General features: G+C 63.0%; 212 protein-coding genes, 1 tRNA gene and 3 pseudogenes (2 of these 216 only partly in view). 102 read left to right on the forward strand and 114 right to left on the reverse strand.

The genetic code is table 11. The annotated features are described in order from the left end of the window. The 3 genes from KCX70_RS01640 to KCX70_RS01650 form a co-directional block, all read right to left on the reverse strand. On the reverse strand, nt 1–232 hold the 5' portion of the coding sequence (locus tag KCX70_RS01640; RefSeq protein ID WP_212619086.1) for an SDR family oxidoreductase. Its footprint begins 779 nt before the window's first position; the window shows 232 of its 1,011 coding nt (coding positions 1–232); it begins with the start codon at nt 230–232; its stop codon lies off the left edge, out of view. A gap of 106 nt (nt 233–338) precedes the next feature. After that, nucleotides 339–1,280, reverse strand: coding sequence for a polysaccharide deacetylase family protein (locus KCX70_RS01645; RefSeq protein WP_212619087.1), 942 nt, complete (start codon nt 1,278–1,280; stop codon nt 339–341). A 90-nt stretch (nt 1,281–1,370) separates the two neighbouring features. After that, complete coding sequence (locus tag KCX70_RS01650) at nt 1,371–2,219, reverse strand: hypothetical protein (RefSeq protein WP_212619088.1); 849 nt, start codon at nt 2,217–2,219, stop codon at nt 1,371–1,373. Nucleotides 2,220–2,450: 231 nt separating this feature from the next. Here KCX70_RS01650 and KCX70_RS01655 point away from each other — a divergent pair, with 231 nt between their 5' ends. Further along, nucleotides 2,451–3,602: an acyltransferase family protein gene (locus KCX70_RS01655; protein WP_212619089.1), complete on the forward strand. Its 1,152-nt coding sequence runs from the start codon at nt 2,451–2,453 to the stop codon at nt 3,600–3,602. On the opposite strand, the gene csgH is transcribed toward KCX70_RS01655, so the two are convergent. From csgH to KCX70_RS01680, 5 genes are all read right to left on the reverse strand, one after another. Further along, on the reverse strand, nt 3,588–4,031 hold the full coding sequence (csgH, locus tag KCX70_RS01660) for a curli-like amyloid fiber formation chaperone CsgH (RefSeq protein ID WP_212619090.1): 444 nt from the start codon (nt 4,029–4,031) through the stop codon (nt 3,588–3,590). The two genes, KCX70_RS01655 and csgH, sit on opposite strands and share 15 nt — an antisense overlap. Before the next feature lie 53 nt (nt 4,032–4,084). After that, entirely contained in the window at nt 4,085–5,011 is a 927-nt protein-coding gene (locus tag KCX70_RS01665) for a hypothetical protein (RefSeq protein ID WP_212619091.1), read from the reverse strand. Between the two features lie 26 nt (nt 5,012–5,037). Continuing rightward, complete coding sequence (locus KCX70_RS01670) at nt 5,038–5,523, reverse strand: curli production assembly protein CsgB (protein WP_212619092.1); 486 nt, start codon at nt 5,521–5,523, stop codon at nt 5,038–5,040. Between the two features lie 116 nt (nt 5,524–5,639). Beyond that, nucleotides 5,640–6,002, reverse strand: a complete 363-nt coding sequence (locus KCX70_RS01675; RefSeq protein WP_102851963.1) for a CsgE family curli-type amyloid fiber assembly protein — start codon at nt 6,000–6,002, stop codon at nt 5,640–5,642. A gap of 35 nt (nt 6,003–6,037) precedes the next feature. Further along, nucleotides 6,038–6,622 (reverse strand): helix-turn-helix transcriptional regulator, encoded by a 585-nt coding sequence (locus KCX70_RS01680; RefSeq protein WP_102851962.1) that lies wholly within the window; start codon nt 6,620–6,622, stop codon nt 6,038–6,040. Nucleotides 6,623–6,901: 279 nt separating this feature from the next. Here KCX70_RS01680 and KCX70_RS01685 point away from each other — a divergent pair, with 279 nt between their 5' ends. The 3 genes from KCX70_RS01685 (at nt 6,902) to KCX70_RS01695 (ending at nt 9,544) form a co-directional block, all read left to right on the forward strand. Then, nucleotides 6,902–8,602, forward strand: coding sequence for an OPT family oligopeptide transporter (locus KCX70_RS01685; protein WP_212619093.1), 1,701 nt, complete (start codon nt 6,902–6,904; stop codon nt 8,600–8,602). Nucleotides 8,603–8,809: 207 nt separating this feature from the next. Beyond that, nucleotides 8,810–9,133, forward strand: coding sequence for a hypothetical protein (locus KCX70_RS01690; protein ID WP_102846402.1), 324 nt, complete (start codon nt 8,810–8,812; stop codon nt 9,131–9,133). A gap of 123 nt (nt 9,134–9,256) precedes the next feature. Further along, nucleotides 9,257–9,544, forward strand: a complete 288-nt coding sequence (locus tag KCX70_RS01695) for a hypothetical protein (RefSeq protein WP_212619094.1) — start codon at nt 9,257–9,259, stop codon at nt 9,542–9,544. A 61-nt stretch (nt 9,545–9,605) separates the two neighbouring features. Here KCX70_RS01695 and serA read toward each other — a convergent pair whose 3' ends face one another. Beyond that, nucleotides 9,606–10,835, reverse strand: a complete 1,230-nt coding sequence (serA, locus tag KCX70_RS01700; RefSeq protein WP_031310846.1) for a phosphoglycerate dehydrogenase — start codon at nt 10,833–10,835, stop codon at nt 9,606–9,608. 198 nt (nt 10,836–11,033) lie between these two features. Here serA and KCX70_RS01705 point away from each other — a divergent pair, with 198 nt between their 5' ends. The 4 genes from KCX70_RS01705 (at nt 11,034) to KCX70_RS01720 (ending at nt 15,169) form a co-directional block, all read left to right on the forward strand. After that, the gene (locus KCX70_RS01705; RefSeq protein ID WP_212620271.1) at nt 11,034–12,425 is read left to right on the forward strand and encodes an FAD-binding oxidoreductase; all 1,392 of its coding nucleotides are present in this window, start codon (nt 11,034–11,036) and stop codon (nt 12,423–12,425) included. A gap of 50 nt (nt 12,426–12,475) precedes the next feature. After that, nucleotides 12,476–13,141 carry a fumarylacetoacetate hydrolase family protein gene (locus KCX70_RS01710; RefSeq protein ID WP_212619095.1) on the forward strand — a complete coding sequence of 222 codons (666 nt, stop codon included), beginning with the start codon at nt 12,476–12,478 and terminating at the stop codon, nt 13,139–13,141. Nucleotides 13,142–13,244: 103 nt separating this feature from the next. Next, nucleotides 13,245–14,147, forward strand: a complete 903-nt coding sequence (locus KCX70_RS01715; RefSeq protein WP_392604183.1) for an SdiA-regulated domain-containing protein — start codon at nt 13,245–13,247, stop codon at nt 14,145–14,147. A gap of 110 nt (nt 14,148–14,257) precedes the next feature. After that, nucleotides 14,258–15,169, forward strand: a complete 912-nt coding sequence (locus KCX70_RS01720) for an SdiA-regulated domain-containing protein (protein ID WP_212619097.1) — start codon at nt 14,258–14,260, stop codon at nt 15,167–15,169. A 16-nt stretch (nt 15,170–15,185) separates the two neighbouring features. Here the strand turns inward: KCX70_RS01720 and rpiA are convergent, their stop codons facing one another. After that, entirely contained in the window at nt 15,186–15,860 is a 675-nt protein-coding gene (gene rpiA, locus KCX70_RS01725) for a ribose-5-phosphate isomerase RpiA (RefSeq protein ID WP_021207243.1), read from the reverse strand. 170 nt (nt 15,861–16,030) lie between these two features. On the opposite strand from rpiA, the gene ilvA reads away from it, so the two are divergent. Further along, nucleotides 16,031–17,545: a threonine ammonia-lyase, biosynthetic gene (ilvA, locus tag KCX70_RS01730; protein WP_212619098.1), complete on the forward strand. Its 1,515-nt coding sequence runs from the start codon at nt 16,031–16,033 to the stop codon at nt 17,543–17,545. 20 nt (nt 17,546–17,565) lie between these two features. Further along, complete coding sequence (locus tag KCX70_RS01735; RefSeq protein WP_212619099.1) at nt 17,566–18,006, forward strand: DUF2269 family protein; 441 nt, start codon at nt 17,566–17,568, stop codon at nt 18,004–18,006. 94 nt (nt 18,007–18,100) lie between these two features. On the opposite strand, the gene KCX70_RS01740 is transcribed toward KCX70_RS01735, so the two are convergent. Continuing rightward, nucleotides 18,101–18,754, reverse strand: a complete 654-nt coding sequence (locus KCX70_RS01740; protein WP_212619100.1) for an HAD family hydrolase — start codon at nt 18,752–18,754, stop codon at nt 18,101–18,103. Between the two features lie 179 nt (nt 18,755–18,933). On the opposite strand from KCX70_RS01740, the gene KCX70_RS01745 reads away from it, so the two are divergent. Together KCX70_RS01745 and ptsP are read left to right on the forward strand one after the other, a co-directional pair. After that, nucleotides 18,934–19,413, forward strand: a complete 480-nt coding sequence (locus KCX70_RS01745) for an RNA pyrophosphohydrolase (RefSeq protein ID WP_031310843.1) — start codon at nt 18,934–18,936, stop codon at nt 19,411–19,413. A 19-nt stretch (nt 19,414–19,432) separates the two neighbouring features. Beyond that, nucleotides 19,433–21,706: a phosphoenolpyruvate--protein phosphotransferase gene (ptsP, locus tag KCX70_RS01750; RefSeq protein ID WP_021207238.1), complete on the forward strand. Its 2,274-nt coding sequence runs from the start codon at nt 19,433–19,435 to the stop codon at nt 21,704–21,706. On the opposite strand, the gene KCX70_RS01755 is transcribed toward ptsP, so the two are convergent. After that, nucleotides 21,703–22,485 carry an NRDE family protein gene (locus KCX70_RS01755; RefSeq protein ID WP_212619101.1) on the reverse strand — a complete coding sequence of 261 codons (783 nt, stop codon included), beginning with the start codon at nt 22,483–22,485 and terminating at the stop codon, nt 21,703–21,705. The two genes, ptsP and KCX70_RS01755, sit on opposite strands and share 4 nt — an antisense overlap. 166 nt (nt 22,486–22,651) lie before the next feature. On the opposite strand from KCX70_RS01755, the gene KCX70_RS01760 reads away from it, so the two are divergent. The 3 genes from KCX70_RS01760 to KCX70_RS01770 all read left to right on the forward strand — a co-directional run bounded on the left by KCX70_RS01760 (nt 22,652) and on the right by KCX70_RS01770 (nt 25,146). Then, nucleotides 22,652–23,434 (forward strand): sulfite exporter TauE/SafE family protein, encoded by a 783-nt coding sequence (locus tag KCX70_RS01760; RefSeq protein ID WP_102851674.1) that lies wholly within the window; start codon nt 22,652–22,654, stop codon nt 23,432–23,434. Between the two features lie 10 nt (nt 23,435–23,444). Beyond that, nucleotides 23,445–24,245 (forward strand): prolipoprotein diacylglyceryl transferase, encoded by an 801-nt coding sequence (gene lgt, locus KCX70_RS01765; RefSeq protein WP_212619102.1) that lies wholly within the window; start codon nt 23,445–23,447, stop codon nt 24,243–24,245. A gap of 106 nt (nt 24,246–24,351) precedes the next feature. After that, a complete protein-coding gene (locus KCX70_RS01770; RefSeq protein ID WP_212619103.1) occupies nt 24,352–25,146 on the forward strand; it encodes a thymidylate synthase in 795 nt (264 codons plus the stop codon). Nucleotides 25,147–25,188: 42 nt separating this feature from the next. Here the strand turns inward: KCX70_RS01770 and KCX70_RS01775 are convergent, their stop codons facing one another. After that, complete coding sequence (locus KCX70_RS01775) at nt 25,189–26,250, reverse strand: transporter substrate-binding domain-containing protein (RefSeq protein WP_249121690.1); 1,062 nt, start codon at nt 26,248–26,250, stop codon at nt 25,189–25,191. 139 nt (nt 26,251–26,389) lie between these two features. Here KCX70_RS01775 and KCX70_RS01780 point away from each other — a divergent pair, with 139 nt between their 5' ends. Next, on the forward strand, nt 26,390–27,163 hold the full coding sequence (locus KCX70_RS01780; protein ID WP_212619104.1) for a ParA family protein: 774 nt from the start codon (nt 26,390–26,392) through the stop codon (nt 27,161–27,163). A 2-nt stretch (nt 27,164–27,165) separates the two neighbouring features. Here the strand turns inward: KCX70_RS01780 and KCX70_RS01785 are convergent, their stop codons facing one another. Genes KCX70_RS01785 through KCX70_RS01805 form a run of 5 tightly spaced genes read right to left on the reverse strand, consistent with a single transcriptional unit; the run spans nt 27,166 to nt 31,764 of the window. Then, on the reverse strand, nt 27,166–28,149 hold the full coding sequence (locus KCX70_RS01785) for a branched-chain amino acid ABC transporter permease (RefSeq protein ID WP_212619105.1): 984 nt from the start codon (nt 28,147–28,149) through the stop codon (nt 27,166–27,168). Nucleotide 28,150: 1 nt separating this feature from the next. Then, entirely contained in the window at nt 28,151–29,038 is an 888-nt protein-coding gene (locus tag KCX70_RS01790; RefSeq protein WP_212619106.1) for a branched-chain amino acid ABC transporter permease, read from the reverse strand. After that, entirely contained in the window at nt 29,038–29,748 is a 711-nt protein-coding gene (locus tag KCX70_RS01795) for an ABC transporter ATP-binding protein (RefSeq protein ID WP_212619107.1), read from the reverse strand. Before KCX70_RS01795 ends, KCX70_RS01790 begins: the two co-directional genes overlap by 1 nt. Continuing rightward, nucleotides 29,741–30,541, reverse strand: a complete 801-nt coding sequence (locus KCX70_RS01800) for an ABC transporter ATP-binding protein (protein WP_212619108.1) — start codon at nt 30,539–30,541, stop codon at nt 29,741–29,743. The genes KCX70_RS01795 and KCX70_RS01800 overlap by 8 nt, the downstream gene beginning before the upstream one ends. Nucleotides 30,542–30,555: 14 nt before the next feature. Next, nucleotides 30,556–31,764 (reverse strand): ABC transporter substrate-binding protein, encoded by a 1,209-nt coding sequence (locus tag KCX70_RS01805; protein ID WP_212620273.1) that lies wholly within the window; start codon nt 31,762–31,764, stop codon nt 30,556–30,558. Nucleotides 31,765–32,376: 612 nt separating this feature from the next. On the opposite strand from KCX70_RS01805, the gene KCX70_RS01810 reads away from it, so the two are divergent. Beyond that, nucleotides 32,377–33,282, forward strand: coding sequence for a response regulator (locus KCX70_RS01810; protein ID WP_212619109.1), 906 nt, complete (start codon nt 32,377–32,379; stop codon nt 33,280–33,282). Between the two features lie 166 nt (nt 33,283–33,448). Beyond that, entirely contained in the window at nt 33,449–34,345 is an 897-nt protein-coding gene (locus KCX70_RS01815; RefSeq protein ID WP_102846411.1) for a peptidoglycan DD-metalloendopeptidase family protein, read from the forward strand. Nucleotides 34,346–34,459: 114 nt separating this feature from the next. On the opposite strand, the gene KCX70_RS01820 is transcribed toward KCX70_RS01815, so the two are convergent. From KCX70_RS01820 to glcC, 7 genes are all read right to left on the reverse strand, one after another. After that, nucleotides 34,460–35,602: a BCCT family transporter gene (locus tag KCX70_RS01820; protein WP_212619110.1), complete on the reverse strand. Its 1,143-nt coding sequence runs from the start codon at nt 35,600–35,602 to the stop codon at nt 34,460–34,462. A 508-nt stretch (nt 35,603–36,110) separates the two neighbouring features. Continuing rightward, nucleotides 36,111–37,481: a hemolysin family protein gene (locus KCX70_RS01825; RefSeq protein ID WP_102851665.1), complete on the reverse strand. Its 1,371-nt coding sequence runs from the start codon at nt 37,479–37,481 to the stop codon at nt 36,111–36,113. A 98-nt stretch (nt 37,482–37,579) separates the two neighbouring features. Further along, nucleotides 37,580–38,881, reverse strand: coding sequence for a phosphate regulon sensor histidine kinase PhoR (gene phoR / locus KCX70_RS01830; protein WP_212619111.1), 1,302 nt, complete (start codon nt 38,879–38,881; stop codon nt 37,580–37,582). 107 nt (nt 38,882–38,988) lie between these two features. Next, nucleotides 38,989–39,678 carry a phosphate regulon transcriptional regulator PhoB gene (phoB, locus tag KCX70_RS01835; protein WP_045160331.1) on the reverse strand — a complete coding sequence of 230 codons (690 nt, stop codon included), beginning with the start codon at nt 39,676–39,678 and terminating at the stop codon, nt 38,989–38,991. 205 nt (nt 39,679–39,883) lie between these two features. Beyond that, nucleotides 39,884–40,780 carry a 4-hydroxybenzoate octaprenyltransferase gene (gene ubiA / locus KCX70_RS01840; RefSeq protein ID WP_212619112.1) on the reverse strand — a complete coding sequence of 299 codons (897 nt, stop codon included), beginning with the start codon at nt 40,778–40,780 and terminating at the stop codon, nt 39,884–39,886. 44 nt (nt 40,781–40,824) lie between these two features. Then, nucleotides 40,825–41,364 carry a chorismate--pyruvate lyase family protein gene (locus tag KCX70_RS01845; protein ID WP_243391789.1) on the reverse strand — a complete coding sequence of 180 codons (540 nt, stop codon included), beginning with the start codon at nt 41,362–41,364 and terminating at the stop codon, nt 40,825–40,827. A 224-nt stretch (nt 41,365–41,588) separates the two neighbouring features. Then, a complete protein-coding gene (glcC, locus tag KCX70_RS01850) occupies nt 41,589–42,359 on the reverse strand; it encodes a transcriptional regulator GlcC (protein WP_021207217.1) in 771 nt (256 codons plus the stop codon). Between the two features lie 234 nt (nt 42,360–42,593). Here glcC and glcD point away from each other — a divergent pair, with 234 nt between their 5' ends. From glcD to KCX70_RS01900, 10 genes are all read left to right on the forward strand, one after another. Continuing rightward, the gene (glcD, locus tag KCX70_RS01855; RefSeq protein ID WP_212619113.1) at nt 42,594–44,093 is read left to right on the forward strand and encodes a glycolate oxidase subunit GlcD; all 1,500 of its coding nucleotides are present in this window, start codon (nt 42,594–42,596) and stop codon (nt 44,091–44,093) included. Further along, entirely contained in the window at nt 44,093–45,151 is a 1,059-nt protein-coding gene (glcE, locus tag KCX70_RS01860) for a glycolate oxidase subunit GlcE (RefSeq protein WP_212619114.1), read from the forward strand. The genes glcD and glcE overlap by 1 nt, the downstream gene beginning before the upstream one ends. A gap of 187 nt (nt 45,152–45,338) precedes the next feature. Next, complete coding sequence (gene glcF, locus KCX70_RS01865) at nt 45,339–46,556, forward strand: glycolate oxidase subunit GlcF (protein WP_102851660.1); 1,218 nt, start codon at nt 45,339–45,341, stop codon at nt 46,554–46,556. A gap of 50 nt (nt 46,557–46,606) precedes the next feature. Further along, nucleotides 46,607–47,008: a heme-binding protein gene (locus KCX70_RS01870; protein ID WP_212619115.1), complete on the forward strand. Its 402-nt coding sequence runs from the start codon at nt 46,607–46,609 to the stop codon at nt 47,006–47,008. Nucleotides 47,009–47,140: 132 nt separating this feature from the next. Next, nucleotides 47,141–49,321, forward strand: coding sequence for a malate synthase G (locus tag KCX70_RS01875; RefSeq protein WP_212619116.1), 2,181 nt, complete (start codon nt 47,141–47,143; stop codon nt 49,319–49,321). A gap of 222 nt (nt 49,322–49,543) precedes the next feature. After that, entirely contained in the window at nt 49,544–51,253 is a 1,710-nt protein-coding gene (locus KCX70_RS01880) for an L-lactate permease (RefSeq protein ID WP_212619117.1), read from the forward strand. 156 nt (nt 51,254–51,409) lie between these two features. Further along, the gene (locus KCX70_RS01885) at nt 51,410–51,577 is read left to right on the forward strand and encodes a rubredoxin (protein ID WP_021207210.1); all 168 of its coding nucleotides are present in this window, start codon (nt 51,410–51,412) and stop codon (nt 51,575–51,577) included. Nucleotide 51,578: 1 nt separating this feature from the next. Further along, nucleotides 51,579–52,781 (forward strand): FAD-dependent oxidoreductase, encoded by a 1,203-nt coding sequence (locus tag KCX70_RS01890; protein WP_212619118.1) that lies wholly within the window; start codon nt 51,579–51,581, stop codon nt 52,779–52,781. Nucleotides 52,782–52,931: 150 nt separating this feature from the next. Then, the gene (locus tag KCX70_RS01895) at nt 52,932–53,204 is read left to right on the forward strand and encodes an HU family DNA-binding protein (RefSeq protein WP_021207208.1); all 273 of its coding nucleotides are present in this window, start codon (nt 52,932–52,934) and stop codon (nt 53,202–53,204) included. A 136-nt stretch (nt 53,205–53,340) separates the two neighbouring features. Beyond that, nucleotides 53,341–53,727 carry an SCP2 sterol-binding domain-containing protein gene (locus KCX70_RS01900; protein ID WP_212619119.1) on the forward strand — a complete coding sequence of 129 codons (387 nt, stop codon included), beginning with the start codon at nt 53,341–53,343 and terminating at the stop codon, nt 53,725–53,727. A 96-nt stretch (nt 53,728–53,823) separates the two neighbouring features. On the opposite strand, the gene KCX70_RS01905 is transcribed toward KCX70_RS01900, so the two are convergent. The 4 genes from KCX70_RS01905 to KCX70_RS01920 all read right to left on the reverse strand — a co-directional run bounded on the left by KCX70_RS01905 (nt 53,824) and on the right by KCX70_RS01920 (nt 57,841). Beyond that, a complete protein-coding gene (locus KCX70_RS01905; protein WP_336512527.1) occupies nt 53,824–54,354 on the reverse strand; it encodes a DUF2931 family protein in 531 nt (176 codons plus the stop codon). A 168-nt stretch (nt 54,355–54,522) separates the two neighbouring features. Next, the gene (locus tag KCX70_RS01910; RefSeq protein ID WP_212619121.1) at nt 54,523–55,179 is read right to left on the reverse strand and encodes a DUF2931 family protein; all 657 of its coding nucleotides are present in this window, start codon (nt 55,177–55,179) and stop codon (nt 54,523–54,525) included. Then, the gene (locus KCX70_RS01915; RefSeq protein WP_212619122.1) at nt 55,179–56,732 is read right to left on the reverse strand and encodes a T6SS phospholipase effector Tle1-like catalytic domain-containing protein; all 1,554 of its coding nucleotides are present in this window, start codon (nt 56,730–56,732) and stop codon (nt 55,179–55,181) included. Before KCX70_RS01915 ends, KCX70_RS01910 begins: the two co-directional genes overlap by 1 nt. Before the next feature lie 203 nt (nt 56,733–56,935). Further along, nucleotides 56,936–57,841 carry a LysR family transcriptional regulator gene (locus tag KCX70_RS01920; RefSeq protein WP_212619123.1) on the reverse strand — a complete coding sequence of 302 codons (906 nt, stop codon included), beginning with the start codon at nt 57,839–57,841 and terminating at the stop codon, nt 56,936–56,938. Nucleotides 57,842–58,024: 183 nt separating this feature from the next. On the opposite strand from KCX70_RS01920, the gene KCX70_RS01925 reads away from it, so the two are divergent. The 5 genes from KCX70_RS01925 (at nt 58,025) to KCX70_RS01945 (ending at nt 62,748) form a co-directional block, all read left to right on the forward strand. Beyond that, nucleotides 58,025–59,206 (forward strand): acyl-CoA dehydrogenase, encoded by a 1,182-nt coding sequence (locus KCX70_RS01925; RefSeq protein ID WP_021207203.1) that lies wholly within the window; start codon nt 58,025–58,027, stop codon nt 59,204–59,206. A 132-nt stretch (nt 59,207–59,338) separates the two neighbouring features. Continuing rightward, nucleotides 59,339–60,562 carry a CaiB/BaiF CoA transferase family protein gene (locus KCX70_RS01930; RefSeq protein ID WP_212619124.1) on the forward strand — a complete coding sequence of 408 codons (1,224 nt, stop codon included), beginning with the start codon at nt 59,339–59,341 and terminating at the stop codon, nt 60,560–60,562. 98 nt (nt 60,563–60,660) lie between these two features. Continuing rightward, nucleotides 60,661–61,284 (forward strand): LemA family protein, encoded by a 624-nt coding sequence (locus KCX70_RS01935; RefSeq protein WP_021207201.1) that lies wholly within the window; start codon nt 60,661–60,663, stop codon nt 61,282–61,284. After that, nucleotides 61,281–62,039: a TPM domain-containing protein gene (locus KCX70_RS01940; RefSeq protein ID WP_212619125.1), complete on the forward strand. Its 759-nt coding sequence runs from the start codon at nt 61,281–61,283 to the stop codon at nt 62,037–62,039. Before KCX70_RS01935 ends, KCX70_RS01940 begins: the two co-directional genes overlap by 4 nt. Nucleotides 62,040–62,127: 88 nt before the next feature. Further along, a complete protein-coding gene (locus tag KCX70_RS01945; protein WP_212619126.1) occupies nt 62,128–62,748 on the forward strand; it encodes a TPM domain-containing protein in 621 nt (206 codons plus the stop codon). Between the two features lie 112 nt (nt 62,749–62,860). Here the strand turns inward: KCX70_RS01945 and KCX70_RS01950 are convergent, their stop codons facing one another. Next, the gene (locus KCX70_RS01950; protein WP_212619127.1) at nt 62,861–64,828 is read right to left on the reverse strand and encodes an AAA family ATPase; all 1,968 of its coding nucleotides are present in this window, start codon (nt 64,826–64,828) and stop codon (nt 62,861–62,863) included. Between the two features lie 499 nt (nt 64,829–65,327). Here KCX70_RS01950 and KCX70_RS01955 point away from each other — a divergent pair, with 499 nt between their 5' ends. The 3 genes from KCX70_RS01955 (at nt 65,328) to KCX70_RS01965 (ending at nt 66,791) form a co-directional block, all read left to right on the forward strand. Beyond that, nucleotides 65,328–65,549 (forward strand): hypothetical protein, encoded by a 222-nt coding sequence (locus KCX70_RS01955; protein WP_031310832.1) that lies wholly within the window; start codon nt 65,328–65,330, stop codon nt 65,547–65,549. 169 nt (nt 65,550–65,718) lie between these two features. Beyond that, nucleotides 65,719–66,195, forward strand: coding sequence for a FecR family protein (locus KCX70_RS01960; RefSeq protein ID WP_021207196.1), 477 nt, complete (start codon nt 65,719–65,721; stop codon nt 66,193–66,195). Next, complete coding sequence (locus tag KCX70_RS01965; protein WP_249121691.1) at nt 66,192–66,791, forward strand: OmpA family protein; 600 nt, start codon at nt 66,192–66,194, stop codon at nt 66,789–66,791. The genes KCX70_RS01960 and KCX70_RS01965 overlap by 4 nt, the downstream gene beginning before the upstream one ends. A gap of 7 nt (nt 66,792–66,798) precedes the next feature. Here KCX70_RS01965 and KCX70_RS01970 read toward each other — a convergent pair whose 3' ends face one another. The 6 genes from KCX70_RS01970 to KCX70_RS01995 form a co-directional block, all read right to left on the reverse strand. Further along, complete coding sequence (locus KCX70_RS01970) at nt 66,799–68,916, reverse strand: CHASE2 domain-containing protein (protein ID WP_249121692.1); 2,118 nt, start codon at nt 68,914–68,916, stop codon at nt 66,799–66,801. A 40-nt stretch (nt 68,917–68,956) separates the two neighbouring features. Beyond that, the gene (locus tag KCX70_RS01975; protein WP_021207193.1) at nt 68,957–69,337 is read right to left on the reverse strand and encodes a RidA family protein; all 381 of its coding nucleotides are present in this window, start codon (nt 69,335–69,337) and stop codon (nt 68,957–68,959) included. Nucleotides 69,338–69,429: 92 nt separating this feature from the next. After that, nucleotides 69,430–71,538 carry a bifunctional GTP diphosphokinase/guanosine-3',5'-bis pyrophosphate 3'-pyrophosphohydrolase gene (spoT, locus tag KCX70_RS01980; protein ID WP_021207192.1) on the reverse strand — a complete coding sequence of 703 codons (2,109 nt, stop codon included), beginning with the start codon at nt 71,536–71,538 and terminating at the stop codon, nt 69,430–69,432. Between the two features lie 60 nt (nt 71,539–71,598). Beyond that, nucleotides 71,599–71,862 (reverse strand): DNA-directed RNA polymerase subunit omega, encoded by a 264-nt coding sequence (rpoZ, locus tag KCX70_RS01985; RefSeq protein ID WP_021207191.1) that lies wholly within the window; start codon nt 71,860–71,862, stop codon nt 71,599–71,601. 256 nt (nt 71,863–72,118) lie between these two features. Then, nucleotides 72,119–72,739: a guanylate kinase gene (gene gmk / locus KCX70_RS01990; protein ID WP_212619128.1), complete on the reverse strand. Its 621-nt coding sequence runs from the start codon at nt 72,737–72,739 to the stop codon at nt 72,119–72,121. A gap of 69 nt (nt 72,740–72,808) precedes the next feature. After that, nucleotides 72,809–73,672, reverse strand: a complete 864-nt coding sequence (locus KCX70_RS01995; protein ID WP_021207189.1) for a YicC/YloC family endoribonuclease — start codon at nt 73,670–73,672, stop codon at nt 72,809–72,811. A 201-nt stretch (nt 73,673–73,873) separates the two neighbouring features. Between KCX70_RS01995 and rph the strand changes: the two genes are divergently transcribed. After that, nucleotides 73,874–74,596, forward strand: coding sequence for a ribonuclease PH (rph, locus tag KCX70_RS02000; protein ID WP_102846420.1), 723 nt, complete (start codon nt 73,874–73,876; stop codon nt 74,594–74,596). Nucleotides 74,597–74,612: 16 nt separating this feature from the next. After that, nucleotides 74,613–74,981, forward strand: coding sequence for a DUF4870 domain-containing protein (locus KCX70_RS02005; RefSeq protein ID WP_021207187.1), 369 nt, complete (start codon nt 74,613–74,615; stop codon nt 74,979–74,981). Between the two features lie 77 nt (nt 74,982–75,058). Here the strand turns inward: KCX70_RS02005 and KCX70_RS02010 are convergent, their stop codons facing one another. Then, on the reverse strand, nt 75,059–75,838 hold the full coding sequence (locus KCX70_RS02010) for an exodeoxyribonuclease III (protein WP_021207186.1): 780 nt from the start codon (nt 75,836–75,838) through the stop codon (nt 75,059–75,061). A gap of 84 nt (nt 75,839–75,922) precedes the next feature. Between KCX70_RS02010 and pyrE the strand changes: the two genes are divergently transcribed. Next, the gene (gene pyrE / locus KCX70_RS02015) at nt 75,923–76,564 is read left to right on the forward strand and encodes an orotate phosphoribosyltransferase (RefSeq protein WP_102851644.1); all 642 of its coding nucleotides are present in this window, start codon (nt 75,923–75,925) and stop codon (nt 76,562–76,564) included. 315 nt (nt 76,565–76,879) lie between these two features. Then, nucleotides 76,880–77,464, forward strand: coding sequence for a DUF4124 domain-containing protein (locus tag KCX70_RS02020; protein WP_207765138.1), 585 nt, complete (start codon nt 76,880–76,882; stop codon nt 77,462–77,464). 65 nt (nt 77,465–77,529) lie between these two features. Here the strand turns inward: KCX70_RS02020 and argB are convergent, their stop codons facing one another. From argB to coaBC, 4 genes are all read right to left on the reverse strand, one after another. Beyond that, nucleotides 77,530–78,444: an acetylglutamate kinase gene (argB, locus tag KCX70_RS02025; RefSeq protein ID WP_102851643.1), complete on the reverse strand. Its 915-nt coding sequence runs from the start codon at nt 78,442–78,444 to the stop codon at nt 77,530–77,532. Nucleotides 78,445–78,459: 15 nt separating this feature from the next. After that, entirely contained in the window at nt 78,460–79,851 is a 1,392-nt protein-coding gene (gene algC / locus KCX70_RS02030; RefSeq protein ID WP_202961919.1) for a phosphomannomutase/phosphoglucomutase, read from the reverse strand. A gap of 1,230 nt (nt 79,852–81,081) precedes the next feature. Beyond that, nucleotides 81,082–81,537: a dUTP diphosphatase gene (dut, locus tag KCX70_RS02035; RefSeq protein ID WP_212619129.1), complete on the reverse strand. Its 456-nt coding sequence runs from the start codon at nt 81,535–81,537 to the stop codon at nt 81,082–81,084. A 5-nt stretch (nt 81,538–81,542) separates the two neighbouring features. Beyond that, entirely contained in the window at nt 81,543–82,751 is a 1,209-nt protein-coding gene (gene coaBC, locus KCX70_RS02040; protein ID WP_021207180.1) for a bifunctional phosphopantothenoylcysteine decarboxylase/phosphopantothenate--cysteine ligase CoaBC, read from the reverse strand. 119 nt (nt 82,752–82,870) lie between these two features. Here coaBC and radC point away from each other — a divergent pair, with 119 nt between their 5' ends. Beyond that, nucleotides 82,871–83,545: a RadC family protein gene (gene radC / locus KCX70_RS02045; RefSeq protein WP_102851640.1), complete on the forward strand. Its 675-nt coding sequence runs from the start codon at nt 82,871–82,873 to the stop codon at nt 83,543–83,545. 10 nt (nt 83,546–83,555) lie between these two features. On the opposite strand, the gene KCX70_RS02050 is transcribed toward radC, so the two are convergent. Next, entirely contained in the window at nt 83,556–84,899 is a 1,344-nt protein-coding gene (locus KCX70_RS02050; RefSeq protein ID WP_212619130.1) for a hypothetical protein, read from the reverse strand. Continuing rightward, nucleotides 84,900–85,340: a PaaI family thioesterase gene (locus tag KCX70_RS02055; RefSeq protein WP_102846422.1), complete on the reverse strand. Its 441-nt coding sequence runs from the start codon at nt 85,338–85,340 to the stop codon at nt 84,900–84,902. It abuts the gene before it with no gap. A 144-nt stretch (nt 85,341–85,484) separates the two neighbouring features. Between KCX70_RS02055 and KCX70_RS02060 the strand changes: the two genes are divergently transcribed. From KCX70_RS02060 to KCX70_RS02070, 3 genes are all read left to right on the forward strand, one after another. Continuing rightward, nucleotides 85,485–87,005, forward strand: a complete 1,521-nt coding sequence (locus tag KCX70_RS02060) for a 3-hydroxyacyl-CoA dehydrogenase (protein ID WP_212619131.1) — start codon at nt 85,485–85,487, stop codon at nt 87,003–87,005. 159 nt (nt 87,006–87,164) lie between these two features. Continuing rightward, nucleotides 87,165–88,730, forward strand: a complete 1,566-nt coding sequence (locus KCX70_RS02065) for a methyl-accepting chemotaxis protein (protein WP_212619132.1) — start codon at nt 87,165–87,167, stop codon at nt 88,728–88,730. Nucleotides 88,731–88,848: 118 nt separating this feature from the next. Then, a complete protein-coding gene (locus tag KCX70_RS02070) occupies nt 88,849–89,373 on the forward strand; it encodes a DUF962 domain-containing protein (protein WP_102846425.1) in 525 nt (174 codons plus the stop codon). A 15-nt stretch (nt 89,374–89,388) separates the two neighbouring features. Here the strand turns inward: KCX70_RS02070 and KCX70_RS02075 are convergent, their stop codons facing one another. The 4 genes from KCX70_RS02075 to KCX70_RS02090 all read right to left on the reverse strand — a co-directional run bounded on the left by KCX70_RS02075 (nt 89,389) and on the right by KCX70_RS02090 (nt 93,881). Continuing rightward, nucleotides 89,389–90,150: a hypothetical protein gene (locus KCX70_RS02075; protein ID WP_102846426.1), complete on the reverse strand. Its 762-nt coding sequence runs from the start codon at nt 90,148–90,150 to the stop codon at nt 89,389–89,391. Nucleotides 90,151–90,321: 171 nt separating this feature from the next. Then, on the reverse strand, nt 90,322–91,872 hold the full coding sequence (locus KCX70_RS02080; RefSeq protein ID WP_212619133.1) for a phospholipase D family protein: 1,551 nt from the start codon (nt 91,870–91,872) through the stop codon (nt 90,322–90,324). Nucleotides 91,873–91,934: 62 nt separating this feature from the next. Then, complete coding sequence (locus KCX70_RS02085; RefSeq protein ID WP_212619134.1) at nt 91,935–93,245, reverse strand: NAD(P)/FAD-dependent oxidoreductase; 1,311 nt, start codon at nt 93,243–93,245, stop codon at nt 91,935–91,937. Nucleotides 93,246–93,392: 147 nt separating this feature from the next. Then, nucleotides 93,393–93,881 (reverse strand): Lrp/AsnC ligand binding domain-containing protein, encoded by a 489-nt coding sequence (locus tag KCX70_RS02090; protein WP_021207170.1) that lies wholly within the window; start codon nt 93,879–93,881, stop codon nt 93,393–93,395. Between the two features lie 149 nt (nt 93,882–94,030). Between KCX70_RS02090 and dadA the strand changes: the two genes are divergently transcribed. The 5 genes from dadA to KCX70_RS02115 all read left to right on the forward strand — a co-directional run bounded on the left by dadA (nt 94,031) and on the right by KCX70_RS02115 (nt 97,555). Beyond that, the gene (gene dadA, locus KCX70_RS02095; RefSeq protein WP_212619135.1) at nt 94,031–95,329 is read left to right on the forward strand and encodes a D-amino acid dehydrogenase; all 1,299 of its coding nucleotides are present in this window, start codon (nt 94,031–94,033) and stop codon (nt 95,327–95,329) included. Then, entirely contained in the window at nt 95,304–95,660 is a 357-nt protein-coding gene (locus KCX70_RS02100) for a RidA family protein (RefSeq protein ID WP_021207168.1), read from the forward strand. The genes dadA and KCX70_RS02100 overlap by 26 nt, the downstream gene beginning before the upstream one ends. Nucleotides 95,661–95,773: 113 nt before the next feature. Continuing rightward, nucleotides 95,774–96,322: a cupin domain-containing protein gene (locus tag KCX70_RS02105; protein WP_021207167.1), complete on the forward strand. Its 549-nt coding sequence runs from the start codon at nt 95,774–95,776 to the stop codon at nt 96,320–96,322. 152 nt (nt 96,323–96,474) lie between these two features. Next, the gene (locus tag KCX70_RS02110) at nt 96,475–96,897 is read left to right on the forward strand and encodes a c-type cytochrome (protein ID WP_021207166.1); all 423 of its coding nucleotides are present in this window, start codon (nt 96,475–96,477) and stop codon (nt 96,895–96,897) included. 139 nt (nt 96,898–97,036) lie between these two features. Beyond that, nucleotides 97,037–97,555 (forward strand): cupin domain-containing protein, encoded by a 519-nt coding sequence (locus KCX70_RS02115; protein WP_212619136.1) that lies wholly within the window; start codon nt 97,037–97,039, stop codon nt 97,553–97,555. Nucleotides 97,556–97,565: 10 nt separating this feature from the next. Here the strand turns inward: KCX70_RS02115 and xpt are convergent, their stop codons facing one another. The 4 genes from xpt to KCX70_RS02135 all read right to left on the reverse strand — a co-directional run bounded on the left by xpt (nt 97,566) and on the right by KCX70_RS02135 (nt 102,081). After that, on the reverse strand, nt 97,566–98,138 hold the full coding sequence (gene xpt / locus KCX70_RS02120; RefSeq protein WP_102846431.1) for a xanthine phosphoribosyltransferase: 573 nt from the start codon (nt 98,136–98,138) through the stop codon (nt 97,566–97,568). Nucleotides 98,139–98,328: 190 nt separating this feature from the next. Further along, nucleotides 98,329–98,919, reverse strand: coding sequence for a 3-keto-disaccharide hydrolase (locus KCX70_RS02125; protein ID WP_212619137.1), 591 nt, complete (start codon nt 98,917–98,919; stop codon nt 98,329–98,331). Nucleotides 98,920–98,923: 4 nt separating this feature from the next. After that, nucleotides 98,924–100,543, reverse strand: a complete 1,620-nt coding sequence (locus KCX70_RS02130) for an alpha-amylase family protein (protein WP_212619138.1) — start codon at nt 100,541–100,543, stop codon at nt 98,924–98,926. Further along, nucleotides 100,513–102,081 carry an alpha-amylase family glycosyl hydrolase gene (locus KCX70_RS02135; RefSeq protein WP_212619139.1) on the reverse strand — a complete coding sequence of 523 codons (1,569 nt, stop codon included), beginning with the start codon at nt 102,079–102,081 and terminating at the stop codon, nt 100,513–100,515. Before KCX70_RS02135 ends, KCX70_RS02130 begins: the two co-directional genes overlap by 31 nt. Before the next feature lie 173 nt (nt 102,082–102,254). On the opposite strand from KCX70_RS02135, the gene gap reads away from it, so the two are divergent. From gap to KCX70_RS02160, 5 genes are all read left to right on the forward strand, one after another. Beyond that, on the forward strand, nt 102,255–103,271 hold the full coding sequence (gene gap, locus KCX70_RS02140) for a type I glyceraldehyde-3-phosphate dehydrogenase (protein WP_212619140.1): 1,017 nt from the start codon (nt 102,255–102,257) through the stop codon (nt 103,269–103,271). Nucleotides 103,272–103,281: 10 nt separating this feature from the next. After that, nucleotides 103,282–103,884: a cyclodeaminase/cyclohydrolase family protein gene (locus tag KCX70_RS02145; protein ID WP_212619141.1), complete on the forward strand. Its 603-nt coding sequence runs from the start codon at nt 103,282–103,284 to the stop codon at nt 103,882–103,884. Nucleotides 103,885–104,181: 297 nt separating this feature from the next. Continuing rightward, nucleotides 104,182–105,348 carry an iron-containing alcohol dehydrogenase gene (locus KCX70_RS02150; RefSeq protein ID WP_212619142.1) on the forward strand — a complete coding sequence of 389 codons (1,167 nt, stop codon included), beginning with the start codon at nt 104,182–104,184 and terminating at the stop codon, nt 105,346–105,348. 4 nt (nt 105,349–105,352) lie between these two features. Beyond that, the gene (locus KCX70_RS02155; protein WP_212619143.1) at nt 105,353–106,855 is read left to right on the forward strand and encodes a CoA-acylating methylmalonate-semialdehyde dehydrogenase; all 1,503 of its coding nucleotides are present in this window, start codon (nt 105,353–105,355) and stop codon (nt 106,853–106,855) included. 119 nt (nt 106,856–106,974) lie between these two features. Further along, on the forward strand, nt 106,975–107,739 hold the full coding sequence (locus KCX70_RS02160; protein ID WP_102851626.1) for an IclR family transcriptional regulator: 765 nt from the start codon (nt 106,975–106,977) through the stop codon (nt 107,737–107,739). 946 nt (nt 107,740–108,685) lie between these two features. Here the strand turns inward: KCX70_RS02160 and rep are convergent. Continuing rightward, a complete protein-coding gene (gene rep / locus KCX70_RS02165; protein WP_102851625.1) occupies nt 108,686–110,695 on the reverse strand; it encodes a DNA helicase Rep in 2,010 nt (669 codons plus the stop codon). 262 nt (nt 110,696–110,957) lie between these two features. Between rep and KCX70_RS02170 the strand changes: the two genes are divergently transcribed. After that, a complete protein-coding gene (locus KCX70_RS02170) occupies nt 110,958–112,601 on the forward strand; it encodes a putative bifunctional diguanylate cyclase/phosphodiesterase (RefSeq protein WP_212620276.1) in 1,644 nt (547 codons plus the stop codon). 32 nt (nt 112,602–112,633) lie between these two features. Here KCX70_RS02170 and KCX70_RS02175 read toward each other — a convergent pair whose 3' ends face one another. From KCX70_RS02175 to KCX70_RS02185, 3 genes are all read right to left on the reverse strand, one after another. Continuing rightward, the gene (locus KCX70_RS02175) at nt 112,634–114,604 is read right to left on the reverse strand and encodes a BCCT family transporter (protein ID WP_021207153.1); all 1,971 of its coding nucleotides are present in this window, start codon (nt 114,602–114,604) and stop codon (nt 112,634–112,636) included. 195 nt (nt 114,605–114,799) lie between these two features. Next, nucleotides 114,800–116,299 (reverse strand): YifB family Mg chelatase-like AAA ATPase, encoded by a 1,500-nt coding sequence (locus tag KCX70_RS02180; RefSeq protein ID WP_212619144.1) that lies wholly within the window; start codon nt 116,297–116,299, stop codon nt 114,800–114,802. A 30-nt stretch (nt 116,300–116,329) separates the two neighbouring features. Then, complete coding sequence (locus KCX70_RS02185) at nt 116,330–116,590, reverse strand: accessory factor UbiK family protein (protein WP_212619145.1); 261 nt, start codon at nt 116,588–116,590, stop codon at nt 116,330–116,332. Nucleotides 116,591–116,987: 397 nt separating this feature from the next. Here KCX70_RS02185 and glnK point away from each other — a divergent pair, with 397 nt between their 5' ends. The 5 genes from glnK (at nt 116,988) to sutA (ending at nt 121,035) form a co-directional block, all read left to right on the forward strand. Continuing rightward, nucleotides 116,988–117,326 (forward strand): P-II family nitrogen regulator, encoded by a 339-nt coding sequence (glnK, locus tag KCX70_RS02190; RefSeq protein WP_003096476.1) that lies wholly within the window; start codon nt 116,988–116,990, stop codon nt 117,324–117,326. A gap of 121 nt (nt 117,327–117,447) precedes the next feature. After that, on the forward strand, nt 117,448–118,764 hold the full coding sequence (locus KCX70_RS02195) for an ammonium transporter (RefSeq protein ID WP_212619146.1): 1,317 nt from the start codon (nt 117,448–117,450) through the stop codon (nt 118,762–118,764). A gap of 80 nt (nt 118,765–118,844) precedes the next feature. Further along, nucleotides 118,845–120,098, forward strand: a complete 1,254-nt coding sequence (locus KCX70_RS02200; RefSeq protein ID WP_212619147.1) for an ammonium transporter — start codon at nt 118,845–118,847, stop codon at nt 120,096–120,098. 98 nt (nt 120,099–120,196) lie between these two features. Further along, nucleotides 120,197–120,622: a secondary thiamine-phosphate synthase enzyme YjbQ gene (locus KCX70_RS02205; RefSeq protein WP_021207148.1), complete on the forward strand. Its 426-nt coding sequence runs from the start codon at nt 120,197–120,199 to the stop codon at nt 120,620–120,622. Between the two features lie 74 nt (nt 120,623–120,696). Continuing rightward, on the forward strand, nt 120,697–121,035 hold the full coding sequence (gene sutA / locus KCX70_RS02210; RefSeq protein ID WP_021207147.1) for a transcriptional regulator SutA: 339 nt from the start codon (nt 120,697–120,699) through the stop codon (nt 121,033–121,035). 163 nt (nt 121,036–121,198) lie between these two features. Here the strand turns inward: sutA and KCX70_RS02215 are convergent, their stop codons facing one another. The 6 genes from KCX70_RS02215 to lptM all read right to left on the reverse strand — a co-directional run bounded on the left by KCX70_RS02215 (nt 121,199) and on the right by lptM (nt 125,843). Next, nucleotides 121,199–121,894, reverse strand: coding sequence for an HAD family hydrolase (locus tag KCX70_RS02215; protein WP_021207146.1), 696 nt, complete (start codon nt 121,892–121,894; stop codon nt 121,199–121,201). Then, a complete protein-coding gene (gene xerC, locus KCX70_RS02220) occupies nt 121,891–122,790 on the reverse strand; it encodes a tyrosine recombinase XerC (protein ID WP_212619148.1) in 900 nt (299 codons plus the stop codon). Before xerC ends, KCX70_RS02215 begins: the two co-directional genes overlap by 4 nt. Nucleotides 122,791–122,910: 120 nt before the next feature. Then, complete coding sequence (locus KCX70_RS02225; protein ID WP_102846447.1) at nt 122,911–123,606, reverse strand: DUF484 family protein; 696 nt, start codon at nt 123,604–123,606, stop codon at nt 122,911–122,913. Then, complete coding sequence (dapF, locus tag KCX70_RS02230; protein ID WP_212619149.1) at nt 123,603–124,433, reverse strand: diaminopimelate epimerase; 831 nt, start codon at nt 124,431–124,433, stop codon at nt 123,603–123,605. Before dapF ends, KCX70_RS02225 begins: the two co-directional genes overlap by 4 nt. 10 nt (nt 124,434–124,443) lie before the next feature. Further along, on the reverse strand, nt 124,444–125,691 hold the full coding sequence (lysA, locus tag KCX70_RS02235) for a diaminopimelate decarboxylase (protein ID WP_212619150.1): 1,248 nt from the start codon (nt 125,689–125,691) through the stop codon (nt 124,444–124,446). 11 nt (nt 125,692–125,702) lie between these two features. Beyond that, nucleotides 125,703–125,843, reverse strand: a complete 141-nt coding sequence (gene lptM, locus KCX70_RS02240) for an LPS translocon maturation chaperone LptM (RefSeq protein ID WP_021207141.1) — start codon at nt 125,841–125,843, stop codon at nt 125,703–125,705. Between the two features lie 199 nt (nt 125,844–126,042). Here lptM and cyaY point away from each other — a divergent pair, with 199 nt between their 5' ends. Beyond that, complete coding sequence (cyaY, locus tag KCX70_RS02245; RefSeq protein ID WP_021207140.1) at nt 126,043–126,375, forward strand: iron donor protein CyaY; 333 nt, start codon at nt 126,043–126,045, stop codon at nt 126,373–126,375. Nucleotides 126,376–126,539: 164 nt separating this feature from the next. Further along, a complete protein-coding gene (gene rnk, locus KCX70_RS02250) occupies nt 126,540–126,947 on the forward strand; it encodes a nucleoside diphosphate kinase regulator (RefSeq protein ID WP_212619151.1) in 408 nt (135 codons plus the stop codon). 25 nt (nt 126,948–126,972) lie between these two features. On the opposite strand, the gene KCX70_RS02255 is transcribed toward rnk, so the two are convergent. From KCX70_RS02255 to KCX70_RS02265, 3 genes and pseudogenes are all read right to left on the reverse strand, one after another. Beyond that, the gene (locus KCX70_RS02255; RefSeq protein ID WP_212619152.1) at nt 126,973–129,804 is read right to left on the reverse strand and encodes a class I adenylate cyclase; all 2,832 of its coding nucleotides are present in this window, start codon (nt 129,802–129,804) and stop codon (nt 126,973–126,975) included. A 150-nt stretch (nt 129,805–129,954) separates the two neighbouring features. Then, entirely contained in the window at nt 129,955–130,200 is a 246-nt protein-coding gene (locus tag KCX70_RS02260) for a TIGR02647 family protein (RefSeq protein WP_102851614.1), read from the reverse strand. 76 nt (nt 130,201–130,276) lie between these two features. After that, a pseudogene (locus KCX70_RS02265) lies at nt 130,277–130,558 on the reverse strand (hypothetical protein); the annotation flags it as partial. A gap of 131 nt (nt 130,559–130,689) precedes the next feature. Here KCX70_RS02265 and KCX70_RS02270 point away from each other — a divergent pair. Further along, entirely contained in the window at nt 130,690–131,655 is a 966-nt protein-coding gene (locus tag KCX70_RS02270) for a magnesium transporter CorA family protein (protein WP_102851612.1), read from the forward strand. On the opposite strand, the gene KCX70_RS02275 is transcribed toward KCX70_RS02270, so the two are convergent. Then, nucleotides 131,656–132,183, reverse strand: coding sequence for a hypothetical protein (locus KCX70_RS02275; protein ID WP_212619154.1), 528 nt, complete (start codon nt 132,181–132,183; stop codon nt 131,656–131,658). Nucleotides 132,184–132,264: 81 nt separating this feature from the next. Here KCX70_RS02275 and KCX70_RS02280 point away from each other — a divergent pair, with 81 nt between their 5' ends. Beyond that, nucleotides 132,265–133,140, forward strand: a complete 876-nt coding sequence (locus tag KCX70_RS02280) for an NAD(P)-dependent oxidoreductase (protein ID WP_212619155.1) — start codon at nt 132,265–132,267, stop codon at nt 133,138–133,140. A 24-nt stretch (nt 133,141–133,164) separates the two neighbouring features. Here KCX70_RS02280 and KCX70_RS02285 read toward each other — a convergent pair whose 3' ends face one another. Next, nucleotides 133,165–133,641, reverse strand: a complete 477-nt coding sequence (locus tag KCX70_RS02285) for a GNAT family N-acetyltransferase (RefSeq protein WP_212619156.1) — start codon at nt 133,639–133,641, stop codon at nt 133,165–133,167. 119 nt (nt 133,642–133,760) lie between these two features. Continuing rightward, the gene (gene argH, locus KCX70_RS02290) at nt 133,761–135,155 is read right to left on the reverse strand and encodes an argininosuccinate lyase (RefSeq protein WP_212619157.1); all 1,395 of its coding nucleotides are present in this window, start codon (nt 135,153–135,155) and stop codon (nt 133,761–133,763) included. A gap of 341 nt (nt 135,156–135,496) precedes the next feature. Between argH and KCX70_RS02295 the strand changes: the two genes are divergently transcribed. From KCX70_RS02295 to KCX70_RS02335, 9 genes are all read left to right on the forward strand, one after another. Further along, a complete protein-coding gene (locus tag KCX70_RS02295) occupies nt 135,497–136,555 on the forward strand; it encodes a sensor histidine kinase (RefSeq protein ID WP_212619158.1) in 1,059 nt (352 codons plus the stop codon). A gap of 20 nt (nt 136,556–136,575) precedes the next feature. Beyond that, nucleotides 136,576–137,322, forward strand: a complete 747-nt coding sequence (locus tag KCX70_RS02300) for a LytR/AlgR family response regulator transcription factor (RefSeq protein ID WP_102851606.1) — start codon at nt 136,576–136,578, stop codon at nt 137,320–137,322. A gap of 237 nt (nt 137,323–137,559) precedes the next feature. Continuing rightward, nucleotides 137,560–138,498 (forward strand): hydroxymethylbilane synthase, encoded by a 939-nt coding sequence (hemC, locus tag KCX70_RS02305; protein ID WP_102851604.1) that lies wholly within the window; start codon nt 137,560–137,562, stop codon nt 138,496–138,498. Then, nucleotides 138,495–139,265, forward strand: coding sequence for a uroporphyrinogen-III synthase (locus tag KCX70_RS02310; RefSeq protein ID WP_212619159.1), 771 nt, complete (start codon nt 138,495–138,497; stop codon nt 139,263–139,265). Before hemC ends, KCX70_RS02310 begins: the two co-directional genes overlap by 4 nt. Before the next feature lie 16 nt (nt 139,266–139,281). Further along, nucleotides 139,282–140,538 carry a uroporphyrinogen-III C-methyltransferase gene (locus KCX70_RS02315; RefSeq protein WP_392603258.1) on the forward strand — a complete coding sequence of 419 codons (1,257 nt, stop codon included), beginning with the start codon at nt 139,282–139,284 and terminating at the stop codon, nt 140,536–140,538. After that, the gene (locus KCX70_RS02320; protein ID WP_212619160.1) at nt 140,535–141,758 is read left to right on the forward strand and encodes a heme biosynthesis HemY N-terminal domain-containing protein; all 1,224 of its coding nucleotides are present in this window, start codon (nt 140,535–140,537) and stop codon (nt 141,756–141,758) included. The genes KCX70_RS02315 and KCX70_RS02320 overlap by 4 nt, the downstream gene beginning before the upstream one ends. A gap of 121 nt (nt 141,759–141,879) precedes the next feature. Further along, entirely contained in the window at nt 141,880–142,371 is a 492-nt protein-coding gene (locus KCX70_RS02325; RefSeq protein WP_102851601.1) for a disulfide bond formation protein B, read from the forward strand. Nucleotides 142,372–142,620: 249 nt separating this feature from the next. Further along, nucleotides 142,621–143,085, forward strand: a complete 465-nt coding sequence (gene rsd / locus KCX70_RS02330; RefSeq protein ID WP_212619161.1) for a sigma D regulator — start codon at nt 142,621–142,623, stop codon at nt 143,083–143,085. A 91-nt stretch (nt 143,086–143,176) separates the two neighbouring features. After that, the gene (locus KCX70_RS02335) at nt 143,177–143,923 is read left to right on the forward strand and encodes an AlgP family protein (protein WP_212619162.1); all 747 of its coding nucleotides are present in this window, start codon (nt 143,177–143,179) and stop codon (nt 143,921–143,923) included. On the opposite strand, the gene KCX70_RS02340 is transcribed toward KCX70_RS02335, so the two are convergent. Then, nucleotides 143,899–144,384 carry a TIGR02444 family protein gene (locus tag KCX70_RS02340; RefSeq protein ID WP_243391787.1) on the reverse strand — a complete coding sequence of 162 codons (486 nt, stop codon included), beginning with the start codon at nt 144,382–144,384 and terminating at the stop codon, nt 143,899–143,901. The genes KCX70_RS02335 and KCX70_RS02340 overlap by 25 nt on opposite strands. 61 nt (nt 144,385–144,445) lie before the next feature. On the opposite strand from KCX70_RS02340, the gene KCX70_RS02345 reads away from it, so the two are divergent. From KCX70_RS02345 to KCX70_RS02365, 5 genes are read left to right on the forward strand one after another with little or no spacing between them, the layout of a single operon-like run. Then, nucleotides 144,446–146,356 (forward strand): ATP-binding cassette domain-containing protein, encoded by a 1,911-nt coding sequence (locus KCX70_RS02345; RefSeq protein WP_212619163.1) that lies wholly within the window; start codon nt 144,446–144,448, stop codon nt 146,354–146,356. Continuing rightward, the gene (locus tag KCX70_RS02350) at nt 146,353–146,937 is read left to right on the forward strand and encodes a mechanosensitive ion channel family protein (RefSeq protein ID WP_212619164.1); all 585 of its coding nucleotides are present in this window, start codon (nt 146,353–146,355) and stop codon (nt 146,935–146,937) included. Before KCX70_RS02345 ends, KCX70_RS02350 begins: the two co-directional genes overlap by 4 nt. 5 nt (nt 146,938–146,942) lie before the next feature. Beyond that, on the forward strand, nt 146,943–147,704 hold the full coding sequence (locus tag KCX70_RS02355) for a TerC family protein (protein WP_212619165.1): 762 nt from the start codon (nt 146,943–146,945) through the stop codon (nt 147,702–147,704). 47 nt (nt 147,705–147,751) lie between these two features. Then, nucleotides 147,752–148,384, forward strand: coding sequence for a LysE family transporter (locus tag KCX70_RS02360; RefSeq protein ID WP_212619166.1), 633 nt, complete (start codon nt 147,752–147,754; stop codon nt 148,382–148,384). Nucleotides 148,385–148,398: 14 nt separating this feature from the next. Beyond that, on the forward strand, nt 148,399–148,860 hold the full coding sequence (locus KCX70_RS02365; RefSeq protein ID WP_031310815.1) for a YaiI/YqxD family protein: 462 nt from the start codon (nt 148,399–148,401) through the stop codon (nt 148,858–148,860). Between the two features lie 22 nt (nt 148,861–148,882). Here KCX70_RS02365 and KCX70_RS02370 read toward each other — a convergent pair whose 3' ends face one another. Both KCX70_RS02370 and elbB read right to left on the reverse strand, forming a co-directional pair. Next, nucleotides 148,883–149,353 carry a thioesterase family protein gene (locus KCX70_RS02370; protein ID WP_102851595.1) on the reverse strand — a complete coding sequence of 157 codons (471 nt, stop codon included), beginning with the start codon at nt 149,351–149,353 and terminating at the stop codon, nt 148,883–148,885. A gap of 155 nt (nt 149,354–149,508) precedes the next feature. Continuing rightward, entirely contained in the window at nt 149,509–150,171 is a 663-nt protein-coding gene (elbB, locus tag KCX70_RS02375; RefSeq protein WP_212619167.1) for an isoprenoid biosynthesis glyoxalase ElbB, read from the reverse strand. 315 nt (nt 150,172–150,486) lie between these two features. Here elbB and hemB point away from each other — a divergent pair, with 315 nt between their 5' ends. Then, nucleotides 150,487–151,500 (forward strand): porphobilinogen synthase, encoded by a 1,014-nt coding sequence (gene hemB / locus KCX70_RS02380; RefSeq protein WP_212619168.1) that lies wholly within the window; start codon nt 150,487–150,489, stop codon nt 151,498–151,500. Between the two features lie 19 nt (nt 151,501–151,519). Continuing rightward, nucleotides 151,520–153,721: a polyphosphate kinase 1 gene (gene ppk1, locus KCX70_RS02385; RefSeq protein ID WP_212619169.1), complete on the forward strand. Its 2,202-nt coding sequence runs from the start codon at nt 151,520–151,522 to the stop codon at nt 153,719–153,721. Nucleotides 153,722–153,761: 40 nt separating this feature from the next. Here the strand turns inward: ppk1 and ppx are convergent, their stop codons facing one another. Next, nucleotides 153,762–155,264 carry an exopolyphosphatase gene (ppx, locus tag KCX70_RS02390; RefSeq protein WP_212619170.1) on the reverse strand — a complete coding sequence of 501 codons (1,503 nt, stop codon included), beginning with the start codon at nt 155,262–155,264 and terminating at the stop codon, nt 153,762–153,764. A gap of 210 nt (nt 155,265–155,474) precedes the next feature. Here ppx and trxA point away from each other — a divergent pair, with 210 nt between their 5' ends. The 4 genes from trxA (at nt 155,475) to KCX70_RS02410 (ending at nt 159,884) form a co-directional block, all read left to right on the forward strand. Continuing rightward, a complete protein-coding gene (trxA, locus tag KCX70_RS02395) occupies nt 155,475–155,801 on the forward strand; it encodes a thioredoxin TrxA (RefSeq protein WP_021207111.1) in 327 nt (108 codons plus the stop codon). Nucleotides 155,802–156,028: 227 nt separating this feature from the next. Continuing rightward, entirely contained in the window at nt 156,029–157,288 is a 1,260-nt protein-coding gene (rho, locus tag KCX70_RS02400) for a transcription termination factor Rho (RefSeq protein ID WP_021207110.1), read from the forward strand. Nucleotides 157,289–157,411: 123 nt separating this feature from the next. Next, complete coding sequence (gene ubiD / locus KCX70_RS02405; protein ID WP_102851589.1) at nt 157,412–158,878, forward strand: 4-hydroxy-3-polyprenylbenzoate decarboxylase; 1,467 nt, start codon at nt 157,412–157,414, stop codon at nt 158,876–158,878. A gap of 34 nt (nt 158,879–158,912) precedes the next feature. Then, nucleotides 158,913–159,884 carry a CDP-6-deoxy-delta-3,4-glucoseen reductase gene (locus KCX70_RS02410; RefSeq protein ID WP_212619171.1) on the forward strand — a complete coding sequence of 324 codons (972 nt, stop codon included), beginning with the start codon at nt 158,913–158,915 and terminating at the stop codon, nt 159,882–159,884. A 97-nt stretch (nt 159,885–159,981) separates the two neighbouring features. Here the strand turns inward: KCX70_RS02410 and KCX70_RS02415 are convergent, their stop codons facing one another. From KCX70_RS02415 to KCX70_RS02425, 3 genes are all read right to left on the reverse strand, one after another. Next, nucleotides 159,982–160,656 carry an SPOR domain-containing protein gene (locus KCX70_RS02415; protein WP_212619172.1) on the reverse strand — a complete coding sequence of 225 codons (675 nt, stop codon included), beginning with the start codon at nt 160,654–160,656 and terminating at the stop codon, nt 159,982–159,984. Continuing rightward, nucleotides 160,657–162,396 (reverse strand): arginine--tRNA ligase, encoded by a 1,740-nt coding sequence (gene argS, locus KCX70_RS02420; protein WP_212619173.1) that lies wholly within the window; start codon nt 162,394–162,396, stop codon nt 160,657–160,659. It lies immediately after the preceding gene. 115 nt (nt 162,397–162,511) lie between these two features. Next, nucleotides 162,512–164,734 (reverse strand): primosomal protein N', encoded by a 2,223-nt coding sequence (locus KCX70_RS02425; RefSeq protein WP_212619174.1) that lies wholly within the window; start codon nt 164,732–164,734, stop codon nt 162,512–162,514. Between the two features lie 226 nt (nt 164,735–164,960). Here KCX70_RS02425 and rpmE point away from each other — a divergent pair, with 226 nt between their 5' ends. The 3 genes from rpmE (at nt 164,961) to KCX70_RS02440 (ending at nt 167,421) form a co-directional block, all read left to right on the forward strand. Continuing rightward, on the forward strand, nt 164,961–165,173 hold the full coding sequence (gene rpmE / locus KCX70_RS02430) for a 50S ribosomal protein L31 (protein WP_021207104.1): 213 nt from the start codon (nt 164,961–164,963) through the stop codon (nt 165,171–165,173). 23 nt (nt 165,174–165,196) lie between these two features. Next, complete coding sequence (locus KCX70_RS02435) at nt 165,197–165,988, forward strand: thermonuclease family protein (protein ID WP_212619175.1); 792 nt, start codon at nt 165,197–165,199, stop codon at nt 165,986–165,988. 164 nt (nt 165,989–166,152) lie between these two features. Continuing rightward, on the forward strand, nt 166,153–167,421 hold the full coding sequence (locus KCX70_RS02440) for a malic enzyme-like NAD(P)-binding protein (RefSeq protein WP_021207102.1): 1,269 nt from the start codon (nt 166,153–166,155) through the stop codon (nt 167,419–167,421). Between the two features lie 151 nt (nt 167,422–167,572). Here KCX70_RS02440 and KCX70_RS02445 read toward each other — a convergent pair whose 3' ends face one another. Continuing rightward, the gene (locus KCX70_RS02445; protein WP_212619176.1) at nt 167,573–170,008 is read right to left on the reverse strand and encodes a penicillin-binding protein 1A; all 2,436 of its coding nucleotides are present in this window, start codon (nt 170,006–170,008) and stop codon (nt 167,573–167,575) included. A 183-nt stretch (nt 170,009–170,191) separates the two neighbouring features. Between KCX70_RS02445 and KCX70_RS02450 the strand changes: the two genes are divergently transcribed. The 11 genes from KCX70_RS02450 (at nt 170,192) to hemE (ending at nt 185,778) form a co-directional block, all read left to right on the forward strand. Further along, complete coding sequence (locus KCX70_RS02450) at nt 170,192–171,256, forward strand: pilus assembly protein PilM (RefSeq protein WP_212619177.1); 1,065 nt, start codon at nt 170,192–170,194, stop codon at nt 171,254–171,256. Beyond that, nucleotides 171,256–171,828, forward strand: a complete 573-nt coding sequence (gene pilN, locus KCX70_RS02455) for a type 4a pilus biogenesis protein PilN (RefSeq protein WP_212619178.1) — start codon at nt 171,256–171,258, stop codon at nt 171,826–171,828. Before KCX70_RS02450 ends, pilN begins: the two co-directional genes overlap by 1 nt. Further along, nucleotides 171,825–172,448 carry a type 4a pilus biogenesis protein PilO gene (gene pilO / locus KCX70_RS02460; protein ID WP_212619179.1) on the forward strand — a complete coding sequence of 208 codons (624 nt, stop codon included), beginning with the start codon at nt 171,825–171,827 and terminating at the stop codon, nt 172,446–172,448. Before pilN ends, pilO begins: the two co-directional genes overlap by 4 nt. Beyond that, entirely contained in the window at nt 172,445–172,972 is a 528-nt protein-coding gene (gene pilP / locus KCX70_RS02465; protein WP_212619180.1) for a type 4a pilus biogenesis lipoprotein PilP, read from the forward strand. Before pilO ends, pilP begins: the two co-directional genes overlap by 4 nt. Before the next feature lie 51 nt (nt 172,973–173,023). Next, the gene (gene pilQ, locus KCX70_RS02470) at nt 173,024–175,168 is read left to right on the forward strand and encodes a type IV pilus secretin PilQ (RefSeq protein ID WP_212619181.1); all 2,145 of its coding nucleotides are present in this window, start codon (nt 173,024–173,026) and stop codon (nt 175,166–175,168) included. 6 nt (nt 175,169–175,174) lie between these two features. After that, on the forward strand, nt 175,175–175,720 hold the full coding sequence (gene aroK / locus KCX70_RS02475; RefSeq protein WP_212619182.1) for a shikimate kinase AroK: 546 nt from the start codon (nt 175,175–175,177) through the stop codon (nt 175,718–175,720). Nucleotides 175,721–175,744: 24 nt separating this feature from the next. Next, on the forward strand, nt 175,745–176,848 hold the full coding sequence (gene aroB / locus KCX70_RS02480) for a 3-dehydroquinate synthase (RefSeq protein ID WP_212619183.1): 1,104 nt from the start codon (nt 175,745–175,747) through the stop codon (nt 176,846–176,848). 9 nt (nt 176,849–176,857) lie between these two features. After that, on the forward strand, nt 176,858–178,354 hold the full coding sequence (locus KCX70_RS02485; protein ID WP_212619184.1) for an AAA family ATPase: 1,497 nt from the start codon (nt 176,858–176,860) through the stop codon (nt 178,352–178,354). 173 nt (nt 178,355–178,527) lie between these two features. Next, nucleotides 178,528–182,976, forward strand: coding sequence for a glutamate synthase large subunit (gene gltB / locus KCX70_RS02490; RefSeq protein ID WP_212619185.1), 4,449 nt, complete (start codon nt 178,528–178,530; stop codon nt 182,974–182,976). Between the two features lie 111 nt (nt 182,977–183,087). Beyond that, nucleotides 183,088–184,506, forward strand: a complete 1,419-nt coding sequence (locus KCX70_RS02495) for an FAD-dependent oxidoreductase (RefSeq protein WP_212619186.1) — start codon at nt 183,088–183,090, stop codon at nt 184,504–184,506. Nucleotides 184,507–184,713: 207 nt separating this feature from the next. Continuing rightward, nucleotides 184,714–185,778 (forward strand): uroporphyrinogen decarboxylase, encoded by a 1,065-nt coding sequence (gene hemE / locus KCX70_RS02500; RefSeq protein ID WP_212619187.1) that lies wholly within the window; start codon nt 184,714–184,716, stop codon nt 185,776–185,778. 48 nt (nt 185,779–185,826) lie between these two features. Here hemE and KCX70_RS02505 read toward each other — a convergent pair whose 3' ends face one another. The 32 genes and pseudogenes from KCX70_RS02505 to KCX70_RS02655 all read right to left on the reverse strand — a co-directional run bounded on the left by KCX70_RS02505 (nt 185,827) and on the right by KCX70_RS02655 (nt 215,388). Beyond that, nucleotides 185,827–186,120: a hypothetical protein gene (locus KCX70_RS02505; RefSeq protein ID WP_102851576.1), complete on the reverse strand. Its 294-nt coding sequence runs from the start codon at nt 186,118–186,120 to the stop codon at nt 185,827–185,829. A gap of 145 nt (nt 186,121–186,265) precedes the next feature. After that, nucleotides 186,266–186,706, reverse strand: a complete 441-nt coding sequence (locus tag KCX70_RS02510; protein WP_021207088.1) for a hypothetical protein — start codon at nt 186,704–186,706, stop codon at nt 186,266–186,268. A 28-nt stretch (nt 186,707–186,734) separates the two neighbouring features. Then, a complete protein-coding gene (locus KCX70_RS02515; RefSeq protein ID WP_212619188.1) occupies nt 186,735–187,961 on the reverse strand; it encodes a beta-ketoacyl-ACP synthase in 1,227 nt (408 codons plus the stop codon). Beyond that, complete coding sequence (gene fabG / locus KCX70_RS02520; RefSeq protein ID WP_212619189.1) at nt 187,961–188,689, reverse strand: 3-oxoacyl-ACP reductase FabG; 729 nt, start codon at nt 188,687–188,689, stop codon at nt 187,961–187,963. Before fabG ends, KCX70_RS02515 begins: the two co-directional genes overlap by 1 nt. After that, nucleotides 188,686–189,138, reverse strand: a complete 453-nt coding sequence (locus tag KCX70_RS02525; protein WP_021207085.1) for a hotdog family protein — start codon at nt 189,136–189,138, stop codon at nt 188,686–188,688. The genes fabG and KCX70_RS02525 overlap by 4 nt, the downstream gene beginning before the upstream one ends. Further along, nucleotides 189,135–190,322, reverse strand: a complete 1,188-nt coding sequence (locus KCX70_RS02530; protein WP_212619190.1) for a beta-ketoacyl-[acyl-carrier-protein] synthase family protein — start codon at nt 190,320–190,322, stop codon at nt 189,135–189,137. Before KCX70_RS02530 ends, KCX70_RS02525 begins: the two co-directional genes overlap by 4 nt. Next, nucleotides 190,319–190,840 (reverse strand): hypothetical protein, encoded by a 522-nt coding sequence (locus KCX70_RS02535; RefSeq protein ID WP_212619191.1) that lies wholly within the window; start codon nt 190,838–190,840, stop codon nt 190,319–190,321. Before KCX70_RS02535 ends, KCX70_RS02530 begins: the two co-directional genes overlap by 4 nt. Nucleotides 190,841–190,850: 10 nt before the next feature. Continuing rightward, nucleotides 190,851–192,092: an NAD(P)/FAD-dependent oxidoreductase gene (locus tag KCX70_RS02540; RefSeq protein ID WP_212619192.1), complete on the reverse strand. Its 1,242-nt coding sequence runs from the start codon at nt 192,090–192,092 to the stop codon at nt 190,851–190,853. Nucleotides 192,093–192,246: 154 nt separating this feature from the next. Then, nucleotides 192,247–194,586, reverse strand: coding sequence for an MMPL family transporter (locus KCX70_RS02545; RefSeq protein WP_212619193.1), 2,340 nt, complete (start codon nt 194,584–194,586; stop codon nt 192,247–192,249). Beyond that, complete coding sequence (locus tag KCX70_RS02550) at nt 194,570–195,190, reverse strand: outer membrane lipoprotein carrier protein LolA (protein WP_392603299.1); 621 nt, start codon at nt 195,188–195,190, stop codon at nt 194,570–194,572. The genes KCX70_RS02545 and KCX70_RS02550 overlap by 17 nt, the downstream gene beginning before the upstream one ends. After that, nucleotides 195,187–195,612 (reverse strand): acyl-CoA thioesterase, encoded by a 426-nt coding sequence (locus KCX70_RS02555; RefSeq protein WP_212619194.1) that lies wholly within the window; start codon nt 195,610–195,612, stop codon nt 195,187–195,189. Before KCX70_RS02555 ends, KCX70_RS02550 begins: the two co-directional genes overlap by 4 nt. Further along, nucleotides 195,605–197,143, reverse strand: a complete 1,539-nt coding sequence (locus tag KCX70_RS02560) for an HAL/PAL/TAL family ammonia-lyase (protein WP_212619195.1) — start codon at nt 197,141–197,143, stop codon at nt 195,605–195,607. Before KCX70_RS02560 ends, KCX70_RS02555 begins: the two co-directional genes overlap by 8 nt. Beyond that, nucleotides 197,130–198,071, reverse strand: coding sequence for a glycosyl transferase (locus KCX70_RS02565; protein WP_212619196.1), 942 nt, complete (start codon nt 198,069–198,071; stop codon nt 197,130–197,132). The genes KCX70_RS02560 and KCX70_RS02565 overlap by 14 nt, the downstream gene beginning before the upstream one ends. Continuing rightward, nucleotides 198,068–198,895, reverse strand: coding sequence for a glycosyltransferase family 2 protein (locus tag KCX70_RS02570; RefSeq protein ID WP_212619197.1), 828 nt, complete (start codon nt 198,893–198,895; stop codon nt 198,068–198,070). The genes KCX70_RS02565 and KCX70_RS02570 overlap by 4 nt, the downstream gene beginning before the upstream one ends. Then, entirely contained in the window at nt 198,892–200,571 is a 1,680-nt protein-coding gene (locus KCX70_RS02575) for an AMP-binding protein (RefSeq protein WP_212619198.1), read from the reverse strand. Before KCX70_RS02575 ends, KCX70_RS02570 begins: the two co-directional genes overlap by 4 nt. Continuing rightward, nucleotides 200,568–201,146, reverse strand: a complete 579-nt coding sequence (locus KCX70_RS02580; RefSeq protein ID WP_212619199.1) for a hypothetical protein — start codon at nt 201,144–201,146, stop codon at nt 200,568–200,570. The genes KCX70_RS02575 and KCX70_RS02580 overlap by 4 nt, the downstream gene beginning before the upstream one ends. 86 nt (nt 201,147–201,232) lie before the next feature. Beyond that, nucleotides 201,233–201,490: an acyl carrier protein gene (locus KCX70_RS02585; RefSeq protein WP_021207071.1), complete on the reverse strand. Its 258-nt coding sequence runs from the start codon at nt 201,488–201,490 to the stop codon at nt 201,233–201,235. A 13-nt stretch (nt 201,491–201,503) separates the two neighbouring features. Then, nucleotides 201,504–201,767, reverse strand: coding sequence for a phosphopantetheine-binding protein (locus tag KCX70_RS02590; protein ID WP_021207070.1), 264 nt, complete (start codon nt 201,765–201,767; stop codon nt 201,504–201,506). After that, on the reverse strand, nt 201,748–202,554 hold the full coding sequence (locus KCX70_RS02595; protein WP_212619200.1) for a lysophospholipid acyltransferase family protein: 807 nt from the start codon (nt 202,552–202,554) through the stop codon (nt 201,748–201,750). Before KCX70_RS02595 ends, KCX70_RS02590 begins: the two co-directional genes overlap by 20 nt. Continuing rightward, complete coding sequence (locus tag KCX70_RS02600; RefSeq protein ID WP_212619201.1) at nt 202,530–203,249, reverse strand: beta-ketoacyl synthase chain length factor; 720 nt, start codon at nt 203,247–203,249, stop codon at nt 202,530–202,532. Before KCX70_RS02600 ends, KCX70_RS02595 begins: the two co-directional genes overlap by 25 nt. Before the next feature lie 312 nt (nt 203,250–203,561). After that, on the reverse strand, nt 203,562–203,996 hold the full coding sequence (trxC, locus tag KCX70_RS02605; protein WP_212619202.1) for a thioredoxin TrxC: 435 nt from the start codon (nt 203,994–203,996) through the stop codon (nt 203,562–203,564). Between the two features lie 162 nt (nt 203,997–204,158). Then, nucleotides 204,159–205,949, reverse strand: a complete 1,791-nt coding sequence (locus tag KCX70_RS02610) for an SLC13 family permease (protein ID WP_212619203.1) — start codon at nt 205,947–205,949, stop codon at nt 204,159–204,161. A 435-nt stretch (nt 205,950–206,384) separates the two neighbouring features. Next, nucleotides 206,385–207,230, reverse strand: a complete 846-nt coding sequence (locus tag KCX70_RS02615) for a hypothetical protein (RefSeq protein ID WP_212619204.1) — start codon at nt 207,228–207,230, stop codon at nt 206,385–206,387. Continuing rightward, nucleotides 207,230–209,422: an AAA family ATPase gene (locus KCX70_RS02620; protein WP_212619205.1), complete on the reverse strand. Its 2,193-nt coding sequence runs from the start codon at nt 209,420–209,422 to the stop codon at nt 207,230–207,232. The genes KCX70_RS02615 and KCX70_RS02620 overlap by 1 nt, the downstream gene beginning before the upstream one ends. A 146-nt stretch (nt 209,423–209,568) precedes the next feature. Next, nucleotides 209,569–210,293 (reverse strand): annotated as a pseudogene (locus KCX70_RS02625) (nuclease-related domain-containing protein). A gap of 105 nt (nt 210,294–210,398) precedes the next feature. Next, nucleotides 210,399–211,538, reverse strand: coding sequence for a Fic family protein (locus tag KCX70_RS02630; protein ID WP_212619206.1), 1,140 nt, complete (start codon nt 211,536–211,538; stop codon nt 210,399–210,401). Between the two features lie 204 nt (nt 211,539–211,742). After that, nucleotides 211,743–211,997 (reverse strand): annotated as a pseudogene (locus KCX70_RS02635) (nuclease); the annotation flags it as partial. Continuing rightward, nucleotides 211,918–212,283 carry a DUF7079 family protein gene (locus KCX70_RS23490; RefSeq protein WP_423836257.1) on the reverse strand — a complete coding sequence of 122 codons (366 nt, stop codon included), beginning with the start codon at nt 212,281–212,283 and terminating at the stop codon, nt 211,918–211,920. The gene KCX70_RS23490 and the pseudogene KCX70_RS02635, both read right to left, overlap by 80 nt. A 312-nt stretch (nt 212,284–212,595) precedes the next feature. After that, nucleotides 212,596–212,991, reverse strand: a complete 396-nt coding sequence (locus KCX70_RS02640) for a putative Ig domain-containing protein (RefSeq protein WP_212619207.1) — start codon at nt 212,989–212,991, stop codon at nt 212,596–212,598. A gap of 233 nt (nt 212,992–213,224) precedes the next feature. Continuing rightward, on the reverse strand, nt 213,225–213,731 hold the full coding sequence (locus tag KCX70_RS02645; RefSeq protein WP_212619208.1) for a hypothetical protein: 507 nt from the start codon (nt 213,729–213,731) through the stop codon (nt 213,225–213,227). An 86-nt stretch (nt 213,732–213,817) separates the two neighbouring features. Continuing rightward, nucleotides 213,818–214,849, reverse strand: coding sequence for a hypothetical protein (locus tag KCX70_RS02650; protein WP_212619209.1), 1,032 nt, complete (start codon nt 214,847–214,849; stop codon nt 213,818–213,820). A gap of 11 nt (nt 214,850–214,860) precedes the next feature. Then, the gene (locus KCX70_RS02655) at nt 214,861–215,388 is read right to left on the reverse strand and encodes a PAAR domain-containing protein (protein WP_212619210.1); all 528 of its coding nucleotides are present in this window, start codon (nt 215,386–215,388) and stop codon (nt 214,861–214,863) included. Between the two features lie 18 nt (nt 215,389–215,406). Here KCX70_RS02655 and KCX70_RS02660 point away from each other — a divergent pair, with 18 nt between their 5' ends. Continuing rightward, entirely contained in the window at nt 215,407–215,625 is a 219-nt protein-coding gene (locus tag KCX70_RS02660) for a hypothetical protein (protein WP_212619211.1), read from the forward strand. A 52-nt stretch (nt 215,626–215,677) separates the two neighbouring features. On the opposite strand, the gene KCX70_RS02665 is transcribed toward KCX70_RS02660, so the two are convergent. From KCX70_RS02665 to rpsU, 4 genes are all read right to left on the reverse strand, one after another. Further along, nucleotides 215,678–215,754 (reverse strand) — tRNA-Ile (locus tag KCX70_RS02665). A gap of 119 nt (nt 215,755–215,873) precedes the next feature. Continuing rightward, nucleotides 215,874–217,730 (reverse strand): RNA polymerase sigma factor RpoD, encoded by a 1,857-nt coding sequence (gene rpoD, locus KCX70_RS02670; protein ID WP_212619212.1) that lies wholly within the window; start codon nt 217,728–217,730, stop codon nt 215,874–215,876. Between the two features lie 232 nt (nt 217,731–217,962). Then, nucleotides 217,963–219,873 carry a DNA primase gene (gene dnaG / locus KCX70_RS02675; protein WP_212619213.1) on the reverse strand — a complete coding sequence of 637 codons (1,911 nt, stop codon included), beginning with the start codon at nt 219,871–219,873 and terminating at the stop codon, nt 217,963–217,965. A gap of 138 nt (nt 219,874–220,011) precedes the next feature. Continuing rightward, nucleotides 220,012–220,227, reverse strand: coding sequence for a 30S ribosomal protein S21 (rpsU, locus tag KCX70_RS02680; RefSeq protein ID WP_003283508.1), 216 nt, complete (start codon nt 220,225–220,227; stop codon nt 220,012–220,014). Between the two features lie 196 nt (nt 220,228–220,423). Here rpsU and tsaD point away from each other — a divergent pair, with 196 nt between their 5' ends. Further along, complete coding sequence (gene tsaD / locus KCX70_RS02685) at nt 220,424–221,449, forward strand: tRNA (adenosine(37)-N6)-threonylcarbamoyltransferase complex transferase subunit TsaD (RefSeq protein WP_212619214.1); 1,026 nt, start codon at nt 220,424–220,426, stop codon at nt 221,447–221,449. A gap of 14 nt (nt 221,450–221,463) precedes the next feature. Here tsaD and plsY read toward each other — a convergent pair whose 3' ends face one another. After that, nucleotides 221,464–222,033, reverse strand: a complete 570-nt coding sequence (gene plsY / locus KCX70_RS02690) for a glycerol-3-phosphate 1-O-acyltransferase PlsY (RefSeq protein WP_031310804.1) — start codon at nt 222,031–222,033, stop codon at nt 221,464–221,466. Between the two features lie 75 nt (nt 222,034–222,108). On the opposite strand from plsY, the gene folB reads away from it, so the two are divergent. Both folB and folK read left to right on the forward strand, forming a co-directional pair. Beyond that, nucleotides 222,109–222,462 (forward strand): dihydroneopterin aldolase, encoded by a 354-nt coding sequence (gene folB, locus KCX70_RS02695; protein ID WP_021207061.1) that lies wholly within the window; start codon nt 222,109–222,111, stop codon nt 222,460–222,462. After that, nucleotides 222,453–222,995, forward strand: coding sequence for a 2-amino-4-hydroxy-6-hydroxymethyldihydropteridine diphosphokinase (folK, locus tag KCX70_RS02700; protein ID WP_212619215.1), 543 nt, complete (start codon nt 222,453–222,455; stop codon nt 222,993–222,995). Before folB ends, folK begins: the two co-directional genes overlap by 10 nt. Before the next feature lie 47 nt (nt 222,996–223,042). Here folK and KCX70_RS02705 read toward each other — a convergent pair whose 3' ends face one another. Next, nucleotides 223,043–224,284 carry a multifunctional CCA addition/repair protein gene (locus KCX70_RS02705; RefSeq protein ID WP_212619216.1) on the reverse strand — a complete coding sequence of 414 codons (1,242 nt, stop codon included), beginning with the start codon at nt 224,282–224,284 and terminating at the stop codon, nt 223,043–223,045. Nucleotides 224,285–224,367: 83 nt separating this feature from the next. After that, nucleotides 224,368–225,855, reverse strand: partial view of a SpoVR family protein gene (locus KCX70_RS02710; protein ID WP_212619217.1) — the 3' portion only. The gene runs 66 nt beyond the window's last position; only the last 1,488 of its 1,554 coding nucleotides appear in the window; the start codon falls outside the window, past its right edge; it ends in the stop codon at nt 224,368–224,370.

Below are 225,855 nucleotides of genomic sequence, written 5' to 3' on the forward strand. Positions count from 1 at the left end.
TGGCGACCCGTTCCAGCTGCGCGCGCTCGCCGACGTCAGCCATGACGTGAAGCACGCGGCTACCGGCATTCAGGTCGCGCTCGATGTCGAGCAGGGCTTCTTCGTTGCGCGCCACCAGCACCACGCGGGCACCCCTTTCGATGGCGAGGCGGGCAGTCGCCAGGCCGATGCCGCTGGAAGCGCCGGTGATGACGATGACCTGCTCGTGCAAGGGTTTAAGAGAAATGCGCATCGGATCTCCTCGGTAGCGGCAACTGTGGGTTGGCTCGGTAGAAGCCATGGCCCCGCTTCCGGTTCCGGGCAGGCGATGGATGGCAGGCGTCGTGGCCGGCTGTCTGCTATTGGAGGCTGATCCGGGTAATGCCCGCAGGTAGATGTTTGATCAAGAGGCGATTGTCTTCGAGCGCCTCCGCCGTCGCTTCAGAACGGCTCAGCTTCAAGTTCATTGGCAATTGCAGGCTGAGGCCGTCGATGGGGGCGGTGGCTGTCAGATCGATGACCGTCTCGGCGCCTTCGCGACTCACGTCTATCTCTAACTGATCACGGGCGGACCACCAACCGCCGAGCTGCGCCAGGGTGCCGAACCAGGTGAAGGGCTGCAGCTGCGGAATGACTGACTCCAAAAAGCGATACTTGTGCTCGATTTCGTTGGGGTGGACGAGAATGACGAAACTCCCGCCATAGCGGGCAATCTGGCGCGCCAGCAAAACTGCGTCGTTGTCGCGCTGATCCATGACAGGGGCAATTTCGTCTTCCACCGCAATCGGGAATTCGAAAATGGAGGTTTCTCGTCCGTATAGACGGTCGTGATTGGCGCGGTAGGGCAGGTGAGTGGTGACGTTGCCGGCGGTTTCGGAGGAACCGAAACGATACCCCGAAGCCTCCATCGCCTGGGGCAGACTCGGAGGGGTGGCCAGATAGCCCGGCCGAAATGAAACCACTTCGGCATCGCTCAGATGTTCGAGCAGAAATTTGCTGATCCGCAGCTCGCCCAGCACGCTGGCGTTACGGGTGTCACCCGGCGCTTTCACGCGAGGCTGGTAACCCGGATAGGCTTCCTGCCCATCGCCGATGGGGACCGACGCGTACATATCCGAATGACTGACGGAGTGGCTGGCAATCTCCATCCCGGATCGCTGCAGGCTGTCGATCATCCCGAGCGTCCGGTCGTTGAAGAAGCCTTCATCTTGGAAGTCGCGGTAGTACTTGGTCTGAATGAAGAACGTTGCGGGCACCTCCAGCTGCAAAAGCAGGTCCTGATACGCCTTCAGGTGTTCCATCGAATCCACATAATCGACATCGAAGCTCACCACTGCGGCGAGGCGTTTGCCCTCTGGCGCGGCCTCCAGCGTGACCGCCAGCGGCTCGCGCTAGTGGTACAGCTCGCGGATCCAGCGCAGCCAGACGTCCACATAAGGTTCGTAGCCGTTGGCGTAGCTGCGGTACCCCTGGTCGTTTCGATCGCCGTGGGCACGCATGATGAAGAAGCCTAGATCGAAGCCAAGTGCATAGGCCGCACCGCCGCTGGCATCCGCCCGGCGGACCAGCGCCGGCGAGCCGTCGTCGAACCGTGCCAGCACAGTGTCGGCGCCCTCATAGACCTGGGTCCCCATCCAGGCGTCGGGATTGTCCGGATTGCCGAGCAGAACCGACCGCTCGTGCGGGTGGTTCAACCAGGCCAAGGATGGCTCCGTAGCGGCGGCATCGTCGATAAAATCGATACGGTGATGGCTGCGCGACTCGCTTACCGCAGCGAAGCCGAACAAGTCCTGCAGCCCCCCACCGAGCACCTGTGTCGCGACCAGTGTTCCGCCGTGCGTCACATGCCGGCGTAGTGCAACGAGCGCTTGCTCGTCGAGATGACGGCCCGAAAGAGTCGGGTAGGCGAGCACCACCTTGTGTCGGGTAGCCTGCGCCGCGTCCCGGGTGATGGTGAAGGGCACGCCGATGCTCTTCAGGCCATGCGCCAGGCCCAGCCAGGCGGAGTTCTCGTCGGTCAGCAGTATCGCCAGTCGCGATGCCGAACCGTTCTGATAAAGACGCCAATCGGTGCGGGTATCGGCGGCAATCCGGCTGCGTTCTTGCGGGCCCTGCAAGGTATCGAAGCGGGCAAAGGTGTTGCGTTCCAGATACGCAATCACACCAAAGGCGAGGAGGGCTGCAGCGCCCAGAACGACAACGGCGCGGAGCAGCGACGACAGGTGGTACCAGCGTGGCAAGGGGACCTCGGCATCTGACGTAAGGCTTGGACCGTACGGGTAAACCGCAACCTCGTCTACACATTGGCGCGCCTGGATTTAATGCAGCGGCGTTCCGGAACCATCGGAACTCTTTTGATGGCTAATTGATCTCAGTATGACGCGGGTTCCCCGCGCTTATCTCCGTTGACCAGTGTTGTTGTGCGGCCCTCGCGCAGCGTATGTGACTGGATGTCGAGCAAGGTGAAAGGAATGAAACGCTTTGTCGTACTGGATAGTTTTCGCGGTGTTTGTGCGGTTGCGGTGGTGTTGTTCCATACCCAGATATTGCTGAGTTTCTCCGAGCTCAGTCTTTTTCGGCACGCTGATCTGTTCGTCGAGTTCTTCTTCGTGCTGAGTGGTTTCGTCATGTTCCATGCCTACGGGACCCGCGAGTTCGGCCCGCAGACGCTCAAACGCTTCGTCATCAGCCGGACGTTTCGCCTGTACCCGCTCCATCTGCTGATGCTGGTGGTTTTCATCGGCTTGGAGTTCGGCAAGCTCTTTGCCGAACACCATGGATTCTCGTTCAACGACCCGGCATTCAGCGGCAAGACCGCCCCAAGCGAAATCCTGCCCAACGCCTTGCTACTGCAAAGCTGGATCAGCAGCTTCAACAGCCTCTCGTTCAATACGCCAGCCTGGAGCATCAGCATCGAGTACTACCTGTACATGCTGCTGGGCCTGGTGCTGCTGTGGGCGCCGCGTTATTGCGGGCAGGTACTGGCGTTGGCCACGCTGGTGTCTTTCGCCGCGTTGTACGTCGAGCTGGACGTGATCAAGCCGTTCATCTGGCGTGGCGCTTCGTGCTTCTTTGCCGGCGCGCTGACCTACCAGCTCTATCGGCGTCTGGAGCCGGCCATCAGCCGCATGGATGACCAGCCGTTTTTCAATGTGCTGGAAGTGCTTTGCCTGCTGCTGGTGTACCGCACGCTCACCCATGAAACGCCGCATCAGGGCATCCTCGCCAGCCTGCTGTTCTGCGTGGTGGTGCTGGTGTTCGCCAACGAGCGCGGCGTGGTCTCACAGCTGTTGCAGCGGCGCGGCTTTGCGCGTCTGGGGGAGCTTTCGTTCTCCATCTACCTGACCCACGCGGCGGTGATCTTCGCCTTCACCAGCGCTGCGGTGGTGTTGTCCAAACTCACCGGAACGGACTACACGGTCATCCTGCAGCAACCGGACAGCGACCAGATCATGCGTTACATCAGTTCGGGCAGCCAGTTGATAGACGACCTGCTCACGCTGCTGGAGCTGGCGATGGTGCTGGCCGTGTCGACCTTCACGTATCACTACGTCGAGCTGAAGGGTATCGAGGTCGGCCGCCGCCTTGCGCGCAGCGAGTCGCTGCGGCTATCGCAGGTCTGAATCGGCGCTGACGAACAATTCATCGGGAGGGCGAGGCCCTTCCGACGGCGGCAGGACTGGCTCCGGGGAGGATGCCGGGCCGGACGGTTGGATAGCGGGATAGGCCTGGTGCAGGGGTGTCTGTTCTTCGCCATCGACAACCCAGGTCAGCGTCGCCTCGACTCGACTGTCTTCGGACAAACCTAGACGGTTATTCAGCGGGCATTGTGTCTCGGGCCCGCTGACCAGCTTGCCCGATTGGCGGCTGCGGCTGGTGCCGGCACGTCCGCGGGTCAGCACTTCGAGCTGATAGGTCAGTGGGTGGGGTTGCGCGCTGCTGAAGCACAGCCGCAAGCGCAGCTGGTCGTTGTCAGGGCTCAGTTCCAGCCGCGCCTCGACGGGTGCGGCAGCGGTGGTCAGCATCAGGGTTGCCAGGATGGGCGTGAACATGGGCGGGCACTCATGGCCGGAGCGATTAGCCGATGCGGCTTACTGCTGAACACCTACTGCTGAACAATGGTGGCCTGGTTGCCGCTGCCCGACTGCTGGATCACGGCGTGCATGCTCGCGGCGCTTTGAGTGATTGCGGCCGCGTTCGCAGTCCCGACCTGGCTGATGCGAGCCTCGTTGTATTCGGCCAACTGGCGAATGTCGGCCAGGTTGCCGTCGCCGGTCTGCACGACACTGGCCTGGTTGCCATCGAACCATTGCACCAGTTCGACATCGTTGCCGTTGCCAACCGATGAGCCGCGGAAACCGTTGCCGCGCCCGCTCTGCTCCAAGGCCAGGCGATTATCGTCACCGAGTTGCTGGAAAACGACTTCGCCGAACAGTGTGTTTTGCATGATCTGCGCACTGTTCCGGTTGCCATTCTGGGCCAGTTGCAACTGGCCGGCATCGCCCTGGTCGATGTTGGCCAGGTTGTTGTCGCCGACCTGGTAAACGGCCAGCTGGGTACCGTGGTAGACGCCGTCCTGAGTGAGCGTCACCGAGTTGTCGTTACCTATCTGATAGGCCTCGGCCTGGGCGAAGCCCTGTTGTGTGGCGGAGATGAAGTTGCCGTCACCGACACTGCTGAGTTTGAGGTCGTTTGCGTACCAGATCTGGTCGACCTCGGCGCGGTTGCCGGTTCCCTGTTGATAGACGCCCGCCGTTGCGAAATAGCTTTCAGGGCCCTGGTAGACGGCGACGTTGTTGTCACTGCCGACCTGCACGACGCTGGCTAGGTTCGACTCGGTGAACTGGGCGACCGAAGCGTCGTTGCCCGAACCGTTCTGCCTGATCACGGCTTCGTTGAGCACGCCGGTCTGCTCAGCGCTGGCCAAGTTGTCGCTGCCGGTCTGTTCGATCAGGGTGCGGTTGTCGGCGTACAGGTATGGGGCTGTGGTCAGCAGCACGGCGAGTGTGAAGAGTGGCAGGCGGCTGCGCATGGCAAAGTCCCTTTTTGGTCGGCTGGTTATTGATGTTGCACGATCTGAACGTGCTGGCCGCTTCCGTATTGAATGACGCTGCTACTCAAGCCACTGCCGAGTTGCTCGATGCTGGCGTTGTTGTTGGCGCCGATCTGGGCGATGGCGGCCTGGTTTGCGCTGCCGATCTGGCTGATGTTCGCGAGATTGCCTTGGCCGACCTGAAGGATGCTGGCCAGCTGGTTTTCGCCTTGTTGCAGAATGAAGGCCTGCTGGTCGCTGCCCTGCTGAACGATGCCGGCCAGTTGCCGGTCACCGATCTGGCTGAGCTCGGCCAGGTTGTCGTTGCCTTGCTGCAGCACTTGTGCGCTTTGCCCGTCCAGCGGTAACGCCAGCATGGCGGGCGATTCGAGCCTGAGCGGACCCTCGGCAAGGTCGCTGTTGTCCAGCAGGTCGGCGGCCTGCGAGGAGGCGTGGCCGATGAGCAGAAGCGCGGCGAGCAAGCCGCGGCGAATTAGCGCTAGACGATCCATGCAGGCACCTCGGAATGATGCTCGGATTCTTGACTGGCAGCGAGCCGCTGAACATCCATCGAACGGGCCAAAACCTCAGCGCCACGATGGGCGGGAGGATTAATCCCTGGCGCGAATTACAGTTCATCGCGGTCCATGTCGAAGGTGTCCTGCAGCAGGTTTTCGAGCTTGCTGCGGCTGATTTCCTCCACAATGAGCTGCGCCGCCTGTGCCGCGATCGGCTCGATTTCCGCCGCGTTGGGCTGCAGGAAGCGTCGGTAAACCGTGCGTTGCCCGTACTCCACCCAGACCAGGCTGCCCCAGCGAGCCGACGGGCGCTCGCGAACCACCAGATCGGCGTCGAGGTCGCTCGCGTCCTGCAATCTGGCACTCAAATAGCGGTGAAAATCATGGCCGAAGCGGCTGATGGTGTTGTCGATGATCAGCCCGCTCAGCTCTGCCTCGGTCTGAGCCTGCCCTGTGGCCGCTTGCGCCTGCATCGTGGTGAGCAGCGCAAGCAGCGCCAGGCCGAGCGTCAGGCGTGACACGACTCGGACCAATCCAGCCGGCCGCGCAGCAGAAACGCCGCTTCGGCGCGGTTGGAAGCGCCGATCTTGCGCAGCAGATTGTGGATATGGCTCTTGATGGTATGGGGGCTCAGGCACAGCTGCTCGGCAATCTCGGCGTTGGACAGCCCTTTGCCGGCCAGGCTGAGAATCTCGCGCTCGCGCAGGGTCAGGGACGGCTTGCTGCCGGCCAGCTGACGCATACGCCGCCACTGGCTGAGCAGGCGCTCGGTCAGTACCCTCGGCAGCCAGTCGCCGCCGTCGAGCAGGACCTGAATGCCATCGAGCAGGTGCTCCCGGGTGGCGTGGCTATAGAAGACGCCGCGAATGCCGGGGTGCTTGTCGACCAGCAGCTCGGCTTGCTCGGGTGCGATGTTCACCAGCGCCACGGGGGTGTGCTCTTCGAGCTGGTCGAGAAGTTTCGAGAGCTGGTCGGTCTGGCTGTTGCCCGCGTCGACGAGATAGAGGTCGCTGGTCTCGCGCACGTTCTCCTCGATCCGGGCCAGGGCCACGTCGAGCTGGGCCTGTTCGCCGAGGAAGTGCCTGAAGAACAAGCCCAGGAGTTCATTGCCGGTGAGCAGAGTGACGGTAGGCCGCGTACGTTCCTGGTGGGTGAAATCCGCTTCGTCCATGGTCGATCCTTGGTCTGGGTGCCGTTATGCCACATAGAAAAGTTACTAAACGACCGACACTCATGGACGAAGTTCAGCATTTACGCGTCGATTGGGCGGGGATCTGCGCTGGCATGGCAATAACCCGACGAGCGGTTGACTGATCGAATCGAGGGGATGGATGGACTAAGGTGAGTCAATCACCCGTTCGATGGAGCCGGCATGAGCGAACCCCAACGCGAACTGACACCGCGCGCACTGGTTACCGGTCTGCTACTCGGCGCCTTGCTGACGCCCTCGAATGTCTACTCCGGGCTGAAGATCGGCTGGTCGTTCAACATGTCGATCATCGCGCTGTTGGTCGGTTTCGCCTTCTGGCAGAGCCTGGCGCGCACCATGCGGCGACCGGCCTGGTCGCTGCATGAGAGCAACATCAACCAGACCGCCGCCTCCTCGGCGGCCTCGATCATTTCCAGCGGACTGGTGGCGCCGATACCGGCCTATACGCTAATCACCGGTCAGCAGTTCGATACGCTGCCGTTGATGGCCTGGGTGTTCTCGGTGAGCTTTCTGGGCATCTGGGTCGCCTGGTTTCTGCGGCCCTCGCTGATCATCGAGGGTGGGTTGCGGTTTCCCGAGGGCATGGCGACCTTGGCGACGATGCAGCAGATCTACAGCCACGGCGCCGAAGCGGCGCGGCGCCTGCTGGTGCTCGGCGCCGCCGCCCTGCTGGCCGCGCTGAGCAAGCTGGTCGACAGCCTGTTCTGGGCGCTGCCGCGCTGGGCGCCGAGCATGCAGCTGGAACGCCTTACGTTCAGTCTGGAGCCCTCGCTGTTGCTGGTGGGCTTCGGCGGCATCATCGGCTTGCGGGTAGGCCTGTCGCTGTTGCTCGGCGCCGTGCTGGCGTGGGGGCTGCTCTCGCCCTGGCTGATCGGCGAAGGTCTGGTCGTCATGCCGGCCGAAGCGCGCGGACCGCAATTCGCGCTGCTGATCGAGTGGCTGCTCTGGCCCGGGGTCAGCCTGATGGTCTGCGCTACCTTGACTTCCCTCGGCTTGCGTACGGTTCGCGCCCGCCGCGCGCCTGATGCTTACGGGCGGAGCCCGCGTCGGCCCAGTAACGTACCGCTGCTCGGGTTGGCTTCGGCCGCGTTGTTGGTGGTGGGCATGCAGATGGCCTTGTTCGATATCCGCCCGCTGATGGCCGCGCTGTCCATCCCGTTGGCGGTACTTCTGGCCATGGTAGCTGCGCGAGTGGTGGGTACCACGGGTATTCCGCCGATCGGCGCAATCGGCCAGCTATCGCAGTTGAGCTTCGGCATCATCGCGCCGGGGCAGGTGGCGATCAATCTGATGAGCGCCAATACCGCCGGTGGGGCGGCAGGGCAATGCACCGACCTGCTCAACGACTTCAAGGTGGGGCACGCCATCGGGGCGGCGCCGTCACGCCAGGTGGTCGCGCAGTGCCTGGGCATACTGGTTGGCAGTCTGGTAGGCGTGATGGTTTATCAGCTGCTGATCCCCGATCCGCAGGCGATGTTGATCACCACTGAGTGGCCAGCGCCCGCGGTGGCGACCTGGAAGGCCGTCGCCGAGGCGTTGACCGTCGGGCTCGGGTCGATTGGCCCTGACATTCGCTGGGCAATGCTGATCGGTGCCCTGGTCGGTGTCGTTCTGGGGATACTCGAGGGGCTCGCCTCGGTAACCCGTCTGCGCTGGCTGCCTAGCTCCGCCGCGTTGGGCCTGGCCTTCATCATTCCCGCCTCGATTTCAATGATGATGGCCTTCGGCTCGCTGCTGGCGTGGGTGTTCGCGGCGCGCTGGGGCAGTCTCGCCGAGCGGTTCGTGATCGTCGCGGCAGCCGGGCTGGTCGCCGGCGAGAGCATGGCCGGCGTCGGCATTTCGCTTTGGCAGCTGTTGCGCTGAGACGGAGCGCCCGCGCTACGCACGTTGCGGCCCAAAACAAGGCGACGAACGGTCTTTTCCGGCAATGGGCGACGAACGGTTTGCCGTACCGCGCGGCTTGGTCCGGCGCTTTGCGCCCATTGGCAACATTTTGTCGTGCGTTCGGTGCAACCCCTGCGCCTGGTGGATGCCCCAATAGAGGTAACCCACGGAAACAGGAGTACACACATGCAAATGACGAAATTGGCTGCCTTGACTCTGGCCGGTCTGATGTCCACGGGTGTTTTCGCCGCGGGTACCACCAGCACCGACAGCGCCACCAGCGGAGAAACCAAACACGAGTCGATGGACGGAAAGACCACCGACGACACCAATCGCTCGGGTCTGACCACCGGCGCGGGCACCACCACCGGTAGCGGCGAGCCGGCAGGCCCTGGCACCGGGACCGGCACCAGCGTCGGCAACACCACCGGGACGGGTAACAGTGCAACCGGAGCGGGCACCGGGTCTGGTACCGGTACCGGTAGCGGTGGCTCTGGCGGCAGCAACTGATTGGACCGCAGCCAGACCCAAGCCCCGGCCTCTCGCCGGGGCTTCTACATGTGACAGCACTGTCGCCTGGAGTCTCGCCAGGGTTTGCGTACCGCGGCTGAGCTGTCCTTCGAGGAGCAGGCCATGGACTCACGCCTATTGTTTTTCATCGCAAGCCTTGTGCTGGCGGGCTCAGCCAGCGCGACCGGTACTGGGCCGACCCTGCCGGAAAAAAGCCGAGAGCATCCGTTGGACAATCGCGAGCCGCGCCAGGAGGTGATCGACCGGCAGGATGAGCGCCAGCCTCGTCCGCCCACGCTCGAGGCTCCGCCGGAAGTGCCGCCGCAGGACCCGGTCGAGCGCGGTCTTCCTGCCGACCAGCCAGAGCGCCGCGGCAGTGACGCGCACACCGACAGTACGCCGGCCAGCTGAAACCTCGACGCCAATGAAAAAGGGAGGCCTAAGCCTCCCTTCATACCCGCTGCGCGGCGATTTAGAACAGTACGCGGCTGCGGATGGTGCCGTTGACCTGCTGCAGTTTTTCCAGCGCCAGGTCCGAGTACTCCTTGTCCACGTCGATCACCACGTAGCCGACCTTGTCATTGGTCTGCAGGAACTGGCCGCAGATGTTGATGCCGTTGTCGGCGAACACCTTGTTGATCTCGCTCATCACGCCGGGGATGTTCTGGTGGATGTGCAGCAGGCGGTGCTTGCCCGGGTGAGACGGCAACGCGACTTCGGGGAAGTTGACCGAAGACACCGAGGTGCCGTTGTCGCTGTACTTGACCAGCTTCTCGGCCACTTCCAGACCGATGTTGGCCTGCGCTTCGGCAGTCGAGCCACCGATGTGCGGTGTCAGGATCACGCGATCCAGGCCGCGCAGCGGGCTTTCGAATTCTTCATCGTTGGACTTGGGCTCGACCGGGAACACGTCGATGGCGGCACCGATCAGGTGCTCGTCCTTGATCGCTTCGGCCAGATGGTCCAGTTCGACCACGGTGCCGCGGGCGGCGTTGATCAGGATGCCGCCCTTCTTCATGGCGCGGATTTCCTTCTCGCCGATCATCCATTGGGTAGACGGCAGTTCCGGTACGTGCAGGGAGACGATGTCGCACATGCCCAACAGTTCGTACAGCGAGCCGATCTGCGTCGCGTTGCCCAGCGGCAGCTTGGTCACCACGTCGTAGAAATAGACCTGCATGCCCAGGCTTTCGGCAAGTACCGACAGCTGAGTGCCGATCGAGCCGTAACCGATGATGCCGAGCTTCTTGCCGCGAATTTCGAACGAGTTCGCCGCGGACTTGATCCAGCCACCGCGATGGCAGGACGCGTTCTTCTCCGGGATACCGCGAAGCAGCAGGATGGCTTCGGCCAACACCAGTTCGGCGACCGAACGGGTATTGGAGTAGGGCGCGTTGAATACCGCGATGCCCAGTTCGCGGGCGGCGTTGAGGTCGACCTGGTTGGTGCCGATGCAGAAACAGCCGACGGCGATCAGTTTGTTCGCGGCTTCGAAGACTTCCTTCGTGAGCTGCGTGCGCGAACGGATGCCGATGAAGTGGACATCGGCAATCTTCTCCTTCAGCTCCGCATCGGTCAGCGCAGTCTTGAGGTACTCGATATTTGAGTAGCCTGCGGCCTTGAGGGTGTCGACCGCGTTCTGGTGAACGCCTTCGAGAAGAAGGAACTTGATCTTGCTCTTGTCGAGAGAGGTCTGGCTCATCTGCATTAAAACCTTAAGGCCGAAGGGAAGGACAAAGTGTCCAGCGAAGGCTGGCCAGCCCGGTAGCACCGGTGCCGGGAGTCTGCCGTGGCACGTTTCAAAGGGGTGCGTATGCTAGCATACGGGCCCCCCGAAACACTCCCTGTCCTGAGCTGAAGCGTACTCAGGGTGACCATGAATCGAATGAGAGTTCCGATGATGACCGATTCCGTCCTGATCGACGAGCTGAAGGCCCTGGTCGAGCCCGGCAAGGTGCTGACCGATGCCGATTCACTGAATACCTACGGCAAGGATTGGACCAAGCATTACGCGCCGGCTCCCACAGCCATCGTCTTCCCGAAAACCGCAGAGCAGGTGCAGGCCATCGTGCGCTGGGCCAACGAGCGCAGGGTCGCGCTGGTGCCGTCCGGCGGTCGCACCGGGCTGTCCGCTGCGGCCGTAGCGGCGAACGGGGAGGTGGTCGTCTCCTGCGACTACATGAATCAGATTGTCTCGTTCGACGAGATGGATCGCACCGTTGTCTGCCAGCCGGGCGTGATCACCGCCCAGCTGCAGCAGTTTGCCGAGGACAAGGGGCTCTACTATCCGGTGGATTTCGCCTCGGCCGGTTCCAGCCAGATCGGCGGCAACATCGGCACCAATGCCGGCGGGATCAAGGTGATTCGCTATGGCATGACCCGCAACTGGGTAGCGGGTCTGAAGGTGGTCACCGGCAAGGGCGACCTGCTGGAGCTGAACAAGGACCTGATCAAGAACGCCACCGGCTATGACCTGCGCCAGCTGTTCATCGGCGCCGAGGGCACGCTGGGCTTCGTCGTCGAGGCCACCATGCGCCTGGAGCGCCAGCCTACCAACCTCACCGCGATGGTGCTGGGCACGCCGGATTTCGATTCGATCATGCCGGTGCTGCACGCCTTCCAGGACAAGCTGGACCTGACCGCCTTCGAATTCTTCTCCGACAAGTGCCTGGACAAGATCCTCGGCCGCGGCGACATCACGGCGCCCTTCGAAACCCGCACGCCGTTCTATGCGCTGCTCGAATTCGAAGCGACCACCGAGGAGCGCGCCGAGCAGGCCCTGGCGACCTTCGAACGTTGCGTCAACGAAGGCTGGGTGGTCGACGGCGTGATGAGCCAGAGCGAGCAACAACTGCAGAACCTCTGGAAGCTGCGTGAGTACATCTCCGAGACCATCTCGCACTGGACGCCCTACAAGAACGACATCTCGGTCACCGTCTCCAAGGTGCCGGCCTTCCTCGCCGATATCGACGCGATCGTTACGCGTAACTATCCGGATTTCGAGGTGCTCTGGTACGGCCATATCGGCGATGGCAACCTGCACCTGAATATCCTCAAGCCCGAGGCGCTGTCCAAGGATGCGTTCTTCGACAAGTGCGCCGCGGTCAACAAGTGGGTATTCGAGACGGTCGAACGATACAACGGCTCGATTTCCGCCGAGCATGGCGTCGGTATGACCAAGCGCGATTACCTGACCTATAGCCGTTCAGAGGCCGAGATTGCCTACATGAAGGCGATCAAGGCGGTCTTCGACCCCAACGGCATCATGAACCCGGGCAAGATTTTCGCCTGACGCCTGCGCTTGGCCTTGTCGCCAGCTTGCCGCTCCACTGAGGATTTCGCATGAACTACAAGCATCAGTACACCGACGGCACGACCATTCATTACCCGTTGGGCAAGGTGGTCTGCATCGGCCGCAACTACGCCGAACATGCCAAGGAGTTGAACAATCCGGTGCCGACCGAGCCGCTGCTGTTCATCAAGGCCGGCAGTTGCACGGTGCCGCTGGAGGGTGGATTCGGCATTCCTAGCGACCGTGGCGCCGTGCACTACGAGGCGGAAATCGCCGTGCTGATCGGCAAGCCGCTGTCGCGCAAACCGAATGAAGAGGAAGTGCGCGACGCCATCTCCGGCTTCGCCCCGGCGTTGGACCTGACCCTGCGCGACGTGCAGGCCAAGCTGAAGGAAAAGGGCCACCCTTGGGAAATCGCCAAGAGTTTCGACGGTGCCTGCGTGCTGGCGCCGTTCGTGCCGGGCGATGCGGTGCAGGATCTGGCCGATATCGGCATCCGTCTGACCATCAACGGTGAAGTGCGCCAGGACGGCAACAGCAGCCAGATGCTCAACGCCATCCTGCCGCTGCTGCAGCACATCGCCGGGCATTTCAATCTCCAGCCCGGCGACGTGGTACTGACCGGCACGCCCGCTGGCGTCGGCCCGCTGAATCAGGGCGACCAGCTGGTGCTCGAGCTGGTCGGGCTGTGCCGTTTCGAGAGCCGCGTGCTCTGACCGCCTCGCGACCGAGCGCATCGCGCGCCGGTCGCCGTATCCCTGCCGCTCCCGACCGTGCTGTAATCGGGCCCCTGTCGCCAAGAAGCCAGCAATGACTGCGATTCCAGCCCGGCCGTCGCGCCTGCGTCGCTGCCTCTATCTCTTATTGTTCATTACCGTCTGCGCGGCCTTGCTGACCGGCTGGCTGCTGCATTGGAACGACCAGCTCGGCCTCTACTGGCAAGAGCAGTCGGTGGATGCCGAACAACGCGCGGCCAGCGTCTGGTTGCCCGACTACGAACTGGTGCTGGAAACGACCCTGGTGGGTCTGGAAGAGGACCAGACCTCGGGGCTGACCTGGAATCCGGCGACCGGCACCCTGTTTACCGTGACCGGGCGAAATCCACAGCTGATCGAGTTCTCCCCCGGTGGCGTGGTGCTGCGGCGTATCCAACTGACCGGGTTCTCCGACCCCGAAGCGGTCGAGGCGCTGGACGACGGACGCATGGGCATCGTCGACGAGCGGCGGCGGCTGGTCGCGGTGTTCCGGTTGCCTCCCGGTGTTGAAAGTCTGGATCTCGCGCAGATGTCCAGCTATGACCTGGGCTTCGAGGAGTCCGGCAACAAAGGTTTCGAGGGCCTGGCCTGGAATCCGCGAACCCGGCGCCTGCTGCTGGCCAAGGAGCGCGATCCGCAGGGCCTGTTCGAACTGTCGATACCGGACGATGGCGGCCTGGCCGGTGCGCTCGAAGCATTGCCCGAGCAACCGCTACTGGTGCGTGACATCTCGTCGGTGACCATCGATCCGCGCACCGGTCATACGCTGATGCTGTCCGACGAGTCGCGACTGCTGGTCGAGCTCGATCTGCAGGGTCGGCCGCGCAGTTTCATCCGGCTGCTCGGCGGGCTCAATGGGCTCATCGATGGTATCGATCAGGCCGAGGGCGTCGCCATGGATGAGCGCGGCAATATCTATGTCGTCGGCGAGCCGAATCGATTCTACGTTTTCAGCCGGCGACGGTGATACCGAGCGCGCAGCGTGGTCATAGCGCAGCGGTTGCGGCTCGTCGGTTAAGTTTCGGCTAAGCGAAGCGGCGGACAATCGCGCTTCCTTTCCGATAGACGAGTGGCTCCATGCGTCGTGGTTTAAAAGTACTTCTGGTTGCCCTGATCGGCCTCGCCCTGCTACTGGCCATCGCCGCCGGCCAGCACTACAAGCTGTTCGAGCGTGCCTGGTTCAACCTTACCCAGTGGTACCAAGGCGACACGCGCCGGGCCGCTTCGTTGTGGCTGCCCGACTACCATGCGGTTGTCCAGGCTCGCCAGGTGGAGGGCATCGACGATGACCTGTCGGCGCTTACCTTCGACCCCGACCGCCGTAGCCTGATCGCAATCACTAACGGCTCCCCGCAGCTGCTCGAACTCAGCCTCGAAGGCAAACTGCTGCGTTCGATTGCGCTGGTGGGGTTCGGTGACCCGGAAGCCATCGAGTACATCTCTCGCGGTGTCTACGTGATCAGTGACGAGCGGCTGCAGCGCCTGTTGCGTGTGGAAGTCGGCGAACACACCGAGCGGATCGACGCGGCAGCTAGCCAGCAGCTCTCGCTGGGCCTCGGACAGAATGGCAATAAGGGATTCGAGGGTCTGGCCTATGATGCCGCCGGTAAACGGCTATTCGTCGCCAAGGAACGCGACCCCGTGCGCATCTACGAGGTGCAGGGCTTTCCCTTCGCCGACAACGGCCAGCCGTTGGCCGTACACGTCAGCGACGATCTCGAGCGCGACGCCGGTCTGTTCGTACGGGACCTGTCCAGCCTGCAATTCGACGCGCGGACCGGTCACCTGCTAGCGCTGTCGGACGAGTCGCGTCTGGTCGTCGAGCTCGATACCCGCGGCGAACCCATCAGCACGCTGTCGCTACGAGCGGGCCGGCATGGCCTGGACAGCGACGTGCCGCAGGCCGAAGGCGTCGCACTGGGGCCGGACGGCACCCTGTACCTGGTGAGCGAGCCGAATCTGTTCTACGTGTTCCGCAAGGACGATTAGCTCGTCCCGTTGCGGCTCACTCAGGCTTCAGCGTCTGCACCCCGTCTGGCGTTCCGAGCAGCAGAATGTCGGCCGGGCGCGCGGCGAACAGGCCGTTGGTAACCACGCCGACGATGTTGTTGATCTGCGCCTCGACCTCGGGAGCGAAGCCGATCATCAGGTTATGCACGTCGAGGATGATATTGCCGTTGTCGGTCACCACGCCTTCGCGATAGACCGGATCACCGCCCAGCTTGACCAGTTCGCGGCCGACATGGCTGCGTGCCATGGGAATGACCTCCACCGGCAGCGGGAAGGTACCGAGCCGATCCACCAGCTTGCTGGCATCGGCAATGCAGATGAACGTCTTGGCCACGGCCGCGACGATCTTCTCGCGGGTCAGAGCCGCGCCGCCGCCCTTGATCAGTTCCAGATGGCGGTTGGTTTCGTCGGCCCCGTCGACGTAGAACTCAAGCTCTGCAACCGAGTTGAGGTCATACACCGGGATGCCGTGGCCCTTGAGGCGTTCGGCGGTGGCATCGGAGCTGGCCACGGCACCGTCGAAGGCGCCCTTGTGCTTGGCCAGCAGATCGATGAAGAAGTTGGCGGTGGAGCCGGTGCCGACGCCGACGATGCTGCGGTCGTTGAGCTGCGGAACGATGAGGTCGACGGCTGCCTGGGCGACGGCCTGCTTGAGTTGATCCTGGGTCATGGCGTAAGGCTCCGGGCGAGAGGAAACGAGGGGCGAAAGTATAGCGGGGCCGCACCGGTGGGTCTGTACGCGATGCGGAAACGCCGTTTGCCGTTCTGATTGTCGGTGGTCGGCGGCTGGTTCGCGGGGTAGACTCGTGGGCCCCGCAACGCCCGCCAAGATAGCCCACGATGCTCGAAAACTACGTCAAGAAGATCCTCACCTCGCGCGTCTATGACGTCGCCGTCGAAACCCCCTTGCAGCCCGCCCGCCAGCTTTCCGAGCGGCTGGGCAACCAGATTCTGCTCAAGCGCGAGGATCTGCAGCCGGTGTTTTCCTTCAAGATCCGCGGCGCCTACAACAAGCTGGCGCAGCTGTCTCCCGAGGAGCTGGCGCGTGGCGTGGTCACCGCCTCGGCGGGCAACCATGCTCAGGGCCTGGCGCTGGCGGCGCGGGAACTGGGTATCAAGGCGACCATCGTGATGCCGCGTACCACGCCAGAGCTGAAGGTTCAGGGCGTCCGCGCCCGCGGCGGCAAGGTGGTGCTGCAGGGCGACGCCTTCCCTGAGGCGCTGGCCTATTCGCTGAAGCTGGTCGAGGAAAAGGGCTACGTCTATATCCATCCTTATGACGATGCGCACGTGATCGCCGGACAGGGCACGGTGGCCATGGAGATCCTGCGCCAGCACCAGGGTCGGCTCGATGCGGTGTTCGTGCCGGTGGGCGGCGGCGGGTTGATCGCGGGCGTGGCCGCGTACATCAAGTACCTGCGACCGGAGGTCAAGGTCATCGGCGTCGAGCCGGACGATTCCAACTGCCTGCAACAGGCCATGGCGGTGGGTGAGCGTGTGGTGTTGCCGCAGGTCGGGCTGTTCGCCGACGGCGTGGCGGTGGCGCAGATCGGCCAGCACACGTTCGACATCTGCCGGCACCATGTCGATGAGGTGATCACCGTCAGCACTGACGAGATCTGTGCGGCGATCAAGGACATCTACGACGACACCCGCTCGATCACCGAGCCGGCCGGCGCCCTGGCTGTGGCCGGGATCAAGCGCTACGTCGAGCGCGACGGCGTCCAGAATCAGGTGCTGGTCGGCATCGACTCGGGTGCCAACGTCAATTTCGATCGGCTGCGCCATGTGGCCGAACGCGCCGAGCTGGGCGAGAAGCGTGAGGCGATCATCGCCGTGACCATCCCGGAAGAGCCGGGCAGCTTCAAGGCCTTCTGCGAGGCCATCGGCAAGCGCCAGATCACCGAGTTCAACTACCGCTACCACCAGGACCGCGAGGCGCACATCTTCGTCGGCGTACAGACCCATCCAGAAAACGATCCGCGCGCGGCACTGGTCGAAGGGCTGCGGGCCAAGGGCTTCCCGGTGCTCGACCTCACCGACAACGAGCTGGCCAAGCTGCACACCCGGCACATGGTCGGCGGGCATGCGTCCGGCGTCAGCGATGAGGTGGTCTATCGCTTCGAGTTTCCCGAGCGGCCCGGGGCGCTGTTCAACTTTCTCAACAACCTGGGCGGGCGCTGGAACATCTCGATGTTCCATTACCGCAACCACGGCGCCGCGGACGGGCGAGTGGTTGCCGGCCTACAAGTGCCAGCCGAGGAGCGCCACCTGCTGCCGGCGGCGCTGGACAAGATCGGCTATCGCTACTGGGACGAAACGGACAATCCCGCCTACCAACTGTTTCTCGGCTGAATGCCGTACCGCGAGGATCGATGGAACACTATCAGCTGCTGAACATCACCCACGCCGCCCTGGCGATTCTGCTGACCCTGGGGCTGATCGCGCACATCGCCATGCTGTGGAAGGCCTGGCGCAAGGCCGACCCGGCGGTGGTGCAGCGGAAGCTGCGGCGTACCCGGCTGATGTCGCTGCCGCTGCTCGCCGTGCTGGGATTGCTGTTGCCGGCCACCGGCGGCTGGCTGGCGCATCTGGCCGGCTTGCCGCTCGGCCAGCTGTGGCTGCTGGCCAGCTCGATCCTGTTTCTGGTGCTGGTGCCGCTCACGCTGCTGCTCGGCGGCCGGCTACGCGCCTGGCAGGCGCTGGGTGACGCCCCGGCGCCGGTTGCCCTCCCACGTCTGGCGCTGGTTTATGCCGGGCTGATCCTACTGATCTTGGTGGCGATCATGGGGCTGATGGGCGCCAAGCCGGTCTGATTCGCACGCTGTTTATCGGTGTCAGCGGCTTTATCGGCAGGCAAAGCCCCGCTGCTTCAAGCTTCCTGCCGCCTGCCGCCTGCCGCCTGCCGCCTCAGCGCAGCGATAGGATCGCCCAGCCGCGCTGTTCGGCGATGGCGCGCAGGGTCGGGTCCGGATCGACTGCCACCGGATGGCTGACACGCTCGAGCAGCGGCAGATCGTTGCGTGAGTCGCTGTAGAAGTAGGCGTCGTCCAGGCTCTGGTCGTTTTCCTGCAGCCAGCGCTCGATCCGCGTGACCTTGCCTTCCTGAAAACAGGGCACATCGGTCAGCCGCCCGGTGTAGCGGCCGTCCTGCATCTCGCATTCGGTGGCCAGCAGGGTATCGACGCCCAGCCGCTTGGCGATCGGTCCGGTGATGAAGCGATTGGTGGCGGTGATGATCACCACCCGGTCGCCCGCTTCATGGTGCTGGCGCACCAACGCCTCGCCCTTCGCCAGAACGATAGGCTCGATATGGTCGCGCATGAACTCGGCGTGCCATTGCTGTAGCTGGCTCATGTCGCTGCGGCCAAGCAGCTCCTGGCAGAAGTTCTGGTACTGCAACACGTCCAGTTCGCCCGCCAGGTAATCCTGATAGAAGGCATCGTTGCGGGCGCGATAGGCGTCGGCATCGACCAGCCCGCGCTGGCAAAGGAATTCGCCCCAGGCATGGTCGCTGTCGCCGGCCAATAGGGTGTTATCGAGATCGAATAGAGCCAGGCGCACGCTGCGTTCCTCGGGCGATGAAAGGAGGGCGAAGCATAGCGGGATTGCCCGCTGCCTGGCACCCTCGCGCCGTATGGCAACGGGTTGGGCCGGGTTGATCAATGGCCGTTCAGCGTGCTTTCTGCTTTTCGTCTTTTTGTGGAACAATGCCGCGACATGCGTTTGCGAGGTTGTATGCCGTGATCGACTCCGATGGTTTTCGCCCCAATGTCGGCATCATCCTGACCAATGACGCCGGCCAGGTGCTCTGGGCCCGGCGGATCAACCAGGATGCCTGGCAGTTTCCGCAAGGCGGAATCAATCCACGTGAAACGCCCGAAGAGGCGCTTTACCGCGAGCTCAATGAAGAAGTGGGCCTTGAGCAGCAGGATGTGAAAATCCTCGCCTGCACTCGCGGCTGGTTGCGCTATCGTCTGCCGCAGCGCCTGGTGCGAACTCATAGTCAGCCGCTGTGCATCGGGCAGAAGCAGAAGTGGTTCCTGCTGCGCCTGACCGGCGCCGAGGACCGGGTGCGCATGGATCTGACCGGCAAGCCCGAGTTCGACGGCTGGCGCTGGGTCAGCTACTGGTACCCGCTGGGGCAGGTCGTCACCTTCAAGCGCGAGGTTTATCGTCGCGCCTTAAAAGAACTCGCCCCGCGCCTGTTGGCGCGGGACTGACGGGAGAAAGCCCCTGAGCATGCTCGGCACGCTGCGCAAGATTGTCCAGGAAGTCAACGCTGCCAAGGACCTCAAGGCGGCCTTGGGCATCATTGTGCTGAGAGTTCGGGAGGCCATGGCCAGCCATGTCTGCTCGGTCTACCTGCTCGATCCGGAGTCTGGTCGCTTCGTCCTGATGGCCACCGAAGGTCTGAACAAGAAGGCCATCGGCAAAGTCAGCATGGCGCCCAACGAGGGCCTGGTCGGCCTGGTCGGTACACGCGAAGAACCACTCAATCTCGAGCACGCTTCCGAACACCCGCGCTATCGCTACTTCGCTGAAACCGGCGAAGAGCGTTTCGCGTCCTTCCTCGGCGCGCCGATCATCCACCATCGGCGGGTGATGGGCGTTCTGGTCATCCAGCAGAGGGAACAGCGCCTGTTCGACGAGGGCGAAGAAGCCTTCCTCGTGACCATGAGCGCGCAGCTCGCCGGGGTCATCGCCCACGCCGAGGCTACGGGTTCGATCCGCGGGTTGGGCCGGCAGGGCAAGGGCATTCAGGAAACCCGTTTCATCGGCATTCCCGGTGCGCCCGGTGCGGCGGTGGGTACGGCGGTGGTGGTGCTGCCGCCGGCGGACCTTGATGTCGTGCCGGACAAGACGATCAACGACATTCCCGCCGAACTCGAGCTTTTCGAGTCCGCGCTCGAGGCTGTCCGCGCCGACATGCGTGCATTGTCGGAGAAGCTGGCCACGCAGATGCGCAAGGAAGAGCGCGCGCTGTTCGACGTCTACCTGATGATGCTCGACGACTCCGCCCTCGGTGGCGAGGTCACCAAGGTTATCCGCACCGGCCAGTGGGCGCAGGGCGCGTTGCGCCAGGTCGTCAGCGACCACGTCGGGCGCTTCGAGATGATGGACGACGCCTACCTGCGCGAGCGCGCCTCGGACGTCAAGGACATCGGCCGGCGCCTGCTCGGCTATCTGCAACAAGCCCGCCAGCAGACCCTGACTTATCCGGACAACACCATCCTGGTCAGCGAGGAGCTGTCGCCGTCGATGCTCGGCGAAGTGCCGGAAGGCAAACTGGCGGGCATGGTTTCGGTACTCGGCTCGAGTAACTCGCACGTGGCGATCCTCGCCCGCGCCATGGGCATTCCCACGGTAATGGGGGCGGTGGACCTGCCGTATTCGAAAGTCGACGGCATCGAGCTGATCATCGACGGCACCCGCGGAGAGATCATCACCAATCCGGCCAAGGTGCTGCGCGAGCAATACCTGGTCCTGGCCGAGCAGGAGCGTCAGCTCTCCGCAGGCCTGGACATCCTCCGTGAGTTGCCCTGCGAAACCACCGACGGCGTGCGCATACCGCTGTGGGTCAATACCGGGCTGCTCGCCGATGTGGTGCGCGCCCAGGAGCGTGGCGCCGAAGGGGTGGGCCTGTACCGCACCGAAGTGCCCTTCATGATCAAGGAGCGCTTCCCCAGCGAGAAGGAGCAGATGGCGATCTATCGCGAACAGCTGCAGGCCTTCCATCCGCTGCCGGTGACCATGCGCAGCCTGGATATCGGTGGCGACAAGAGCCTGCCGTATTTCCCGATCAAGGAAGAGAATCCCTTCCTCGGCTGGCGCGGTATCCGCGTGACCCTAGACCACCCGGAGATCTTCCTGCTGCAAACCCGCGCCATGCTCAAGGCCAGCGCAGGACTGAACAACCTGCGCATCCTGCTGCCGATGATTTCCGGCACCCGTGAGCTGGAAGAGGCGCTGCACCTGATTCACCGCGCCTGGGGCGAGGTGCGCGACGAGGGCACCGACGTCGAAATGCCGCCGGTGGGGGTGATGATCGAAGTCCCGGCAGCGGTCTACCTGACCCGCGAGCTGGCACGCCAGGTCGACTTCATCTCGGTCGGCTCCAACGACCTGACCCAGTATTTGCTGGCGGTCGATCGCAACAACCCGCGGGTCGCCGATCTCTACGACTACCTGCATCCGGCGGTACTCGAGGCCCTGCAACGCATCGTTCGCGAGGCACATGACGAGGGCAAACCGGTGAGCATCTGCGGCGAAATGGCCGGCGACCCGGGGGCGGCGATCCTGCTGCTGGCCATGGGCTTCGACAGCCTGTCGATGAACGCCACCAACCTGCCGAAAGTGAAGTGGATGCTGCGCCAGATCAGCGCGGCGATGGCCAGCGAGTTGCTGACCAAGGTGATGGTCATGGACAGCCCGCAGGTGATTCACGCCACCGTACAGCTGACGCTGCGCAACCTCGGCCTGGACCGCATGGTCAATCCGTCGGCGGCGCTCTAAGGCGCGTTCATCTGGCCGCACGGCGGCAGATCGATCCGGCTGTCGCCCAGCGGGCCGGTTGGCCCGAAGCGGCGTTCGGTGATCTGCGTCGCACCATTGGCATGGCGGATCAGGACGGTGCTGGCGCGGGTACCGTAGTCGGTGCCGGCGATGAATACGCTGGACAATCGCTTTTCCCATTCATACGGCACGCCAGTGCAGGGCAGCTCTTCATCAGCGGCCAGTTGCGGATCGCTTAACAAGCGCAACAGCAACTCGGCCTGCGACTCCTCGATCTGCTCCTCGATACAGTCCCGTAGTGCCTGGCGAGCGCGCAAGAGCTTCGGCCATGGCGTGTCCAGCGCTGCGTTGGAAACGCCGTAGATCCCTGCAGGCAGCTGTTCCGGCGTGCCCCGCTGTGAATTGAGATACCACAGGTGATGCTCGTCTCCGACCAGCAGGTTGAAACCCGAGTAGTGCTCGAGGTGGCCCGACAATTCGGTCAGGTACGCCTGGGGCGATAACTCCCCGCGCAAATAGCGCTCCGGCAGTTCACCCCGGGAACGCGTTCCGAGCGGGGCGCCTGGTGCACGAATGTTGGTCAGCGCGGCGAAACGGCCGCCAGCGCCGATCCCGAGCCAGGTGCCGCCGGCCTGCAGGTCGCGCCCGGCAATGACGGTGGGCGCCGCTTCCCAAGCGGCCAACGGCAGGCTGGGCCGTGCGTGGAATTCGTCACGGTTGGCGGCGACGATCAGCGGCAACGCATGCCCGGGGCGCCAGGCGAAGACGATCAGACACATAGGAAAGCCGAAGAAGACGCTGGAAGCTGGAGGCTAGACGAAAAGCCGGCCGGCATTCCAGTCCATTGATGCCGGAGCGGCTCGAAACGCTTTCTGCCAAGCCTCCGGCTTCAGCCTTCAGCCCGCTTTTCCGCTACCATGCGGCTTTGCTTTTCAGGGTGTCCCGATGGAGTTCGTGCTTTACCTGCTGCTGGGCGGCTGTGCTGGTGTGCTGGCGGGATTGTTCGGAGTCGGCGGCGGGATGATCATCGTCCCGGTGTTGGTCTTCAGTTTTACCCTGCAAGGGTTCGATCCGTTGGTGCTGACCCATATGGCGGTCGGCACCTCGCTGGCGACGATCATGTTCACCTCGTTGAATTCGATCCGGACACATCACCTCAAGGGCGCTGTGCTGTGGCCGGTGGTGCTGTGGATGACCATCGGCATCCTGCTCGGCGCGGCGCTGGGCAGCGTGACCGCCGCGGCCATCCAGGGGCCGATGCTGCAGAAGATCATCGGCGTGTTCGCCATCGCCATGGCGATCCAGATGGCCTTCTCGCTGCAGCCCAAGGCCAGCCGCGGCGTACCCGGCAAACCGGGCCTGACGCTGGCGGGCGTGGTGGTCGGCTGGGCTTCGGCGATCTTCGGCATCGGCGGCGGATCACTCACGGTGCCCTTTCTCAGTTGGCGCAGCGTACCCATTCAACGGGCGGTCGCGACCTCGGCCGCCTGTGGGTTGCCCATCGCCATCGTCGGCGCATTGAGTTTCGCCGTGGTCGGCTGGCAGGATGCGCACCTGCCTGAGTGGAGCCTGGGTTTCGTTTATCTGCCGGCAGTGCTGGGCATCGCCATCACCAGCGTATTTTTCGCGCGTGTCGGCGCCAACTTGGCGCATCGGCTGCCGGCGCTGGTGTTGCGGCGGCTGTTCGCATTGCTGCTGCTGGCCGTTGGTATCAATTTCTTGATCTGAGGAAAACCGGATGCTGCCTTATCCGCAGATAGACCCTGTGGCCGTTTCGCTAGGCCCGCTGCAAATTCATTGGTACGGGCTGATGTATCTCATCGGCATCGGTGGGGCCTGGCTGTTGGCGTCCCGCCGGCTGCACCGCTTCGACCCCAGCTGGGACAAGGACAAACTCTCCGACCTGGTGTTCTGGGTCGCCATGGGCGTGATTGTCGGGGGCCGGCTCGGCTACGTGCTGTTCTACGATCTGCCGTCCTACCTCAACGATCCGACACTGATCTTCCAGGTCTGGAAGGGTGGCATGTCGTTCCATGGCGGCCTGATCGGCGTGCTGCTGTGCACCTGGATTTTCGCCCGGCGCAACGGCAAGAAATTCTTCGAGCTGATGGACTTCATCGCACCCTTCGTGCCCATCGGGCTGGGTGCCGGGCGCATCGGCAATTTCATCAATGCTGAACTCTGGGGCAAGGCGAGCGATGTGCCCTGGGCGATGGTGTTTCCGACCGATCCGCAGCAATTGGCGCGGCACCCCTCGCAGCTCTATCAGTTCGCCCTGGAAGGTGTGGCGTTGTTCGTCATCCTCTGGATTTACTCCAGCAAGCCGCGCCCGACCATGGCGGTGTCCGGTCTGTTCGCCGTGTGCTACGGGATTTTCCGCTTCATCGTCGAATTCGTGCGAGTGCCCGACGCTCAACTCGGCTACCTGGCGTTTGGCTGGTTGACCATGGGGCAGTTGCTCTGCGTGCCCATGGTGCTGATCGGCCTCGGCATGATCGTCTGGGGCTACCGCCACGAGCCGGCCAAGGCCCCGGCCTGATCGCAACCGTCCGGCTGGTCGCCAAGTGCGCGACAAGCCGGACGCCGCCTTTTACTATGTCCTGCCTCCTTGTCACCGCGCCTCGGCGCCCGCTTCGAGCCCATCGATGAAACAGTATCTCGACCTGATGCGCCATGTGCGCGAGAACGGCACCTTCAAGAGCGACCGCACCGGTACCGGCACCTACAGCGTCTTTGGCTACCAGATGCGCTTCGACCTGGCCGACGGCTTTCCGCTGGTGACCACCAAGAAGTGCCACCTCAAATCCATCATTCACGAGCTGCTGTGGTTCCTTCAGGGTGATACCAATATCAAATACCTGCAGGAAAACGGCGTGCGGATCTGGGACGAGTGGGCCGACGAGAACGGCGAGCTCGGCCCGGTCTACGGCTACCAATGGCGCAACTGGCCGGCCCCCAACGGCGAGTCGGTGGACCAGATCGCCAAGCTGGTGGAGATGATCAAGACCAAGCCGGACTCGCGCCGGCTGATCGTCTCGGCCTGGAATCCGGCGCTGGTCGACCAGATGGCGTTGCCGCCGTGCCATGCGCTGTTTCAGTTCTACGTCGCCGAGGGCAAGCTCAGTTGCCAGTTGTACCAGCGCTCTGCGGACATCTTCCTCGGCGTGCCCTTCAACATCGCCAGCTATGCGCTGCTGACCCTGATGGTCGCGCAGGTCTGCAATCTGCAACCGGGTGACTTCATCTGGAGCGGCGGCGACTGCCACCTGTACGCCAACCACCTGGAGCAGGCCGATCTCCAACTGACCCGCGAACCGCTGCCGTTGCCGACGATGAAGCTCAACCCGGCGGTGGAGGACCTGTTCGCCTTCCGCTTCGAGGACTTCGAGCTGGTGGGGTACGAAGCGCACCCGCACATCAAAGCGCCTGTCGCCGTGTGATCCGCCGGTGCCGCCCGGTTGGTAGCGGCGCCGAAGTGCTCACTAGTCGCCCAGATAACGTGCCTGCAACGCTTGCCAGGAGGCGCCATTGGTAACGTCCAGAATCGCTTGGCTCAACGGCTCCCGATACGCGCTGCCCGAGGACACGGCAAACGCGTAGGACTGGTTCTCGAAGGTGCCGGGCAGCAGCCGTAACGCTTCGCCCCGGCGCTCGGTGTTGCGATATCGAAGTATCGGCTCGTCGAACACCACCGCCTCTGCCTTTCCATCGATGACCGCTTGAATCGCCTGGGTAAGGTCCGGATAGGCGGTGGCGCGTACACGGTTATCGTGCAGATAGCCGGCGCTGACGGTCCCGTCCACGGTCGCGACGTGGGCGCTGCGCAGATCATCCGGACCCTGCAGTCCGCTTTTCAGGCTGCCGACGGTCAAGGTGCTGGTCACGGCGGCGGTAAAGGTCGACACCATGATCAACGCGGCGAACATCCAGACGATGGCGATCAGGCGGCCTCCCAGCGTGACGGGCGCCTTGTCGCCATATCCGACGGTAGTCATGGTCACTGCCGCCCACCAGAAACTGTGACCGAGCCCCTCCACCGAACTGCCCCCGAATTGCTCGCGGTTGCGCCTGTGCTCGAATAGCCAGAGCAGTGCCCCGACCAACAGCAGCAAGGCACCCAAGCCCAGCACCAGGCTCGCGAATTGCCAGGAAAACAGCGCACGGAGCGCGGTCCAGCCTCCGCCCGCCTGTGCCTGCGGGACACCGATTGCGAGTCCCGTGCGGTAGAAGGGATGGGTGAAGTCGACCAGCGCTTCACGCTCGGCGGTCATGGTCAAGGCGCCAACCACCACGTCTAGCTGATCGTTTTGCAAGCCTGGGAGCAACTGATCGAAGGGCAGCGCTTCCAACTCGTAGCGATACCCCGTCCGTTCGGCGATCGCCTCCCATAGCTCGATGCTGATGCCGCTCCAGCTGCCGTCCGGCTCCTGAATGACGAAGGGGGGCACTTCGGTAACGCCCACGCGTAAGACATCGCCCTGTGCTTGGGCGCTGGCTTGCTGGCTCAGGACGGCGAACAGCATCGCGATCAGTAGTCTAGGCACCTGTCTTCCTCGTTGGACTTGTCGCTCAAGGGTAGCAAAGCGGGTGACGAGGCTCGGGACGCAGGCGTTTTCGAGCAAAGTAGCCTGAATGACATCCGTGTTGTATAGACTCGGGTGAAACGTGATCAGAGGACGACGCATGCGACGGGTTGTATTCAATCAGAAGGGCGGTGTTGGCAAGTCGAGCATTGCTTGCAATCTGGCCGCGGTCAGCGCAACGCAAGGCTATCGCACCCTGCTGATCGATCTGGATGCGCAGGCCAATTCCAGCCATTACCTGTCGGGCCTGACCGGAGATGCAGTGCCCACGGGTATCGCCGACTACTTCAAGCAGGTGTTGGCGGGTGGCGCGGCCGGCAAGAAGGCACGACCGCCGATCACCGAAACGCCCTTCGAAAACCTGCACCTGATCACCGCAACGGCTGAACTGGCCGATCTGCAACCCAAGCTCGAAGCCAAGCACAAGATCAACAAGCTGCGAAAGCTGCTGGAAAGCCTTTCCGAAGAGTACGAGCGGATCTACCTGGACACGCCGCCTGCGCTGAATTTCTTTACCGTCTCGGCGTTGATCGGAGCCGATCGTTGCCTGATTCCGTTCGACTGCGACAGCTTTTCGCGTCAGGCGCTGTACAGCCTGCTCGGTGAAATCGAAGAATTGCAGGAAGATCACAACGAGGGGCTCGAAGTCGAAGGTATCGTGGTCAACCAGTTCCAGCCGCGCGCAGCGCTGCCGCAGCAGATCATCGACGAGCTGCTGGCCGAGGGGTTACCTGTATTGCCGGTGCACCTGATGAGCTCGGTGCGGATGCGCGAGTCGCACCAGGTCTGCACGCCGCTGATCCACTTCGACGCGCGACACAAGCTGACCCAGCAGTTCGTCGAGCTGCACGAGTACCTCGAGCGCCAGGCCTGAGGTCAGGCGTCGCGCGAGCGTTCGATCTTGCGGCCCAGGCGTGAGGCGTAGAGTTCGCCGATGATGCCGCGGCGGAAGATCAGCACGCAGACCATGAAGATGATCCCGGTCACCAGGGTGACCGGCAGCTCCGACGTCGCGAAGTAGTTGCCCAGCGTGGTCACCAGCGCGGCACCGAACACCGGCCCCACCAACGTGCCGATGCCGCCGAGTAGCGTCATCAGCACCACCTCGCCGGACATCTGCCAGCTGACGTCGGTGAGGGTGGCGAACTGGAACACCAATGCCTTCAGCCCGCCTGCGAGACCTGCCAGGGCCGCCGACATGACGAAGGCGCCGAGCTTGTAACGGGACACCGTGTAGCCGAGGGAAATCGCCCGGCTTTCGTTTTCGCGGATCGACTTGAGGATCATCCCGAAGGGCGAGTTGATGATTCGCCAGATCGCCAGCATGCCGAGCAGGAACACGGTCAGCACGAAGAAATACATGTTCAGCGGCTCTTTCAGATCGATCAGGCCGAACAGGTGGCCGCGCGGAATGCCCTGGATACCGTCCTCACCGTGGGTAAAGGGCGCCTGCAGGCAAAAGAAGAAGAACATCTGCGACAGTGCCAGGGTGATCATCGTCGAATAGATGCCTTGCCTGCGGATCGCCAGGAAGCCGATCACCAGCCCCAGCAAAGCGGCGCCGAGTACGCCAACCAGAACGCCCAGCTCCGGCGTCAGCCCCCATTCCTTCACGGCATGAGCGGTGAAGTAGGCGGCGCCGCCGAAGAACGCCGCGTGGCCGAACGAGAGGATACCGGTGTAGCCCAACAGCAGGTTGAAGGCGCAGGCGAAGAGCGCGAAGCACATCACCTTCATCAGGAACACCGGGTAGAAATGCAGCGGGGCCAGGATCAGGCCGACGATACCGATAAGGATCAGGATCATCTCCGGATTCCAGGCCTTTCGCTTTGCTGCGTGGGTTACGGTCGTTTGCTGCATGTCAGCCATCCCTTCCCATCAAGCCCGCAGGGCGCACGAGCAGCACGATCGCCATGACCACGAAGATCACGATATTGGACGCTTCTGGGTAGAACACCTTGGTCAGCCCTTCGAGGATCCCCAGCATGTAGCCGGTGATGACCGCTCCCAGGATCGAGCCCATGCCGCCCACCACTACCACGGCGAACACGACGATGATGAGGTTCGAGCCCATCAACGGGCTGACTTGGTAGATCGGCGCTGCGAGAATCCCGGCAAGCCCCGCGAGACCGGCGCCCAGCCCGTAGGTGAAGGTCAGCAGCAACGGCACATTGATGCCGAAGGTGCGCACCAGTGTGGGGTTCTCGGTGGCGGCCCGCAGGTAGGAACCGAGTTTGGTCTTTTCGATCAGCAACCAGGTGCTCAGGCAGATCAGCAGCGACGCTAGCACGACCCAGGCGCGGTACTTGGGCAGGAACATGAAACCCAGGTTGTAGCCGCCCGACAGCAGGCTCGGCACCGCGTAGGGTTGGCCGGACGAGCCGTAGAAGTAGCGAAAGGCGCCTTCCAGCGCGAGCGCCAGGCCGAAGGTAAACAGCAGGCCATAAAGGTGATCGAGGTTATACAGTCGCGCCAGCGCCAGCCGCTCCACTGCCGCGCCGACCAGACCGACGATCAGCGGAGCCAGAATCAGCGCCGGCCAGTAGCCGATGCCCAGGACTGCCAGCAGCAGATAACCGGCGAAGGCGCCCATCATGTACTGCGCGCCATGGGCGAAGTTAATCACCTTGATCAGGCCGAAAATGATCGCCAGACCGAGGCTGAGCATGGCGTAGAAGGAGCCATTGATCAGACCGATCAGTAGCTGCCCGAGAAACGCCTGGATAGGTACACCGAAGATCTCCGTCATCAGACCCCCAGAGTTTCGTTGAGTATCGTCATGCGATCTGGCAGCTCGCTGACATGGAAGTTATCGACGATCCGCCCGTGATCGACCAGGTAGAAGCGATCCGCGACCTTGCTGGCGAAGCGAAAGTTCTGCTCCACCAGCAGGATGGTCATGCCGCGCTGCTTGAGCGACTGCAGCACATCGCCGATGCGCTGGACGATCACCGGCGCCAGGCCCTCGGTGGGCTCGTCCAGCAGCAATAGCTTCGTCCCGGTACGCAGTATCCGAGCGATCGCCAGCATCTGCTGCTCACCGCCGGAAAGCTTGGTTCCGGCGCTGTTGCGGCGCTCCTTGAGGTTGGGGAACAGCTCGTAGATCTCGCTCGTGGACATGCCGCCCTTGGCGATGATTGGCGGCAGGTTGAGGTTCTCGTCCACCGTCAGCGTGGCGAAGATGCCGCGTTCCTCCGGCACGAAGCCCATCCCCGTATGGGCGGCTCGATGCAGCGGTACGCGCATCATGTCGTGACCATCGAACCGGATGGTTCCGGTCCGTTTGCGGATGATGCCCATGATCGAGCGCAGCGCCGTGGTCTTTCCCACACCGTTGCGGCCGAGCAGCGTCACGGTCTCGCCCTGATGGACGTCCAGGTCGATGCCATGCAGGGCATGGCTTTCGCCATACCAGGCGTTCAGCTCGCGAACACTCAACAGCGGGGTCGCATCATTCATCTTCCGTCCCCATATAAGCTTCGCGCACGCGTGGGTCCTGGCTCACGCTACGGTAGTCGCCGGAGGTAAGGATTTCTCCGCGTTGCAGCACGGTCACCTGATGACAGAGGTCGGCGACGACTTTCAGGTTGTGCTCGACCATCAGCACCGCTCGACTGCGGGCGACCTCGCGGATCAGGTCGGAGACGATGTGTACGTCTTCGTGGCCCATGCCTGCCATCGGCTCGTCGAGTAACAGCATCTTCGGCTCCAGCGCCAGGGTGGTGGCAATTTCCAGCACGCGTTTGCGGCCGTAAGAAAGGTCTGCGGCCAGGCTGTTGTAATCAGCTTGCAGGCCGACCGATTCGATCAGGGCCATGGCCTGGTCGTTCAGCTTGTTCAATGAGCGCAGCGGCAGCCAGAACTGGGTGGCCAGCCCGCCGGGCCGCTGCAGCGCCACCCGCACGTTCTCCAACACGCTCAGATGCGGAAATACTGCGGATATTTGGAATGACCGCACCAGTCCCATACGGGCTACCTTGGCTGGGTCGGTGCGGGTGATGTCGTGGTCAAGCAAGCGGATGCTGCCGCTCGAAGGCTGCAGAAATTTGGTCAGGAGGTTGAACACCGTCGTCTTGCCCGCCCCGTTGGGCCCGATCAGCGCATGGACCCGGGCGTGATGCACGTCCAGATCGACATTGTTCACCGCTACAAACCCACCGAAATCGCGGCGCAGCCCGCGCGCCGACAGCACGACGCGCGGCTGCCCGGCAGCGTCCGGGGACGCCGTAGCTTCCCCGGTTGTGTCACCCATGCTGGCTATCATGCTTATTGCTTGACCAGGTCGCAGCCGCTCTCGGCTGGCTTGATGTAGGCTTCGGCGCCCGGCACCGTGGCGAGTACCTTGTAGTAGTCCCAGGGCTCCTTGCTTTCGTCGGGCTTCTTCACTTCCATCAGGTACACGTCGCTGATCAGGCGGCCGTTGGCGCCAACCTTGGCATCGCGTGCGAAGAGATCGTCCACCGGCATCTCATGCATCGCCTTGGCAACCGCTTCGGTTTCATCGGTGCCGACTTTGTCGATCGCCTTGAGGTACTGCATCACGCCCGAATAGGTGCCCGCGTGGACCATGTTCGGCATCCGTCCGGTGCGCTCGAAGAAGCGTTTGCCGAATTCGCGGGACTGGTCGTCGCGGTCCCAATAGAAGCTTTCGGTAAGGGTCAGCCCCTGAGCGGCTTCCAGGCCAAGACCATGCACTTCCGATAGGGTGAAGAGCAGCGCCGCCAGACGTTGACCGCTGGCGACGATGCCGAACTCCGCGGCTTGTTTGATGGCATTGGCAGTATCCATCCCAGCGTTGGCCAGCCCGATGACTTCGGCGCCGGATGATTGCGCCTGTAGCAGGAAGGAGGAGTAGTCGTTGGTCGCCAGCGGATGGCGCACGGCGCCCTTGATCTCGCCGCCCTTGGCTTTGACGAATTCGCTGGTCTGTTCTTCCAGCGAGTAACCGAAGGCATAATCGGCGGTGAGGAAGTACCAGCTGTCGCCGCCCTGTGACACCAGCGCACCACCGGTGCCGACCGCCAGCGCGTGGGTGTCATAGGCCCAGTGGAAACCGTAGGGTGAGCATTGCTTGCCGGTCAATTCGGCGGTGGCGGCGCCGGTCACCAGATTGATCTTCTTCTTTTGCTTGGAAATGCCCTGCACCGCAAGTGCGACGGAGGAGGTGGTCAATTCCATGATGGAATCGACCTGCTCGCGGTCATACCACTGACGGGCGATGTTGGAGGCGATATCAGGTTTGTTCTGGTGGTCGGCCGTCACGATTTCGATCGGCGCGCCTTGCACCTTTCCACCGAAATCCTCGGCGGCCATTTTCGCCGCTTCATAGGACCACTTGCCGCCGAAGTCGGCGTAGACGCCGGATTGGTCGTTGAGAATGCCGATTTTCACCTTGCCATCGGATATTTCTGCAGCTGTCGCGGGGATCGCGGCGGCCGCGCTCAATGTTGCCGTTGCAATTGCCAGAAGCTTCATCATCGCCTATCTCCTTGCAGGGGTTGACCGCTTACAGGACGGCCCTTGGGGCTGCCACGACGGGACGGTGTGCGGGGTAGCGATCGGCAGGCGGGCCTGCCGACCATCACGGCGGTCGAGCGCCGACCAGCGCTGCACAGGCAAGCCGATGCAGGCAAGGACGTGTCGATCGCAAAAGGTTGGGGCCGACGCAGCGACGGGTGTCGCAGCAGATGGAGGCGCCTGGCGGCATGCCGAGGCAATGGGAGTTCGATCAGCACGGGTTGGGTCATTCGGCCTGGCATACGACGCTTCTAATTATTGTTGTCAGCACTAAACGTAGCAGGGGATCGGCCAGACGCAACTGCGCAAGACGGTGCAAACCGGCCGGGTTGGCAGGCCCTCTCGACGCAACCTGCGGGCTTGACGCTGCCGTTAAGGTCAAGCGTTGGCCAAAGGATTTCGATACCGTTGCCGATAGGGGGGAAAGGCCCGTCGTAAGGTCGCGCCAGCTTGGCCGTTGCGGCGGCATTCGAGGGTCCAGTCGAGCGACCAGATACCCTGCTGATCGGCTGTGCTTTTTTCGATCGGCCGCTGCCGCTATGCTGGCGACCATTCAAGCAGGAGCGATTGATGAGCAAGGTCAGTGTGCTGGTGGTGGATGACGCGCCTTTTATCCGGGATCTGGTCAAGAAAGGGTTGCGCAGCCACTTCCCCGGCATCCGCATCGAGGATGCCGTGAACGGTCGCAAGGCCCAGCAGATGCTCGATCGCGATAGCTTCGATCTGATTCTCTGCGACTGGGAAATGCCGGAGATGTCCGGGCTCGAGTTGCTGACCTGGTGTCGCGCACATGACAGGCTCAAGACCACGCCGTTCATCATGGTCACCAGCCGTGGCGACAAAGAAAACGTGGTGCAGGCGATCCAGTCCGGCGTGTCCGATTTCATCGGCAAGCCGTTCTCCAACGAACAGCTGACCACCAAGGTGCGCAAGGCGCTGGGCCGCGCCGGCAAGCTCGATGCGCTGGCCGCCAGCGCGCCGGTTCGGCCGACCAACACCGGGATGGCCAATGACTCGCTGGCCGCGCTTACCGGCGGCAAGGCCGAGGTGATCAAGCCCCCATCGGCGGCGTCGCCGGCACCCGGAATCGCCGCGCCGCTGGTGAACCCGGGCGCCGCCAAACCGACCGCGGCCAGCGGTGGCCGCGGCCAGGGCCAGCTGCGCCTGGCGAGCGGGACGCTTCCCTGCGTGATCAAGGCGCTGAGCCTCAAGGAAGGTTTGCTGGTGATCAAACGCGGCGAGAGCCTGCCACAGGTACTGGAAAGCGCGGTGCTCGATCTGGAGCAGGGGGAGGGCGGCGAGGTGGCCCGTCTGAACGGTTACCTGCATGCGGTTGCGGCGTTGGAGCCGAAGCCGGACAGCGAATGGCTGCAGTTGACCTTCCGTTTCGTCGACCGTGATCCGCAGAAACTCGACTATCTGTCGCGGTTGATCGCCCGCGGCACCGCGCAGCGGCATTTCGTACCCGGCGCTTAGCCGGCTCGGTAACGCCATTCAGGCGGATGGCACGACGGGCCGTTCGTCCGAAAAGAAAGCGCATCGGGGAACGATTTCACAGCCCGACAGTCGGTGGCTCGCGCATGCCCCGTTGCGCTGCTAGTCTGCAGCGCTCTGAATACATAACCACATGAAGTCTGCCGTTATGTTGGGGCGCATCATTCTGGGTCTCGGGTTGTGCTGGCTGGCCTCGTCCGCCTCGGCCCTGACCATCTACAAATACACCGACGCCAACGGCGTGGTCACCTACAGCGACCAGGCCGCGCCGGGCGCGCGCGTGTTCACCTTCAGCGATCGGATGGTCGAGAAGCTCGACACTCAGGTGAAGCTCGAAACGCGCAAGCATGCCGGCGGCGAAACCCTCGTGGTGCGCAACGATCTGTTCGCCCCGGTCGATGTGGAACTCAAGCTGACCGGTGTGCAGAACGCCGTCGGCGCGCCGGACAAGCCGATCCGCTGGGTCCTGCCGCCGCGCAGCCAGATCCGCCTGGCGACGCTGGCCCCGCTGGACCCGAGCAAACCGCTGAAGTACACCCCCAAGCTACGCCACGCCCTCGGCGATCCGCGCCTGCTGCCCAAACCCTACCGATACCCGCTGCCCTGGCGCGGCGGCCCGTTCCGCCTGACCCAGGGTGCCAACGGCAAGTACAGCCATTTCACCCCGAAAGGCCGTTACGCGGCGGATATCGCCATGCCCGAAGGCACGCCGATCATCGCGGCGCGCGGCGGCATGGTCGTGAAGATCGAGAATGCCCAGAGCGGGCGGGGCAACAACCCGGCCGGCAATTTCGTCCGCGTGCTGCACGACGACGGCACCATGGGCGTCTACCTGCACCTGATGCAGGGCTCGGTCAAGGTTCGAGAAGGGCAGCGCATCGAGACCGGCACCCAGCTGGCCCGTTCGGGCAACACCGGCAACAGTACCGGCCCGCACCTGCACTTCGTGGTCCAGCGCAACGTCGGCCTGGCGGTCGAATCGATCCCCTTCGACTTCGCCCAGCCGGTTAACAGCCTGCCCAATTTCGCGGTCGGCGGCGACTGAGCGGAGCTTGCGGGTGTTGAACGTCTTGCTGCGAGGCGCTGATAGCCGTCCTGGCCAGCAGCGCTAGTTCATTCACATATCGACACGGCACTCGTTGCCATAGCGGCACTGCGCTCAGTGACTAAGGCCGATGCTCTGCAGGGCGGGGCGATGACGCCACAACAACAGCGCCAGGGTCACGGCATACAGCCCGATCACCACCAGGCCCACCCACTGGATCTCGAAGGGGGTGAACTTGAATAGCAACACCAGGCTGATCAGCAGACCGACATTCAAGGCGATGAAACGTGGCCGTCCGAGTTTCTCGACACTGATGCCAAGGTTATCGGTGTACAGGCGCACCAGCGAGTCAACCGAGTTGATGACGAAGATCACCCCGACGCCAAGCATGGCGAGCTTCGCGAATTGACCGACTCCGATGCTCAGCGTGAAGTAGCCATAGAGCACGGAGAACCAGATCGCCAGGGGGATGGACGGGATCACCAGCAACGCCAGCAGCAGTTGCCAGGTGCGCAGGCCACCGACGAAGCGCGAGACGAACTGGCCGATCATCACGCTCCAGGCGAACCACCAGAACAGATAGAAGGCGTGGTAGTCACCCAGCGGCAGGATGAAGCCGGGCAGTTCGGCGAAGTAGCCGGTGCCGATCTTCGTCGCCGCCTCGCCGAAGAACGCCAGGCCGAGATCCGCCGCCCACCACATGCCGACAATCAGTGCGAAGAACAGCCAGGTCGAACCGACGCTGAGCAGCTTCAGGTAGCGGATGTCGGTGCTCGAATAGACCGCTGCCAGAACGATCGCCGCTACCACCAGGTAGTTTAGGCTGTCGCCGAGCTCGGGCGCGTACCAGGCAATGTTGACCAGGAACAGGTAGGCGGTGAAGGCGCAGGTGGTGACGATCACCAGGTTGTTTACGAGCTTCACTGGCCGCAGCTCGAACAGCTTGACCCGCGGCTCGACCACGCAGAAGTAGAAGGTGGTGATGAAATAGAAGGCCCAGATCAGGAAGCCCCAGAAGCCGAACTCCACCGCCAGGGGGTTGGAGAATCGATAGATGGTTTCTTCGGCGTAAGTGGGAAATTCGGTCAGTGGGAAGATGATCAGGCCCATGTCCAGGCCGGACGTGAACAAGATGGCAAGAAAGGTGAACAGGCCCACTGGTTCCGTTCCGGTACAGCGCAGGTTGCCCCAGCGCATCAGGATCAGCAAGGTGGTCGCGAGCAGGACAATAATCGCGCCCGATAAAATCATATTCATAGGGGCTCCCTCGCGCCGCTCCGGTTCGTCGGCTGCGCCGGGACTCCGGGATCGGCGGGTATTGTATTTATTGGATGGCGCCGTGTTTTTGGCCTTCGGAGTGACGTCGGGGCTGTGTAGGCAGCTGAAGGCCGAGGACCATCCTGGCGCGCTGAGCCGGATGCCGCTTATCTGGATGCGTCCTCGAAAATCCTGTGACCGGCCTCCAGGGCTAGGCCGGCATTCGGCGGCTGCCGCGTTACCCTTGCCCGCGAAATCGGCAGGATGCCTGGCCGTCAGGGGCTGCTAGCGACCGTTTAGCCACGCTGGGACTGTCTGGCGCGCGCTGTTGCGGCCAATGAAGGGATGAGCGAAGGGGCGTTCGCGTGGGTGAATGCCGTGAACTGGCTGTGTTCAGCGGTGGCCATGGCCTAGAGCAACCGCATCCAGCCGTCTGCGACTACGCGCAGCGGCGCAAGGAGGGCCGCTCGAAGAAGTTACACGGAGGGCTCAGGCCGGCGACCCCAGACTATAGCGGCACGGCCTCATGATCCAGGCGCAGCACCTTGGCCAGCACGATCTTCGGCCCGCGCATTTTCTTGATGACGATCTGCAGGTCGTCGACCAGTAATACTTCGTTTTCTTCGGGGACACGTTTGAGGCTTTCATAGACCAGGCCTGCCAGGGTATCGGCCTCGATGTGATCGAGGTCCACGCTCAGCAGGCGTTCGACCTTGTACAGCGGGGTGTCGCCGCGGACCAGCAGCTTGCCCGGCTGATAGGCGAGGATGCCGCGTTCGGTCTTGCGGTGCTCGTCCTGGATATCGCCGACCAGCACTTCGAGCACGTCCTCCATGGTCAGGAAGCCCACCACCTTGTGGTCGCCTTCTTCGACCAGCACGAAATGCGCGCCGCCCTGGCGCAGCTGCTCGAGCAGCGTGCTCAGCGGCAGATGCCGGGACACCCGATCCAGTGGTCGCAGTAGCGCGGCGAGGTCGAAATGCTGCGCGAGGTTTTCGTCGCCAGCCAATGCCAGCAGCAGGTCCTTGATGTGCAGCAGTCCGATGTAGTCGCCCTGTTCGCTGTCGTACACCGGGTAGCGGCTGTACTTGTGGCGGCGGATCAGGTCGAGGATCTCCGCCAGCGAGGCGTCGTGGTCCAGCTGCAGCAGATCTTCGCGTGAGTTGGCCCAGTCGGCCACTTCCAGTTCACTCATCTCGACCGCGGACGCCAGCACCTTGATGTCCTGGTTGGCCGGGTCCAGCGCGCGGTTCGAATGCAGGATCAGCTTCAGTTCGTCGCGGCTGTAGTGGTGCTCGTGGTGTGCTCCCGGTTCGCCCTGGCCGGCGACGCGGAGGATCGCGTTGGCGCTGGCATTGAGCAGGTAGATGGCCGGATACATTGCCCAGTAGAACAGGTACAGCGGCACGGCCGTCCACAGCGACAGCAGCTCGGGCTTGCGGATCGCCCAGGACTTGGGCGCGAGCTCGCCGACCACGATATGCAGATAGGAAATGATGAAGAACGCGGTGAAGAAGGCGATGCCATGCACCACCGCAGGCGACTCGACGCCGACGGCGGCCAGCAGCGGTTCGAGCAGATGGGCGAAGGCCGGCTCGCCGACCCAGCCCAGGCCCAGCGACGCCAGTGTGATACCCAACTGGCAGGCGGACAGGTAGGCATCCAGCTGGTTGTGCACCCGGCGCAGGATATGTCCGCGCCAGCCATGCTCCTTGGCAATGGCCTCGACCTTGGTCGAGCGCAGCTTGACCATGGCGAACTCGGCGGCAACGAAGAAGCCGTTGAGCAGGACCAGGAACAGCGCAAAGAGGATCAGACCGAAGTCGGCGAAATACGAAGAGGCGGCGTAGCTCGGGGATAAAGCAGGGGAAGGGTCCATTGAGGTATCGGGTAGTCGATGAGGCCCCAAGGATGGGGCCGCTCGGGGGTTATTTCAAGGCGTCACCAGGGCGCCGGGCGCCGAGTGGTCGTGGCCGGTCATTTCACGGTCGCCTGCGACAGCGGGAAGTGGCAGGTGAAGGTGCTGCCCTTGCCGGGCGTGCTGTAGACGTCGAGACGGCCTTCATGGCGCAGCAGCACGTGCTTGACGATGGCCAGGCCCAGGCCGGTGCCGCCGGTGTTGCTGGCGCGGCTGGAGTCGACCCGGTAGAAGCGCTCGGTCAGGCGCGGCAAGTGTTTGGATTCGATGCCGATCCCCGAGTCCTGCACCGCAAGATGAGCGCCGTGCTCGTTGCACCACCAGCGGATCTGCACCTCGCCATTGTCCGGGGTGTATTTCACGGCATTGAACACGAGGTTGGAAAAGGCGCTGCGCAGCTCGCTCTCGCTACCCTTGAGAAGCAGCGTCGGATCGGCTTCGACGATGATCCGGTGGTTGCGCTCGGCGGATAGCGCCTGGGCGTCGCTCTTGATCGATTGCAGCAGGGCGGCGACGTTGACCGGCAGGGTGTTGGTCGGCGGACTGGTGGCTTCGAGTTTCGCCAGCAGCAACAGATCGTTGAGCAGATGCTGCATGCGCCCGGCCTGCTGGTTCATCTGGTGCAGTGCCCGCGGCCAGCGCGGCGGCATCTGCTCGGTGTGCTCGATCATGGTTTCCAGGTAGCCGGCGATCACCGTCAGCGGCGTGCGCAGCTCATGCGAGACGTTGGCGACGAAATCCTTGCGCATCTGTTCCAGCTGGTGCAGCCGGGTGATATCGCGTACCACCATCAGGTGCTCGCTGTTGCCGTAGCGGGTGATGGTGACCTGTAGCCAGAGGCGGTCGTTGACCGGCGAGGACAGCTCCAGCGGTTCGTCGTGGCGGCCGTTGTCGAAATATTCCTTGAAGCTGGGATGGCGCACCAGGTTGGTGACCGGATGGCCGGTGTCCTGTGGCTTCTTCAGGCCGAGCAGACGTTCTGCGGCGGGGTTCCACCATTCCAGGTTACCGTCGCTGTCGAGCATCACCACCGCGTCCTTCAGTGCCGTGGTCGAGCCCTGGACGCGATCGATCACCGACTGCAACTGGCCGCGCTGACGGATATCGCGACGCTGCATCTGATAGAGGTTGTCGAAGATTTCGCCCCAGGGGCCGTGGCCGTCCGGTGGTGGCTCGTCCGGCTGGCTGCGCTTGAGCCAGCGCTGCAGGCGGCGCATCTGTTGGAGGATCCAGGCCAGGTAGCCGGCCAGGCCCGCAGCCAAGGCCCAGCCGTACTGGCCGGAGATCAGTCCGACCAGCAGGCAGCCGGCCAACAACAGCAGCAGCTGGCGCACCAGAGCGCCTTGCCAGTCTTGGTTCACCGCTTGTGCTCCTCTTGGCAGCCTGGGCTGGCCGGTCAATGCTCGGCGACGCTGGCTGAAGTTCGTCCCTGAACGGTCGCGGCGTGTGCCGGCCGGGTGCGGTTTCGTCAGCTCTTGGTGGAAAAACGATAGCCAGTGCCACGTACGGTCTGCACCAGGTTCTCATAGGTCTCGCCCAACGCCTTGCGCAGGCGGCGGATGTGTACGTCCACGGTGCGTTCCTCGACGTAGACATTGCCGCCCCAGACCTGATCGAGCAACTGGCCACGGGTGTAGGCGCGCTCCTGATGGGTCATGAAGAACTGCAAAAGGCGATACTCGGTCGGGCCCATGTCGGCCGGGGTGCCGTCGATGGTGACGCGATGGCTGATGGGATCGAGCAGCAGGCCACCGATCTCGATCGGCGTTTCGTTGTCGCTGGGTGCGGCGCGTCGGAGCACGGCCTTGAGCCGCGCCACCAGTTCACGCGGCGAAAAGGGTTTGGTGATGTAGTCGTCGGCGCCCACTTCCAGGCCCTGGATCTTGTTGTCCTCGGCATCCTTGGCGGTGAGCATGATGATCGGCGTATTGGCCGTCATCTCGTCGCGCTTGAGGCGCCGGGCCAGCTCGATGCCGGAGGTGCCAGGCAGCATCCAGTCGAGCAGAATCAGGTCGGGTTGACGGTCGACGATCAGCGCGTGGGCCTGCTGGGTATTTTCCGCTTCGAGGCATTCGTAGCCAGCCATCTCCAGCGCCACGACGATCATCTCGCGAATCGGCGCTTCGTCATCGACGATCAGTATGCATTTGCCGTTCATGTCCGCTCTCGGTCCGTTTCTTGTCGCTCGGCATTAGATAACGGAAATGTTGCAGGGATGTTACATGGAGCGGCTTTAGGCTACAGGCCACAGGCGGCAGGTAAAAGCGCGTAAGTTCGTTTCGGCGCCGCCGCGCACACTGGTCAGCCTGAAGCCTGAAGCCTGAAGCCTGAAGCCTGAAGCCTGAAGCCTGAAGCCTGAAGCCTCAAGCCGCCTTCATCGCGTAATCCATAACGATCCCCGCGAGAATCGCCAGCCCGGCCCAGTGGTTATGCAAGAAGGCCTTGAAGCAGATCTGCGGCTTGCGCGAGCGGGTTTTCCAGAATTCCCAGGCGAAGCACGCGGCGGCGATGGTCAGGCCGAGGTGGAACCATTGCCCCAGCTCGAAGCGCACGCCAGCCAGAATCAGGCAGAACAGGGCGAGGCCCTGGAGCGTGGCGATGATCACCCGATCGGCTTCGCCGAACAGAATGGCGGTGGATTTGATGCCGATCTTCAGGTCGTCTTCGCGGTCGGCCATCGCGTAGTAGGTGTCGTAGCCCACGGTCCAGACGACGTTGGCGATGAACAGTAGCCAGGCTTCGGGAGGCAGCTCGCCGCGCTCGGCGGTGAAGGCCATCGGGATGCCCCAGGAGAAGGCCGCGCCGAGCACCACCTGCGGGTAATAGGTGTAGCGCTTCATGAAGGGGTACAGCGCGGCGACACCTAGTGCGCCGAATGACAGCCAGATGGTCGCGGCGTTGGTCAGCAGCACCAGGCCGAAACTGAGGGCGACGAGGATGGCGAAGAGAATCCAGGCTTCCTTCGGCGTGACCTTGCCGGTAGCCAATGGGCGGCCCTTGGTGCGGCTGACATGGCCGTCGAAGTTGCGGTCGGCGAAGTCGTTGATCACGCAACCGGCGGCGCGCATGAGGACCACGCCGAGCACGAAAATCAGCACATTTTTAACGCTGGGCGAGCCCTCGCCGGCAATCCACAGCGCCCAGAGCGTCGGCCACAGCAGCAGATAGGTGCCGATCGGGCGATCCAGGCGCATCAGCTGGATGAAGTCCCAGGCGCGCGGGTGGAGGCGATTGCTCGATTGCAGAAGCTTCTGGTACACGGCGGTCTCCGGTCGTGAGGGCGGTTGGGCAGTTTGTGCCGGGTTCAGGTCGCGATCCGTGCGGCTCGCCACAGCGCTGGCAGGAAGACCTCGGCGACCAGTACGCGCAGGTCGCCCTGGCTGAAACAGGAACGACGAGCCCAAAGGTCGGCCTGTCGTGCCTGCTGCGGCAGCCAGTCGGCCGGGTAACGGCGTGCTTCCAGCGGGCCACGGGCGAAAGCCGGATTGCTGAACAGCAGCTCGCCCAGCGAACGGCTGCCCAGGTGCGGCAGGTCCAGTCCAGACTCTTCGAGTACGCAGCGCGCAGCGACGCTGCGCGCGAATACCCAGGGTTGCTCGTGGCCGCGAAGATAGACCTCGCGCACCCAGCCCTCGCTGCCATTGGCCACGCCGAGCGCCGCGCATTCGTCGTCGCGCAGCGCCTGCCATCCTTCCACCAGCGGCGTGACGCTGAACGCGCCTTCTGCCAATTGGGTGAGGCGACGGGTGAGCGAGCCCCGGTCGACATAGAGCCAGTCGTGAAGGTCGGCAGGGAGCGGGGCGGGCAGGCGGTCGGCGGGCAGCCAGGTGTGGAAATCGGACACGAGCGGTTTCGGGCAGTGAAAAGAAGCGGCGAGTCTAGCATGAGGGGTAACGACAGCCTGAAGCCGGAAGAGTAGCCGAGCCCAGGACGGCGGGCGGCCCATGCATCCGCCTTGCCGCCGCTGCGTTTCGTTGGCGCGCCTGCTCGCGAATGGCTATTGCGAGTGATCCCTTGAGCAGGCGAACCACGCCTCCTGCTCCGATTAGGCGGCTCTCGGCGCAGTGGTTACGTCCAACCCTCCAGTCGCATGGTCGCGCGCACTAGGCGCTGCTCTTCCTGCTCGATTTCCTTGAGGTTGTCGCGAATGCTGTGGATGTGATCGCGCGCCGCGCGCTGGGCCTGGTCCGGCAGTCGTTCGGTGATGGCGTGGAACAGCCGCGAGTGCTGTCGGTCGATCTGCCGTTTTTGCATCGGTCGGTGATAAAGGTTGTTCACCGAGGCAAACACAGTGGACAGCATCAGGTCGGTCAGCGACTGCAGCGTGTGCACCAGCACCGGGTTGTGCGACGCCTCGCTGACAGCCAGGTGGAAGGCATGATCGAGGCGCGCATGCTCGCGCGGGTCGGCGGCTTCTGCAGTATGCGCAGCGAGCATTTCCTCGTAGCGGCGGCGCAGCAGGATGAAGTCGGCATCGGTGCCGCGCAGTGCCGCCAGGCGTGCTGATTCACCCTCCAGCAGGGCGCGTACTTCGAGCAGGTCATAGAGTGTGCGCGGCTGCGAATTGAACAGGTGCATCAGCGGGCTGGCGTCGTGTTGGCCGGACAGCTGTGCGACATGCGAGCCGCGGCCCTGGGCGGTTTCGATGATGCCGCGACCGCGCAGCACGCGCAGACCTTCGCGAAGGGCCGAGCGCGAGATGCCGAGCTTTTCGCACAGGCGCCGCTCCGACGGCAGCGCCTGACCGACCTTGAGCACGCCGTCGACGATCAGCCGCTCGATACGCTCGGCCACCACATCGGCGAGCTGGCGCCGTTCCCCTGAATTTTCAAGCAGCATACAGGCCTCCTTCACTGGTAGGACCAGTTTGAGTGCAGTCTACCGGATCTGCGAGCAACACGCGCCAAGTCCCGATATCCGCTGGTTTGGCTGCTCTTGCCTGAAAGGTTGCCGAAAGAAACTGGTAGGACCAGTGGTTTTCCAGATGGACGATTCAAAGCCGCAGGGCTAATGATGCGTCAAACCACCGCAGCTGGCCGTGCGCGGTGAACGCAAAGAAGAGCCCCGACTGCCATGAATATCCTCTACGACGAACGCGTCGACGGTGAGCTGCCCAAGGTTGACAAGGCGGCGCTGCTGGCCGAGCTGCAGGCGCAACTGCCCGGCATGGACATCCTCCACCGCGGCGAAGACCTCAAGCCCTACGAGTGCGACGGGCTGTCCGCCTACCGCACCACGCCGATGCTGGTGGTGCTGCCCGAGCGCGTCGAGCAGGTCGAAACCCTGCTGAAAATCGCCCACAAACGTGGCGTGCCAGTGGTGGCGCGTGGCGCCGGCACCGGGCTGTCCGGCGGTGCGCTGCCGTTGGAGCAGGGCATCCTGCTGGTGATGGCGCGTTTCAACAAGATTCTCGAAGTCGACCCGGCCGGTCGCTTCGCCCGGGTTCAGCCCGGCGTGCGCAACCTGGCGATCTCCCAGGCGGCGGCGCCTTATGATCTGTACTACGCGCCCGACCCGTCCTCGCAGATCGCCTGCTCCATCGGCGGCAACGTCGCCGAAAACGCCGGCGGCGTGCATTGCCTGAAATACGGCCTGACCGTGCACAACCTGCTCAAGGTGGAAATCCTCACCGTCGAAGGCGAGCGCATGGTGCTCGGCGCCGATGCGCTGGACTCGCCCGGCTTCGACCTGCTGGCGCTGTTCACCGGTTCCGAAGGCATGCTCGGCATCGTCACCGAGGTCACGGTCAAGCTGCTGCCCAAGCCGCAGGTGGCCAAAGTGCTGCTGGCCGCCTTCGACTCGGTGGAAAAGGCCGGTCGTGCGGTGGGCGACATCATCGCCGCTGGCATCATCCCCGGCGGGCTGGAGATGATGGACAACCTGTCGATCCGAGCCGCCGAAGACTTCATTCACGCCGGCTATCCGGTGGATGCCGAGGCGATTCTGCTCTGCGAACTGGATGGCGTCGAAGCCGACGTGGTCGACGATTGCGCCCGTGTCAGTGAGGTCCTGAAGCTGGCCGGTGCCACCGAGGTGCGTCAGGCCAGGGATGAAGCCGAGCGCGTCAAGTTCTGGGCCGGTCGCAAGAATGCATTTCCGGCAGTCGGGCGAATCTCGCCGGACTACTACTGCATGGACGGCACCATCCCGCGCCGCGAGCTGCCGGGTGTGCTCAAGGGCATCAGCGACCTTTCCGACGAATACGGTCTTCGCGTGGCCAACGTATTCCATGCCGGCGACGGCAACATGCACCCGCTGATCCTGTTCGATGCCAACACCGAGGGCGAGCTGGAGCGCGCCGAGGCGCTGGGCGGCAAGATTCTCGAGCTGTGCGTGAAGGTGGGTGGCTCGATCACCGGCGAGCACGGCGTCGGGCGCGAAAAGATCAACCAGATGTGCTCGCAGTTCAACGCTGACGAACTGACGCTGTTCCATGCCGTGAAAGCCGCATTCGACCCCAGCGGCCTGCTCAACCCCGGCAAGAACATCCCGACACTGCATCGCTGCGCCGAATTCGGCGGCATGCACGTCCACGGCGGGCAGTTGCCCTTCCCTGAACTGGAGCGCTTCTGATGACGGTCTCCTTCGACGACAGCCAGCAGCTGCTCGACCAGGTCAACCAGGCGTTGGCCAGCAACACCCCGCTGCGTATCCACGGTGGCGGCAGCAAGGCGTTCCTCGGTCGTGAAGTCCGGGGCACACCGCTGGACACACGGGCACATCGCGGCATCGTGACCTACGACCCGACCGAACTGGTGATCAGCGTTCGCGCCGGCACGCCGCTGGCCGAACTGGAAGCCGCGCTCGACGAGGCCAATCAGATGCTGCCTTGCGAACCACCGCACCTGGGCGAGGGCGCCACCGTGGGCGGAATGATCGCCACCGGCCTGTCCGGCCCGCGTAGGCCCTGGTCCGGTTCGGTGCGCGATTTCGTGCTCGGTTCTCGTGTGATTACTGGCCACGGCAAGCACCTGCGTTTCGGTGGCGAGGTGATGAAGAACGTGGCGGGTTACGACCTGTCGCGCCTGATGGCCGGCAGCTTTGGTTGCCTGGGCCTGCTCACCGAGGTTTCGCTCAAGGTGCTGCCCAAGCCGCGCCTGTCGCGCAGTCTGCGCGTCGAGATGCCGGTCGAGCACGCGCTGCTCAAGCTGGCCGAATGGGGCCAGCAGCCGGTGCCGATCACCGCGGCGAGCCATGACGGGCAGGCGCTGCACTTGCGGCTGGAGGGCGGCGAAGGTTCGGTCAACGCCGCCTGCGATCGCATTGGCGGTCAGGATCTGGACGCAGCCTACTGGAGCGATTTGCGCGAACAGCGCCTGGGCTTTTTCAACGATGCACGCCCGCTGTGGCGCCTGTCGCTGCCCACCGATACTCCGGTGCTGGCCCTGCCTGGCGAACAACTGGTCGACTGGGCCGGCGCCCAGCGTTGGCTGAAATCCGATGCCGACGCGCAGACCATCCGCAGCATCGTCAGCGAAGTGGGCGGTCATGCCACTTGTTTCACCGCCGGTGCCACGGCCAGCCCGTTCCAGCCGCTGGCCGAGCCGTTGCTGCGCTATCACCGCCAGCTGAAAACGGCGCTCGACCCGCAGGGGATATTCAACCCTGGCCGCCTGTATTCCGAGGTCTAGGTCGCGCCCAGCGCGATTGGCCGCTGCGACGCCGTGCCAGAGAGCGCAAGACAAGGCGTGAGGAGAGAAGTTTGGTGGTCCAAATGAACGACGAACAACGATGGATTGCGCTTTCTGGGGCGCGTCCCGAAGGGTTGGCGCGAAGCGCCAACGCAAAGAGCCAATTCGCGTTGGGAGCGACCTGTTAATGCAAACGAATTTGAGTGAGGCCGCTAAGAAACTGCCACGTGCCGAGGAAGCCGAAAGCATTCTGCGCTCCTGCGTGCATTGCGGCTTCTGCAACGCCACCTGCCCGACCTATCAGCTGCTCGGCGACGAGCTGGACGGCCCGCGTGGGCGCATCTACCTGATGAAGCAGATGTTCGAGGGTGGCGAAGTCACCGAGGCCACCCAGACCCACCTGGACCGCTGCCTCACCTGCCGCAACTGCGAAACCACCTGCCCCTCCGGCGTGCAGTACCACAACCTGCTGGATATCGGCCGCGACTTCATGGAACAGCAGGTGCCGCGCTCGGCGGGTGAGCGCCTGCTGCGCACCGGTCTGCGCACCGTGATCCCGCGCCCCGGGCTGTTCAAGAGCCTGCTCAGCACCGGCAACATGCTGCGTCCGCTGATGCCGGCGACGCTCAAGGCGCACATGCCGCGCCAGGTCACCCCGGCCAAACCGCGGCCGCAGACCGTGCATGCGCGTCGCGTGCTGATTCTCGAGGGCTGCGTTCAGCCGAGCCTGTCGCCCAACACCAATGCTGCTACGGCGCGCGTACTCGATCGCCTCGGCATCAGCGTGATGACCGCGCGTGAAGCCGGCTGCTGCGGCGCGGTGGACTATCACCTCAATGCCCAGCAAGCCGGCCTCGATCGCGCCCGTCGCAATATCGACGCCTGGTGGCCGGCCATCGAAGGCGGTGCCGAAGCCATCGTCCAGACCGCCAGCGGTTGCGGTGCCTTCATCAAGGATTACGGCCACCTGCTGCGCGACGATCCGGCCTACGCGACCAAGGCCGCGCGGGTCAGCGCGCTGGCCAAGGATCTGGTGGAAGTGATGCGCAGTGCCGAGCTAGAGCGGCTGAAGGTCGAGACGGACAAGCGCATGGCTTTTCATTGTCCCTGCACGTTGCAGCACGCACAGAAGCTCGGCGGCGCGGTCGAAGACGTGCTCACCCGGCTCGGCTTCCACCTCACCGCAGTGCCGGATGCGCATTTGTGTTGCGGTTCGGCAGGCAGCTATTCGATCACCCAGCCGGAAATTTCCCATCAGCTGCGCGACAACAAGCTCAATGCGCTGGAAAGCGGCAAGCCGGAAGTCATCGTCACCGCCAACATCGGTTGCCAGACGCACCTCGACGGCGCCGGGCGGACCCCGGTACGGCACTGGATCGAGATCGTCGAGGAGGCGATGCAGTAACCCCAACCCCCAATCGCGCCGTGGCGCACATCGAATCGACAGGAGAGAACATGAAAACCAAAGCCATGCTGACCCAGACCGAAGTGACCGCCATCCTCGACGCCGCGCGCAGCGAAGCGCAGAACAACGGCTGGGCCGTGACCATCGTGGTCGCTGACGACGGCGGCCATCCGCTGGCGCTGGAACGTCTGGACGGCTGTGCGCCGATCGCCTCCTACATCGCCACCGAAAAGGCGCGCAGCGCCGCGGTGGGTCGTCGCGAAACCAAGGGCTACGAGGACATGGTCAACGGCGGGCGCAATGCCTTCCTGTCCGCACCGGTGGTCTGCTCGCTGGAAGGCGGCGTGCCGGTGATCGTCGATGGCAACGTGATCGGTTCGGTCGGCGTCTCCGGCGTGACCGCGGCTCAGGATGCGCAGGTCGCCAAGGCCGGCGTAGCCGCTGTCGGTTAAACGCACGAGAACAGCGCTGGAGGCTGGAAGGCGGGACGAGAGGTAGCGGCCTACACCGCAACCGTTCCGGCCACGGCGAGCGATAGGCAGCCACCCGCGGGTTGCTGAACAACGAACAAGAGAGGTGTTGTCATGAGCGAACGCGTAACCCTGGGCCGCCTGCACGTTGCGGCCAACCTGCAACGTTTCATCGAGGACGAAGTCCTGCCGGGCACCGGCGTCGAGGCGGCGGCCTTCTGGAAGGGCTTCGATGAGCTGGTCCACGACCTGGCGCCGAAGAACCGCGCCCTGCTGGCCGAGCGCGACCGTCTGCAGGTCGAGCTGGACAACTGGCACCGCAGCCATCCCGGTCCGATCACCGACATGCCGGCCTACCGCAGCTTTCTGGAGTCGATCGGCTACCTGCAGCCCGAGCCGGGCGAGGTGAAGATCAGCACCAGCAACGTCGACAGCGAAATCGCCACCCAGGCCGGTCCGCAGCTGGTGGTGCCGATCGGTAACGCGCGCTACGCGCTGAACGCCGCCAATGCCCGCTGGGGCTCGCTGTATGACGCGCTCTACGGCACCGATGCGATCAGCGAAGAGAACGGCGCGCAGAAGGGCCCGGGTTACAACGAAGCGCGCGGCGCCAAGGTCATCGCCTTCGCGCGCAACTTCCTCGATCAGGCCGCGCCACTGGCCGACGGCAGCCACGTCGACTCGGTCAGCTACCGTGTGCAGGACGGCGTGCTCAAGGTCACCCTTGAGAACGGCAGCGTCACCGGGCTGAAGCAGCCTGAAAAGTTCGTGGGCTATCAGGGCGAGGCCGTTGAGCCGACGGCGATCCTGCTGAAGAACAACGGCCTGCACGTCGAGATCCAGATCGATCCGAACAGCCCCATCGGCCAGACCGATGCTGCCGGCGTCAAGGATCTGCTGGTCGAAGCTGCGGTCACCACCATCATGGACTGCGAGGACTCCACCGCCGCGGTCGACGCCGACGACAAGGTGCTGGTCTACCGCAACTGGCTGGGCCTGATGAAGGGCGATCTGGTCGAAGACCTGGAGAAGGGTGGCAAGCGCATCACCCGCCGCCTCAACGCCGATCGCGAATACACCGCCGCGGACGGCTCGAACCTGAAGCTGCATGGCCGTTCGCTGTTGTTCATCCGTAACGTCGGCCACCTGATGACCAACCCGGCCATCATCGACGGCGAAGGCCACGAGATCCCCGAAGGCATCATGGACGGCGTTGTGACCAGCCTCATCGCGCTGCATGACCAGCAGCGCAAGGGCAACTCGCGCACCGGCTCGATGTACATCGTCAAACCGAAGATGCACGGCCCGGCCGAAGTGGCCTTCACCGACGAGCTGTTCGGTCGTGTCGAAGACCTGATCGGCCTGCCGCGTTACACCCTCAAGGTCGGCATCATGGACGAGGAGCGCCGCACCAGCGTCAACCTCAAGGCCTGCATCGCCGCCGCGAAGAACCGCGTGGCCTTCATCAACACCGGCTTCCTCGACCGCACCGGCGATGAGATGCACACCATCATGGAAGCCGGCGCCGTGCTGCGTAAGGGCGACATGAAGGGCACCGCCTGGATTCAGGCGTACGAGCGCAACAACGTGCTGGTCGGCCTTAACTGCGGCCTGCGTGGCAAGGCGCAGATCGGCAAGGGCATGTGGGCCATGCCGGATCTGATGGCCGCCATGCTCGAGCAGAAGATCGCCCATCCCAAGGCCGGCGCCAACACCGCCTGGGTGCCGTCGCCGACCGGTGCCACGCTGCATGCGCTGCACTACCACCAGGTTGATGTGCAGGCCGTCCAGGCCGAGCTGGAAAAGATCGATCTGGCCGCCGAGCGCGACAAGCTGACCAACGATCTGCTGACCATCCCGGTCGCGCCGGAGCGCAACTGGTCGGCCGAGGAAATCCAGCAGGAGCTGGACAACAACTGCCAGGGCATCCTCGGCTACGTGGTGCGTTGGGTCGAGCAGGGCGTCGGTTGCTCGAAGGTGCCGGATATTCACGATGTCGGCCTGATGGAAGACCGCGCCACGCTGCGCATCTCCAGCCAGCATCTCGCCAACTGGCTGCGTCACGGCGTGGTCGACGAGGCGCAGGTTCGTGAGACGCTCGAGCGCATGGCCAAGGTGGTCGACCAGCAGAACGCCGGCGATCCGGCCTACCGTCCGATGGCGGACGACTATGCTCAGTCTGCGGCGTTCCAGGCGGCCTGTGACCTGGTGTTCAAAGGTCGCGAGCAGCCCAGCGGCTACACCGAGCCGCTGCTGCACGCCTGGCGTCAACGCTTCAAGCAGCAGGTTGGCTGAGCGGTATCCGCAGGACAGTCGGCGGTCGGCAGGTGCTGACCGCCGGCGCAGTTTGACAAGCCCCGGGCGCTTCGAGCGCTCGGGGCTTTCGAGCAAGAGGGGCCGGCCGATGTGACCCATTGGTCAGTTTCTCGGGTCGATGTGGTTTCCATATCGGCTAATGCGTGGGACCGGGCTAACCCGGATAGATGTGGTTCACAACAAAAAACAAGGAACCCAACAATGAGTCAGACACTGCTGTCCATACTGGCCTTCGTGCCGCTGGTGCTGGCGGGGGTACTGCTGATCGGCTTTCGCTGGCCGGCCAAGTACGCAATGCCGCTGGTTTTCGTGCTCACTGCGTTGATCGGCCTGTTGGCCTGGGACATGACCTTCAACCGGGTCCTGGCGTCCACGCTGCAAGGCCTGATTCTCACCGCCGCGATCCTCTGGATCATTTTCGGCGCCATCCTTCTTCTCAATACGCTGAAGCATTCCGGCGGTATCGCCTCGATTCGTCGCGGCTTCGCCAACGTCAGCCCGGACAAGCGCGTCCAGGTACTGATCGTGGCCTGGCTGTTCGGCTGCTTCATCGAAGGTGCTTCGGGCTTCGGTACGCCGGCTGCAGTGGCGGCGCCGCTGCTCGTCGCGCTGGGCTTCCCGGCCCTGACGGCGGTGGTGCTGGGCATGATGGTGCAATCGACACCGGTGTCCTTCGGCGCGGTGGGTACGCCGATTCTGGTGGGTGTCGCCGGCGGTCTGGATCAGGCGACGCTGGGCGGCCAACTGGCAACGGTGGGCAGCAACTGGGAGACCTTCTTCCATCTGATCTTCTCCCGCGTGGCGATTATCCATGCGCTGTGCGGCATCCTCATGCCGCTGATCATGATCTGCATCATGACGCGCTTCTTCGGCCGCAACCGCTCCTGGAGCGAAGGCCTGGCGATGGCGCCGTTCGCCATCTTCACCGGGCTGGCGTTCGTCATTCCGTACGCGGCGGCGGGTGTCTTCCTCGGTCCGGAATTCCCGTCGATGATCGGCGCGCTGGTCGGTCTGGCCATCGTGGTTCCGGCGGCAAAGGCGGGCTTCCTGCTGCCCAAGTCGAGCTGGGACTTCGCCCCGGCCAGCGAATGGCCGGTGGAGTGGATGGGCAAGATCGAGATGAAGATCGACGACGTCGCCGGACGCACGCCGATCTCCGTGCCGATGGCCTGGGCACCTTACCTGCTGCTGGCGGTGTTCCTGGTGATGTCGCGGGTGTTCCCGCAGCTCAAGGCCGCGCTGATGTCGGTCAGCTTCGGCTGGAAGGACATCCTCGGCGAAACCGGCGTATCCGGTACCCTCGAGCCGCTGTACCTGCCGGGCGGGATTCTGTGCATGGTGGTGCTGGTGACCTTCTTCCTGCATCGGATGAAGGCCGCCGAGCTGGGCGCGGCGATTTCCGAGTCGAGCAAGACCCTGCTCGGTGCCGGCTTCGTGCTGATCTTTACCATCCCGATGGTACGGATCCTGATCAACTCCGGCGTCAACGGTTCGGATCTGGTCTCGATGCCGGTGGCCATGGCACAGCTGGTGGCCGACAGCGTAGGCGGCGTGTATCCGTTCTTCTCGCCTGCGGTCGGCGCGCTGGGCGCCTTCATCGCCGGCTCCAACACCGTGTCCAACCTGATGCTCTCGCAGTTCCAGTACAACACCGCCAGCCTGCTGGGCATTTCCGGCGCGTTGATGGTGGCGCTGCAGTCGGTGGGCGCCGCGGCGGGCAACATGATCGCCATTCACAACGTGGTGGCGGCCTCGGCAACGGTAGGCCTGCTGGGCCGCGAAGGCATCACGCTGCGCAAGACCATGCTGCCGACGCTGTATTACCTCGTGCTGGCTGGCTCGCTTGGCCTGATCGGCTTCTACGTGATGGGTATCAGCGATCCGCTGGTGGGTATTGCGACCGCCCGCTGAGGCGGCGTGAACCCGGACGGGCGGCTTAGGCCGCCCGTTTTTTTTGTCCGGTGAATCTTTTCCCGGCTTGCGGTCTATCACCGGCGCACGGGCGTTTGGCGGTTCGCCGCGTTCTGGTATAGCGTGCAGCGCAACCGAGACTGATCGAGGTGAATAATGAAAAAGTGGCAATGCGTGGTGTGCGGATTCATCTATGACGAAGCCGAGGGCTGGCCGGACGACGGCATCGCCCCGGGCACCGCCTGGGAAGACGTGCCGGAAGACTGGCTCTGTCCCGACTGCGGAGTCGGCAAGATGGATTTCGAAATGATCGCGATTGGCTGATATGAACGACTCGAACCCAAAGGATGCGCCGCTGATCATCATCGGCACCGGGCTGGCGGGCTACAACCTGGCCCGGGAGTTTCGCAAGCTCGACAGCGAGACGCCGCTGTTGCTGATCACCGCGGACGACGGCCGCTCCTACTCCAAGCCGATGCTCTCGACCGGCTTCGCCATGAACAAGGATGCCGATGCGCTCGGCATGACGGTCGCAGGGCCGATGGCGATTCAACTCAACGCCGAGATCCGCACCCATACCCGGGTGACCCGGCTGGAGCCGGAGAAGCAGCGAATCTGGATCGGCAACGAGCCCGTGCCCTACCGCGACCTGGTGATCGCCTGGGGCGCGCAGACGGTCAACGTGCCGGTCGCCGGTGATGCACAGGATGCGATCTTCCCGATCAACGACCTGCTCGATTACGGCCGTTTCCGCGAGGCGGCCCAGGGCAAGCGTCGCGTGCTGATCCTCGGAGCCGGGTTGATCGGCTGCGAATTCGCCAATGACCTGCTGCACGGCGGCTATGAGGTCGAGCTGGTGGCACCTTGCGAGCAGATCATGCCGTCGCTGCTGCCGGTCGAGCCGGCTGCGGCGGTGCAGCGCGGGCTGGAATCGCTGGGCGCGCGCTTTCATCTGGGGCCGGTGCTCGAGCGTCTCGAGCGGCGGGGCGACGCCTTGCAGGCGCAGCTGTCCGACGGCCAGCGAATCGAATGCGACCTGGTGGTCAGCGCCGTGGGCCTGCGGCCGCGCACCGAACTGGCCGAGGCGGCCGGATTGCAGGTCAACCGCGGCATCGAGGTTGATCGCCTGCTGCAGACGTCGGCCGAGCACATCTATGCATTGGGAGATTGCGCGGAAGTCGAAGGGCTCAACCTGCTCTATGTGATGCCACTGATGAGCGGTGTGCGTGCACTGGCCAAAACTCTGGCCGGCCAGCCTACGCCAGTGACCTACGGGCCCATGCCGATCACCGTGAAAACCCCGGTCTGCCCGCTGGTGGTATCGCCGCCAGCGGCGGGCAGCGAGGGCCGCTGGAGCGTGGAAGGTGAGGGCAACGATCTGAAGGCATTGTGCCGCGCTGCCGATGGCAGCCTGTTGGGCTACGCCCTGACCGGAACGGCCGTGCAAGAGCGGCTGGCGCTGAATAAACAGCTGCCGCCGGTGTTGGCGGAACTGCCTCAAGTTCTGTCGCTAAAGTCTCCAGAATGAGTCGGTAAAGCGCTGGCGGGGGCTGGCGCGAGTGCTAGCAGCGTGCCATGCTCCCTGTGGCGCTACCGCAGTGTAGAGCTGTTGTAGCGCGTCGGAACGCTGTTCGGAGAACAGCGAATCACAAAAACAATAAAGTCTTAGAGGCTACCCATGCGCAAACCGGAACTCGCAGCCGCCATCGCCGATAAGGCCGATCTCACCAAGGATCAGGCCAACCGTGTACTCAACGCCGTACTGGACGAAATCACCAACGCGCTCAACCGCAAGGACAGCGTGACTCTGGTCGGTTTCGGCACCTTTATCCAGCGACACCGTGGCGCTCGCACTGGCAAGAATCCGCAGACAGGCGAACCCGTCACTATCAAGGCCAGCAACACCGTGGCATTCAAGCCGGGAAAGATGCTGAAAGACGCGATCAACTGAATTCGCGTTGCCCGGGGCCGCCCAGGCTCCGGGTCAGCCTGACTGTATAGTCCGCTCCAGACCCGCCTGTTCTCCTGCTCCCATCGCTCAAACCAGCCGTTTACAATGCCGTTTTCCGTCAACGGTCGGCTAATTCATGAAATTCCGCTTTCTCCTCTGGATGCTCGGCCGCCTGATGGCCAAGGCCAGCCGCAACAATCCTGACTTCCAGAAGCAGCTCGGCGATAAAGCCCTGACCTTTCAGCTGCATACCCTCGACGGCAAGGTCGCGCGCCATTATGTGGTCAAGGATCAGCGCGTCACCAGCCATAGCGGCGCCGCTGCCGAACCGGCCTTTGCCATTGGCTTCAAGGACAGCGCCTACGGCTTCGCCACCATGAATGCGAAGAACAAGCAGCTGGCCTTTATGCAGGGCATCCAGAACAAGGACATCCAGATCCAGGGCAATACGGCGCTGGTAATGTGGTTTCAGGGCCTGACCAAATACCTCAAGCCGCGGAAGAAGAAGCCTGAGGCGGCTTGATTACGCGTCTACGGGCATCATTCAGTCTTCAGGTTGCTTTTCTTGCTTTTAGAAGGCATGAGCCGGGGCCGAGGTACTTGTCATCCAGGCGCGGATTTACCAGCTCCCGTAAGGGATACCGTGCTTTTCTACGTACCGTTTAGATGCTTCTGGCTGCGGATAGTAATGCCCGCCCGATTTTCCGAGGTGAGGGCCCAGCGGCTCTATTTCGGCCTGACCGCGGGCAATCTTTACTGGATGTCCGCAACTGTCCATCGCCCATGCTTGTATAACTCCTCCCGGGGCAAGCCCAAGGTAGAGCGCCGCCATATATCGCGCCGTTCGCTCAGGCGTCGCTTTGCAGCGCTGATGGGTGGAGTCGTTCATGATTTGCCTGGCTTCGTCGCCTATATCGATCCAGGCTCGGTAGGTTTGCGGCTCAACCGCAGATTGCCAGCGTACGTAGATCCGTTTCGGTAGGTCTGCGCCAACGACCGCCCTATTGTTTCCGCCTATCCCGCCAACCCAGCCCCTAGCGGTTTCCTCCGAATCACCGGGGTTGCCATTACCTATAACGCCGCCGCTTCCGTGGTTAAAGGTCCGACCGGTGATGTCTTCGACCAGGCTGGCTTCGACCCAGCCGGTCATGTAATTAGGTCCAAAGAACTCAAGGTTCCACCACCTGGCTTTGGGATCACTATCTGCAGACGGAGGATATGTGCTTTGGCAAGCGCTTAGAAGTAGCGCACCCAGCACGACACCAAGCTTTGTACAAAAGTAAGGTACAGCTGGCGATGGTGCGTCGCGACGAATTGCTTACCAACTCCCGTATGGGACGCCAAACTTTTCAACATATCGTTTCGATGCAGCAGGTTGAGGATAGTAATGCCCGCCTGACTTCCCGAGGTGCGGGCCTCGTGGTTCTACCTCGCCTATTCTGCGGGCAACCATCACCGCGTCGTGGCATTGGTCACGGACCCAGGCCTGTACAATCCCCCCCGGTGCCAGGCCCAAGTAGAGCGTGGCCATGAATCGAGCTGGGTGTTCAGGCGTTTCTGCACAGCGACGATGGGTAGAGTCGTACATGATCTGTCGGGCCTCTTCGGGGATGTTTATCCAAGCGCGATAAGTCTGCGGCTCCACCACGGATTGCCAACGAACGAAGATGCGCTTTGGAAGGTCGGCTCCGGTGACCGCGCGAATTGTGCCTCCTAGCCCTTGTGGCCAGCCCCGAGCACTTTCAGTCTCGAATCCCTGGCCTCCGCTGCCTATTACTCCACCACTCCCATGATTGATAACGCGGCCTTTGATGTCCTCCACCTCACTGGCTTCGACCCATCCCGTCATATAGGTCGGCCCAACGAATTCCAGACTCCACCACTGGTCCTTCGGGTCGCTCTCGGCTGACAACGGATCTGCAGACTGACAACCACCTAGAAGCAAGGCACTGAGCAGTGCGATATAGGCCTTCATTAAAATAGAGTCCAATCTGGTACATGAGGGTGTTGTACGCGGATCCCGCCAGGACAGGGAGCGTTGATATAAATCAGCTTGAAATCGCTTGGTGTTTGTTTTCCAAGCGGATTGTTCCAATTCGCAGAAATGTGGATGTAGCGTCTCTTGAGCATCGACTCTTCGCCAGGGGTGGTTGTGTAATCGCCCGATGTAAATCGCTGACACAACGGTTCTAGCTCTGGCGGTATCGCAAAGGCTGGGTCCTGCCTGTCAATCTCAAAGAACCGAACACCCTTCCGTTTCGCCAGCTCATACATAACGTGCAGGTATATGCGGGACAGGGCTCCGCTCACGCGGCGCTTAACTTGCAGACCGGCATAAACTCGCTGTTGCCGTGGAGCCAGGCGATCCCTCACCGCCACAGGAAGCAGCTGCGATTTAGGAACAGCGATTTCCAGCATAGTCGAGGGCCAGCCTAGGGCGACTAAGCGCTCCTTGGCTCGCTCGGCGTCTCGGTAGATCGACGTGGTTTTTACATCAACGCCAACAGTTACTGTCAGCGCCTGCATTGGGCTAACTAGCACGCGTTCTTCAGAATCAATCAGGTAGCCACCACCGATGTCGGAGTGGGCACCTGGTAGGGTTATTTCAAGGTGGTCTGGCTTCACTCGGCTCAGCGGAAAGTTCGCGCGAACCTCGTCGCGAGCTGCCAGTTGGACCACATCGGTAAAGTATTTGCGGGGCAAGTGCAGCTTTACCCCAGGCGAGATGGAGCTGCTGACATTCCCTAGATTTGCTAGTCCCGCAACGGCTGCGACGGTATCGAAGAGGCCAATAAACCCGATATTGATGTCCTGCGAGTATTGATTGTTGAAGGTTGGACAGAACGCCTTGGCATTCTCTGAAAAAGCTGCACCCAGCGGGCCTCGTTGGCTACAGACCACCTCGTTCGCGAAATGCCGCGCAGCAGCGGCGCCTCGACTAAACCCGAAAGCATCGAAGGTCAATGAGCTGATTTCTATAGTTGGAAAATCTCTGGAAATTTCCTTGATGAGGCTGTTAATCCGCCGAAACGCTAGCTCGACTCGCCCGGCAACTCCGGTAGTGCCCCGGCCCGCCCCACTGCCAGTACGAGTATCTCCTTCACCGGGAGTGGTACCGATACCATCTACGTACAACGCACGGGAAAGCAGTTTGTTCCGGCCCTCGCCCTCGGGGGTCGCGGTAGTCCAATAAAGCTCACTGAGCTTCTTGATGTTCGTTACATCATTCCCATAACTGCTATTCGGGTCAGCCATATACGGCTTGCAGCTGGCATCCAGATCTTCCTTCTGGATCGGATGCTGGGCACCGCATGCCAGGCCTAGCGCCGTATTGGTGGCGTTGTTGCAGGTGCCGTCGAAGAAGACGCCGATACGCAGGGCCAGCTTGATCTTCTCGGCAGGCTTGGCGGGTTCCCTGGCGTGGCGCTCGTATTCGGCCCAACGTTCGGCATGCACATCGGTCGGCTCGACCTTTTTGAGTTCTGCTTCCCGTTTGGTTCGGGGGATGTTGGGGACGTAGCCACTCATCTTTTCCACCTGTCCTTGGTTGAAGTGCTGTTGCGGTCACGCATTTAGCGCCGTTGGTCTGCATCCATGTCCGCGATGGCGTGGTCGGTAGTAAGACGGATGGTAATGGGCGTTTCAAGCGGACCGGTCACAAAGCGAACGGCCGGCGTCGTGCTTCCGAGTGGAAGGCTGCATTTCGAACTGGCGTGGCGGCATCGGGCGGCCTATGCCTGCTGCGCCATCCAGGCCCGCGCTTCGTCCAGCAGCCAGTCGCGGAAGGCGTTGAGGGCGGCCGATTCCACCCGCCGTTCGGGAATCATTAGGTGGTAAGCCTGATCCTCGCGCCGGTACGCGTGCGGATGCGCGATCACCAGGCGCCCCTCGGCCAATTCGCGCTGGATCAGAAACGCTGGAATCAGCGCCACGCCCATCCGGTGTTCGGCGGCCTGGGCCAGCATCGAGAACAGTTCCAGGCGCGGGCCGGTCATGTCCCGCGCGACCTTCATCCCCAGCGAATCGAACCACTGTCGCCAGGCATAGGGACGGGTGGTCTGCTGCAGTAACGGCATTTCGGCCAGGTCTTGTGGCGTCAGCGCAGCCGCGCCGCCCAGCAGCGCCGGGCTGCAGACCGGCACCGAACGTTCCGGCATCAGCGGATGGGCGACGGTACCGGACCATTCGCCGTCGCCGAAGTAGATTGCCGCGTCGAAATCCGTATCGGCGAAGAGGAAGGGACGGGTACGGTTGGTCAGGTTGACGGTGATTTCCGGATGCAGCGTCTGGAACTGTTGTAACCGTGGCAGCAGCCACTGGGTGCCGAAGGTCGGCACCAGCGCCAATTCGATGGTCATCGCGCCCTGCTGACCCATCACCGACAGCGTGTCGCGCTCCACCGCATCGAGCTGCGTGGCGACCCGCCGTGCATAGGACTGGCCGGCCTCGGTCAGCTTCACTCCACGGCGTGAGCGGCGAAACAGCTCCAGTCCAAGGAATTCCTCCAACCCGCCGATCTGCCGGCAGATGGCGCTCTGGGTCAGCGCCAGTTCCTCGGCGGCGCGGGTGAAGCTCTGGTGGCGTGCCGCCGCTTCGAAGGCGACCAACGCGGCGGTACTGGGGATCTTTCGACGCATTATGCGAGCGCCTCACTAATAATCTGATTTTCAGGCCGATTAGCATACGCTGGAGTGAGTAAAGCGCACAGATCGATGCGAATTACTCGTTTGCTGCCTGCCGCTGGAGCTTCTAGGATCAATCCATCCGAATGCTGTGCCGGGCTCATGCCCGGTTCACCGTCTACGACAAGAGGACCTCTCATGGCCGGCAAAGCAAGCTTCAACTGGATCGACCCGCTGCTGCTCGATCAGCAACTCACCGATGAAGAGCGCATGGTGCGTGACAGTGCCCAGCAGTTCGCCGCCGACAAGCTGGCGCCACGGGTGCTCGAAGCCTTCCGCCACGAGCGCACCGACGCGGCGATCTTCCGCGAGATGGGCGATACCGGCCTGCTTGGCGCGACCATTCCGGAAGCCTACGGCGGTAGCGGGCTGAACTACGTCTGCTACGGTCTTATCGCTCGCGAAGTCGAGCGCATCGACTCCGGTTACCGCTCGATGATGAGCGTGCAGTCGTCGCTGGTGATGGTGCCGATCAACGAGTTCGGCAACGAAGCAACCAAGCAGAAGTACCTGCCCAAGCTGGCCAGCGGCGAATACATCGGCTGCTTCGGCCTGACCGAGCCGAACCACGGCTCCGACCCGGGCTCCATGGTCACCCGGGCGAAGAAGGTCGACGGCGGCTATCGCCTGTCCGGCGCCAAGATGTGGATCACCAACAGCCCGATCGCTGACGTCTTCGTGGTCTGGGCCAAGGACGACGAAGGCGCCATCCGCGGCTTCGTGCTGGAGAAGGGCTGGGAAGGCCTCAGCGCCCCGGCGATTCATGGCAAGGTCGGCCTGCGCGCCTCGATCACTGGCGAGATCGTCATGGACAACGTGTTCTGCCCGGAGGAGAACGCCTTCCCCGATGTGCGTGGCCTGCGTGGTCCCTTCACCTGCCTGGATTCGGCTCGTTACGGCATCAGCTGGGGTGCGCTGGGCGCCGCCGAGTTCTGCTGGCACACCGCGCGCCAGTACACCCTGGATCGCCAGCAGTTCGGCCGTCCGCTGGCCGCCAATCAGCTGATCCAGAAGAAGCTCGCCGACATGCAGACCGAGATCACCCTGGCGCTGCAAGGCTGCCTGCGCCTCGGCCGGATGAAAGACGAAGGCACCGCGGCGGTGGAGATCACCTCGATCATGAAGCGCAACAGCTGCGGCAAGGCGCTGGATGTGGCCCGCCTAGCCCGCGACATGCTGGGTGGCAACGGCATCAGTGACGAGTTCGGCGTGGCCCGCCATCTGGTCAACCTCGAGGTGGTCAACACCTACGAAGGCACTCATGACGTGCACGCGCTGATTCTCGGCCGGGCACAGACCGGGATCCAGGCGTTCTTTTAAAGCAAAAAAGCCGATGACGGCGGCTGGAGGCGGGAAGGCTGGAGGCTGGACGAAAAGCGCACGCAGATGCTTCCTCGTCGAGCCTCAAGCCTCAAGCCCCTATCGCCTGATCCCAAACGTGAGGTATTTCCTGTGCCTGGTGCGTTATCCCATATCCGTGTCCTCGACCTGTCGCGCGTGCTCGCCGGCCCCTGGGCTGGGCAGATCCTCGGTGACCTCGGCGCTGAGGTAATCAAGATCGAGCGCCCGCGTACCGGCGACGACACTCGTCACTGGGGCCCGCCGTACCTGAAAGACCAGCAGGGTGACAACACCTCGGAGGCGGCTTATTACCTGTCGGCCAACCGTAACAAGCAGTCGCTGACGCTGGATTTCACCCAGCCCGAAGGGCAACGAATCATTCGCGATCTGGTGGCCGAATGCGACGTGCTGCTGGAGAACTTCAAGGTCGGCGGGCTGGCGGCCTACGGGCTGGACTACGAGAGCCTGAAAGCGATCAACCCGAAGCTGATCTATTGCTCCATCACAGGCTTCGGCAGCGACGGCCCCTATGCGAATCGCGCCGGTTACGACTTCATGATCCAAGGCCTGGGCGGCCTGATGAGCCTGACCGGGCGCGCCGAGGACGAGGAGGGCGCCGGCCCGGTCAAGGTCGGCGTGGCGCTCACCGACATCCTCACCGGCCTCTACGCCACGGTTGGCGTACTGGCGGCGCTCAACAGTCGCGAGCAAAGCGGCGTCGGCCAGCATGTCGAACTGGCGCTGCTGGACGTGCAGGTCGCCTGCCTGGCCAATCAGGCCATGAACTACCTGACCACCGGCGTGGCGCCGAAGCGCATGGGCAATGCCCACCCGAACATCGTGCCGTATCAGGATTTCCCCACCGCTGACGGCGACATCATCCTCACCATCGGCAACGACGGGCAGTTCCGCAAGTTCGCCGAAGCCGCCGGCCATCCAGAGTGGGCGAGCGATGATCGTTTTGCCAGCAACAAGGCGCGCGTCGCCCATCGCAAGGAGCTGATTCCGCTGATCCGCCAGGTCACGGTGTTTCGCACCACGGCCGAATGGGTCGCGTTGCTGGAGCAGGCCGGCGTGCCGTGCGGGCCGATCAACGACCTGGCCCAGGTGTTTGCCGATCCGCAGGTGCAGGCACGTGGATTGCGCCTGGACCTGCCGCATCCGCTGGCCGGCAGTGTGCCGCAGGTTGCCAGTCCGATTCGCCTTTCCGAAACGCCAGTGGAGTATCGCAAGGCGCCGCCGATGCTGGGCGAGCACAGCGAGGCCATCCTGCAAGAACTGCTCGGCCTGGGCTTCGACAAGATCCTTTCCTTGCGGCAGGCTGGGGTGATCTGACCGCCTGCTGCTTCAAAGCATGAAGCGAGGGCCGTCATGCCAAGCGCTGAACTCTCGCACCGCTCGGCTATCCTTATTCCTGTACCCTGGTTTTTTGGATGGACGAGCGAATCATGCAGACGCAGCGTTTACGTACTACCTGGCAGCTCACGGCTGTCCTGTTCATGTCCTGGCTGCTGGCCGGTTGCGGCATCAACAACATCCCGCAGTATGACGAGCAGGTGAAGTCGGCCTGGTCACAAGTGGAAAACCAGTACCAGCGCCGCGCCGACCTGATCCCCAACCTGGTCGAGACGGTCAAGGGCTACGCCCGTCAGGAGCAGGACACCCTCACCGCCGTGACCGAGGCGCGGGCGAAGGCGACCTCGATCCAGATCAGCGCCGATGACCTCGACGATCCGCAGAAAATGCAGCAATTCCAGCAGGCGCAGAGCCAGTTGACCGGCGCCCTGAGCCGATTGATGGCAGTGTCCGAGCGCTACCCGGATCTGAAGTCCAACCAGAACTTCCTCGCCCTGCAATCGCAGCTCGAGGGCACGGAAAACCGTATCGCCGTGGCCCGCCGTGACTTCATTGCGGCTGTCCAGCGTTACAACACCGAGATTCGCACCTTTCCCGGTCGCATCTGGCACACCCTGATGTACAGCGACATGCCGATCCGCGAGAACTTCGAGGCGACGGCCGAGAACGCCGACCAGGCGCCGAAAGTGCAGTTTCAATGACGCGCAGCTTGCCGCTGATCCTCACGCTGCTGCTCTGGGCGAGCGGGCTCGCCGCCCAGGAACTCGACCTGCCGGCCCTAAGCGGGCGTGTGGTCGACCGCGCCGAGCTGCTTGATACTCAGGCCGAAGCGCGCCTGACCGGCATGCTCGACGCGCATGAAAAGGCCAGCGGCGAGCAGGTCGTGGTGGTCACCGTGCCGGATTTGCAAGGCCGCAGCATCGAGGAGTTCGGGGTCGAACTGGGGCGTGCCTGGGGCATTGGCGAGAAGGGCAAGGACACCGGCGCGCTGCTGATTGTCGCTCGCGATGACCGGCGGGTGCGGATCGAGGTCGGTTACGGGCTCGAAGGCCGCCTGACCGACGCGCAATCCTCGGTGATCATCAACCGCGTCATCACGCCTGCGTTCCGCGAGGGCGACTTCACTCGCGGCATTACCGATGGCGCCGCCGCGATTATTCAGGTGTTGGGTGGTGATCCGCTGCGCACCGATCTACGCCCGGCCATGCCGATGCATGCGCAGGAACCCGGCGGGTTCGGCATCCTCGGCTTCTTTCTGATGCTGGTGGCCATCTTCGTCATCGGCGGTGGCCGTGGCGGACGCGGCGGCGGTCGCGGCGCCGGCCGAGCCGTGCTACTCGGCGCGCTGCTGGGCGGCATGGGCGGCCGTGGCGGCGGAGGTGGTTTCGGCGGTGGTGGTGGCTTCGGCGGCGGTGGCGGCGGCTTTGGTGGTGGCGGCGCGTCCGGTGGCTGGTGATCCGGCTGGCCTGGAGCCGGTATTCAGAGCACGCCCGTGGCGTATCTGCCGCGACGCCTTTTCAACCTTTTTTCCGAGATGACCCGTCATGACGCTTTTGACCGAACCCGAACTGCAGCAGGTCGCCGAGGCGATCGAACGCGTCGAACGTGACACCGACGCTGAACTGGTCACCGTCCTGGCCGCGCAGGCGGACGACTACCGCTACATTCCGCTGCTCTGGGCCAGCCTGCTGGCGTTGCTGCTGCCCGGTGCGCTGCTGTTCTTTACCGGGTGGCTGGCGGCCTGGCAATTGTTGCTGGTGCAGTGGCTGACCTTCATCGTACTGGCCGCGATTTTCCGCATCCCCAGCCTGACCAGCCGGCTGATTCCTCGGTCGGTGCGGCACTGGCGGGCCTGCAACCTGGCGCGACGCCAGTTCATCGAGCTGAACCTGCACCACACCGAAGGCGGCACCGGCATGCTGATTTTCGTCTCCGAAGCCGAGCGCTATGTGGAGATCCTGGTGGACCGGGGCATTTCCAGCCGTATTGATAACAGCGCCTGGGAGTCCATCGTCGCAACCTTTACCGAGAACGTGCGCAACGGCCGGGTGCTGGAAGGTTTTCTCAGCTGTATCGACGCCTGCGGTTCACTGCTCAAACAGAAGGTGCCGGCAACCCATGAGCGCAACGAATTGCCGAACCGCCTGGTAGTGCTGGAATCGTAGCTTCAGGCTTCAGGCTTCAGGCTTCAGGCTTCAGGCTTCAGGCTTCAGGCTTCAGGTTTTGCACTGCCGCCCGCCGCCCGCCGCCCGCCGCCTGCTGCCCTAGCGCTGCGCGCTAGAGCATGCCCGGGCCGTCGTCTTCCGGTTGCTCCACTGGTGCCAGTTCCAGGAAATCGGCGTTGTCCATGGCGCTGGCTGCGACTCGGTCGATGGTGCTCATGGCGTGACCGATGATCGAGCTGACGCTTGCTTCGTGATGCTGCTGCGGCAAGCGCTCGATGGCCGCCAACACCTCTTCGCCGGGTACGGTTTCTTCGGCCAGCAGGCGATCGGCGATCTCGTCCAGTGCTGGCTTCAACCGCTGCAGCAGGGCCATGCATTCGCGATCCAGTTGTTTGAGCAGGTTGTCCGCTGCACGAATGGATTCGCCGGAATCGAACTCGATGTGCGCGTCACGGACAGCCTGCAGGCTCAGCAGCGAACCATTCGGCCCCATGCCCAGCGCACCGACCATCGACAGTGCGATCTTCGAGGCTTCCTGCAAATCCTGGCCGGCGCCCGAGGACACTTCGTTGAAGTACAGTTGCTCGGCGCCGCGACCGGCCAGCAGCATCTGGATGCGATTGCGCAGTTCGGACTCCATGTGCAGGCGCTTGTCTTCCACCGGCGTTACCAGCGTCACGCCTAGTGCCTGACCGCGCGGCAGGATGGTGACCTTTTCCACTCGGCCGACTTTCAGAGCGGCAGCGACCAGAGCATGACCGGCCTCGTGCACGGCGATGCGCTTGCGGTCGGTCGGCGACATCGGCGTCACGCCCGAGGGTTGCTCACCGATGCGGCAGGTTTCCACGGCGTCGACGAAATGCGCCATGGTCACGGTTTTCGCGGCCGCACGGGCGGCGAGCAGCGCTGCATGATTGACGATGTAGGCAATGGCTGCGGGCGTCAGGCCGACGGTGTTGCGCGCCAGTTGCGCGAAGTCCAGGTCCGCCTCGGCGCGGATCTTGTCGGCATAGAGGCGGAACAGCGCTTCGCGGTCGCTCAGCCCCGGCAGGCCGACGGCGATGGAGCGGTCGAAGCGACCTTCGCGCACCAGCGCGGGATCCAGCGAGTTGGGGAAGTTGGTGGCACCCAGCACCAGCACGCCGCTGGCGCCATCGAAGCCATCCATCTCGGCGAGGAACTGGTTGATGATGCGGTTGCTCTCGGCATCGCTGGAACGCTGCTGCTCGGCGCGTTTGCCGATGCCGTCGATCTCGTCGATGAAGATGATGCATGGCGCCTGCTTGCGTGCGGTACGAAACAGTGCCTTGACCTTCTGAATGCCGACGCCGAAATACATCGAGGAGAAATCGCTGCCGGTCACCTGGATGAAGCTGGCGTTGGACTCGGTGGCCAGTGCCTTGGCCAGCTGGGTCTTGCCGGTGCCGGGTTCGCCGGTCAACAGCACGCCCTTGGGCGGCCGCGCGCCGAGGGCGGTATACGCCGCCGGATCACGCAGATAGGCGGTCACGTCGCTCAGGGCCTGCTTGGCCTCGCTGGCGCCGATCACATCGGCGAAGGCGATGCCGCTGCCCTTGCGTTGCACTCGGAACGCCTGACTCTTGATCGCCAGGTAGCCGAGCGCGCCGATCAACAGGAGAACGAAGGGTGCGTAAGGCACCAGCGCCTTGTACCAGGGTGCTTCACCGTCGGTCTCGAACAGTGTCAGGGGGAACAGCTGTCCTTCGCTGCTGACATACTGGTCGAGCAACAGCTGGGCTACCCGGCCGGATTGATCCGGAACCCAGTAGCGCTGGCCGTCGATCAGGCTGATATAGACGGCGTGCTTGCCCAAGGCGGCACTGGCGATGGCCGCGCCGCGCAGATCGCCCATGAGCGCAGAGAGGTCTCGACGGTCCGCGTCCCAGGGGGCGGTGGATTCGCGCAGGGTTTCGAGCATGGTGGCCGCAGCACTGGTGGGTGGCGTGGCCGGTACACCGGGCTTGAATTGCCAGTAGCCCAGACAGGCGGCTACGACCAGTGCCAGCAAAACGGAGAGCGCAAGGCCGCGACGACCTTGCAGCAGACGTGGTGTCTTCATTTCACATCCAATCGGGAAACCCGATGTTTCGACAAACAACCGCCGGGAGGCGGACCACAGTTGTTCACGGGAAAACCCGCGAGCGCCAATAGGGTGACGCTGAGCAGTACGGGCTGGTGGGATGCGATTTGTATGCCGGACTGCCGAGCGGAAGCGTCGGCTCCCGATAGCCGGCGAGGATACGTCAAGTGCCATCATCCGCACGGCTTAGCGACGGACGGCGGGTGGTTTTTCGACGAATGACCGGTTGGTCGCGGAACGAAACGGCGTTAATGAGCTACGCAGGAATAAGCCAAAGAGCTTGGGTTCACGTCTTCCGATCGCTCTACCGAGGGGGCGTAACCGCCATGAGCGCTCGCATCGGCGTTGGTTTTAGTTGGCTGCCGAGCGAAATAAGCGGTATCCGATGAATGGCCTGCTGAACGTCGGAGGCTCCGCGAAATCGCCGGTGATTCGTAGTAAACAGCCTGCCTTTCGCACGCAGAGCAGTCCCCGCACCATGTCCACCCTGACCGAACTCGCGCAGCAGATCGCCGCGCTCTATCCCCTGCAAGACAAAACCGCCGGCCAGCGCTACCGCATCGTCAGTCAGCTCGCCGGGATGACCGAACTGGAAGCGGTCAATGGCGTGCCGCGCTATGTCGATACCTGCCAACTCGCCGATCAGAATCTTTGGGAGAGCGGGGCTGCACGACCGCCGGGGCGGTTGGCCTCGGTCTAGCCGACCGCTGATCTCTGGAATGCGGGTTTGCCGTTGCGCTTGTATTAGGCTGGCGGCATCCGGCATCCTGCGGCGTTAGTCGGTAGGCGATGACGGGCCGCAGGGGCTGGGTCGCGGTTCGGTTCGCGTACAGCGCTCGAACGTCGGCGAGCCATTACGGAGTTTGGACATGATGATGTGGGAACGCCTTGGCGCCATGCTGCACAGCGTCCGGTTGTTGGTGGCCGTCGGTCTGCTGCTGCCTTCGATAGGGCAGGCGCAAGACTCGGTCGAGCCGATCGGCTACATCATGACGGTGCAGGGCGAGGCGACGGTCACCAGCCGCGGCCAGACCATCGAGGCGGCTGTCGGCCAGGCGGTGGTGCAGGGCGCCGTGCTGCGCACCGGTGCGGGTGGCTCGTTGGGGGTGACGCTCAGCGATAGCACGGTCATGTCGTTTGGTCCCAACAGCGAGTTCACCATCGATGAATATGCGTTCGAGCCGGCCCACGAGGCATTGCGCTTGAGCGCGAGGATCAGCCGAGGCACCTTGAATTTCATTTCTGGCGTCATCGCCAAGCTCAAGCCCGAGGCGGTAGAACTGAAGACACCCTCCGGCACCATCGGCGTGCGCGGCACTCATTTCCTGGTGAAGGTCGGCCCGTGAGCAAATCGCTGCGTCCGCTATTGCTGTTGTGCCTTCTCGCGCTGCTGGGCGGCTGTGCGACCGGCGATTACGTGGTGCTGCTGGACAGCCCCGACGGTAGCACTGGCGCGGTGGTAGTCGAAGACGCCAAGGGCCAGACGCGGATCGACCGCAGCCACCAGGGCATGGTGATCGGCGGCCAGGGGGCCGGCTCCGGCCCATTCAAGGTCAGCGAGCTGCGCATTTCTCACGATTTTTCGGCGGCGCTGGCGGCCCAGCCGGCGTTGCCGCAGCGCTTTGAACTGTATTTCGAGATCGGCAGCGCAGAGCTGACCGAGCCGTCGGAGCGCGCCTTCGCGCAGGTCGTCGAGGCCATCCGGCAGCGCGGGCCATCGGCCGTCTCGGTGATCGGTCATACCGATACGCTCAGTGGCCCGGTCTGGAACGAGCGGCTGGGCCTGATCCGCGCGCGGGCGGTGGCCGACCGGTTGCGCGATCAGGCCATGGACGTGATCGAGCTGAGCGTGTCCTCGCACGGAGAGCGCAACCTGTTGATCCAGACGCCCGATGGCGTGGCCGAGCCGCATAACCGGCGGGTCGAGGTCAGCGTTCGCTGAACTTGCTTCATTTCTCCGTCATCAGGATGCGCTCGCCGCACTGGCCGGCCCGTAGGCGCTGCAACTGATAGTGCACCAAGGCATCGTCCGGTCGCTCGCTATGGAGCCGCTCGAAGGCCTCGACGGCTTGTTCGTGCTCGCTCGCGAGCAGCGCGTACGCCGCGTCGTAGTCTTCGTCCGCGGTGCTCGCGCAGGGTTCGTAAAGGCGGATCGGGACCGCCTTGCCCTTGAGCCATACGTCGCCAATGGTCCGCATCGGCACGTCCGGGTTGGCGCTGCGGATGTCCTCTGAAACGCAGAGGTCGGTGCCCAGATAGCGGTTCAGGCCTTCCAGGCGTGCCGCAACATTGACCGCGTCGCCCAGGGCTCGGTAGTCGAACAGCGTGGCGCCGCCGAAGTTGCCGACCACCACCTCACCGCAATGCGCCCCGATGCGGGTACGCCCCAGCGGCAGACCAGCGGCCTGCTGGGCCGTCGTGTAGCTGCGAGTGAATCGGCGGATTTCCAGCGCGCAGGCCAAGGCGCGGGATTTGTGATCGGGCTGTACCAGTGGCGCGGAGAAGAGAATCGCCATGCCGTCCCCGACGATTCGCTCGAGCGTGCCTTCATGGCGAAAGGCGATCTGAATGATGCCTTCGAGATAGTCATTGAGCATGCCCACCACCTGTTCAGGCGACTCTCGCTCCATCAGTGCGGTGAAGTCTGTGATGTCGGTGAACACGAAACTGCAGCAGCGACGCTCGCCACCCAGATGCAGTTGCTCGGGATGGCGCACCAGGTGGCCGACCAGGTTCGGTGAGATGTAGCGCGAGAAGGCATCCCGCACCCAGCGATGTTGCCGCTCGCTGGCGCGGTGCCGCGCCAGGCTTGCGCCGAGGTAGACCAGCAGCAGGCCGATCGACAGCGTCAGCGCGTCGAGCAGCAGGCCGTGACGTGAGTAGGCCCACCAGGCAAGTGCATTCAACGCTGCTACCAACGCCACTGCGACCCATGCGGCGGTGACTGCGCCGCTGCTCAAGGTCAGGAGGCTTAACAGGAGCCCGGCTAATAGCAGGCTCAGCGCCTCGGCCGGGGCTGCCCAGAACGGTTGTTGCAACGGTGTGCCAGTCAAAGCCTGTTCGATCGCTTGTGCATGCACCTGGACGCCGGGAAGCATCGCGCCAAGCGGGCCGAAACGTAGGTCCTGCAGCCCCTGCGCCGAGCTGCCAACCAGTACGATGCTGCCGCTGAGGGATTCGGTCATGCCGCCTTCCAGCACGCGCCAGGCAGGCAGGGTCTGGGCGCTCATGTCGCGGCGATAGTGCAGCCAGAGCTCGCCGCGGCGGTTGGTCGGGAGCGCCAAACGGCCGATGGCGACCTGCTCGACCGCACCGGTTTCGGCGGTCTCGACGCGGTAACGATCTTGCCCCAGGTAGACTCGCAACGCTTCGGCCATGAGCGAAGGGAGCAAGTGCTCCCCCACTCGAATCATTACCGGTACGCGTCGCACCACGCCGTCGGCGTCGGGGCGGAAGGTCATGGCGCCGTTACCCTTTGCGGCTTTCTCCAGCAGCGGCAGCGCAGAGATGGCGCCTGCGTAGGTCGAGAAAGCAGCGGTTTTCGCGTCGGTGCGTAGCTGCACGCCGAAGCGGCTCAGCGGTGTATTGCGCGACGGCGTAGGTATGGCGGCGAAGCCCAGTACGGCGGCTTGCCGGGCGAGCGCTTCGGCGAATCGCTGATCATGGTCGGGCAGCTTGGCCAGCGCGGCGGCGACTTCCTCCGGAAGGTCCGCTCGGTCCAGAACGCTCGAGGGAGAGCTGCGATCCGGTTCGGCGAACAGCACGTCGAATACCACCACCGCAGCGCCGGCTTGCTGCAGTTGCTCCAGCAGCCGTGCCAGCAGGTCTCGTGGCCAGGGCCACTGGCCAAGGCGGGCGAGGCTGGCTTCGTCGATATCCACCACCCGCACCATGCTCTGTGCAGGCGCCGGTCTTGGCTGCCATCGCTGATACTGGTCGAACAGACTGTTGCGCAGGCTCTGCAGTATCAGCGGTTCGGCTAGGTACAGCACGCAGGCGGCGAGCAGGCCGGCAAGCGCCAGCAACAGACGTGACGCCAGCGTGCCGGACGCTGTGTTCAGCCTCACGGGCCGCAACCGGTCAGGTTGTCGGAACGAATGGGGTGGTTCAGTCGAGTACCAGAACGGCGTCCATTTCCACCTGCGCGGCCTTGGGCAGCGCAGCGATGCCGATGGCGGCTCGGGCCGGATAGGGTTGCTGGAAATAGCGGCTCATGACTTCGTTGACCGTGGCGAAGTTGCCCAGGTCGGTAAGGAAGATGTTGAGCTTGACGATGTCTTTCAGCGAGCCGCCGGCGGCTTCGGCCACTGCCTTGAGGTTCTCGAAGACCTGCACGGTTTGAGCTTCGAAGCCTTCCACCAGCTCCATGCTTTTCGGGTCCAGCGGAATCTGTCCGGACAGGTAGACGGTATTTCCGGCCTTGATCGCCTGGGAGTAGGTGCCGATGGCGGCGGGGGCTTTGTCGGTATTGATGACGGTCTTGCTCATGGAGTGCTCCGATAGAAGAGTGCGGCCCCAGAGGATACGGGCTGGCGCGAGCGGGAAAAAGCCCCGTGGCGAGCGTGGAACAGGCAGGGTCGCTAGGCCTTCATCCGCGTGATGCGCATGACGCCCTTGATGGCGCGCAGTTTTTTGATCACCCGGGCCAGATGCACCCGGTCATGCACGCTGACCACCAGCTGAACGACACTGATACGGCCGTCGCGCTCGTCCATGCCGATCTTCTCGATGTTGCCATCGGCCGCGTTGACGCTGCCTGCCAGCAGGGCGATCAGGCCGCGCTGGTGCTCCAGCTCGACCCGCAGCTCCACGTTGAACTCGCCAGTGACATCCTTGGACCAGGACAGCTGGATGCATTTGTCGGGGTTGTGGCGGACTTCGGCAATGTTTCGGCAGGTATCCAGGTGCACCACCATGCCTTTGCCCGCCGACAGGTGGCCGACGATGGGGTCGCCAGGGATCGGCGTGCAGCACTTGGCGTAGTTCAGTACCAGCCCCTCGGTGCCGCGGATCGCCAGAGGTCCTTCGGCACTCGGCGCCTGCGCGCCGTCACTCGACAGCAGGCGCCGAGCGATGACGTAGGCCATTCGATTCCCCAGCCCGATGTCTTCGAGCAGGTCTTCGATGACCTCCATCTGATATTCGTTGAGCACCGCTTTGATGCGCTCTTGAGGAATGCTTTCCAGGCTGGTTTCGAAGCCGGTAAGTGCCTTGTTCAGCAGCCGTTCGCCGAGATTGATCGACTCCGAGCGGCGTTGCAGCTTGAGCGCGTGACGGATATGCGTACGTGCCTTGCCAGTGACCACGAAATTGAGCCACGCAGGATTCGGTCTGGCGCCTGGAGCGGTAACGATTTCCACCGTACTGCCGCTTTCCAGCGCCTGCGACAGCGGCGCCAGGCGTCGGTTGACGCGACAGGCGATGCACGTATTGCCGACGTCCGTATGCACGGCGTAGGCGAAATCCACCGCGGTCGAACCCTTGGGCAGCTCCATGATGCTGCCCTTGGGCGTAAAGACGTAGACCTCGTCCGGGAACAGGTCGATCTTCACGCTTTCGATGAACTCCAGCGAGTTGCCGGCTCGCTCCTGGAGTTCCAGCACGCCCTTGACCCACTGTCGGGCTCGCGCGTGGGTCCCCTTGGGGGGCTCGTCGCCGTTGGACTTGTACAGCCAGTGGGCGGCGATGCCGTTGTTCGCCATCTCTTCCATTTCGCGAGTGCGGATCTGGATCTCGATGGGAACGCCGTGCATGCCGAACAGGGTGGTGTGCAGCGACTGGTAGCCGTTGGCCTTGGGGATCGCGATGTAGTCCTTGAAGCGGCCGGGCAGCGGCTTGTAGAGACTGTGCACCGCACCGAGTACGCGGTAACAGGTGTCGACCTTGTCGACCACGATGCGGAAGGCGTAGACGTCCATGATCTCGTTGAACGCCTTGCGCTTGCCGCGCATCTTCTTGTAGATGCTGAACAGGTGCTTTTCACGGCCGACTACCTCGCCGTGCAGGCCTTCGCGCTCGAGGCAGTGGATCAGCGACTGCTCGATCTTCTCGACGATCTCGTTACGGTTGCCACGGGCGCGGCGGACGGCGGCGCGGATGCGTTCCGAACGCATCGGGTGCATGGCCTTGAAGCCCAGGTCCTCGAACTCCACACGCATGGCATGCATGCCCAGCCGGTTGGCGATGGGTGCGTAGATTTCCAGGGTTTCCTTGGCGATACGCCGGCGTTTCTCACCGGCCAACACCTCGAGCGTGCGCATGTTGTGCAGGCGGTCGGCGAGCTTAACCAGAATCACGCGAATGTCGCGGGCCATGGCCATGGCCATCTTCTGGAAGTTCTCGGCCTGGGCCTCGGCCTTGGTCTCGAACTTCATCTGGGTCAGCTTGCTGACGCCGTCCACCAGTTCGGCGACGGTTTCGCCGAACTGCGCGGTGAGCGCTTCCTTGGCGATGCCGGTGTCCTCGATGACGTCATGCAGCATGGCCGCCATCAGGCTCTGATGGTCCATGTGCATGTCAGCGAGGATGTTGGCTACCGCGAGGGGGTGGGTGACGTAGGCTTCACCGCTGCGCCGACGCTGGCCGTCGTGGGCCTGCTCGGCGTAGAAATAGGCACGGCGCACCAGGTTGACCTGGTCCGCGCCGAGGTAGGTCGACAGGCGATCGGCAAGAGCGTCTATGGCCGGCAAGAGCTTACTCCTTGCCAGCGGGGCGCTATGGCTGCGGTTCGACTTCGACCTGGCATTTATTCAGAGAGCCTCGTTGGGTTCTTCCTCGTACTGAACGAACAGCGGCTCGTCGTCGACGATATCGTCTTGCGCGATAACGTCGTAGTCGACCAGTCCGGAGGCGATTTCACGCAACGCCACGACGGTCGGCTTGTCGTTTTCCCAGGCCACCTTGGGCTCCTTGCCGCCGGTCGCCAGCTGGCGCGAGCGCTTGGTGGCGAGCATGACCAGCTCGAAGCGGTTATCTACGTTGTCCAGACAGTCTTCAACGGTAACGCGGGCCATGGTGTTCCTCATCAATAACGGTAGAGCATGCCCGAATGGGCGAGCGGACGGGATAGTCTAAAAAATCACCAGCCATTAGGGAAGCGGTAAAACTTCCCGCAAGGCCGCGGCGTGGCCAGCGATTGCCGCATGGCCGAGGGTTGCGGTGGTTTGAGCAGGCTGCGAGCGACGTCAGGCAGGGTGCGAGCGAGAGAGCGGCCTGGCATGCGCATAGCCGGGGATCTTTAGCTCAATGCCCGGCCAGGAACGCTACGACTCAGGCGAGCAGTTCGTCCAGCAGGCTGCGGAAGCGTTGCTGTTGCGAGGCCTGCAACAGTTGGTTGGCGCGGAAAATCGCCTGCAAGTCGATCAAGGCATGGGCGAAGTCGTCGTTGATCACCAGGTAGTCGTACTCGACATAGTGCGTCATCTCGCTGACCGCTTCGCGCATACGTTTCTCGATGACCTCGTCGCTGTCCTGGCCGCGGTTGGTGAGGCGTTGGCGCAGGGCTTCCTGGGTTGGCGGCAGGATGAAAATCGATTTGGCCTGGGGCATCAGTCGGCGAACCTGCTGGGCGCCCTGCCAGTCGATTTCGAGGATCAGGTCATAGCCTTCGTTCAGTGTCTGTTCGAGCCAGCGCTGCGACGTGCCGTAGAGGTTGCCGAATACTTCGGCGTGCTCCAGAAATTCTCCACGCTCCATACGTTGGACGAATTCTTCGCGGCTGACGAAGTGGTAATTGACCCCGTCCACCTCGCCCGGGCGCATGGGGCGGGTGGTGTGCGAGACCGAGACGCGCACGTGCGGTTGCGCATCGAGCAAGGCTTTGACCAGGCTGGTCTTGCCGGCCCCGGAAGGCGCGGAAACGATGTAGAGCGTACCGGTGGAGGCTGACATGTGATTCTCTGTACGGTTGCTGGGATAAAGCTGGCGATGGCCGAGTCGCCACAGGGCCAAGCGTAGTTGCTATTCGATGTTCTGGACTTGCTCGCGCATCTGTTCGATGAGCACCTTGAGGTTTACCGCCGCCTGAGTGCTGCGGGTGTCGATCGCCTTGGACCCCAGGGTATTGGCTTCGCGATTGAGCTCTTGCATGAGGAAATCCAGACGCCGGCCGGCGGCCCCGCCGGACTTCAGCACGCGACGTACCTCGCCGACGTGCGTGACGAGGCGATCCAGTTCTTCGGCGACGTCACTCTTCTGTGCGAGCAGTACCAGTTCCTGTTCGAGCCGTTGCGGGTCCATTTCGACACGCATCTCGGCGCAGCGGTCGAGGATCTTCTGCCGCTGGGCTGCGAGCATGTGTGGGACTTGGGAGCGTAGCGTGGCCGTTTCTTCAGCGATGGCATCGAGGCGCTCGTTGATCAGGCGGGCAAGCTCTTCGCCCTCACGCTGGCGGCCACTCTTCAATTGCTCCAGGGTGTCATGGAACAGCTGCAGCGCGGCGCTGTTGAGGGCCTGCGGATCCGCTGAATCGCCTACCAGAACGCCCGGCCAGGACAGGATCTCGAGCGGATTGAGCGGGGCGGGTTGCTTGATCAGTGCAGCAACGCTTTCGGCCGCGGTGACCAGTTGGCTGGCACGCTCGCGGTCGACCTGCATCGAGCGCCCCGCGGTGTCCTCGGCAAAGCGCAGGGTGCATTCGACCTTGCCACGCGACAGCCCTTTGCGCAGCGCCTCGCGGACCGCGCCCTCCAGGTCCCGGAACGCATCCGGCAGGCGCAGGTGCGGCTCCAGATAGCGGTGGTTCACCGAGCGGATCTCCCAGCTGAGGGTGCCGTGGTCGCCGGCCTGCTCAGCGCGTGCGAAGGCGGTCATGCTGTGGATCATCGGGAAACCCTCGATAGGTGCGAAAGGCGGCAGATTGTAAAGGAAAAACCGGTCATTGGCGCTCGGGCGTCGGGTTAGCTGTCGCGACGCGCTGCGCCGGCAATGCAGGCGAGATTGGGGCGATTGGCTCGGCGGTGGCCCTCATGGCGGTCCAGGCCTCTATAATGGCCGCTACTTACTCCACAAAGCAGGACAAGCCTCATGAAGCGACCCAGTGGCCGCGCCGCCGACCAGCTGCGTTCGATCCGCATCACCCGCAACTACACCAAGCATGCCGAAGGGTCGGTGCTGGTGGAGTTCGGTGATACCAAGGTGATCTGCACCGCCAGCATCGAAAATGGCGTGCCGCGCTTTCTCAAGGGGCAGGGACAAGGCTGGTTGACCGCCGAGTACGGCATGCTGCCACGTGCCACGGGCGAGCGTAACCAGCGCGAAGCCAGCCGCGGCAAACAGGGCGGCCGTACCCTGGAGATCCAACGATTGATCGGACGCTCGCTGCGTGCAGCGCTGGACATGAGCAAGCTGGGCGAGAACACCATCTACATCGATTGCGATGTGATTCAGGCTGATGGCGGCACCCGCACCGCCTCGATTACCGGTGCGATGGTGGCGTTGGTCGATGCGCTGAAACTGTTGAAGAAGCGCGGCGGGTTGAAGGGCGGCGATCCGCTCAAGCAGATGGTTGCCGCGGTGTCGGTGGGCATCTACCAGGGTGAGCCGGTGCTCGATCTGGATTATCTGGAAGATTCGGCAGCCGAAACCGATCTCAACGTGGTGATGACCAGTGCCGGCGGTTTCATCGAGGTGCAGGGCACTGCCGAAGGTGCGCCGTTCCAGCCGGAAGAGCTCAACGCCATGCTCGCGCTGGCGCAAGACGGCATGAAAGAGCTGTTCGCGCTGCAGCTGGCTGCGCTGGCCGATTGATCCGAAGGGGAACGCCATGTCTGATCAGGAATTGATGCCGCAGCCCTCCGCGCAAGCGCGTCAGTGGGCCATGTTCTGTCATTACTCGGCGTTCTTCTGGTTTCTGGTGCCGATGATCGGCAATGTACTGGGGCCGCTGATCGTCTGGCAGTTGAAGAAGGACATGGACCCCTTCGTCGACGAGCAGGGCAAGGAGGCGCTGAACTTCCAGATCACCTTCAGCATTCTGCTGATGATCTGCGGCATGCTGGCCTGGATTCTGATCGGTTTCCCGCTGATGGCGCTGATCAGCGTGGTGGCGTTGGTGCTGGTGGTGATCGCCGGCATCCGCGCCAACGAAGGCAAGCCTTATCGCTATCCGTTCTGCTGGCGGATCGTCAAATAGCTTCAGGCTTCAGGCTTCAGGCTTTAGGCTGAAGCTGGATGCGCTTTGTTCATGCCGACACTGAACCGCCTGCCGCCTTAGAGGCTAAGCGTCCAGTCGTAGTCCACCACCAGCGGGGCATGCTGAGAAAATCGCGGTTGGCGCGGAAGGCGGGCGTTGCGCACGAAGCGACGCATGCCGGAGGTCAGGATCTGGTAATCGAAACGCCAGCCCAGATTGAGCATCTGCGCCTGCTCGGTATCCGGCCACCAGCTGTAAAGATCGCCTTCTCGACTGGCTTCGCGCAGGGCGTCGACATAGCCCATGTTGCCGAATATCTCATCTAGCCAGGCGCGTTCCGGCGCCAGGAAGCCGGTCGTCTGCTGGCAGTCGCGCCAGTTCTTCACGTCCAGCTTCTGATGGGCGACATACAGCGAGCCGCAATAGATGTATTCGCGACGCTTGCGACGTTGCTTGTCCAGATAATGGGCGAAATCGTCCATGAACTTGAATTTCTGATTCAGCTCCTCATCGCCGCCGCGGCCGGTCGGCAACAGCAGGCTGGCGATGCTGACCTTGTCGAAATCGGCCTGGAGGTAGCGACCGTAGCGATCGGCCGTCTCGAAGCCGAGGCCCATGATTACGGCCTTTGGCTGGAGTCGGGAATACAGCGCAACGCCCCCCTGTTCCGGAATTTCGGCGTCGACGGTGTAGAGAAAATAGCCGTCTAGCTGGTAAGCCGGATCGTCGAGTTCTACTACGGAGGCGCGGGTATCCTGCAGGCAGATGACATCGGCATTCTGCGCTTGCAGCCAGCTGAGAAGTCCCCGCTGCGCCGCCGCTTGAATGCCATTCACGTTGACGCTGATGATCCGCATAAATGGCCCCTAAAAACACGTGCGTGTATGATAACCCAAGCTCTTTGCAATTAGCTAAACCAGTGTCTTCCGGGAATATTCTTCATGCAGGCGTACCAGCGCGAGTTCATTCGCTTCGCCATCGAACGCGGGGTTCTGCGCTTCGGTGAGTTCACCCTGAAATCCGGGCGTATCAGTCCATATTTCTTCAATGCCGGATTGTTCAATACCGGCTCCGCGCTGGCTCAGCTGGGGCGCTTCTATGCCGCAGCGGTGGCCGACAGCGGCATCGATTTCGACGTGATCTTCGGGCCCGCATACAAGGGCATCCCCTTGGCTGCGGCGACTGCCATTTCGCTGGCCGAACATCACCAGCGTGACCTGCCCTGGTGCTTCAACCGCAAGGAAGCCAAGGATCATGGCGAGGGTGGCACGCTGGTCGGAGCGCCGCTCTGTGGTCGTGTACTGATCGTAGACGACGTCATCACTGCCGGAACCGCCATTCGCGAGGTCATGCAGATCATCCAGGCGCAGGGCGCGCAAGCGGCAGGCGTGCTGATCGCGCTCAATCGCCAGGAGCGTGGCCAAGGCCAGCTGTCCGCTATCCAAGAGGTGGAACGCGATTACGGGATGCCGGTGGTCAGCATCGTTTCGCTGGCCCAGGTGCTGGAGTATCTGGCGGAGGATGAGCAGCTCAAGCGCCACCTGACGGCAGTCGAAGCGTACCGGGATCAGTACGGCATCTGATGGAGGCCAGCCGCGGCGTGTCCCGAACGGCAGCGGCGATTCGCGCTCGGTTGCGTCCGTGGTTGCAAGGCGGCCCGCTTTGTCAGTATCTGACGATCTGCGGCGGTTCGCTGGCCGCGGATACCGACAGGGTCTCGCCGTGGCATAGTCGACGCCGACGAGGCCTCTTTTACCTGCGCGCCAGGCTGTAAGACGGCGCCGGTTGGTGTGCTTATTGCTGCATGGCTGTGATGGGGCTGGTCGAGCCCTGCGGGAAACCGAGGCGGGCGCTTCGAGTGAATGTGCCGGACATGCCGAATAAGAAAAGAGGCGGATATGCGGATAGGGAGTGGCGCGCTGTTGCTGTTGGGCATGCTGGGCGCAATGGCCGCGCAAGCTGAGCTGTATCGTTACGTCGACGACAAGGGCGTCGTGGTCCTGGACCGGCATGGCGTACCGCCGCAGTACATCGGGCGTGGTTACGAGGTGCTCACTGACCAGGGGCGGGTGACCCGGGTCGTACCGCCCGCCCCGACGGCGCAGGAACGTCAGCGATTGCTGGAGGCGCAGGCCCGTGCCGGTACCGACGCGCAACTTCTCCGCTTGTATGCCAGCGTCGAAGATGTGGAGCGGGCCAAGGCGCGCAAATTGGCCGAGCTCGATAGCGTTCTCGGGATAACTCGCGGCAATCTACAGTCGCTTCGCTCGCAACAGGCCAACCTGCAAAGCCAGGCAGCGAACCACGAGCGTGCAGGTCGCGAGGTCCCGGCGCAGCTGCTGTCACAGATCGACAACCTGCGCAAGGAACAGGCCAGCTTGCAGCGCGATGTCCAGCGCTACAAGCAGGCCCGCAAGCAGGCGGAAATCAGTTTTGCTTCCGAACGTGAACGCGTCGCTGAGCTGCTCGGCCCGTCCAAATAAGGGTATCCGATGTAAAAAAGCCCGGCTTCTCCTGGGAGTGGCCGGGCTTTTTCATGGCTACGTTGTCACTGGGCGATTGGCGGCTTGCGGTTGGTGATCAATGTGCCGACGCCGATGTCGGTGAAGATCTCCAGCAGCACGGCATTGGGCACGCGACCATCGATGATGTGAGCGCTGTGCACTCCGCCCTGCACAGCTTCGAGCGCGCAGCGGATCTTCGGCAGCATGCCGCCATAGATGGTGCCGTCGGCAATCAGCTCGTCGACCTGGGCGGTGGTCAAGCCGGTAAGGACCTGGCCCTGTTTGTCCATGAGGCCGGCGATATTGGTCAGCAACATCAGCTTTTCCGACTTCAGCGCTTCGGCCACCTTGCCTGCAACCAGGTCGGCGTTGATGTTGTACGACTCGCCGTCAGGGCCCACGCCGATCGGCGCGATAACCGGAATGAAGTTGCCGCGAACCAGCATTTCAAGCAGCTCGGTGTTGACGCCAGTGACTTCGCCAACGTGGCCGATGTCGATGATTTCCGGGGACGTCATCTCCGGCGTCTGGCGGGTGGCCTTGAGCTTCTTCGCCCTAATCAGCTTTGCATCCTTGCCGGTCAGGCCGATGGCTGCGCCGCCGTGCTGGTTGATCAGGCTGACGATGCTCTTGTTGACCTGACCGCCGAGCACCATTTCCACCACGTCCATCGTCTGGCTGTCGGTGACCCGCATGCCGTCGATGAAATGGCTTTCGATGTTCAGGCGCTTGAGCAGGTCGCCGATCTGCGGGCCGCCGCCGTGAACCACCACCGGGTTGATGCCCACGGCCTTCATCAGCACGATGTCGCGGGCGAAGCCGGTTTTCAGCTCCTCGCTTTCCATCGCGTTGCCGCCGTACTTGATGACCAGCGTCTTGCCGACGAACCGGCGGATATAGGGCAGCGCTTCGGATAGAACCTGGGCGAATTGGGTGGCGGCTTCACGGCTGAGGGTCATGCAGGGCTCCGCAAATCAGAACGGCAAGGTAAGGTCAGGCGCGACAGTATAAAGCTGCGCGCGGAAGACTTCCTGTATGCGCTTGAGCTCGTCCTCGCTTTCGGCCTCGAAGCGCAGCACCAGCACGGGCGTGGTATTGGAGGCGCGAACCAGACCCCAGCCTTTCGGATAGTCGACACGCACGCCATCCAGCGTGGTGATGTTGGCCTCGCCCCAATGGGCGTCGCGGTGTAGCGCTTCGATGATGGCGAATTTGCTTTCCTCGGTGACCGTGATGTTGATCTCGGGCGTGGAAATGTCGTTGGGGAAGGCGGCGAAGACCTGTTCGGCGTTGCGTTTGTCCTGACTGAGAATTTCCAGCAGGCGCACGGCGCTGTAGATGCCGTCGTCGAAGCCGTACCAGCGTTCCTTGAAGAAGATGTGGCCGCTCATTTCGCCGGCGAGCAGGGCGCCGGTTTCCTTCATCTTCTTTTTGATCAGTGAGTGACCGGTCTTCCACATCACCGGGCGGCCGCCGTAGCCGCTGATCAGCGGTGTCAGCCGGCGCGTGCACTTGACGTCGAAGATGATGTCGGCGCCGGGGTTGCGCGATACCACATCCTTTGCGAACAGCATCAGCAGGCGGTCAGGGAAGACCACGGTGCCGGCGTTGGTCACCACGCCGACGCGATCGCCGTCGCCATCGAAGGCCAGGCCCAGATCGGCATTCTCCGACTTGACCTTGGCGATCAGGTCTTCGAGGTTTTCCAGTTTGCCCGGGTCGGGGTGATGGTTGGGGAAGTTACCGTCGACCTCGCAGAACAGCGGTATGACCTTGCAGCCCAGCGCCTCGATCAGCTGCGGCGCGATCACCCCGGCCACGCCGTTGCCGCAGTCGACCACTACCTTGAGTGGCTTGGCCATCGCGATGTCTTCGCGGACGCGCTTGAAGTAGCTTTCCAGCACGTCCACCTGTTCCGCCTGGCCGACTCCCTCGCTGAGATCGCCAGTCTCGATGCGCTGGCGCAAGGCCTGGATCTGCTCGTTGGCCAGGGTGTCGCCAGCGATGACGATTTTGAAACCGTTGTAGTCCGGTGGGTTGTGGCTACCGGTGAGCATCACACCAGACTTGCCGGCCAGCACATTGGCTGCGTAATAGAGTACCGGGGTGGGCACCATGCCGACGTCGCTGACGCTGCAACCACTGTCCACCAGGCCTTGAATCAGATGCTGCACCAGTTCGGGGCCGGACAGACGACCATCTCGGCCGACCGATACATTCGGCTCGCCTTGGGCCAGGCTCTGGGAGCCGACGGCGCGGCCGATCCAGTAGGCGGTTTCGTTGGTCAGGGTGTCGCCGACCACGCCGCGGATGTCGTAGGCGCGGAAGATGCTAGCGGGCAGCTGGGGGGCTTTAGGGGCACTCATTGCGGTTTCTCGCTCCTTGGGGTCGAGGCCAAGCCAGTCCTGGTCCTCGTCGAGAATGTCGATGTCGAGAATATCGGTGTCCTGGAACAAAGGGGCGCCGTACTCGGTGGTTTGGGCTTGCCCAGCCGCTGACGGCGGCGTGGCCGGCGCTTTGACCGTAGCCGCCGGGGCAGCTCGTAGCGGCAGACGGGTCAGGCTCCTGGCCAGCGCATCGAGCGCTGGCAGGCTCAAAGTCGGTGTTTGGATGGTCTTCCCCGAGGAGAGTTCCTGAACCATTCGCCCCAAGTGCATGACATCTTCACGAAGCCGGCGCTGCTGTGCGTTGAGCACCAGCTGCAAGCCCAGCAACAGGCCACCGAGCGCTGCCAGCGCGGCGACGAGCAGCAGCAGCGCAGACTCCGTCGTGCTGCGTGGTGCGGTGCCGGGGAAAAAACTGAGGGTCCAATTCGGATTGGCCGAAGGCAGGCGAAGTGGCTCGCCAGCTTGGTCGCTGCCACCCCGTTGTGCGAGGACCTGCGCCGGGCCGTTGCCGAACTGCTGGACCAGGCGCAACTGGCCCGCGTCGGCAGGCAATTCTGGCAGCGTGGCCAGCAGCCGCTCCAGGCTTATCACCAGCAGAAGGGTGCCCTCGGCCGGCTGCTCGGGGCCCGGGCGCAGCGCGACGGCGCTGTAGACCAGCCAGCGATTGCCGACCTTGAATGCTTCCGGCGCCGGTGGCTTGCCGGTTTCGGCGCGCTGCAGCAGGTCCAGCGCCGCGAAGTTCAATGGCCCGGGACGTTCGGCGTTCTGGCGGGCCTGACCACGCGCGCTGAGGTGGGCGTCGATGACGCCGTCGCGATAACTCAGCTCACGCTCAGCGGCCCGAATCCGCTCGGGTTGCTCGCTGCGCAGGGCGTCGAGCAACCGAGGGTCGCGGGCCGCGGCGAGGGTTTCGTGCGTCAGCTGCTGCAGCGCTTGTTCGACCGCCGAGGCCTGGCTCTGCCCCCAGGCTTCGGCCAGTTCGGCCGCGTGCCGCTGCTGGATGGACTGATCGGCGAACCAGACCAGCGCGCCCGCCACGACGAGCCCGAGCAATCCCGGTAACAAGCCCGGCGTCAGCGCTTTGAAATCCGTACGGCGACGGCTAGGCGAGGGGGCGGTGTCGGCAGGGTTGAGGACGCCGGCGTCCTTGGCGGTGCGCTTGAAGCGTTTCATGAAGCTCCTCGATTCATCCTGAAAAGCGGGGTTGACTCAGTGGCTGCCCGAATGACCGAAGCCGCCCGCACCGCGGTCGCTGTCGTCGAACTCGCTGACCAGTTCGAACTGCGCCTGGATCACCGGCACCAGCATCAGCTGCGCGATGCGCTCGCCCACGGCGATGTTGAAGTTGGACTGGCCACGGTTCCAGCACGAAACCATCAGTTCGCCCTGGTAGTCGGAGTCGATCAACCCGACCAGATTGCCCAGCACGATGCCATGCTTGTGGCCGAGGCCGGAGCGCGGCAGCACCAGTGCCGCGAGGCCTGGGTCGGCGATATGAATCGACAGCCCGGTGGGAATCAGCAGCGTCTGACCGGGTTCCAGCGTGGTGTCGGCTTGCAGCATGGCGCGCAGGTCGAGGCCGGCGGAACCGCTGGTGGCATAGTCCGGCAGGGGGAAGTCCCGGCCGAGGCGCGGGTCGAGGATTTTTGCTTGAAGTTTGTGCATGGATATCAGGCCTGATGGTAACGGTCGGCGATGAAGGCGATCAGCTGGCGGGCAATATGGCCCTTGCTGGCCTGGCTGAATCGGGTTTCGTGCTGCTGACGGTCGATTACCGTGACGGCATTCTCCTCGCTGTTGAAGCCGATGCTGGGGTTGGCGACGTCATTGGCCACGATCAGGTCGAGGTTCTTGTCGCGTAGCTTGCGCGTGGCGTATTCGAGGAGGTTTTCCGTCTCGGCGGCGAAACCCACGCTGAACGGGCGATCGTCGCGGCCGGCCAGCGTGGCGAGGATGTCGGGGTTGCGGACCATCTGCAGCAGCAGGCCGTCGCCGCTGGTGGGGTCCTTCTTCAGCTTGTGCGGCGCGATCACTTCCGGGCGGTAGTCGGCGACGGCAGCCGCGGCGATGAACAGGTCGCACGGCATGGCGGCTTCGCACGCCGCAAGCATGTCGCGCGCGCTCACCACATCGATGCGTTGCACCCGGTCGGGTGTCGGCAGGAATACCGGCCCGGCGACCAGGGTAACGCGCGCGCCGGCTTCGGCTGCGGCTTCGGCCAGGGCGAAGCCCATCTTGCCGGAGCTGTGGTTAGTGATGTAGCGCACCGGGTCGATGTTTTCCTGAGTCGGCCCGGCGGTGATCAACAGATGCAGGCCGGTCAACAAGCTGCGCTCGAAACAGTCGGCGGCAGCCTGGGCCAGGTCGTCCGCTTCGAGCATCCGCCCCATGCCGACGTCACCGCAGGCCTGGCTGCCGGATGCTGGGCCGAACAGTCGAATGCCGCGTTGCTGGAGCAGCGTGCGGTTGGCCTGGGTCGCGGGGTCGGCCCACATGGCCTGGTTCATCGCCGGGGCCAGTGCCACCGGTGCGTTGGTAGCCAGGACCAGGGTGGTCAGCAGGTCGTTGGCCACGCCTTGTGCCAGACGCGCCATGAGATCGGCCGTGGCGGGTGCGATCAGCACCAGGTCGGCCCAGCGCGCCAGCTCGATATGCCCCATGGCCGCTTCGGCGGCAGGATCGAGCAGATCGAGATGGACCGGGTGGCCGGAAAGGGCCTGGAGGGTCAGCGGGGTGATGAATTCGCGCCCGCCGTGGGTCATCACGACGCGGACCTCGGCACCCTGGTCGCGCAGCCGGCGAACCAGCTCGGCGCTCTTGTACGCGGCGATGCCGCCGCCGACGCCCAGGACGATGCGTTTACGATAAAGCCGCTGCATAGGCCTGCCTTGTTGCGGGTGAGAACTGGTTCCGGCCATGGCCGGCGACCGCGGTTAAAAGGCCGCTAAGATAGCACAGGGCCCAGAGGGAACTAGGGCGTGCTCAACAGGGAGAAAACATGAGCATTCGTGACTGGCCGGCGGCGGAAAGACCGCGGGAAAAACTGCTTGAACAAGGTGCCGCGGCACTCTCGGATGCAGAGCTGCTGGCGATTTTTCTGCGCACCGGGGTCGCCGGCAAGAGTGCGGTCGATCTGGCGCGGCATCTGCTGAATGAGTTCGGCAGCCTGCGCGCACTGCTGGAGAGCGATCTCACGTTATTCAGCACGCACCTCGGGCTCGGGCCGGCGAAGTTCGCCCAGCTACAAGCGGTGCTGGAAATGGCGCGGCGGCACCTGGCCGAGCGCATCCGCCGCGATTCGGCCCTGGAAAGCCCGCAGGCCGTGCGCGATTACCTCAAGGCGCGGTTACGGCACGAACCGCACGAGCTGTTCGCTTGCCTTTTCCTCGATGCCAAGCATCGTGCCCTGGCCTTCGAGGTGCTGTTCCACGGCACCATCGACGGCGCCAGCGTCTACCCTCGGCAGGTGGTCAAGCGGGCCCTTGCGCAGAATGCTGCAGCGGTGATCCTGACCCACAACCATCCCTCCGGTGTCGCCGAACCAAGCCAGGCGGACAGGCAGCTGACGCGCAGGCTGACCGATGCGCTGGCGCTGATCGACGTGCGCGTGCTCGATCATTTCATCGTCGGGGACGGCGAACCCTTGTCCATGGCCGAACACGGCTGGATCTGAACGCCACCGCTCATGCCAGCAGCGGTATCAGCAACAGCGGCAGCAACACGCTGAGCACGAAACGACCGTTCCATCCCACCGCGATGCGCCAGGGCGACAGCTGGGCATGGCGTGCCAGCAACAGCGCGGAGGGCCCGTAGGGTGAAAGCAGCATGGCCAAGGAAAAGCCGAACAGCAGCGCCACGGCCGGCTGCATCACGGCCAGCCCCTGGCTCGCCAGTTGCGCCAGCAGCGCAGCGCAGAGGTTCAACGAGATCAGCGGCGCAACGCCGAGCAGCGCCAGCGCGATGACCGCCAGGGCGCCACAGGTGCCCAGCGCGAACAGCGCCAGCGGCGTATTGCCGAGCTGATCGGCCAGGTGATGCACCGGCAACACGGCGGCGACCAGCCCGGCGAGCAGCGCCGAGCTGGCAAAGATGAAGGTCTCGTTGCGCATGCCGACGAGGGTGTCGCGTACTTCGCCGAACACCTTCACCGGCGCGGTGCCCTGCCAGAGCAGAATGACGATCACCGCGCTCGGCACCAGCAGAATCGCGGCCTGGGTCGCGGACAGCCAGGTCAGCGCCGCCAGCAAGGCGATCAGCAAGACACCGATCAGGCTGCCGATGAGCAATCCGCGCAGGCTGCCGCTGGTCTTGCCTGAGCCGTCCCCGGCTTCGATGCGTGAATGTTCGACCAATTGCTGCAAACGCCGGTTTTCGGTCGGCCAGCCGAACAGCAGCAGGATCGCACCGCCGAGCAGCCCGAACGGCAGCAGCGCGCCCCAACTCAGGCCAGGCAGTTCGCGGGTCAGAATCGCCACGGCGACGCTGGTTGGCGCCAGCAGCGGCACCAGGGCAAAACCGCGCAGCGCGGTCACCATCACGCCGCGTCGGCCTTCGCGGCGCTGGCCATCGGTGTAGGGCCGGCGTGCGAGGTGATTTTCCAGCGATCCGCAGATCAGGTTGAGCATGCCGAAACTGAGCACCGAGCTGATCGCGAAGGTGCTCATCAGGTAACCGGGGTAGAGCCAGGCCCGCGGCCCGGCCAGAAGGATCCGATGCAGTTCGCTGAGTTGTTCGAGACGCCTGACCAGGCAATGCATCAGGCCCAGCGCACCGATGAAGGCGCCGTAATAGGCCGCCGCCGACAACAGGCGCGCTGCCTGCTGCCAGTTCGCCATGCCCGACAACAGCCAATAACCGAGCACCATCAGGGTGACCAGTCCGAGCCGCTGCGGATAGGGCATCAGCGAGCGCCAATGCCAAACGAAGAACAGCACCAGCAGAGCGCCGCTGGCGACGCTCAACGCCTGTAGCCGGGTCAGCAATGCCAGCAGCTCGAAGAGCAACGCCAGCGGCAGTAGCGCGGTCATCTAGGCGGGCAACTCGCGGCGGCGTGCGCCGCGCTTGAATACCCCTTCGCCGAAGGCAATCAGCCGGTCCTGTTCGTCCAGCAGATCGCAACTGGCCATGAATACCTTCTGACCGGCGGAGCGGCAGCGCGCCAGCGCTCTGATGCGGCTGCCCGCGGCGGCCGGCTGGCTGAAGTTGATGTTCATCGACAAGGTCATCGCGACGCGCCGATCGGCGGGATCGGCTTCCCAGGTACCGCTCAGGCCCATGGCCACGTCCATCAGGGTGGCCATCACCCCGCCGTGCATGTTGCTGGCGTTGTTCAGATGCCGTGGCAGCAGATCGAGCGCGAGTGTGGCGTGCTCCGGCCCGTAGGCCAGCAACTCGCAGCCGACGTCCTGGAAAAAACCGGTCACCGAAGCGTGGACCTGCTGCAGCTGGGCGGGAGAATAGTCGGACATGGCGGCGACGTTCGGTTGCGGGTGGCTTGCTAAGGAGACTGGCAGTCTTTAGGCTCTCGGTCAATAAAGGCGGAATGTTATTTCGCACAGCGAAACATGGTTTGATCACGAACAGTCGCAACATGACTCATCGAGGAGGTTCGCATGTTTTCCCGTATCGGCATCATCGGCGCCGGCGCCATGGGGCGCGGCATCGCGCAATTGTTCGCCAGCGCTGGTCAGCAGGTCTGGCTGTACGACAGTCGTCCGGAAACCATCGACCAGGCGCTGCAGTTCAATCGCGAACTGCTTGAGCGCAATGTCGCCAAAGGCCGGCTGGCGGCCGATGAGTTGCCAGCGATCCTGGGTCGGATGCAGCCGGCTCATCAGCTTTCAGAGCTGTCCGGCTGCGACCTGCTGATCGAGGCCATCGTCGAGAACCTCGAAGCCAAGCAGCAGCTGTTCGTCGAGCTGGAAGGACTGGTTGCCGCCGATGCGGTGCTGGCGACCAACACCTCTTCACTGTCGGTGACCCGCATCGCCAGTGCCTGCGCACGTCCAGAGCGGGTCGCCGGGTATCATTTCTTCAATCCGGTGACCTTGATGAAGCTGGTCGAGGTGGTGCGTGGCGAGCGCACCGATGCGTCGGTCATCGAGCGACTGGTGCAACTGGCCGAGCAGGCCGGGCACTTCCCCGCGATCACCCCCGACACGCCCGGTTTCCTGGTCAATCACGCCGGCCGCGCCTATGGCACGGAGGCGCAGCGCATTCTCAGCGAGGGCATCGCCACACCGGAACAGATCGACCGCATCGTGCGTGATGGTCCCGGCTTTCGCATGGGCCCGTTCGAGTTGTTCGACCTGACCGGCCTGGACATCTCCCACGCGGTGATGGAATCGGTACACGACCAGTTCTATTACGACCCGCGGTATACGCCGTCCTATCTGGCGGCGCAGCGGGTCGCGGCTGGGCTGCTCGGGCGCAAGACCGGGCAGGGCTTCTATCGCTATGAAAATGGCCAACAGATCCGTACCCCCGAGCCTCGCTTCGAGCCGGTCACGATCGACCGGCCGTTCTGGCTCGACAGCCTCGAGCCTGAAGTGCGCAGCCAGATCGGCGCGGTGCTGCGGCAAGCCGGTGCCGTGCTGGAAGACGGCAGCGAACCGTCCAGCGAGGCGATCTGCCTGATCACGCCGCTGGGCGAGGATGCCAGCAGCTGCATCGAGCGCCTGGGGCTGCCGGCGGTGCGTACCCTTGCTCTGGACCTGTTCAGCGATCTCGACAAGCGCCGCGTACTGATGCGCCAGCCGGCGCTGGACCCGGCACTCGAGGCGCAGGCGCGCCAGGTGCTGAGTGCCGATGGCGTGCCGGTGGAGGTGATCAACGACTCACCTGGCTTCGTCAGCCAGCGGATCATCGCCAGCATCGTCAATCTGGGCTGCGAAATTGCCCAGAAAGGCATCGCCTCGCCCGAGACGCTCGACCGTGCGGTGACCGTTGCACTCGGCTACCCGAAGGGCCCGCTGGGGTTCGCCGAGCATTACAATCCAGCCCGGATCCTCAGCATTCTCGAGGGCATGCAGGTCTGCTACGGCCATGAGCCGCGTTACCGCCCGAGCCCCTGGCTGCGGCGACGGGTGCAGCTCGGCCTGCCGTTGACGGCGCCGGACGCCGCGCGCGGGTAGGAAGTGCGCGCACCTGTCGCGGTGCCGAGCGGGGCTTAAGCTCGGCAGGCGCTGGCCGTTAACCCGGTAATTCCACCCTGTGCGACCAAGGAACCATGTTCATTGGCGGCACGGGTGGTAAAACGTCTTCCTTACCGGATGAAAAACAAGAGGCCATCGATGCGCCCCGCCTTCCGCACTCACCCCAAGGCCTGCCTGTTGCACGCGGTGTCCCTGTTCGGGCTGCTGCTGTTTCATGGCTGGATGGAATTGCCGTTCTACCTGACCGCACTCTCCGTTCTGCTGCTTGGCCTGTGGCCCTGGCTGGGGCCGTGGCGCGCCGAAGCCGAGGCGCCTGCGGCTGATTCCGCCGCGCAAAACTCCGCCGCGTTGAGCAAGAGCCTGTCTCGCCACACCTGTCACAACGCCCTTTCGGCGGCTCAGGTGTCATTCAGTGCCGAGCAACTGGCCGCACGGCTGCAATCGCAGCTGGTGGCTATCGATGAAATCGCCTCCGGTGCCGAAGCGATGACCGCGACCGAGCAGCACAGCGCCGCCAGCGCCCAGCAGACGCTGGAAGCCGCTGAAGCTGTGCGGCGCAGTAGCGAAGCCGGACGTGCCGAACTGCAGCACGCCAACGAGCGCATGCAGCAGCTCAGCGCGCAGACCGAAGCCAGTCGCGCCCTGCTCGACGGGCTTGCCGCGCGCACCGAAGAGATCCGCCAGATCACCGACGTGATCCAGTCCATTGCCAGCCAGACCAATCTGCTGGCGCTCAACGCCGCCATCGAGGCCGCCCGCGCCGGTGAGGCCGGGCGCGGTTTCGCCGTGGTGGCGGACGAGGTACGCAATCTCGCTGGGCGTACCAGCAGCGCGACCGAGGAGGTCGGGCGAATGGTCAGCGATATCCGTGAGCAAAGCGCGGCGGTGGTCAGCCACATTCGTAAACAGGCCAGCGAGCTCGACGAAGCGGCGGCGCAGGTTGCCGGCACTGGCGTTCAGCTCAGCACCATCGCGGAGCTCGCCGGTAACGTCGAAACCCAGGTCGCGGAGATCGCTTCCGGTACGGCCAGCAATCACGAGCGGCTGGCGCAACTGTTCGTGGCCTTGGAACAGCTGCGTGGCGATGCGCTGCAGAGTGAGGGCCAGACCCGCCAACTGGAGCAGGCGGCCGGGACCCTCGTCGATCAGGCGGAAACGGTCAGCGAGCAGCTTGCCGAAGTGCAGCTCGACGACTATCACCAGGGCATCTTCGATCTGGCGCGGGAAGGGGCTGCGGCCATCGCGGCGCGCTTCGATGCAGACCTCCAGGCCGGCCGACTGAGCGTCGACGATCTATTCGACCGCAATTACCAGGCGCAGCCGGGCACCAATCCGACCCGCTACAGCACCCGCTTCGACCGTTACGCCGACGAGGTACTGCCGCAGATCCAGGAACCCCTGCTTGCACGTAACGACGCGCTGGTCTACGCCATCGCCACCACGCCGGAAGGTTATGTGCCAACCCACAACCGGGCATTCAGCCAGCCGCCGGTCGGCGACCCGGAGATCGACAAGGTCAAGAGTCGCAGCAAGCGGCTGTTCAACGACCGCACCGGTGCTCGCTGCGGCAGCCACCAGCGCAAAGTGCTGCTGCAAACCTACAGCCGTGATACCGGCGAGCTGATGCACGACATTTCGGTGCCGATCATGGTGGCCGGTCGACATTGGGGCGGGCTACGCCTGGGCTACCGTCCGGAGCCTTAGCGAGCCGAGGCCGCCTTGGCACAAGCGCCATGCTCTTTGGCGCTCGTCAACCATGGTTCAGCACCCTGCGAGTCGCCTGGCTGGCTAAGCTTGCGGCACTGCCATATGGAGCTCGTCCATGAAGACCCTGACCGATCACCTGGCGCAATATGCGGCCTACCATCGCGATCCGCGGAATCTGCTCAGCCATTTCATCGGCATCCCAATGATCGTGTTCGCCGTTGCGGTGTTGCTGTCGCGCCCCGGCGCGCAGGTGTTCGGCCTATGGCTGAGTCCGGTGGTCCCGGTTGCGCTGCTGGCCTCGTCGTTCTATCTGCGGCTGGATCTGCGGTTCGGCCTGCTGATGACGGCGGTGCTGGCGCTCTGCGTCTGGGGCGGGGCGAAGCTGGCACAGCAGACCACGGCCGTCTGGCTGAGCGCAGGCGTCGGCTTGTTCGTGGTGGGCTGGATCATCCAGTTCGTCGGGCACTACTTCGAAGGGCGCAAACCCGCGTTCGTCGATGATCTGGTCGGGCTGATCATCGGGCCGTTGTTCGTTGCGGCCGAGCTGGGCTTCATGCTCGGCCTGCGGCAACCGGTGCGTCAGGCCATCGAGGCGCGAGTCGGGCCGGTAAGGCTGCGACAGCGGTCGGTCGATGCCTGACGGTCGAGGGCACGCTCAGTTCGCCGCCGCATTGGCGGAGAGCGCCATCCACTGATCGCTGAGACTGCGCGCATGACGGTCGACCATGATCGGGGCGAACGGCCGGCCTGATGCGGTATTGAATGAATTGTTGCCGCTGTTCATGTCTTCGAGCGCTACCTTGAGGAAGTCCCAGCGGGTTTTCAGCTTGGCGACGGCGGGGTTCGATGCGCTGTCGAGTGCGGCAAGCTGCTCGTCGATAGACGGGACCAGGCGTCGTTCATCCTGTCCGAGATAGGTGTCCGGCTGTTCGCGGGCGGTCTCGAACGAGCCGACATAGGCACGGCTCAGGTATTGGACCGTCAGATATTCCACCTTGGCGGGCAGTTCGGCGCGAACATCAGCTCCCTGCTGGCTGCGTACCGCGGTCAGAAAGTCGCGCAGGGCCTTGCTCATCTGCAGCGGCCAGCCCCACGGCACATCATCTTCCTTACGGCCGAAGCCCGCGCCTTCGCGCAACGTGGCCTGAAGCGTCTGGTGCAGTTCGCGCAGTTCACTGCTGGCGCCGGGAAAGGAGTTGATCGCGTCCGCCAGTGCCTTGAGGTCACTTTCCATCCGGGCCAGGTGCGCTTTCTGGAAGCCTTCGCCGCGATAGAGCAGCAGGCTGCTGGTCGCCCGGTTGGCATGAATCTGCATGCTTTCCAGGGCTGTGAAGGTCTGCGCCTGGGCGGTGTTGATCAGCGATGGGAAGCAGCTGATGAGTAACGTCACCATCCATATCCATTTGCGATGATGCATGTCGCGCTCCTTTTTATTTTTATAGAAGCAGGTGCCGTATCGGCATGGGAGCGGCAGCGGACTGTCGCTGGCCTCTTGGTATCACACGAAGGGGCCAAATCAAGCGGCACGGCAATTTGGCTGGCAATCTTGGCCGGATCGCCATGCAACCGGGCGGCCGTGCCGATGTCGCTAGAGCATCCGCTCAAGGCCGATTACCCGACTGATCCAGGCGTTGAACCGTCGCCAGGTACCACCGGGTTCTTTCAACAGCACCTTGCGGTGATTGTCATCTTCAGCGATCCAGATCAGTCGTTCTCGGCCTTTGAGCCTAACCAACCGCACTTCGTAGCTCACCGCCGGCGAGGTACCTTCCAGTGTCAGCCGCTGCACTTCGCTGGCCAATTCCGCACTCTCGATCAGTACGCCAACTTCGGTGTTCCAGAGCACCGAGCGTGGATCGAAGTTCAAGGACCCGAGGAACACCTCCTGCCGATCGAACACTGCCGCCTTGCTGTGCAGACTGGACTCCGATTCACCGCCGAGGTTGTAGGACGGCTCCTGGTCGGGCTGCCGACGCAGCTCGAACAAGCGCACGCCCGCCTCGAGCAATGGCCGGCGATACGGGGCGTAACCACCATGAACGATCGGCACGTCGGTGGCCTCCAGCGAGTTGGTCAGAATCCGGATCGCGACGCCGTTCCTGGCCCGTTCGGTCAGGTAGTTCACCCCTTCCTCGGTAGGGACGAAGTAGGCCGATATCAGTGTCATTTCCCGGCTGACCGCATCCATGGTCGGCTGCAGGCGCGTGGTCAGCAGCAGGCGCTCGTCGGGGATGCCGCTCGCGTTGATCTTTTCCGGATGGTCCCAGAGCGCTTCACCGTGCGCCCATACCAGCCCGTGGAGCCACTCCTCCGGCGATGAGCCATCGAGTTCCGAAACCAGATGCTGGTAACGCTGCGGATCGCGCTGGCGATCGGCCCGTAAATAGCGGGTGATCTGCTGGCGCGCTTCGCTCAAGGCGTGCCGTCGGGGCGGGCTGCTCAGGAAGTGCTGAATGGGCACGCTGAGCGGATGGTTCCAGTACTGGTCGAAGCTGGTGGCCAGCTGGCGGGCGACCGGCCCCGCCGCGAGCAGGTCGAGATCGGTGAAGTTCAGCCCCTTGTCGGCATCGAAGTATTCATCGCCCAGGTTGCGACCCCCGACGATGGCCAGGCTGCTGTCTGCCAGCATCAATTTGTTATGCATGCGCCGATGCTGTTGCGAAAGGTGAAGCAGGCGGCCCAGAGAGCGCGTGACGATATTGCTGCGCCCCACGTGCAGCGGGTTGAACACGCGGACGAAGATATTCCGATGCGCGGCCAGCGTGGCGATCTGGTAATCGCTGCCATCGCTGGTGGTGTCATCGAGCAGTAGCCGGACCCTGACGCCACGGTCGGCCGCCGCGAGCAGCTCGTCGATCAAGGTGCGGGTGCTGATACCGTCATGGACGATGTAGTACTGCACGTCCAGGCTCGTTTCGGCTGCGCGGATCATCCTGACGCGCGCGGCGAAGGCTTCGGCGCTGGCCGGCAGCAGACGGAACCCCGAATACTCCGGCGGTTGGGTGGCGGCCAAGGCCGCGACGTGTCGGGTCAGCGATGATTCCTGACTGACCAGCGCATGCGAGGGGGGCGCGGATACCACCTGCCAGGCGCAGCCCGCCAGTGACAGGAGCGCGAGGAGCACCAGAAATATGCGCAAGAGTCCACTCCTTCAGGTCGTTATCGGTCCCTGCCGATTGGACGCCAGCGCAACGGTGAAATTCAGAACAGGTCCTTGAGCCGATACCAAAGCATGCCCAGCGCGAGCAGCGGCGAGCGCAGCCGTTGGCCTCCGGGGAACGTCGGGTGCGGCACGGCGGCGAACAGATCGAAGCGCCCCTGGGCCTGGCCGCTGATGGCTTCGGCAAGCAACCGACCGGCCAGGTGTGTGGCATTCAGGCCGTGCCCGGCGTAGGCCTGGGCGAAGTAGACGTTGGCGTGGTCGTCGAGCCGCCCGATCTGTGGCAGCCGGTTGGCACCGATGCCGATCATGCCGCCCCACTGAAAATCGATTCGAGTCCCCTGCAGCTGCGGGAACACCTTGAGCATCTTCGGTTGCATGTAGGCGGCGATGTCTTTCGGGTCTCGGCCGGAGTAATGGCAGGCACCGCCGAACAACAGTCGGCCATCGGCCGACAATCTAAAGTAGTCCAGCGCCACCCGCTGGTCGCAGACCGCCATGTTCTGCGGCAGCAGCTCCTTGGCCAGTGCCGCGGGCAGCGGCTCGGTGGCGATGACATAGCTGCCGGCCGGCAGCACCTTGCCGGACAGCTCTGGGTTGAGTCCTTGCAGATAGGCGTTGCAGGCCAACACCAGCTGGTCGGCCAGTACGCTGCCCTGGGCGGTACGCACCCGTACTTTCGGGCCGTACTCGATGCGTTCAACTGCCGATTGCTCGAACAGGCGGACGCCAAGGCTCTGCGCGGCCGTTGCCTCGCCAAGCGCCAGGTTGAGCGGGTGCAGATGGCCAGAGCCCATGTCGATCAGCCCGCCGAGGTAGCGATCCGAGCCAATCACCTCGCCCATCTCGTTCTGCGCCAGGCGTCGCAACGGGTGTGAGTAACCCAGACGCGTGAGATCCGCCAGGTCGGCGTCGAAGCCGTCCAGGTGACGCGGCTTGGTCGCCAGGTCGCAATAGCCCCAGGTCAGGTCGCAGTCGATGGCGTAGCGCTCGATGCGCTGGCGGACGATGTCGACGGCCTCGAAGCCCATGCGCTTGAGCGCATCGACCCCTTCGCTGCCGAGCACCGGCTGGAATTGCTCGACGTCATGGCCAACACCGCGAATCAGCTGCCCGCCGTTGCGCCCGCTGGCGCCCCAGGCGATCCGGTGCGCTTCGAGTAGCACCACCGAGAACCCCCGTTCGGCGAGTTCGATCGCCGTGTTGAGGCCGCTGAATCCTCCGCCAACGACACACACGTCGGCCTGCTGTTCGCCTTGCAGTGGGGCGAATTCGAGGGGGCGATTGGCGCTGGCGCCGTAGTAGGAGGGGGCGTGGTCGTGCCGGCGGTCGGCCGGTTGGCGGTTGGTCATGTTCGGGCCTTGGAGGGTTTGTCTGGCCGAAGGGTAGACCGGAGATCCGCGCCGACGCAAAAAAGCGCTTGAATCGCGGCGTGCGGCAACAGGGTGATACGAGACGTTGATGGAGCGGTCATACGACCAGCTTGCCGCCTGCCTGCGCTAGTCCGGTACCGGCAACTCCAGCGACTCCTTCACCTCCTCCATGACGATGTAGCTCTTCGATTCGCGCACGTGTGGCAGCTTGAGCAGGATGTCGCCCAGCAGCTTGCGGTAGGAGGCCATCTCAGAGATGCGCGCCTTGATCAGGTAGTCGAAGTCGCCGGACACCAGATGGCACTCCAGTACGTGCGGCAGCTTGAGCACGGCGCGGCGGAACTCCTCGAAGATATCGCCGGACTTGTAGGCCAGGCTGATCTCGACGAACACCAGCAGGCCGCCCTTCAGGTGTTGGGGGTTCAGCCGTGCGGTGTATCCCATGATGATGCCTTCCCGCTCCAGGCGTCTGACGCGCTCGGTGCAGGGCGTGGTGGACAGGCCGATGCGTTCGCCCAACTCGGTGAAGGGCATTCGTCCTTCAGCCTGAAGCAGGCGGAGGATCTGCCGATCGATTTTGTCCAGCTCGCGGCGGGTCTGATGCTTGGTTCTCATAGGCGCATCGCCTCCGTTGAAGGGCCTTCTGGCGTGAATTAATCGCAAATATAGCCGTTTATATAGCGAAAAACCCTGCCGGCAGCTTTCTATACTCCGCTTTAACAGTGATTCGAAAAAGCCTGGCAGTGAACGGGCGGGAGGCGATGATGCGTGTTCTGGTAATGGGTAGCGGCGTGATCGGCACCACCAGTGCCTACTATCTGGCGCGTGCGGGTTTCGACGTCGTGGTGGTCGACCGCCAGCCGGCCGTGGCCATGGAAACCAGCTTCGCCAACGCCGGCCAGGTATCGCCTGGCTATGCCTCGCCCTGGGCCGCGCCGGGCGTGCCACTGAAAGCCATGAAATGGCTGATGCAGCGTCACGCACCGCTGGCGATCAAGCTCACCGGCGATATCCAGCAATATCTGTGGATGGCGCAAATGCTGCGCAACTGCACGGCGGCGCGCTATGCAGTGAACAAGGAACGCATGGTGCGGCTGTCCGAGTACAGTCGCGACTGTCTCGACGAGTTGCGTGCCGAAACCGGCATCGACTACGAAGGCCGGCAGTGCGGTACCACCCAGCTGTTCCGTACCCAGGCGCAACTGGATAACGCGGCCAAGGATATCTCTGTGCTGGAGGCGTCCGGCGTGCCGTACGAGTTGCTCGACCGGGCCGGTATCGCTCGGGCCGAGCCGGCGCTCGCACGCGTTGCGGACAAGCTCAGCGGGGCGCTGCGCCTGCCCAACGACCAGACCGGCGATTGTCATATGTTCACCACCCGGCTGGCCGAGATGGCGCGTGGGCTCGGCGTGGAGTTTCGCTTCGAGCAGGACATCCAGCGGCTGGAGTTTTCCGGCGATCGTCTCGATGGCGTCTGGATCGGCGGCAAGCTGGAAAAAGCCGATCGCTACGTGCTGGCGCTGGGCAGCTACAGCCCGCAAATGCTCAAGCCGTTGGGCATCCATGCACCGGTCTACCCGCTGAAGGGCTATTCATTGACCGTACCGATCAGCAATCCGAGCATGGCGCCGGTATCGACGGTGCTCGATGAAACCTACAAGGTTGCCATTACCCGTTTCGATCAGCGGATTCGGGTCGGTGGCATGGCCGAAATCGCCGGGCACGACTTGTCGCTGAACCCGCGGCGGCGCGAAACCCTGGAGATGGTGGTGGGTGATCTTTTTCCGCTGGGCGGTGATCCGAGTCGCGCGGAGCTCTGGACCGGCTTGCGGCCGGCAACCCCGGACGGCACGCCGATCATCGGCGCGACGGCCTATCGCAACCTGTATCTGAACACGGGCCACGGTACTCTGGGCTGGACCATGGCCTGCGGATCGGGGCGTGTGCTCGCCGATCTGCTGGCGAACAAACGCACCCAGATCAGCACCGATGGTCTGGATATTTCCCGTTATGGCACCAGCAAGGAGTCCCGCAAACATGCCCATACAGCGCCTGCACACTGATGCGCGAATGAGTCAGATCGTCATCCACCGTGGCACGGTCTATCTGGCCGGCCAGGTGGGTGAAGACCTGAGCGCCGGTATCGAGCAGCAAACCCGTGAAACCCTCGAGAATATTGAACGGCTGCTGCGCCAGGCGGGGACCGACAAGCAGCACATCCTTTCGGTCACCATCTACCTGAAGGACATCGAAGCCGATTTTGCCGGCATGAATGCCGTCTGGGACAGCTGGCTGCCCACCGGGGTCGCCCCGGCACGCGCCACAGTCGAAGCCAGGTTGTGCGAGCCGGAGATTCTGGTTGAACTCTCGGTGGTGGCTGCACTGCCGGACTGATAGCGCTTTGGCCGCATAGTCATCGGCAATTCGTCCTGATGTGTTGAAAATAGCGAACGCCCTCGCCATCATAGCGACCTATGTTTATCGCGCTTGATTGGGAGGCTCCCCTATTGGACGTCGGCGTTCGACTGCAAACCATCCGCAAACTCAAAGGCCTTTCCCAGCGTGAGCTAGCCAAGCGTGCGGGCGTTACCAACAGCACGATCTCGATGATCGAGAAGAACAGCGTCAGCCCTTCGATCAGTTCGCTGAAGAAGGTCCTGGGCGGCATTCCGATGTCGCTGGTCGAGTTCTTCTCGCCCGATTTCGAGCAGGAGAGTGACACCCAGGTCGTTTACAAGGCGGGCGAGCTGATCGATATTTCCGACGGCGCGGTGAGCATGAAGCTCATCGGCAAGGCGCACCCGGGCAGGGCGATCGCCTTTCTCTCCGAGACCTACCCGCCGGGGGCAGATACCGGTACGGACATGCTGGCGCATCAGGGCGAAGAGGCCGGCATGCTGGTGGAGGGACGGTTGGAACTGACGGTGAATGGTCAGACCTATGTGCTCGAGACCGGTGATAGCTACTACTTCGACAGCAACAAACCGCATCGCTTCCATAATCCATTCGATACGCCGGCCAAGCTGATCAGCGCAACCACGCCAGCCAATTTCTGATTGGCGCATGCGAATCGGCACGCGGTGCGACACAAGGTCGCTGGCATGGGCTGCGCGACATGGGTTGTTTCGGCAAGCATGGCTTGCCGCTATACTAGCCGCCGCTCGCGTTACCGTGGCCGCGGGCGTGTCTAGCCACATGAGGGTGTAAGGTGAACCTGATTAAGAAGATCCTGGTAGCACAGACTGCCGTAGTGGCCCTGTGGGCAGTGAGCGCTCAGGCTGCGACCAACGATGACATCGCCGAACGGCTCAAGCCGGTGGGCGAAGTTTGTATTCAAGGTGAAGAATGCGCAGCGGCTGGCCCTGCTGCTGCGGCAGCCGGTGGTGCCGCGCGTAGTGGCGAGGCCGTCGTCGGCAAGTTCTGTGGCGCTTGCCACGGCTCCGGCCTGCTGAATTCGCCGAAAGTCGGCGATACCGCTGCCTGGAAAGAGCGCGCCGACGCGCGTGGTGGCATCGACGGCCTGCTCAAGCACGCCATCAGCGGCTTCAACGCCATGCCGCCGAAAGGCACCTGTGCTGATTGCTCGGACGACGAACTGCTCGCCGCCATCAAGCACATGTCCGGTCTCTGAGTTCAGCCGGGCACACGAGCCGCCTTCGGGCGGCTTTGTCGTTTTCGGTGGGGAGAAAAGCCGCGGGACGCCGGGTCGAATCTTGAAACCCGTTCCTGGGCTGCGGCGACGCTGGCCCAGGCAAGCCGATGAGGTGTCCATGCCCAGTTCCTCCCCGCAACCCGAGCAGCTGCACTTTGCCAGCGATGGCCGCACGCCGAACAGCCCGCACCCGGTCCTGGTATACCGCCAGCTGCCGTTAGCCGATGGCGACTATGCCGGCGCGTTCGAGAACTTGTTCGACAGTCACCTGTGGCCGGCTCAGTGGCGCGCCGGTGTCTATGACTATCACCACTATCACTCCACGGCGCACGAGGTGCTGGGTGTGTCGCGGGGCTCGGCGCGGCTGATGCTCGGTGGCGAGCACGGCCAGGAAGTCGAGGTGCGTGCGGGAGACGCACTGGTGTTGCCGGCCGGTACCGGTCATTGCCAGCTCAGCGCCAGCGACGACTTCGAAGTGGTGGGTGGCTACCCGGTCGACCAGCAATACGATCTGCTGCGCCCGGATGAAGCCAGCCATGACGAGGCGCAGGCACGCGCGCTAAAGGTCGGTGTGCCGGCCAGCGATCCGGTTGCCGGCACCCAGGGGGCGCTGGTCGATCTGTGGCGTAAGGAGTAGCGCGGGGCGCTTACTCGACGAATACGACCTGGCCGTCGCTGAGCGCGGCGACCCGGGCCAGCGATTCGACACGAAAGCCCGCTTCTTCCAATTCCTGCCGGCCCGCCTGGAACGACTTTTCGATGACGATACCCAGCCCGGCGATGCTCGCACCGGCCTGCTGGATGATTGAGATCAGCCCCTTGGCCGCTTTGCCGTTGGCAAGAAAATCGTCGATGACCAGTACCCGGTCGCTCGGCGACAGATGGTTGGTGGAAATCGCGATAGTGCTCTCGACCTGCTTGGTGAAGGAATACACCGATGCGGTCAGCAGGTGGTCGGTCAATGTCAGCGACTGATGCTTGCGGGCGAAGATCACCGGTACGCCCAGCTCCAGGCCGGCCATGATCGCCGGTGCGATGCCCGACGCTTCGATGGTGACGATCTTGGTGATGCCCTCGTCGCGGAACCGGCGCGCAAATTCCTGACCGATCTGCTGCATCAGCACGGGGTCGATCTGGTGGTTCAGGAAAGCATCGACCTTGAGTACGCGGTCGGAGAGTACGATGCCTTCATTGCGGATCTTCTGTTTCAGCTGTTCCACGAACGCGCTACCTCAAGCGTGAGCGGCCGGATTTGCCTGACGAATCGGGGTTCCGAAAACCAGTTGGGCGCTGCGCCATGGAGGCGAGCGCCCAGCTCGTTTCGATCCAGCATCCGTTCGTCACTGCTTACCGCAGCCTGGAAAGCCGCGCATTCTCGCTCAAATCCGTGCCGCGGTCCAAGGGGCGTGTTCAGTCCGGTGTTTCTATCGACAGGCGGCGAAAGCGCGCCGCTTCGCCGTGGTGTTGGAGCACGACATGGCCTTCCGCGGCCTGGGCGAAGCGCGGATAGCCGCTGAACTTGCTACCGGCAATGCGCTCACGCAACGCCGGATCGTCGAGGCGATAGCGCAACACGCAGCGTCCGTTCAGCCAGTGCTCGACCTCGTCGCCCCGCACGCTCAACGCGGCTTCGACGAATCGTTCGGGCTCGATCGGCGTTTCCAGCTCAGGCGGCAGCAATCCGTACAGCGCACCGTTGCGCGTCCTGGGTTCGCGTCCGTCCGGGTGGCCCTGATCATCGAGCAGTTGCATCTCCGGACCGCTGTGCCAGCTCAGCTCCGCTGCCTCCTCGACCCGACAGAACAGCCCGGAATTTCCGGCTGCCGGCAGGGCGAATTCCAGGCGCAGCACGAAGTCGCGATAACGCTGCCGTGAGATCAGGTCGACGCGCCGCGTGCCGGCGACAGCCTGGAGTTCGTCGCCCGCCACGCGCCAGCAATCGTGGGGGAAGTCTGCGCCGTGCCAGCCGCGCCACTGGGATGCATCGAGTTGCTCGATCATGAGTTCATCCGAACAGCTGCTGTTTGCGGCGCAGCCAGCGGTAGCCGTAGCCGGTCAGGCGTAACCGCAGCGGGCTGCCGTGGGGTTGTTCGTAATCGCTGTCGGCCAGGACGTCGACCATGTCCTGCAGATCGTCGTCAGCGATCTCGACCTCGACCTCCCGGTCCGCCAGGTTCGCCAGCATCAGCACGGTCGAATCATTGTCGTGGCGGATGGCGAACACCGAAGGGCAACCCGTTTCGACCGCGCGATGCTTGCCGCCGCCGATCTCGCGCAGGCCGATGCGGGTGCGGATCATGGTCCCGGTCCGCGACAGCAGGGAGTCGTCGCGCAGGGTCTGGGCGTAGACGTTTCTCTGCTGGTAACCGAATTCGTCCCCATCGATCACCGGTGCGGCAAGTTGCTCGGAGTCCGCGCAGGAGAAGCCGGCGTTGGGTTCGTTGGACCATTGCATCGGTGTGCGTACCGCCAGGCGCTCGGGGCGTGACAGGTCATCCCCCATGCCGATCTCCTCGCCATAACGAACGATCGGCGTGCCGGGCAGCGCGAACAGCAGTGCATGGGCCATGGCGATGCGCCGTTCGTTGCCGTCGAGCATCGGTGCCAGGCGTCGGCGTATGCCGCGGTTGTAGGCGCGCATGTCGGGTTCGGGGGCGAAGGCCTGCATCACTTCTTCACGCTCGTCGTCGGTCAGGCGCTCGAGATCCAGCTCGTCGTGGTTACGCAGCCAGATGGCGTACTGCGCGCGTTCGGGCGGTTCCGGCTGGCTTTCCAAGGCTTGATGGAGAGGCGCTGCCTCGCTGCGTGCGAGCGCGAGGAAGAAGTGGTTGTTGGCCCAGAAATTCAGCAACAGGGTCAGCCTGTCGCCTTCGCCGAAATAGCCGCGGTACAGCTCCGGCTCCACGTCGACCTCACCCAGCAGCACCGCTTCGGGTCGACGCAGGGTGACGAAGTCGCGCATGTGTTCGAGCAGCCAATAACCGTCCTGATCGTCCCCGCCACCGGCCTGTTCGACGAGATGCGAAGCGGCGTCGACGCGGAATCCCGACACGCCAAGGCGCAGCCAGAAGGCAATGATCCGCTCGATCTCCTTGATCACCTTCGGGTTGCCCAGGTTGAGGTCGGGCTCATGGCTGTAGAACAGGTGGCGGTAGTACTGCCCAGCCTCTTCGTCCCAGGTCCAGACGCTTTTCTCCACGGTGGGAAAGATCGGCTCGATGCTGTCATCCGGCTCGTCGGCCCAGATGTAGAAGTCCCGGTAGGGCGATTGCCGGTCGCGCCGCGCTTCCTGGAACCAGCGATGCTCGGTCGAGGTGTGCTGCACCACCAGCTCGATCATCACGTGCAGACCCAGCTCCTCGGCCTTTTCCAGCAGGTAGACCACATCGGCGAGATCGCCGAAGCGAGGATCGACCTGCAAGTGGTCGCTGACGTCGTAACCGGCGTCACGGAACGGCGATTGGTAGAAGGGCATCAGCCAGATGGCCGTCGCGCCCAGGCCGCGGATATAGTCCAGGCGCTCGGTGATGCCGCGCAGGTCGCCGCAGCCGTCACCGTTGATGTCGAAGAAGAGTGACGGATCGATCTGATAGATCACCGCGTTGCGATACCAGAGTGGGCGCATGCTAAGTTCTCCGTTGGGCGCAGGATGACGGCCTGTCCGGGGTTCAGGCTGCCGCCATAGGGTTCGCCTTCGCCGACGCCGTCGCTGGCAACTTCCACTTGCCAATCACCGGCTTGCGGGTAGGCGTGGGTCTGCTCGGCGAAGTTGATGCAGACCAGCCGGCAGTCATCGCCGAGCTGCCTGCGATAGACCAGCACTTCGGGGTGCGAGGGCAGCTCTTCGAAGCTGCCATGGTGCAGTGCCGGACTGGCCTTGCGTGCCGCCAGCAGCCGTCGGTAAAGCGCGAACATCGAGTTGGCGGCGCCGGTCTGGCGTTCTGCGGCGAGCTCCTCGGCCTCTGGCGGAAAGGGCAGCCAGGGCTTGGCACCGCGCCAGCCGTGGGGCGGTTCGGCTTGCCAGGGAATGGGGGCGCGGCAGCCATCACGGCCACCGGGATCGACACGTGTTTCAGCGGTGATCTGCGCGTCTTCCAGGCCCAGCTCCTCGCCCTGATAGATGAACGGTGTACCGCGCAGCGTCAGCAACAGCACCGCCGCGGCGCGTGCGGCGTGTTCGGAGCCCTGGTAACGGCTGCGCTGACGCACGTTGTCGTGGTTGGACAACACCCAGGTTGGCCAGGCGCCGGCCGGCTGCAGCCAGTGCTCGACCTCGCGGATGCAGGTGCGAAACAGCACCGGGTCCCAGGGCGCATCGAGTGGGTTGAAGTTGAACGCCAGGTGCAGCTCGTCGCCCGCGCCGTAGTACTGCAGTACCCGCTCGGTGGAGCGAATGTTCACTTCGCCGACCAGCATGCGATCGCCGGGATAGCTGTCGACCAGCCGGCGCAAGCGGCGTAGCACTTCATGGCTGTACGGTTGATCGTTGAAGTCCGACAACGGCTGGCCGGCCTGGCAGCGCGGGTCGTCGGTGAAGCTTTCGTCCTTGCCGGTGCAATGGATGACATCGATGCGAAAGCCGTCGACGCCGCGGTCGAGCCAGAAGCGCAGCACGTCGTGCATCGCCTCGACCACCTCGGGGTTGCGCCAGTTAAGGTCCGGCTGCTTGGCCAGGAACAGGTGCAGGTAATACTGCTGGGTGTGCTCGTCCCAGGCCCAGGCACTGCCGGCGCCCAGCGCGGCACGCCAGTTGTTCGGTTGATCGCGCCAGATGTACCAGTCGCGCTTGGGGTTGTCCCTCGAGCTGCGCGACTCGACGAACCAGGGATGCTCGTCGGAGGTGTGGTTGGGCACGAAGTCCAGCAGCACGCGAATACCGCGGGCGTGAGCCTCGGCTATCAGCCGGTCGATATCGGCCAGCGTGCCGAATAGCGGGTCGATGTCGCAGTAGTCACTGATGTCGTAGCCGGCATCGGCCATCGGCGAGCGGAAGATCGGCGACAACCAGAGGGCGTCGACGCCCAGCTGTTGCAGATGATCGAGATGGTGCAGCACGCCGTTGAGGTCGCCGATGCCGTCACCGTTGCTGTCGGCGAAAGATCGCGGATAGATCTGGTAGAAGGTCGCACCTTTCCACCAGGGTGCTTGGGTTGACTCGCTCATGCTGGTCCCCTTTTCCGGTGTACGGCAGGTCCGGTGCAACGGGCCTGTGTGGTGTACGACCGACCAACGGTGTTCGGGTTTCCCCGGTTCGTTGATCTCCGTCGGACGGTACGGAACGCCACCGGCCATACTCCGACTAACGTGCATTGCCTCAACGACCCTGGGAGACCGCTATGTTGCGTATTGCCATCAATGGTTATGGCCGTATCGGCCGAGCCGTGTTGCGAGCCCTGTTCGAGCGAAACCTGGAAAACCAGATCCATATCGAAGCCATCAACGACCTCAGCGAGCGCGCGGCGATGGCGCACATGACGCGCTTCGACACCACCTTCGGGCGCTTCCACGGTCAGGTCGATCTGCACGACGACGTGATGCAGATCCGCGGCCAGTCGATCCGCCTGCTGCAAGAACGCGATCCTACGCAGCTACCCTGGAAGCAGCTGGGCGTCGACGTGGTGCTCGAGTGCACCGGCAAATTCAAGAAACGCGACATGATCGACCAGCACCTGCAGGCCGGCGCTCAGCGTGTGTTCGCCTCGCATCCGCTCGATGGCGCGGACCTGACCGTGGTCTACGGCGTCAACCATGAGCTGCTGGGCAGTCAGCGGGTGATTTCCAACGCGTCCTGCACCACCAACTGCCTGGCGCCGCTGGCCAAAGTCCTGCACGAGGCGGTGGGTATTCGCCAGGGCCTGCTCAACACCGTTCACTCCTACACCAACGACCAGAGCCTGCTGGACAAGGCGCACAAGGACCTCTACCGCGCCCGTGCCGCGGCCGAATCCATGATCCCCTCGACCACCGGCGCGGCGAAGGCCATCGGCCTGGTATTGCCCGAACTGGCCGGACGGCTGGACGGGCTGGCGGTGCGGGTGCCGACGCCGAATGTGTCGCTGGTGGACCTGACCTTCACCGCCGAACGCGCGCCGGGCAGTGTCGAGGCGATCAACCAGATCCTGCGCGAAGGCGCGCAGAAGATGCCGCTGGGGGTGATGGAGTGCAATGACCTGCCGCTGGTCTCGCGCGACTTCTTTGGCCATCCGACCTCGTGCGTGGCCGACCTCAGCCATACCCGCGTGCAGGGCGACCTGGTCAAGGTGCTGGCCTGGTACGACAACGAGTGGGCGTTCTCCAACCGCATGCTCGACGTCCTGCTGGCCTGGGGCGACGGCACGGCGCGGGCCAGTTAGAGGCGGACGCATGAACGAAGGCGAGAGCGTCTGGGCGCAACCGCTGGCTGATTTTCGCGCCGCGACGGCCGCCGGCAAGCCGACACCCGGTTGCGGCGCGGCGGCCGCCGTCACTGCCGACATCGGCCTGGCGCTGGTGGTGAAGGGATTGCGCATCAGCGAAGCCCACGGGTCCGAGCCGGCGCGCCTGCAAGTGCTTGAGGCCGCTGAAGCGCTGCTTGGCCGACCAGGGACCTTCGCCGATGACGATATGCAGGCGTTCGATGATTACCTGAGCGCTGCCCGTGACGGCGAAGCCGACGACAAGCAGGCGGCGGCGCGTCAGGCCTGTGCGGTGCCGCTGGCCCTGGCGCATTGCTGCCTGGAGGCGCTCGAACTCGCCGTCGCGGCCTGGCCCTGCACGGACGCCATCGTGCAAAGCGATGCCCGGGCCGGCGCTGTGCTCATCCACGCCGGGCTCAGTGCGGCGCTGATCAACGTCGATGCCGATATGACCAGCCTCGACGCCGCTGATGCCCGCGAGCAGGCCGGACGCACGCGGCAGCGCTTGCAGACCGAGGGTGACGCGCTATTGCAGCGGTTACTTGCCGTTGCGCGCTCCGCCGACAGCTAACGGCTAGCCGCGTGCGGGCGAGGGCGTCGCCACGTCTGCAACGCCAGTTCGCGAGCAAGGACTGGGCGTCCCCCTTGCCCCGAAAGCACATCGTGTTGATCCGATAACGAGAAAAAACGTCTCGTTTTAGGTTGACGCCTGCCTGCGTTGTTTCTAGTCTCGAAGCCAACTGAGACGAATGTTCTCAAAATAACAATCGAGACCTGAGCATTCCCCCTTCAAGCTGCTCGCGCATCTGCATCGTCTGGCCGCGTTGGCCATTGTCGGTCGCGAGTCGTGAACCCACCGGAGAACACCATGAGCCATCGCACCGTCCTGCCGCGTCTGATGGAAGTCGGCGCCGGCGCCAGCCAGCAGATCGTCTCCGTGCTGCACAATCTCGGCTGCAAGCGGCCGCTGATCGTCACCGACCGGATGATGGTGGAGCTGGGCTATGTCGCGCGGATCAGCGAGACATTGGCCAAGGCCGATATCCCCAGCGACTGCTTTGCCGACACCCTGCCGGAGCCGACCGCCGCCTCGATCAGGGCCGGCGTCGACATGGTGCGCGCGGGCAGCTACGACTCGATCATTGCGCTGGGTGGTGGCAGCCCCATCGATTCGGCCAAGGCCATCGGCATCCTCGGCAAGTTCGGCGGCGAGATGCGCGACTACCGCTTCCCGCGTGATGTCAGCGAAGCCGGTCTGCCGCTGATCGCCATCCCGACCACGGCGGGCACCGGCTCGGAAGCCACACGCTTCACCATCATCACCGACGAGACCAGCGACGAGAAAATGCTCTGCGCCGGCCTCGGCTTCATGCCGGTGGCCGCGCTGATCGACTTTGAGCTGACCCTGTCGCTGCCGCCGCGGGTGACCGCCGATACCGGCATCGATGCGCTGACCCACGCCATCGAAGCCTATGTCAGCCGCAAGGCCAGTCTTTACAGCGATGCGCAGGCACTGCAGGCCATGCGCCTGCTGGCACCGAACCTGCGTGCCGCCTACCACGAGCCCGGCAATCGTCAGGCTCGCGAGGCGATGATGCTCGGCGCGACCCTGGCGGGCATCGCCTTCTCCAACGCCTCGGTGGCGCTGGTGCATGGCATGAGCCGGCCGATCGGTGCCTTCTTCCATGTGCCGCACGGCTTGTCCAACGCCATGCTGCTGCCGGCGATCACTGCGTTTTCGATTCCCGCGGCGCCCGAGCGCTATGCCGACTGTGCCCGCGCCATGGGCGTGGCGGCGCAGACCGACAGCGTCGAAGCCGCCAACGAGAAACTGTTGGACGAGCTGCGCGCGATCAATCAGGAGCTGCAGGTGCCCAGCCCCGAACAGTTCGGCATCAGCCGCGAGCGCTTTTTCAGCCTGCGCGAAACCATGGCCAGGCAGGCGCTGGCCTCGGGTTCGCCCGGCAACAACCCGCGCGTGCCCAGCGAAGCGGAAATCATCGACCTCTACGAAACCGTCTGGAACCAGGAGTGAGCCCATGCAGACCCTCGGCAACCTGATCAACAACGAGGCCGTCGCGGGCCGCTCCGAACGCCACGCGACCGTCTACAACCCGGCCACCGGCGAGCCGCGACTATACGTATCGCTGTCCTCGGCAGATGAAACCCGTGAGGCCATCGCCGCCGCCCAGGCTGCATTCGAAGGCTGGGCGAAGACGCCAACGCTGGTGCGCGCCCGCGTCATGTTCCGCTTCAAGGCCTTGCTCGAAGCGCGTCGCGACGACGTCGCACGGCTGATCTCGCTGGAGCACGGCAAGGTCTTCTCCGACGCCCAGGGTGAAGTCACCCGCGGCCTGGAAGTGGTGGAGTTCGCCTGCGGCATTCCACATCTGCTCAAGGGTGAGTTCTCGTCCAACGTCGGCCGCGACATCGATTCCAACTCATTGATGCAGCCGTTGGGTGTTTGCGTCGGCATCACCCCGTTCAACTTCCCGGCGATGGTGCCGCTGTGGATGCTGCCGGTGGCCATCGCCTGCGGCAATACCTTCGTCCTCAAACCATCGGAAAAGGACCCGAGCGCGACCCTGCTGCTCGGTGAATTGCTGGCCGAAGCCGGACTGCCGGCGGGCGTGCTGAACATCGTCAACGGCGACAAGGAAGCGGTGGACGTGCTGCTGACCGACGAGCGCGTGCAATCGGTGAGCTTCGTCGGCTCGACGCCGATTGCCGAGTACATCTACAGCACCGCATCGGCGCACGGCAAACGTTGCCAGGCCCTGGGCGGCGCGAAGAACCACATGGTGATCATGCCCGACGCCGATCCCCAGCAAGTGGTCAGCTCGTTGATGGGCGCCGCCTATGGTTCGGCCGGCGAGCGTTGCATGGCGATCTCGGTGGCGCTCTGCGTCGGTGACGAGGTGGCCGACAATCTGGTCGAGATGCTCAAGGGCGAGATCAGCCAGATGCGCACTGGCCCCGGCACGGGCGTCGAGCCCGAACCGCACATGGGTCCGCTGGTCACCCGCGAGCATCAGCAGAAGGTCGTCAGCTATATCGACCTGGGCGTGGAAGAAGGCGCGACGCTGGTCTGTGACGGCCGTGGACTGACGGTTGAAGGCTACGAGAACGGCTTCTATGTCGGCCCGACGCTGTTCGACCGGGTAACGCCGCAGATGCGCATCTACAAAGAGGAGATCTTCGGCCCGGTGCTGGCCGTGGTGCGGGTGCAGTCCTTCGACGAGGCATTGAAGCTGGTCAACGATCACGAATTCGGCAACGGCACCTCGATCTTCACCCGTGATGGCGACACCGCGCGGCAGTACGAGGAAGAGGTCAAGGTCGGCATGGTCGGCGTCAACGTGCCGATCCCGGTGCCCATGGCGTTCCACTGTTTCGGCGGCTGGAAGCGCTCGATCTTCGGCCCGCTGAACATGCACGGCCCGGACGGCGTGCGTTTCTTCACCCGGATGAAGACCGTGACCCGGCGCTGGCCGACCGGCATTCGTGCCGGGGCGGACTTCTCGATGCCGACGATGAAATAGGCGGCGCGTCGTGGGACGGTTATCCAGGCAACGACCGGTGCTGGACCCGTTTCATTTCGATTAAGCTTCGCCGCCCTTCGGGGCGGCTGTTTTATTCATCTACCGCAACGGGCTTCGCCATGCGCAGTACCCCTCGTGAAAAAGGCTCTTCCATCACCCGTGTGCTGGAAATCATCGAAGCCGTGGCCGGTGCCGCAGAGCCACTGACGCCGAGTGCCTTGGCGGAAAAACTGGACATCCCCAAGGCCAGCGCCCATCGCCTGGTTCAGACGCTGGAGAAGGAAGGCTTTCTGCAGTTCGGCCTGCGCGGCGGCCTGCTGCCGGGCGATCGGCTGCACGCCACTGCGGTGAACATTCTTGGCAGCGGCCGGCACAAGGCCTTGCGTCAGGCGATCCTGCGTCAGCTGTCCGATGAAATCGGCGAAACCTGCGGCCTCTCCGTGCCGGATGGTCTGGACATGCTCTACTTCGATCGGGTGCAGACCAACTGGCCGCTGCAGATCAACCTGCCCATCGGCAGCCACACGCCGCTCTGGTGCACCGCCAGCGGCAAGCTCTATCTCGCTTCGCTGCCCGACGATCAGCTCGAACGCATCCTGCCGCGCCTGCCGATTCGCCAGCTGGCGCGTAATACCCTGACTGACCTCAGCGCCTTGCGCGACGACCTGGTGCGGATTCGTGAAGAGGACCTGGCTACCGATTCGGAGGAATTCATCGATGGCATGGTCGCCTGCGCCGTGCCGGTGCGCGATGGCCGCGGCGAGCTGAGCGCCTGCCTGTTCACCCATGCGCCAGTGATTCGCTGTTCGATGGAATCCTTGCTGGCCTTCGTGCCGCGCCTGCGCGCGGCGGCCGGAGAACTGGAGGCGATTGTCAGCGGTTGAAGGGCGAACTGCTCGGATTTAGACCTTGGCAGTCCTTCGGCCTGCATTCGCCGCGGGGTCGCGGCTCCCACGAAAGCGTCGTGTACCGGTGGGAGCGTCGCCCTCGGCGCGAAGCTTTTCAGGCTTCGGTAGTAGGGTGGATGACGCTCTTTTCATCCAGCGTGCTCTCCCCCGATGGGCCGCCACCCCGGTGGATCGCCACCCTGGTGGATCGGTGAAGCGTGATCCACCCTACAGCTGCTCGGATTGCGAGCTCGGCAGGCCTTCGGCCTGCATTCGCCGCGGGGTCGCGGCTCCCACGAAAGCGTCGTGTACCGGTGGGAGCGCCGACCTCGGCACGAAGCTTTTCAGGCTGCGGTCGTAGGGTGGATGACGCTCTTTTCATCCACCGTGCTCTCCCCCGATGGGCCGCCACCCCGGTGGATCGCCACCCTGGTGGATCGGTGAAGCGTGATCCACCCTACAGCTGCTCGGATTGCGAGCTCGGCAGGCCTTCGGCCTGCATTCGCCGCGGGGTCGCGGCTCCCACGAAAGCGTCGTGTACCGGTGGGAGCGCCGACCTCGGCACGAAGCTTTTCAGGCTGCGGTCGTAGGGTGGATGACGCTCTTTTCATCCACCGTGCTCTCCCCCGATGGGCCGCCACCCCGGTGGATCGCCACCCTGGTGGATCGGTGAAGCGTGATCCACCCTACAGCTGCTCGGATTTCGACCTCGGCAGTCCTTCGGCCTGCATTCGCCGCGGGGTCGCGGCTCCCACGAAAAGCGTCGTGTGCCGGTGGGAGCGTCGCCCTCGGCGCGAAGCTTTTCAGGCTTCGGTCGTAGGGTGGATGTCGCTCTTTCCATCCACCGTGCGCTGCTTCGGAGGATCGTCATCCGGTGGGCCGCCACCCCGGTGGATCGGTGAGGCGTGATCCACCCTACGCATCCTGGAGCCGGGAAGCGTCGCTACTTCTTCAACATCGCCCGCATTGCTGCCAGCGCGTCGTTTCCGCGGGCTGCCTTGACCTCTACCGGCGCGTCTTCCTGGCCTTCCCAGACCAGGTCTTCGGGCGGTAGCTCGTCGAGGAAGCGGCTCGGCGTGCAGTCGATCACCTCGCCGTATTGCTTGCGTTTGGCGGCGAAGGTCAGCGCCAGGTTGCGCTTGGCGCGGGTGATGCCGACGTAGGCCAGGCGCCGCTCTTCCTCGATGGTGTCGGCCTCGATGCTGGAGCGGTGGGGCAGGATTTCCTCCTCGAAGCCGATGATGTACACCGAGGGGAATTCCAGGCCCTTGGAGGCGTGCATGGTCATCATCTGCACGCCCTCGGCGCCTTCTTCCTCTTCCTGCTGGCGTTCGAGCATGTCGCGCAGGACCAGCTTGCCGATGGCGTCCTCGATGGTCATGTCGCCGTCTTCGTCCTTTTCCAGCGTGCTCTTCAGCGCGTCGACGAGGAACCAGACGTTGCCCATACGCGCGTCGGCCACCTTGTCACTGGAGGCGTTCTGGCGCAGCCAGTTCTCGTAGTCGATGTCCATCACCATGCTGCGGATGGCGGCGATCGGTTCGTTGACCACGCACTGCTGGCGGACGTTGTCCATCCAGTGCTTGAAGCGCGACAGGCGCTCGGCGTAACGGCTGTCGAGATGTGCGCCGAGGCCGATCTCGTCGGAAGCGGCGTACATAGAGATGCCGCGTTCGCTGGCGTAGTTGCCGAGCTTTTCCAGGGTGGTGGAACCGATCTCACGGCGCGGCACGTTGATCACCCGCAGGAAGGCGTTGTCATCGTCAGGGTTGACCAGCAGGCGGAAGTAGCTCATCAGGTCCTTGACCTCCTGGCGGGCGAAGAAGCTGGTGCCGCCGGACAGGCGATAGGGAATCTGGTGGTGTTGCAACTTCAGCTCCATCAGCTTGGCCTGGTAGTTGCCGCGATAGAGGATGGCGAAGTCGCTGTAGGGGCGCTGGGTGCGCAGGTGCTCGGTAAGGATCTCCAGCGCCACGCGCTCGCACTCGGCGTCCTCGTTGCGGGTGCGGATCACGCGGATTTCGTCGCCATGGCCCATCTCCGACCACAGCTGCTTCTCGAACACGTGCGGGTTGTTGGCGATGAGGATGTTGGCGCACTTGAGAATGCGGCTGGTGGAGCGGTAGTTCTGCTCCAGCATCACCACTTTCAAGGACGGGTAGTCCTCTTTGAGCAGCATCAGGTTTTCCGGGCGCGCGCCACGCCAGGCATAGATCGACTGGTCGTCGTCGCCGACCACGGTGAACTGGTTGCGCATGCCCACCAACAGCTTCACCAGCAGGTACTGGCTGGCGTTGGTGTCCTGGTATTCGTCGACCAGCAGGTAGCGGATGCGGTTCTGCCACTTCTCCAAAATGTCGGCGTGCTCCTGGAAGAGCTTCACCGGCAGCAGAATCAGGTCGTTGAAGTCCACCGCGTTGTACGCCTTGAGCGTGCGCTGGTAGTGCAGGTAGACGATGGCGGCGGTCTGCTCCTTCGGGTTGCGGGCGTTGGCGAGCGCCTCGTCGGGCAGGATCAGGTCGTTCTTCCAGCTGTCGATGTAGTTCTTGATCTCGTCGGCACCGTCATCGCCGGAATACTCCTTCTGCATGATGTCGGTGAGCAGCGCCTTGATGTCGCCGTCATCGAAGATCGAGAAGCCGGGCTTGTAGCCCAGGCGCGCGTATTCCTTCCGGATGATGTTCATGCCCAGGTTGTGGAAGGTGGACACGGTCAGGCCGCGTGCCTCGGCGCCCTTGAGCAGCGTGCCGACGCGCTCCTTCATTTCGCGCGCGGCCTTGTTGGTGAAGGTCATGGCGACGATATGGCGGGCCTGGATGCCGCACTGCTGCACCAGATAGGCGATCTTGCGGGTGATCACGCTGGTCTTGCCGGAGCCGGCGCCGGCGAGCACCAGCAGGGGGCCGCCGACGTAGTTCACGGCTTCCTGCTGCCGGGGGTTGAGTCGGGACATTCTCGTTAGGTCTGTTGAAGCGGGGGCGAGAGTTTAGCAGGGCAAGCCCTGCCAGATGATGTTGGCCAGGCCTTGTAGCTACCAGTCGTCGCCCGCCGTACTCAGTTAGGGGCCGGAATGCTCTAGTCTATGCGCGCCGTGACCACCTTAGGCTGTTCAGTCACCGCTCCGCTTCGCACAAGGAGGTGTGCCGTCGAGGTGGCCAACCATCCTCTTGCTCCGCACGAACCGGGGACACACCGTGACCGCGCCCATCCAACCCATGCGTCTGGTTCTGTTGGCCGACGAGCCCGAGTGGGGCGAACGTCTGCGCGCTGCGCTGGCCGCGTTACGTAGCCCACACATGCTGCTGGTCGCCGGCGACTGGCCTGGCGCCGCTGCGCATCTGGCCGAAGCAGGGCACGGCCTGCTGCTTACCACACCGCGCCGCCGCCCGGCTTCGGGGCGCTTCCCCGGGCCCACCATTCTGTTGCTCGACGAAGAACCGGACGAGGCGCCCGAGGGCGTCGTCGACTGGCTGGTCGCTCCGCAATTCAACCCCGATGTGTTGCGCCGCAGCCTGCGTTATGCACGGGAACGGTGCGCCCTGCATGGGGCCTTGCAGCGCCTGGCCGAGCAGGACCCGCTGACCGGTATCGCCAACCGCCAGGGATTCCAGGCGCTTCTTGTCGGGGAGCTGGCCGAGCATGATGGCGAGGGACTGGCCCTGGGACTGCTGGATCTGGACAACTTCCGGCGGGTCAACGAGACGCTCGGGCATCGGGCCGGTGACGGGTTGATCCTGCAGGTGGTGGCGCGGTTGAAGGCGCAGCTGGAAGTCGGGGACCGGATCGCGCGGCTGGGGGGCGACGAATTCGGTCTGCTGCTCGATACCGGCCGCCGTTCCGGGCGCGCCGAGCAGGTAGCCGATCGGGTGGTTGAAGCCCTGGCCGAGCCCTACTGGCTCGATGGCGAAAGCCTGATGCTCGGTTGCAGCCTCGGGCTGGCCCACGCCAAGTCCGATACCGATGCCGATCAGCTGCTGTGGCTGGCGCAGGTCGCCATGCGCCAGGCGAAGGCCAGGCAAGGGTGTACCTGGTATCTCTACAACGAGCGGGTCAACCGCAACGCCAGCAGCCTGGCGGATCTGGAGGGCGAGCTGCGCCGTGCGCTACGTCGCGACGACCTGGAGCTGCATTATCAGCCGCGGCTGTGCATGGAGACCGGTCGCATCGTCGGGCTGGAGGCGCTGGTGCGCTGGCGGCATGCCTCGCGCGGTCTGCTGGCGCCGAATGAGTTCATCCCCATGGCAGAGGAGAGCGGGCTGATCGTACCGCTGGGCTACTGGGTGATTTCGCGGGCGCTGCGTGACATGCAGAGCCTGCGCGAAAAGGGTTCCGGCGAGCTGCACATGGCGGTCAACCTGTCCTTCCGGCAGTTTCAGGACAGCCAGCTGCTGATCACCCTGCAGCGATTGATCGAGGAGCGCGGCGTGGATCCGCGCTGGCTCGAATTCGAGCTCACCGAGACGGCGGTGATGCGCCGCAGCGAACAGGTCAGCGGAACCATGAGCGCCCTGGCGGAGCTGGGGGTGCGCTTTTCGCTGGACGATTTCGGCACCGGTTTCTCGTCGTTCGTGCACTTGAATCGACTGCCCATCAGCTTGCTGAAGATCGACAAGAGCTTCGTCGACGAGGTCAGCGCCAAGGCGGACAACAGCCTGGTGCAGGCCATGATCGGCCTGGCTCACGATCTGGGGCTGGAAGTGGTGGCCGAGGGCGTGGAGCGGGCAGGTCAGTTGAAGCTGCTGGAGCGCTACGGGGCCAATCAGGTGCAGGGCTACCTGATCAGCAAGCCGTTGCCGCTGGCGGAACTGGAAACGTACCTGAGCAATCGCGAAAAACCGGAAGGCGTTGCGCAAGCCTAGGCCATTGCACACACGCCTTCCGACGAGATTGCCTATCGAACCATGTGCAGGAAGTGCATGTGCTTCTCGTACTGATCGAGGATGTCGCCGATGACGCCTTCGCGGCTCCAGCCCATCACGTCGTAATTCTGGCCGCCCTCCTTGAGATGCACTTCAGCGCGGTAGTAGTTGCGCTCGTCATCGTCGCCTTCTTCGGTGACGACGAAGCTCGGCATCGGATAGCCGCGCGGACGGATCTGATAGATGAAATCGGGCGCGCCCTCATGGGCGATCTGCAGCCCGGTACGGTTGTCTTCGCCGCTGGTCAGCTCGACGTCGTAGCCCTGCTGACGCAGCTCTTCGGCCACTGCGGCACAGGCCGGCGCGGCGACTTCGCGGATGAAACGCTCGACGTCGCGCCGGCGTGGATACTTGGTCAGGTTCTGTATGCGCCGCCGCCAGCCGCCTTCCGATTGCGGCGCGGTGGGCGTGGTATTGAGTGACTGATAGCGCAGGCCCTGCTTGGTGGCATCGACACGCAAGGCCTTGAGCAGACCCCACATGGCGCAGAGCAGCACCAGGGTGAAGGGCAGTGCGCTGGCGATCGTGGCCGTCTGTAGCGCAGTCAGGCCATCGGCGAGCAGCAGCGCGATGGCCACCGCGCCCATGGAACCGGCCCAGAAGACGCGCTGCCAGACCGGGGTCTGGCCCTCGCCACCCGAGGCGAGCATGTCCACCACCAGCGCTCCGGAATCGGCCGAGGTGACGAAGAACACCACCACCATGACGATGGCGATCAGCGACAGCAGCGCAGCGAAGGGGAAGTGCTCGAGAAAGGCGAACAGCGCCAACGAGCTGTCCCGCTCGATGGCCTCGCCCAGGCTGGTGACGTGGTCCCAGAGAATCATATGGATGGCGGTATCGCCGAACACCGTCATCCACAGCAGTGTGAAGGCAGTGGGCACCAGCAACACGCCGGTGACGAATTCACGGATGGTGCGCCCGCGCGAGATGCGCGCGATGAACAGGCCGACAAAGGGCGACCAGGCCAGCCACCAGCCCCAGTAGAACAGCGTCCAGCCGCCAATCCAGTCGTTGGGCTCGTAGGCGTAGAGGTTGAAGGTCGCCGTGATGATCTGCGAGAAGTAGTTGCCGGTGTTCTGCACGAAGGTCTGCAGGATGAATACGGTTGGGCCGGCGATCAGTACCAGCAGCAGCAACAGCACGGCCAGCGACAGGTTCAGTTCCGACAGGCGGCGCACGCCCTTGTCCAGCCCGGTGACCACCGAGATGGTCGCCAGCAAGGTGGTGCCGGCGATCAGCGCGATCTGTACCGGTATGGATACCGGCAGTCCGTAGAGGTGGTTCAGTCCGGTGTTGATCTGGGTGACGCCTAGTCCGAGGGACGTCGCGACGCCGAGCACGGTGCCAATGATGGCGAAGATATCCACGGCGTGGCCTATCGGCCCGTGAATACGTTCGCCGATCAGCGGGTACAGGGCCGAGCGCAGTGTCAGCGGCAGGCCTTGGCGAAAGCTGAAATAGGCCAGAATCATCGCCACGATGGCGTAGATGGCCCAGGCGTGCAGCCCCCAGTGGAAGAAGGTGATTTTCATCGCGTCGCGTGCGGCTATCACCGTGCCGCCTTCGCCAACCGGGGGCGAAAGGAAGTGCATCACCGGCTCGGCGACGCCGAAGAACATCAGGCCGATGCCCATGCCCGCCGAGAACAGCATCGAGAACCAGGTCAGGTAGCTGTAGTCGGGCTCACTGTGGTCGGGGCCGAGCTTGATTTCCCCGTACCGGCTGAGCGCCAGCAACACGACCATCAGCAGGATGATCGCCACGGCGAGAATGTATAGCCAGCTGACGTTGGCGATGATCCAGGCCTGAACGTCGCTGAACACAGCCTGAGCGTGTTCGGGGGCGGCGACGCTGTAGATCACCAGTAGCAGGACCAGGATGGCGGAACCGTAGAAAACGGGTGGATTGAGGGTGGAAGGTGAAGACGTGTTGGCCTCCATGCTGCGCTCCTTTGATAACCGATGGGGAGTGGCCGCCTGTGGCGAAGAGGACGCAATCTAGCATATCGGTCTGTTCCGACCGGATGCGGCGGCGGTCCACTGGACGGGCTTACCCAGGTTGTGACCGCGTGAAGGGCCGGTTTGCAGCCAACCTTTTCGGTCTTTCGAGTTGTTTCCAGCAGGCGAGGACGCGAATCAGCCGGCCTGGCTTCCGGGTCGGTACTGCAGGGCTTCGGCCAGGTGCGCACGACCGATCGAGGTCGCTTGCTGCAGATCCGCCAGCGTTCGCGCGACTTTCAGGATCCGATGCGCCGCGCGCAATGACAGTCCGAGGCGCTCGCAGGCCCGTTCCAGCCATTGCTGGTCCTCCGGTTGCAGCTGGCAATGACTGCGCAGGCCGGTGAGGTCGAGGAAGGCATTGGCGCAGCCTTGGCGCTGTAGCTGGATGCGCCGCGCCTCGGCAACCTTGGCAGCGACCTCGACGGTGGTTTCGCTGCCCGCCAGTGGTGCGTTCAGCGCCGTCGCCTCGCGAGCGACCGTCAGGTGCAGGTCGATACGATCGAGCAGTGGACCGGAGAGCTTGCCGCGGTAGCGCTGGATCTGGTCTGGCGAGCAGCGGCAGCGCCCGCTGGGGTCGCCCAGATAGCCGCAGGGGCAGGGGTTCATCGCCGCGACCAGCTGAAAGCGAGCCGGGAAGCGCACCTTGTCACGCGCGCGGGCGATAACGATGCATCCCGATTCCAGTGGCTCGCGAAGCACCTCGAGCACCTTGCGATCGAATTCCGGCAGCTCGTCCAGGAACAGCACGCCCTGATGCGCCAAGGTGATTTCGCCCGGTCGCGGTCGACTACCACCGCCGACCAGTGCCGGTCCCGATGCACTGTGATGGGGCTGACGAAACGGCCGCTGCGGCCAGTGCTCCAGCGGTGACTGGCTGGCGACCGAATGAATGGCGGCGACTTCCAGCGCCTCCTGTTCTTCCAAAGGCGGCAACAATCCGGGCAGGCGGCTGGCCAGAAGGGTCTTGCCGGTGCCTGGCGGGCCGGAGAACAACAGGTTGTGGGCGCCGGCCGCAGCGACCAGCAATCCGCGCTTGGCTGCCGCCTGCCCCTGAACCTCGGCGAGGTCGGGGTAGGGCAACACCTGGCGCAGCAGCCCCTGCGCCTGGAAGGGCTCGATCGGGGTCGCTCCGTTGAAGTGTGCGGCTACCTCGAGCAGGTGATCCGCGGCGTAGACCACCAGACCGGACGCCAGGCTGGCTTCCTCGGCATTGGCCCTGGGCACCAGCAGTGCGCGTCCGGCCTTGCGCGCCGCCAAGGCAGCGGGCAATACACCTTGCACCGGACGCAACGCTCCGGAGAGTGCCAGCTCGCCGAGGCATTCGAGACTCTCCAGACGGTCACCAGGGATTTGCGCACTGGCGGCAAGAATGCCCAAGGCGATCGCGAGATCGAAGCGACCGCCGTCTTTCGGCAGATCGGCCGGGGCGAGATTGAGCGTGATGCGACGGGCGGGAAAATCGAAGCCGGAGGTCAGAATCGCGCTGCGCACACGGTCCTTGCTTTCCTTGACGGCGGTTTCCGGCAGGCCGACCAGAGCGAGCGAGGGCAGGCCGTTGGCCAGATGCGCCTCGACCGTGACGGCAGGCGCCTCCACGCCGACCTGAGCGCGGCTGTGGACGATTGCAAGGGACATTCGATCACTCCTTTGATCGTTGCCAGCGGATTACTCCGTGAGTGGCGTTAGCTTTTCTTCCAGCTCGGCAACCTTGGCTGCCAGCGCCTCGAGACGTGCGCGGGTGCGGGCCAGCACGACCATCTGGCCGTCGAATTCCTCTCGGCTGACCACGTCGAGCTTGCTCAAGGCGCCCTGCACGATGCCCTTGAACTGGGCTTCGATTTCAGCACGAGGCAAGGGGTTTTCTCCGTTGAACAGGCGCGAAGCCTGGGCGCCGACGGCGTCGAGGAAAGCTTTGGGCGGGAACATGCGAATCACCTGTTTTCTGAGCGGCTGGCAGTGTAGCACGGCCGCACGGCAGCCCTTTTCCGCGCGTCGTGCCCGTTTGGGTGCACGGGGTGATCTTGATCGGCACCAAGCTGGTGCATCGCTTGGTCGCTTCGCCCCATGCATCAGCCGCGACAGCCCGGCGCACCGCGCAAAATCGGATGCTCGCTGGAATTGGCATCGATTCTGCTTGGCTCATCGTGACGCATGCATCGACAGGTTGCGGTGCATAGGCGATTCGGGACGTTTCGTCGGATTGGTTGATGGTGTCGGAAGGTCGCTCCGCTACGTCGGCGCGTTACAAGAGCCAGACACTGCGCTTAGACTTGAGCCGGGTTCGTACTTCTGGGGCAAGTCCACCTAAACGGGAGAAGTTTTCATGAAACTAGTCACTGCCATCATCAAGCCGTTCAAGCTGGACGACGTGCGCGAGTCGCTGTCCGAGATTGGCGTTCAGGGCATCACGGTCACCGAGGTCAAGGGTTTCGGTCGCCAGAAGGGGCATACCGAGCTCTATCGCGGTGCCGAATATGTCGTCGATTTTCTGCCGAAAGTGAAGATCGACGTGGCGATTGCTGACGATCAGCTCGATCGCGTGATCGAGGCCATCACCAAGGCGGCCAACACCGGCAAGATCGGCGACGGCAAGATTTTCGTCGTCAATCTGGAACAGGCCATTCGCATCCGTACAGGCGAAACCGATACCGACGCAATCTGACGGCCCGGCGCGTAGCGATCTGACGAGTCGGCGGTAACGCCCTACTCGCCACGCGCCACCGAACGTTTGCGATTGCCTGCCTGGCAGGCCTACGAACCCCCCACGCCCCAGGAGTAAAACCATGACTCTGCGAAAATTCGCAGGGCTAGGAGCCCTTTTGTCTCTGATTTGCCCCGGCATCGCCATGGCGCAGGAGGCAACGCTTGATTCCGGCGATACGGCATGGATGCTCACAGCCACTGCGCTGGTGTTGTTCATGACGATTCCAGGCCTGGCGCTGTTCTACGGCGGCATGGTCCGTTCGAAGAACATCCTCTCGGTGATGATGCAGTGCTTCGCCATTACCGGCCTGATGAGCATCCTCTGGATGGTCTACGGCTACAGCCTGGCCTTCGACACGGCGGGGATGGAAGCCGGCGTCACCAACCTCAACTCCTTCGTCGGCGGTCTCGGGCGTGCCTTCCTCAGCGGCCTGACGCCAGACAGCCTGACCGGCAGCGTGCCGGAGAGCGTCTTCATCACCTTCCAGATGACCTTCGCCATCATCACCCCGGCGTTGATCGTCGGTGCCTTCGCCGAGCGCATGAAATTCTCCGCGATGCTGGTGTTCATGGGCGTCTGGTTCACCCTGGTCTATGCGCCCATCGCACATATGGTCTGGGGCGGCGACGGCGGTCTGCTGTGGGACTGGGGCGTACTCGACTTCGCCGGCGGCACCGTGGTGCACATCAATGCCGGTATCGCCGGGCTGGTGGCGTGCATCGTGCTCGGCAAGCGCAAGGGCTTTCCGACAACACCGATGGCACCGCATAACCTCGGGCTGACCCTGGTCGGCGCTGCCATGCTCTGGATCGGCTGGTTCGGCTTCAACGCCGGTTCTTCGCTGGCCTCCAACGGCACCGCCGGCATGGCCATGCTGGTGACCCAGATCGCCACCGCGGCCGCCGCGTTGAGCTGGATGTTCGCCGAGTGGATGACCCACGGCAAACCCAGCGCGCTGGGCATCGCCTCCGGCGTGGTTGCCGGGCTGGTGGCGATCACCCCGGCGGCCGGCACGGTCGGGCCGATGGGAGCGCTCATCATCGGTCTGGTCTCCGGCGCGATCTGCTTCTTCTGCGCCACCAGCCTCAAACGCAAGCTCGGTTACGACGACTCCCTGGACGCCTTCGGCGTACACGGCGTCGGCGGCATTGTCGGAGCGCTGCTTACCGGCGTGTTCGCGGCGCCGGCGCTGGGCGGCTTCGGCGAGGTGGAGAATGTCGCCCTGCAGCTGTGGATCCAGTTCAAAGGCGTGCTCTTCACGGTCGTGTACACCGCCATTGTGACCTTCGTGATTCTCAAGGTGATCGATGCGGTGATGGGCCTGCGGGTCAGCGAAGAGGAAGAAACCATCGGCCTCGACCTCAGCCTGCACAACGAGCGCGGCTACAACCTGTAAGCACACGGAGTGCGCCCGGAGCCAACCCGGGCGCCTTAACCGAACGGCGTCACAAGGCGCCACGGAAAAGGTGATAACAAATGGATAGCACAGCACTGATACCCGTTCAGTACGGACTCGATACCTTCTACTTCCTCATCTGCGGCGCGCTGGTGATGTGGATGGCGGCCGGATTCTCGATGCTCGAGGCGGGGCTGGTTCGCGCCAAGAACACCGCCGAGATCCTGACCAAGAACATCGTGCTCTACGCGCTGGCTTCGATCATGTACCTGCTGATCGGCTACTACATCATGTACTCGAGCCCGGAAGGCGGCATCCTGCCGAGCCTGGGCTTTCTGATCGGCGATGAGCATGCGGTGGACGTGGTCGCCGCCGGTGGCGAAGGCGCGCCTTACTATTCGACCCGTGCCGATTTCTTCTTCCAGGTGGTGTTCGCCGCAACCTGTATGTCGGTGGTATCCGGTGCCGTGGCCGAGCGGATGAAACTGTGGGCCTTCATCGTCTTCGCGGTAGTGATGACCGGTGTCATCTATCCGGTGCAGGGTTTCTGGAAATGGGGTGGCGGCTTCCTCGACGCGGCTGGTTTCCTCGATTTCGCCGGCTCCGGCCTGGTGCACATGGCGGGCGCTTCGGCTGCTCTGGCTGGCGTACTGCTACTTGGCCCGCGCAAGGGCAAGTACGGTCCGAACGGTCAGATCAACGCGATTCCTGGCGCCAACCTGCCACTGGCCACCCTCGGTGCGTTCATCCTGTGGATGGGCTGGTTCGGCTTCAACGGCGGCTCGCAGTTGAAGATGAGCACCATCGAGGACGCCAATGCGGTCGCTCAGGTGTTCACTAACACCAATATGGCAGCCGCCGGCGGCTTGGTCGCGGCGCTAATCACGGCGCGCCTGCTGTTCGGCAAGTCCGACCTGACCATGGTGCTCAACGGTGCATTGGCCGGCCTGGTGGCGATTACCGCCGAGCCGCTGACGCCGAGCGCTCTGCAGTCCGTGCTGATCGGCGGCGTCGGTGGTGTGCTGGTGGTGTTCAGCATCCTCGCCCTGGACAAGCTCAAGCTCGATGACCCGGTTGGTGCCATTTCGGTGCACGGTGTGGTCGGCATGTGGGGATTGCTGGCGGTGCCGCTGACCAATGCCGAGGCCAGCTTCGGTGCACAGCTGCTGGGCCTAGTTTCGATCTTCGCCTGGGTGTTCATCGCCAGCTTGATCGTCTGGGGCATTATCAAGGCGGTGATGGGCCTGCGCGTCAGCGAAGAGGAAGAATACGAGGGTGTCGATGTGGTCGAGTGTGGCCTGGAAGCCTACCCGGAATTCACCAGCAAGCGCTGAGCCTTCCGGACTATGACAAGGGCGCCTCCGGGCGCCCTTTGTTTTTTCTGCCGCCGCGCTAGAATGCGCCCGTTCAGGTGTTCGCGGGAGAATCCGGCATGTGGCAACAGACGCTGATCACGCTGCGACCGAAGCCGCGAGGCTTTCACCTGATTACCGACGAGCTGTTGGCTCAATTACCGGAACTGCATCAGTGCCGGGTCGGTCTGTTACACCTGTGGCTGCGTCATACCTCGGCCTCGTTGACCGTCAACGAAAATGCCGACGGCGCGGTACGGCGTGATTTCGAGCGATTCTTCAACCGCCTGGTGCCGCAAGGCCAGGCGGGTTACGAACATGACTACGAAGGGCCGGACGATCTGCCGGCGCATTTCAAGGCGAGTCTGCTCGGCTGTCAGCTGAGTGTGCCAGTCAACGAGGGGCGACTGGCACTGGGAACCTGGCAGGGTATCTACCTGGGTGAGCATCGCGACCAGGGAGGTTCCAGGCAGGTGCTTGTGACGTTGCATGGAATGGCGAGTTGAATTTCTTTTGGCGATAGGCGAACAGGCACATCGCTGGGCTATAACTTCCGCTTTGGCATGGTACGAGGTTGAACATGAGTGACGAAGAATTAGAACAAGACGATCTGGACGTGAACGACGAGGAGGACGACGAGGAGCTGGCGCCGGCCGACGAGGGTGATGCCGACAACAGCGCCGACGACGAAAGCACCGACAGCGATCGTGCGACTCCGACGAGCAAGAAGGCCAAGGCCAAGTCTGTGGTCGTCGAAGAGCTGCCGAGCCTGGAAGCCAAGCAGAAGGAGCGCGAGGAGCTGGCGCGTGCGATGGAAGAATTTCTCGCACGTGGTGGCCGGGTGCAGGAAGTCGAGCCCAACGTCGTGGCCGACCCGCCGAAGAAGCCGGACAGCAAGTACGGCAGCCGCCCGATCTAATCGGCTAAGCCGTAAAACGCTTGGCGTTGGAAGGCTAGAGGTTGGAAAGCTGGAAGGCTGACCGACGAGCGCTTCTGCGCAGCGCCGAGCCAGGTAAGCGGTCATTGCAACAAAGCCCAGTACCGACGTGCTGGGCTTTGTTGCATCTGGCGCAAGGAGCCGGCTAACGCCAGTTGGCGAGCAACGCGGGCAGCTCGGCCAGGCTGCGCACCTCGGCATCCGGCCGGACATCATGCTCCCAGGGTTTGCCCGCGGGGTTGAACCAGATCGCCCGAACGCCGGCGCGCTGCGCCCCGCCAATGTCGTCGTCGGGATGATCGCCTATGTGTACGGCATGCTCGGCAGCCACGTCAGCACGCATCAGTGCCTCCTGAAATGGCCGCGGATCCGGCTTGCCGACACCCAGCTCTTCGGCGCAGAGCGTGAACTGGAAATAGTCGGCCAGGCCCAGGCGGCGAACATCGGCGTTGCCGTTGGTCAGGACCCCGAGCATGTAGTGGTTGGCCAGGTGCTCCAGCGTCGGATGCACGTCGGGGAACAGGTCGATGGCGTGCCGCGCTTCGAGAAACACCTCGAACGCCTGGTCGGCGATAGCCTGCGCCTCGTTTGGCGAATAGCCGGCGTCATGCAGCGCATGAAACAGAATGCGCCGCCGCAACTCGCTGATGCGATGCTTGAGGTCCGGTTCGGATTCGATCAGCAGACGGCGGATCGCCGCCAACGATTCGATTGGGAAACCGCCCAGGCGTGGTGCGTGCTGGCCGAGCCAATCACGCAGACGGGTCTCCGCGCTCTGGATGACCGGGCCGACATCCCACAGGGTATCGTCGAGATCGAAGGTAATCAGCTGAATGCTCATGGCTCGCCGTCCTGTTTGCGCTTGGCTCGCGGGTGCGCCTGGTCGTAGATCTTCGCCAAGTGCTGAAAGTCCAGGTGGGTGTAGATCTGTGTGGTACCGATGTCGGCATGGCCGAGCAGTTCCTGCACCGAGCGTAGGTCCTGCGAGGACTCAAGCAGGTGACTGGCAAAGCTGTGACGGAGCATGTGTGGATGCAGATGTTGGCCGAGCTCGCGGACCCCGGCCTGGCGAACTCGCAACTGCACCGCGCGGGGGCTGAGACGGCGCCCCTGCTGGCTGACGAACAGCGCATCGTCGGCCGGACGGCTCAGTGCCCGCAATGGTAGCCAGGCCTGTAACGCCTCTCGAGCCTTGCGGCCGACCGGCAGTACACGCTCCTTGCTGCCCTTGCCAAGGACCCGGACCAACCCGGCTGGCAAATCGAGCTGCTGCAGGTTCAACCCGACCAGTTCGGCCAGACGCAGCCCGGACGAGTAGAACAGCTCGAGCATGGCCTGATCGCGATGACCGATGAAATCGTCTTCGACGCCGCCGTCCAGCAACTGCATCGCGCGGTCGGTATCGAGCAGGCGCGGCAGGCGCTTTTCACCTTTCGGTGGTGCGATACCGGCGGCCGGGTCATGGGCGCAACGGCCTTGCTGGTTCAGGTAGCGGAACAGACCGCGCAACGAGGAGAGCAATCGCGCCAGGCTGCGGCTGGACTGCCCTTGGCGATGGCCCTCGGCGACCAACTGACGGACCTGCGCGGCCTTCAGCGATTCCCAGGCGTCGATCCGTTGCCGGCCGCAGAAGGCCAGCACCTTGGTGAGATCGCGGCGATACCCGTCGAGCGTGTGGGGCGACACCTGGCGCTCATGGCGCAGATGGTCGAGGTAGGTATCCAGATCGGTTTGCATGGGTAAGGCCTCAAGAGCCGATAACAGCGCTGGAGGCTTGAAAGCTGGACGGGTGAGCGTAGGAGGCGAAAGCTTTACGGTCGTACCGAGAGCGCCCTGGCGCTGTCCAGCCTCCAGCCTTCAGCGTACCGAGCGCAGCGGCGTGGAGTAATTCGGCAGAACCCGCGTCAGCACCTCGGCGATGTAGCTGAGGAACAGCGTGCCCAACGAACTCTTGTAGTGTTGCGGATCCTGGCTGCCGATCGCGAGGATGCCTTGCTGCTGGTTGAGCGCAACGACCGCGGCCGAGCCAATGCCGCTGCTGTCTTCTTCACCGAACAGGAACGTCAGCTCATGCGGGCGGAGCACGCCGCAAACGGTCTTGCCGCTGCCGAGCAGGCCACCGATCGCCTGCTGCGCTTCGGCAGCCGTAACGCTACGGCCAACCGGCAACGGGGTTTCGCTGAACAGGATCAGGCTGACGTAGGGCACCTGGAATTCATGCCGCAGGCTTTCGTCCACCGCGCCGATGACCTCTTCCAGGCTGTTGGCATCGAGCAGATCGAGCACCAGGCGACGGGTCTTGTCGAAGAGCCGGTCGTTGTCGCGGGCGACGTCCATCAGCTGCGCCAGCCGGTGGCGCATTTCGATGTTGCGCTCGCGCAGCAGCTTGACCTGGCGCTCGACCAGCGACACGGCGCCACCGGGCAAATGCGGGATGCGCAGTTCGGGAATCAATTCATCGTGATCGACAAAGAATTCCGGGTGGGCGCGCAGGTAGGCCGCGACGGTTTCGGCGTCCGGCAACTGCGGCTTGTCCTGGTTCTGCTCGGTCATAGGCGAACTTGTCCTTCGAAAACGCGAACGGCGGGGCCGGTCATCATAACCGGCTGTCCCGGACCTGCCCATTCGAAGGACAGACGGCCGCCGGGCAGATCGATCTGTACGGGCGAGTCCATCCAGCCCTGGCGTATCGCAGCCACGGCGGCGGCACAGGCACCGGTGCCGCAGGCCTGGGTTTCGCCAGCGCCACGTTCCCAGACGCGGAGTTTCGCGTGCTGGCGGTCGACGACCTGCAGAAAGCCGGCGTTGACTCGCTGCGGGAAGCGCGGGTGATGCTCGATCTTCGGCCCCAGCTCATGCACCGGCGCGGTGTTGACGTCGTCGACGCGCAGCACGGCGTGCGGATTGCCCATCGATAGCGCGGCGATTTCCAGTTGCTGACCGTCGACATCCAGCGGATAGCTCAGGGCTTCGCCTTCGGCCTGGAAGGGAATATCGGCCGGTACCAGGCGTGGCGGGCCCATGTCGACGCTGATCTGCCCGTCGGGGCGAATATCCAGCTCGATGATGCCGCCCTTGGTCTCGACGCGAATCTGCCGCTTCATGGTCAGACGCTTGTCGAGCACGAAGCGCGCGAAGCAGCGCGCGCCATTGCCGCATTGCTCCACCTCCGAGCCATCGGAGTTGAAGATGCGGTAGCGGAAATCGACGTCGGGGTCATGCGGCGGCTCGACCAGCAACAGCTGATCGAAGCCCACGCCCGTGTGCCGATCACCCCATTGCTTGGCGTGCTTGGGCTGGATATGCGCGTGCTGGCTGATCAGGTCGATGACCATGAAATCGTTGCCCAGGCCATGCATCTTGGTAAAACGCAAAAGCATCGTCGTGGCCTCAGGCAGGCAGCAGGCTTTCGCCAGCGTATAGCTCCTGCACGCTTTCGCGGCGGCGCACTTCGTAGGCGTCTTCCCCGTCCACCAGCACCTCGGCGGCACGGCCGCGGGTGTTGTAGTTCGAACTCATGACGAAGCCATAGGCGCCCGCCGAGCGAACGGCCAGCAGATCGCCCTCGGCAAGGACCAGCGGGCGCTCCTTGGCGAGGAAATCACCGGTCTCGCAGATCGGGCCGACGATGTCGTAGTGACGTGCTTCGCCATCGCGCGGCTGCACGGGTATCACGTCCATCCAGGCCTGGTACAACGCCGGGCGGATCAGGTCGTTCATCGCCGCATCGACGATGGCGAAGTCCTTGTGCTCGGTGTGCTTGAGGTATTCCACGCGGGTCAGCAGCACGCCGGCGTTGGCGACGATCGAGCGTCCGGGTTCGAACACCAGTGCCAGATCGCGCCCATCGATACGTTTGCGTACCGCCTGAATATAGTCGCCGGCCAACGGCGGTTGCTCCTCGCGATAGCGCACGCCGAGCCCGCCACCCAGATCCAGATGCTGGATGCGAATGCCGCGTACGGCCAGGCGGTCGATCAGCGCCAGCAGGCGATCGAGCGCGTCGAGGAACGGCGGCAGGGTGGTCAGTTGCGAGCCGATATGGCAATCGACGCCGATCACTTCGATATGGCTCAGCTCGTGAGCGCGGCCATAGACCGCGTCAGCGTTGGCAATGGCGATACCGAACTTGTTTTCCTTGAGCCCGGTGGAGATGTACGGGTGGGTGCCGGCATCCACATCCGGGTTGACCCGCAGCGACACCGGCGCCATCACGCCGAGTTCGGCGGCGACCTGCTGCAGCCGCTCGAGCTCCTCGGTGGATTCGACGTTGAAACAATGCACGCCGACTTCCAGTGCCCGGCGCATGTCGTCACGGCTCTTGCCCACGCCGGAAAAGACGATGCGATCCGGTTGGCCGCCGGCAGCGAGGACGCGCTCCAGCTCGCCAATGGAGACGATATCGAACCCGGCGCCCAGGCGCGCCAGCACATTCAGCACGCCGAGGTTGGAGTTTGCCTTCACGGCAAAGCAGACCAGGTGCGGCATGCCTTTCAGGGCATCGGCGTAGGCGTGATATTGCGCCTCGATATGGGCGCGCGAATAGACGTAGGTGGGGGTGCCGAAGCGTTGCGCGAGAGCGGGCAGCGCCACGCCCTCCGCGAAGAGTTGACCGTCGCGGTACGAGAAGGCCTCCATAAATGCCTCCTTTACAGTTCGAATCGGTCTTTGGAACGCTCTTTGGCAGTAGCCGTGTCGTCCGGGTGATAAAGCGGGCCTTTCTGGCCGCAGCCGCCGAGTGCGGAAGCGAGAACCGCGAGTGCGATGAATGGAAGCAATAGGCGCTTCATTGGGGAGCAATCCTTGGAAAATCGATGGCCGGAGTATACCCAGCACCCACCGGATTGCCTATGTGGGCGCGCTCGCCGGCAGACATATCGCGCGCCGTCCGGGCCTGCGCTCGCTAGACGCGGCGATGGCCTGCTAAGCTCGTCGGGATCGTCGGTGGCCGGGTGCCGCCGTACAACCCGTACCGAAGGAAACCGATTCATGAGTTTGAGCGAAGCCCGCTTCCACGATCTAGTCGACGCCGTTCAGGAAGAAGTCGAGGATGTGTTCGATCACAGTGGCATGGATGTCGATCTGGACAACTCCGGCGGCGTGCTCACCGTGCGTTTCGAGAACGGCACGCAGCTGATCTTCAGCCGCCAACCCCCGCTGCGCCAGCTCTGGGTGGCGGCGCGCTCGGGTGGCTTCCATTTCGACTATGACGAAGCGTCGTCCTTGTGGATCTGCGACACCAATGACGAGCGCCTCGGGGAATTGCTGACCCGGGTCACGCAGGAGCAGGGCGGCGAGGCGCTCGATTTCGAGGAGCTTTGAGGCGAGGAGCGGCATGCCGGAATCTGCGCCGGCGCCTGAGCGCTGGTGGCCTTGCTAATTTAATTGGCTGTGATAGGGTCGAGTTCGGTTCAAAAAACCCCGCCTCCGGGCGGGGTTTTTGCTTTTTCTGACCTTTCACTTTCCAGCGGAGTTTATCCAGACCCATGACCAGCGCACCGCCCATCATCATCACGCAACCCGACGTGCAGCGGCTCGAGCGACTGCTCGATGGCCTGGCTGACTACGGTCCGGCCGCCGAGGCACTCGAAGAAGAGCTGTCCCGTGCCCAGGTGGTCGAGCGCAGCGAATTGCCCGCTGGCGTGGTATCGATGAACTCACGCGTTCATTGCCGCGAAGAAGGCAGTGGCAAGGATTACCACCTGACGCTGGTCTACCCGCAGGACGCCCGACAGGAGGGAACGGTCTCGGTGCTGGCGCCGGTCGGTAGCGCATTGTTGGGCATGAGCGTAGGCCAGCATATCGACTGGCCAACGCCGGGAGGCAAGGTGCTCAAGCTGACGCTGCTGGCGGTCGAGTACCAGCCGGAGGCCGCGGGCGACGTTCATCTGTGATGCCAGGCCTGTTCCCGCCACACCCTCAGATGGCGGCCAGCGCCTGATTGAGCGCTGCCTCGAGGTGCGCCTTGTAGCGCAAATGCTGCACGGTCTGGGTCTTGCCCCCGCCGTGCAGACCGGACAGGTCGAGGTCCGTGATGTAGCAGGGATAGCGCTCGCCGCCGCTACGCTGGGCGAGGATATAGCGGGCCACCGCGGCGAATAGCCCGGCGCCGTATTCCAGGCTGGAAAATTCCTGATGGTTGCAATACAGCGTTACCTGCGAACGGCCTTTTTCGCTGGGTTCGATGATCGCCTGGATGTCGTAGAACGGATCGCTGGCTTCTTCGCGTGGCGCCGCCCTGCGCTCGACGGTCAGCGGACGGTCCGGCGACGGCTGCTGTAGTCGATAGAAGAGGATGTCCATGGCCGCCAGACGGCTTTGCTCGAACGGTAGCTCGGTGGCGCGACGATAGCTCACCGATTGCAGGAAGCGTAGCAACGGCGTCAGCAGGCTCTGCTCGTCGCGATAGGGCACTTGCTGACGCCACAGAGCGTTGAATTCGTCCAGCACCGTCAGCTCCGCGACCACCCCCTGGATGCGATAGAACACCTGCAGACATTGTGCTCTCGCCTGCGCCAGGATCAGCGCCAGATCCAGGCCCTCCAAGGCATGCCGATCCACCCGTACCGGGCGATCCCGCTGGTGCGCCTCGCCCAGGTGGTCGACCAGGGCCGGCAGATCGCTGAGCTTCGTCTGCAGGACGTTGCCCGGGGTCAGCTCGAAGAGATGAAAGTGCTGGCGCACCTGCAGCAGGTAACGGCTGTCGCTCGCCTCGTCGAGGACGGTCTGGGCATCATTGAAGAGCGTTTCCACCCGCCGCGCGATGGCCAGCCCGGAGTGGCGGCAGAAGCAGCGCACCTGCAGTCTGGGGCGTATGCCGCGCGCGGGCAGCTCGTCGAGGTAGTCACGCAGGCAATCAGGCAATGCCGAGGCGCCTTCGTAGCGATTGGCGATCAGCTCGTTCCAGCTGTTCAGTGTGAGTCGGTCGATGCTCAGCACGAGGTTCTCGCGCGCCGCGCCATAGCCGAAGGGGTCGTTGCGCTCATCGAGCGACAGCGGATGTTCGGCGCTGAACGGGTCGAGCCCGATGTTCACCAACAACAGCACCTGGGCCGGCACCGCCGCGGTCAGCAGCGCATCCTCCGTCACGGTAGGTGGCGGCATGGGAAAGACCTGGCGCAGGTCGGTCAGCAGGGCGAACACTTCGGCCTCGCTCAATCCGCTGTCGCCAGGGTGAAGCGCCACATGCGTAGCACTGTCGACCACGCCGTTGCGATGGCACCAGCCGAGCAGCGGGATCAGCTCACGCGAGCGTTTCAGTGGAGAGAAGTGGGTGACTTCGCGGGCGTTCAGGTTGCCCTCATAGAGCGACCAGGAGACATCGCCTGCCGCGTCGTAGCCCTGCACCAGCGTCAGGCTGTGCTCGGCCATGTCCGGGGAGATGCCCAGGTTGATCGCCTCGATCTTGCCCGCCTTGCGCTCGATGGCAGCGTGCAGACGGCGACCGAGCACACCGAAATCGCGGCCGTTGATGCTGCTGGTGATCTGCAGGCGGCGCGCGAACTCGCTGAGAAATCGATAGGCGTAGGTCAGTTCGTTGACCAGCGCCCGGCGCTCCTGGTCGACCTGGCGAGTCTTCCACTGGCTGCGACCGTCGAGCTGGGCAAACTGGCGCTCGTCCCAGCCCCAGTCATGGGTGAGACGCTCGAGCAGCTGCCGCTTCCAGCCCTTGCTGCGACCGGTCACAGGGCGGCTCAGCGGCTTGTCGATTTTCAGATACAGGCAGCGCCGCAACAGCGCCAGGCGTTCCTGATCGCCACGGGCGAGGAGGTAGGTTTCTATCCGGCGGTACGCGACGATGTAGGGGTCCAGCTCATCGAGCACCAGGTGATTGGCGTACACCGCTTGTTTGAAGTCGAGGCCGAGGCAGCGCACCTGCGGGTGTTCGCTGGCATAGACCTCGACCAGCAGCAGCTTGAACAGTGACTTGTAGGGCGACTCGAGGGCCTTGTACAGCTGCCACAGGCCTGCGCCCAGGTATTCGCCCGGTGGAATGTCGCCAAGGCTGCCGAGGTCCAGCACCTCTTCGCTGCGTATGAAGCGCTTGTCCAGCAGCGTACGCACGTAGTGCTGGTAGCGATGCTCCTCATACGCGGGCACCAGCCACCACACCGGCGTGCGACCGCCGAGCCAGATGGCGGTGCGATAGAACTCGTCGAGCAGCAGATAGTGCTGGGTGGTGCCGCAGTCATCGGAGGTCAGTTGCGCTTCGCGCGCGCCCTGGGCGAAGCGCACCGGGTCGATCAGGAAGAAGTGCGCCTCGCAGCCCTGGGTCGCCGCCCAGGCCTGCAGCTGCTCGCCTTTGCGTTGAAGTTCGTCGAGCCGCGCGGGCGGCAGGTCCGGGTCATGACAGACCCAGACGTCCAGATCGCTCTGCTCACCCTGCGCGACCGTGCCCAGGCTGCCCATCAGGTACAGGCCCAGGATCGGCTGTGATGGCTTGCCGCGCAGGGGCTTGTAGGCGAACGAGCGGCTCAGGCGTTGGGCTTCAGCGAGGGTCTCGGCATCCGGCTCGAACCCGGCCAGGCCGGCCGGCGTGGTGCCTGATACATAACCCGGCAGGATCGGATGGTTGACGTGGAACAGGAGTGGCAACAGTTTGAGCACCGCCTGCTGGCGTGGCGACATGATCTGCCGAGTGCGCTCCAGGCGACCGGCGTTGACCGTCAGGAAGCGGTCACGGAGCGTACCGAGCTCCTTGCGGTCTATGCCTTCTTCGAGCGTGGGGCGGATTTCCTGGTGGCGGGTCATGCAGGCATTCGCAGGCAAACGGTTGGGGTGTCCGCCCTGATGGTCGAGGCAGCGGTAAAAAATAACATGGCGCAAGCCGGAAGCAAAAACGCAGGGCAGCTGCTGTCGGCGGGCCGTGCAGCTGCACGTTTCGGGCGTGTGTAGGTGGTATCAGGCCGGGGCCGTTTCCGAAAGGATGGTCAGCAGGCCTTGCGCATGCTCGGCAGCGTCGCGGCCGAGGCTGGTCAGATAGCCGCCGTCGGGTTGACTGGTCAGGCCTTTGGCGTACAAGCGCTGCGCAGCGGCGACCGCTGCTTGGCCGGCATCCTTGTGCACCTTCAAGCCTTCAAGGGCGTTGTCGAGGCTGAACAGGCTGAGGATTTCCAGCTCGGCTACCAATTCTGGGGTGTATGACATGTCTGCTCCTCGGGTGGTGGGCCTTGGCCCTGTCTGCGAAGTGTAGATGCTGCGCAAGCGCCTGCCGTGGCCGAAGCTATTGCGGTAGATCGGGAAGGTTGCGCAGCATCGCTTCGTAGCGTTCGCTGTCGAAGGACCGATCCTGCTCGAGCATCTGGCGAATCTCGTCAGCCAGCACCAGGGCCATCAGCTTGACGATTTCGTCGCGCTCGTAGCCGACCAGCGTGAGCTTGTTCAGGGTTGCCTGCGCGGCGGCGGGTTCGCCGGCCTCAAGCTGGTTTTCGATCGCCTGGATCAGGGTTTCTTCGGCGAACGTCTCGTCGTCTTCGGAAATGGCGTCGTTCATGGGGTGGTTCTCGTCAGGAAAAAACTCGATGGCCTGTTTCGGCGAGTCCCGGCAAGCTGGCGCTGGCAACGACGGCTGTCCGAACGCTTCGCTTGCGGCGGTTTCTATTTCTACTATGGACTATCAAGAGCGCGACGACAGCAATGATTACTCTGTACTGCCTTGAAAACGGCGTGTTGGTGCGACGCGTTGCGCAGACCACGCAGGCGTTGCCGGAAAACGTGCTATGGGTCGACCTGCTGTCGCCCGATCTGCAGGAAGAACGTTTCATCGAAGCGGAGCTGGGGCTGGACATCCCGACCCGCGAGGAACTGGCGGAGATCGAGGATTCGTCGCGGTTCTACGATGAGGACGGGGCTATTTTCATGACCACGACCGTGGTGATGGGGATTGCCGACCGTCGCCCGGAGAACGCGGAGGTGACCTTCGTCCTGACCAAGCGGCGGCTGGTGACGGTTCGCTACAGTGAGCTCAGTGCCTTTCGCCAGTTCGAAGCCAAGCGCTTGCGACAGCCATCGACCTATTCGTCCAGCCACCAGGTCTTCCTCGCGTTGGCCGACGCGGTGGTCGATCGAATCGCCGATGTGCTGGAAAGCGTCCAGGCCGAACTGCAGACGCTGTCCCGGCGCATATTCGATGAGCGCAAGGAGCATCGCCGCGACCTGCAACAGATCATTCAGCAGCTCGGGCAACACCGCTCGTTGCTGTCGCAACTGGGCGAAAGCCTATTCAGCGCGAATCGCTTGATCGCCTTCTACCGGCTGCATGCCGGCGAACCCAAGCAGGGCGTTGCCAAGGGCCTGCTCAAGGCCTTGGAGCGCGACGTGCGTTCGCTGGGCGAGCACCAGGCGCGGCTGCTTGGTGATATCGCTTTCCTGCTCGACGCCACGCTGGGGCTGATCAACATCGAGCAGAACGCCATCATCAAGGTGTTCTCCATCGCCGCCGTGCTGTTTCTGCCGCCCACCCTGGTGGGTACGGTATATGGCATGAACTTCGAGCACATGCCGGAGCTCGGCTGGTCGTTCGGCTATCCGATGGCGCTGGGCATGATGGTGGTCTCGGCGATCATCCCCTACGCCTGGTTCAAGTTTCGCGACTGGCTGTGATCAGCCGTAGAAGAACAGGATCACGCAAAACACGCCGAGCAGCGCCCAGACGCTGCCGAAGATGATTGGCGTGCGCAGGGAAAACATCAGCGTGCGCTTGTAACGTTCGCCGCCGGCCGGGCTGTTGCCTTCGCCGAATAATGCCGAGTCGCGGTTGGGCAGCAGACCGACCTGTCCCTCGGTTTGCAGCAGCTCGCCCTGCTTGTGATGCCAGCGCTCGATGATGTCGTAGCTGGCGCGGATGCCCGGTATCGCATGTACGGAGGTGATCAGCCCGAGCATCGCCAGCACCGTCGGCACGACCAGCCGAAACAGGCTGCCCCAGTCCTGGTTGGTGTTGGCCATTGAAGACGCGAAGGCAATGATCAGAAACGACTGGGAAGACAGATAGCCGCTGGTGCGGCTGGCCAGGAGGGTCGATTCGAAATGGATTTCCGATCGATAGAAATTCAGCCGCTCCTTGGGCGAGTCGAAGACTTCGGCGCCCTGGGTGTCCTGATTCAGGAGTAGGGTTTTCAGGTCGGGCATGCTAAGGCTCTGCAAAACGTCTCATATGTAGGCGTCCACAGGTCCGATGAGGCCGGCAAGCCGGCCACAGAGGAGGCGTTCATGCGAGTAGGTTTTATCGGGCTGGGTGCGATGGGTGAAGGTATGGCGGCGAACCTGGTACGGGCGGGTCACGAGCTGATGGTCTGGAACCGCTCGCGGGCGCCGGTGGACAGGTTGATCGGGCTTGGAGCAAGGGCGGCCGAGGAGCCCGCCGAAGCGCTGGATGCCGAGGTGCTGGTGAGCATGCTGGCCGACGATGCGGTGACCCGTACGGTATTGCTCGACAGCGGGGCGCTGGCGTCGGCTCGCCCGGGCTTGATCCATCTGAGCATGGCCACGCTATCAGTCGCCTTTGTCGACGAGTTGCTGGCGCGCCACGTCGAGGCTGGGGTGAGTTACATCGCCGCGCCGGTGTTCGGCCGAGCCGATGTGGCCGCCGCCGGCAAGCTGAACATACTGGCCGCCGGCCCGGAAGAAGAGATAGACCGTGTACGGCCGTTGTTGGAGGTGATGGGACAAGCCATCTGGCCACTCGGCAGTGATCCGCGGCGCGCGCATGTGGTCAAGATCGCCGGCAATTTCATGCTTGCCAGCGCCATCGAGACCATGGGCGAGGCGGCTGCGCTGGCGCAGGGATATGGGGTCGAGGCGGGCGAGTTGCTGAACATCATGACCAGCACGCTGTTCGCAGCGCCGGCGTACAAGAACTACGGCGCGATGATCGCCGAACGGCGTTTCGAACCGGCGGCATTCAAGCTCACGCTCGGGCTCAAGGACGTCCGACTCGCGCTGGCGGCCGGCGAGGCACGGCAGGTGCCGCTGCCCTTCGCCAGCGTGCTGCGCGACAACCTGCTCGAGGCAGTGGCGCAGGGCGAGGGCGACAAGGACTGGTCGGCATTGGGCGGCCGCGCCTTCAAGCGCGCAGGACAGGCATAGTCGGGCAATGCGCTCGGGGCAAGGCTACTCGGCGAGCGCCTGCAGCGCCGCGCCAGCCACGCGGAAGGTCGTCCATTCGTCCTGCGGCAATGCGCCTAGCGAGCGGTAGAACTGGATGGCCGGCTCGTTCCAGTCGAGTACTGCCCATTCGAAGCGCCCACAGCCCTTGCTCACGGCAATGCGCGCCAGGTACTTGAGCAGCGCTTTGCCGGCGCCGGTGCCGCGCGCCTCGGGCGTCACATAGAGATCTTCCAGGTACAGGCCGTTGCGGCCCAGCCAGGTCGAGTAGTTGAAGAAGTACACCGCATAGCCGATCGGCTCGCCGCCGCGCTCGCAGATCAGCCCGTGAGCGGTGCTGTCGTCGGCGAACAGGCTGTTCTCGATGCCGGCGGCGTCGGTCTTGACCTCGTGCTCGGCTTTTTCGTAGATCGCAAGATCGGTGATGAAGCGCAGGATCAACGCGGCGTCATCGCGTGTGGCGGGGCGGATGGTCAGGGACATGAGGGCTCCAAAAAAGGTCACCGGCGCCGTGGGAGCGGTCTCGACCGCGAACGTGCCTGTGCACCTCTTCGCGGTCAAGACTGTTCCCACAGCTCCCATAAGGGGAGTACGCAACGCTGTTAGCGGCTCGCCAGCAGCTCGCGGCCGCGCTGGACGGCAGCGCGGACCTGATTCGGTGCGGTGCCGCCGATATGGTCACGCGCATTCACCGAGCCTTCCAAGGTCAGCACGGCGAAGACGTCGTCGTCGATCTGGTCGCTGAACTGGCGTAGTTCCTCGAGGCTCATCTCGGCCAGGTCCTTGCCGGTTTGCACTCCATATTTCACCGCATGGCCGACGATCTCATGGCAGTCGCGGAACGGCAGCCCCTTGCGCACCAGGTAGTCGGCCAGATCCGTTGCAGTGGAGAAGCCGCGCAATGCGGCTTCGCGCATGATTTCGCGTTTGGGCTTGATCGCCGGCACCATGTCGGCAAAGGCGCGCAGCGAGTCGCGCAGCGTGTCGGCGGCGTCGAACAGCGGTTCCTTGTCCTCCTGGTTGTCCTTGTTGTAGGCGAGCGGCTGGCCCTTCATCAGCACCAGCAGGCCGCTCAGTGCGCCAAACACGCGACCGGTCTTGCCGCGCACCAGCTCCGGCACGTCGGGGTTCTTTTTCTGCGGCATGATCGAGGAGCCGGTGCAGAAGCGGTCCGGCAGATCGATGAACTGGAACTGCGCGCTGGTCCAGAGCACCAGCTCTTCGGAGAAGCGCGACAGGTGCATCATCGCCACCGAGGCGGCGGCGCAGAATTCGATGGCGAAGTCGCGATCCGAGACGCCATCCAGCGAGTTGCCGGAGATGGCTTCGAAGCCCAGCAGTTCGCAGGTGATCTCGCGTTGGATCGGATAGGTGGTGCCGGCCAGCGCGGCCGAGCCCAGCGGCATGCGGTTGGTGCGCTTGCGGCAGTCGACCAGGCGCTCATAGTCACGGCTGAGCATCTCGAACCAGGCCAGCAGGTGATGGCCGAAGGTGACCGGCTGCGCGGTCTGCAGATGGGTGAAGCCAGGCATGATGGTGTCCGCTTCCGTCTCGGCCAACCCCAGTAGGCCCTGTTGCAGGCGGGTGATCTCGCCGAGGATGGTGTCGATCTCGTCGCGCAGCCACAGGCGGATGTCGGTGGCGACCTGATCGTTGCGCGAGCGACCGGTATGCAGCTTCTTGCCTGTGACGCCGATGCGGTCGGTCAGGCGCGCTTCGATGTTCATGTGCACGTCTTCCAGATCGACGCGCCAGTCGAAGGTGCCGGCTTCAATTTCGCTCTGGATATCCTTCAGATTGGCGATGATCTGCTCACGTTCGTCTGCATTCAGCACGCCGGCTTTTTCCAGCATGGTGGCGTGGGCGATCGAGCCCATGATGTCGTGACGGTAGAGGCGCTTGTCGAACTCGACGGAGGCGGTGAATCGGGCGACGAAGGCGTCGACGGGCTCGCTGAAACGGCCGCCCCAGGACTGGTTGGTCTTGTCGGTGCTCATGAATGCGCTCGCAGAAATCGGATGGACAAAATGGAGTGCGGATAATAACAGGCTTGCGCCCCCCGTCCGCGCTCGTCCGTGAGGACTTGCACGCGTGTCGCCACCCGGCTTTGTGCCTGTTGGCTATGCTTGCTGCGACACGAGCGTTCGGCTTTGCCCGGGATAAGCTGGTTGGCAGGGGCGGGCACCAGGCGAAACATCCGCACGGGGTGCGGGGTAGCGAAGTGGCGACCGTTGCTCATCTCGATCCGGCGCCGAACCGATAGACTGACGCCTTTGGGCGGCATCGCCGGCCCGTTGAATTAATCCGGTCTTCCGTTCGGGGGCGCGACAGTCAATCCATGCCAAGAGAAACGAACAATCGCACGCGCCCCGCGACGCCTGCCGACGACTTCTTCGTGCCGGAGCTGTGCCAGCCGGAGGCGCTGCTCGGCCTGGTGCTGCTCGCCGAGTTGCTGGTGCTGGTACTGGTGCTGGCGGAACCGATGCAGCCCGGTTTCAACTGGATGCGCCTGGCGCTGACGTCCTTGTTCGTCCAGTGGGTGATGCTGCTTTCGGCAGGGCTGACCTGCCAGCTGCGTCCGCTGTTGGCGCGGCTTAAGCCCTGGCTGGCCGGCCTGGTCTGCTGCGCAATGGTGGTCGGGCTGACGCTGGCCTGCACCGCGGTGGCCGATATCTACCAGCTGGGCGGGCCATTGACGCGGGTCGGCGAGGTCAATCTGTACCTGCGGCATGCGCTGATCAGCCTGATCATGTCGGGCCTGTTGCTGCGCTATTTCTACCTGCAAAGCCAGTGGCGACGTCAGGAGCAGGCGGAGCTGAAGGCACGCATCGAGTCGTTGCAGGCACGTATTCGCCCGCATTTCCTGTTCAACAGTCTCAACAGCATTGCCAGCCTGGTGGTGACCGATCCGATCAAGGCCGAGCAGGCGGTGCTGGATCTGTCCGACCTGTTCCGTGCCAGTCTGGCGCGTCCCGGTAGCCTGGTGTCCTGGCGTGACGAGCTGGACCTGTCGCGTCGCTACCTGTCGATCGAACATTACCGGCTGGGCGAACGGCTACAGGTCGAGTGGCAGGTCGATAATGTCCCGGATGACCTGCCGATTCCTCAGCTGACCTTGCAGCCCTTGCTGGAAAATGCGCTTATCCATGGAATCCAGCCGCGGATCGAGGGTGGCGTGATCAGCGTGGCCGCGCATTATGCCGATGGGGTGTTTCATCTGGAGGTCAGCAACCCTTTCGACGAAAGCGCTCAAACGCTTTCTCCACGGGGCACACAGCAGGCGCTGCACAATATAGACGCACGACTAACGGCACTTTTCGGTCCCGCAGCGAGTCTCAGCGTGAAGCGGCATAACGCCCGTTACTACACCTGTCTACGCTATCCGTGTGCGACATAGAAGCAGGAAGCCAGAACTATATGAATGTGCTGATTGTCGATGACGAACCTCTAGCCCGCGAGCGCCTCAGCCGACTGGTAGGTGATCTTGACGGCTATCGTGTCCTGGAACCTTCCGCCTCCAACGGCGAGGAGGCGCTGTCCCTGATCGAGGAGCAGCGTCCCGATATCGTGTTGCTGGATATCCGTATGCCAGGCCTCGATGGTCTTCAGGTCGCTGCCAAGCTGTGCGAGCGCGATGCGCCCCCAGCCGTGATCTTTTGCACCGCCCACGATGAATTTGCACTGGATGCGTTCCAGGTCAGTGCTGTGGGTTACCTGGTCAAACCAGTGCGTCCCGAGCACCTGGCCGAGGCTTTGAAGAAAGCCGAGCGCCCGAATCGCGTACAGCTTGCTGCGCTGACTCGTCCCGCGGCGGTTTCCGGGACCGGGCCGCGCAGCCATATCAGTGCCCGGACCCGCAAGGGCATCGAGCTGATCCCGCTGCCCCAGGTCATCTATTTCATCGCCGACCACAAGTACGTCACCCTGCGTCACGAGGGGGGTGAGGTGCTGCTGGATGAGCCGCTCAAGGCCCTGGAAGACGAATTCGGCGACCGTTTCGTGCGTATCCATCGCAATGCGCTGGTGTATCGCGACCGCATCGAGCGGCTGCAGCGCACCCCGCTGGGCCATTTTCAATTGTTCCTCAAGGGGCTCGAGGGCGAACCGCTGACAGTGAGCCGGCGGCATGTGGCCGGGGTCCGCAAGTTGATGCAGAATCTTTAAAAGAGGCGGCAGGCAGAAACGGCGACAGGCGGCAGGCGGATAGAGCGTTTGACGTTGCTTTGGCGCCGCCGCGTACACTGAGAAGCCTGAAGCCTGAAGCCTGAAGCCTGAAGCCTGAAGCCTGAAGCCTGAAGCCTGAAGCCTGAAGCCTGAAGCCGCTTTCCTTGATTCGCGCCAACCCGATCGCGGTGCCCGGCCTGTTATCATCGCCGGCAGTTCATTTGTCTGGATTTGCTCATGTCCCGCGAAATTCGCATCGCCACCCGCAAGAGTGCCCTGGCCCTGTGGCAGGCCGAATACGTCAAGGCGCGCCTGGAAGCCGCACATCCCGAAGTGACGGTCAGTCTGGTGCCGATGGTCAGTCGTGGTGACAAGCTGCTCGATGCACCGCTGGCCAAGATCGGTGGCAAAGGTTTGTTCGTCAAGGAACTGGAAACCGCGTTGCTCGAGCGCGAGGCGGACATCGCCGTGCATTCCATGAAGGACGTGCCGATGGAGTTCCCCGAAGGACTCGGCCTGTATTGCATCTGCGAGCGGGAAGATCCGCGCGATGCTTTCGTTTCCAACCAATACCCGACGCTCGACGCATTGCCGGCCGGAGCGGTGGTCGGTACGTCCAGTCTGCGCCGCCAGGCCCAGTTGCTGGCACGTCGGCCGGATCTGAAAATCCAGTTCCTGCGCGGCAACGTCAACACGCGGCTGGCCAAGCTCGACGCCGGCGACTACGACGCGATCATCCTCGCCGCCGCCGGGCTGATCCGGCTTGGCTTCGGCGAGCGCATCCGTTCTAGCATCAGCGTCGAGGAAAGCCTGCCGGCAGGGGGGCAGGGCGCCGTAGGTATCGAATGCCGGACCGCTGATAGCGAACTGCACCAGTTGCTGCAATGCATGAACGATCCGCAAACGGCAGTGCGAGTCAGTGCCGAGCGTGCGCTGAACCGCCACCTGAACGGCGGCTGTCAGGTGCCGATTGCCTGCTATGCGGTCCTCGAAGACGATCAGCTGTGGCTGCGCGGGTTGGTCGGGCAGCCTGACGGGTCGCTGTTGCTGCGTGCCGATGACCGTGCGCCGGCCAGCGAAGCAGAAACGCTCGGCGTGCGCGTCGCGGATGCATTGCTGGCGCAAGGCGCCGCCAGGATCCTCCAGGATGTCTATGGCGAGGCCGGTAAGGCGTGAGTGGCTGGCGTCTGCTGCTGACGCGTCCGTCTGAAGAGTGTGGCGCTCTGGCTGCGGCGCTTGCCGAGGCGAACGTCCACAGCGCCAGCCTGCCATTGCTCGCTATCGAACCCCTTGCTGAAACGACCGAGCAACGCGCGACGATGCTTGAGCTGCACCGTTACTGCGCGGTGGTGGTCGTCAGCAAGCCTGCCGCCAGATTGGGGCTGGAACTGCTGGCGCGTCACCGGCCGCAACCCCCTGCCGGCCAGGCCTGGTTCAGTGTTGGTGCCGCGACGGGCATGATTTTGAAAAGCTACGGCCTGGATGTCAGTTGGCCGGCTGCCGGTGACGATAGCGAGGCGCTGCTGGCGTTGCCACGCCTCGCCGAGGCGCTCGACGTACCGACGCCCAGGGTATTGCTGTTGCGTGGCGAAGGCGGGCGCGAGCTGATCGCTGAGACACTTCGCCAGCGCGGCGCCCAGGTCGAAAGCCTGGCGCTCTACCGCCGTTATCTGCCCCAATACCCCTCGGGAACGCTGGTCGAGACGCTACGCTCGGAACGGCTGAACGCGGTGGTGGTCAGCAGTGGGCAGGGTTTGCAGTCATTGCATGAGTTGGCTGGACCCGACTGGCCGGCGCTGTGTGAACTACCCTTGTTCGTACCCAGCCCTCGGGTGGCCGAGATGGCCGCGACCCTGGGCGCCAAAATAATAGTGGACTGTCGCGGTGCCGGAGCCGCGGCGTTGCTGGCGGCTCTGCGGGAGTATCCCGAGCCCGCCTCCTGACGCAAAGGATGGAAACGTGAGCGAAGTAGAATCCGATAAGGCAGCGCAGCACCCCAAGGAAAACGAGCCAGCCGGCCCGCAAAAGCCGAACACGCAAGGCACTGCGAAAGACTCCAAAGCGCCACCGAAGATGCCGCCTCCGAAGGCTTCGGTTGCGGCCACGACCGACTCGCGTGGCAGCGGCAAGGGACTGGCCGGGCTGGCGCTGCTGGTTGGTTTGGCCGGGCTGGCGGCCGGCGGTTACAGCGTTTGGCAAACCCAGCAGTTGACCGAGCAGGAGCGTCAACAGCTCGAGTCGACACAGGCGACACGCGAGCAGGCACGCCAGGTGGACCAACGCAGCCAGGAGCTGGCCAATCGTCTCGGACGCCTGGAACAGTTGCCCTCGGCCGAACAGCTGGAAGACCGGCGACGCCTTTTGTCCGAACTGCAGAGCGACCAGCAACGACTCGCGGGACGGGTCGAACAGGTGCTGGGCGCCAGTCGTGAGCAATGGCGACTGGCTGAGGCCGAGCATCTCCTGCGGATGGCGATGCTGCGTCTGTCAGCCATGCAAGACGTGAACAGCGCAAAATCGCTGCTTGTCGAAGCCGACCTGATCCTGCGCAAGCAGGACGATCCGAGCGCCTACGGATCCAGGCAGAAACTGCTGGAGGGCCTCGAGGCCTTGCGCAGTTTGCCGGAGCTGGATCGGACCGGATTGTTTCTGCAACTGGGCGCGCTTCGCGGCCAGGCCAACCAACTCCATGGTCTGGCACCTGAGTTCCAGAACGGTCCGGGCCAACCGGATGCGCAAGACGAAAGCAGCTGGCGCCGTTGGCTGAACGAACTGACGCGCTACGTACGTATCGACTTCAACGCAGGTCGCGATGTCAAACCCTTGCTCGCCGGCCAGAGCCTCGCTCAGCTGCGGTTGGCCTTGTCGCTGGCCATCGAGCAGGCGCAGTGGGCCGTACTCAACGGCAACCAGGACGTCTATCGGCAGTCGCTCGATCAGGCTGCTCGTTTGATCGAGGACCACTTCAGCGAAGAGAACGGTCAGAGCCGCGGCCTGCGCGATCGCATCGAACAGCTCGCGAAGCAGCAGGTTTCGGTCAACCTGCCGGACCTGACGCCCGCCCTGAAGGCCATGCAAGCCTATGTGCAGTCGCGCGAATCCGCCGATCAGGGCGCACCCGCCAGCGCTGCCGATGGCTCCCGCGCTGAGCCGGACGGCAAGGCTGAGCAGCCGGCCGAAACCGAGCCGTCTACCGAAGAGGGGCTGCGCACATGAAGCGGCTGGCCATTGTCATCGTCCTGCTGCTGGCGGTCGTCGGCTTTCTTGGTTGGGCTGTCTACCAGGATGCCGGCTATGTCCTGATCAGTTATGACCGCTTTCGCTACGAGTCCAGCTTCTGGATCTTCCTTGGGCTGGTCGCCTGTCTCTGGCTGCTGAGCATGCTGGTTCACCGGTTGCTCGGCTTGCTGCATGCCTCCGGGGCGTTGGTCAATCCCTGGTCGCGGCGGCACCGCGCACGGCGTGTGGCCAAGGCCTCCCGATCGGGGCTGCGGGAGCTGGCCGAAGGCCAATGGAGCCAGGCGCTCGGTCATCTGCGCACCGCCGCGGAGCACGATCGCCAGCCCTTGGTGCATTACCTCGGCGCTGCGCGAGCGGCTAGCGAGCTGGGGGAATACGAGCAAAGCGACGAATTGCTGCGCAAGGCCCGCGAACGCGAGCCCGAGGCCGGCCTGGCGGTCGGTCTGACGCAGGCCCAGTTGCAGATCGCACGCGGCCAGTACGTCGAGGCGCGTGAGTCGCTGTCGGCGCTGCACAACGAGCATCCGCGCCACCCCTATGTATTGACGCTGCTGCAGCAGCTCTACGTGCAGTTGCAGGACTGGCCCGCACTCTGCCGGCTGTTGCCGGAACTGCGCAAACATCGCGTGTTGCCACCGGCGCGGCTGGACGAGCTCGAGTTGCTGGCCTGGACCGCTGCGCTGGAGCAGGCTGCTACCCGTGACGATACGCAGCAGGCGCTGCAACAATGCTGGCAAACGGTACCCAGCAAACTGCGCAGCGAGCCGTTGCTGGTACGCGCCTATGCCGATGGCTTGGGGCGTTCGGGCGCGGAGGAGAAGGCCGAGGAGGTCCTGTATGCCGCGCTCAAACGTCAGTTCGACGATCGTCTGGTCGAGCGTTACGGCCGCGTTCGCGGGCGTGAGCCGGCACGCCAGTTGGCAAATGCGGAGGGCTGGCTGAAGGCGCATCCCGAGAACGCTCAACTGTTGCTTGCGCTTGGCCGCCTGAGCCTGCGCAACGAGTTCTGGGGCAAGTCGCGCGACTACCTGGAAGCCAGTCTGAGGCTGGAACATCGGGCCGAGACCTGTGCCGAGCTGGCGCGCCTGCTGTCGCAGTTGGGTGATAAGGAACGCAGCAATCGGCTGTTCCAGGAAGGCCTCGGGCTACTCGATCAACCCATCAGCCAGCCGCTGCCGGTCGTAAGCAACGCCTAGCGGTCCAGGCGCTACGGGACGTGACGTCGATCCCGTAGCGCCTGCAGCGACCTTTCGTATGGCTTGCAGCCCATCGCGCGCAGCACTACCGTAGCGAACTTTTCTTCTCTGCGGAGTCACCATGAACCTCGCCAGCCCACGTTCGCTGTTCTTTCTGGCTTTCATCGGCTGCGCGCTGATGATGGCCGCTGCGCTGTACCTCGAGCATGTCGTTGGGCTGGCGCCCTGTCCGCTATGTATCGTCCAGCGTATCTGTGTGATCGGCTTCGGGCTGGTCTGCCTGGTCGCCGCGCTGCATGGGCCGAGCAAAACCGGTCGCCGCGTCTATTCGGTCCTGGCGTTACTGTTCGCGGTCGCGGGCGGTGGCACGGCCATACGCCAGATCTGGTTGCAGAACATGCCGGCCGACCAGCTGCCAAGCTGCCTGCCCAGCCTCGAATACATGATGGATGCGCTGCCGTTCCAGGAGATCGCCCGCTTGGTGCTTCACGGCACGGCCGAATGCGCCGAAGTCAGCTGGACGCTGCTGGGCATGAGCATTCCGGAGTGGACCTTGCTCGCGTTCATCGCCATGGTGGTGTTCTGCGTGTGGCAGATACTGCGCCGCGATTGAGGCATTTTGTCAGGGCGAACGAATGATCGCTGCGGTTGGTGGTCAATGATCCAGAACGAAGCGGCGGCACGGGCTCGTGCGGGGCGAATTTCGATCTCGCTGCTTGATGCTTCGATCGCCGCAGCATAGTCTGCTCTGGCAGCGTCGGCTTTCGTGCCATTGCTGCCACTCACCCAAGGCCGATATCCCAAGACAAAAACCGTCTAGGAAGGCGCAACAGGCATCATCGATTAGGGAAGTGAGGTCATCATGCTCGAGAGCTGTCGAAACGCCCAGGAACGCTGGGGCGGTGTGCATCTGCTGATCGACCGCTGGCTGCAAGAACGCCATGCATTGATCAACGCATTCGATGGGCTGCATGTCAGCGACACTACCGAGAGTCGCTCCGCCTTGCAGAAATTTTGTGAAATCCTGCTCGACTATGTCTCGGCCGGGCATTTCGAAATCTACGAGCAACTGCTCAATGAAGCCGAGGCGTTCGGAGACGAGCGCGGTCTCGAGCTCGCCCGCCAGATCTATCCGCGCATCGAAGCAATCACCCAGGTGGCGGTGGCCTTCAATGATCGTTGCGACAAGGGCGACTGCCTGAACAGCCCCGGGCTGCCGGATGAACTCAAGCATCTGGGCCGGTTGCTGCATGAGCGTTTCGAGCTTGAGGACTGCCTCATCGAGGTCCTTCACACCGCGCACAAGCAGGCCGCTGCGACGGCCTGATTCGCGTCTTTGTCGTCGGGCTGCCATGCTGTCGGTGGCGGTCCTGTGCAAGCCGAACAGAGCTGTATCCATTCCGCCAGGGGGGCGTTTCATGCCAGCGAAGAAAAACGCGGTCACCACTCCGCTGCACCTGTTGCAGCAGCTGTCCCAGAGTCTGGTCTCGCATCTGGAAGAAGCCTGCAACGAGGCACTGAAGGACGCAGAAATGACGCTGGCCAAGCTCGAAAAGCAGCGTGGCAGGACGCAGGAGAAGATCATCAAGGCGCGCGCCAAGCTCGACGATGCAGGCAGTGCCGGAAAATCGAAAGTGCAGACCAAGGCGCGTGCCAAGTTGGCCGAGCTGGATGACATGCTTGCCGTGTTGCAGGCAAGACAGAGTGACACCCTGAGTTATCTGGCCGAATTGAAGCGTGATGCGGAGCAGAGCCTGAAGCTGGCCCAAGGCATCACGCAGGTGGAAAATGCCGCTGCCCAAGCCCTGGCTGCTCGCGGTAAGCCTGCTGCCGGTGCGGCGGATCGTCGTAAACCGGCTTCCAGCACCGCCCGTGCTCCGGCAAACAAGCCTGCCGTCAGCAAGGCGGCTCCAGGCTCCCTCCCGGCCGCCAGCCGAGCCAAGCCCGCCGCCAAGAAAGACGCCAGCGTCACGCAAGACAAGGCTGTCGAAGCGAAGACGCCGGTAGCCAAGGCACCGGGCACTGCGCGCCGCCGCCCAGCCAGAACGACTGCCAAGGCTGCAGCAGCCGCGGCGCCCGCACTGGCGGCAAAGCCCGCCGTCGCCAAGAAGCCGTCAGCAAGCAAGGGCAAAGCGGCCGATCAAGCATCACCGGTCGCCGGCTGAGCCGTAGCCGCGTGGCGGAGCGTCTGCACCGCCACGCGCGTATCGCCGCGCAGATCGGCACACAGCGGCTCCAGCCAGGCGGGTGATCCGCTTCCCGCCGACCAGTGCTGTGCGGCGGATTGCAAGCGCCGGAGTTGTACCTTCTCTGCATCCAGTTCCAGCTGTTTGACCCGCATGCGCAAATCGGCCAGCTCTTCATCGTTGGCGGCCTGCTGTCGCCAATGCTGACGCAGGGCGCGCAATGGCGCGACCACCTGAACTTGCCAATCGTTACTGATTGTTTTCAGTCGCTCGAGCCTTTGTTCGTCACAGGCCGCGTTGCGGCGCTCCAGCCAGGCGGCGGCCAATAGCAGGCAGACGTCCGCGCCTGCGGCTTGCAGCTCGAGGCAGGCGTGCTCTACGCCGGGCTGGGCGTAGCAGGCGAGGGCAAAGCGCCAGAGATCGTCAGAGGTCATGGGCATCGGTTTTTTTCGTCGGTGGCCGGATGGATTTCCGGGCGACCTGATAAACTCCGCCGCCATTATGATCCGACTTCAGAACCTCACTCTACAGCGCGGCCCCCAGCGTTTGCTGGAAGGCGCCGAGCTGACCTTGCACCCCGGCCAGAAGGTCGGGCTGGTTGGTGCCAATGGCGCCGGTAAATCCAGCCTGTTCGCATTGCTGCTCGGGGAGTTCACGCCGGACGGCGGCGACTGCCAGATACCTCCGGATTGGCGAATCGCCCACATGCGTCAGGAGGTCGATACGCTCGATCGCCTGGCCGTCGATTACGTTCTCGATGGTGACGCCGAGCTTCGTCGCGTCCAGGCGGCACTGCATGCCGCTGAGGCTGCGCACGACGGCACCGCGCTGGCGCGTTTGCATGTCGAGCTGGACAACGCTGACGGCTACACCGCCGATGCACGCGCACGCAAGCTGCTAGCCGGTCTGGGCTTCGCAAACGAGCAGATGGATCTGCCGGTGTCCAGCTTCTCCGGCGGTTGGCGGATGCGTCTGAACCTTGCGCAAGCGCTGATGTGCCCCTCGGATCTGTTGCTGCTCGACGAGCCCACCAACCACCTCGATCTGGACGCCATTCTCTGGTTGGAGGCCTGGCTCAAGGGCTATCCGGGCACCCTGATGCTGATCTCCCACGACCGCGATTTTCTCGACGAGGTGGTTGGCCACGTGGTGCATGTCGAGCAGCGCAAGCTGACGCTCTATCGCGGCGGCTATTCGGCTTTCGAACGGGCGCGTGCCGAGCGTCTGGCGCAGCAGCAACAGGCGTTCGAGAAGCAGCAGGCGCAGCGTGAGCACATGGAGGACTTTATCCGCCGCTTCAAGGCGAAAGCCTCCAAGGCACGCCAGGCGCAGAGCCGGATCAAGGCGCTGGAGCGGCTCGAAGAGTTGGCCCCGGCGCATATCGATTCGCCGTTCGACTTCGCTTTTCGCGAGGCGGACAAGGTCTCCAGCCCGTTGCTGGATCTGGCCGAGGGAAGCCTCGGTTATGCCGAAAAGCAGGTCCTGAGTCAGGTCAAGCTGCAACTGGTGCCGGGCGCCCGGATCGGTCTGCTCGGCCCCAACGGGGCGGGCAAGTCGACACTGATCAAGACGCTGGCCAACGAGCTGCAACCCCTGGGCGGGCGGCTGCAGCGCGGCGAGAACCTGGTGATCGGCTATTTCGCCCAGCATCAGCTCGATGCGCTGGACGCCAAGGCCAGCCCACTGCTGCATCTGCAGCGCATCGCGCCAGGCGAGCGCGAGCAGGTGCTGCGAGACTTTCTGGGCGGTTTCGATTTTCGCGGCAATCGCTGTGACGAGCCGGTCCTGCGCTTCTCTGGCGGCGAGAAGGCACGGCTGGCGCTGGCCTTGATCGCTTGGGGTAAGCCCAACCTGCTGCTGCTCGACGAGCCCACCAACCACCTGGATCTGGAGATGCGCCTGGCGCTGACGCTGGCGTTGCAGGATTTCGAAGGTGCGGTGATGGTGGTTTCGCACGATCGCCATCTGCTCAAAAGCACCACCGACGAGTTCCTGTTGGTGGCCGACGGGCGCGTGGTGGCCTTCGACGGCGACCTCGAGGACTATGCGCGCTGGCTGATCGATTACCGCGCCCATCAGCAGCCGGCCAGCGCAACCGAGTCCTCCGCCGACAAGACTGACAAACGCGCCATGCGGCAGGCCGCAGCCGCGTTGCGTCAGCAACTGGCGCCGCTCAAGCGGCAAGCGGACAAGCTGGAGAAGGATCTGGCGGCTGTGCAGGAGCAATTGGCAGTCCTGGAGCAACGCCTCGGCGATGCCGCGCTCTATGAGGCGGCACGCAAGGAAGAGCTGCGTGAGCTGCTGGCCCGGCAGGCCGAGCTCAAGGCCCGCGAAGGCGACCTGGAGGAGTCCTGGCTGGTGGCGCTGGAATCCCTGGAAACCTTGCAGGCTCAGCTCGAGGCAAGTGCATGAGCGAATCGATGCTGTTACTCCTCCAGCAATGGCGCGACCCCCTCCTGCTAGCGCTGCAGGTCGTGCTGATACTGCTCACTGCCTTCATACTGCAACGGCTTGTCGTGCGTGGGCTGGGTCGGCTCGGCCAGCGTTACCCGCTGCCACCCGAGCTGTTGCTGCCGCTAAGGGGCGGTTTCCGTTGGCTGATCATCGGCGGTGCGCTGATCATGGTACTCGAGCGTTTCGGCGTCTCGGCAGCGGTGCTCTGGACCGCCTTCTCCGGTTTCGTTGCGGTGGCTGCGGTCGCCTTCTTCGCCATCTGGAGCGTGCTATCGAATCTGCTGTGCGCGGTGCTCATTCTGACGGTCGGGCCTTTCCGCGTTGGCGATCTGGTGGAGCTGGTCGAAAGTTTCGACAAGCCCATCGTCAAAGGCCGGGTCATCGACATCAATCTGCTCTACACCACGCTTGAAGAAAGTAACGATGACGGCGCTACCGCAGTGGTCCAAGTGCCCAACAGCTTGTTCTTTCAGAAGGTAGTGCGCCGCTGGCGCGGAACGGACATTCGATCTCACATTCACAGCTCCCACCGCGAGTAATCCTTATGGAATGGCTTAGCAATCCGGAAATCTGGGTCGCGTTTCTGACCCTGACCGCCCTGGAAATCGTCCTCGGTATCGACAACATCATCTTCATTTCCATTCTGGTCGGCCGGCTGCCGAAGGAGCAGCAGCCCAGGGCGCGTTTCTTCGGGCTGGCGCTGGCGATGGGGACGCGGATATTGCTGCTGCTGTCCATCGCCTGGGTAATGCGCCTGACCGACAACCTGTTCACGGTGTTCGAGCACGGCGTGTCCGGTCGTGACCTGATCCTGTTCTTCGGCGGCCTGTTCCTGTTGTTCAAGAGCACCATGGAGATCTGGCATAGCGTCGAAGGCGAAGAGGCGCAGGACGGTACCGCTGGCGGAGCGGCCAAGGCCGGCTTCATCGGTATCATTCTGCAGATCGCGGTGATCGATATCGTCTTCTCGCTGGACTCGGTGATCACTGCGGTGGGGTTGGTGAGCAACGTGCCGGTGATGATCGCGGCCATCGTCATCGCCGTCGGGGTGATGATGCTGGCGGCCGGCACGATCAGCGATTTCATCGAGAGGCATCCGACGCTGAAGATCCTGGCATTGTCGTTTCTGATCGTGGTGGGAACCCTGCTGATCGCTGAAGCCTTCGGGGCGCATGTACCCAAGGGTTATGTGTATTTCGCGATGGCCTTCTCGCTGGCGGTCGAGGCGCTCAATATTCGTATGCGCAAGGCGATGAAGCGCAAGCTGAAAGAGCCGCTCAAGCTGGGCAAGGATATGCCGGACTGACATTAAGGGCCGCCTCGGCGTCTACCGGGGCTCTGCGAGGATCAACCATGACGCTCGATACTTGGCTTGCCTTCTTTATCGCCTGCTGGGTCATCAGCCTGTCGCCAGGTGCCGGAGCGATCGCCTCGATGTCCTGTGGGCTTCAGTATGGATTCTGGCGCGGCTACTGGAACGCAATCGGCCTGCAGATTGCGCTGGCGCTGCAGATTGCGGTGGTGGCGGCAGGCGTCGGCGCGATACTGGCGACCTCGTCGCTGGCGTTCAGCCTGATCAAATGGTTTGGTGTCGCCTACCTGCTATGGCTCGCACTGAAACAGTGGCAAGCCGTGCCATCGATGCTCGACGACAGCGCCGGGCCGAGGCCGATCGGACGGCCGCTGGCCTTGGTGTTCCGGGGTTTCCTGGTCAACGCCAGCAATCCCAAGGCGATCGTTTTCATTCTCGCGGTGCTGCCGCAGTTCCTCGACCCGCACGGTGATCTGGTCGTCCAGTATCTTCAGATGGGCACCACCATGGTGGTCGTCGACCTGATCGTCATGGCCGGTTATACCGGGCTCGCGGCGAAGGTTCTTCGCCTGCTGCGCACGCCGCGGCAGCAGCGGCTGGTCAATCGCAGCTTCGCCACCATGTTTGCCGGTGCGGCGGCGTTGCTGGCAACGGTGCGGCGGGCCGCGGTATGACCTCGCCAGGCGCGCTGCGGGTGTGGGTAGACGCCGATGCCTGCCCCAAGGCGGCGAAGGAGCAGCTGATCAAGTTCGCTCTCAAGCGCAAGTTCGAGGTGCTGCTGGTCGCCGGGCAGAGCCAGATCAAGCCAGCATTCGCCTGCGTGCAGTTGATCGTGGTGCCGAGCGGTCCGGACGCGGCGGACGATTATCTGGTCGAGCACGCACAGCCCGGCGAGTTGGTGATCTGCAGCGATGTGCCGCTGGCCGATCGGCTGGTCAAGAAGGGCGTGGCTGCGCTCGACCCGCGCGGTCGGGAGTTCGACGAGCGCAACATGGGCGATCGCCTGGCTGTGCGCAATCTGTTCACCGACCTGCGCGAACAGGGGCAGGTGGGTGGTGGTCAGGCGGCCTACGGCGAGCGTGATCGCCAGGCCTTCGCCAATGCTCTGGACCGCCTGCTGACTCAACTGCTGCGCACCCGGGCGCGTTAGTCGGCCGTCGCGATTGGGCCGGCTAGCCGCAGAGGTAGGTTCCAGTGCCCACCGCGATCAATACGTTCTCCTCGTTATGCAGCTCGGAGCGAACCACCGCAACCTTGTTGCCGGAGCGCAGCAATGTCGCGTTGGCACTGAAACGCTTGCCGCGGCCCGGGCGTAGGTAGTCGATTCGAAGATCGATGGTGCCCAGACGCGAGAGGCGCAAGGCACGCTCCTCGGCGCTCAGATGCTGATGCTTTTCGAAAGCACCGATCATCGCCGTGGCTCCGCCGACAACATCGAGCAGCGAGGCGATCACGCCGCCGTGCAGGATGCCGTGGTAGAAGTTGCCGACCAGTTCGGGCTTCATCGGCAGATGCATCACTACCCGCTCCCGTGACACCTCGTCGAGTTCGATTCCAAGGTATTCGTTGAACGGAATGCGCTCGAAGAGCTGGCGCACGGCCTGGTGTTGCGCTGCGATGCGGTCGGTTTCGGAGAGAGGCATGGATGGGCTTCCTGGCAGATCCTCCAACGCTGCCGGAGCGCGAGCGAGTTGACCAGAGGCGCGGCGGGAGCGCCGGTACGATTGGCCATATAGCCCCAGGCTGAACGGAAAATCCCGAGCCGGGGGCTCGGGATTCTGGTCCTGGATACGCCTGGCTACGGGTGGGTGAGTTCCAATACGCGATCGACCAGCTTGTAGATGCCCGACGCCGCGTCGCTGATCGACTGCGCCAGCATGTAGGCCGGGGTGGTCACCAGTTTATGTCTGGAGTCCTCGACGATCTCGCTGACCTCGCATGCGTGGTGTTCGACGCCCATCTCTCTCGAAGCGGCGGCTGCCGGGTCATCATCGTTGCCCAGCGTGCAGACCACGCCGGGGCCGAATATCTGCGCCGCCATGGTCGGTGCGATGCACATCATGCCGACTGGCTTGCCTGCCTTGGCGAAGGCCTGCGCGACCGACAGCACATCTGGAAGCACGGTGCAGCCCGCGCCTTGCAGGGCGAAGTCGGAAAGGTTCTTCGCGGCGCCAAAGCCGCCAGGCATGATCAGGGCGTCGAACGCTTCGACGTCGGCTTCGCGCAAGTCCTTGATCTCACCACGGGCCAGGCGGGCGGACTCGATGAGCACATTGCGACTTTCCTGCATCTGCTCGCCGTTCAGATGATTAATCACATGTCGTTGCTCGATGTCCGGCGCGAAGCATTGGACCTTGGCGCCACGCTGGTCCAGCCGCAGCAGCGTGATCACTGTCTCGTAGATTTCCGAGCCGTCATAGACGCCACAGCCGGAAAGAATCACGGCGACCTTCTTGTTCATAGGGGTACTCCTGGTCAGATTTCAGCGGCTCGGCAAACGCACCGGGCGAAGGCCTCCGATGCTAATGCCTGGCGCGGTGCAAGGTAAGCCTGCGCCTGTAGGTTGGATACGTCAGCGCGCCAGGTGTTCAGGCGTCGCGACGTAGGGCGGGCCGCTTGGGTTCGGGGTTTTGCCGATCAAAGCACTGGCCGTACCCGCTCCGGGTGGCGACAATGACCATCATCAGTGGCCAATGCGACCGAGGCTGTCATCATTCGGTCACGAAGTCGGCTTATAAACGTCATATTCGCCCGTGCTGCGGGCCAGGAGTTCACTGTGAGTTTCGTTCCAGCCAATCGGTTGTTTCCCGCCACCCGTCTGCGTCGTAATCGCCGCGATGAGTTTTCGCGCCGCCTGGTGCGTGAATGCCGGCTGACCGTCGATGATCTGATCCTGCCGGTGTTCGTCCTCGACGGCGAGAATCGCCGCGAACAGGTGCCTTCGATGCCCGGTGTGGAACGGCTGTCGATCGATCTGCTGCTGCAAGAGGCCGAGGAGTGGGTGGCGCTGGGTATTCCCGCGCTGGCGCTGTTTCCCGTCACGCCGCTGGAGAAGAAGTCGCTGGATGCGGCGGAAGCCTGGAATCCGGACGGCATCGCTCAGCGTGCCACGCGAGCTCTGCGCGAACGCTTTCCCGAGCTTGGCGTCATCACCGATGTCGCGCTCGACCCGTTCACTACCCATGGCCAGGACGGCATCCTCGACGAACAGGGCTACGTGCAGAACGATGTGACCGTCGATGCGCTGGTGCGCCAGGCCCTGTCTCATGCCGAGGCCGGGGCGCAGGTCGTTGCGCCTTCGGACATGATGGACGGGCGCATCCAGGCGATTCGCGAGGCGCTCGAGGTGGCCGATCACCATAACGTACGGATCATGGCCTACTCGGCCAAATACGCCAGTGCGTACTATGGCCCGTTTCGCGATGCCGTTGGGTCGGCGGCGAACCTGGGCAAGGGCAGCAAGAACACCTATCAGATGGACCCGGCCAACGGTGACGAGGCGTTGCATGAAGTCGGCGCGGACCTGTCCGAAGGCGCCGATATGGTCATGGTCAAACCGGGGATGCCGTACCTGGATATCCTCTGGCGCGTCAAAGATGCCTTTCGCGTGCCGACGTTCGTCTATCAGGTCAGCGGTGAATACGCGATGCACATGGCAGCCATCCAGAACGGCTGGCTGAGCGAGGCGGTGATACTCGAATCGCTGACCGCCTTCAAGCGCGCCGGCGCCGATGGCATCCTTACCTATTTCGCCAAACAGGCGGCACAACAATTGAAACAGGGGCAGTGAGCCCTTTCGAGGCAGATCGATGACCAATCAGGGACTCAGCGAAAGCGAATTGCAGCTGGAAACCGTCGAGGCGACCCTCGAGCAGCCGGCCCCGCCAGCGCCCGAGGTGGAGAAGGTCGAGGAGGCGCCCGCCCCGCCGGTCCCGCCGCCTAACCTGGACGACAACAGCCTCTATATCCACCGAGAGCTGTCGCAGCTGCAATTCAATATCCGCGTGCTGGAGCAGGCGCTGGACGAGTCCTACCCATTGCTGGAGCGGCTCAAGTTCCTGTTGATCTTCTCCAGCAACCTCGACGAATTCTTCGAGATCCGTGTCGCCGGCTTGAAGAAGCAGGTGACCTTCGCCCGTGAGCAAGCGGGAGCTGATGGCCTGCAACCGCACCAGGCGCTGGCGCGGATTTCCGAGCTGGTGCACGAGCAGGTCAACCGGCAGTACTCGATCCTCAACGAGGTGCTGCTGCCTGAGCTAGCCAAGCATCAGGTGCGGTTCATTCGGCGACGCTACTGGACGACCAAGCTCAAGACCTGGGTGCGGCGTTATTTCCGCGATGAAATCGCGCCGATCATCACCCCGATCGGCCTGGATCCAACCCATCCGTTTCCCTTGCTGGTCAACAAGAGCCTCAACTTCATCGTCGAGCTCGAAGGTGTCGACGCTTTCGGTCGTGACTCCGGCCTGGCCATCATCCCCGCGCCACGACTGTTGCCCCGGATCATTCGTGTCCCCGAGGAAGTGGGCGGGCCGGGGGCCAACTATGTGTTCCTGTCGTCGATGATCCACGCCCATGCCGACGACCTGTTCCACGGCATGAAGGTCAAGGGTTGCTATCAGTTCCGCCTGACACGCAACGCGGACCTCTCGGTGGATACCGAAGATGTCGAAGACCTGGCGCGGGCGCTGCGTGGCGAGCTGATTTCCCGGCGCTACGGCGATGCGGTGCGCCTGGAGGTGGTCGATACCTGCCCCAAACACCTCGCCGACTTCCTGCTCAAGCAGTTCAGCCTGAGCGAGAGCGAGCTGTATCGGGTCAACGGACCGGTCAACCTGACCCGGCTGTTCAGCGTCACCGGGCTCGACAGCCATCCCGAGCTGCAATACACGCCGTTCACGCCGGCGATTCCCAAGCTGCTGCAAAACAGCGAAAACATCTTCAGCGTGGTCGGCAAGCAGGACATCCTGCTGCTGCATCCTTACGAGTCGTTCACACCAGTGGTCGATTTGCTGCGTGAGGCGGCGAAAGACCCCTGCGTGCTGGCGGTCAAGCAGACCCTGTACCGCTCCGGCGCCAACTCGGAAATCGTCGATGCCCTGGTCGAGGCGGCGCGTAACGGCAAGGAAGTCACCGCGGTGATCGAGCTGCGTGCGCGTTTCGACGAGGAGTCGAACCTGCAGCTGGCCAGTCGCCTGCAACAGGCCGGTGCCGTGGTGATCTACGGCGTGGTCGGCTACAAGACCCACGCCAAGATGATGCTGATTCTACGCCGCGAAAATGGCGAGCTGCGTCGTTACGCGCATCTGGGCACCGGCAACTACCACGCCGGCAACGCCAGGCTGTATACCGATTACAGCCTGCTGACATCCGACGATGCCCTGTGTGAAGACGTATCCAAGCTGTTCAGCCAGCTCATCGGCATGGGTAAGACCATGCGCATGAAAAAGCTCCTGCACGCGCCCTTCACCCTGAAGAAAGCCCTGCTCGACATGATCGCCCAGGAGACGCAGCACGCCAGTGAAGGCAAGCCGGCGCACATCATTCTCAAGGTCAATTCGCTGACCGACGCGAAGATGATTCGCGCCCTGTACAAGGCCAGCCAGACCGGCGTGCGCATCGATCTGATCGTGCGTGGCATGTGCTGCTTGCGGCCGGGCATCACCGGGGTTTCGCACAACATTCAGGTGCGCTCGATCATTGGCCGCTTCCTCGAGCACAGTCGCGTGTTCTATTTCCTCAATGGCGGCGATGAGAAGCTCTATCTGTCCAGTGCCGACTGGATGGAGCGTAATCTGGATCGACGGGTCGAGACCTGCTTCCCCGTCGAGGGCAAGAAGCTGGTGACACGGGTGAAAAAGGAACTCGAAGGCTTCCTGACCGACAACACCCAGAGCTGGGTGCTGCAGCCGGATGGCAGCTACTTGCGCAACAGCCCGAGCGGCAACCAGAACCCGCGCAACGTGCAGAACGCCTTGCTGGAGCGGCTCGGTAGCCCGACTGCTCGTTGAGGTACGGTACGGCGGCTTGCCTTCAGGCCGCCGCGCCGTTTCAGCGTACGGTCAGGGTGAAGTCGATCCGCTTGAGCCAATCCGCTTCCAGCGCGAAATCGGCCTGGGTCAGCGGGTTGTTGGCCAGCCAGCCTTCGGGAAAGGCGACATCCAGGCTGTTGTCGCCGGCCTTGAGGGTGAATTCCGGCGCCTGCTGAGGCCCGCGAATGTGATGAAAGAGAATGGCGAAGCGCAGCAGCACGCACAGCTGTGTCAGCTTGACGCCGTCCTCGCTCAGCTCCTCGAATTTCTGCTTGGGTATATTGCGACGATGCCCGCGCACCAGCAGCGCCAGCATCTGCTGATCCTGACGGGAAAAACCGGGCAGGTCGGAATGCTCGATCAGGTAGGCGCCGTGCTTGTGGTAATGGTAGTGGGCGATGTCCAGACCGACCTCGTGCACCCGGGCGGCCCAGCCCAGCAGTTCACGCAGCCAGTCCTCGTCCAGCCCCCAGTCGGCTGAGACCTGGTCGAAGGCTTCCAGCGCCTTGCTTTCGACCCGTGCCGCCTGCTCGGTGTCGACGTGGTAGCGCTCCATGAGGAAGCTCAGGGTCCGGTCGCGGATGTCTTCGTGGTGATGCCGACCGATCAGGTCGTAAAGCACGCCCTCGCGCAGCGCCCCTTCCGAATGGGCCATGCGGGTGAGTTCCAGGGAGTCGAAAATCGCCTCGAGAATGGCCAGGCCCGCGGGGAATATGCCGCGGCGGTCTGGCTTGATGCCGTCCATGTCCAGCTTGTCGACGTCACCCAGTTTGAACAATTTGCGCTTGAGCCAGCCGATGCCGTCGGCGCTGACTTCGCCATTACCCATTCCGGCACCCTTGATCGCCAGCCCGACGGCGCGGATGGTGCCCGAAGCGCCTACCGCGTCCTGCCAGCCGAGCCGGCGCAAGCCGTGCTCGATGCTCATCAGCTCCAGGCGGGCCGCCGTATACGCCTGGGCATAACGCGCCGCCGTGATCTTGCCGTCGCGGAAGAAGCGCTGGGTGAAGCTGACGCAGCCCATCTGCAGGCTTTCGCGCAATAGCGAGTCGAAGCCTTCGCCGATGATGAACTCACTGCTGCCGCCGCCGATATCGACCACCAGGCGTTTGCCGGTGGATGTCGGGAAGGTATGCGAGACGCCGAGGTAGATCAGCCGCGCTTCCTCCCGACCGGAGATGACTTCCACCTGATGGTCGATGATGGTTTCCGCCTGGCGTATGAATTGCGCGCGGTTGCGCGCCTCGCGCAAGGCATTGGTACCCACCACGCGCACCGCCCCCTGCGGCAGATGATTGACCAGCTGAGCGAAGCGGCGCAGGCAGTCGAGCCCACGTTGCATCGCAGCGTCATCGAGCATCCTGTTTTCATCGATGCCGGCGGCGAGCTGGACCTTCTCGCCGAGCCGCTCGAGGATGCGCATCTCACCGTTGCTGGTGCGAGCCAGGACCATGTGAAAGCTGTTCGAGCCGAGATCGATGGCGGCGATCATCGGCATGGGTTCGGTGGCTGGTGGGCGCATGGGACAGTCTCTGTGCAAAACCCCGACATCCTGACATGATCGTCCGCATCCGCCAACGCGCAGGCGCCGGTCAGCGCCATCTTGTCGCGAGCCGCCGGGCGCTGGCTGGCTCGTTCCGGGTGAAAGCCCGAGCGACGGCCTGCGGCTTTCGGTCCGTCCCAAGCCGGGCTATGATGGCGTCACTTTCGGTTTTGACCCTGGAGAACATCCATGAGCGAATACATCAACAATGTCAGCGACAGCAGCTTCGAGCAGGACGTGCTCCAGGCAGATGGCCCCGTGCTGGTCGATTACTGGGCCGAGTGGTGTGGTCCCTGCAAGATGATCGCTCCGGTACTCGACGAAATTGCCAAGGATTACGAAGGCAAGCTGAAGGTCTGCAAGCTGAACATCGACGAGAACCAGGAAACCCCGCCGAAGTATGGCGTGCGCGGTATCCCGACGCTGATGCTGTTCAAGAACGGCAATGTCGAGGCCACCAAGGTGGGTGCGCTGTCCAAGTCCCAACTGGCCGCGTTCCTGGACAGCAATATCTGACCGGCAGGTCGTGACTCAAAGCCCTCGCAAATGCGGGGGCTTTTTTCTGAGCGCAGGCTGGACGCTTCGCCTGCGTGATGCTAAATTCGGCCTCGCGACGCTTCTCCGTCGCCCTCTGCATGCCGTCGCCGACGCACTTCCGCCTCATAAAGCACAACGAACCTGTTCGTCTCTTGCTGCGCGGCTTCTCAAGCTAATCGCTTTCTTCACCCCTTCTGACTCTCTCTATGAATCTGACCGAACTTAAGCAAAAGCCCATCACCGAACTGCTGGAAATGGCCGAACAGATGGGCATCGACAACATGGCCCGTTCGCGCAAGCAGGACGTGATTTTCTCCTTGCTGAAAAAGCACGCGAAAAGCGGTGAGGAAATCTCCGGTGATGGCGTGCTGGAGATTCTGCAAGACGGCTTCGGCTTCCTGCGCTCCGCGGATTCGTCCTATCTCGCCGGCCCTGACGACATCTATGTCTCGCCGAGCCAGATTCGCCGCTTCAACCTGCGTACCGGTGACACCATCGTCGGCAAGATCCGTCCGCCGAAGGAAGGCGAGCGCTATTTCGCGCTGCTCAAGGTCGACACGATCAACTTCGACCGTCCGGAAAACGCCAAGAGCAAGATCCTGTTCGAGAACCTGACGCCGCTGTTCCCCAACCAGCGTCTGACGATGGAAGCCGGCAACGGCTCCACCGAAGACCTGACCGGCCGGGTAATCGACCTCTGTGCCCCGATCGGCAAGGGCCAGCGCGGCCTGATCGTCGCTCCGCCAAAGGCGGGCAAGACGATCATGCTGCAGAACATCGCGAGCAACATTACCCGTAACAATCCCGAGTGCCATCTGATCGTTCTGCTGATCGACGAGCGCCCGGAAGAAGTGACCGAAATGCAGCGCACCGTGCGCGGCGAAGTGGTCGCCTCGACCTTCGACGAGCCGCCGACCCGCCATGTGCAGGTCGCCGAAATGGTGATCGAGAAGGCCAAGCGCCTGGTCGAGCACAAGAAGGATGTGGTCATCCTGCTCGACTCCATCACCCGTCTGGCGCGCGCCTACAACACAGTGATCCCGAGCTCCGGCAAGGTGCTGACCGGCGGTGTCGACGCCCATGCCCTGGAAAAGCCCAAGCGCTTCTTCGGTGCGGCGCGCAATATCGAGGAGGGTGGCAGTCTGACCATTCTCGCTACCGCGCTGGTGGAAACCGGCTCGAAGATGGACGAGGTGATCTACGAGGAATTCAAGGGTACCGGTAACCTCGAGTTGCAGCTGGACCGCCGCATCGCCGAGAAGCGTGTATTCCCCGCGATCAACATCAACCGTTCGGGTACTCGTCGCGAGGAGTTGCTGACCAGCGAGGATGAGCTGCAGCGCATCTGGATTCTGCGCAAGCTGCTGCATCCGATGGATGAGACGGCCGCCATCGAGTTCCTGCTCGACAAGCTCAAGGACACCAAGACCAACGACGAATTCTTCATGTCGATGAAGCGCAAGTAAGCGTCTGGTCGTTATCGCCAAGGCCGGGGAAACCCGGCCTTTGTCTGTCTGCAGGTTTTGGATTCAGCGGTGTCGAGGCTACACTTTGCAGCCCCAACCTGCCGGCCCCTACGAGGCTCAAGCATGCAGTATCGCGATCTGCGCGACTTTATCAGCGGCCTGGAACAACGCGGCGAGCTCAAGCGCATCTCGACAGGCGTCTCTCCCGTTCTGGAAATGACCGAAATCTGCGACCGCACCCTGCGCAAGCAAGGGCCGGCGCTGCTGTTCGAAAATCCGACCGGCTTCGATATGCCGGTACTCGGCAATCTGTTCGGCACGCCCAAGCGTGTCGCTCTGGGCATGGGCGCCGAAGATGTTTCCGAGCTGCGTGAGATCGGCAAGCTGCTGGCGTTTCTCAAGGAGCCCGAGCCTCCGAAGGGATTGAAGGATGCCTGGAGCAAGCTGCCGATCTACAAAAAAGTCATCAGCATGGCACCGAAGGTGCTCAAGGACGCCCCCTGCCAAGAGGTGCTGCAGGAAGGGGACGAGGTCGATCTGTCCAGCCTGCCGGTACAGACTTGCTGGCCGGGCGATGCCGGGCCGCTGATCACTTGGGGCCTGACGATTACCAAGGGGCCTAACAAGGAGCGCCAGAACCTCGGTATCTATCGCCAGCAGGTGATCGGCCGCAACAAGGTGATCATGCGCTGGCTCAGCCATCGCGGCGGAGCACTGGATTTCCGCGAGTGGTGCGAGAAATACCCGGATCGACCCTACCCGGTGGCGGTGGCGCTGGGCGCGGATCCGGCCACCATTCTCGGGGCGGTCACGCCGGTTCCGGATTCGCTGTCCGAGTACGCGTTCGCCGGCCTGCTGCGCGGCAGCCGCACCGAGCTGGTCAAGTGCCGCGGCAGTGATCTGCAGGTGCCAGCGGGTGCGGAGATCGTCCTCGAAGGCCATATCCAGCCTGGCGAGATGGCCGATGAGGGGCCCTATGGCGACCATACCGGCTACTACAACGAAGTCGATCGCTTCCCGGTGTTCACCGTCGAACGCATCACCAGGCGCCGCGATGCGATCTATCACAGCACCTACACCGGCCGGCCGCCGGATGAGCCGGCGATACTCGGCGTCGCGCTGAACGAAGTGTTCGTGCCGATCCTGCAGAAGCAGTTCCCGGAGATCACCGACTTCTACCTACCGCCGGAAGGTTGCTCCTACCGCATGGCGGTGGTGACCATGAAGAAACAATACCCCGGCCACGCCAAGCGGGTGATGCTGGGCGTCTGGAGCTTCCTGCGCCAGTTCATGTATACCAAGTTCGTGATCGTTACCGACGACGATATCGATGCGCGTGACTGGAACGATGTGATCTGGGCTGTCACCACGCGAATGGACCCCAAGCGCGACACGGTGATGATCGAGAACACGCCGATCGACTATCTGGATTTCGCGTCGCCGATTTCCGGTCTGGGCAGCAAGATGGGGCTCGATGCGACCCATAAGTGGCCGGGCGAGACCAGTCGCGAGTGGGGCCGTGCCATTGTGCAGGACCCGGCGGTCAAGCAGCGGGTCGACGAACTCTGGGCCGAGCTGGGTATCGACTGATGACACCAAGGCGTTTTTTCAGGTTTCCGAATAGATGAAAGTTACCCTGCAACCCTCCGGTGCGGTGCTCGATGTCGAGCGCGGCGAGCTGATTCTCGATGCGGCTCGCCGGCTGGGCTACGACTGCCCGCAGGCCTGCCGTAATGGCAATTGCCAGATATGCGCCGCGCTGCTGGTCAACGGCCGGGTGCGCCAGCGCGGCGAGAGCCACGACCACGGCGAGGTTTTCGCCTGTCTGGCCGAGCCTGAAGAGGATTGTGTTCTGCTCTGGGATGGTGTGCTCGCACCCGGTGAGCTGCCGGTGCGCGCGCTCAGTTGCCAATTGATCAGCTGTGAAGCGGTTGGCGGCGACGTGTTTCGGTTGCTGCTCCGCGCACCCGCAGGCAAGCCGCCGCGCTATCACGCCGGACAATACCTGCTGTTGCAGCGAGAGGATGGCGAATACAGCGCGTTTTCGCTGGCGTCCGCGCCTGGGCGTGGTCGAGAGCTGGAATTACACGTGCTGGCGCGCGAGCCATCGACGATCGGCTTGCTCGAATTTCTCAGGCGTCGCGGAATGGTCAACGTGCAGATGCCGTTCGGCGACACCCATCTTGCCGAGCTGCCGGATGGACCGTTGGTGCTGATCGCCGCGGGAACCGGCATGGCGCAGATGCACAGTCTGATCGAGCATTGCCGTGCCCAGGGATTCCCTCATCCGGTACACCTGTACTGGGGCGTTCGGCGCCCAGAGGATTTCTACCAGTTGCCGCATTGGGATGAATGGCAGAGCATGCCCAATCTGCAGCTACATCAGGTGGTCAGTGATGTCTGCGGCTGGCCGGGACGTTGCGGCATGCTGCACGAAGCCGTCTGTGAGGATTTCAGCGATCTGAAGCCGGTTCACGTCTACGCCAGCGGCTCCCCGGCGATGATCTACGGCACGCTGGATGCGCTGGTCGAGGCTGGGATGGACGCAACGCAGATGCGTGCGGACGTGTTCGCTTACGCGCCGCGAGCGTCATAAGGGCACCTGCGACGCTGTTCGCGCGCACGTGACGAGCGCGCAACAAACGAGCACGCAACAAAAAGGGAGGCCGCGCCTCCCTTTTTTTCATCCTGAGTCAGCGGGCTTGCCGTTGCTGTAGCAGCAGGTTGCTGTAACCGCTGGCTGCCAGGGTCTTCTGCGCCTTGCCGAGTTGGTCTCGATCGACGTAGGGGCCAACCAGTACCCGATACCAGACCTCATCGCGGACGGTCACGTTTTCCACCCGAACGTCCTGGCCGAGCAGGATGATCTGTGCGCGAACCTTTTCCGCCTCGTTCTTCTGGCGGAATGAGCCGGCCTGCAGAAAAAACTGCGTCACTGGCGCCTTGGTCACGGTAGGGGGCGGTGGTGGCGGAACCTGACCGTTCAGCGCTGCCTCGGCGCGTGCGGCGTCGATTTTCGCGGCATCCTCGGGCGTGACTGGCTCCGGTGTCGGCGTCGGCACCTCGGGCTTGGGTGGCTCAGGCGGCAAGATGACTTCGGACTCTGGCAGCAGGGTGTAGAAGTCGTACTTCGGCTTGACCGCCTGGCCGTTGCTCGGAGCCGAGCGCTTCGGTTGCTCCTTGGGCTTGGCGGTTTCCTTGTCCCGCTTGATCTCCTTGCCGCCGGGCTCCAGGTTCGTCAGGAACATGATGAAGCCGCCAATGACCAGCCCGCAGATCAGCCAGATCCAGCCGGGAACGGGCTTCTTGGCCGGGGCTTGGTAGCGGCTCGCGCCGCGCTTCGGGGCGGGTTTCTTCCTGGCAGCCACTTACATCCGCTCCAGCGTTTCCAGGCCAAGCAGCTCCAGGCCTTGCTGGAGGGTCTTGCCGGTCAGGGCGGCGAGGCGCAGGCGGCTCTGTTTCACGGCGTCATTCTCCGCGGTAAGGATCGGGCAGTGCTCGTAGAAGCTGGAGAATAATCCGGCCAGGTCATACAGATAGCTGCACAGCAGATGCGGCACGCCTTTTTCGCCAACGCTGTTAAGCACTTCACCGAACTGTGCGAGCTTGGCTCCCAGTGCCTGTTCCTGTTCGGCTTCGAGCCGGATCTCGCCAGCGAGCCCGTCCATGCCGGTGCCGAGCTTGCGGAACACGCTGGCCACCCGGGTATAGGCATAGAGCAGGTAGGGCGCGGTGTTGCCTTCGAAGCTGAGCATCTGATCGAAGTTGAAGCTGTAGTCGCTGGTGCGATGCTTGGACAGGTCGGCGTATTTCACCGCGCCGATGCCGACCGCACGCGCGATCTGCCGCAGTTCCGCTTCGTCCAGATCGGGGTTCTTGCCTTTTACCAGGCTGTAGGCGCGCTGTTCGGCCTCGTCGAGCAGGTCGACCAGTTTGACGGTGCCTCCGTCCCGCGTCTTGAACGGGCGGCCATCGGCGCCGTTCATGGTGCCGAAGCCCATGTGTTCGAGTTGCATGGCCGGGTCCACGAAACCGGCGCGGCGGGCGACTTCGAAAGCCATCTGGAAATGCAGGGCCTGACGCTGATCGACGAAGTACAGGGCGCGATCGGCCTTTAGCTGCCGGCTGCGGTAGCGCATGGAGGCCAGGTCGGTGGTCGCATACAGGTAGCCGCCGCCGGCCTTCTGGACGATCACCGGGAGCGGATTGCCCTCGGCGTTCTTGAATTCCTCGAGGAAGACACACTGGGCTCCGTTGCTTTCGCTAAGCAGTCCCTCGGCCCTGAGCGATGCGACGATGTCGCTCAGCTCGGCGTTGTAGGCGCTTTCACCCATGACATCGTCCGGCGACAGCTTGACGTTGAGGCGGTCATAGACCTTCTGGCAGTGCGAGAGGGATATTTCGTTGAAACGCGTCCAAAGCCTCAGGCAATCGGCATCGCCGGCTTGCAGCTTCACCACCAGCTCACGGGCGCGGTCGGCGAACGCTTGCGAGTCGTCAAAGCGCTTTTTCGCGGCGCGATAGAACTGTTCGAGGTCCGATAGCTCGCTTTCTGCGGCGCTGGGGTTTTCCTCGAGGTAGGCCAGCAGCATGCCGAACTGTGTGCCCCAATCGCCGACGTGGTTCTGCCGGATCACCTCGTCGCCGAGAAACTCCAGCACCCGCGCCACGGCATCGCCGATGATGGTCGAGCGTAGGTGGCCGACGTGCATTTCCTTCGCCAGGTTCGGCGACGACAGGTCGACCACGACGCGCTGTGCTGGGCCCGCCTTGCTCACGCCCAGCTGTGGATCGGCGAGTGCTGCGTCCAGGCGGTCGGCCAGCGCGGCACTGTTCTGGAAGAAGTTGAGAAAGCCGGGGCCGGCGATTTCCACTTTGCTGACGCTGGCATCGGACGGCAATGCCTCGATGAGCTTCTGTGCCAGCTCGCGTGGTTTCATCCCGGCGGGTTTGGCCAGCATCATGGCGATGTTGCTGGCGAAATCCCCGTGAGTCTTGTCGCGTGTGTTCTCCACCTGAATGGTCGGGCTCAATCCTTCGGGCAGCACGCCTTCAGCGGTAAGGCGGCTCAGGGCTTGCTGGATCAGATGGCGAATGCTGTCTTTCATCGTTTGCTCGGTCGGCCCGAAGGCTTTGGTCGAAAACTGGGCATTATCGGTGCCCGGAGGGCGAACCTTCAAGGCTTAAGGCGTTGAGTTGCAGGTTGTGCCGGGTTTCGTTGGCTCAGAACAGATCGATCGGGTCGATATCCAGCGACCACCGCACCGTACGGCTGCCAGGTAGCGCCTCCACCAGTGGCAGCCATGCGCTCATCAGTTTGTGCAGCGGGGCTCGTGCATTGGCCTGCAGCAACAGTTGTGCTCGGAAACGGCCGGCGCGTCGTTCCATTGGAGCGGGCACCGGGCCCAGCAGCTCGATGCCGTCGAGCCCGAGTTGGCCCAAAAGCTGTTCGGCCTGGCCGCAAGCCTGATCGAGGAAGTCTTCGGCCTGCCCGGGCTTCGCCGCTTCGGCGCGCAACAGGGCCAGGTGGCTGAAGGGTGGCAGCCCGGCGGCGCGACGCTCGCTCAGGGCTTGCTCGGCAAAGGCGAAATAGCCTTGCTCGGTGAGCTGCACCAGCAGCGGATGGTCGGCCAAATGGGTCTGGATGATCACCTTGCCGGGTTCGCCGGCCCGCCCCGCGCGACCGGCCACTTGCACGATCAGTTGGGCCATCCGTTCGCTGGCGCGAAAATCTGCGGAGAACAAGCCGCCGTCGGCGTCGAGGATGGCGACCAGGGTGACTCGCGGGAAATGGTGGCCTTTGGCAAGCATCTGCGTGCCGACGAGCAGGCAAGGTTCACCGCGGTTGATGGTGCCCAACAGCTGCTCCATCGAGCCCTTGCGTGACGTGCTGTCGCGATCGATGCGCAGCACCGGGTAGTCCGGAAACAGAACGCCCAGTCGTTCTTCGGCGCGCTCGGTACCGGCGCCTACCGGACGCAGGTCGAGCTTTTGACATTCCGGGCAGCTACGTGGCGGGCGCTCGGCGTGGCCGCAATGGTGGCAGCGTAGCTCGTTGTGACGCTGGTGCAGGGTCATCCGGGCGTCGCAGCGCGGGCATTGGCTGAGCCAGCCGCAATCATGGCAGAGCAGTGACGGGGCGAAGCCGCGGCGGTTCAGGAACACCAGCACCTGCTGTCCTGCGGCAAGCGTCTGCGCCATGGCCTGCTGCAGCGGGCCGGAAATCCCGGAATCCAGTGGGCGGCTTTTGACATCCAGGCGCAGAAAGCGCGGTGCTTTTGCTCCTCCGGCTCGCTGGGTCAGCTTCAATAGCGCGTAACGACCGATGTGCGCGTTGTGCAGGCTTTCCAGTGACGGCGTCGCCGACCCGAGCAGGATCGGCAGGTTCTCCTGACGCGCCCGGACCACGGCCAGGTCGCGGGCGTGGTAGCGCAGGCCCTCCTGCTGTTTATAGGACGCGTCGTGCTCCTCATCGAGAATGATCAGCCCCGGGTTTTTCATCGGGGTGAACAGCGCCGAACGGGTGCCGATGATGATGTCCGCCTCGCCGTCTCGCGCTGCCAGCCAGGCGTCCAGGCGGTCACGATCGTTGACATTGGAATGCAACAGGGCGATACGCGCATTGAAGCGCTGTTCGAAGCGCGCCAGGGTCTGTGGGCCGAGATTTATTTCCGGGATCAGCACCAGGGCCTGTTTGCCGGCTTCGAGCACCTGATGGATCAGTTGCAGATAGACCTCGGTCTTGCCGCTGCCGGTGACGCCGGCCAGGAGGTAGGTCTGGAAGCTGCCCAGGCCTGCGTGTATGGCCTCGAAGGCCGCACGCTGTTCGCCATTCAGCGGCAGCTCTGGTTGCAGCAGCCAGCTGCCTTGATGGCGTCGGGCCTGATGGCAGCGGCGGGTCTCGACGTGCAGCAGGCCCTTCTGAAGCAGAAGGTCGAGGCTGTCCTTGCTCAACTGCAGCTGTGTCAGCAGTGAGTGAGCCACTCCGTGCGGGTGTTGGGCGATCGTCTTCAACGCCTCGCGCTGGCGCGGCGCACGGCTCAGGCGCGGGTCTTCCGGGCGTGCACCGCTGGTTACATGCCAGAAGCGCTCCTGCCGCGCTTCGGCGGGTTCGCCTTGGCGCAGCAGGACCGGTAGCGCCCAGCTGAGGGTGTCGCCAAGGCTGTGCTGATAATAGTGGGCGGTCCACAGGCACAGCTTGAACAGTGCCGGCGGCAGCGGCGAGCGGGCGTCGAGCAAGGCCAGCGCTGGTTTGAGTTTCGCTTCCGGCACCTCGCTATGACTGGCGACTTCGATCAGTATGCCAACGACATCGCGACGGCCGAACGGCACCCGCAGCCGCATGCCTGGCTGCAGTGCGGCACTAGAAGCGCCGGCGGGCGGGAGGTAGTCGAAGAGCCTGCGCAAAGGCGAGGGCAGCGCAACGCGAAGTATGGGTTGGGGCACACGAAAGTCCTTGGCGAGGAGCGCCGATCTTAAACGATCCGGCGCTGCAGCAGGCTGGGTCATGTGCAGATCGGGTTCCGGAAGCAGCATCGCTAGCGGGCTGGCACACACCGCGCCGGTGATCGGCTGCCCTTGCATCGCTACCCTGCTCTGGTATCATTCGCGCCCTTCCGTGCGGTACTCGACATAGGGTCGGGTGGCGGCACACATCCTAGAGGATACTTCCATGAAAGCCGATATCCATCCTAACTACGTTGAAATCGAAGCCACTTGCAGCTGCGGCAACGTCATCCAGACTCGCTCCACGCTGGGCAAGAACCTGAGCATCGACGTTTGCTCCGAGTGCCATCCGTTCTACACCGGCAAGCAGAAAGTGCTGGATACCGGCGGCCGTATCGACCGCTTCAAGCAGCGCTTCGGTGTGTTCGGCGCCAAGTAAGCGGTTGCCGCGGCGGAAGTCCCATGAGGTTTCCGTGCAGATTGAAAAAGGCGTCCCTGGTGGGCGCCTTTTTCGTTTCTATTTTCCTCACTTTCCAGGCCCAGGCGCTTTGCCCTGCCGATGGGCCGCTCTCGAGAGAGAAAGTCGCCAAGGTCATCGATGGCGACACGCTGCGTCTGGCCGACGGGCGGAGCGTCCGGCTGATCGGCCTGAACGCGCCGGAAATGGGGCGTAAGGGTGCTGTCGCCGAGCCTTTCGCGCAAGCCGCCAGACGTCGCCTGCAAGCATTGGTGGGCGCCAGTGGTGGTTACGTAAGGCTGCAGCTCGGACGTCAAGCCAAGGATCATTACGGTCGGCTGCTGGCCCATGCGTATGATGAGCAGGGCGACAACCTCGAGGCGCGCCTGCTTACCGAAGGGTTGGGCTTCTTCGTCGCCATCGCGCCCAATACCGACCTAGCTGAATGCCAGCTTGCGGCAGAGCAGCAGGCGCGAAGGGCTAGCCGGGCGCTATGGCGCCGGTCGCCGGTAATCCAGGCCAGTGAGTTGCGCGGCGGTGGATTCGCCCTGATCAGCGCCCGTGTCGAACGTGTGCAAGCCAATCGCGGTGGGATCTGGCTGGAGCTTGCCGACTCGGTAGTCCTCCACGTTCCCTATTCGTCCGCCGAGGCATTCGCCGGAGTGTTGGAAGGCCTGCCGGGCAGGCGGATTGAGGTCAGAGGGTGGGTGATCGACCGCAAGGGGCGTGCGGTTTCGGGGCAAGCGCGCTGGATGCTGAAGCTGACTCACCCGTCGATGCTGGTTGTCCAGCCCTGACAGAGTTCGACGTGGAGGGAGGACGGCTTAGAGGTCGCCTGTACGCTGAAAGTCGTAAACGCAGCACTTGACAGTCGGCTTTTCCCGTTCGCTTGTGACGACGATCGGTCTTGGCGTATGCTCGGCCCCCTGTCTGTCCCAGTAAAAAATAAGCGGAATGCCCCATGACTGACCTGAAAACTGCCGCTCTCGACTACCATTCCCAGCCTCGCCCGGGAAAGCTGAGCGTCGAGCTGACCAAGCCCACTTCTACCGCTCGCGATCTGTCGCTGGCGTACAGCCCTGGCGTAGCGGAGCCCGTACGTGAAATCGCTCGCGACCCGGAGCTGGCTTACCGGTACACCGGTAAAGGCAATCTGGTCGCGGTGATTTCCGATGGCACGGCCATCCTTGGCCTGGGCGACCTGGGGCCGCTGGCTTCCAAGCCGGTCATGGAAGGCAAGGGTGTGCTATTCAAGCGTTTCGCCGGTGTCGACGTTTTCGATATCGAAGTCGATGCGGAAAGCCCTCAGGCCTTCATCGATACGGTGAAGCGGATCTCCATCACCTTCGGTGGCATCAATCTGGAAGACATCAAGGCGCCCGAGTGCTTCGACATCGAGCGGGCGTTGATCGAACAGTGCGATATTCCGGTTTTCCACGATGACCAGCATGGCACCGCTATCGTCACCGCCGCAGGCATGCTCAACGCGCTGGAGATTGCCGGCAAGACACTGGAACAGGCCAAGATCGTTTGCCTGGGCGCGGGTGCTGCAGCGACCTCGTGCATGAAGCTGTTGGTCAGCATGGGCGCGAAAATCGAGAACATCTTCATGATCGATCGCAAGGGCGTCATCCACGCCGGTCGTGACGATCTGAATCAATACAAGGCGGTGTTCGCGCACGAAACCGACCGTCGCACGTTGGACGATGCGCTCGAAGGCGCTGATGTCTTTGTCGGCCTGTCCGGCGCGAATCTGCTGAGTGCCGAAGGCCTCAAGCGCATGGCGCCCAACCCGGTGGTCTTCGCCTGCTCGAACCCCGATCCTGAAATCAGCCCTGAGCTGGCTCACGCGACCCGCTCCGACGTGATCATGGCGACCGGCCGTTCGGACTACCCGAATCAGGTCAACAACGTGCTGGGCTTCCCGTTCATCTTCCGCGGCGCGCTGGATGTTCGTGCCACGCGTATCAACGAGGAAATGAAGATCGCAGCCGCATTGGCCCTGCGTGATCTGGCCAAGCTGCCGGTGCCGGCTGAAGTCGCCGCGGCCTACGGCATCGATCAACTGCAGTTCGGACGTGAGTACATCATCCCGAAGCCGATGGATCCGCGCTTGATTACGCTTGTTTCCGACGCGGTCGCCAAGGCCGCCATCGAAAGCGGCGTGGCGACCTTGCCGTACCCGTCGAATTATCCGCTCAAGTCTGTAAACGACGTATTTGGCGGCTGATCGCTCGCTCGTGCCCGGCTCTGGTCGGGTTTGCGAAAACACGAAAACCCCGGCTTATGCCGGGGTTTTTGTTTGTTTGGCCGTCGATGAGCATCCGGGCCATTGTTGCTCAGCCGGAGCCCCGCCGCGGCGCGGCGGGTGCTCGATTGGCTTAGAACAGGTCGATCGGGGCCGCCTCGGACGCCGGTAGCGGGGTGTCGGGCAGAGCCGAGCCGGGCAGCATGTCGTCGCCCATGCTGGGTGGCGAATCCTCGCTTCGGAAGACTTCGAAGTACGCGTCTGGCGTGCCTGGGGCTGCCGCGCGACCGCTCTTCGGATCGATACGCAGCGTTAGGATGCCTTCCGGTTCGGCGGGGGCATGTTCAGGCATGCCGTTCAGCACCGTGCCCATGTATTTCATCCATATCGGCAAAGCGACGGTTCCGCCGTATTCCCGGCGGCCGAGGCTTTGTGGCTGATCGAAGCCGGTCCAGACGGTGGTGACGATGTCGGCGTTGTAGCCGGAAAACCAGCTGTCCTTGGACTCGTTCGTGGTGCCGGTCTTTCCGGCGAGGTCACCACGTCCCAGCGCCAGTGCTCGCCTGCCGGTGCCGCGCTTGATGACGTCCTGCAACATGCTGGTCATGATGTAAGCGGTGCGCTCATCGATGATCTGTTCGGCCTGTACCGGCTCCTGGTGGGTGGGTTCGGAGCCTGACAGCAAGGTGTCCTCCTGGGCATAGGAGGTTGCCGTTGTTGCGGTTTCGGCTAGTTCTGGCGAGTGCTGCGGGACTCGCGCCGGATTGGCTTCGAATATCACCTTGCCGTCCCGGTCTTCGACTCGCGTGATCAGGTAGGGCTCGATCTTGTAGCCGCCGTTGGCAAACGCGGTCCAGCCGGTGGCGATCTCCATTGGCGTCAGGGTTGCCGTGCCGAGTGCCAATGACAGATTCGCCGGAAGGTCCTCGGGCTTGAAGCCGAAGCGCTTGATGTAATCGATCGTATAAGGGATGCCGAGCGTGCGCAGCAGCCGGATCGAGACCAGGTTGCGCGATTTATAAAGAGCCTCGCGCAGGCGGATCGGGCCCAGGAATGTGTTGTTGTCGTTCTTGGGCCGCCATACCCGATCCAGGCCTTCCTCAACGAAGACGATGGGCGAGTCGTTGACCAGTGTCGCTGGGGTGAACCCTGCATCCAGCGCTGCGCTATAAACGAAGGGCTTGAAGCTCGACCCGGGTTGGCGCTTGGCCTGGATGGCACGATTGTAGTTGCTCTGGCCGAAGGAAAAACCGCCGGTCAGCGCTTCGATGGATCCATCAAGCGGGTCGAGGGACACCAGGGCCCCTTGGGCTTCGGGCACCTGGCTGAACATCGCCTGCTCTTCGGCCATGCGGACACGAATGACATCGCCGGGCTTGACCACCTCGGATGGGGATTTGGGTTGCGGTCCCAGGCTATTGGTGTTGATGAACGGGCGAGCCCACTTCATGCTTTCCCAGCTGACGATGTGTTCGCTGCCGTCGCGAAGCAGCACCTTGATCGAATCCTTCGACACTGAGCTTACAACCGCCGGTAATAGGCCGGATTGACTGCGATAGGTACCGAGCGCCTTCAGCCAGGCTGCCGGATCGCTGCCTGGCAGATGGGCTTCAGGGCCCCGGTAGCCGTGGCGCTGGTCGTACTCGATCAACCCGTCACGCAGGGCCTGGTTGGCAGCCATCTGGCGATCGCTACTGATGGTGGTATGGACGCGGAATCCGTCCGTGTAGGCTGCGCTGCCGAAACGCCCGACCATCTCTGCGCGAGCCATCTCTGCTATATAAGGTGCGTCGAGTTCGGGCGAGGCGCCGTGATAGGAGGCGTCGACCTCCTCGGCCAATGCTTGCTGGTAACGAGCCTCGTCGATCTTTCCGAGCCGGTACATGCGTCCCAGGATCCAGTTGCGTCGTTCCTTGGCGCGTGCCGGGTTTGCCAGCGGATTGAATGCCGATGGAGCCTTGGGCAGGCCGGCGATCATGGCCATCTGTGCCAGGCTCAGTTCGCCGATGGGCTTTCCGTAATAGACCTGCGCAGCTGCCTCGATCCCGTAGGCCCGGTTGCCCAGGTAGATCTTGTTGACGTAGAGCTCGAGAATCTCGTCCTTGCTCAGTTCTCTTTCGATCTGGAGGGCAAGCAGGATCTCGTTGATCTTGCGAGAGAAGCTTCGTTCGCTGGTGAGAAAGTAGTTCTTCGCGACCTGCATGGTGATGGTGCTGCCGCCGGTCTGAATATGGCCGGTCTTCAATAATTGCGTGGCAGCGCGCATCAGGCTGGAAACATCGACGCCATAATGATTGGCGAAGTTATCGTCTTCGGCCGATAACAGGGCTGCGATGAAATCCTTGGGTATCTGTTCGAAGCTGATCGGGGAGCGGCGCATCTCTCCATATTCGGCAATCAGCTTGTCATCGTCGCTATAGACGCGCAGCGGAATCTGGAGCTGTATGCTGCGTAGCGAGTCGACCGACGGCAGGTTCGGGCTGAGGTAGAGAAACGCGCCACTGAGACTGAGTAGTAGTCCGCAGAAAATAGCCAGGCATGACCATAGAAAAAACTTCAGAAAACGCATCAGGGGTCGTTGAATCCAGGGTGAGAAATGAGGTGAATGCCGCAGACGATGCTGAAAGGAAAAACCGTTCACATTATAAGCGGTTTTTTTACCAGGGAGCCATTTGCGCTTCTGTCAAGGCTGTTATCTAATGCGGACAAACATAATTAATCCGTAAGTAGCGGATAAAGAAGGAAATCGGCCGTGCTAGGGCTCTTCACTAAGAAAGCGAACACGCTGCTTGGGATCGACATAAGTTCGACCTCCGTCAAGCTACTCGAATTAAGTCGATCAGGCTCCCGGTATCGGGTTGAGTCATATGCGGTCGAGCCGCTGCCGGCAAACGCTGTGGTGGAAAAGAACATTGCCGAGCTGGAGGGCGTGGGGCAGGCGCTGTCGCGCTTGTTGACGAAGGCTAAAACCGGCGTCAAATCCGCCGCGGTGGCGGTTTCCGGCTCTGCGGTCATTACCAAAAGCATCGAGATGGACGGCGGGCTGAGCGACGACGAGCTGGAAAATCAGCTGAAAATCGAGGCTGATCAGTACATCCCGTACCCGCTCGAAGAGGTCGCCATCGATTTCGAGGTTCAGGGTCCCGCCGCGCGGGCTCCTGGGCGCGTGGAGGTGCTGTTGGCTGCCTGTCGCAAGGAAAATGTCGAGATTCGCGAGGCGGCGCTTGCCTTGGCCGGATTGACCGCCAAGATCGTCGACGTCGAAGCCTATGCATTAGAGCGCTCATATGGCTTGTTGGCGCCTCAGTTGGGCGCCGGGCACGATGAGCTAACCGTTGCGCTCGTCGACATCGGCGCAACGATGACGACGCTGAGCGTGCTCCACAATGGCCGCACTATCTATACCCGTGAACAACTGTTCGGAGGGCGTCAGCTCACCGAGGAGATCCAGCGGCGCTACGGGCTGTCGATGGAGGAGGCTGGCCTGGCAAAAAAACAGGGAGGGCTCCCAGATGACTACGACAGCGAAGTGTTGCAACCGTTCAAGGAGGCGGTGGTGCAGCAGGTGTCGCGCTCGTTGCAGTTCTTCTTCGCGGCTGGCCAGTTCCACGATGTGGATTACATCCTGCTTGCCGGAGGGACCGCTTCGATTCCGGGGCTGGACCGTTTGATTCAGCAGAAAATCGGAACCCAGACTTTAGTTGCCAACCCGTTTGCCGATATGGCCTTGAGTAGCAAGGTCAACGCTGGCGCGCTCGCCAGTGACGCGCCGTCCCTGATGATCGCCTGCGGATTGGCCTTGAGGAGTTTCGACTGATGGCCCGGATCAACCTTTTACCCTGGCGCGAACAGCTCCGGGAAGAGCGTAAGCAGCGCTTCCTGGTCTCGCTCGCGGGCGTGGCCGTCGTCGCAGTGGGCCTGTTATTTCTTGCCGACCAGTACTTCACCCACGCCATCGAACAGCAGAACGCCCGGAACGAGTTCATCCGCAAAGAGATCGCGGTGTTGGACGCTCGCATCGTCGAAATCAAGGAGCTGCGCGAGCGGCGCCAACAGTTGCTCGAGCGGATGAAGATCATCCAGGACCTGCAGGGTAATCGGCCGATCATCGCGAGGGTGTTCGATCAGCTGGTTCGTACGCTTCCGGACGGCGTGTATTTCACCGGGCTGAAGATGACTGGCAAGAACATCGCCATAGTGGGTGCTGCTGAATCCAACAACCGGGTCTCTAACCTGATGCGCAACTTGGATGGTTCTGAATGGCTGGAAGCGCCCAACCTGAACGAGGTGAAGGCCGTGACAGCGGGGGCGGTCGATCAGGAAAACGTGTTCCAGCTGACGGTGCAGCAAACGCAGCCGGGCAGCGTGACCGAAGGAGGTAAGCCATGAGTCTGGCGAACTCTCTGGAGAGTCTACGCAGTGTCGACCTGAGCGACCTGGATATGAACAACCTGGGCTCATGGCCGGTTGTTGTAAAAGTGATCGCTGCACTGTTGCTGATGGTGCTTATGCTGGGAGGGGGTTACTACTTCTACCTCAGTGATTTGCAAGACAGCCTGGACCAGCAGAAGGCGCAGGAGGAAACCCTGAAGCAGCAGTTTTCCTCGAAGGCTTTCCAGGCGGCCAATCTGGAGGCTTATAAGGAGCAGATGGTCGAAATGGAGGCGTCGTTCGGTGCGCTGCTGCGTCAGCTGCCCAGCGATACCGAGGTGCCCGGTTTGCTTGAAGACATCACCCGGACCGGTTTGGGAAGCGGGCTCGAGTTCGAAGAGATCAAGCTGCAGCCCGAAGTCACCCAGCAGTTCTATATCGAGTTGCCGATTCAGATCAAAGTGGTCGGTGGCTATCACGATCTGGCGACCTTCGTAAGCGGCGTATCGAGCCTGCCTCGAATCGTCACCCTGCATGATTTCGAGATAAAGCCGGAAAGCGCCGGGTCGTCTTCCAAGCTGCGTATGAGCATTCTGGCCAAGACCTATCGCTATAACGACAAGGGGCTGCAGAAATGAATGGAGCCAAACTTGTTGCGTTAGGCCTTGGGTTGGCGCTGCTCGCTGGGTGTGATGGCAGTGGCGACTTCGACGATCTGCGGGCGTATATGGCCGAGGTGCGCGCCAGGCCCAAGGGCTCTATCGAGCCGCTGCCTTCGTTCTTGCCCTATGAAGCGTTCACCTACAGTGCCTCGTCGCTGCGCCATCCGTTCCAGCCGCCGGTCAAGCTCGACCTAGCCCAGCGGCAGAAGGGGTCGAAGGATGTCCGGCCTGACGAGACACGCATCAAGCAGTTCCTCGAGCAGTTCAATATCGAAAACTTCGTCATGGTTGGCACGCTGACCAACGAGGCGGGCAAGTACGCTTTGATCAAAGGCGGCGACGGGGTTCACCGAGTCAAGATCGGTGACTATCTGGGGCGCAATCACGGCCGCATCGTTGATATCGGCGAGGCTGAGGTGGATGTGCTTGAAATCGTTCCTGACGGAGAGGGTGGGTGGCTTGAGCGCCCGCGCAGCCTGACCTTGAAAGAGCGGTCCTGAGTCATGGCAAAAATGGAAAACCTATACCGGTCTGCACAACGGAAGCCTTTTATGAATAGCACTCTCTCTCGTCTCGGCCTCTCCATGCTGGCGGCGTTCATTTCGCCCGCCCTGTTGGCGGCAAACCTGAATTCACTCGATGTCGCGTCGCTGCCCGGTGATCGAGTCGAGCTGAAACTGGCGTTCGACGAGCCGGTACCGGAGCCGCGCGGTTATACGCTCGATCAGCCGGCGCGCATCGCGCTCGACCTGCCCGGGGTGTCCAGCAAGTTGGCCTCGAAGAGCCGTGAACTCGGTGTGGGGAATGCGCGAAGCGTAACGGTGGTCGAGGCACAGGGGCGTACCCGGCTGATCGTGAATCTGACGTCTCTGGTGCCATACTCCACGCGCGTCGATGGCAATAATCTGTTCGTTGTGCTTGGCGAAAGCAACGGTGCCGCTCCTGTCGCCGCCGCTGCGCCGGTAGTTCCCGTGCAGCGCGCCGCACCGGTTGCCCCGCTGGCTGTGGGCAAAGCAATTACCAACGTCGACTTCCGGCGCGGCGAAGATGGTGCCGGCAATGTCGTGATTTCTCTTTCCGATGCTTCGATCAGTCCGAGCATCGAAGAGCAAGGTGGAAAGATTCGCGTGTCCTTCGCCAAGACGCAGCTGCCGGAGTCGCTGCGTGTTCGATTGGACGTCCAGGACTTCGCTACGCCGGTCAAGTTCGTCGACTCCAGCAGCAAGGCCGATGGTGCGAGCATCTTGATCGAGCCCACCGGGCGTTACGACTACCTGGCCTACCAGACCGATGACAAGCTGACCATCAGCATCAAGCCGCTCAGCGAGGCAGATGCCGAGAAGCGTAAGGCCGAGCATTTCACCTATTCGGGGGAAAAGCTGTCGCTGAATTTCCAGGACATCGATGTTCGCTCCGTATTGCAACTGATCGCGGACTTCACCGACCTCAACTTGGTCGCCAGCGATACCGTACAAGGCAACATCACGTTGCGCCTGCAGAACGTACCCTGGGACCAGGCGCTGGAATTGGTGCTCAAAACCAAGGGTCTCGACAAGCGCCAGGTGGGCAATGTCCTGCTGGTCGCCCCTGCCGACGAAATTGCCGCGCGTGAGCGGCAGGAGCTCGAGTCGCAGCGTCAGATTGCCGAGCTGGCACCCTTGCGCCGGGAAGTCGTGCAGGTCAACTATGCCAAGGCTGCCGATATTGCCCGGTTGTTCCAGTCCGTAACCGACAAGGGCGGCGAGAGCAACGATCGCGGCTCGATCGCGGTTGATGACCGTACCAACAATATCATTGCCTATCAGACCCAGGAGCGCCTCGACGAGCTCCGCCGTATCGTCGCTCAGCTGGATATTCCGGTGCGCCAGGTCATGATCGAGGCGCGGATCGTCGAAGCGAACGTCGACTATGACAAGAGCCTGGGCGTTCGCTGGGGTGGAAATCTCTGGGCGGGAGACAAGTGGAATGCTTGGGGTAAGAACGGGCAGCTCGGAGTCGCTGACGATCCGGACGCAACAGGCAAGCCAGGCGATGATGACTACATTCCCTCTCGACAGGTGGGTCGCTTCCCTGGAATTCCTGAGGTTCCGCTGAATACTCCGTTCGTCGACATGGGGGCGATAGGCGCAACGTCCGGCATAGGTCTAGGCTTTATCACGAACAATGCCATCCTCGACTTGCAGCTCTCGGCAATGGAAAAGACCGGTAATGGCGAGGTCGTTTCCCAGCCCAAGGTGGTTACCGCTGACAAGGAAACGGCGAAGATCCTCAAGGGCGCCGAGGTTCCGTATCAGGAGGCGAGCTCCAGCGGCGCAACCAGCACCTCGTTCAAGGAAGCAGCACTGTCCCTGGAGGTTACGCCGCAGATCACGCCGGATAACCGCATCATCATGGAGGTGAAGGTGACCAAGGATGAGCCGGACTTCTCTCAGGCGGCCAGCACCGGCGGCGTTCCGTCGATTCGCAAGAACGAAGTTAACGCCAAGGTTCTGGTGACCGACGGCGAGACCATCGTCATCGGTGGAGTGTTCTCCAACACGCAGAGCAAGTCGGTCGACAAGGTTCCGTTCCTGGGCGATCTGCCTTTCGTGGGACGGGTGTTCCGGCGTGACCTGGTGCAGGACAGAAAGTCCGAACTGTTGGTATTCATCACTCCGCGGATCATGAATAATCAGGCGATCCAAGCCAGTCGTTAAGCCGTGATGCCCAATATCATTCTCGTGGGTCCGATGGGGGCCGGTAAGAGCACCATCGGACGCCTGCTCGCCAAGGAGCTTCGCCTGCCCTTTCGGGATTCCGACAGGGAAATCGAGCAGCGCACGGGTGCCAGCATTCCGCTGATATTCGACGTCGAGGGCGAGCAGGGGTTTCGCGAGCGGGAGCACACGGCCATCAAAGAGCTGTGCCGGATGCGAGGCGTGGTTCTGGCGACCGGAGGTGGAGCCGTGTTACGGCCGGAAAACCGGCAGATGCTGCGGGCCGGTGGTCGGGTCATCTATCTCTGCACGTCGGTCGAGCAGCAGCTCGACCGAACCTCGCGGGACCGTAACCGCCCACTGCTGCAAACGTCCAATCCTCGCGAGATTCTCACCGGGCTGATGGCTGTTCGGGACCCGCTGTATCGGGAGGTCGCCGACCTGATCATTCAGACGGATGAGCGTCCACCGCGCCTGGTTGTCGCGCAGATTCTCGAGCAGCTCGAGTCGCTCGCGCCTCGTGAAAGCCAGGGGCAATCTGCGTTATCCTAGGTCCCTTTTAACCGCGGGGCCTCTATGCAGACTCTACAAGTCGATCTCGGCGAGCGCAGCTACCCGATCACCATTGGCGCGCAGCTCATCGATCAGGCCGAGCTGTTGTCTCGCCATATCCGCGGCAAGCAAGTCGCGATCGTCACCAACGACACCGTTGCGCCGCTTTACCTGGAGCGCCTCAAGCGCAGCCTGGCGGGCTATAGCGTCACGCCCGTCGTGCTTCCCGATGGCGAGGCGCACAAGAATTGGGAAACCCTGCAGTCGATCTTCGATGCGTTGCTGGCCGCTCGGCATGATCGCAACACCACGATCATTGCACTCGGCGGTGGCGTCGTCGGGGACATGGCCGGCTTCGCGGCGGCGAGCTACCAGCGTGGCGTGAGCTTCATTCAGGTGCCGACGACATTGCTGTCCCAAGTGGATTCGTCCGTTGGGGGCAAGACGGGCATCAACCATCCGCTTGGCAAGAACATGATCGGTGCGTTCTATCAACCGCAGGCCGTACTGGTCGATACCGCCACGTTGACGACGTTGCCCGCGCGCGAGCTGTCTGCCGGTTTGGCGGAGGTCATCAAGTACGGTTTGATTTGTGACGAGCCGTTCCTCGGATGGCTCGAAGACAACGTCGACAGGCTCCGGGCTCTAGATCAGCAGGCGCTTACCGAGGCCATCCGGCGATCCTGCGCTGCCAAGGCCCGGGTGGTTGGTGCCGACGAGCGGGAATCCGGCATACGAGCCACGCTCAACCTTGGTCACACCTTTGGCCACGCCATCGAAACTCACCAGGGTTACGGTGTCTGGCTGCACGGTGAGGCCGTGTCCGCGGGCACGGTCATGGCGCTGGAAATGTCTCGGCGGCTAGGCTGGATCTCCGCTGCCGAGCAGCAGCGAGCGGTGAGCTTGCTGGCGCGGGCGGGTCTGCCAGTGGTGCCTCCGGCCAATATGCGCGCCGAGGATTTCCTCGAGCATATGGCTGTCGACAAGAAGGTTCTGGACGGGCGTTTACGGTTGGTGTTGCTCAAACGCCTGGGTGAGGCTGTGGTCACTAGTGATTTCCCGCGTGAGGTTCTCGAATCCACGCTGAACGCCAACTACGACTCGCTTGCGCAAGCGTCGAGCACTTAAGAGATTTCCATGACAAGTTTGTCCGCCGACGATTCGTACCTGAACCATTACGGGTTCAGCCATGATCCTTTCGCTGCGCGAGTGCCTGGTTTCAAATTCTTCCCGGCTCAGCGCAAGCCGGTGCTGGGGCAGTTGCACCATCTCGCTCGCTACAGCCAGCTGCTGTTGGTGGTAACGGGGCCTGAAGGCAGCGGCAAGACGCTCGTGCGCCAGGCGCTCGTCGCGAGCAGCAACAAGCAGGCCGTCCAGAGTGTGGTCATCTCGCCACAGGACACCATCGATTCGAACGCCGTGCTGCAGCAGATTGCACAGGCGCTCGGTTGCCAGCGCGCCGATGTGGATTCGATCCTGGCGCAGGTCATCCAGCTCGCCTTGACCGGGCAAGAGGTCTATTTGTTGGTCGATGATGCCGAGCGGCTTACCGGTGCCGCGGTCGAGACGCTGTTGCGACTGGCTCAGGGCAGTCCGGAAGGGCGGCCGCACGTATTCCTGTTCGGTGAGCACGCCTTGGTGGCTCGCCTGGAAGCGTTGGTCGAGGGCGAGGAGCGCTTTCATGTGATTGCACTGCAGCCTTACGAAGAGGATGAGACTCGGGAATACCTGGCGTTGCGCCTCGAGGGTGCCGGCAGTGGGTTGGAGTGCTTCAGCGACGAACAGGTTGCACGGATTCACGAGCAGGCCGGCGGCTGGCCCGGCGCGATAAATCAGGTCGCCCGAGACGAGCTTCTCGATGCGATGCAGCAGTCCAAGGGGCGGCGCACATCGGCTGGCTGGCGCTTTCCCCTGCCGATGAAACATCTGCTGGCGCTGGCTGCGGTCGTCTGTATCGTGGTCGTCGCGTTGCTCATGCGTGATTCGGATGAGCAGCCCGCAAGGGCGCCTGTGACGACGAGCCTGCCGCTCGATACGGCGGGCACTGTTGGTTCCCAGGCAGCGCCGTCAGAGGCTGAAGCGCCTGGTGATGATGTCGCAACACCTGAGCAGCCGATCATCCGTGAGCCGCTCGCCGCTGCGGGTGGTGCTGAGCCGGATGAGGCGCCGATGCTGGAACCTGAGCGAGCGCCGGTTCCGGTCGAGCCATCGAACGACAGCCCGCCGGCCGCCACCGAGCCGGTTGCCCCCGCGCCTGCTCAAGCGCCCACTGTTGCGCCCGCGCCCAAGGCAGCAGCGCCTAGCGAGCCGGCGAAAGATGTGGTTGCGAAGCCTGACGCCGCTGCACCGGCAAACTGGTACGCCGCACAGCCGAAAGGCCATTATCTAGTTCAGGTGTTCGGCACCCGCACCCAGAGTAATGCCGAGGCGCTGATCAAGCAGCACGGTGAGGGCTTCCGGTACTTCGTCAAGCGTCACGAAGGCAAGCCGCTATATGTTGTCACCTATGGCAGCTTCGCTAGCCGAGATGCCGCGTTGGACGCGATCAAGAAGCTGCCGGCTTCGTTGAGAAGCGGCAAGCCTTGGCCTCGAACCTTCGCAAGCGTCCAGCAGGAAATCGTCCAGTCTCGCTAAATTCGCCCCAAAAAGGTGCGCATTGCACCAATTTGGGGCTTGCAAAAATTAAATTGTGTCGTTCTACCGGGCTTTGTAAACTGCTCCCCCTTTTGCCCACGCGTATGACGGGGCCTTTTTGTGCGCCGTCAATAAGGGGTTGATTTACAACGCATTTAGCTGGTGGAGTGCCTATGAGAGCAGGTCTGTTTCGTCCTGAAGAGTTCAAGGATAACTGCGGCTTCGGTCTGATCGCCCACATGCAGGGCGAGGCAAGCCATCACCTGCTTCAGACCGCTATTCAATCCCTCACCTGCATGACGCACCGCGGTGGCATCAACGCCGACGGCAAGACGGGCGATGGCTGCGGTCTGCTGATGCAGAAGCCCGATGCGTTTCTGCGCGCCATGGCCAAGCAGCACTTCGATGTCGATCTGCCGGCGCTATATGCGGTCGGCATGATCTTCCTCAGCCAGGATGCGGCCAAGGCGGATGCGGCCAAGGCCCAGCTCAACGAACAGATCGCAGCCCAGGGCCTGACGCTGGTCGGCTGGCGCGAGGTGCCGATCGACACCACCGTGCTGGGTCGTCTGGCACTGGAGCGCCTGCCGCGCATCGAACAGGTGTTCGTTTCGGCTGAAGGGCTGTCCGAACGCGACTTCGGTATCAAGCTGTTCTTCGCTCGTCGCCGCGCCGAAGTCGCGCTGGCCGGCGACAAGGAATTCTACGTTTGCAGCTTTTCCGACAAGGACATCATCTACAAAGGCCTGATGATGCCGGCCGATCTGGCGCAGTTCTATCCCGATCTCGGCGACGAGCGCCTGGCGACCGCCATCTGCGTGTTCCATCAGCGCTTCTCCACCAACACCATGCCGCAATGGCCGTTGGCCCAGCCGTTCCGCTTCCTCGCCCACAACGGTGAAATCAACACCATCACCGGTAACCGCAACTGGGCGCAGGCGCGTCGGCTGAAGTTCGCCAATGAATTGCTGCCCGATCTGGAAAGCCTCGATCCGCTGGTCAACCGCACCGGCTCCGACTCCTCGAGCATGGATAACATGTTGGAGCTGTTGGTCACCGGCGGCATGGATTTGTTCCGTGGTCTGCGCATGATCATTCCGCCGGCCTGGCAGAACGTCGAAACCATGGATCCGGACCTGCGGGCTTTCTATGAATTCAACTCCATGCACATGGAGCCCTGGGACGGCCCGGCCGGCGTGGTCTTGACCGACGGGCGCCACGCGATCTGCCTGCTCGATCGCAACGGGCTGCGTCCGGCGCGCTGGGTGACCACCACCAATGGCTACATCACCCTGGCATCCGAAGTCGGCGTATGGGATTACAAGCCGGAAGACGTCATCGCCAAGGGGCGTGTCGGGCCGGGCCAGATCCTCGCGGTGGATACCGAGACCGGGCAGGTTCTGCATACCGACGATATCGACAACCGTCTTAAGTCGCAGCATCCCTACAAGAAGTGGCTGCGCCAGAATGCCCTGCGTATCCAGTCGACCCTGGACGACAACGACCATGGTTCGGCTTTCTACGATGCCGACCAGCTCAAGCAATACATGAAGATGTTCCAGGTCACCTTCGAGGAGCGTGACCAGGTGCTGCGCCCCCTCGCCGAGCAGGGCCAGGAAGCGGTGGGCTCGATGGGTGATGACACGCCAATGGCCGTATTGTCGCGTCGGGTGCGCTCGCCGTACGACTATTTCCGCCAGCAGTTCGCCCAGGTCACCAACCCGCCGATCGACCCGCTGCGCGAATCCATCGTCATGTCGCTGGAGACCTGCCTGGGCGCCGAGCGTAACGTCTTCGAGGAAACCGCCGATCACGCCAACCGTGCGATTCTCACCACGCCGGTCATTTCGCCAGCGAAGTGGCGGACCATCCTGGAGCTCGAGCGTCCCGGATTCGAACGCCAACTGATCGACCTGAACTATGACGAGTCTCTCGGCCTTGAGGCTGCGGTCCGCAATATCGCCGATCAGGCAGAGGAAGCCGTGCGCGGCGGCAAGGTCATGCTGATTCTCAGTGACCGCGCTATCCAGCCTGGCAAACTGCCGGTGCATGCGTCTCTGGCCGTCGGTGCGGTGCATCATCGCCTGATCGAGACCGGTCTGCGCTGCGACTGCAACATCCTGGTGGAAACCGCCACCGCGCGCGACCCGCACCACTTCGCTGTGTTGATCGGCTTCGGTGCGACGGCGGTTTACCCGTTCCTCGCTTTCGAAGTGCTAGGCGACCTGATTCGTACCGGCGAGGTGCTGGGCGACCTCTACGAGGTGTTCAAGCACTACCGCAAGGGTATCTCCAAGGGTCTGCTGAAGATCATCTCGAAGATGGGCATCTCCACCATCACCTCCTATCGTGGCGCGCAGCTGTTCGAAGCGGTCGGCTTGTCCGATGAGGTCGTCGACGTCAGCTTCCGTGGTGTCGCCAGCCGCATCAAGGGGGCGCGTTTCGTCGACCTGGAAGTCGAGCAGAAGGCGCTCGCGGCCGAAGCCTGGAGTGCGCGCAAGCCGATCCAGCAGGGCGGTTTGCTGAAGTTCGTCTATGGCGGCGAATACCACGCCTACAACCCCGATGTGGTTGCGGCGCTGCAGGTGGCAGTACAGCAAGGCGACTACAACCGGTTCAAGGAATACACCGCGCTGGTCGACCAGCGTCCGGCGGCCATGTTGCGCGACCTGCTCAAGCTCAAGGTGGCCGAGCAGCCGCTGGCACTCGAGGAAGTCGAACCCCTGGAGCGGATTCTCAAGCGCTTCGACTCGGCCGGCATCTCGCTCGGCGCGTTGTCGCCCGAGGCGCACGAGGCCATCGCCGCGGCGATGAACCGCATCGGTGCGCGCTCCAACTCCGGCGAGGGCGGCGAAGATCCGGCCCGTTATCGCACCGAGCGCAGCTCGAAGATCAAGCAGGTCGCGACCGGCCGTTTCGGTGTCACGCCGGAATATCTGGTGAACGCCGAGGTGCTGCAGATCAAGGTCGCGCAAGGCGCCAAGCCCGGCGAAGGTGGCCAGCTGCCCGGTGGCAAGGTCAACGGCCTGATCGCCAAGCTGCGCTATGCGGTGCCGGGCGTCACGCTGATCTCTCCGCCGCCGCACCATGACATCTATTCGATCGAAGACCTGGCTCAGTTGATCTTCGACCTCAAGCAGGTCAATCCGAAGGCCCTGGTCTCGGTCAAGTTGGTGGCCGAGCCCGGAGTCGGGACCATCGCGGCGGGCGTCGCCAAGGCCTACGCCGACCTGATCACCATTTCCGGTTACGACGGCGGTACCGGCGCCTCGCCGCTGACCTCCATCCGTTACGCCGGCTCGCCCTGGGAGCTGGGCCTTGCCGAGACCCATCAGACCCTGCGCGGCAATGATTTGCGCGGCAAGGTGCGGGTGCAGACCGATGGCGGCCTGAAGACCGGCCTCGACGTGGTCAAGGCGGCCATTCTGGGCGCCGAAAGCTTCGGCTTCGGCACCGCGCCGATGATCGCCCTCGGCTGCAAGTACCTTCGCATCTGCCACCTGAACAACTGCGCCACCGGCGTCGCAACGCAGAATGACCAGCTGCGCAAGGACCATTTCATCGGCACCGTCGATATGGTGGTGAACTTCTTCACCTTCGTCGCCGAGGAAACCCGCGAGTGGCTGGCTCGGCTGGGTGTGCGCAGCCTGCAGGAGCTGATCGGGCGCACCGACCTGCTCGAACTGCTGCCAGGTGAAACCGCCAAGCAGAACCATCTCGACCTGACGCCGCTGCTGGGCAGCGACCACATCCCGGCCGATAAGCCGCAGTTCTGCGAGGTGGAGAAGAATCCGCCGTTCGATCAGGGATTGCTGGCCGAGGAAATGGTCAAGCTCGCGCGCGCAGCCATCGACGCCAAGAGTGGTGCCGAGTTCGAACTGGACATCTGCAACTGCGATCGTTCCATCGGTGCTCGCGTATCCGGCGAAATCGCACAGGTGCACGGCAACCAGGGCATGAAGGATGCGCCGATCACCTTCCGCTTCAAGGGTACGGCGGGCCAGAGCTTCGGTGTCTGGAACGCGGGTGGCCTGCACCTGTATCTGGAGGGGGACGCCAACGACTACGTCGGCAAGGGCATGACCGGCGGCAAGCTGGTGATCACTCAACCGAAGGGCAGCGAGTTCGAGTCGCAGGATTCGGCCATCATCGGCAACACCTGCCTGTATGGCGCCACCGGCGGCAAACTGTTCGCCAGCGGGACCGCCGGCGAGCGCTTTGCGGTGCGTAACTCCGGCGCGCACGCGGTCGTGGAAGGCACCGGTGATCACTGCTGCGAATACATGACTGGCGGCTTCGTCTGCGTCCTCGGCAAGACTGGCTACAACTTCGGCTCGGGTATGACCGGCGGTTTCGCCTATGTGCTCGACATGGACAACAGCTTCGTCGATCGGGTGAATAACGAGCTGGTCAACCTGCAGCGCATCACGGGTGAGGCCATGGAAGCTCACCGTAGCCATCTGCAAGAAGTGCTGCGCGAATACGTCGCCGAAACCGGCAGCGCATGGGGCGCCAAGCTTCTGGAGAACCTCGACGATTACCTGCGGCGCTTCTGGCTGGTCAAGCCGAAGGCGGCCAACCTGGCAACGTTGCTGTCGACCACTCGGGCCAACCCCCAATAACAAGCAGATTCAAGCGGCAAGCCTCGGCCATCCAACCGAGGCCCGCCCCGCTCCGTGATTGTCACGCAGCTAGCAGCCCTGGGCTTGCGGCTGCCGTTAAGAGGTTTTGAAATGACTGAACGTCTGAATAACGACTTCCAGTTCATCGAGGTCGGGCGCAAGGATCCGAAGAGGAAGCTGCTGCGCCAGCGCAAGAAAGAGTTCGTCGAGATCTATGAACCCTTCAAGCCGCAGCAGGCTTGCGAGCAGGCCCACCGCTGCCTGGGTTGCGGTAACCCCTATTGCGAGTGGAAGTGCCCGGTTCACAATTACATTCCCAATTGGCTGAAGCTGGTTTCCGAGGGCAACATCCTTGCGGCCGCCGAACTGGCGCATCAGACCAACACCCTGCCGGAAGTCTGTGGCCGTGTCTGCCCGCAGGATCGTCTGTGCGAAGGCGCCTGTACCCTCAACGATGGCTTTGGCGCGGTCACCATCGGCTCGGTGGAGAAGTACATCGCCGACACCGCGTTCGCCATGGGCTGGCGCCCTGACATGTCCAAGGTCAAACCGACCGGCAAGAAGGTCGCGATCATTGGCGCTGGCCCGGCCGGTCTCGGTTGCGCCGACGTGCTGGTACGCAGCGGCGTGACCCCGGTAGTGTTCGACAAGAACCCGGAAATCGGTGGCCTGCTGACCTTCGGCATCCCCGAATTCAAGCTGGAGAAAAGCGTGCTCAGCCGCCGTCGCGAGATTTTCGGCGGCATGGGTATCGAGTTCCGCCTGAATACCGAAGTCGGCAAGGACGTAACCATCGACCAGCTGCTCGCCGACTACGATGCGGTATTCATGGGCATGGGCACCTACACCTACATGAAGGGTGGCTTCCCCGGTGAGGACCTGCCGGGCGTGCACGACGCGCTCGACTTCCTGATCGCCAACGTCAACCGCAACCTCGGCTTCGAAAAATCGCCGGAAGACTTTGTCGATATGAAGGGCAAGAAGGTCGTGGTCCTCGGTGGCGGCGACACGGCGATGGACTGTAACCGCACGTCGATCCGTCAGGGCGCCAAGAGCGTGACCTGCGCTTACCGGCGTGACGCGGCGAACATGCCGGGTTCACGCAAGGAAGTGAAAAACGCCAAGGAAGAGGGCGTCAAGTTCCTCTTCAACCGCCAGCCCATCGCCATCGTTGGTGAAGGCAAGGTCGAGGGCGTCAAGGTGGTCGAGACCCGTCTCGGTGCGCCGGATGCCCGTGGTCGTCGCAGTCCCGAGCCGATCCCCGGTTCCGAGGAAGTGCTGCCGGCCGATGCCGTGGTCATCGCCTTTGGTTTCCGTCCGAGCCCGGCCGACTGGTTCGAAGGCCAGAACATCCAGACCGACAACCAGGGCCGTGTCGTGGCGCCGGAACAGGGTCAGTTCAAGCACCAGACCAGCAACCCGAAGATCTTCGCGGGTGGCGACATGGTGCGCGGCTCCGACCTGGTGGTGACCGCCATCTTCGAAGGCCGCCAGGCGGCCGAAGGGATTCTGGACTACCTGGAAGTGTGATCTCGCGGGCGGATCGAGCCTCTGCAATCACCGAGCAGTCTCAAGGTGGATGTAGAGAGCGACATCCACCCTACGACTGGCTTGCCAGCGCTGGCGCCTGCCAAAGCCTGACCAGAATCAAGCCCATGGATAAAAGGCACGGCGCTCGCCGTGCCTTTTGTTTTCCGCTTTGCGACAATGCCGCCACTCTTTTGCTGGAACCCAGACATGACTGCCTTGAAGAATGATCGCTTCCTTCGCGCCCTGCTCAAGCAACCTGTCGACGTCACCCCGGTGTGGATGATGCGTCAGGCCGGCCGCTACCTGCCCGAGTATCGGGCCAGCCGTAGCAAGGCGGGCGACTTCATGAGCCTGTGCATGAACCCCGAGCTGGCCTGCGAGGTCACGCTGCAGCCGCTGGAGCGTTATCCGCTGGATGCCGCGATTCTTTTCTCGGACATCCTTACCGTGCCGGACGCCATGGGGCTAGGCCTGTATTTCGAGACTGGTGAAGGGCCGCGCTTCAAGAAAGTCGTCAGTAGCATGGCCGACATCGAGGCGTTGCCGATCCCGGATCCGGAGAAGGACCTAGGCTACGTGATGGAGGCGGTGCGCACCATCCGCCGTGAGCTCAACGGCCGCGTGCCGCTGATTGGCTTCTCTGGCAGCCCATGGACGCTGGCGACCTACATGGTCGAGGGCGGCTCCTCCAAGGACTTCCGCAAGTCCAAGGCGATGCTGTACGAGAATCCGCAGGCCATGCATGCGCTACTCGACAAGCTGGCGCAGTCGGTGACCAGCTACCTCAATGGGCAGATCCTGGCCGGTGCCCAGGCGGTGCAGATCTTCGATTCCTGGGGTGGCAGCCTGTCGGCGGCGGCTTACCAGGAGTTTTCGCTGGCCTACATGCAGAAGATCGTCGATGGGCTGATTCGTGAGCATGACGGTCGCCGCGTGCCGGTGATCCTCTTCACCAAGGGTGGCGGGCTCTGGCTCGAGTCGATGGCCGAGAGCGGCGCCGAGACCCTGGGGCTCGATTGGACCTGCGACATCGGTGCCGCGCGTGCCCGCGTCGGCGACAAGGTGGCGTTGCAGGGCAACATGGACCCCAGCGTACTGTTCGCCAAGCCGGACGCCATTCGTGCCGAGGTCGGACGCATTCTTGCGAGCTTCGGCCACGGCGAAGGCCATGTGTTCAATCTGGGCCATGGCATTACACCGGAAGTCGATCCGGCCCATGCCGGTGCCTTCATCGAATCGGTACACGAACTGTCGGCTCGGTATCACGACTGACGGGGAAGCCCCTGAAAAACAAAGAGCCGCTTTTGCGGCTCTTTTCGTTCATGGCTGCTGATAGTGCCCCGGCGTGGTGCCTGGCTCGTGCTCATGGATCAGCTTGGTCACGCGAATATCGGTAATGCCGATCACCTCGGCCTGCTCCAGCAGCTTGGCCTCATCGGCATTCGCCTCGGGCATCACCAGGCTGTTCTCGGCATCGCCGTTGTGCAGTTCAATCAGGTGCCGGGCGGCACTGCCTTGCGACATGCGCTCTTCGTCAGATTCGACGATCTGAACACGCGGGTCATTCTGGAAGATGTAGTTGATTTCGAACTTGTGCGATGACTTGCCGAACATGGGCAGCTCCTTGAATGGTTAAAAGGGTCTGCTCTGTTGACTTGCGGGTCCAGTTATTCGTTCGCCAGGAATCGCCGGCGAGGCGACGGTCGGAGAGGATGAATCGATCGAAAGGGCGCCCGGCGGTACCGAGCGCCCAGGGTATTTACTTGACCTTGGCCAGGTCGCCCTTGATGGCCACGCCTGCCATGATCGCACCGGCATGGCACTCGTAGTTCTGGCTGTTCTTGTATTCGACATGCTTGTAGTTGCTGGCGATGTCCACCACGGCGTTGGCGCCGGCCGCCTTGGCAGCCTGCTGCATGCCGATCAGCGCCGATTGCAGCGCCCAGCTGCATGCGCCTTCGTCAGTCTTGTTGAAGGCGTTGGTCTTCTTGCTGGTGGTCACGCCGCTGCGAATGATCTGCGCGCCTTTGGGCGTCTTGCCCGCGAGGTAGAACTTCACACTGCCGTCCAGCTTGCCGGAGGCGGTGGCTTCGGCCACTACCTGGTCGAACGGCAGGTAATGGGTGGTGTCGCGGGCCTGGCTGATTCCGGGCAGCGCACAGAGCACCAGTGCAGCGCCGATCCATGTACTTTTCTTCATTGCATTCTCCTTGCGGTTTTTGGGGGATTCAGGCCCAGCGGCGGAAAATCAGCGAGGTATTGATGCCGCCAAAGGCGAAATTGTTGTTCATCACGAATTCGTGCTGCATCACGCGCGGCGCACCGACGAGGTAGTCCAGCTCGCCGCAGCGCGGATCGATGCTATCGAGATTGAGCGTATGGATGTAGTGATCGCGGTTCAGCATCTCGATGCTGAACCAGGACTCCAGCGCGCCGCAGGCGCCCAAGGTGTGTCCGAAGAAACTCTTCTGCGAACTGATCGGCATGCGTGAGCCGAACAGCGACTGGGTCGCCTGGGTCTCGGCGATGTCGCCCTGCTCGGTGGCGGTGCCGTGGCCGTTGACGTAGCCGATGGCTTCGGGCTGCAGGTTGGCATCGTCCAGGGCCAGCTCCATGGCACGGCGCATGGTCAGCTGTTCGGGTTTGGTAGCGTGCTGGCCGTCGGCATTGCTGCCGAAGCCGACCAGTTCGGCGTGGATGGTGGCGCCGCGGGCGAGCGCGTGCTCGAGCTCTTCGAGCACCAGCATGCCGGCGCCCTCGCCAATGACCAGCCCATCGCGGCCGGCGTCATACGGGCGCGGCGTGGTGTGCGGCGCATCGTTCTTCAGGCTGGTCGCATAGAGTGCGTCAAACACCATGGCTTCGGTCGCACACAGCTCTTCGGCGCCGCCGGCGAGCATCATCGGCAGGCGGCCGAACTTGATCGCCTCGTAGGCATAGCCGATGCCCTGGCTACCGCTGGTGCAGGCGCTGGAGGTGGGGATCACCCGGCCGGTGAGGCCGAAAAAGATGCTGATATTGGCCGCTGTGGTGTGCGGCATCATGCGGATGTAGGAGTTGGCGTTCAGTCCGTCGGCCACGGAGTTGAGCAGCATGTTGCCGAAGGCCTTGATCTCCTCGGTACTGCCAGTGGACGAGCCGCAGGCAACGCCCATGCGGCCGTCGCGGATCGATGCGTCATCGAGCAGGCCCGCGTGTTCGAGTGCCTGCTCGGCGGCCTTTACCGACAACCGTGAGACTCGGCCCATGCTGCGCAGCTGCTTGCGTGTCCAATGGCCGGGGACGACGAAATCATCCACCGGCCCGGCCAGGCGGGTATTGAGCTCGGTGAAGCGATCCCACTCGTGCATGTAGCGGATGCCGCTGCGGTTGCCGCTGAAGTTGGCTTCGATGCTGGCCCAGTCGCTGCCCAGCGAGGTGATGCCGGCCATGCCGGTGACGACGACGCGTTTCATCAGCACAACCCGCCGTTGACCGCCAGGACCTGGCGGGTGATGTAGCTGGCCTCTTCCGACATGAGGAAATTGACCGCGCCGGCGACTTCTTCGGGGGTGCCCATGCGTTGAGCGGGAATCATCTTGAGCATGTCCTCGATGGGCAGATCGTCGTTGAGCATGTCGGTGTCGATCAGCCCCGGAGCGACGCAATTGACCGTGATACGCCGTTTGCCGAGTTCGACGGCCAGCGCTTTGGCTGCACCGATCACGCCGGCCTTGGAGGCGCTGTAATTGACCTGGCCGCGGTTGCCGATCAGGCCCGATACCGAGGTGATACAAACGATCCGCCCCGGCTGGCGGCGACGAATCATCGGCATGGTTAGCGGCTGCAGCACATTGTAGAAGCCATCCAGGTTGGTGCGCATGACCAGATCCCAGTCGTCCTCGGTCAAGGCCGGAAAAGCGCCGTCGCGGGTGAGGCCGGCGTTGCAGACCACCCCGTAATAGGCGCCGTGCGCTTCGATATCGGCTTCCAGCAGCGCGCGGCATTGCGCGCGATCAGCGACGTCGAACTGCAGGATGCGCGCTTGGCGTCCCAGGTCCTGGATCTGTGCCTGGACCGCCTCTGCTTCGTCGCGCCGGTTGCGGCAATGCAGGACGATGTCGTGGCCGCTGCGGGCCAGGCGCAAGGCGATGGCGCGGCCAATGCCACGGCTGGAGCCGGTGACGAGAATGCTGTTGCTCATGGGCTGGGCTCTTGAAGATAGCTCGCCACTTCAGGCGGGCGAAAAACGTTGAGACGCGCCTCGGCATGAATGCCGGGCCCGTCGAGGTGGCATTCGAACACGCCCATGCCGTTGTCGTCCTGCAGCGAGCGGAGCGCGCGAATGCGTAGCGCGGTACCAACGGGGAAACGCTCGACATCGCATTGAAACTGGCGGGTGCCGAGCAGAAAGCCCAGCTCCACCGGCAGCCCGGCCTGGCGTGCCTGACAGCCGGCGAACGCGGCGACCGTCTGCGCCATGATCTCGACACCGACCCAGGCGGGCAGGCTGCCATCGGGCAGGTTGAACAGCCCGCCGGGCTTCACCTTCACGTGCGCATCGATGCTGTCTGCGTCGAATGCCTCGACCGCATCGAGCAGGATCATGTCGCCGGCATGCGGCAGCAGTTCGGCTACTGGCCAATCGATCATGGCGCGTCTCCCAGGATCAAGCTGATGTTGTTGCCGCCAAAGGCGAAAGAATTGCTCATCATGCGGCGCGGACCGGCGGCGGCCATCGTCGTGCCGGCAGCGATCAGGTCCAGCCGCGGCAGGACGGCATCCTGCTCGCCGTCCCAGCGATGTGGCGGCAGCCTTTGGGCTGGATTGTGCTCGGACAGGGCCAGCCAGCAGAACGCGGCTTCCAGCGCACCGGCCGCGCCCAGGGTGTGCCCGGTCAGCGGCTTGCTCGATGAGCAGGCCACGCCGGCCGGAAACACCGCGGCGACCGCCAGGCTTTCCATGGCATCGTTGTGCAAGGTGGCGGTGCCGTGCAGGTTCAGATAGCTGACCTGCTCCGCTTGAATGGCTGCCCCGGCGAGCGCCTTGCGCATCGCCTCAATGGCGCCCAGGCCTTGCGGGTCGGGCGCGGAAATATGGTGTGCGTCCGAGCTGGCGCCACCGCCGAGCAGCGCGATCGGCGCCGCGTCGCGGGTCATCAGGAAGAGCGCGGCCGCCTCGCCGATATTGATGCCGTCGCGGTTGACCGAAAACGGATTGCAGATGCGCTCGCTGGTCGCCTCCAGGGCGCTGAACCCTTGCAGGGTCAAATCGCAGAGGCTGTCCACACCGCCGCAGATCACCGCATCGCAAATGCCCGCATCCAGCAGGCGCTTGGCGCTGAGCAGGGCGCGAGCGCTCGAGGTGCAGGCGGTGGAAATCGAATAGCCAGGACCGCTGAGTTGCAGCCGCTCGCTGAGAAAGCTGGCGGGCGCGCAAAGCTCCTGATGACCGTAGTGATAGCTGGCCGGTAGCTCCCCTTCGCGCACCAGCTCGGTGATGCCCCGAGTGGCTTCCTGGATGCCGGTGGTGCTGGTGCCCATCACCACACCGATACGGGATGGGCCGAAGCGGGCGATCGCCTCATGCAGTTCGACTTCGATCTGCTCGACCGCGGCCAGCAGCAGCTGGTTATTGCGCGTGGCGTGACGCAGCGGCGCATCGTCGAGGGTGGGCAGCGTGCCTGTGACCGCGCCGACCGGCAGCAGGCGACCGGCGACCGCTTGCGGATAGGGCTGCATGCCCGAGTCGTCACCGTCCAGCAGGCGCCTGGCGACCTCCGCCTTACTGCGGCCCAGCGCGCAGACCAACCCCAGGGCATTCAGGTAAGCGGTCATTGCTGGCGAGCTCCGGCTGTCGCGATGGGGGCGACACCATAGGTCAGCGCCGGCCCGACGTCGAGTTCGAAACGGCCGTCTTCCAGATAGCGGACGTGCCAGGAGGACGCGTCGGCTGTCAGCGAGCGCCCGCCTGGCTGCTGTGTCCAGCACGCATCGTCGTAAAGCACGTCCAGCTGGTCGGTCGGGCTCAGCGCGAACAGCAATGCGGCGAACAGCTCGCGCGCCTCGGGATTAGGGGGAAGCAGGCCGTCCGCCTGCCAGCGGCCGTCGCGCAACAGCTGGCGCGCCAGCGGGACGCCCAGCGGATCGAGCAACGACCAGCGCAGATCAGCGCCTTCCTGCTGGATGACCAACAGCCAGTCGCTCACCTGGTCGTCACTTCGTCGCTGGATATGCAACTGCATCGGCAACGTCAGCCGCGGTGCTTGTGTCGGCAGCGGTGGCTGCTGAGCGCAGGCGCTAAGCATCAGCAGCAGCGCCAGCCAGACCGGGCGCGATAGGTGACGCGTAATCATGCCGGACGACTCATGCCGGCACCGCGGGGGCGCACAGTTCGGCCAGCACCCGCAAGCGGCGTTTGGGTTCGGCGACGTAGGGATTGGTGGTGTCCCAGGCGTAGCCGGCGAGGATCGAACTGATCATTCGACGAATCTCCGGCTGGGCGTGTTCGTCATAGATGACGTTCTGAAAACTGCTGTCGTACCAGCCCTCGACGTAGGTTCGGAAGGTGTTCACGCCAGCCTTGAGCGGCACGGCGAACTCGGTTTCCCAGTCCACCGCTTCGCCCGACAGCTGGCGATGCAGCACGGCGGTCGCCATGCTCGCCGAGCGCATAGCGATGGTGACGCCGGAAGAAAACACCGGGTCGAGAAATTCCGCCGCATTGCCCAGCAGGGCGAAGCCCGGACCGTGCAGGGTCGTGACGTTCGCCGAATAGCCGCCGATCAGCCGTGCCGGGGTATCCCACTCGGCGTTCTGGAGGATGCGCTTGAGGTTGGGCGCCTCCTGCACGAAGCCCTTGAGGCATGCGTCCAGATCCTGCGGACGACCTTCGTAGCGTTCGGCGCTGGCGACGACGCCAAGGGAGCAGCGGCCGTTGCTGAACGGAATGGTCCAGTACCAGACGTCGCGCAGCTCGGGGTGGGTGGTGATGAGGATCTTCTCGCGATCGAAGCGTGGATCGTCGATGTTGTCCTGGATGTGGGTGAACACGGCACGGCGCAGCGGGAAATTCGACGGCGCCTCCAGCTCGAGCAGGCGCGGCAGCACGCGGCCGTAACCGCTGGCGTCGAGGACGAAATCCGCTTCGATGGCATATTCGCCGCCGTCGGCACGGCGCACCTGTAGACGCGGGCGCGAGCCGTCGAACTCCGCGGCGGTGATTTCCTCTTCGTAGCGGATCTCCACGCCCTGCGACTCGGCCTGATCGGCCAGCAACTTGTCGAAATCGGCGCGCTGAACCTGATAGGTGCTGCTGTGCCCTGCGGTGAATTTGTCGCGGAAGTCGAACTCGGTGTAGCGCTCACCCCAGCCGAAGGCCGCGCCATGCTTGGTCTGGAATCCGGCGGCTTGCACCGCTTCGAGCATGCCGGCTTCCTCGATGAAATCCAGACAGTGCGACAACAGGCTTTCGCCGATGGAGAAGCGCGGAAACCGCTGACGCTCGATGATCAGGACGTCATGCCCCTTGCGTTTGAGCAGGGCGGCCGCGATGGCGCCGGAAGGCCCCGCACCGATGATGACGACGCTACGGTGTTCTGAATTCACTGCAACCTTCCTTGTTCGACTCGATGGGAATGAGAAATGCCAGGCATGGCTGGCCCAGACGGGAAATCTATTACTCGGTTGAGGTCACCGCCAGGGCAGCCGGATGCCCTCGCAGCGACCCGCGGGAACCGCGCCGATGCACGCTGCGGCCGGATCAACGTCGGGTCTCCGTTACCGGCGCGGCGGCCCAGGGTGCCAGCGCGAAGGCGCACACCAGGCCGAGCCCCACCGCCAGACCGAAGTTGCTCACCGCCGGCGTGCTCGACAGGGCCAGCAGGCCGAACGACAACCAGGTGGTTACCGCCGCGAGCAGGGTGCCGACCAGGCTCACCGCGGCGCCGCCGATTCGCTCGCGCATGAGGATGGCGTAGTCGACGCCGATCGCGGTAACCAACACCAGGCCGAACAGGCCGAACAGGGTCAGGGGTTGGCCCAGCCAGCCCAGGCAGGCCAGGCTGCCCAGCGCCGCCAGCAGCGGCACGGCCAGGCAGCGCGCCGCGCCACGCCAGCCGAACGGCAGGCACAGCAGGGCGAAAATGAGCGCAGCGGCGCCGAGTTTGAGCAGCGCCGCCTGGCGCTGGGTCTCGGCGAACAGACGGTTCAGCTCCGCCGGCCGGTCGACGAGGCTGGCGCCGCCGATACTTTCGGCCAGACCGTGCAGCACCGAGCTGTCGCGAAGCCCTTGCAGGCTGACCAGACCGGCCGCCGAACCGTCGCCCTGCACGCCCAGCCACAAGGGGCGCCAGGGTTCTGCGAGCGGGCCGGCCAGCACCTCCTCGAGGCGGATCACGGGTTTTGACCGTAGCTCGGCGAGTTCCTTTTCCAGCTTGTCGGCGGTAATACCGAGCTTCAGCAGGGGCTGGCTGCTCTCCAGCAAACGCGGCAGCGCGAGGTGCAGACGTTCCTGGGCGGTCGTCGGGGTGACCAGCTGGCTCAGCGCGAGATAGCCGTGCAGCTTCTGCTCGGCCACCAGCTCATCGAGACGCGTGGTGAGCTGATCCTGGCGCTCCAGCAGCTCGTCGGGGGACGCCGCGCGAACCAGAAAATACTGGCTGGTCGGCTCGAAGCCGGTGATCTCGCCGACGCGTTCGGCTTGCTGCTGCAGCGCGGGCGCGCGGGCGACCCACTGGCGCAGGTCATCCTTGAAGGACAGCTGACTGATGCCGGCGATGCAGAACAGGACGAACCCGGCCAGCAACCAGATCGAGGGGATCCGCCGTAGCAATGCCTCGCGCAGCGCCAATCCGCGCTGGGCCCAACCCAGCGGTGCGGCCCAAGGTTGCAGCGGCGCGTTCAGCAGCGAGGGCAACAGGCAGGTGGCGCAGGCGAAGGCGCCAAGCAGGCCCGCCGCGGAAAACACCGCCACTTGGCTAAGCGCCGGGAACGGGGTGAAGCCCATGGCCAGGTAACCGATGACATTGGTAGTCAGCGCCAGCGCCAGACCCGGAAGCGTCAAGCGCAGGGCTCGATAGGCACGCCATGGCTGCAAGGTCCAGCTCTTGGAAAGGTAGTGCAGCGGAAAATCGATGCTTACGCCGACCAAGCTGGCGCCGAGCACCAAGGTCAGCACATGGATCTGGCCGAACAATGCGATACAGGCAGCGGCGCCGCTCAGCGCGCCGACCACCACGGGCAACGCCACCAGCAGGACACGCGGTGTACGGAACAGCAAATGCAGCAACGCCAGCGTGGCGACGAGCGAAACGCTGCCGATCAGGCTGGCTTCCTCGCGCGCCTGGCGCTGGCCGTAAGCGGCATGCAAGATGCCGCCAGCGGCGAGCAGTTCGCCCTGCTCAGCCTCTACCCGATGGCGCGCAGCGCGAATCTGATCGTCCACCAGCAGCGGCAACTGATCGTCGAAGGCATCGCCCTGGGTTTGCGCATGGATCACCGCCCAGTGCTGGCCCTCATGTTCGGCCAGCAGCCGGCCATCGGGACGCGGATGGATATGGCCCGGTTGCGGCAATTGTCGCTGCGCCAGATCGGCGATGCCGAACCAGTCCTGCTCGACTGGCACCAGGCTGGTGCTGTCGAACGGGCTGTAAAGGCGTTGTACACGTTGTCGAACGAAGTCCCCGGGCGAGGCGATCAGGGCTTCTCGGCTCGCCCGGTCGAGCAGTGCCAGGCGCTGGTCGAGCAACTGTTGGCGTACCGCGGGCAGGTCGGCTTGCACCGAGCGCCGGACCTGGGCGAACAGGCCGCTGCCCCGGAGGTCGTCGGCGATTTCATCGGCCAGTGCGAAGGCGGCTGCTTCATCGGCGTGATGAATCAGCAACATCAGATCGCGATTCAGCGGTTGCTGTACCCGGCGCTCGGCGAGTTGCTCCAGTTCGCCGGGCGCGCCGCTGGGCAGCAGTTGCAACAGGTTGGCGCTGACCGGTGGGCCATCGCGCCATTGCCATGCGGTCAGCGCCACCAGCCCGAGCAGCGCCACGAAGAACAGCGAGGACAGCCAGGCCGGAAACCTGAGCGCTTGGTCAGTCGGCGAAATCATGGCGTTCGGTGGGGCTCAACTGTTCGTCGATCTGGCTGTCGGTCAGCAACAGCAGGGTGCTGTCGCCCTGGGTTTCCAGCAGCTCGATGCGCTCGGCGGTCGAGCCACCCTGGATGACGATGCGGGTGAATATCTGTCCGAGCAGCTTCGAGCGCGGGGTCAGTGTCAGCGTCCAGCTATCCGCGGTCCCGCTGAGCTGCAGCTCGAAATCGCGTTGCAGGGCCTCCGTATCCCCGCGCAGCACGGCGAGGAACAGGTCGTTCTGACGCGCGGCGGCGCCTTGCTGCTGGGTCGGATGCCAGCCGTTGGCGTCGCGTCGGGCGATCCCCGAAGGGCTGATGCGGTAATCCTGTTGCAGCGGTTCGCGCAGGAACCAGAGCAGGCCCTGATCGCGCGCCAGGACGAAGGTGCCGGTGCTGACGAGCGGCTGGGGCAGCGCACGCAGGTACTTTTCCTGGGTGAAGTTGCCGCGGATGACCTCGGGCTCGCTCAACTGGCTGCCGAGATCCGTCAGATCGAAGGCGTCGGCACGCGCCACCGTCGTCAGCGACAGGCTCAGCACCAGCAGCGTCGGCCCCGCAAGGCGCGTGAACAGTGGGATCACGATAGGGCCCGTTCCACGGCTTCGACGAATACCGAGGGCGATGCCAGCAGCATCTCGCGGCTGGCGATCTCCACCGCAACCTGCACGGTGCTGCCGCGGGTCATGCGCTCGCCGGTTTCGGCGTCGCTGATCAGGTAATTGATCTTCAGGCGGTTTTCCCATTCCAGCAGATCGGCGCGAACGACGATGCGCTGGTTGAAGCGGGCCCCGCGTATGTAGCGCAGTTGCACATCAATGATCGGCCAGGCGTAACCGGCATCGCGCATCTGTGTGTAGTTGTGGCCGATCCGCTCCAGCAGGGCGCAGCGGGCGACCTCGAAGTACTTGATGTAATGGCCGTGCCAGACCACGTCCATGGAGTCGACGTCGAAGAAGGGCACCAGCACCTCGACCTCTGCCTGCAGCACGCCGCCCTTACGCATAGAGCCCCCAGTGTTGTGCGCGGATGCGTTGCAGGCACAGGCGCAGCTCGCCTTCCAGTGCGCGATCCTCGATCAGTGGAGGGAAATCCTCACCCAGCGCGGTATGCATGGCCTGCAGTGGCGCGGGCAGAGGGCGCGCGGTCTGCCCCCGCTGGCGCAGCCAGACGCCCTGGTTGGCGGCGATCAGCGTGGCGGCGGCGACCTGCTCGGTCAGCTCCAGGCTGCGCAGCGCATCGCGTGCGGCGATGGTGCCCATGCTCACCTTGTCCTGGTTGTGGCACTCGGTGGAGCGCGAGAAAACGCTGGCCGGCATGCTGTTCTTCAAGGCTTCGGCGGCCCAGGCGCTGGTGCCGATCTGCACCGCCTTGAAGCCGTGATTGATCACCGCCGTGGCGGCTGGCGCACCGGACAGGTTGCTCGGCAGGCCGTGGTTGTAACGGCTGTCGACCAGCAGGGCGAGCTGGCGGTCGAGCAGATCGGCGACGTTGGCCACCAGATTCTTCAGGCTGTCCATGGCGAAGGCGATATGGCCGCCGTAGAAATGTCCGCCGTGCAGCACGCGCTCGTTGTCGGCGTCGATGATCGGGTTGTCGTTGGCGCTGTTCAGTTCGGTTTCGATGAACTGCCGTAGCAGGCCCAGGCTGTCGGCCAGAACGCCCAAAACGTGCGGCGCGCAGCGGATGGAATAGCGGTCCTGCAGGCGATGCAGCGGTGCGGTCGGTGCCTCGATGGCCAGGTCCTGACGAATCCAGGCGGCCACTTGCATCTGCCCCGGGTGCGGCTTGGCGGCGAACAGTCGTTCGTCGAAATGCTCGGGGTTGCCTTCCAGCGCGATCACGTTGAGCGCGGTGATACGGGTAGCCAGTTTCAGCAGGTAATCGGCACGGGCATAGGCGAGGCAGGCCAGGCCGGTCATCACCGCAGTGCCGTTCATCAGCGCCAGGGCTTCCTTGGGTCGCAGGGTCAACGGCGTCCAGCCGAGCTGGCGATGCACCTCGGCGGCGCTGCGGCGTTCCCCGCGGAACATCATCTCGCGCTCGCCGGCCAGCGCCGCGGCGACATACGACAGCGGCGTCAGATCGCCGCTGGCACCGACCGAGCCTTCTTCCGGAATCAGCGGCAGGACGTCGTGTTCGAGGAATGCCTGCAAGCGATCGAGCAGCTCGATGCGCACCCCGGACATCCCATGCGTCAGCGAACGCAGGCGGGCGGCCAGCACCGCGCGGGTGGCTTCGGCGTCTAGCAGCTTGCCGAGGCCACAGCCGTGAAAGGTGAACAGGTGCTGCGGCAGCGCTTCGACCTGATGCAGCGGCACTGCGACGACACAGGAGTCGCCGTAGCCGGTGGTCACGCCGTAGATCACGCCTTCCCGGTCGAGCAGGGTGTCGAGAAATTGCGCGCCGCGCGCGATGCGCTCACGGAAGGCCGCATCGGCCTGCAGCCGCGCCGGCGCACGGCGCTGGGCCACGGCCAGCAGCTCTTCGATGCGCAGGTGGTTTTCGCCAAAGATCACGGGCTCAGCGTTGGTCATGGGTGTTCCAGAAAGGATAGAAGTTGAACCATTGCAAAGGGGCCTCCAGGCAACGCGCCGCCAGGCGGTCGGCATAGCGCTGCACCCACTGCTGCACCACCGCGTCGCGCTCACCGCGACGCCATTGAATACGTTCGGCGAAGGGCTCGAGGTGGACATGGAATTGCTGGCCGTGTTTCAGGCAGAACAGCAGATTCGCCGGGCACTGCAGCAACCCGGCCAGCAGCCAGGGGCCCTGAGGAAAATGGGCCGGTTGGCCAAGGAAATCGGCAGTCGCGATGCGTGCACCGTGCAGCGGCACGCGATCACCCGCGATCGCCAGCCATTCACCGGCATCCAGCCTTCGTGACAGTTCCATCATGATCGCCGGATCCAGCTCGCTGACCTGAATCAGCCGCAGGTGGTTCGCGCCGGACTGGTCGAGCAACCGATTGAAGCGTTCGGCATGGCGCGTATGCACCAGGACATTCATTTTCACCTTGCGGCCCATCTCAGCCAGCGCCCGGCAGATTTCCAGGTTGCCCAGGTGCGAGCCGACCAGCAGTTGGCCGCGCGGTGCTTCGAGCTCGGCGTGCAGATTCATCCGGTCGTGCAACACCAGCCTGTCGAGACCGAGGCGGCCGCCCCAGGCGTCGAGCTTGTCCAGCAAGGCGTCGGCGAAGGTGGTGAATTGCCGGAAGACGCTGCGCCAACTGGGCGTCAGGTCGCGGCGACCGCTCCAGTCGGCGAGATGGCGTTGATAGGCCCAGGCGCTCTGCCGCGCGCTGCGGCCAAACAGGTAGAAATACAGCACGATCAGGTACAGCAACGGCGCCATGGCGCGTCGGCCGAGCAGACGCACGGCCGCCGCGGTGAGCTTCATCAAGGCGAAGCTGCCGCGTTCGCGGTGTGCCGCCCAGTGTGAGCCGGGCACGGCTTTGTTGCTCATCCGCGCCACCGACGCCAGAGCAGGGCGGGCGCGCGCAGCAGCATGCCGCCGAACAGCCGGGCATGCATCGATGAGATCAGCAGGTTGTCGCGCCACAGGCGGAAGTGCGAAACGCCATCAGTGGGGTAATGCACGCGCGTCGGCAGCCAGACCATCGGCTGCTCGCGCCAATGCAGGCGCACCAGGATTTCCGTGTCGAAATCCATGCGCTGGCCCAGCGCCGTCGAGTCGAGCAGAGCCAGGGTGGGCTGCAGCGGATAGACGCGAAAGCCGCACATGGAGTCGCGAATCGACAGTGACAGGGTGTTGATCCAGACCCACACATGAGTCAGGTAGCGCCCGTAGAGTCGACTCTTCGGCACGCTTGAGTCGTACTCGGGGTAGCCGCAGACCAGCGCATCCGGCGCCTGGCTGGCACGGTCGAGAAACAGCGCCACGCTGTCGAGATCGTGCTGGCCGTCGGCGTCGACCTGCAGCGCATGGCTGAAGCCCAGACGGGACGCCTCGCGCAGCCCGGAGGCCACCGCCGCGCCCTTGCCCCGATTTTCGCCGTGCCGGACCAGGTGCACCGACGGATGCTGCGCCAGCGCGTCGATGACCTCTGCCGCGGCGGGGCGGGAGGCGTCGTCGACGAGCACGCAGTGCAAATCCTCCGCGAGCAGCGCGCGAACCACTGATGGCAGGCTGCGCTCGTGGTTGTACACCGGCACCACCGCACAGGGTTTGAACCAGTCTTCATCGATGGCCAGCGACAACTGCTGATGGACGCCTGGCTGCGTGGGCGGGGCGTCGGTGGCGGATGCAATCGGGGTGAGGGTGGTCACGGGTGTTCTCCCAGCAGAATGCGGCCGGACGAGCAGGGCGCTTCGCCGTTGCGGTAAGCGAAGTGCAGCTTGCTGCGCTCGCGGTCAAAACGCAGGGTCAGGTGCAGGTGGTCACCCGGGCGGGCGAGCTGCTGGAACTTGAGTACTTCCATGCCGCGAAAGCACGGCGGCAGATCGTCGATCAGCTCGCGGGCCAGCGCGATCGCCCAATCGATCTGCACAACGCCAGGCAGCACAGGCGTGTGCGGGAAGTGACCGGTGAAATGCGCGAGGTCCAGCGGCACGCCCAGTTTCAGCTGCCATTGAGCGTCTTGCTCGGTTGTACTGACGCGCTCGGGCTGCAACGGGCGAGGGGCCTGTAGCAGCCGCTCGAGGTCGGCCTGCGGCAGCTTGCCTTGGGCGTTGTAAGGTAGCTGCTGCACCAGGCGCCAGCGACGCGGTAAGGCCAGCGCCTCGCAGTGATTCGCCAGGTGATTACGCAGTGCCTCGGTCAGGGCGCGTCGGCCGCCGTTGCGCAGCGCATGCAGCCCGGCCTCGCTTAGGGCAACCAGCGCCGCGAGGTAGGCGCGGTTGTCGACGATCACGCCGAGGCGCGCTTCGCTGACGAACGGGTGCGTGGCCAGGCCCGCTTCCAGCATCGGCAGGGAGATGCGTTTCTCTTCCAGCTTGACGATACGATCCAGCCGGCCGAGCAGTTCGAAGCGCCCATCGGCCTCGATTTGCGCCGCATCGGCCGTCTGCTCGACATGGCCTGGTGGCAGGCAAGGTGAGGCGATGCGCAGTGCGCCGTGTTCGTCCTGGCTCAGTTGCACGGCGGGGAACGGCTGCCACAGGCTGCCACCCTCACGCCAGGCGATGCCGCCGGTTTCCGAGCTGCCGTAGATTTCCGTCGGCAGTTGGCCCAGACGCTGCTGCAATCGCTGCGCGGCGTCGGCATCGAGGGGGCCACCCGAGGAAAAGACTCGCCGCACGCCGCGCAGGGCGGGCCAGTCGAGGTTATCGCTCATCCGCTTGAGCAGTGCCGGGCTGGCCACCCAGCAGAAGCTGGCGTGCTGACGGCTGGCCCGCTGGATGTCTTCGGAGAAGGGCTGGGCACGGCGCAGAAAGGGGCGGCCAGCGCACAGCGGCCAGAGCACCCGGAACAGCAATCCGTAAATATGCTGTGCGGCGACGCTGGCGATCATGCAGGCATCGCCGAGATCGGCGCCCCAGCAGGCTTCGAGCGTTTCCACTTCGTTGGCCAACTGACGCAGGCGCTTGTCGATCAGTTTCGGTTCGCCGCTGGAGCCTGAGGTGCAGAGCAGCAGTCGGCACTGGTCGAGATCCAGCTTCGCCCCTGCGAGCGGCTCGGCCATGAGGTCCGCGATCCGCACGTCGCCGTCCTGGTCCGTCAGCCAGAGGTCGGCCTGGTGGGCCAGTCGTGCGCGATTCGCGGGTTGCAGATCGGCCGGTAGCAACACCGTTACGCCGGCTCGCCAGGCGCCGAGCAGGGCAATGGCCAGCTCACCCGCATCCTCCAGATGAATCGCGAGGCGGGCGACACCGCGGTTACGCAGCCCGGCGGCCAGGCGCAGCGCTTGCTGGCGCAGCTCGGCATGGTCCAGCTCGGGGGCCAGCGTGACCGGGCGCGATTTGGGCGTCTGATCGAGCAGGTGTTCCAGGGAAATCCAGTTCATTTAGCGTTCCTGATGCGCTGGCGTACCAGCCACTCACCGGCAAAGAGCAGTCCCATCAGCAGATAGGCGATCAGCCCGGTGTACAGCGTCCACCAGCTCAGCGGCGCCCAGAGCGCGAGGCCGCTGGCGATGCTGGCATTGACGACGAAATAGCCCACCCAGACCCAGGTCACTTGCCGCGTATAGCGCACCGCCGCGGGAGGCAGCTCAGGCTCGCTCAGCCGCGCGAGGCGCTCGATGATCGGCATGCCAGAGCACAGACTGCCGGCGAACAGGCCGAGCAGCGCCAGGCTGATCAGCACTGGGTACCAGCGCAGCAGCGCCGGCTCACCGGCCAAACCGAGCAGCAGGCAGAACACCAGGGCGACCGTCGCTAGCGTGCGGCTGAGCGGCGTTTGCCTGCCGCTGAACATCCGCGCCAGCCATAGCGCGCCGAGCAGCAGCGCGAACAGACGCGGCGACAGATGCTCCAGGCCCAGGTACACGGCGAACGGGTAGGCGAGGCCAGCCAGCAACAGGCCGAGAGCAATCAGCCGGCTGGCGTTCGCCTTGCCTGGTGGTGCGGGTGCTTGCATCACGTGTTGTCCGTTTGCGCGTTGGGCAGAATCGCAACCGCCCGGCCGCGTGAGCGGGCGACGGCTGGCTTCCTTGACCGTGCGGCTCAGGCCGTTTGCGGGTTCACCAGGCGATACACCGCTTCGACGACATCGCCTACGGTGCGGACCGACTTGAATTCTTCCGCGGCGATCTTCTTGCCGGTCTGGCGCTTGATGTGGTCGATCAGGTCGACGGCGTCGATGCTGTCGATTTCCAGGTCCTGATACAGATTGGCTTCAAGGCTGATGCGCTCGGGGTCGAGTTCGAAGAGTTCGACCAGCGCATCGCGCAGGGTCTGGAAGATCTCGTTGCGACTGTTCACGTTGGGTTCCTCCTCAGGCGACGGCGCGGTTGGCGCTAACGTAGGCGGCCAGGCTGTCGACACTGGCGAAATGCTTGCGCGTGTCCTTGGCGTCGGCATCGATCTTGATGCCGAAGCGCTTCTGGATCGCCAGGCCCAGTTCCAGCGCGTCGACCGAGTCCAGCCCGAGCCCTTCGCCGAAGAGCGGCTGGTCGGCCGCGATGTCGTTCGGGCCGAGGTCTTCCAGACCCAGGGCGTCGATGATCAGTTGCTTGATTTCAAGCTGCAGTTGGCTCATCGAGTGCGAGCTCCTTTATGAAGTGTCGGTGCAGATGGTCGTTGAGTCGCCGCGAGGCGATGGGCGCCGCTTTCCCTGCAGCGAATGCCTGCGGATCGATGTCCTCACCGACGCGCAGATGGAAGTGAAAGCGCCTTGCCGGAATGCGATACCAGGGCTCGGCCTTGGTCAGGGTGGTCGGCGTCACGCTGATCACCACCGGCGTGACCAGGCCCGCGCCGCGCAGGGCGATTGCCGCCGCGCCCCGATGGAACTGCGGCGCCTGGCCGGGCGTGGTGCGCGTGCCTTCGGGAAAGATGATCAGTGTCTGGCCCTGTTGCAGCGCGTCGGCGGCTTCATCGAGCATCTCGGCGCTGCCGTTGTTGCTGATGTATTGCGCGGCGCGGATCGGCCCTCGGGTGAAGGGGTTGTCCCAGAGACTCTGTTTGACGACGCAATTGGCATCGCGGATCAGCGCGATCAGCACGACCACGTCGATCAGCGAGGGATGGTTGGCGATCACCAGTTGGCCGGGGCGGCCCAGGCGCTCGGCGCCTTCGACTTCGTAAGTCAGCACGCCGCTGCGGTACATGAACTGGACGAACAGCCAGAACAGCCGGCTCACGGTCTGGCGTGCCCGCCGGCGGCGCGTGACGGCATCGCCGGGCAACAGCCCGAGCAGAGGGAACACGACCAGGCGCAGGCAAAGCCCGCCGAGGCCGAACAGGGTGAACGACAGCCCGGTGGCGATCAGGCGCCATAGCCAGGGTGCGTTGGGACGGCTCAGTGCATTTGCTGCCAGTTCCATTGGCGTCCCTCCCATTGATGTTGAAGGCTGGCGTGGCCATCGAGCAATGCGCCGACCAATTCGAGCGCATGGGGTCGACGGGGCGGTGGCAATCGGCTCTCTGCAGGTTGGAGGCCCAGCTGCCAGCTGCGGCCCGGTTTGAGCAGCAGCGCCACGGCATAGGGGAAGCTGACGTCGTCGATCCAGGGCGCATACAGCTCAGGCGTCTGGTCTTCGGCGATCACCACCAGCACTGCCGGTGCACCCTCGCCGAGCAGCAGGGAGGCTTCGAGGACTGCGTGCTCGAGGCCATCGCCTTGTGCGGCCAGCGCCGTCATCTCGCTGGGGTCTTGTTGCTGGATCGACCAGAGCCCGATGATCGCGTTGTGCACCGACAGGCTGAACTGCGTCGGCGAAAGCGGTTCGCCGTTTGCCAGGTCATTGAGGATGGCGAAGGTGCGCGCGGTTTCGCCGTGGCGTGAGGCGTATACCAGCGGCATCGGCGGCTGCCCTGCCGCCAGCGGCGTGGCCACGGCGAACACCATGCGCGCCAGACGGCTCATTCGCCGCCGCTGCATGGCAGGCAGAAAGCCGACGTCCGGCTGGGCATCGCCATCTTCCGGGTCGTGCGGGGCCCGAGCCCAGTTCGCCCAGTCGCCGGCACCCGTCAGGCCCGGAGCCCAGGCCTGCCATTGATCGATATCGAATTGAATCACGCGAGAACTCACCGGCTCGTTTGCGAGCCTTGTTGTTGGCGTGTCGACGTCCCTGTACTGCGACTATCGGTAAATTGTCCGCCGTGAAAGTGGCGGCATTATCCAATCGCGATTGGGCTGAGGCAAACGTTGCTTGAAATATCCTGATAAGAGGTCGACGCGTTTATCGGAACCGAGTGGCGCTGCCGGCAGTCTGTTAAAGGTTTCGACCGGTTCGGTGGCTCTGCCTCATGCATGCGCCGGCATTGGCTGATGCGCACGCGGTGTTTCGTGAGCAGCGAAAACCGCGCCTTGCTGGCTTTCAGGGACGCGTTACACGCCCTGCTGCGCAAGCCAGGCCAGGAGCTGTGGCAAGGGCAATGCGCCGCTCTGGCGCGCAATTTCTCGGCCGTTCCTGAACAAGATCAGGCTCGGAATCGAGCGAATGCCCAGCTGGGTCGACAGTTGTGGGTTGGCCTCGCTGTCCAGCTTGGCCAACCGACAGCGCCCCTTCAGCTGGGCCGCAGCCTGGGCGAAGGTGGGCGCAAAGCTGCGGCAAGGCCCGCACCAGCTAGCCCACACGTCCACCAGCAAGGGCAGGTCGCCCTTGATCTGACTGGCGAAGCTGGCCTGATTGACATCGAAGGGGCTGTCGGTCAGTACGCTGGATTTACAGCGACCGCAGCGCGGCCCCTCGGCCAGGCGGTCGGTAGGGATTCGATTGAGCCCGGCGCAATGCGCACAAGGAATGATCAACGGGTCGCTCATGGCAGGCTCCGAAACGGGTGGTTTTCTCTGGTATGGGGTCGTGGGCTGCGATATCAAGAAGGCCAGCGCCTTCACCAATCTCTGCGACGAGGGACAGGCCTGGCGTGCGTCCAGGCTTATGCTACCCGGGCCAGCTTTAGTGACGCCTGGCGCGGCATGCCCTCAAAGCGGTGTCAGCGGCCAGAACAGCGGAATCACTGCCGTCGCAACGACCCACAGCAACAGATTCAACGGAATCCCCACCTTGAGAAAGTCGACGAAGCGATAGCCGCCGGCGTTGTACACGAAGGTGTTGGTCTGATAGCCGATGGGCGTGGCGAAGCTGGCGCTGGCGGCGAACATCACCGCGACGACGAAGGCGCGCGGGTCGATACCCAGCTGTTGGGCGAGGCCGATCGCGATGGGCGTGACCAGCACGGCGACCGCGTTGTTGGAGAGAATCTCGGTCAACACCGAGGTGAACAAATAAATGAACCCCAGCATGAACAACGGCCCAGCCCAGGGTGTCAGGTCGACGACACTGGAAACGATCAGCCCGACCAAGCCGACCTTGTTCATCGCCACGCTGATCGCGAGCATGCCGAAGATCAGGCTGAGAATTTTCCAATCGACTGCTTTATAGGCGTCCTCGACATCGAGGCAGCGGGTGGCCAACACCGCGGCGGCGCCGATGATCGCCAGACCTTCGATCGGCATCACGCCGAATGCCGCCAGCAGCATCACGGCCAGCGTCGTGGTCATGGCAATCGGTGCCTTGTCCCGGCGAAACGCGTGCTCCTGCACGGCGTTGAGGCTGATCAGTTCGCCGTTCTCTGCAAAGCGCTTGATCTGCGCGGGCGAGCCCTCGAGCAGCATCACGTCACCGAACTGCAGCTGGAAGTCGTCCAGATTGCCCTGGATGTTCTCGTCGTGGCGGTGCACGGCCAGCACATTGATCCCGTAGCGTGCCCGTAGATCGAGGTTGCGCATCGGCCTGTGGCTGTAACGCGAATTGCGCCCGACGATGGCTTCGGCGAGCACCTCGTCTTCGCTACTGATGGTCTCGAACGCCTCGCCGCGGTTGAAGGTCAGGTGCCCGCTGCCCCGCAGTTCGACCACATCCTTCACCTGTCCATGGATCACCAGGACATCGCCCGCCAGCAGGCTGAAGTCCTGTTCCGGCCGGCTGTAAAGTTGCGTGCCGCGGTTCACCTGCAATACCTGCAGGCCGCTGCCGCCGTTGAGGTTGGCATCGGCGATGCTTTTGCCGATCACCGGCGAGCCCGACGGTACCCGCAGCTCGCTCATGAAGGTCCGCTCGAGCCGTGGCCCGAGCAGCTTGGACAGCGTATCGCGCTCGGGCAGCAACCGCTTGCCGATGGTCAGCATATAGAGCGTGCCGGCCGCTGCGAGCACCAGTGCAGCTCCGGTTATCTCGAACATGCCGAACGGCGCGAGACCGGCCTGGCGAGCCACGCCGTCGACCAGAATGTTCGTCGAGGTGCCGATCATCGTCAGCGTGCCGCCAAGAATCGTGGCATACGACAGCGGAATCAGCAGCTTGGATGGCGTGGTGTCAGCGCGCTTGGCCAGCGAAATCGCCACCGGCGTCAGAATCGCCACAACCGGGGTGTTATTGAGAAAGGCGGAAATGACCAACGCCGTGATCGTCAGCCCGCCAAGCACGCGTGTCGGGCTGGTACCGACCAACCCACCCAGCCAGTTGCCCAGTGCATCGATGCAGCCCGTGCGTTCCAGCGCCGCGGAAATGACGAACATGCAGGCAATGGTCACCGGGGCCGAGTTCGACAAGACGCCGAGCACCTCAGCGGGCGTCAGCAACTGACTGGCGATCAACACCGCCACCGCAATCGCCACCACGATGTCCGGGCTCCAGGTCTCCCGCACGAATGACACCAGCACCCAGAGCAGCAAGACACAGACGAACACGAGCGACAGCGATTCTGGAAGCATGGACGTCCTTAAACGTGGCGTAACGACCGGCCACACACAGCGGCCTCGCGCGCACGATAGGGGGCGAGACTTAGAGAGTCTAGGAACGTTTGTTCAGGTTTATATGCAATAAAGTTATTGCTGCGCTGCGTCCAGCTGGAGGAGCGGCATGGCGCTCGGAAGAGATGAGCAAGAACGAAAAAGCCGCGCAAGGCGCGGCTTCAAAGGTGGCGGGGCCACGCGGACTCGGACCGTGGACCAAAGGATTATGAGTTGCGTAGGAACGCGATAAGCTTAATGAGAATGCATATCTGGGGGTGGTTACAATCACCTGAAAGCATCGTTTCTAGCAATGCTAAGCGTAATTTAGAGAATGGTTTGAGAGCTTGGCAGTGTACCGATATATTACTGTGCCAGGCAGAATATCCAGTCAAGAGAGTGTCCCCAAGATATCTTTCACGCTAGCGGTCTGAGAAAATCTATCAGAGCACGAACTGCCTGCGACGACTGCAGGCTTTCAGTGTCTAGAAGTCCGCCTTGATCGACGATCACGCTCATTGATGAGCCTGGTTTGGCCCGTTGTCCCATGAGGCTCACTGCCGCTTTCACTCTCTTAGCTTGCTCAGCCGATGCACGCTCGCTATCTGTGTGATCTATGCTCCATTGAAAACGCTCGTCTACAATTGCAAGAAACGGCGCTAGATCAATACATTCCTCGATCAGGCTCTCAAGGGTTCCTTTATCATAGGCTGAGTGCCTCCATATGTATGCATATATTTGCTTTTCAGCGCCTTGCGTATAGCCACATGTGTTTTCTACCTTGATCCAAGGGTCGGAGATCCAAGGGGAGTCGGAAATAGATGAAAAGTCGGCGGATATCTTGGCTAAAGTGCGCTGTGAACCAATACTGTCTGCGTCCGCCATAAACAAGTATCTGATTTCCAAAGCCTTATAACCAGTTGAGAATGCCTGGCCCCCATGGTGTAGAACCATGATTTTTTCCAAGAAAGGAGTAACGGATGCTTTTCTGTTAGATCCGCCGTAGTTGAATATTAGTACTAGCTTGTCATCCTTTTTCAATACGTGGTCGGGCAGGAAAAATTTTTTTGCCATGTCTAGTCGTAGATCACCTGCGACGTGATCTTGAGCGCATTTTTTAAACAGTGAGCTAAACGGGTAAGGGAATTCCGAGAAGCAAAGGGTTTGGCGCTGATAACTAAATAATTTTTCAAGAGTAAGTCTTGTGAAAGCCGCATCATGCGGTCCCTCGCAAAAAATTAGCAGAACTTGAATGTCAGTCATTAAGTCGCTTCCCTCAAGTCAACGTCGCCTGCGTCAAGAAGACTCTTGAATTCATGGCCGGAAAATTCCCTAGCATTAATTAATCCTTTGTCAGCCACTAGGGCGTGATAAGCCATATCGCTATAGGTGTTTACGCCCTCAGCAAATGCATCAATGCACTCTTTACTGTGGCTCGTTATAAAAACCTGGACATTGAAGCTCAATGCCATGTTATGGATGAATTTTGAAAATGGGCCGATAAGCTTTGTGTGGATGGCATTCTCAAACTCATCAATTAGCAGCACGCCGTTTTGTGCTGATGCGAACAGAAGCGCGAGAAAAAACATCCGCTGCAATCCCTCGCCGTATGCGGAGAGATCAACGCCCTGTTCAAAGCGCTCATCGCTTACAACAAAGCGCTGTCTTTCATCAGTTAATCGAATGTCTTGCAGCGACGGCAGTATGTGTTCTTTCAAAAAGGAAAAAATGGTTGGTAGTGCTTTTGCTTGTGTGCTTCTATGATAATAATTTGTATATCGGTGAGGCTCATTCAAGAAAAATGGACTTGTAAATATTACGGGGCATAGGTGTTTGATGCTATCACCGTGGGTTTCTCTTTCCCGGCCTTTGTACATGCGAGAGCACGATACGTTCCTATGGCTGCCAAATTTCGCATCAATTTCTATAGAGGACAAGTAGCGTGATTTATCAATGGCCGAATCTTCTTCGATATGAGCTTTTATGCTGGTTTGCGTCTTCTCGTTGTCAAATGTGCCGCTGACTATATATTCATCACCGTTAATCTGCTCAAGAATCCACTCCGGATCTACTTGGTCTGCCGAAAATTTTCCGCGCCGCCTCATAACCTCAAGTAATCCATCGAAGTCATTTTGTTTGGCGAGGAGATAGATTGCCTCAAGTAAAGTGGTTTTACCTGAGTTGTTCAGTCCGGCAAACAGGTTGATTTTCGATAATTTTTTTATTTCCAGCTTTACTAACTTTTTGTAAGACTCAACAAATATACTTTCGAAGTGCGCATCGATACGGTCGTGGAAAACAGATTTCTGGTCGACCCCGGCAAGGCTTGTCAAGCTTACTGCGCGAGTTCTGTTGATTATCCCCAGCAACTTTCCTTGCGCATGCTCAAGCTCGGACAGGTTCGACGGGCGTATAGCGAGCTGGCTGAGTGTGTCGATGTCAATAGCGATAGACTTTACTGCTGCCTCCTGTCTCTCCTTAAACACGAGGTCGCTCGCTCTGTACGCTGAATTCAGGTCTCTTGTGATTTTGAGTTGATCTAAAGCTTTAGGGTCAGAGATAATTTTTGCAAGGAGATCGATGTCATCTCGCTTGTTGATAGCAGGCTCTAAATATTTTTCGGCTAACCCTACTTCCCCATCGTCATCGGTCTCTTCTGCAGGTTCGCGTGACAGGAGGGAGAAGAAGAGATCTCTATTTGTTGGGTGAGTGGCAGATGCTGTGTCTTCGTTCCAGCCAAGCCACTCTTTAAGAGCCTGACTTCTTACGGCTTGCCTAAAGATCGGGAAGCGTGTCTCATTGAACTGGTCACCGTAATCAGATGCCCTATATTGTGCTACGAGTGAAAGCGCCCGAAGGCTTCTTCTAAGCTCGACTTTTGAAATACCTATCCGCTTGCATATTTCATTTTCGCTTATTTTATAGGTGGAGTTCATTTTCTCCAATAGTTTTGCTTGGTTCCATTCTCCCCATTTTTTGTTTCCGCTAATATGTTTTAGCGCCATCAAGGTCAAGTGATGCATTTCGTCAGCATCATTGTAAATTACAACTGGTATCTGGCTGAAAATTTCAGGGTCCAATTTCCCAAGGTCAGCGCCTTTGTTTTCTCGATCCTGAAATAAAACTTTGAGTGCAGCTACTCGTCTATTTCCTTCGACAACAACATAGCCTCCATCGGCTAGGGCTCTAACCTGGATCTGGTCTACGGGCAAATAGCCATTTGTCTTGAAGCTATCAATTAAGTCTTGTATATGTTGATTGCGCTCGCCGGTGATAAGGCGCAAGGTGCGCTGGGCGACGATTTTATCTTTGGCCTGTTCATCGGATACATCTATCTGCTCTTCCTCATGAATGATTCGATAGTTGTTAGGATCCAGATGTAGATTTCGGATACTAAATCGTCTCGTGCTCGATAGAGCCTGGCCAGATTCCTTTGTGTCATCTATATCATTCATGGCTTAGTCACCTTTGTAATGTTGAGAATTTCATCCGGCCAAGGGCTTTGAATTGGCAAATGTTTTTCCTGACCCAGTGAGCTTCCGAAAAGGGGAGAGATTTATTTATGAATACGCGAATCATGCCGGCCTCCTAGCTCTACTCCTTAAAGAATTTGTATCGTCCGGCACTGGGGAAAGCCAGAGCATCCCCAAAATTGCTGCCCCGCTTTTGCGCATTGCCGTTCGGTTGTTGGGTCGCTACGGCGCTTGAGGTTTTGCACATGCTCGCGGTGGGTGGCGAGCGTTGGTGCACGGCGGCCAGTTTGCAGGGCGTGCAGCATGGCGTCGACATCAGCCGCGCTAAATACTGGCTGCTGGAATGACCTGATATAGCGGATAAGGCCGATGCCCTGGGTCACGTTGGCCGGCACTTCGGTTTTGAAGGTGCTGCCGCCACAAAGGTGATCACCGAGCGCAGGTGCTCGGGGTCAACGCCAAGGGTAGCTTCCTGGGCTTTGAGGTGCTTGTAGTTCTGCCGTAGCGGGTTTTGAAATTTGAAGGTGCGTTTGTAAAGCTTCTGCCTCCACTGCGCCTGCTTCTCGCAGCCGAAAATCCAGCCGTTCATGTTCTTCGTTTCCAGCACGAAGATGCCGTAGGGCGAGAGGAATACGTGGTCGATCTGCGTGGTGCCGTCCGGGGTGTTCAGCGTGACATTGTGTAGGCGGCGGTAGATCTGCTTGTCCAGCTGCCAGTGGGCAAATAGCCGCACCAGGAGTTCGCCAATCTGGCCCTTGGCCCAAGGCGATTTGAGCAGGCCAATTAACAGCATCAGCGGGATAAACCAGCCCAGCGTGCCCCAGACCTGCGTAATGACGGGGGTGAAGTCCATTTCCTGTCCCTGGGTAGTCCTGAGTTAACCGGATAGTACCGAAACTTGGCGTAATGGCACGACGGTGTCGCGCCGCTTCTGGTGCGCTGCTTTGTCGCTGCGGGGTCAGCCTTGAGCGTTTTCCAAGTGCTGCATTTGGTAACGCGTGCTGCGTCCGCCTCCGGGTAGCCGGGCAAGGCAGCCCTTCTCGACAAGATCGCTCAAATGGCGCGTGGCGGTAGCTTTCGAGACCTTGGCCACGGCTTGGTATTGCGCCGCGCTGATGCCGTTCTCGAAACCTTTCTCGCCGCCATCGAGCAAGCGGTTAAGCACTTTGATCTGCTCGGCAGACAAGGCTTGGCTGCGGTGAGCCTGCCAGAAGCGTGCTTTGACCAGCACGCGGTCGATACGAGCAAGTGCCTGCTCCAGGCTCTTGAGCAGCGTTGCGAGAAACCATTGCAGCCAGGCGGTGATACCCAGCGTGCCTCTCTGGCTCGATTCCAGGATGCGGTAATAACCGGTGCGGTCGTCGAGGATGCTCGCCGACATGGCGTAAAAACGGATGGCCTGCTGTTCGCCCTGGGCCAGTGCCAGGTCGGTAATGGCGCGCGTAAGGCGACCGTTACCGTCATCGAAGGGGTGCAGGGTGACGAACCAGAAGTGCGCAATGCCGGCCCGCAGAAACGGGTCGAGGCCTGCATCGCTACGGCTGCTCTCGAACCAAGCGAGGAAGTCGCCTAGTTGCGCTTCTAGTCCGGCACGCGGTGGCGCTTCGAAATGCAGGGCAGGGCGGTCGAGTCTGCCGGAAACTACCTGCATGGGCTCTTCGCCGCGCAGCATGCCGATGCGTAGCGGGCGGGCCAGCAGGTAGTCATCGCTGGGGAACAACCAGCCATGCCATGTGAACAGCCGCTGCAGATCAAGCGGCTGCTGATAGACGCGGGTGGCATCGAACAGTAATTCCGCCAGCCCTTCAGATCGAGAGGTGGTGCGGCCTTCTTCGTGCAGCCCTAGGCGCCGTGCCAGTGATGAACGCACCGAGACGACATTCAACTGCTCACCCTCGATGGCGGATGAGGTGACGATGTTCTGCAGCATGGCATCCATGCTGCTCTGCACCTCGATGTCGCTACCCACAGCCCCGAGCATTCCCAGCAAGCGGCCCTGAGCCTGGCTGCATGCGCGCAGCAGCGGAGCAAGTTCGCTGGCTTGCCAGCTGAAGTGCGGCCAGTTGGGCTGCTGCCAGATCCAGAGCGAGTCATTCATGAGGGTTGCTCATATGTGAGCCGATTAGCGAGCTTATTCGGCTCATCTAATGAGTCGATAATGCTGGCTATTCGGCTCACTGTCTAATTTTTAGCCAGGTTCCAAGCCGTCAGAAGCAACATGGGCAATAGGGGACAGACCACGATTTGTGTTCTCACATGCATTTCAAAGACTCTGCATCGTTCGGGGAAACGCCGAACTGCCCTAGAACTGCTGCCCTGCTTTAGGGCCGGGCTTCACGGTGCGAATTGCCGCATTTCGGGCATTGCCGCTCGGCTGTGGGATCACTACGGCGCCTGAGGTTTTGCACATGCTCGCGGTGGTAGCGAGGGTTGGTGCGCGGCGGCCGGTTTGTATGGCGTGCAGCATGGCGTCGACTTCAGCCTCGCCGAATACCGGCTGCTGGAATGAGTGGATATAGCGGATAAAGCCGATGCCCTGGGTGCCATTTCGATGCACTGCCATTCAGGCTTGAGCCGATAGCGAAGATCGGCGACGAAAGCTCGGTCATGCAGACGCCGGAGCGAAGAGGACCTACGCGCTTCAGAGTTGCGAGCGATCGTATCAGCAAGCCAGCAGAGTCGGGCGCTGTCCAGGCGGAGGGAATTGCTGCTTGCAGGTTCGAGAAGCAGGCGGGTGCAACGTCGAGAAAGAACGCCGTCTCGATGGTCGAACGTCCATAGCCATTGAGGTGTCGAGCGATGCTGACGTAGTCGACGGAGTTGTCTACAAATACGTCCGACAGGGCTGCCCAAAGCCTGACGTGGTCCTGTCTAGTCGAAGGCCTCTAATATGAGGCTGTAGTTTTGACTTATCACGCCTGCGACCCCGGCACTGCGTGGTTAGTGCGTCAACCCGACGGGTTGATCGAGCGTTGGGATTTGCTCTTTCGTTGCAGGCAGCCGGAGCCAACCCTGCACCCGGAAAGTCCCAGGGCGGCCAGTGGCAGAATGGCCAGGCCTATGAGAGAGGTGCGTCGGAGGTTATTCATGGGTTTACTATTTCGTCGCTTTATTTTGTAGACGTGCGCCACGTTCTGGCTGGCGCACTGGGGCGGTTATTCCGCAACTTCAAGCGTGTAGACGCGACGTGCCCTGAGACCGGCGCACTGGGTGCCATAGGTGCCGGCGGATATATGCACTTCATAGGCGCCAGCCTTGATCGGAGTGCCGTTGGTGTGCCCAGTCGGTTCGCGGTTTTGGTGATAAATACTCAGTCCATCGGGTAAGGGGTGGGCGTCACTTACATAGATGCCGTGGACAGGTGAAGAAGTATTGGTCACGCTGAGTTGTACGCTGTACGGGACCCCGACTTTGGCGGCTGGTAAGGCCTCCGGCAGCAGAGTCGGTTCAGGCCGCATGGCGCAGCTGCCGACCATGCCACCGGACATGACTGCTTCACATCCCGCCAGCTGAAGCGTTAAGCCGATGACGCAAAGTGCTTTCCGTAGCATATGAGGCGCTTTCCTCTTTCATGGGATTTTGCTGAATACGGCCCCGCCGTATATGTCTTTGACGAGCTGACCAAGCGTGTAGCTGCGCGGACCTGGTGCGAAACGTAGCCCCAAGAAAACATCCGAGAATCGACGATTTTTTCCTCGGATATTCGGTCTCCTGCCGCCGTGTCGCTAAAGTTCTTCGGATTCCGGCAGTCGCAGCTGGTTTGATGTGTCGCGGCAATGAGTGATCAGCGAGCTTTACGCTCGAACTCGTCTATCTCGGCAAAGGCTTTACGGTGCTCGGCCTGCGAGGCGTAATCACCGCTGATTTCCTTGGCGGCCTTCCCGGTGAGGTTGTCGCCCGTTTGAGCGTCGCGAGAGAAGGTGACCGCAAAACGTCTGCCGGCTAGATCCAGGTAGAGGTAGTAATAATCTTCCGGCTTGTTCGGCTCGGCGAACGCGCTGTAGGCGTAGCGGATGCGATGGCTGAGATCGGGTGGGTTAAGAACGAATGCCTCGATATCTACGCCGTCGAGATAGCTCGCATCGAATGCCTCGGCTGCGGCATATGGAAGTTCGCTTAGCTGCTCGCGGGTAAAGGGCTTGGGCTGGCTACGCAACATGGTGACATTGCTGGCACCTCCGTCGGCTTCGATGTTTCTCGTTCTGTACATCCCGCGAGCAAACCACTGGCTCGCATCGAACATTTCTTCTATTTCAAAGCCCCCGTAGTACATCATCATTTTCTTAGGCATCTCGCCCTCCTTGGCATTTAGATTGGGCCCAGCGGCTAGTAGTGTGGCGATGGTGGCGCGCCCGAGTAGCTTTTTGATCCGGGGATTCATTGCGGCTTGAACTCCAGCAAGGTGGCCGGCACTCCAGTCGGTGAATCTCCAGCCCGCACAGGGCGAACCGCACCTTCTGCGTCCAATGGATATCCTATGGATTGGTCATACTCGTCGCGACTATTGGCATGCCGTACGAGGGCTTGGTCCCCGGTGCTGGCAACCTTTTGCGGTGGCCGCGGCGAAGACTCGTCAGGTAAGGCGGCGATGGGGTTGTTGCTGACCTGACGGTGAGCTTGCAGACGTTTTTGATAGTTACTCAGCTGGCGCCTGTATGCCTTCATGGCGTTCGCGTCCGCATGGACTCTAGTGCGAGCGCCGGTCAATGCAGTCCGGTCTTCGGAGCTGCCGTAGGTTTGATCGTAATTGCTGCGCCGCGCAAACGCCCAGACGGGTGTTTGAGCACTGTTAGCTATAAGCTGCGCCAGGCTCTGTTCGTATAGCGGATCTTCCCCTTCACTCACGTACACATCGGCATCGATGCCAAGACCGGTGCGGCAAGCGTAGGAGTGGATGTTGCCCCTCAAGTCGAACGCCTCGGGTTTGAGCATCCGAGCCTGGGCGTCGCGCATGCGGTAACTATCAGCCTTGGCTAACTCGTATCCAAACTCAATGGCCCCTACCAGGCCGTGCGCGAACAGGTCGAGCTGCTTTATCTCTCGATTTTTGCTGATGCGTAAGTTGATGAAATCAAGAAGGTGGGCGATCGAATCGAGTTCCTTATACTTGGCGCCATAACGGGTTTCGACCATGTCCTTCACGGCGTCGAGCAGGGTGCGGTCATAGTCTTCGGTGAATATCAGGAAGATGCGTTGGGTGCTGTCGCCAGCGCTTGCTGGAGGGTAGAGGCGAATCTGTCGGATGCCTTGATTGATGAAGCGCATCTTGTTGCCTTTCTGCCCGCGCAGCTTTTCCATCAAAGTCATATGCGATGCACCGACTACGGTAATGAAATCGCGCTGCAGAGAAACGGGGATCTGCTGAATCGCATGCTCGGCGCTGGTCCTGCCTTGGTGAGGTGCTGTCATTGCATCTGTCCTTAGAAGCGAATGCCCTGTTGCTTGAGGTGTTTGGCCGCATCCCGTCCCCAGCGAACGACCACGGCCTGCGGGTCTTCGGTAAACACTCGCTCGGTATTGCCGTAGGCATTGGTATACCCCACGAAACGCTGCCCATTGGCGCACTCCACGCAATAAAGCGCGTCCTCGACTGGCTGGCCCGTATTGCTGTCGATCAGCTGATACTGCTCGCTATGCTTGGGTAAAACCTCAGGTGCGGTGAATGGTGCGCTACCCGATTGACTTCCGACCAGAACATCCCCAGAGCCCGTAATAATCACCCCGCCGTGAGCGGTGGCGCTGCCCAGAAAGGCGATGGGCTGGCCATTTATCAAGATGCTACTGATCCCTTCGGCAACTACATCTCCACAGGCCGTACTGTCCCCAACCCTCAGGGTGGGCAACCCATTGATCAGCACATCAGGAGAGCCGCTGGTGGTGGCGTTGGTACCGTGCCCGGTTTTTGGGCAGGCATTTAGATCGGTAAGTCGAGCGGCGGGTTTGGCCATGGTTGAACGTCCTTGTACATGGGATGTGCATTCTCGGCGGTATTGGTAACTCTCGATGTGGTCGCGGTCACTGTTCGAGGCGTTGGTATACGGCAAGCGTGCCCGCGCCGTGCCTCGGTATTGATCGATACCTTGCCATCCATGGGCATGGATATTCGTGAGCCGATTGGCGAGCCTATTCGGCGCATTCAATGCCTGGATCGCTTCGTCGCCGGCCTCTACGGCGGGCGGATCTAGCGCTGCATCAGTTCTAGAAATGAAAAAGCCGCGCAATGCGCGGCTTTCAAGGTGGTGGGCCCACACGGACTCGAACCGTGGACCAAAGGATTATGAGTCCTCTGCTCTAACCAACTGAGCTATAGGCCCTCAGAGGCGGGGCGGATTATACCGGTGGTGTTGCCGGTGCGCCAAGCGAAGCTGGCCGTAGATCGTTGTTTTGACTGGCCTGAATGCAAAACCCCCGGTGCGGGCCGGGGGTTCTGGTTTTACTCGTCGAGGAAGGAGCGCAGGTGCTCGCTTCTCGTCGGGTGGCGCAGCTTGCGCAGCGCCTTGGCTTCGATCTGACGGATCCGCTCGCGGGTGACATCGAACTGTTTGCCGACTTCCTCGAGGGTGTGGTCGGTGTTCATGTCGATGCCGAAGCGCATGCGCAGTACCTTGGCTTCGCGTGCGGTGAGGCCGGAGAGGACTTCGCGGGTGGCTTCCTTGAGGCTCTCCACGGTCGCCACGTCGATTGGCGATTGCATGGCGGAGTCTTCGATGAAGTCGCCCAGGTGCGAGTCTTCGTCGTCACCGATCGGGGTTTCCATGGAGATCGGCTCTTTGGCGATCTTCAGGACCTTGCGGATCTTGTCCTCGGGCATTTCCATGCGCTCGCCAAGCTCTTCAGGCGTGGGCTCGCGACCCATTTCCTGCAGCATCTGACGGGAGATGCGGTTGAGCTTGTTGATCGTCTCGATCATGTGCACCGGGATACGGATGGTCCGCGCCTGGTCGGCAATGGAGCGAGTGATCGCCTGGCGAATCCACCAGGTGGCGTAGGTCGAGAACTTGTAGCCGCGACGGTATTCGAACTTGTCCACCGCCTTCATCAGACCGATGTTGCCTTCCTGAATCAGGTCGAGGAATTGCAGGCCGCGGTTGGTGTACTTCTTGGCGATGGAGATCACGAGGCGCAGGTTGGCCTCGACCATCTCTTTCTTCGCCCGGCGAGCCTTGGCTTCACCGATGGACATGCGACGGTTGATGTCCTTGATGTCGGCAATCGCCAGTGCGCACTCTTCTTCCAGTGCGAGCAGCTTTTCCTGGCAACGCTGAATGTCATCCTTGCGTGCCGCAATGGCTTCGGCGTACTTGCTCTTGCCGCTGGCGAGCTGATCGGCCCAGCTCAGTTCCGTTTCGTTGTTCGGGAACTGGCGCAGGAAGTCGGCACGCGGCATCCGCGCATCGCGTACGCAGATCTGCATGATGGCGCGTTCCTGGGCACGAACCTGGCTCAAGGCGTCGCGTACACGCTCGACCAGCGCATCGTATTGCTTGGGGATGAGCTTGATCGGCATGAACAGTGTGGCGAGCTCCTGGAGCGCGTCGGTCGCCTCCTGGCTGCCGCGGCCATGCTTTTTCAGAGCCTTCTTGGCCGCTTCGAGCTGTTCGGCTACGGCACCGAAGCGAACACGAGCGACTTCCGGGTCCGGGCCGCCATCGCCTTCCTCTTCTTCGCTATCGGCGTCGTCTTCTTCCTCGTCGTCCTTGTCGTCGGCAGCCGGCTTCGCCGTGGTCTGCGGTGTGACGGGCTCGACTTCTTCCTGCGGGCCGGCGGCGCCGTCATCGTCGGGGTCGATATAGCCGCTGAGGATATCCGACAGGCGGCCACCTTCGTTGGTGACGCGTTCGTAGTCGGCGAGAATGCTGTCGACCGTGCCAGGGAAGTGAGCGATGGCGCTCATCACCTCGCGAATGCCTTCCTCGATGCGTTTGGCGATTTCGATTTCGCCTTCGCGGGTCAGCAGTTCGACGGTGCCCATTTCGCGCATGTACATGCGCACCGGGTCGGTGGTGCGGCCAATGTCGGTCTCGACAGCGGCCAGGGCCGCAGCGGCTTCTTCCGCGGCGGCTTCATCGGTATCGGCTTCGGCCAGCAACAGGGCATCGGCATCCGGGGCAACCTCGAATACATTGATACCCATGTCGTTGATCATGCGAATGATGTCTTCCACCTGTTCCGGATCGGAAATATCCTCCGGTAGGTGGTCATTGACCTCGGCGTAAGTCAGGTAACCCTGCTCACGACCACGCTGGATCAATTCTTTGAGACGAGACTGCTGTTGCGCTTTTCCGGACATATAACCCTATCCACTGACGGTTCTGGCGGGCTGAAAACAAGCTGAGCATTATAGCCGAGCAGGGACCTCACGCGCCAGTTGAGGTCGATTTAGGGCACTTCTAAAAACTATCTGCGTTGGCAATGCTGCGTTAAAAACAGGCTCGGACTGCTCATTTAGACCACCTAAACTCCGCGTCCTCGCCTGTTTTTTCCTTGTCTTGCCTGCCTCGCCTTCGTTTTTCGCTGTGCCCTTATGCGGGTGTTGAGTTGCGATGTAGCAGGTTGCGCAGTTGCTCTTTCTCCTCTGCGCTGAGTTCACCCTGACGAGCTTTGCGGAGCAGCGTTTCGAGGCTGCGCTCGCGTTGCCTGGCGGCCAGAGTGGTTATGGTGTCGAAAAACTGTTGTTCAAGGTTATCGGCCGAGATCAGCCATTCTTTCTCGGCCAATGCGCGTAAAAGGCGCCCTTGGTCGGTTCCGTGCCAGCGTGCGATCAGTTGCAGGCTGCGCAGTTTGGGGTTTTTCTGCAGCGTGCCGAGAAGAGCGACGAGTAACTGCGCATAAGTGTCGTCTTCAGCGGCGAAATGGCTGGCATCTTCGACCTTCTGAGCGAGCTCAGGATGGTGCAGCAAGGTGCGTAGCGTGGTCAGGGCCGGCGGCTCTACCGTGGCCGGTGTTCTGGGTGCGCGTGCTTTGAAGTCTGGACGCTGGCCGGGCTTTTTCCAGTCCTTTTTCCATTCTTTCTTGCCGTTGCGCGTTGGTTGGGCGGGCTCGGGCGGCGCGTAGTAGTCGCCTTCGTCGTGTCCCGAGCTGGCGTCGTAATAGAGGCTGTCATCATATTCCGGAGCTGCGCTCGGCGCAGCGGTGCTCATCTGCTGCAGCGCCTCGCTGTGCAGCCCGGTGATCTCGCCAAGGCGTTGCCGCATCAGGGCGCGAAGGTTGGTGCCGGGTATTTTTTCGATCAGCGGCGCCGCCAGAGTGGCCAGGTGAGCCTTGCCTTCGAGCGAGCGCGGGTCGGCTTCTTCGCTGAGTTGCTGGAAGAAGTAATCGGCCAGCGGTTGCGCTTGTTGCTGTATGCGGGCCATGAAAGCGTCGGTGCCTTCACGGCGGACCAGGCTGTCCGGGTCCTCGCCCTCGGGCAGGAACAAGAAGCGCGCACGGCGGCCATCCTGCAGGTTGGGCAGTGCCGATTCCAGCGCTCGCCATGCCGCCTTGCGGCCGGCCGCATCGCCATCGAAGCAGAACAGCACGCTGGGCACGATGCGGAACAGACGCTTGAGGTGCTCGTCGCTGGTAGCTGTGCCGAGCGTGGCTACCGCGTTGCGCAGGCCCTGCTGGGCCAGTGCAATGACATCCATGTAGCCCTCGACCACCATGATCTCGTCCAGGTCGCGGTTGGCCTTGCGTGCTTCGTACAGCCCGTAGAGTTCCTGGCCTTTATGAAAGACCGGCGTTTCCGGCGAGTTCAGGTATTTCGGCTTGTCGTCGCCCAGCACTCGGCCACCAAAGGCGATAACGCGTCCGCGGCTGTCGCGGATCGGGAACATCACGCGGTCGCGAAAGCGATCGTAGCTCCGGCCGGTTTCGGCATTTTCTATCAGCAGGCCGGCATCGATCATCGCCTTCTGCTGCAGGGCATCGCCACCCAGGTGTTTCAGCAGGTTATCCCAGCCGGGTGGCGCAAAGCCGAGGCCGAAGTCCCGGGCGATAACACCGGACAGGCCGCGCCCCTTGAGGTATTCCACGGCGGCCTTGCGCGCCGGGTGCCCCTTGAGCGCCTGCCGGTAGTATTCGGCGGCGGACTCGAGCAGCGGGTAGAGCGGCGAGTCCACCGGCTGGCGAGGCTTGCGCCCCGGTCCGCTTTCTTCACGCGGTACTTCCATGCCGGCGCGTTTGGCCAGTTCCTCGACGGCCTGGGGAAACTCCAGGCTGTCGTGATCCATGATGAAGCCGAGCGCGTTGCCGCCCGCCCCGCAGCCGAAGCAGTAGTAGAACTGCTTGTCGGGGCTGACACTGAACGACGGGGTCTTTTCTTTGTGAAACGGGCAGCACGCCGTGTAGTTCTTGCCCGCTTTTTTCAGCTGGATGCGCGAACTCACCACCTCGACGATGTCGGAGCGGTTGAGCAGGTCATCGATGAATGATTGCGGGATCAAACCGGCCATAGGGGTATGAGAATACGCTCGCGGTGTTCGGGCCGGAATGAAAAAAACTCCGGCCATTCGCCTGTTGGCGAAGCGGAGTTCCTTTCAAATGCAAAGCCCGGCTTTGGCCGGGCTTGATGCAGCTTCAGCTGTACTGGATTAGTACAGGCGAACGCTGCGGCGCTGTTCGCGCTGCACTTTCTTGGCGTGACGCTTGACTGCGGCAGCAGCTTTACGCTTGCGCTCAGCAGTGGGCTTCTCGTAGAACTCACGGCTGCGGACTTCAGCCAGAACACCGGCTTTTTCGCAAGAACGCTTGAAGCGACGCAGAGCTACGTCGAATGGTTCGTTCTCTTTAACTTTAACGTTGGGCATCCAGGACGTACCTTCACTTGTTTACCGGTTACAACGCGCTTCGGCAAATATCGCGAGCACGCTGGTTTTAAGGGTTGCGGATGTTAACGCCTTGCCACGTGGAATGCAAAGCCCTCTGATCGAAAAGCGCTGGTCGGTCGTCGGCCGTGGCGATTAATATGCGCGGCTTCATTCGCTTCTTTGGAAGGTCGAACCCATGCTGGTGCTGGGGCTGGAAACTTCATGCGACGAAACCGGTGTCGCGCTGTACGACAGCGAGCATGGCCTGCTGGCCGATGCCCTGTTCAGTCAGATCGACCTGCACCGGGTCTATGGCGGGGTGGTCCCGGAGTTGGCCTCGCGTGATCACGTCAAACGCATGCTCCCCCTGATTCGCCAGGTGCTCGCCGAAGCCGGGCGCGAGGCGAGCCAGATCGATGCGGTAGCTTACACCGCGGGGCCCGGGCTCGTCGGCGCCCTGTTGGTTGGCGCGTCCTGCGCGCAGGCGATGGCATTCGCCTGGGGCGTGCCGGCGGTCGGTGTACATCATATGGAAGGCCATCTGCTGGCACCGATGCTAGAAGAGCAGCCGCCGGCGTTTCCGTTCGTCGCGTTGCTGGTATCCGGTGGACACACTCAACTGGTTCGAGTCGACGGCATTGGCCGCTACGAGCTGCTGGGCGAGTCGGTGGACGATGCCGCCGGCGAGGCGTTCGACAAGACGGCGAAGCTGATGGGCCTGCGTTATCCCGGAGGCCCGGAGATCGCCCTGCTTGCCGAGCGCGGCACGCCGGGTCGTTTCGTTTTCCCGCGCCCGATGACCGACCGGCCCGGGCTGGATTTCAGTTTCAGCGGCCTCAAGACCTCGACCCTCACGACGTGGCAGCAATGCCGTAACGCTGGCGACGACGGCGAACAGACGCGTTGCGATATTGCGCTGGCCTTCCAGCAGGCGGTCGTCGAAACGCTGACCATAAAATGCCGACGTGCTCTGCAGCAGACGGGCCTGAACAGCCTGGTAATAGCTGGCGGTGTGAGCGCCAATCAGGCGCTGCGCCAGAGTCTCGAACGGATGCTTGGCGAGCTGAACGGGCAGGTGTTCTACGCGCGACCGCGCTTCTGCACCGACAACGGTGCGATGATCGCCTACGCCGGTTGTCAACGTTTACTGGCTGGCCAGCAAGACGGGCCGCAGATATCGGTTCAAGCGCGCTGGCCGATGGAAACGTTGGCGGCCATATGAGGCTCGGGGCGAGGTTAGAAGTGCCGCTCGGTGCCTGCGAGCAGGTCGCGTAGGTTGTTTCGGTGGCGCCAGACGATCAGGCCCGCCAGCAGCGCCATGGGCCAGAGGGCCGCGGGTTGCTGCCAGGCCAGAAAGGGCAGGCAGAGCGGTAGGGCGACAAGAGCGGCAATGGAGCTGGTGCGGGTCAGTTTGAACACGGCGAGCCAGATCACCAGCGCCAGTAATGCCGTCGGCGGATGCAAGCCGAGCAGGGCGCCGGCTGCCGTGGCGACGCCTTTGCCACCGCGAAAGCGAAAATACAGTGGATACAGGTGGCCCAGAACGGCTGCCAAGGCGATCCAGGCTTGTTGCTCGACGGGCAAACCCAGCGCGGCGGCGAGCAGGACCGGCAGCAGGCCTTTGAGCAGATCGCCGAACAAGGTGCTGATCGCCAGGCGCTTGCCGGCCAGCCGCAGCATGTTGGTGGCGCCGGGATTGCCCGAGCCACTGGCGCGAGGATCGGGTACGCCCGCCAAGCGACTGAGTAGAATGGCGAACGACAGAGAGCCGGTCAGATAGGCGAGCAGAGTCAGTTGCCAGAACATGGCATCCATCCGGGGCAAGGAGCTCCTGAGTCTAACGGCGCGCGATGACGTTGTCGTGCCGTGGGAGAGAGTTGCGTGGATACAGTTTTCATCGAAGGGCTGGAAGTGGATACGCTGATTGGCGCCTATGACTGGGAGCGCGGCATTCGGCAGTGCCTGCGTCTGGATTTGACCCTCGGCTGGGACATTCGTCCGGCCGCGGAAAACGACGAGCTGGACAAGGCGCTGGACTACGCTGAAGTGACCGCCGCCATCGACCGGTTCGCGCAGGCTTCGCGCTTCGAGCTGGTGGAAACCTTTGCCGAGCGGTTGGCGGCTGGCCTCATGAGCCAGTTCGGCATCCCCTGGCTGCGGCTGCGGGTCACCAAGCCGGGCGTCAATGCGCGCGCCTCGGCGCTGGGTGTGGAGATCGAACGCGGATGTCGATAACGCGCGTATTGCTTGGGCTCGGCAGCAACAGCCGGCGTGAACAGAATCTGACGGCGGGGCTCGATGCGCTGGAACTGCTGCTCGGCCAGATGCGCTGTTCGCCCGTGTTCGAAAGCCTCGCGGTGGGCTACAAAGGTGACAATTTCTACAACCTGGTGGTTTCCGGCACTACGGAGCTGTCGCTGACGGCGCTGGATCGCAAACTCAAGTTCATCGAGGCGGACAACGGCCGCTACGCGCCGGATCGCAAGGGGCTGCCGCTGGATATCGATGTGCTGATGTACGACGATCTGGTCGGCAGCTTCCATGGCCTGGAGCTGCCACGTCCGGAGACGCTGAAAAACGCCTTCGTGCTTTGGCCGCTGGCGCTGCTCGCGCCGGACGTAGTGCATCCCGGCATCGGCCGTCGCTTCGCCGAGTTATGGCACGAGTCGACTATCGAACAGCAGCTCTGGCCGGTGCCCTTCCAGTGGAAGGGCGTGCAACTGACGCCGGCCGCGCTGCTGGCGTCGGCGTCCAGTTCCCAGACCTGATGGCGCCTGCCGAGCGCTAGCCGTGGCGCGGCAGGTTCGCCGCCGCGTCAGGATGTGGCGTGGTCGGATTCGCTGGCGCCGCCCTGCTGCCGACGCTGATAGGCCTGCACGGCCAGCAGGCGTTCACGTTTGAGCGCCTCGCCCAACTCGGCCGCCTGGTAACCCTGCTCAATGAGCGGTTTGACCTGCACGCCGCGGGCGGCTTCGGCAGCGCCACGCAGGTAGTCTGCCGGGCGGTATTCGGCGGGTTCGGGTAAGGCGAGGGCCCGCGCATCCATCTCGCAGGCGGCGAGGAACTGCTCGAAGCGCTCCGGGCGGCGGTAGATGTCGAAGTGCTGAAGCATTTCGAACAGCGCCGTCGCCGACAGCTCCGACGCCCGATGAGCGCAGGCGCAAAATTCCCCGACCAGCATGGCCAGATCTTGGCAGTCGCGCGGAACCTTGTAGCGAGCGCTGACGGCCGCGATCAGCGTAAGGTCCGCCTTGGCCGCGGCCCGATCAGCGCCTTCCGTCGTCTCGCCCAGAGATTGCAGCAGGCAGGCCCAACGCACCGCCAGCGGTTGCTGGTGAATAGTGCTCTGGCGCAGCACCTCGAGCAGATGTGCGCCGCTCGCTTCGGGCGTACTCGGGCTCGGGAGCTGCGCATCGAACAGCCGGTCGATCTCCGGAAACAGCTCCCTCAGCGCGCCGCAATCGCGCAACACCTGTACGAACACGTCGGGACGGTGCTCCATCAGCGCCCGCGAAATTTCCTTCCAGCTGCGTTCCGGGGTCAGGGCCTGCAGTTCGCCCGACTCGGCGAGCTGGCGCATCAATGTCTGGGTATCGGGCGCGACGCGAAATCCGAGATCGGCATAGCGCGCAGCGAAGCGCGCCACGCGCAGCACCCGGAGCGGGTCTTCGGCAAAGGCGGGGGACACGTGCCTGAGCTGGCGAGCGGCAAGATCGGCCTGGCCCCCGTAGGGATCGATCAGCTGACCCTGTTCGTCCTCGGCCATGGCGTTGATGGTCAGGTCGCGGCGGATCAGATCTTCTTCCAGGGTGACGTCCGGGCTGGCGTAGAAGGTGAAGCCGCCATAACCCCGGCCACTCTTGCGCTCGGTGCGGGCCAGTGCGTATTCCTCACCCGTTGCGGGATGCAGGAACACCGGGAAGTCCGCCCCCACCGGCCGAAAGCCTTTGGCCTGCATTTCCTCGGCGCTGGAGCCCACCACCACCCAGTCCACCTCGGTCACGGGTCTCCCCAGCAACCGGTCACGTACCGCTCCGCCGACTTTGTATATCTGCATGTAGGCCTCCGTTGCGGCGGAGGATAAACGAAAGCCTCGCTGCAGCAAGCCGCGAGGCTCATGAGAGGGGCGCGCCGAGCCGATCAGATCGGCGGCAGCGCCAGGTTCATGCCAGGGAATTTGTTTTCGGCATCCGATTCGACCCGGGGCGGCATATGGTGGGTCGTGACCAGCTTGTCGTCCTGCATAGATTGCAGATGCACGTCGAACCCCCACAGGCGGTGCAGATGCTTGAGGACCTCATCGGTGGACTCGCCAAGGGGTTTGCGGTCGTGCTGCTGGTGGCGCAGGGTCAGCGAGCGGTCGCCGCGGCGATCAACACTCCAGACCTGCACGTTGGGTTCGCGATTGCCGAGGTTGTACTGCGCCGCCAACAGCTCGCGGATGGTGCGATAGCCACTCTCGTCATGAATGGCTGGTACCAGCAATTCATCCTTGCGGTCGTCGTCGAGAATGCTGAACAGCTTCAGATCACGGATCACTTTCGGCGAGAGGAACTGCAGGATGAAGCTCTCGTCCTTGAAGTTGTTCATGGCGAATTTGACAGTGGTCAGCCAGTCGCTGCCAGCGATGTCTGGGAACCAGCGCTTGTCTTCCTCAGTGGGGTGTTCGCAGATCCGGCGGATGTCCTGATACATGGCGAACCCGAGGGTGTAGGGGTTGATGCCGCTGTAGTAGGGACTGTCGAAGCCGGGCTGGTAGATGACGCTGGTGTGCGACTGGAGGAATTCCATCATGAAGCCGTCGGTCACCAGGCCTTCGTCGTACAGGTCGTTGAGCAGCGTGTAGTGCCAGAATGTCGCCCAACCCTCGTTCATCACTTGCGTTTGACGCTGAGGGTAGAAGTACTGCGCGATCTTGCGGACGATGCGCACCACTTCACGCTGCCAGGACTCCAGCAGCGGCGCGTGCTTCTCGATGAAATAGAGGATGTTTTCCTGCGGTTCGGCCGGGAAGCGCTGGTCTCGCTGACGTTCATCCTCCTTCTCGCCGAACTTGGGAATGGTCCGCCAGAGGTCGTTGATCTGCCGCTGCAGATGCTCTTCGCGGTCCTTCTGCCGCCGGCGCTCTTCCTCGGCCGAAATGGGGTAGGGCCGCTTGTAGCGGTCGACCCCGTAGTTCATCAGCGCGTGGCAGGAGTCGAGCAGGTCCTCCACCGCGTCGATGCCGTGACGCTCCTCGCACTGCATGATGTACTGCTTGGCGAATACCAGGTAGTCGATGATCGAGCTGGCGTCGGTCCAGGTGCGGAACAGGTAGTTGCCCTTGAAGAAGCTGTTGTGCCCGTAGCTGGCATGGGCGATCACCAGCGCCTGCATGGTGATGGTGTTTTCTTCCATGAGATAGGCAATACAGGGATCGGAGTTGATCACGATCTCGTAGGCCAGGCCCATTTGCCCGCGGGTGTAGGATTTTTCCGTGCTGAGGAAATGCTTGCCATAGGACCAGTGGTGGTAGCCCAGCGGCATGCCCACCGAGGCATAGGCGTCCATCATCTGTTCGGCGGTGATGACCTCAATCTGGTTGGGATAGGTATCCAGCGCATAGCGCTCGGCAATGCGACCGATCTC

The sequence above is a fragment of the Stutzerimonas stutzeri genome (genome assembly GCF_018138085.1).
Taxonomy (GTDB): Bacteria; Pseudomonadota; Gammaproteobacteria; order Pseudomonadales; family Pseudomonadaceae; genus Stutzerimonas; species Stutzerimonas stutzeri_AI.

What these genes read in the sequence shown, in the direction of transcription:
- KCX70_RS01645 (WP_212619087.1), bottom strand. Translation starts at nt 1,280, where the DNA reads ATGGAACACCTGAAGGCGTATCAGGACCTGCTTTTGCAGCTGGAGGTG.
- KCX70_RS01655 (WP_212619089.1), top strand. Translation starts at nt 2,451, where the DNA reads ATGAAACGCTTTGTCGTACTGGATAGTTTTCGCGGTGTTTGTGCGGTT.
- csgH (WP_212619090.1), bottom strand. Translation starts at nt 4,031, where the DNA reads ATGTTCACGCCCATCCTGGCAACCCTGATGCTGACCACCGCTGCCGCA.
- KCX70_RS01665 (WP_212619091.1), bottom strand. Translation starts at nt 5,011, where the DNA reads ATGCGCAGCCGCCTGCCACTCTTCACACTCGCCGTGCTGCTGACCACA.
- KCX70_RS01670 (WP_212619092.1), bottom strand. Translation starts at nt 5,523, where the DNA reads ATGGATCGTCTAGCGCTAATTCGCCGCGGCTTGCTCGCCGCGCTTCTG.
- KCX70_RS01675 (WP_102851963.1), bottom strand. Translation starts at nt 6,002, where the DNA reads ATGCAGGCGCAAGCGGCCACAGGGCAGGCTCAGACCGAGGCAGAGCTG.
- KCX70_RS01685 (WP_212619093.1), top strand. Translation starts at nt 6,902, where the DNA reads ATGAGCGAACCCCAACGCGAACTGACACCGCGCGCACTGGTTACCGGT.
- KCX70_RS01690 (WP_102846402.1), top strand. Translation starts at nt 8,810, where the DNA reads ATGCAAATGACGAAATTGGCTGCCTTGACTCTGGCCGGTCTGATGTCC.
- KCX70_RS01695 (WP_212619094.1), top strand. Translation starts at nt 9,257, where the DNA reads ATGGACTCACGCCTATTGTTTTTCATCGCAAGCCTTGTGCTGGCGGGC.
- serA (WP_031310846.1), bottom strand. Translation starts at nt 10,835, where the DNA reads ATGAGCCAGACCTCTCTCGACAAGAGCAAGATCAAGTTCCTTCTTCTC.
- KCX70_RS01705 (WP_212620271.1), top strand. Translation starts at nt 11,034, where the DNA reads ATGACCGATTCCGTCCTGATCGACGAGCTGAAGGCCCTGGTCGAGCCC.
- KCX70_RS01710 (WP_212619095.1), top strand. Translation starts at nt 12,476, where the DNA reads ATGAACTACAAGCATCAGTACACCGACGGCACGACCATTCATTACCCG.
- KCX70_RS01720 (WP_212619097.1), top strand. Translation starts at nt 14,258, where the DNA reads ATGCGTCGTGGTTTAAAAGTACTTCTGGTTGCCCTGATCGGCCTCGCC.
- rpiA (WP_021207243.1), bottom strand. Translation starts at nt 15,860, where the DNA reads ATGACCCAGGATCAACTCAAGCAGGCCGTCGCCCAGGCAGCCGTCGAC.
- ilvA (WP_212619098.1), top strand. Translation starts at nt 16,031, where the DNA reads ATGCTCGAAAACTACGTCAAGAAGATCCTCACCTCGCGCGTCTATGAC.
- KCX70_RS01735 (WP_212619099.1), top strand. Translation starts at nt 17,566, where the DNA reads ATGGAACACTATCAGCTGCTGAACATCACCCACGCCGCCCTGGCGATT.
- ptsP (WP_021207238.1), top strand. Translation starts at nt 19,433, where the DNA reads ATGCTCGGCACGCTGCGCAAGATTGTCCAGGAAGTCAACGCTGCCAAG.
- KCX70_RS01755 (WP_212619101.1), bottom strand. Translation starts at nt 22,485, where the DNA reads ATGTGTCTGATCGTCTTCGCCTGGCGCCCCGGGCATGCGTTGCCGCTG.
- KCX70_RS01760 (WP_102851674.1), top strand. Translation starts at nt 22,652, where the DNA reads ATGGAGTTCGTGCTTTACCTGCTGCTGGGCGGCTGTGCTGGTGTGCTG.
- lgt (WP_212619102.1), top strand. Translation starts at nt 23,445, where the DNA reads ATGCTGCCTTATCCGCAGATAGACCCTGTGGCCGTTTCGCTAGGCCCG.
- KCX70_RS01770 (WP_212619103.1), top strand. Translation starts at nt 24,352, where the DNA reads ATGAAACAGTATCTCGACCTGATGCGCCATGTGCGCGAGAACGGCACC.
- KCX70_RS01780 (WP_212619104.1), top strand. Translation starts at nt 26,390, where the DNA reads ATGCGACGGGTTGTATTCAATCAGAAGGGCGGTGTTGGCAAGTCGAGC.
- KCX70_RS01785 (WP_212619105.1), bottom strand. Translation starts at nt 28,149, where the DNA reads ATGCAGCAAACGACCGTAACCCACGCAGCAAAGCGAAAGGCCTGGAAT.
- KCX70_RS01790 (WP_212619106.1), bottom strand. Translation starts at nt 29,038, where the DNA reads ATGACGGAGATCTTCGGTGTACCTATCCAGGCGTTTCTCGGGCAGCTA.
- KCX70_RS01795 (WP_212619107.1), bottom strand. Translation starts at nt 29,748, where the DNA reads ATGAATGATGCGACCCCGCTGTTGAGTGTTCGCGAGCTGAACGCCTGG.
- KCX70_RS01800 (WP_212619108.1), bottom strand. Translation starts at nt 30,541, where the DNA reads ATGGGTGACACAACCGGGGAAGCTACGGCGTCCCCGGACGCTGCCGGG.
- KCX70_RS01805 (WP_212620273.1), bottom strand. Translation starts at nt 31,764, where the DNA reads ATGAAGCTTCTGGCAATTGCAACGGCAACATTGAGCGCGGCCGCCGCG.
- KCX70_RS01810 (WP_212619109.1), top strand. Translation starts at nt 32,377, where the DNA reads ATGAGCAAGGTCAGTGTGCTGGTGGTGGATGACGCGCCTTTTATCCGG.
- KCX70_RS01815 (WP_102846411.1), top strand. Translation starts at nt 33,449, where the DNA reads ATGTTGGGGCGCATCATTCTGGGTCTCGGGTTGTGCTGGCTGGCCTCG.
- KCX70_RS01820 (WP_212619110.1), bottom strand. Translation starts at nt 35,602, where the DNA reads ATGAATATGATTTTATCGGGCGCGATTATTGTCCTGCTCGCGACCACC.
- KCX70_RS01825 (WP_102851665.1), bottom strand. Translation starts at nt 37,481, where the DNA reads ATGGACCCTTCCCCTGCTTTATCCCCGAGCTACGCCGCCTCTTCGTAT.
- phoB (WP_045160331.1), bottom strand. Translation starts at nt 39,678, where the DNA reads ATGAACGGCAAATGCATACTGATCGTCGATGACGAAGCGCCGATTCGC.
- glcC (WP_021207217.1), bottom strand. Translation starts at nt 42,359, where the DNA reads ATGCTGCTTGAAAATTCAGGGGAACGGCGCCAGCTCGCCGATGTGGTG.
- glcD (WP_212619113.1), top strand. Translation starts at nt 42,594, where the DNA reads ATGAATATCCTCTACGACGAACGCGTCGACGGTGAGCTGCCCAAGGTT.
- glcE (WP_212619114.1), top strand. Translation starts at nt 44,093, where the DNA reads ATGACGGTCTCCTTCGACGACAGCCAGCAGCTGCTCGACCAGGTCAAC.
- glcF (WP_102851660.1), top strand. Translation starts at nt 45,339, where the DNA reads ATGCAAACGAATTTGAGTGAGGCCGCTAAGAAACTGCCACGTGCCGAG.
- KCX70_RS01870 (WP_212619115.1), top strand. Translation starts at nt 46,607, where the DNA reads ATGAAAACCAAAGCCATGCTGACCCAGACCGAAGTGACCGCCATCCTC.
- KCX70_RS01875 (WP_212619116.1), top strand. Translation starts at nt 47,141, where the DNA reads ATGAGCGAACGCGTAACCCTGGGCCGCCTGCACGTTGCGGCCAACCTG.
- KCX70_RS01880 (WP_212619117.1), top strand. Translation starts at nt 49,544, where the DNA reads ATGAGTCAGACACTGCTGTCCATACTGGCCTTCGTGCCGCTGGTGCTG.
- KCX70_RS01885 (WP_021207210.1), top strand. Translation starts at nt 51,410, where the DNA reads ATGAAAAAGTGGCAATGCGTGGTGTGCGGATTCATCTATGACGAAGCC.
- KCX70_RS01890 (WP_212619118.1), top strand. Translation starts at nt 51,579, where the DNA reads ATGAACGACTCGAACCCAAAGGATGCGCCGCTGATCATCATCGGCACC.
- KCX70_RS01895 (WP_021207208.1), top strand. Translation starts at nt 52,932, where the DNA reads ATGCGCAAACCGGAACTCGCAGCCGCCATCGCCGATAAGGCCGATCTC.
- KCX70_RS01900 (WP_212619119.1), top strand. Translation starts at nt 53,341, where the DNA reads ATGAAATTCCGCTTTCTCCTCTGGATGCTCGGCCGCCTGATGGCCAAG.
- KCX70_RS01905 (WP_336512527.1), bottom strand. Translation starts at nt 54,354, where the DNA reads ATGACCGGCTGGGTCGAAGCCAGCCTGGTCGAAGACATCACCGGTCGG.
- KCX70_RS01910 (WP_212619121.1), bottom strand. Translation starts at nt 55,179, where the DNA reads ATGAAGGCCTATATCGCACTGCTCAGTGCCTTGCTTCTAGGTGGTTGT.
- KCX70_RS01915 (WP_212619122.1), bottom strand. Translation starts at nt 56,732, where the DNA reads ATGAGTGGCTACGTCCCCAACATCCCCCGAACCAAACGGGAAGCAGAA.
- KCX70_RS01920 (WP_212619123.1), bottom strand. Translation starts at nt 57,841, where the DNA reads ATGCGTCGAAAGATCCCCAGTACCGCCGCGTTGGTCGCCTTCGAAGCG.
- KCX70_RS01925 (WP_021207203.1), top strand. Translation starts at nt 58,025, where the DNA reads ATGGCCGGCAAAGCAAGCTTCAACTGGATCGACCCGCTGCTGCTCGAT.
- KCX70_RS01935 (WP_021207201.1), top strand. Translation starts at nt 60,661, where the DNA reads ATGGACGAGCGAATCATGCAGACGCAGCGTTTACGTACTACCTGGCAG.
- KCX70_RS01940 (WP_212619125.1), top strand. Translation starts at nt 61,281, where the DNA reads ATGACGCGCAGCTTGCCGCTGATCCTCACGCTGCTGCTCTGGGCGAGC.
- KCX70_RS01945 (WP_212619126.1), top strand. Translation starts at nt 62,128, where the DNA reads ATGACGCTTTTGACCGAACCCGAACTGCAGCAGGTCGCCGAGGCGATC.
- KCX70_RS01950 (WP_212619127.1), bottom strand. Translation starts at nt 64,828, where the DNA reads ATGAAGACACCACGTCTGCTGCAAGGTCGTCGCGGCCTTGCGCTCTCC.
- KCX70_RS01955 (WP_031310832.1), top strand. Translation starts at nt 65,328, where the DNA reads ATGTCCACCCTGACCGAACTCGCGCAGCAGATCGCCGCGCTCTATCCC.
- KCX70_RS01960 (WP_021207196.1), top strand. Translation starts at nt 65,719, where the DNA reads ATGATGATGTGGGAACGCCTTGGCGCCATGCTGCACAGCGTCCGGTTG.
- KCX70_RS01975 (WP_021207193.1), bottom strand. Translation starts at nt 69,337, where the DNA reads ATGAGCAAGACCGTCATCAATACCGACAAAGCCCCCGCCGCCATCGGC.
- rpoZ (WP_021207191.1), bottom strand. Translation starts at nt 71,862, where the DNA reads ATGGCCCGCGTTACCGTTGAAGACTGTCTGGACAACGTAGATAACCGC.
- gmk (WP_212619128.1), bottom strand. Translation starts at nt 72,739, where the DNA reads ATGTCAGCCTCCACCGGTACGCTCTACATCGTTTCCGCGCCTTCCGGG.
- KCX70_RS01995 (WP_021207189.1), bottom strand. Translation starts at nt 73,672, where the DNA reads ATGATCCACAGCATGACCGCCTTCGCACGCGCTGAGCAGGCCGGCGAC.
- rph (WP_102846420.1), top strand. Translation starts at nt 73,874, where the DNA reads ATGAAGCGACCCAGTGGCCGCGCCGCCGACCAGCTGCGTTCGATCCGC.
- KCX70_RS02005 (WP_021207187.1), top strand. Translation starts at nt 74,613, where the DNA reads ATGTCTGATCAGGAATTGATGCCGCAGCCCTCCGCGCAAGCGCGTCAG.
- KCX70_RS02010 (WP_021207186.1), bottom strand. Translation starts at nt 75,838, where the DNA reads ATGCGGATCATCAGCGTCAACGTGAATGGCATTCAAGCGGCGGCGCAG.
- pyrE (WP_102851644.1), top strand. Translation starts at nt 75,923, where the DNA reads ATGCAGGCGTACCAGCGCGAGTTCATTCGCTTCGCCATCGAACGCGGG.
- KCX70_RS02020 (WP_207765138.1), top strand. Translation starts at nt 76,880, where the DNA reads ATGCGGATAGGGAGTGGCGCGCTGTTGCTGTTGGGCATGCTGGGCGCA.
- argB (WP_102851643.1), bottom strand. Translation starts at nt 78,444, where the DNA reads ATGACCCTCAGCCGTGAAGCCGCCACCCAATTCGCCCAGGTTCTATCC.
- algC (WP_202961919.1), bottom strand. Translation starts at nt 79,851, where the DNA reads ATGAGTGCCCCTAAAGCCCCCCAGCTGCCCGCTAGCATCTTCCGCGCC.
- dut (WP_212619129.1), bottom strand. Translation starts at nt 81,537, where the DNA reads ATGCACAAACTTCAAGCAAAAATCCTCGACCCGCGCCTCGGCCGGGAC.
- coaBC (WP_021207180.1), bottom strand. Translation starts at nt 82,751, where the DNA reads ATGCAGCGGCTTTATCGTAAACGCATCGTCCTGGGCGTCGGCGGCGGC.
- radC (WP_102851640.1), top strand. Translation starts at nt 82,871, where the DNA reads ATGAGCATTCGTGACTGGCCGGCGGCGGAAAGACCGCGGGAAAAACTG.
- KCX70_RS02050 (WP_212619130.1), bottom strand. Translation starts at nt 84,899, where the DNA reads ATGACCGCGCTACTGCCGCTGGCGTTGCTCTTCGAGCTGCTGGCATTG.
- KCX70_RS02055 (WP_102846422.1), bottom strand. Translation starts at nt 85,340, where the DNA reads ATGTCCGACTATTCTCCCGCCCAGCTGCAGCAGGTCCACGCTTCGGTG.
- KCX70_RS02060 (WP_212619131.1), top strand. Translation starts at nt 85,485, where the DNA reads ATGTTTTCCCGTATCGGCATCATCGGCGCCGGCGCCATGGGGCGCGGC.
- KCX70_RS02065 (WP_212619132.1), top strand. Translation starts at nt 87,165, where the DNA reads ATGCGCCCCGCCTTCCGCACTCACCCCAAGGCCTGCCTGTTGCACGCG.
- KCX70_RS02070 (WP_102846425.1), top strand. Translation starts at nt 88,849, where the DNA reads ATGAAGACCCTGACCGATCACCTGGCGCAATATGCGGCCTACCATCGC.
- KCX70_RS02075 (WP_102846426.1), bottom strand. Translation starts at nt 90,150, where the DNA reads ATGCATCATCGCAAATGGATATGGATGGTGACGTTACTCATCAGCTGC.
- KCX70_RS02085 (WP_212619134.1), bottom strand. Translation starts at nt 93,245, where the DNA reads ATGACCAACCGCCAACCGGCCGACCGCCGGCACGACCACGCCCCCTCC.
- KCX70_RS02090 (WP_021207170.1), bottom strand. Translation starts at nt 93,881, where the DNA reads ATGAGAACCAAGCATCAGACCCGCCGCGAGCTGGACAAAATCGATCGG.
- dadA (WP_212619135.1), top strand. Translation starts at nt 94,031, where the DNA reads ATGCGTGTTCTGGTAATGGGTAGCGGCGTGATCGGCACCACCAGTGCC.
- KCX70_RS02100 (WP_021207168.1), top strand. Translation starts at nt 95,304, where the DNA reads ATGCCCATACAGCGCCTGCACACTGATGCGCGAATGAGTCAGATCGTC.
- KCX70_RS02115 (WP_212619136.1), top strand. Translation starts at nt 97,037, where the DNA reads ATGCCCAGTTCCTCCCCGCAACCCGAGCAGCTGCACTTTGCCAGCGAT.
- KCX70_RS02125 (WP_212619137.1), bottom strand. Translation starts at nt 98,919, where the DNA reads ATGATCGAGCAACTCGATGCATCCCAGTGGCGCGGCTGGCACGGCGCA.
- KCX70_RS02130 (WP_212619138.1), bottom strand. Translation starts at nt 100,543, where the DNA reads ATGCGCCCACTCTGGTATCGCAACGCGGTGATCTATCAGATCGATCCG.
- KCX70_RS02135 (WP_212619139.1), bottom strand. Translation starts at nt 102,081, where the DNA reads ATGAGCGAGTCAACCCAAGCACCCTGGTGGAAAGGTGCGACCTTCTAC.
- gap (WP_212619140.1), top strand. Translation starts at nt 102,255, where the DNA reads ATGTTGCGTATTGCCATCAATGGTTATGGCCGTATCGGCCGAGCCGTG.
- KCX70_RS02145 (WP_212619141.1), top strand. Translation starts at nt 103,282, where the DNA reads ATGAACGAAGGCGAGAGCGTCTGGGCGCAACCGCTGGCTGATTTTCGC.
- KCX70_RS02150 (WP_212619142.1), top strand. Translation starts at nt 104,182, where the DNA reads ATGAGCCATCGCACCGTCCTGCCGCGTCTGATGGAAGTCGGCGCCGGC.
- KCX70_RS02155 (WP_212619143.1), top strand. Translation starts at nt 105,353, where the DNA reads ATGCAGACCCTCGGCAACCTGATCAACAACGAGGCCGTCGCGGGCCGC.
- KCX70_RS02160 (WP_102851626.1), top strand. Translation starts at nt 106,975, where the DNA reads ATGCGCAGTACCCCTCGTGAAAAAGGCTCTTCCATCACCCGTGTGCTG.
- rep (WP_102851625.1), bottom strand. Translation starts at nt 110,695, where the DNA reads ATGTCCCGACTCAACCCCCGGCAGCAGGAAGCCGTGAACTACGTCGGC.
- KCX70_RS02170 (WP_212620276.1), top strand. Translation starts at nt 110,958, where the DNA reads ATGCGTCTGGTTCTGTTGGCCGACGAGCCCGAGTGGGGCGAACGTCTG.
- KCX70_RS02175 (WP_021207153.1), bottom strand. Translation starts at nt 114,604, where the DNA reads ATGGAGGCCAACACGTCTTCACCTTCCACCCTCAATCCACCCGTTTTC.
- KCX70_RS02180 (WP_212619144.1), bottom strand. Translation starts at nt 116,299, where the DNA reads ATGTCCCTTGCAATCGTCCACAGCCGCGCTCAGGTCGGCGTGGAGGCG.
- KCX70_RS02185 (WP_212619145.1), bottom strand. Translation starts at nt 116,590, where the DNA reads ATGTTCCCGCCCAAAGCTTTCCTCGACGCCGTCGGCGCCCAGGCTTCG.
- glnK (WP_003096476.1), top strand. Translation starts at nt 116,988, where the DNA reads ATGAAACTAGTCACTGCCATCATCAAGCCGTTCAAGCTGGACGACGTG.
- KCX70_RS02195 (WP_212619146.1), top strand. Translation starts at nt 117,448, where the DNA reads ATGACTCTGCGAAAATTCGCAGGGCTAGGAGCCCTTTTGTCTCTGATT.
- KCX70_RS02200 (WP_212619147.1), top strand. Translation starts at nt 118,845, where the DNA reads ATGGATAGCACAGCACTGATACCCGTTCAGTACGGACTCGATACCTTC.
- KCX70_RS02205 (WP_021207148.1), top strand. Translation starts at nt 120,197, where the DNA reads ATGTGGCAACAGACGCTGATCACGCTGCGACCGAAGCCGCGAGGCTTT.
- sutA (WP_021207147.1), top strand. Translation starts at nt 120,697, where the DNA reads ATGAGTGACGAAGAATTAGAACAAGACGATCTGGACGTGAACGACGAG.
- KCX70_RS02215 (WP_021207146.1), bottom strand. Translation starts at nt 121,894, where the DNA reads ATGAGCATTCAGCTGATTACCTTCGATCTCGACGATACCCTGTGGGAT.
- xerC (WP_212619148.1), bottom strand. Translation starts at nt 122,790, where the DNA reads ATGCAAACCGATCTGGATACCTACCTCGACCATCTGCGCCATGAGCGC.
- KCX70_RS02225 (WP_102846447.1), bottom strand. Translation starts at nt 123,606, where the DNA reads ATGACCGAGCAGAACCAGGACAAGCCGCAGTTGCCGGACGCCGAAACC.
- dapF (WP_212619149.1), bottom strand. Translation starts at nt 124,433, where the DNA reads ATGCTTTTGCGTTTTACCAAGATGCATGGCCTGGGCAACGATTTCATG.
- lysA (WP_212619150.1), bottom strand. Translation starts at nt 125,691, where the DNA reads ATGGAGGCCTTCTCGTACCGCGACGGTCAACTCTTCGCGGAGGGCGTG.
- lptM (WP_021207141.1), bottom strand. Translation starts at nt 125,843, where the DNA reads ATGAAGCGCCTATTGCTTCCATTCATCGCACTCGCGGTTCTCGCTTCC.
- cyaY (WP_021207140.1), top strand. Translation starts at nt 126,043, where the DNA reads ATGAGTTTGAGCGAAGCCCGCTTCCACGATCTAGTCGACGCCGTTCAG.
- rnk (WP_212619151.1), top strand. Translation starts at nt 126,540, where the DNA reads ATGACCAGCGCACCGCCCATCATCATCACGCAACCCGACGTGCAGCGG.
- KCX70_RS02255 (WP_212619152.1), bottom strand. Translation starts at nt 129,804, where the DNA reads ATGACCCGCCACCAGGAAATCCGCCCCACGCTCGAAGAAGGCATAGAC.
- KCX70_RS02260 (WP_102851614.1), bottom strand. Translation starts at nt 130,200, where the DNA reads ATGTCATACACCCCAGAATTGGTAGCCGAGCTGGAAATCCTCAGCCTG.
- KCX70_RS02270 (WP_102851612.1), top strand. Translation starts at nt 130,690, where the DNA reads ATGATTACTCTGTACTGCCTTGAAAACGGCGTGTTGGTGCGACGCGTT.
- KCX70_RS02275 (WP_212619154.1), bottom strand. Translation starts at nt 132,183, where the DNA reads ATGCCCGACCTGAAAACCCTACTCCTGAATCAGGACACCCAGGGCGCC.
- KCX70_RS02280 (WP_212619155.1), top strand. Translation starts at nt 132,265, where the DNA reads ATGCGAGTAGGTTTTATCGGGCTGGGTGCGATGGGTGAAGGTATGGCG.
- KCX70_RS02285 (WP_212619156.1), bottom strand. Translation starts at nt 133,641, where the DNA reads ATGTCCCTGACCATCCGCCCCGCCACACGCGATGACGCCGCGTTGATC.
- argH (WP_212619157.1), bottom strand. Translation starts at nt 135,155, where the DNA reads ATGAGCACCGACAAGACCAACCAGTCCTGGGGCGGCCGTTTCAGCGAG.
- KCX70_RS02295 (WP_212619158.1), top strand. Translation starts at nt 135,497, where the DNA reads ATGCCAAGAGAAACGAACAATCGCACGCGCCCCGCGACGCCTGCCGAC.
- KCX70_RS02300 (WP_102851606.1), top strand. Translation starts at nt 136,576, where the DNA reads ATGAATGTGCTGATTGTCGATGACGAACCTCTAGCCCGCGAGCGCCTC.
- hemC (WP_102851604.1), top strand. Translation starts at nt 137,560, where the DNA reads ATGTCCCGCGAAATTCGCATCGCCACCCGCAAGAGTGCCCTGGCCCTG.
- KCX70_RS02320 (WP_212619160.1), top strand. Translation starts at nt 140,535, where the DNA reads ATGAAGCGGCTGGCCATTGTCATCGTCCTGCTGCTGGCGGTCGTCGGC.
- KCX70_RS02325 (WP_102851601.1), top strand. Translation starts at nt 141,880, where the DNA reads ATGAACCTCGCCAGCCCACGTTCGCTGTTCTTTCTGGCTTTCATCGGC.
- rsd (WP_212619161.1), top strand. Translation starts at nt 142,621, where the DNA reads ATGCTCGAGAGCTGTCGAAACGCCCAGGAACGCTGGGGCGGTGTGCAT.
- KCX70_RS02335 (WP_212619162.1), top strand. Translation starts at nt 143,177, where the DNA reads ATGCCAGCGAAGAAAAACGCGGTCACCACTCCGCTGCACCTGTTGCAG.
- KCX70_RS02340 (WP_243391787.1), bottom strand. Translation starts at nt 144,384, where the DNA reads ATGCCCATGACCTCTGACGATCTCTGGCGCTTTGCCCTCGCCTGCTAC.
- KCX70_RS02345 (WP_212619163.1), top strand. Translation starts at nt 144,446, where the DNA reads ATGATCCGACTTCAGAACCTCACTCTACAGCGCGGCCCCCAGCGTTTG.
- KCX70_RS02350 (WP_212619164.1), top strand. Translation starts at nt 146,353, where the DNA reads ATGAGCGAATCGATGCTGTTACTCCTCCAGCAATGGCGCGACCCCCTC.
- KCX70_RS02355 (WP_212619165.1), top strand. Translation starts at nt 146,943, where the DNA reads ATGGAATGGCTTAGCAATCCGGAAATCTGGGTCGCGTTTCTGACCCTG.
- KCX70_RS02360 (WP_212619166.1), top strand. Translation starts at nt 147,752, where the DNA reads ATGACGCTCGATACTTGGCTTGCCTTCTTTATCGCCTGCTGGGTCATC.
- KCX70_RS02370 (WP_102851595.1), bottom strand. Translation starts at nt 149,353, where the DNA reads ATGCCTCTCTCCGAAACCGACCGCATCGCAGCGCAACACCAGGCCGTG.
- elbB (WP_212619167.1), bottom strand. Translation starts at nt 150,171, where the DNA reads ATGAACAAGAAGGTCGCCGTGATTCTTTCCGGCTGTGGCGTCTATGAC.
- ppk1 (WP_212619169.1), top strand. Translation starts at nt 151,520, where the DNA reads ATGACCAATCAGGGACTCAGCGAAAGCGAATTGCAGCTGGAAACCGTC.
- ppx (WP_212619170.1), bottom strand. Translation starts at nt 155,264, where the DNA reads ATGCGCCCACCAGCCACCGAACCCATGCCGATGATCGCCGCCATCGAT.
- trxA (WP_021207111.1), top strand. Translation starts at nt 155,475, where the DNA reads ATGAGCGAATACATCAACAATGTCAGCGACAGCAGCTTCGAGCAGGAC.
- rho (WP_021207110.1), top strand. Translation starts at nt 156,029, where the DNA reads ATGAATCTGACCGAACTTAAGCAAAAGCCCATCACCGAACTGCTGGAA.
- ubiD (WP_102851589.1), top strand. Translation starts at nt 157,412, where the DNA reads ATGCAGTATCGCGATCTGCGCGACTTTATCAGCGGCCTGGAACAACGC.
- KCX70_RS02410 (WP_212619171.1), top strand. Translation starts at nt 158,913, where the DNA reads ATGAAAGTTACCCTGCAACCCTCCGGTGCGGTGCTCGATGTCGAGCGC.
- argS (WP_212619173.1), bottom strand. Translation starts at nt 162,396, where the DNA reads ATGAAAGACAGCATTCGCCATCTGATCCAGCAAGCCCTGAGCCGCCTT.
- rpmE (WP_021207104.1), top strand. Translation starts at nt 164,961, where the DNA reads ATGAAAGCCGATATCCATCCTAACTACGTTGAAATCGAAGCCACTTGC.
- KCX70_RS02435 (WP_212619175.1), top strand. Translation starts at nt 165,197, where the DNA reads ATGAGGTTTCCGTGCAGATTGAAAAAGGCGTCCCTGGTGGGCGCCTTT.
- KCX70_RS02440 (WP_021207102.1), top strand. Translation starts at nt 166,153, where the DNA reads ATGACTGACCTGAAAACTGCCGCTCTCGACTACCATTCCCAGCCTCGC.
- KCX70_RS02445 (WP_212619176.1), bottom strand. Translation starts at nt 170,008, where the DNA reads ATGCGTTTTCTGAAGTTTTTTCTATGGTCATGCCTGGCTATTTTCTGC.
- pilN (WP_212619178.1), top strand. Translation starts at nt 171,256, where the DNA reads ATGGCCCGGATCAACCTTTTACCCTGGCGCGAACAGCTCCGGGAAGAG.
- pilO (WP_212619179.1), top strand. Translation starts at nt 171,825, where the DNA reads ATGAGTCTGGCGAACTCTCTGGAGAGTCTACGCAGTGTCGACCTGAGC.
- pilP (WP_212619180.1), top strand. Translation starts at nt 172,445, where the DNA reads ATGAATGGAGCCAAACTTGTTGCGTTAGGCCTTGGGTTGGCGCTGCTC.
- pilQ (WP_212619181.1), top strand. Translation starts at nt 173,024, where the DNA reads ATGAATAGCACTCTCTCTCGTCTCGGCCTCTCCATGCTGGCGGCGTTC.
- aroK (WP_212619182.1), top strand. Translation starts at nt 175,175, where the DNA reads ATGCCCAATATCATTCTCGTGGGTCCGATGGGGGCCGGTAAGAGCACC.
- aroB (WP_212619183.1), top strand. Translation starts at nt 175,745, where the DNA reads ATGCAGACTCTACAAGTCGATCTCGGCGAGCGCAGCTACCCGATCACC.
- KCX70_RS02485 (WP_212619184.1), top strand. Translation starts at nt 176,858, where the DNA reads ATGACAAGTTTGTCCGCCGACGATTCGTACCTGAACCATTACGGGTTC.
- gltB (WP_212619185.1), top strand. Translation starts at nt 178,528, where the DNA reads ATGAGAGCAGGTCTGTTTCGTCCTGAAGAGTTCAAGGATAACTGCGGC.
- KCX70_RS02495 (WP_212619186.1), top strand. Translation starts at nt 183,088, where the DNA reads ATGACTGAACGTCTGAATAACGACTTCCAGTTCATCGAGGTCGGGCGC.
- hemE (WP_212619187.1), top strand. Translation starts at nt 184,714, where the DNA reads ATGACTGCCTTGAAGAATGATCGCTTCCTTCGCGCCCTGCTCAAGCAA.
- KCX70_RS02505 (WP_102851576.1), bottom strand. Translation starts at nt 186,120, where the DNA reads ATGTTCGGCAAGTCATCGCACAAGTTCGAAATCAACTACATCTTCCAG.
- KCX70_RS02510 (WP_021207088.1), bottom strand. Translation starts at nt 186,706, where the DNA reads ATGAAGAAAAGTACATGGATCGGCGCTGCACTGGTGCTCTGTGCGCTG.
- KCX70_RS02515 (WP_212619188.1), bottom strand. Translation starts at nt 187,961, where the DNA reads ATGAAACGCGTCGTCGTCACCGGCATGGCCGGCATCACCTCGCTGGGC.
- fabG (WP_212619189.1), bottom strand. Translation starts at nt 188,689, where the DNA reads ATGAGCAACAGCATTCTCGTCACCGGCTCCAGCCGTGGCATTGGCCGC.
- KCX70_RS02525 (WP_021207085.1), bottom strand. Translation starts at nt 189,138, where the DNA reads ATGATCGATTGGCCAGTAGCCGAACTGCTGCCGCATGCCGGCGACATG.
- KCX70_RS02530 (WP_212619190.1), bottom strand. Translation starts at nt 190,322, where the DNA reads ATGACCGCTTACCTGAATGCCCTGGGGTTGGTCTGCGCGCTGGGCCGC.
- KCX70_RS02535 (WP_212619191.1), bottom strand. Translation starts at nt 190,840, where the DNA reads ATGATTACGCGTCACCTATCGCGCCCGGTCTGGCTGGCGCTGCTGCTG.
- KCX70_RS02545 (WP_212619193.1), bottom strand. Translation starts at nt 194,586, where the DNA reads ATGATTTCGCCGACTGACCAAGCGCTCAGGTTTCCGGCCTGGCTGTCC.
- KCX70_RS02555 (WP_212619194.1), bottom strand. Translation starts at nt 195,612, where the DNA reads ATGCGTAAGGGCGGCGTGCTGCAGGCAGAGGTCGAGGTGCTGGTGCCC.
- KCX70_RS02560 (WP_212619195.1), bottom strand. Translation starts at nt 197,143, where the DNA reads ATGACCAACGCTGAGCCCGTGATCTTTGGCGAAAACCACCTGCGCATC.
- KCX70_RS02565 (WP_212619196.1), bottom strand. Translation starts at nt 198,071, where the DNA reads ATGAGCAACAAAGCCGTGCCCGGCTCACACTGGGCGGCACACCGCGAA.
- KCX70_RS02575 (WP_212619198.1), bottom strand. Translation starts at nt 200,571, where the DNA reads ATGAACTGGATTTCCCTGGAACACCTGCTCGATCAGACGCCCAAATCG.
- KCX70_RS02580 (WP_212619199.1), bottom strand. Translation starts at nt 201,146, where the DNA reads ATGCAAGCACCCGCACCACCAGGCAAGGCGAACGCCAGCCGGCTGATT.
- KCX70_RS02590 (WP_021207070.1), bottom strand. Translation starts at nt 201,767, where the DNA reads ATGAGCCAACTGCAGCTTGAAATCAAGCAACTGATCATCGACGCCCTG.
- KCX70_RS02595 (WP_212619200.1), bottom strand. Translation starts at nt 202,554, where the DNA reads ATGGAACTGGCAGCAAATGCACTGAGCCGTCCCAACGCACCCTGGCTA.
- trxC (WP_212619202.1), bottom strand. Translation starts at nt 203,996, where the DNA reads ATGAGCGACCCGTTGATCATTCCTTGTGCGCATTGCGCCGGGCTCAAT.
- KCX70_RS02610 (WP_212619203.1), bottom strand. Translation starts at nt 205,949, where the DNA reads ATGCTTCCAGAATCGCTGTCGCTCGTGTTCGTCTGTGTCTTGCTGCTC.
- KCX70_RS02615 (WP_212619204.1), bottom strand. Translation starts at nt 207,230, where the DNA reads ATGACTGACATTCAAGTTCTGCTAATTTTTTGCGAGGGACCGCATGAT.
- KCX70_RS02620 (WP_212619205.1), bottom strand. Translation starts at nt 209,422, where the DNA reads ATGAATGATATAGATGACACAAAGGAATCTGGCCAGGCTCTATCGAGC.
- KCX70_RS02630 (WP_212619206.1), bottom strand. Translation starts at nt 211,538, where the DNA reads ATGAATGACTCGCTCTGGATCTGGCAGCAGCCCAACTGGCCGCACTTC.
- KCX70_RS02640 (WP_212619207.1), bottom strand. Translation starts at nt 212,991, where the DNA reads ATGCTACGGAAAGCACTTTGCGTCATCGGCTTAACGCTTCAGCTGGCG.
- KCX70_RS02645 (WP_212619208.1), bottom strand. Translation starts at nt 213,731, where the DNA reads ATGCCTAAGAAAATGATGATGTACTACGGGGGCTTTGAAATAGAAGAA.
- KCX70_RS02650 (WP_212619209.1), bottom strand. Translation starts at nt 214,849, where the DNA reads ATGACAGCACCTCACCAAGGCAGGACCAGCGCCGAGCATGCGATTCAG.
- KCX70_RS02655 (WP_212619210.1), bottom strand. Translation starts at nt 215,388, where the DNA reads ATGGCCAAACCCGCCGCTCGACTTACCGATCTAAATGCCTGCCCAAAA.
- KCX70_RS02660 (WP_212619211.1), top strand. Translation starts at nt 215,407, where the DNA reads ATGGGATGTGCATTCTCGGCGGTATTGGTAACTCTCGATGTGGTCGCG.
- rpoD (WP_212619212.1), bottom strand. Translation starts at nt 217,730, where the DNA reads ATGTCCGGAAAAGCGCAACAGCAGTCTCGTCTCAAAGAATTGATCCAG.
- dnaG (WP_212619213.1), bottom strand. Translation starts at nt 219,873, where the DNA reads ATGGCCGGTTTGATCCCGCAATCATTCATCGATGACCTGCTCAACCGC.
- rpsU (WP_003283508.1), bottom strand. Translation starts at nt 220,227, where the DNA reads ATGCCCAACGTTAAAGTTAAAGAGAACGAACCATTCGACGTAGCTCTG.
- tsaD (WP_212619214.1), top strand. Translation starts at nt 220,424, where the DNA reads ATGCTGGTGCTGGGGCTGGAAACTTCATGCGACGAAACCGGTGTCGCG.
- plsY (WP_031310804.1), bottom strand. Translation starts at nt 222,033, where the DNA reads ATGTTCTGGCAACTGACTCTGCTCGCCTATCTGACCGGCTCTCTGTCG.
- folK (WP_212619215.1), top strand. Translation starts at nt 222,453, where the DNA reads ATGTCGATAACGCGCGTATTGCTTGGGCTCGGCAGCAACAGCCGGCGT.
- KCX70_RS02705 (WP_212619216.1), bottom strand. Translation starts at nt 224,284, where the DNA reads ATGCAGATATACAAAGTCGGCGGAGCGGTACGTGACCGGTTGCTGGGG.